The sequence below is a fragment of the Halococcus hamelinensis 100A6 genome (assembly GCF_000336675.1).
In the GTDB taxonomy this organism is placed as follows: domain Archaea; phylum Halobacteriota; class Halobacteria; order Halobacteriales; family Halococcaceae; genus Halococcus; species Halococcus hamelinensis.
On the sequence record NZ_AOMB01000041.1, the window covers coordinates 1 to 202,368 of the forward strand.

The window sequence follows — 202,368 nt, forward strand, 5'->3', positions numbered from 1 at the left end:
ATCGTACGGTCGGAGAGCGGGACGGGACTGGTGACGAACCTCAGAGCGAACAACCACGGGCTGATGGGTACCTACAACGCCGGCAACGGCCGGAGCGGTATCTGGGTGGGTATCGGCACCTACGGCACGATCACCTTCCGGGACTGNCTGTCACATCGAGGAGTTCGGCTCGAACGGCTGTTACACCAGTCGAACCTACGGCGTGGTTCAGTACGAGGGCGGGACCTACCGCAACAACGACAACAACCAGATCCGCCTCGGGAGCGAGAACAGCTACATCGACGGGGCCAGTCTGGAGGTGGACGCCGATGCCAGCGAAGCGCCGAATCCCGACGAGGCGCTCAACTACCGCGGGGTACGCATCGAGATGGGGCACAATTACACCCCCGTCGACGTCTCCATCCGCAACTGCGAGATCTCCGTGCGCTCGACGCCCCAGACCGGTGGTGCCATCGTCGCGGAGTCGACGGCGGGCCACTTCGAAGTGCGGAACACACGTATCGGGGTCGACCCGGACGGGGTTCGGGCCGTGCTCGGGAAGGAACCCGACGGCGGCGCGTACGAACCACCGGCCGAACCCCACTCCGCGGTCTTCGAGGACGTGGACATCACGGGCAGTGCCAGCGGCAACGAGGCGATCAGACTGGTCGGCCGCCCGGACTCCCTCGTCGACGGCTGTCGTATCGCACAGGACGGCTCCGACCGCGACGGGGTGGCCCTCGTCGATTCTCCCGGTACGGCCATCAACGAGACGGTTCTCGACGTCACTGGGACGCCGGTCACGCGGGAGAACTCGCCGGGCGTCGACGATTTCACCGTCGAGGACATCTCCTCGGTCGACACGCCCTCGGAGGGGACGGGTTCGGACGACACGGATTCCAGCGACGGCGACGCCGGCGGGTCGGGTTCCGAACCCGGGCTCCGCTGGAGTTCGTCCGGCGAACTGACGATCGAGGCCCCAGGGGACGGCGGGGCGTCGTATCTGCTCACCGTCGGCGATAACCTCGAACCGAGCACCGACAACGGCGCGACGATCGACGACACGGACGACGTTTCGCGGAACACGGCCATGGGACAGGTGGGCGACGGCGGCATCGACTCGTACACGTTCGACGGCGGTATCCTCGCGTTCGAGATGGACGGCGACGCGGCGCTCACGCTCAACGACCAGGAGATAACCGCCGACCAGCTCCCGGACAACACCATCACGATAGCGAGCGACGGCGGTCGGAGCACCTACGACCTCGCGGTGAGCGTCGCGCTCGGCAAGAGCGACGCGATGAACGCGACGGTGGACGACAACGACGACCTCTCGGGGTCCCACGTGACGGGCCAGGTCGACGGCGGCGGCCGGGACAGTTACGGCTTCTCCGGCGAGATCACCGGCTTCGACCTCGACGGGAACGCGACGGTCTACCGAAACGGCGAGGAGGTCGACCCCGACGACCTCCCGACCGAGACGCTCTCGATCACGAGCACCGGCGAGTCGGCGTCGTATCGGTTCACGGTCGGCGGCGACGTCGAGCGGACCACGACGAACGGCGCGACGGTCGACGACAACGACGTCGTCGACGGGAAGACCGTCACCGGCCAGGTCGGTGGCGGCGGTCGGGATAGTTACAGCATCTCGGGTGGGGTCCTCTCGTTCGAGATGGACGGCGACGCGCTGATCTACCTCAACGACCGGGAGATGGAGGCCGGTCAGTTCTCGAACAACACCATCACGATAGCGAGCGACGGCGGCCGGAGTTCGTACCGTCTCGCGGCGAGCGTCGCGCTCGGCAAGAGCGACGCGATGAACGCGACGGTGGACGACAACGACGACCTCTCGGGTGCCCACGCGACGGGCCAGGTCGACGGCGGCGGCCGGGACAGTTACGGCTTCTCCGGCGAGATCACCGCCTTCAGCCAGGACGGCGACGCCTCGGTCTACCTCGACAGCGAGGCGATCGACCCGGACTCGCTGCCCGACAACACCCTCACGGTTTCGAGCCAGGGCGGGCGCTCGACCTACGAGTTCACCGTCGACGGCGACGTCGAGAAGACCACGACGAACGGCGCGACCGTGGACGACAACGACGCCATCTCCGGGGACACCGTTTCGGGGCAGGTCGGCGGCGGCGGCCGGGACAGCTACTCGATCTCGGGGACGGTCTCGGCGTTCGACATCGACGGGGATGCCGCGCTCTACTTCAACGACGAGGAGGTCGCGCCCGGCGACGTCACGAACCGATAGCCGGTCGACGGAATCGGCCACGGGAGGGGGAACGCGAGACGTCGAAGCTCCCATCCACCCTGGTTCGACACCGTGTCTCTATATCCCTCGATAGATTCGGGAGTGTAGGTTCAACTACCGTCGCCCCGATGCGCGAGCAATGTCCGAACGGGTTCTCGCCGATGGGGAGAAGGGCGAGCAGGGGTCCGCCGAGCGCCCCCTGTCGCGGGCGTACGCGAGACTCGCCGTGATGGCAGACCGTCGTGGTTGGGTCCCCGGCCGGCTCCTCGACCGGTACCGGAACAGCAGTCGTCTCTCGCCGATCCGAACCCTCGCGTTCTGGTCGGCGATCGCGCTTCCGGCTATCTATCTCCCGCTGTTCGCCACCGGGCTGTCGAGCGGGGCGAAACGCCACGCGTTCGTCGTCCTCCTCGCGTTGAACTACCTCGCCTTCCTCGCGGGCTACGACCATCGTCCCTGATCCACGGCCAATCTATAACCGTTCGAACCCCGAACCAACCCCACAATGGCTATCGAGAGCCCACGGGAGCGCCGTCACGAGGAGATCGAACGGATCGTCGAGACGAAGGGCGGCGTGAGGCCGACCCGCGACGAGGCCGACAAGTACACCGTCGTGGGGGCGGCCGAGAGGCGGACCTTCGCGGACTGGCTCACGCCCATCGACGCCCACTTCGTCTGTCACCGAAACGATATCCCGGCGGCCGACGCCGACTCGTGGACCGTCTCGCTCACGGGCGATGCCGAAGGGAGCCTCACGATGGCCGACCTCGGGGACTATCCGACGGTGGCGGTCGCCCACACGATGGAGTGTGCCGGCAACGGCCGCGGCCAGCACGACCCCGAGACCGGGAGCGTTCAGTGGGGGTTCGAGGCCGCCGGAACCGCTATCTGGACCGGCGTCCCGGTGCGTTCGGTGCTTCGCGAGTACGGCATCGACGCGCCCGATGGCCGGTGGCTGACCGCCGTCGGCGGCGACCCGTCCGACGCCGAGGACGTCTTCGCGCGGTCGATCCCGCTCTCGAAGGCGCTCGACGACTGCGTTCTCGCCACCGAGATGAACGGCCAGCCTCTCCCGCGCGAGCACGGCTTCCCGGTTCGACTGGTCGTCCCGGGCTGGTACGGCGTCAACAACGTGAAGTGGGTCGACGAGCTCCGGGTGATGGACACGATGGTCCGCGAGGACTCGCTCAACCGGCCGGGCAAACACGACTTCTGGCAGCAGGTCTCCTACCGGATCCACCCCGAGGGCGTCGAGCCAGACGTCCACGACACCGTCGAGACGACCGACACGTGGGAGCAGATCGAGGGCGCGGTCGAACACCCCTACACGTTCGATATCAACGTGATGTCCGTCATCGGGCTCCCGGACGGCGAGGCACCCGTCACGCCCCGCGACGACGGCACGGTCGAGGTCCGCGGGGTGGCGTGGGCCGGCGACGACCGCGTCGAGCGCGTGGAGCTATCGGCCGACGGGGGCGAGACCTGGGCGGACGCGGAGCTGTTCGGCCCCGACTACGCGGGCGCGTGGCGGCTGTTCCAATATAACTGGCCCGCCGAGGCCGGCCAGCACACGCTCTGCTCGCGCGCGACCGACGAGCGCGGCCGCCGACAGCCCGCCCGGATCGGCGGTCCGGCGGACTGGCGGGACGCGCTCGACGACGCGTACCCGTGGAACGAGGGCGGGTTCGCGGCGAACGCCGTCGAACCGAACGCGGTCACAGTCGAGGTCGAGGCCGGGAGCGATTCCACCTCGACGGAGTAGGCCTCGGAATCCGGCGCGAACCGGCGTTACGCTTCCGTCACCGCCGGTAGTCGCCCCGTCGTTCCGAGCAGGGCGAGGCCGCCGATGACCGCCGCGAGAACGAGCGCGAGCGCCTGAAAGACGACGTCGTAGCCGATCCCGAGCTCGACGACCTCGCCGACGAACCAGCTCCCGAGCGCCTGGCTGAACATCATCCCGCCGCTGAACGTGGCGTAGGCCCCGCCGCGGTGCTCGTCGGGGAGCGCGGAGAGCAAGAACGCGTCCGCCGCCGGGAACATGCTGTGGATCACGTAGCCGATGGCGGCGCTCAGCACGACGATCCCCACGAGGCCGTTCGTGAACGTCAGGAGGAGCAGACAGCCGACGAACACCGCGATGACCCCGAGGATGTACGGCGCGACGCGCACCCGGTCGACGACGATACCGCTGAGCCAGAAGGCGGGCACCCCGGCGGCGAACATCACGGTGAGGAGGGTACGCGCGGAGCCGGGCGAGAACCCGCGGGCGGTTTCGAGGTACGACGGATAGAAGTTGAACAGCCCCTGCCAGACGAAGCTCGCCGCGCCGAACGTCACGACCCCGACGACGATCAGTCGCCACTCGGCGACGACCGCCCCCCGGAAGTTCCGGTCGACGCCGCTGGCCGCCGGGAACTCGACGCGTTTCGCGACCCGATAGAACACGGCGGTCGTGACGAGCGCCACGACCGCGACCGCGAGGAAGACCACGCGCCAGGATATCGTCAGCGCGAGCGTGACGAGCGGCGCGGCGAGCACCGCCGCGACCTGGCTCGCGGTGCCGTGGATCCCGAGCCGGCGGCCGACCTCGCCGGCGTAGAGTTCGCTGAGCAGGGGGTTCGCGGCGACGAAGTACGCGCCCGTCGCCGTCCCGAGCAGGAAGGCCCCGGCCCCGAGGGTGACCACGGAGTTCGCGAGCGCCGCGACGACCGACGCGCCGGTCAGCATCGCGCCCGAGAGCAACACCACCTGATGACGGGGCAGCACGGTCAGGAGGTAGCCGACTGGGACCCGCGGCAGCGCGCTCCCGGTCCAGACCAGCGTGACGACCAGCCCGATGGTGCCGGGCCCGACCGAGAACGCCGCCTGGAGGGGTTCGACCAGCGGGGCGTAGACGACGCGAACCAAGTTGACCAGGAACGCCATCGAGCACAACGACGTGAAGAGCCTGGCCTGGGACACTGCTCGACCCGACGTCGTGACGGGGTTCAACCCTTCCGGAACGCGGCGGACGCCACGGCATCTCACCAGCCGATCCGTCTGTCGACGAGCGCCCGATTCGGTTCTAGCCGGGGCACCGTCATCGACCAGCCTTGTGCCTCGTCGTCGTGGCGATTCGATGTGCACACCAGAATCGTTATTCGCCCGACCACGTATTCCCGAACGATGGATTGCCGTCGGTCCCGCCGCACCGCCGCTGCTCCCGATCCGTGGGCCGAAGCGCCGACTCGCGGCCGGACCGACCGGTGGCCAGCAGGGCGCGAGCGATGACGCCCGCGCTCCATCTCACCCGTTTCGCCCTCGCCGAGTGGCCGGGGGTCGGGACGTTCGCCCTCCCCAGCGTGCTGGTGATCGCGGGTGTTTCGTCCGTGGCCATCGTGGGGCTCGGCGTGGCGGCGCTCTCCCGGCGACGCTCGCGGTCGTACCTGCTGATAACGCTGGCGCTCGCGACGCTGCTGGTGCGAACGCTGGCCGGGGGGCTCGCGCTCGAAGGGGTGATGAGCATGCACCTCCATCACCTGATCGAACACGCCTCCGATGGAGTGATGGCGGTCCTGCTCCTGGCCGCGGTCTACTTCGCCCGTACGACGGACCCACGCTCCGAGGAGGACACCATATGAACGGGACCAGACGCCGCGTCGCCCGCTGCGTGCGGGCCACACCCGGCATCCACTTCAACGAACTCGTCCGCACGCTCGACCTCGCGCCAGGCCAGGTCCAGTACCACCTCAAACGCCTCATCGCGGCCGAGTCGGTGGTCGACGAGCAGCGCTACGGCCGGACCCACTACTTCACCCCCGAAATCGACGACTGGGAGCGCGGGGCACTCTCGTTGATACGCCGCGAGACCGCCGGCGACGTCGTCGCCGTCCTCCACGACCGGGGCCCGACGTCGCCCGGCGCGCTCGCCGAGCGCCTCGACGTGGCTCGGAGCACGCTCGAATGGCACCTCGACCACCTCGTCGAGCAGGACGTCGTCCGGAAGGACCGCGACGAGCGAAACCACGTCACGCTGGTGCTCACCCGGCCCGACGAAACCGCGGCGCTCCTGCGAACGGTCCAGCCCTCGACCGCCAGCCGGATGGTCGACCGCTTCACCCGACTCGCGGACCACCTCCTCGACGACTCGGGTCGGTAGACTGCCCGGCTACCTCGGTCCACCGTGAGCGCGGTGCTCGCGCGGCGGCGCGAGATAGCATAGACCGCGGAAATCACGGCCTTCGATCGAACGACGGACTATTGTCCTGTTGTCGAACTACCATAAAATATGCAATATGTTTTATGCTGGTCGCCGACCTCCCCTTGGGGGAGGAAGAACCATGAGTTCGAACATCGAATCCAACCAGGAGGACGCGTCGCTCGCGACGAGCTGGCGCGTGCTCGCGGGCGTCGGGGCGCTCATCGCGGTGCTCGGCCTGATCGCTATCGTTTCACCGTTCGTTACCGGGGTCGCGCTCTCGGTGATACTCGGCGTACTGCTCGTCGTTGGCGGGGTGGGCCACGGCGTTCACGCCGTCTCCGCACGGGGCTGGCGCGGGTTCGTCTGGGAAGCCCTGCTCGCGGCGCTCTACGTCGTCGGCGGTGTCGCGCTGTTCGTGAACCCCGTCGTGGGTCTGTTGACCCTCACGCTGGTCCTGGCGGCGTTCTTCGTCGCCGAAGGCGTCGTGGGGGTCGTGCTGGGACTCCGAGTCCGCCCGGCAGCGGGATGGGGCTGGATGCTCACGAGCGGCCTCGTCGGCGTCGCCGCTGGGGCGGTGGTCTGGCTCGGCTGGCCGACGACCGCGCTCTGGGCGGTCGGCCTCGTCTTCGGCATCAGGCTGCTCGCCACCGGCGGCGCGATGGTGATGCTCGCGATGGGGTCCCGCAGGGTGGCGCGCGAGACCCGATCGATCGGTGCTACGCCCCGCGGAGGCTGAACGACCGATGGCTCGGGACGGTCCGTCGGTGACCACGCGGAACGACCGGCGATGACCTCGGGTGGGGGCGGAGGCTCGACCGGCGGGGAGGGCGGCTCGTGAGCTTTCTGACCGTGCTCCCGCTCGCGGTCGTGATGGTCTCCGGCCCGCAGATCCTGAGCGCCATCTTTCTCGCCACGAGCAACGAGTGGCGACGCAACTCGCTCGCCTTCGTCGCCGGCGCAGCGGTGTCGATATCGCTCGTCATCGGCGTCGCGTTCGTCCTCGGGTTCGGTGCCGTCGGGACGGGCCAGTCGCGCCCGGTACTCCACGTGCTGATCCTGGTCGTCATCCTGGCCGCCATGGTCTCCACGTACCTAAAGCGCGAGCAATCGGAGCCCCCGAAGTGGATGGGCCGACTCGAACGCGCGACACCGCGGACCTCGCTCCGATTAGGGTTCCTGCTGCTCGGCTTCTTTCCCACCGACGTCATCACGTCCGCCACCGTCGGTTCCTACCTCGCTACCCAGGGGTTGCCGCTGACGGACGCGGTCCCGTTCGTCCTGGCGACGCTACTGCTGCTGGCACTCCCGTCGCTCGCCGTAGTCATGCTCGGGGACCGCGCGAAGACCGTCCTTCCGAACGTTCGTGACTGGATGAACACGAACTCCTGGGTCGTCAACGAGGTGGTGCTCCTCTTCTTCGCCGGCATCGTTCTGAACGGCCTCCTGAACTAGGTCGAGGGTCCGGCAGCCGTCGATACGCGCGGTGCGTGACGACGAGAGGCCGCTCGCTGTTCCGTTCGATGCCGTGGAAGGCCGACTACCGCTCCAGCTCCGGATGGTGACCTACTCCTGTTCGTCGAGGAGTTCGCGCGCCCGGTTTCGGTCCTCGAGGTCCTCCAGCGTCTCGGTTTCGAGGAGGCGCTCCAGTTTGCGCTCGAACTGCGCGTCCGTCAGTTCGCCCCGGGCGTAGCGTCTACGGATGATCGAGAGGGAGTCCTCCGACGGCTCCGCATCGGTCTCCCTCGCCGCCTCGGCATCGTCCTTCGTCGAGCTCCCCCACCACTCGTCGAGCCAGTCGTCGTCGCCCCACCAGTCGTCCCACCACTCCGAACGGTCGTCCTCGTCGCCGAACAGCAACGCGACGAGCGGGACGACCACGAGGAAGCCGAGGGCGAAGATGACCCAGAAGTTGCCCACGCCCAAAAAGAGCGCGGCGAGTCCGAGCCCGACGACGAGCGTCGACGCTATCTCGACGGCGTTGTCCGTGGCCCGCTGGGCCGGCGTGTCCCGGGAGTCCATCGGTGGAAGGAGGGTCCGATGGGCTAAAAACTGCTGTGCTCACTCGTCGAAGACGGCCTGCGTGTGTGGATAGGCGAACTCGACGTCCGCCGCCGTCGCGAAGCCCGCGCTGACGTTTTCGAGTATCGCCGACCGGACGGGGAGCTGCGCGTACGGGCTCTCGACCCAGTAGACCAGCCGGAGCGCGACGCCGTTCTCGGCGAACGAATCGACGACGCACGTCGGTGCGCTCGCGTATCGGGCGCTCCCGACCCGAATGTTTCGCCCGCCCGCGACCACGCCCTCGACGTTCTCGGCGGCGCGCTCGACGATGGTACGCGCGTGAGCTACGTCGCTCTCGTAGGTGACGGTCAGGTCGAGCGAGAGCCACGTCCGCGGGTCGTCGGCCGACTCGTTGACGATGTCCCGGTTCTGGGCCTGTTCGTTCGGGACGACGAGAAACGTGTTGTCGAGCGTGTATATCTTGGTGTACCGAAGCGTGATGAGTTCGATGAAGCCACGGTGGCCGATGTCGGGAAGCTCGACCACGTCCCCGATCTCGTAGGCGTTGTCGCTCAGAACGGAGAGACCGTCGATGAACTCCCTGATGAAGGGCGTGAGGACGGCCCCCGCGCCGGCGAGCAGTATCGCCGCCGCGAGCCCGAGCCGACCCGGTTCGACACCGTAGACCCCGAGCGCGACGAACGCGCTCAGGATGAGCACCGCGATACGCACCCCCCGAACGACCGCCAGGCTGAGGCTCCGTCGGTGGACACGCCGTGCGACGGGTTCCCGGAGCGTCTCGACCAGCAGCCGTGAGCCGCGCCACGCCACGAGCAACACCGCCAGCGCCAGCCCGGTTCGCACCGCCCACCCGGGGATGCTCCGGAGGAGTGCCTGAGCGAGCGCTCGACTGGCGCTCGAAACGAGGCCGTCGCCGACCCCGCTCATGCGGCCATCGGTTCCGTCGTCGCGATCACCCGCCGTGCGCTCGACATGGTTGTGACTCCCACGTTCGCTCCTCCATGGGGTTCGGCAGGCGATCCGTGGAAAAAGCGATTTCGAACTCGTCGTCCGTGGGTCCCGGAGAAGCGACGCCCCTACCCGACTGGCGGCCCGAGGGACGGCGATGGCCGACGAGATGACCGCCTACGTGATCGAGGAGTACGGCGACCCGGACGTCTTCACCCGGACCACCCGCGAGGTACCCGAACCCGAGGCGAACGAGATACGGGTGGACGTCACCGCCTCCAGCGTGAACCCCGTCGATTACAAGATCCGCCAGGGCGCGCTCCCGGACTTCGCGCCGGCGTTCCCCGCGACCCTCCACTGTGACGTCTCGGGGGTCGTCGACGCCGTCGGGGCGGACGTTGAGGCGTTCGAGCCGGGCGATGCGGTCTACGGGATGCCCGGCGGTGCGGGGCGACAGGGCGCGCTCGCCGAGTACGTCGTCGGCGACGCCGGCACGTTCGCCCGGGCCCCGGAGTCGATATCGCTCGAAGCGGCCGCGGCGCTCCCGGTCGTCGCGCTCACGGCCTGGGAGATGCTGACCGACAAAACGACCGTCGGAAGCGACGACGACGTGCTCGTCTACGGGGCGAGCGGCGGCGTCGGCCACGTCGGCGTCCAGGTCGCCGACTGGCTCGACGCCGACGTGACGGGGACCGCCTCCAGCGACGAGAAGCGCGACCTCGTCGGGGCACTCGGTGCCGACGCGGTCGTCGACTACACGACGACGGACGTCGAAACCTACGTCGAGGACCACACCAGCGGGGCGGGGTTCGACGTCGTCTTCGACCCGGTCGGCGACGACCACCTCGCGACGGCCTTCGAGGCGGTTCGACCCTACGGGACGGTGGTGACGACCGAATCGAGCTCCACGCAGGACCTCTCGCCGATGCACGCGAACTCGCTCGACCTCGGTGTCGTGCTCGTTATCCTCCCCGTCCTGCTCGGCGACCGGCAGGAGCGCATCGGCGAGGAACTCGCCGAGATCGCCGAGCTCGTCGACGACGGCGCGCTCGAACCCCACATCGAGGAGCGCTTCGGGTTCGACGAGGTCGCCGACGCGCACCGACGGGCCGAGGCGGGCGACTTCAACGGGAAGCTCCTGCTCGTCGACGACTAATCGGCGAGGCCGGCACCATCGCCGCCCCACTGGCGGTCGTGAACGCCGTCTCCGACGCCCTCTCGCCGTTCGGGATCCGACACCTCGACATGCCGCTCGACGCCGAGTCGGTCTGGCGCGCGGTCGAGGACGCGTACCCCCCGGCGTGACCGACCGAACCGACCCGCCACGCCGGGAACGGGACCGGCCACCAGTCGGGCTATCGCCGCAGCGTTCCGTCGTCGCCGGTCGGGTTTGCCTGGGGAGCAAGAGTTATTTTTGTCGGCAGGTAGTGGTTGGTGTAAAATGGAGTTCGCGTGGCAACCTCGTAGCGGGCGGGAGCGTTGCGACAGCGCGCGCCATCCGTCTTCGGTGGTCGCTGGGAACGAGCGATGAGCGACTGTCCACTCTGTGGGGCGACCCTCCCCGAGGAGCGACCCCGGCACAAGGTTTCACTCAAAGCCCGCGACGACACCCGGTCGGTCGCCGGGCCCGAGGCGACGACGTCTTCGGGGACGTCTACGGGGCACCGCCGGTACCAGGTCTGCCGCGATTGCTGGGAAGCCCTGAAAGCGGACCTCACCGGGCACGCTACCGACTCCTGACGGGGGTTCCGTTCGGCGCGGCTGTTCTACCACCCGTAGCTCCTCGAACGGAGTCACGATCGTGTCGCTGAAAACGGAACTCGCCGGTCGTGTCGAACTATTCGTCCCGCTCCTCTCGGGGGCCGACGGGCTCCTCGTCGCGGTCGGCGATCGTCCGGTGGCGTTCGATGGTCACCGTGTAGGCTTCGCTCATTCCCTCGTCGGAGGCCGCCAGAAGGGGGTCGGTCGGTTCGATATCGCAGACGCTCCACCCCGTGTTCGCGAGCGTCGTCGCCACTTCGTCGGGGACGGTGCGGACCCGTTCGTCGTTGGCTGGTCCCGTGACGTCCGCCGGGAGGTCGATCGTCCGAACTCGTGGTTCATCCCTGAACCAGCGTCGTAGTCTGTCGAGCACCACTGGCTGTGTTCGTGTTCGGTACTCGTTCCGCGGCGGCTTAACCGTAGGCAATGAGGCAGTGTACTGCACCGTCTCGCGCTCGGCCATCGTCCCAGCATCCGGGCTGTGCGAGGCTCTCGGGGGTGTTCTACCGTCGGGCACCGAGCACGTCGCGCCGAACGAGCGTATCGCCGGCGAGGCACTTCGCGAGCGTGTCGCCGTCGGCTTCGAGGGTCGGGAGGTGCCGGCGGAGGAGTTCGCCGGTCGCCGTATCGCCGACCCGCTCGGCCAGCTCGATGTGCTCTCGCATCCCCACGACGAGCGTCGCGTAGCCGTCGAGGTCCCGGGCGAGCGACGACCGGACGTCGTACCGGTGGGCGGCCTCGATATCCATCGGCGCGTACTGTCGGATACCCATCGGCCCACAGACCGGGACCCCGCCGAGCGCGTGGACCCGAACGGCGACCTCGTCGGTGATCGTCGAGAGCCGGTCGGCGGCGTCCGCGAGGAACGCCTTCAGCAGCTCGAACTCCGCCCCCTCGACCGTCCACTTGTGTTTGCGAACCTGGTTGAACAGGAGATAGAGCCCCGACACGTCTCGATTGAGGGCCTCGACCACCTGTTCGGCCGCGGCCCGTTCGATCCCGAGGGCGTTGTCGGTGACCGTCCCCCACTCCTGACGGCGGTGGACCGGGTCGGGGCTACGGAGGTGGGGCGTGCTCGCCACGGTCAGTGCACCTCCTCGGCTCGAACGAGGGTGTCGTCTTCGAGGAACTCCTCGACGGTCTGGGCGTCGTCCTCGAGGACTTCGAGGTGTTCGCGCAGGCGCTCCGCCGTGTCCGGGTCCCCCAGGTCCTCCGCCAGCTCGATGTGTTCGCGGAGGCTCACGACCAGCACCGCGTAGCCGTCGAGGTCCCCTTCGAGCGAGGTGCGCACGTCGTAGAGGTTCTCCGCTTCGAGGTGGACCCCGGCGCGTGCCTGTATCGTCGGTGGCGTGTTCGGGGGGATCCCGCCGAGTTCGACGATCCGCTCGGCGAGGTCGTCGTTGATGTCGCGAGCGCGCTTGTAGGCGGCTTCGAGGAACTCGCCGACCGCCTCGTGTTCGGCACCCTCGACGGTCCAGTAGTGCTTTCTGAGGAGGTAGAACAGGTTGAACGACCCGGCGAAGTCGACCCCGAGCGCCTCGACCAACCGCTCGGCGACGTCGCCGGGGATGCGGAGTTCGTTCGGTTCGAGGGTTCCCCACTCCTGGAGCCGCTCGCCGGTATCGGGTTCGCGGACCAGCCGACCGTATCTCGTTGCCATTACGCGTGATATACCGGACGGCGACTTCAAGGATGGGGTCGACCCGCGGGAACGCCGTCGTCGGTGGGAGTTCGACGGCCTGAGAGGGTGACCGAACGGGCGTCCTTGGGATGGCGACGATCGGGGGGAGAATCCCCTCAGAGGCCGAGCTTCGAGGCGAGCGCGTCGTCGAGGTCGCCCTCCGTGGCGAACAGCCGTCGCATCTCCTCGTCGGTGAGTTCGAAGTCGAAGACGTCGAAGTTCTCGCGGACGTGTTCCGGGTTCGACGACCGCGGGATCGTCGACACGTACGGCTGCTGGAGCAGCCAGCGGATCGCGACCTGTCGGGGCGTTTTCCCGTGTGTGTCCGCGGTCTCCTGGACGACGTCGTCTTCGAGTCGGTCCCCGAGCTTGATCGGGCTGTAGGCGGTGAGCATGACCCCCTGGTCGATACAGAACGAGAGGAGGTCGTCCTGGCGCTCGGCGAGGCTGTACTCGACCTGATTGGTGAGGATCGGTGCCGAGGAGTGCTCGATCGCGTTCTTCGTCTCCTCGACGGAGAAGTTCGACACGCCGATGTGTTTCACGACGTCCTCCGAGACGAGTTCGTTCATCGCGTCGAGGGTCTCCTCGTGGGAGGGCTCCTGGTCGGGCATGTGGATGAGCAGGAGGTCGACGTAGTCGGTGTCGAGCCGGGTGAGGCTCTCGTAGGTCGAATCGACGACCGCCTCGTGGTCGCGGTTGCCGCCGTCCAGCTTCGTGGTGACGAACAGCTCCTCGCGGTCGAGCCCCGAATCGGCGATCGCCGCCCCGACCGCGGACTCGCTGTCGTACATCTGTGCCGTGTCGATGTGGCGATAGCCGGCATCGAGCGCGGCCGAGATGGCGTCGTATCGCTCCTCGTCGGTGTCCATGCCCGCCGTCCCGAACCCGAGCGCCGGAACGTCGGCGTCCGCTATCGTGATGGGTTCCACGCGTGGGCTTCACGGTGAACGAATAAAGCCGTTCGTGGTAGGCCACGTGATCGTACGGGCCGACGACGGGGTCGAAACTATCGGCATGGTATTTACCCCCGCCCATCGTCGTGGGACGAATGGAGACCCGTCCGCTCGGCGACGTCGGCCACGACAGCTCGGTCCTCACCTTCGGTACCATCGCGTTGGACTTCCTCGACCAGGACGACGCCGACCGGATGGTCGAGGACGTTCTCGATGCGGGGGTCAACCACTTCGACGTCGCGCCGACCTACGGCGACGCCGAACGCAAACTGGCACCGAAACTCGCCGAACACCGCGACGAGATCTTCCTCGGCTGTAAGACCCAGGAGCGCACCTACTACGGCGCGTGGGGCGAACTCCAGAAGTCCCTCGACCGGCTCGGCACCGACTCGATCGACCTCTATCAGTTCCACGCGGTCACCCGCTACGACGAACTCGACACCATCACGGGCGACTACCATCCCGAGATGTCCCAGGGCGAACACGACCCGGGCGCGCTGCAGGCGTTCAAGGACGCCAAGGAGGAGGGGCTGATCGACCACATCGGGCTGACGAGTCACGGCGACCCGAGCCTCATCCGGGCGGCGATCGAGCGCATTCCCGAACTCGAATCGGTGATGTTCCCGTTCAACTACACACTCGATTCGAAGGCGGGCCCCGAGTACGACTACCGCTCGGTTCTCGACCTCGCCCAGGAACGCGGCCTCGGGACCCTCTGCATCAAGGGATTCGCGAAGCAACCGTGGTCGGACGACCTCCCCGAGGACGAGCGCCCCTACGCCACGTGGTACGAGCCCTACGACGAGAAGGATGACCTCGTCGACTGTCTGCGATACGCGCTCTCGCAGGGGATGACCAGCATCCCGAGCGCGGGCGACCCCCAGCTCGTCCCGGCGATCCTCGATGCGGCGACCGCGTACGAACCCCTCAACGAGGACGAGGAGGCGCGGCTCCTTGAGGCCGGACGGACCAACGAGTCCCCGGTTCCCGATCCGTAGCAGTCTCGCTACCACCGGCGATATTCTTCCCCTATCCAGGGGACAGCGTACGGATCGAGTCTACTCGATGTCGACGACGACCTTCCCCTGGTGGTCGCCGCTCTCCAGGTATCGGTAGGCCTCGCGCGCCGCGTCGAACTCGAAGACGCGGTCGACGACGGGCGTCGTGCCGGTCGTGTCGAGCGCGCGGTTCATCCGGTCGAACATCGCCCGGCTGCCGACCCCGAAGACCCCTTCGAGCGTGACCGCCTTCCCGAGCACCGGCGACGGGTCGATCTCACCCTGTTGACCCGTCAGAACACCGATGAGGTGGACGTGGCCGTTGATACCCGCCGCGCCGAGCGAGCGTTCGAGCGTGCCCTGACCACCGACCTCGACGACGTGGTCGACGCCCTCGCCGTCGGTGCGCTCCATGACCGTCTCGTGCCAGTCGGGCGTCTCCTCGTAGTTTATCGTCTCCCAGGCACCCAGCTCGCGGGCCCGGTCGAGCTTCTCGTCGCTGGAGGAGGTGACGACCGAGCGCGCGCCGTGCATCTCGGCGAACTGGAGCGCGAACGTCGAGACGCCGCCCGTCCCGAGCGCGAGGACGGTCTCGTCGGCGCTGAGACCCCCGTCCTCGACGAGGGCTCGCCACGCCGTGAGCCCCGCACACGAGAGGGTCGCCCCTTCCTCGTACGAGAGGTGGTCCGGGAGACGGGGCACGCTCTCCGCGGGGAACGTGGCGTACTGCGTGAGCGCGCCGTCGACGTTCCCGCCGGTGCTCGTCGCGAGCTTCTCGTCGGTCCCCGGCCCGTCGACCCAGTTCGGGGCGAACGGGGTCGCGACCCGGTCGCCCTCGGCGAGGCGCTCGACGGCGGCCCCGACCTCGACCACGTCCCCGGCCCCGTCCGAAAGCGGGACGACCGGGAGGGACGCGCCCGGATACGCGAGCTCGCTGTTCGCGATCGCGAGGTCGCGGTAGTTGAGCGAGGCGGCCCGCAGCCGGATCAGCACCTCGTCGTCCGCCGGCGTCGGTCGGTCGCGCTCCGTTCTGGTCACCCCTTCGTAGTCGGGGTCGGTCTCGCGGACTTCGTAGGCGTCCATCGATCGACGAATGCGGTCGGCGATGGGAAAGGCGTCCGATCGCGGTGGTCTTCGACGCGGGAACACCGCGACCATCCCCGGAGATCGTATCCTTTTACTATATTGAACTATTGTGTTCGCTATTGACGGGGGAAATCGAGAGTAAATGATTCGACAGAAAGCCGATCTACGGGGAGTCGACGGCCGACCAACGACGGTGTGGCGATGACGGAGGGTCGCGTGCTCGTTCTCGACGCCGAGCGCCGACAGGCGGTGGTGGCGATCCGCTCGCTGGGGAGCGCCGGCGTCGACGTCACGGCCGCCTCGGGACTGCGGGTGAACACCGGCGCGGCCTCGAAACACGCCGACCGCTGCGTCCGGTATCCCCGACCCCGGACCGACCGGGGCGGGTTCGTCGACCGCATCGAACGGGAGGTTCGCGAGCGGGAGTACGACATGGTGCTGCCGATGGCCGACCCGACGGTGGTCCCGGTCGTCGAGGCACGCGGTCGTCTCGAACCACACGTACGGGTTCCGTTCCCGGACGCCGAGACGCTCCGTATCGGGACGGACAAGAAGCGAACCGTCGAAGCGGCTCGTGCCGCCGGCGTTCCCCACCCGAAAACACTCGTCTCCGAGGAACTGGACCTCGAGGCGGTCGAATCGGAGGTCGGCTATCCGGTGGTTCTGAAGCCGCGGATGGGCGCTGGCCGGGTCGGAGTGTCGGTCTGTGACAACCCGGCCGAACTCGAGGCCGCCTACGCGAACGCCGACGACCGGCATCGACCGCTCCTCGTCCAGGAGTTCATCCCGAACGGGGGCGAACGAGGGGTCTACACCCTCTACAATCACTCGTCGGAGCTCAGAGCCGTGACCGTCCAGCAGCGACTCCGCACCGACCCCCCGGAGGGCGGTACGAGTTCCCTCCGCGAGACCGTCGCCGACCCCGAACTGGTCTCGTCGACGGACGAGTTCCTCTCGGGGCTCGGCTGGCAGGGGGTGGCGATGGCCGAGTTCCGGGTCGACCCGCGCGACGGCGAGGCGAAACTCCTCGAGATCAACCCCCGGCTCTGGGGAAGCCTCGCGCTCACCGTCGCTGCGGGTGCCGACATCCCCGTCCTCCTGCACCGGCTGGCGACCGAGGGGGACTGCGAGACGAGCCTCGACTATCAGGTGGGGGTTCAGGCGCGCCACCTCCTCGGTGACGTTTCGAACCTGCTCGCCAGTGCGGACAAGCGCTCGGCTCTCCGGGCCTTCCTTCGTCCGGCGGACGGCCCGCGCTACCACGACGTGCTCTCGACGGACGACCCGGGCGCGACGGCGCTCTACTTCCTCTCGGAGGTCGGTAAGTTCGCGTCCCGTCGGCTCCCGCGCCTCCGACGACCGACCACCGATGCCGGTCCCTGAGGGGAGTACACAGGACACCGATTCGAGCGCGGTGAAGCCGTTTCACCGCCGATCACCGCCGATGTCAGAACCCCCTCGTCGCCTACACCGATGGCTTGGTCAGGATCTCGGTCCCCCCGATCCGGTAGCGGTGTTTCTCGCCCCACGCCGTCTCGATGGTCTCGGGGGTTCGGTCGCCGTCGACGATGGATTCGAGGTGGTCGCGGAGCGTATCGAGGACCGAGAGGTCCTCGTCCGCGATCGGCGGGTTGTGGCCCGTCAGCAACGTCGAGAAGGCGTTCGCCTCCCGGAGCTCGATGACCCGCTCGAAGCTCTCGATGTACCGCCGGATGTCACAGTCCCGAAAGTGAACGTACAGGTTTCGGTCGCCGTGGACGAGGTCCCCACCGTAGAGCCGGTCCCGGTCGCGGTCGAGGACGCCGAGCTGGCCCGGTGAGTGGCCCGCGAGGTCGACGAGTTCGAGCCGTCGGTCCCCGAGTTCGATCACGTCCCCGGCTTCGACCGGCTCGACGCCCGTGACCGGCGGCACGTCGAACGTCTCGGAGTCGACCTCGTCCGGGAGCGAGCCGCCGGCCGCGAGGTGCTCTTCGACGAACCGTTTCGGACGGCCGACGAACTCCTCCGAGAGCGAATCGATCCGAACCTCGCCGGCGGCGGACTCGGTCGGGTGGACGTGCGCCCGGTCGAACTGATGCCCGGCCCCGATGTGGTCCCAGTGGGTGTGGGTGAGCAGGAGTCGAGCGCTATCGCCAGCGAGCTCGCCGCACGTCTCCCGGAGGTCGCCGACGCCGAACGCCGAATCGACGACCAGTCGCGCCTCGCCGTCGGTCAGGAGGTACGCGTTGCTCGGAACGCCGTTCAGGGTCTCGGTGAGCCGGTAGTCGTCCGCCGTCGTCGACGCCGTCTCGTACCAGTCCGTCGTGCGATTCATCCCGACGCACGGACCGCCGGCGGTTTGGGGATTTCGACCGTCCCGTTCCGCGGGAGGACTCGTCCGTTCGACTCACCGAGCGGTGTTCGAGGACGGAAGAAAGGTCGTCAGTCGTCGGCGACCGTATCCGCCGCCGTGTTCGCACCGCCGCCGACCCAGGTCCCGCTCCCGAGGTCGATCGCCCGGTTCCACTTCGCGGCGACCGCCGAGACCGCGAGGTCGCCGGTCACGTTGTTCATCGTCGCGATCCGACCCAGGATCGGGTCGACGGCGGCGACGAACCCGACGACGGTCAGTGGGAGGCCCGCCTGCTGGAGGATCACGGTGAGCATGATCAGCCCCGCGCCGGGGACCCCGGCGGTGCCGATGCTGATCAGGACCGTCACGAGGAGCACCGAGACCTGCGTGCCGAGGTCGAGCGGCTGGCCCACCACGTTGGCGGCGAACACCACCGTCACGGTCTGTCGGATCGCCGCCCCGTCCATGTTGGCGGTGGAGCCGAACGGCAACGAGAAGCCGTAGACGCTCTCGTCGATCCGGAGGTTCTCCTCGGCGTCGCGCATCGTGACCGGCAGCGTCGCGCTCGATGACCGGGTGCTGAACGCCATCACCATGGCGTTCTTCGCCCCCCGCAGGAACGCGACGGGTGACTTCCCGAGGAGTCCACCGACGATGCCGCCGAGATAGGTGAGGCCGATGTGGATGACGACGCCGAGGGCGACGACCCCGACGAGCGAGGCCAGCGCGAGGACCGCGCCGACGTCCTCCCCGGCGAGTTCGGCGGCGACGAGCGCGAAGACGCCGACGACGCCGAACTCCATCACACCCCAGACGATGGTGAACAGGGCCTCCATGCCGGCCTCGGCCAGCGAGAAGAAGGTCTCGGCCCCGCGGCGAACCGACTCGTCGGCGGCCGTGTCGCGGGCGATCGCCAGCGCGATCCCGAAGACGATGGTGAAGAAGATTATCGGGAGGAGGTTCCCCTCCGCGAGGGCGTTGAGGGGGTTCTCGGGCACGATCCCGAGCACGAGTTCCTGGATGCTCGGGACCTGTGCCGACTCCGCTTCGCCCCCGGTGAAGGCGAGGCCGGTCCCCGGATCGAGGAGGTTCGCCACCGCGAGTCCGATGACGCCAGCGACGGTCGTCGTCACCGCGTAGAGCCCCACGACGCTGCCCCCGACGCGCCCCATCTGCGTCGGCGAGAGCTGTCGAACGCCGACGAGGAGGCTGAAGACGACGACCGGGACGACGATCATCTGGAGCAATCGGAGGAAGAGGTCGCCGATGGGGGCGAGCACCGTCGCCGGCTCGCCGACGCCGAAGGCGACGACGACGCCGAGCACGAACGAAACCGCGAGACGATACACGACCGGGATCGCCCGATATCGATTCCAGAGGGACCGTACCGAACGCCCTGTTTCAGACACACTGACAGTACCCCTCTGAGACGGGTAGGCGTGTCGGGATGGGACGGATCGGGGTGGGCCGGGGACGGGGATCGTCAACGACCGCCGGCCCGTTAAATCAGCGGGTATCGGTATCAGGATTTATCAGGTCGCGGTCGGTCGATCGACGCATGACCGAACCGCTCGCCATCGAAGCCGACGACCTCGAGAAGCGGTACGGGGGAACGCGGGCCGTCCACGACCTCCGGTTCTCGATCGAGCGGGGGACGATCTACGGGTTCCTCGGGCCGAACGGCGCGGGCAAGACCTCGACGATCCGGATGCTCACCACGCTCACCCACCCCTCGGCGGGGTCGGCACGGATCATGGGTCACTCCGTCGAGGAGCGCTCGAAGGTGACCCCGCACATCGGCTACCTCCCCGAGGAACCGCCGTTGTACGACGAACTCACGGGCCGCGAACAGCTCACCTACATCGCCGGGCTGCGCGATATGCCGACCGAGCGGGCCGCCGAGCGCATCGACACCTTCCTCGACCGCTTCGACCTCACCGGGGCCGCCGACGACCGGATCGCGACCTACTCGAAGGGGATGAAACAGAAGACCGGCATCATCCAGGCGCTGCTCCACGAGCCGTCCGTCGTCTTCCTCGACGAACCCACCTCCGGGCTCGACCCCCGGGCCGCCCGGACCGTCCGGGAGATCATCGCCGAGGTCGCCGCCGGGGATTCGACCGTGTTCCTCTCGACGCACATCCTCCCGGTGGTCGAGGAGCTGGCGGACACGGTCGGCGTGCTCTTCGACGGTACGATGGTCGCCGAGGGCGCACCCGACCGCCTCAAGGACCGCGTCGAGACCGGTGCCGGGAGCTCCCTCGAAGACGTCTTCCTCGAACTCACCGAGGAACGACCCGTCGAACGGGAGGCCGGCCCGGCCGAATGAGCCCGCCCGACGGGTCCGCTTCGAGCGACAACGGGACCACGAGAGATTCCCGGAGGAACCGGAATGGCGATACCGGAACGGAACGGCCCCCGCGCCCCGACGGGCTCGGGCACGTTCTCGACGATGCCCGACTGGTCGCCCGGACCGAGCTCCGTCGCCGTCGCCGGTCGCTCGGCGAGAACGACCGGATGCTCGTCGTCTGGGCGTTCGGCGCTCTCTTCGGGTTGGTGTTCGTGCTGGTGTTCCTGGGCGGGGCCTACTCGCTCGGGACGATGGTCGGCACCGAGGGGTTCGCCGATGCGCTCCCGATCGCCCGCGGCATCGTTCTCGGCGTCTGTGGCTACGTCACCTTCATCAAGACGATTCGAACGGTGCAAGAGCGGAACGCGCTCGATGCGCCCGCGGGGATACTGACGGCCACCTCGCCCGCCGCGGCGGCGGTCGGCCTGCTCCTCGCGGACTACGCGGTCGTCGCCGGGGTCGCCGTGCTCCCGCTCGTGGTGGCGGGGCTCCTGTTCGCCTTCGGCGCGGGCACGCCGGCGAGCGTCGTCGTCGCCCCGGTCGTGCTGCTCGCCGCGCTCGCGCTCGGCGTCGTGCTCGGCTTCGTTCTGGGGCTGGTCATCAAGACCCTCGTTTCCCGCTTCGCGATAGTCGCACGACTCAAGACGGTGTTGAGTATCGCGCTCTTCGTCGCCTATCTGGCGGTGCTGTGGAGCGGCGGGCTGAATAGCGTTTTCGGACGGGCGTTCGGCGTGGTCCAGCGAACGCCGCTCGGCTGGGTCACCGACCTCGCGCTGTTCGGCACCCCCGACCCGGCCATCGGTATCGTGCGACCGGCGGCGGCCGCGGTGGCGCTGGTGGTCGCCGTGCCGCTGTTGACGTGGGTCGTCGTCCGGCTCGACCGTGGGCTCTGGTACAACGACCCCGTCCAGCCGAGCCAGAGCGGGAGTTCGATACTGGGCGGGCGGTCCTCGACGTCCTCGGACGCGCCCGAAGGGAGTTCCGCCGGGACGGCCGCCCCGTCGTCACCGACCGCCACGACCGACGCGCTCGCGACGGGGGTCTCGGACCGGCTGTTCGGCGGTCGCGTCCCGCGACCGACGCTTCGGGTGGCACAGAAGAGCTGGCGGCGGGCGTATCGAGCGCCGATGAAGCTCCAGTACGCGGTCATCCCGGTCTTCTTCCTCGTCAGCCCGATCCGGCGAAGCATCGAGTCGGGGACGGTCGCACCGGTGTTGCCGGCGGCGGTCGCCATCTACGGGGCGTGGGCGACGGGTGCGTCGTTCACGCTCAACCCGCTCGGCGACGAGGGGGCGGTGTTGCCGGTCACGCTCACGACGCCGGTCTCGGGCGAGCAGGTGCTCTCCGGACTGATGCTGGCCGGGCTGGCCGCGGGTGCGCCGGTGACCGCGCTCGTCGCGACGGGGCTCGGGATACTGAGCCCCCTCGGTGTCGTCAGTTCGGTCGCGGTCGGCCTGCTCGGCGTCGTCCTGTGTGTCGGTGCCTGTGCGATCGGTGCCGGCGTCGGGGCGGCCTATCCGAAGTTCGAGCGCACGCGGATAAGCCGGAGCCGGAAGGCCGTCGTGCCGAGCCTGTCGGCCTTCCTCGTCTACTCGCTGGCGCTGCTGGCCGTCTCGCTCCCGGGGCTCGTGATGGGGGTTCCGGTCGTCGCTGCGTGGGCGGGCGATACGGTTGGGGCTCCCCCGTCGGCGGTCACGCTCGGTGGGTTGGTGGTGACGGTGATGCTCGCGACCGTGGTCGGTCGGGTCGCCACCCGGTCGGCCGGCGAGACCATCGCCGAGTACCGATTCTGAACCCCACCTCGGGGATTTCCGGGCACACTTTCTTCCACCATGAGCCCGTTCGACGCGCTCTGTACCCACGAAACCGGTCGACTTCATCCGGTTCGTATCACTTCGATATCTTTTTCGGCGTATGGATACGACGACGCAAGACATGACGAGCGTTCCAGGGCCGGCCGTTACGTCGATGTTCACTGTGGAGACGAATGCTACTACGCGACACCCCTATTGAGAATGACACTAAAGACGAGTGAGAGAACCGGGCCGCGGGTGTCTCCATGACCGGGTTCGTCGGTGGGGCGGTCACCGGGCAACCGCTTCGACGACTGGCCGACGGGATGCACCACGAACCGTGGTACGAACACGAGTTCTTCGAGAGCGGGACACACGGGGTCGGGTTCGCTCACCACGGGGAGCACGACCCGCTCGGCCACACCACCTGGCGGGGCGGCGGCCGCATGGGTATCGTCTACGGCGGGATAACCGGTCGTGACCGACCGGCCGAGGCGTTCGACCGGCTGCTCGATGCCCCGGCGACGCTCGCCGACCTCGACGGGTCGTTCGCCGTCGTCTGCCTCGATACCCGGGGGGAGACCGACCGGGTCCTGGTCGCGACCGACAAGCTCGGTACGCGGCCGTGTTATTACGCCGAGGACCGGGCGCTGTTCGGCTCGTCGCTCAGTACGCTCCTGACCCAACTCGACGACCCGACCGTCGACGAGCAGGCGATAAGCGACATGCTCCTTCTGGGGAACCTCTGGGGGGACCGAACGCTCATCGACGAGATAAAGGCGCTTCCACCGGCGACGGTGCTCGAGTACGCCGACGGGGAGATACGGACCGAACGGTACTGGAAGCCCGACTTCGAGAGCGCGCCGCGCCGGGGATACATCCCCGAACTGAAGACCCGGTACCGGGAGGCGATCGACGATACCTCCTCGACCTTCGGCGATACGGCCGGGCTGTGGCTCTCCGGTGGGCTCGACAGCCGAACGCTGGCGGACGGGCTGGCACGGAACGCCGGCCGTACGTTCGATTCGCTCGTCGCCTACACCTACGATGCGAACCCACGGGGTGGCGGCAACCCGGCGCTCGCCCGGCAGGTGGCCACACAGCTCGACGTCGAGGTCGAGGAGCTCGTGATGACGCCCGAGCGCTTCCTCGACGTCTTCGAGACGAGCGTCGACCTCACCGACGGGATGCTCCGGTGGTCGTCGCTGCTCAACCTCTCGACGATATTCAACCTCGATGGCAAGCCGGCGAACGTCCTCCTCGAAGCGTCGGGACAGGGCGAACTGGTCGGCCAGCACCCCCGCCGATACAACTTCACCGAGTACGACTCGGCGGTCGAGGGGCTGATGCGAAGCGAACAGATGGTCGATACCGACACCGTCCAGTCCCTCCTGACCATCGATGCCGACCCGCTCCGGACCTTCGAGGAGACGGTCGCCGAGAGCGACGAGACGACACAGCGGGGACGGATGCTCGACGTCCACTACGCCAACTACTACTCGCGAATGACCCTCGCGAGCAACACGGTGCCACGGAGCCAGGCCGGGACACGGGTACCGTTCGTCAACAAGGACTTCCTCGAACACACCGCAGCGCTGCCCCAGGAGTACCGGATGGGGACGTTTCCGCTCACCGACGGGGCGATCCCGTACGGGATGACGCGACCGAAACACGAACTCGCACGCGAGCTCGACAACGGGCTGGACCGGATCCCCTACGAACGGACGGGACTCAGCCCACGTCGACCCTTCCTGGCCCATCTCGCCGGTTTCGTCCTCAAGACCGGCACCGCCCGACTCCGCTCGAAGGTCGCCTACGGCGGGGCCCACGAACCCGACATCTGGTATCGCGAGCACGAGGGGTTGCGCGAACGCATCGACGACCTCCTCCGGGGGGCCTGCGAGCGGCCGTGGTTCGACGCCGACGAGATACGCCGGCTCCGAGGCGAACACCTCCGCGGCGAGGCCAACCACATGACGACCTCGCTCGCGGCGATCACGACCCTCGAGTGCTGGTTCCAGCGCCACCTCGACTGAGGACCACCCCGATCAGCTCGTATCCCGCACGGCGAGCGGCAGGGCCCAGTCGTCCGCGTTCTCGAACGCGACGGCGGTGTCGTCGAGCGCCGTCACGAACAACACGTAGCCGGTGCGAAACCGACGCAGCAGCGGCAGGTCGTCCGGGACGAAGCCGCTTTTCAGGAGCAGGGTGCGCGGGAGGCTCGTCTCCGTCGCCACGACGACGTCGCTGTTCGCCTGCCGGTCGAGCGTCCGTGCGAGCAGCGCGCCGAGCGCGGGTTCCTCGATGTCGGTCATGGGGAGCACGTCCGCGATGTGGGTTATCCTCGTGCCGAAGGCCGTCCGCGTCCGGGTGACGACAGCGCCAATGGGGTCGCCGTCGCGCGTCGCGAGATGGGTCGCGGTCGACCATCGAGGGCTGTCGTATCGCCACTCGTAGTAGGGCTCGTCGCCGCTGACGTGGAGTGCGTCGGGGACGTGACGACGGTACAGCGAGGCCACCGTCGCGGCGGGAACCCCCGACTCGTGCTGGATTCGAACGTCGGAAGCGCGCCGGACGAGCTGGTCACAGGCGGCGAGGTAGCCGCGAGCGAGACCACCTCCGAGCCGTCCGAGGGCTCGTGTGACCCGGTCGTCGCGGAACACCGAGAGCGGCGCGGCGGGGTTCTGGACGCGATAGTACATCCGTGCGGTCGTCACCTCGTGCCAGCCCCAGTGGGCGTAGATCGGTCGCGAGTTCTCGTTCGTCAGGCAGAACAGGAGCGAGACGCGCCCGTCGAGGTGGTCGATCGTCCGCCGGTTCAGCCGGCTGAACAGCCCTTCGCCGCGATGGGCCGGATGCAACATCATGTTCTGGAAGTAGCCGGCCCGGAGAGCCGTCTCACCCGCGGACAGGGGGACGACTTGGTACGGACGGACCCCGACGATCTCGGTTCGGTGTTCGGCGACGAACATCGGGACCGCCTCGGAGTAGGGGGTCCGGGCGAACTTCCACTCGAACCACTCCGGGTCCGGCCTGTGGCCGCTCACGGTTTCGTAGAGGGCGCGAACGCTGTCTTCGTCGGTCGGTTCGTACGGCCGGACCCGATACGCGTCGCTCATTCGTCGGTCGGCCGGCGTCGTTGGCTCCGTTCGAACCGGCGCTCACCGGGCACTGGGTCGTCCATCGAGTGTCCCAACGCGGGCCCGGCTAATCATCGTTCTGAGACGTGGTCGGGTTCGGTGTTCACCGAGACCGTTCGGGGACGGCTCACTCCGAGTCGTCCAACTGGGCGGTGAGCTCCGAGTCCCCCTCGGGGATGTATCGTCGGACGAACGGGATCGTTATCGGGAGCTTGTCCTCGACCAGTTCGAGCGGGATGGTGTCCTCGGCCTGGAGACAGCCCGTGAGCGCCGCGACCACGACCGTCGAGACGACGCACGCGACGACCACCACCGGGAAGACGACGATGGTCAGCGTGAGGTACTGCGAGACGAACACCATCGTCGGGACCAGTATGCCCGGGAGGAGCACGTAGGTCCGGACCGTCCACTTCGAGAACGGCGTGATGCCGTGGGTGTACCAGAGCACGACGAACGCGATGACGTTGAGGGCGACGAACGAGACGGCTGTCGCCGTCGCGGCACCCATCAGCCCGAACGCGGGTATCAGGACGGCGTTGAGCACGATGTTGAGGACGGCGGCGACGGTGTTGACCGCGAGGATGATCCGGGTGTAGCCGATCGCCGCGAGGGTGTCCTGGGCCCGACCGACAGCCGCGCTGATGAAGAACCCCGTCGCCAGGAGCCAGAGGGCGTCGCTACCGCCCGCGTACTCCGTGCTGAAGACCAGCGAGACGGTGTCGTACGGGAACGAGACGAACAGCAGGTAGAGGGGGAAACCGGCGATGAAGAGCCACTTCGTCGTGACCTTGTAGATCTCGTTTATCTCGTCGTAGCTCTCCTCGGAGTCGAGCCGGGAGGTGAGCGGGAGGTACAGGAAGCCGAACGAACTCAGGATCACCGGGAGACCGGAGGCGAGCTGGTAGGCGGGGTCGTAGAGCCCCACGACGGTCGTGGTCTCGAAGTACCCGAGCATGAGTGTGTCGACCTCGCCGAGGATCTTCGAGACCATCGAGGCGAGGACCAGCGGGATCGAGAAGGTGAGGAGCTGGCGGGGGTAGAGATTGACCCCGCCCCGGAGCGGGAGGAGCCGATTCAGGAAGAAGTGGGCGACGACGACCGTCGCCATCGCGGCGGCCAGGTACGCGTAGCCGACGGCCATCACGCCGACGCCGGCGACCAGCAGCGCGACGATGAGGAAGAAGCGAAAGCCGTTGTAGAAGAGGTCCTGGCTGTAGGTCCGATAGATCGTGTTCTCGAAGCCCCTGATCGCCCCGACCGCCATGTAGAAACCGACGTTGAAGGGGATCGCGAGGATGAACAGGTTGAGGAGCGCCTGTGAGTCCGGCGTGTCGTAGATGAGGCCGACGATCGTCCGTCCGTTGAGGAGGAGGACGCCGGTGAAGACGAGCGAGACCCCGACCGCCAGCACCAGCCCGGTCACCCAGAGCCCGCGCACGTCCTGTTCGTCGTCGAAGCGGGACATGTACCGGGCGATGCCCTGGTTCAGGCCGAGAACGGTGAGCGTGGTACTCAACGCGAGCACGGAGAGGCCCAGCGCGACCTCCCCGTAGACCCCCGGGTCGAGAACCCGCGAGATGACGATGCGCTCGACGAGCTTCGAGGAAGAACCCAGTATCCCGCCGATGAGCATGAGGCTCGCGCTCGAAGCCAGACTCGAGAGGTCGGTGGTGGTAGAGTTAGACAAGGGAGACCCTTTCGAGCCTCCGTTTTACGGGCTCGGACTTATCAGCCTTGATTCATCCACGCGGGTGTGGTGAGAGGGTTTCGTTACGACCACGGATCACACGAGAACGGACATCTCGGTAGCGATAGCGGCCACGATGGAACCAGTACGAACCGACGCGAGTGTACACGGACGATCCGCCCTCACGACCGTTTCGACGGTATCGCCGTCGCGTGATCCGAAATCCTGCCGTCGTGAGGGTTTCCTGAACTCCCTGCCGACCCACAGAAGTGGCACGCGAGGCGGTCGAACCGTCAGCCAGTGGGTGTCCCGCCGGGTGTGGTCGGTTCGCCCGCGGCGACGCCGGCCCCTTCGCGTTCGGGCCGTTCTCCGAGGGTGACATCGAGGGTCCGTCGGTTCCCGTTTCGGCGGACGGTGACGGGCACCGTCTCGCCGGGCGAGGCGTTGAGCGCGAGATACGAGGAGAGTTCTTGGCGGGTGTCGATCCCGGTGCCACCGACGCCGACGATCACGTCACCGCCCGTCGGGACCGCGCCGCCCTCGACTCGTCGTCGGTCCTGGGTTCCCCGGAGAACGCCGGCGGCCGGTCCGTCGCGCGAGACCGCGTCGACGTAGACGCCGCGGGTGCGGTCGAGACCGTTGGCCTCGGCCAGCGACGGCGTCATCGTCGCGGAGGCGACGCCGAGATACGCGTGGGCGTACGTCCCGTCCTCGATGAGCGCGGGGACGACCCGCTCGACGAGCGCCGCCGAGATCGCGAAGGCGATGTTCTCGCCGCCGCCGGAGTTGATCACGCCGANGGGGACGACCCGCTCGACGAGCGCCGCCGAGATCGCGAAGGCGATGTTCTCGCCGCCGCCGGAGTTGATCACGCCGACCACCCGCGAGTCGAGGTCCATCAGCGGGCCGCCCGAGTTCCCCGGGTTCACCGCCGCGTCGGTCTGGACCGCGTCCGGGATGGTGTAGCCGTTCTGGGCGGGGATCGACCGGTTGACGCCGCTCACGATCCCGGTCGACGCCGAGCCGTCGAAGCGCCCGTACGGGTTGCCGATCGCCACCACCTCGGTGCCGATCGGGGGTTGCTCCTCGACGAGCGGGAGCGCGGTCGCGTACCCCGGCTTGTTCGTGACCTCGAGCACCGCGAGGTCGCTCGAAACGTCGGTCCCGACGACCGACGCCGAGCGCCAGCCCCCCTCCGCGAACCGCACCCGGACCGACGAGGCCTCGCTCACGACGTGCTCGTTCGTCACCACGTAGCCGTTCCGGTAGACGAACCCCGACCCCGTGGCGGGCCCCGCCGGGGTGGTCGCGTCGATCAGCACCACCGACTGGATCGTGTTCCGATAGACACGCGTGTAGGGGCTGGGCGTCCCGTCCGCGGACCGCGTGGCGTTCGTCGTCGTGTTCGTCGTGGGAGTCGCGTTCGCCGTCGTTTCGTTGCCGGTGGCGGTGCCCTCGGTATCGCCGAGCGCGTTCGAACAGCCCGCGAGACCGGCCGCGAGGACCGCCCCCACCCCGCCGAGGTACTCCCGTCGGCTGGGGCCTTCGCTCATCGCTCCCCCGCCGTCGCCGTCGTTCCCTCGATAGATCCCAGCGGACCGGTTCCGAGTGTCGTCCGTCGCGTCCGTCGACCGGTTCGTTCCATTACGCCCGACCGTTGGAACGCGTCGAATAAAGGCCCCGGCCGTGGTTTCACGCGTTGAAGACACCCCGATTCGAGAGTGACGAACGGGTCAGTACCGGTACAACGAGTAGAGCAACGACAGGAGCCCGAGGACGACGAGCACGCCGCTGAGGGTCTGTATCCTGAGGAGTTCGAGGCCGCCGAGGAGGAACGAGCCCTTGATCCCGACCTGGTAGACCACGATGACGACGTTGCCGGTGGCCACGAGCCCGAAGCCGAGCGCCGCGAGCTGGAACGAGCGGTCGCGTTCGCGTCGATAGGCCAGATAGCTGATCGCCGCGAGCACACCGCCGACGAGGAGGACGAGGACGCTGGCCGAGAGGGTCGTCCAGAACTCCGTCGGTTGGCGCAGTCGAACGAGAGCGGTCGTGACGGTCGTGGCCAGTGTCATCGCGTTCGGCCGACCTCCTCGGGACGGTCGCCGAGGTCGCGCCAGAACGCGCCGAACCGGTCGACGATGTCGCGTTTGAGCCGGACGGTCGCGCTGAAGCCGGTTCGTTCGACGTCGAGCCGGATCGTTTCGAGGTTCGAGACGTAGAGCGTGTAGTGGTTGCCGTCGTCGGCGACCCGGACGACCTCTTCGAGGAGGTCCTGTTCGACGAGCGCGTTGACCCGGCGATAGACCGTCGGCAACGAGGTTCCACACCGTTCGGCGAGGCTCCGAGCGGACCGGGGTTCGTCCTCGGCGGCCACGAGGATCTCGCGAGCGTGGTTGCTACAGAGGGCCTCGAAGACGACGTCGGGGTCGCGCTCTTCGCTCACACGTGGACCAACGGCGGTCGGACGAAAAAACTGGTCATGGGCTCCTCGTTCCCGTGGTCGCCGTAAGCCGGCCCGGAAACGATGGCGAACGAACAACGGTTCGGCTCGAACACATCGCGGAGAATCTTCCATCTAACCCCTTGGCAGAGGATTTTCACGTTTTCGTCCACCAGATTTAACCGCCGTAGATTCGTTGGCGTACGCATGTCATCGATCGAACTCACCGAGAGCCAGAAGACGATCCTCCAGGAGCTCGTCGACCTCTATCGGGACACCGAGGACGCGGTCAAGGGCGAGACGATCGCAGAGCAGATAGACCGAAACCCGGGCACGATACGCAACCAGATGCAGAGCCTGAAAGCCCTCCAGCTGGTCGAGGGGGTTCCGGGGCCGAAGGGTGGCTACAAGCCGACGGCGAACGCGTACAACGCGCTCGACATCGAGGAGATGGACGAGGCCGAATCCGTCCCGCTCGGCCACAACGGCAACCCGATCGAGGAGCAGGTCATCCAGGAGATCAACCTGATGAGCGTCCACCACCCCGAGAAGTGCCGGGCCGAGATCCGTCTGCAGGGCTCGGTGCGCGACTTCCACGAGGGCGATTCGATCACCGTCGGCCCGACGCCGAAATCGAACCTCGCCATCACGGGAACGATAGACGGCGTCGTGAACGCGGACAACAAACTGATCATCAATACGGAAACCATGGAAGCCCCCGTCGACCAGTAGATCCGCCGTGCCGGCTCGCTGGTCATCACGACGAGTGGCGTCGAGTGCGTGAAAACCCAGGGGTTGATACGACGCGCGTCCCTACGAGCGGCCATGCCTGCAACCCTGGAAGTCGTCTGTGCCGACGACGATTGCGAGATGGACATGTTCGAGCTGCACTACACCTACGACATGCCCGACGACGTGGGCGTCGAGGACTTCCAGTGTCCGTACTGCGGGGGGACCGACTGCCTCGAAGCCATCGAGCTATGAGGCGGGAGATCGAGGCGTTCGGCGACGCCCTCGTCGGTCGTGCGGGTCGCCTCGCGGGACGCGCCCAGGAACGCCATCCGTTGCCGAACGACCTGCTCGAAAGCGACGACGCCTACCTCGTCGTCTTCGACGCGCCGGACGTCGACATCGACGACGTCCAGGTCAGGTTCGCCGAGGGAACCGTCCACGTCCGTATCGACCGCACCCGCGAGCACCGCGAGGGCTTCGAGATGCGCTTTCCCGGTCGCGGGATGACCCTCGACGGCCACGTCGACCTCCCCACCGGCGTGACCGTCGATCCCGCCGGAGCCAGCGCCAAACTCACCGATACCGGGGTCCTCCGGATCGAGATCCCCAAGGTCGACGACCCAGACGACGGCCCGGTCCGGATCCCGACCGACGAACCCGTCGACGAACCGGACCCGATCGACCCCGACGAGGGAACCGACGACCCCGACGCCTACGATCCAGACGGGAACTGATACGATTCTACCGATCGACCGCTCTCACGCGGGTTACAGTCGTTCGAGCTGAGATTTTTCCGACACCACTGTCGGTCCGTCCGGACGAGCACGGGCTCGACAGTTAGAGGCGCATGTTGATCGTCTTCGTCTGGGAGTAGTGATCGAGGGTCTCCTTCGCCTGCTCGCGGCCGATGCCGGAGTGTTTGTAGCCGCCGAAGGGCTGACCCGCCGGGAAGTCGTTGTACTGGTTGACCCAGATGTTGCCCGCCTCGATGTCGCGGGCCGTTCGGTTCGCCTTCGAGAGGTCCTGGGTGATGACCCCCGCCGCGAGGCCGTACTCGACGTCGTTCGCTCGCTCGATCATCTCGTCGTAGTCCGACCACGCGAAGACCTCCTCGACCGGGCCGAAGATCTCCTCTTGGACGGGGTCGGAGTCGTGGTCGATCTCGTCGATCACGGTGGGCACCACGAAACAGCCGTCCGCGAGCGCCTCGTCCTCGGGCTGGCCGCCGCCGGTGACGACCCGCGCGCCGTCCTCGCGGGCCTGCTCGACGTACGACAGCGTGCGCTCGACCTGTTCTTCCGAGACCTTCGGCCCCAGACGAGTGTCCTTCGAGAGCGGGTCGCCCATCTGAAGTCCCTGTGCGCTCTCGACGAACGCGTCCATGAACTCCTCGTAGACCTCCTCGTGGACGAACAGACGGGTGCCGGCGGTACAACACTCGCCGGTGTTGTAGAACATCGCGAGCATCATCACCCGTACCGCCTGCTCGATGTCGGCGTCGGGGAACACGACGACCGGGCTCTTCCCCCCGAGTTCGAGGGTGACGTCGGTGATGTTCTCGGCGGCGGCCTTCATGACCTCACGGCCGACCGCCGTCGATCCGGTGAAGGAGACCTTTCGGACCTCGGGGTGCTCGGTGAGCGGCGCGCCGGCCTCCGCGCCGTAGCCCGTCACGACGTTGACCACGCCGTCGGGGAGGACGTCGTCGACGAGCCGCACGAGTTCGAGAACCGAGAGCGGCGTCTCCTCGGCGGGTTTGAGCACGACACAGTTCCCGGCCGCGAGCGCCGGCGCGAGCTTCCAGGCTGCGATCAGGAGCGGGAAGTTCCACGGCACGACCGCGCCGACGACACCGTAGGGCTCGCGGATCGTCTGGATGGTCTTCCGGTCGTCGGTGGGGACCGTCTCGCCGCCGTGGGTGCGGACCGCGCCCGCGAAGTAGCGAAACTGGTCGGCCACCAGCGCGACGTCGGCCCGCGCCTCCCGGATCGGCTTACCGTTGTCGAGGGTTTCGAGCGTCGCGAGGTCGCTTCGGTGTTCCTCGATTCGGTCGGCGATCCCGGTCAGCACGCGCTGGCGTTTCGTGGGGTCGGCCCCCGACCACTCCGAGTCGTAGGCCGCCCAGGCCGCCTCGACCGCGCGGTCGATGTCCTCGCCGGTGCCGGCCTGGGCTTCCGCGAGCACTTCACCCGTCGTCGGGTCGCGGGTCTCGAACGTCTCGCCCGAGGCGCTCTCGACCCACTCGCCGCCGATGTAGTGGCGGGCGGGGTCGTCGGGGACGAGCTCCTCGCGGGCGTCTGCGTGGCGCTCCCGAATCGCGTCGCGGCTGTCGTCGATGGACCGGGTTTCGGATGACATGGTGGTACACTCGGCGTCCGTCCGGGCGCAGTGGGCGTCCGTCGGACCGATGGCCGGCCCTTCGGCCCGCTTGCTTTTGCCGTTTGTGCCCACCCACGATGGGACCGACGGAAGCGGATCGAGTTCTACAGCAGCCAGCGCACGAGCGTCGCGAACGTCGCCGTCGTCACCGGAATCGCGAGGCCGACGACGGTGATCTGGCCCATCGCGAGGTACTGCCCGAGGTCGCCGCTCGCGAGGAGTGTCGCCGCGAAGACGACCCAGACCAAGACACCGAATCCAAGCCCCGCGAGCAGCGCACGTTTTCGGGTCTCGGCGGCGAGCCCCACGAGGGCACCGCCGAGGAACAGCCCGGCCCAGTGGAGGGCGGCGGCAACCAGTCCCACGAGGATGGCGACGACCATCGTCGCCCATCGCAGTCGTTCGTCGGTACGGAACTCACGAACGCGGCCCGTGAGGCTCACCGGTCACTCCCGCGCTCGAAGGATATCGTGGGTGTGCCCCGTATCTCCAGCGTCATCGGTTTGTACTCGCCGTCCGCCCAGCGTCCGAGCTGGTCGTCGTAGTGGTCCGTGAAGTAGTTCCCCGAGTTCCCGCCGGGGAGCACGCCCGCCGACGGCCCGTCCATCGGGACGACCATCCGCCAGCTACTCCCCGTCGGGTTCTCGACGGCGTAGTTGTTCACCGTCGCGCGCGAGCCGTCCGTCGGACGCGTCGGATATTCGAGGAAGTCGAGCCCGAGCGGGTGGTCGATCGCGTCGGTGGTGTTGTAATCGCCGTAGGTCCCCTCGCCCGCGTCCTCGATCCCGTCGAGGGCTCGTCGGAGCGCGCGCACCATCACCTCGTCCCGCGATTCGTCGCCGAACCACCGGCTGTCGGGGTCGAGGTGGTGGAGCACCCAGTCGGCGGGGTAGTAGGACTCGTCGAGGCCGTGGCGCTCGAACGCGGGCGAGAACGTCAGGTCGCGGTAGCGCTCGAACCAGTGGACGAAGACGAGCGCGGCGAGCGAATCGCGTTCCATCCGGTAGTCCCACGCGTCGAGCGCGTCGAGGGAGTCCGTGAGATCGCCCGTGTCGTCGGCCTTGCGTGCGGCGCGAACGAGAACGGGGGTGAGCGCCTTCGCACGCAGGTCGAGCGCGTCGCGTTGCATCCGTTTCATGAACGCCGGGTCCATCGGCGTTCCCGAGTTCGCGCGCCGGTCCAGCAGGTCGTAGATCCGGATACCACGATAGGGGTCGGAGTAGGCTTCCGCGAGGTAGTGGGTCGGCCGGTCGACCACCCGCTGGTTCGCCGACCCGAGGTAGTCGGGGTTCACGACGTGGGGCTTCTCGTCGAACGGGACGAACCCCTCCCACGACGAGGTTCCGAAGGGGGTGAATCCCGACCACTCGCCCTCGCCCGCCGAGCCATCGAAGACCCGATCCCCCGTAACTTCCTCCCCGTCGACCGTTCGGATCGGGATCTTCCCGGTGACGTAGAAGAGGGTGTCGCCGTCGCGGTCGGCGTACACGAGGCTCTGGGTCGGCGAGTCGAAGCGCTTCGTCGCCGCCAGCATGTCGTCGAGCCCCGAACACCGGCTGTACTCGTAGATCGCGTGCGTGGTCCGGGTCGCGGTGTGGCCGGTCCACGCCACCCCGACTTGCCGGCCCTCGCGTTCGATCACCGGCCCGTGAACGGTCTTTCGCACCGTCACCTGCCGGTCCTCGCCGCCGCTGACCGCGATCTCGCGCCGTTCGGTGTCGAACTCGCGCCACCCTCCCTCGTACCGATACTCGCCGTTTCGGGTGTCGTAGCGATAGAAGTCGATCACGTCCGCGCCGGCGTTGGTGAAACCCCACGCGCCGGCGTCGTTCTCGCCGATGACGACGAACGGCACCCCCGGAAACGTCACGCCGCGGACGCTCACGTCGTCGGTTCGGAGGTTCATCTCGTACCAGACGGGTGGGGCCATCAGACTCAGGTGCGGGTCGTTCGCCACGATGGGCGCGCCGCTCTCCGTGTACTCCCCCGAGACGACCCAGTTGTTCGAGCCGACCCCCAACGGGGACTCGAACTGGCCGAGCCACTCGACGAACTCCGGCTCGACGGCTGTCTCTTATACACATCTNGAGACGACCCAGTTGTTCGAGCCGACCCCCAACGGGGACTCGAACTGGCCGAGCCACTCGACGAACTCCGGCTCGACGGCGTGGGATCCCGTCGAGCCCCGATTCGCTTGGTTTCCCGCTCCACCGTTCCCGTTCCGGATGACCGGCGAGTCGAAGTCGTATCGGTTCGGATAGAGGTCGTTCGCCGCGCGCCTTCCGAGTCGGTTCGCGACGAGCGCCTTCCGGAGGGTGCGGAAACTCCCCGTGAGGTTCCAGGCGATCTGCTTTTGCATCAGCATCGTGTCGACCGGCGTCCACGGGTCGGGGTCGTACTCCAGCAGCCCGAACTCGATCGCCGACGGGTCGTTCGCCAGGACTCGGTTGACGCCCGTGGTGTAGGCTTCGACGAGCGCGCCGGCACGGGTCTCGCCGAGGAGCTGCCAGTTCGCCCGCGCCGCGCCCGCGAACTCCATTTTGACGTGAAACTCGTCGGAATCGAGCGTCGCGTCCCCGACCACCGCCGAGAGTTCGCCGCGCATCTGCCGGCGCTGGAGGTCCAGTTGGAAACCCCGGTCGCGCGCCTGGGTGTACCCGACCGCGAAGTAGAGCGCCTCCTCGGTTTCACCCGTGACGTTCGGCACGCCGTACTCGTCGTAGCGTACCGTGGCCGCCCCGTACGGGCTTTCGACCGTCCGATCCGTTTCTTCGGTCGCCTCCCACGCCGATCCCGAGAGCGGGGCGAACCGTTCGAGGTAGCCCCGCACTGGGGAGAAGGCCGTCCCGACCGCTCCGCCGGCGAGGATCGCGCCGACGAGCGCCCGGCGTGTGAGGTCACGACTCATGGATTACGTGAGTCGTCTACGGGATATAACGGCGTGGATGCGACTCCGCCGTACCGACCGTATCCGTCGAAAATAGGCGGTCCGACCGACCACGAACGTCGTCCGTTCAGTGGTCGTCGGCGTCTTCGTAGACCCAGGTCGCGGTGCCCTGCTCCCAGTCGACGAGTTCGTCCTCGTCGAAGAACAGGTCGATCTCGCGCTCGTTCGCGCCCTCGTCCTCGTGGTCAGACCCGTGGATGAGGTTGTGGCCGAGGTCGTTGCCGAGGTCGCCGCGGATCGTGCCCGGCTGGGCCTCCTGGGCGTCCGTCGCGCCCATCATCCGCCGGACCTGCCGGGTGGCGTCCGCGCCCTCCCAGACCATCGCGAAGACGGGCCCGCTCGTGATGAACTCGACGAGGCCGTCGAAGAACGGCTTGTCCTCGTGCTCGCCGTAGTGTTCGTGGGCGAGCTCCTCGTCGATCTGCACGAACTTCCCGGCGACCATCTTGAGGCCCTTGCCTTCGAGCCGCGAGACGATCTCGCCGACGACGCCGCGCTGGACGGCGTCGGGTTTGGCCATCACGAACGTCCGCTCGTCGTGGTGGCTCACTGGTCGTCCTCGTCGTCCGCTTCCTCGCGGTCCTCGTCGACGACCGTTTCGTCGGCCTCGTCCTGGGAGACGGTCTCGTCGCTGGTGCGTTCGACGTCCTCCTCGGTGAACTCGGCATCGTCGTCGACCTCACGCTCGGTCTCCTCGCCGACGTTCACCTCGGCGTCGCTCTCCTCGGGGACGTCCTGGTCCTCCTCGATGTCGGGGTCGCTGCCGCCGGCGCGTCGACCCTCGACCTCGTCGAGTTCGTCGGTTTCGGCCCCGGCGTCGACGACCTCGTCGGGGTCGTCGGTCGGCACGTCGTCCGACTCCGTGTCGACCGCCGCCGCCGCGACCGCCTCGGCGTCGGACTCGCCCTCGACGGTGTCGATCTCGTCCGCGACGGTCTCGTCGCCCTCGGTCGTCGGCTCCGCCGCGACCTGCTCGGCCGCCTCGGGGGTGCCCGCCTGGTTGGCCCCGATACGCTGTCCCTCGGCGGTCCACTCGAGGTCGCGCGAGGCCCGACCGAGTTCGGCGTTGTTCTCGCACTTCGACGAACAGAAGTGGACGACGCGACCGTCGACGTGGACGTACATCGTGCCGGTGCCGGGCTCGATGTCCGACCCGCAGTAATCGCACGAACGCGTCTCGACCATCAGCGACCCCCGATGGCGTCGGCCTCGCGAGCGGTCTCCTTGAGCTGGATGATGTCGCCCTCGCGGACCGGGCCGATACAGTTGCGCGTGATGATCCGACCGCGATTCTCGCCCGCCTGGATCCGACAGTTGACCTGCATCGCCTCGCCGTGCATCCCGGTCTTACCGACGACCTCGATGACCTCGGCGGGCGTGGAGTCAGTTCCTTCGGAGCTCATGGTCCTATCGGAGGTCCTCGACCTTGCCGGTGATCTCCTCGACGTCGGACTCGGCATCGCCGGCGTCCACGATGGCCGCCGCGGCGCTGCCGACTTCGAGGCCGGCCGCGTGGCCGACGTCGTCCTGGGTCTCGACGAACACGAACGGGATCTCCTTCTCGTCGGCGAGCTCGGGGAGATGCATCACGATCTCCTCGGGGCTCACGTCCTCGGCGATGTAGACCAGCGAGGCGTTGCCGCGCTCGATGGCCTTGGTGGTCTCGTTCGTGCCCTTCTTCACGGTGCCGGTGTCCCGAGCGACCTCGAGCGCCTCGATGGCGTCGTCCTCGAGGTCCGCCGGAACGTCGTAGGTAACGTAAACTGACATTGGTTGGTCCTTCCCGCGCGCGGGTTCGGGCTCCCCCGCCGTTGCAAGAACCGGCGATGGTCCTTGGCTGCTCGCCGAGAACCGCTCGACGGCGAGCGAATCCTTGAGAGGCTAGGAGCTTCACAACCCCGCGCAGGCTGTAGACTGCGGTAGCGGAGCACCGCATAAAAGCGCTTTCAAACCGCCCACACCGTGTGAGCCGAGCGCACGACAGCGACCGGTGAACGGGTCGGATCGCGGATCGGGAGCGGTCCCACTGCCGACTCGTAGAGGGAGTAGATTCAACTCCCCCGTCCACATCGATTTCGTATCATGTCCACACCCGACGTTCTCGTCGCCGGGGAGACGCTGATCGACTTCATCCCGGATCAGCCCGGACCGCTCTCGACCGTCGAATCCTTCTCGCGGCGAGCGGGTGGCGCGCCCGCGAACGTCGCGGTCGGCCTCGCACGGCTCGACCGCTCGCCGTGGTTTCTCACCAACGTCGCCGAGGACGCGTTCGGCGAGTTCCTCGTCGATGGCCTCCGGGGTCACGGGATCCCCCAACGGTTCGTCACCCGCGACCCGGACCACCAGACGACGCTCGCGTTCGTCGCCCACGACGCGACCGCCGACCGTGAGTTCTCCTTCTATCGGACCGAGACCGCCGACCAGTACATCGACCCCGGCGTCGTGGACGACGACGCCCTCGATTCGACCTCCTGGGTCGCCCTCGGCGGGGTCGCGCTCGCGAACGAACCTGCACGGTCGCGCCTCTTCGAGTTCGTCGAGCGCGCGCGGGACCACGGCTGTGCCGTCGTCTTCGACCCCAACACCCGGCCCGAACTCTGGGCCGACGAAGCGACCTTCGAGACCGTGCTCGAACGGATGCTCTCGCTGACCGACGTCCTCAAGACCTCGGCCGACGACCTCCTCGGAACCCGGTTCGCCGACGGGGGATCGGTAGATACGGACTCGCTGTTCGAGGTCGGCCCGCACACCGTCTTCGCGACCCGTGGGTCCGCCGGCGCGCGCGCCGTTTCGAGCCACGACGCACCCTGGGGAGCCGTCGACGAGACCCACCCCGGCTACGCGGTCGGCGCTGTCGACACCACGGGCGCGGGCGATGCCTTCCTCGCGGGCGTGCTCGCCGGTCTGGTCGACGACGAGCCGCTCGACGAGGTGCTCGGGTTCGCCAACGCGGTCGCGGCGCTCACGACCACCGACGCCGGCGCGAGCACCGCGCTCCCCGACCGCGCCGCCGTCGCCGAGTTCCGTGTCGAAAACGAGTAGCTGGTCGGGTCCACTTCACCGGCGGACCGCGTCGCGCTCGCCGACGAAGACGTCGAGTTCCTTTCTCGTCGGGAGGCCCTCGGTGTCGCCCGCGACGGTCGTCGCGAACGCGCCGACCGCGTTCGCCGTCTCGGTGGCTTCGACCGGACCTTGGCCTTCGATCCGACTCGCGAGGAAGCCGGCGGCGAAGCCGTCGCCCGCGCCGACGGGGTCGACAACGCGCTCGACGTCGTAACCCGACACCCGTTCGGTCGTCGAGCCATCGGCGACGACCGCGCCGGCCGCGCCGAGTTTGACGACCGCGGTCCCCGCGCCGTGGTCGAGACACGCCGCCGCGATCGCCTCGGGGTCGTCCGTTCCGAACAGCGCGGCCCCCTCCTCGATACCCGGGAGGACGATGTCCGACAGCGAGACGAGGTCGAGCATGGTCTCGCGCATCCGTTCGTCGGACTCCCAGAGCTTCCGGCGAACGTTCGGGTCGAACGAGACCGTCATCCCCGCCTCGGTGGCGCGTTCGGCCGCCAGGAGCGTGGCGTCACGACACGACTCGCTGAGGGCGGGCGTGATCCCGGTGAGGTGGAGGTACTCGGCGTTCGTCAGGTAGTCCACGGGGAGGTCGTCGGGGCTCATCAGCGACGCCGCGGAGCCGTGTCGGTAGTAGTGGACGGCGGGTTCGCCGAACTCACGGCGCTCCTTGAACATGATGCCCGTCGGTGCCTCGTCGGTGAACTCCACCGTCGTAGTGTCGACGCCCTCGCCACGGACGAAGAACTCGAGGTACTCGCCGTGCGGGTCGGTACCGAGTTTCGAGTACCAGCCGACGTCGTGGCCGAGCCGCGCGAGACCGATGGCGACGTTGGTCTCGGCACCGGCGAGGCTCTTTTCGAACTCGTGGGCGTGTTTCATCGGGCCCGTCGTCGACGGGTAGACGAGCACCATCGTCTCGCCGAGGGTGACCACGCGGGATGACATGATGGTCGGTGTTTACCCAGGGTGGTGGTATGCGTTCCGGGTTCGGGCGACCGACCACTCCTCATCAGTCCGGGGGTCGGAATCCGCTATCGCCGTGTCAGTCCCCAGTTCCACTGCGGAAGCAGTCTCTCCAGTCCCGCCACGATGTGGGGAAACAGCCGGACGGCACCGAGCGCGAGGCCGACCGCGACGACGAGCGACCCGACCGTCGAGCCCGTGGCGACGTCGACCGCCGCGCCGCCGGCCGCCACCGCGACGACGGTGACGCTGTGATAGACGGGGCGGACGAGGAAGAGCACCGGCGTCGCCGCCGGCCAGTCGAACGACGTGAGGCCGGTCCGAACCGTCCCGATCGCCAGCGTGAGGGTCGTGACGCCGACCAGCGCGGCGAACTTCACCGCGGCGTTCTGCGGTGCGGCCATCAGCGCTAGCAACCCCGGAATACCCAGCACGGCGACCTCCGCCAGCCCGAAGAAGACGTTCTCGACCCATCGCTCGACCCCGACCTTTCGGACGGCTCGCGGTCCCGCCTTGCGCCGCTCGGTGGTCGGGTCGGTTCCACGTTCGCTCATGTGGTTTCGAGGGGCTCCACCCGCCGGATCACTTCTCGTCGCGGCTCACTCGGATGACCTGCATCAGCGACTCGACCGGGACGCCTTCGAGCTCCTCGACGCCGTTCTTGTCGACGAGGACGCCACAGCCGACCGGTGTGCCGCCCTCATCGGTGATGGCGTCGATGGTCTCGGTCATCGTCGTTCCACTCGTAATGGTGTCGTCGATGACGTAGCACTCCCGGCCCCGGATCTCGGCGAAGTTCCGCGAGAAGTTCCCGCTGAGGTCCTCGATGTCGCCCTCCTCCCACTGGTGCTTTCGGGGCGCGTAGGTCGCGAGGTCGGCCCCGAGTTCGAGCGCCACGGTGGTCGCGAGCGGCGTGCCGGCCTTCTCGATCCCGACCACGAGGTCGATCTCGGTGTCGTCGTGGCCGCCGAGGAGGTCCGCCATCGCGTGCCCCACGTCCGAGAGTCGGGTGCTGTCCCGACCGAGCGCGCTCCAGTCGACGTGGATGTCCGAGAGGTGGTCGGTCGACGCCGGGCTCTCGGTCGTCGTGGGCTGGGTGCTCCCGCCGCCGCGTTCGACAAGCCAGCTCGCGGTCTCGCGCGAGACGTTGAGTTCGTCGGCGATTTCGCCGTTCGAGAGCCCCTGACCAGCGAGCTCGTTCGCGCTCTCGATGAGGTCGTCGACGTTTTTCATGCGGGAGGGTTGGCCCGGGCTGTAATAGGTGTGTTGTCCCACTTTTTTCCTCCTCGGGTGCGCTGGCGCGCACCACTCCTCGCAAAAACCTGTTCTGTCGAGTGAAGCGAGACAGAGCTCGGAAGAGCGCGGCTCTTCCAGTCGACTAAAAGGGCTGCTCGTGCCCTCGCTTCGCTCGGTCACTCGCAGTACGATTACTTCCAACTATTCCGCACAGCACAGCACCCGCCACCGCCGAAGCCCTCGGCCCTCACTCCGTTCCCGTGAGCGGAGCGAACGGTGGCACGGAGCTTCGCTCCGCTCAGTGACGAAACGGCGAAGCCGTTTCGAACCACGTGCTCCGGAGTTCGGCCCTCGCCCTTCATCCACCAGGAGAGCACAGCTCCCCTGAGCCTCGACTCACTGCCGTTCGCCGAGACACCAGGAACCGCCACCACAACCGCCGCGACCGCCACCGCGGGCCGCAACCGCACCGCCGCGGCCGCCGCCAACGGATACCGACCCCCCTTGATCCCATCGACACAGCCTACCATCGGGCGAGAGAATTTAGCGCCCCGACTCGGAACCCTCGGTCGAGAGCATCATGGCAGACGACCTCACCGAACCCGCCGAGTTCGACCCGGACGACGTACTGACCCTCGACGACCCCTCCTTCGTACCCGAGAACGTCGCGCTCGTCACGGGCGGCGGCTCCGGGATCGGCCGGGCGACCGCGCTCGCGCTCGCGCACAACGGGCTCACGGCCGTCGCGACCGACGTCGACGACGAGGGTCTCGACGAGACCGCCGAGAAACACGACGAGCTGGACCTCGACGGCGCGATCCACACCGTCTCCGGGGACCTCACCGACGACGAAGACATCGAACACATCGTCGAGGTCGCGGCCGAGCAGGGTCAGATCCGCTTTCTCGCGAACATCGCGGGCCTGCAGACGGTGGCCCCGATCGAGGAGTTCTCGATGGACGACTACGACCTGATGCAGCAGGCGATGCTCCGCGCGCCGCTCTACCTCACGAAGCTCTGCCTGCCCCACATGCGTGCCGGCGACGGGGGCGGGGCGGTCGGAAACATGTGCTCGATCCACGGCCACTACGTCACCCGCGACAAGGTGGCCTACAACATGGCGAAGTTCGGGCTCCGCGGGCTGACCCAGTCGATCGCCGCCGAGGGCGACGGCGACGTTCGGGCCTTCTCCTTCTCGACGGCCTACGTCAAGACCCCGCTGGTGACGGACCAGATCGCCGACACCGCGGAGTCGCGCGGGATATCGGAACGCGAGGTCGTCGAGGACGTGATGCTCGGCGAGGCCAGAGTCAAGGAGATGATGGAGCCCGTCGAGGTGGCGAACGTCTTCGCGCTCGGCTTCTCGGGCCACGCCAAACACCTCGACGGCGGCGACCTGCTCTTCGACGGCGGCTACACCCTGACCTACGACTGATCAGTAGGTGTCGAGGTCGGTCCCCACGGAACAGACGTACTCGCCGGTGGCCACCTGCGGCAGTCGGCGGGTACGCCAGAAGACGCCCGCGGCGTCGGCGGTCGCCTCGGCCTTCACCGCGCCGAACGCGTCGGTGATCCGGAACAGTCGGTCCCCGCGCTCGACCCGGTCGCCGAGGTCGACGAGGAACTCGACGAGGCCGCCCGCCGACGCGCCGTACTGCTCGAAGCCGGTGGCCCGGACCTGTTCCCCGCCGCTGGCCGTCCCCTCCACGAATCCGTACTCCCGAAGGACGTTCTTCACGCCCTCGACCCCGACCTCGACGCTCTTCTCGTCGAAGCCCACCGACCCGCCGAGCTCGGGGTCGATGGTCGGGACGCCCTCGTCGGGCCCCGCGCGGGCGAGCTGGCCGTCGGGTCCCTTCTGGTCGAGGACGTAGCCGCAGTCGAACGTCTTCGCGAGGTCGAGACACGCGTCGTGGAGCCGGTGGCGCGGGCCGCAGCGCACTCTGGTCTCGCGGATCATCCGACTGGTCGAGCCCTGGTGGAGGTCGAGCACGAGGTCGGCACTCGTCGCGATGTCGAACGTCGTCGCCGCGATTCGTTCGGAGGAGGTGCCCCGGTTGTCGCCCGGGTAGGCCCGGTTGAGTTTGGTGTCGTCGATCGGGTTCCGGTGTTCGGCCACCCGGAAGCCGTGGACGTTGACGATCCCGACGACCAGTATCGTCCCGGCGATCGCCTCCGGGTCGAGCTGGGGGACGAGCCGTCGGATGACCCCGACGCCGTTGAGTTCGTCGCCGTCGCTCGCGGCCTGGAGATAGAGGGTCTTGCCGTCGTCCGCACCGTTGATAACACAGACGGGGAGACCGACGTCCGCACCGTCGCGACTCTCGCCGACCGACAGCCGACCGGTGTCGACCTCGCCGGGAGCGGCGCTCGCGGTTCCGAGGCTCGTCATTATCCGAACACGACATTTCGACCGCCTTTAGCCGTTCGATATCGACGGCGAACCGACGCGATTTTGCCGCCGCCAGCGGTAGCCCAGCCGTGGCAGACACACCCGACCGCCCCCCGACCACGGAGTTCCTCGCGGCGCTCTCGGTCGCGCGCAACGCCACGGTCGGACTCGCCGTCGGGGTCGCGCTCGCGGTGCTCGCCTACGTCTACCGGGTGTTCGCGCTCGCCGGGCCGACCGCCGACACTCGCGGCTCGCCCGTGCTGTTCGCCCTCCTGGCCGTGACCCTCGCCCTCGCCGCCGCGGCAGTCGTCGCCGTCGGGCTGACGCTGGTGTCGGCCTACCGCCTCGCTCACGAGCAGTAAACTCCCCGTCCGCCGTTCCCGCCCCTCCTACTGTGCGTCCGATGTCTCCCCGCAGGCCTCGCGAAGCCGGTCGGCCCCGGTTCGTGGTCCCTTCGCCAGCAGGACGTTCTCCGCCCGGAGCTCGGTGTTCGGCCCCGGCGAGACGACCCAGTCGTCGCGCTCGTCGGCCGCCGACGCCTCGTTCACCCGGCGGACCCCTATCACTCGCATTCCGGTCTCGGTCTTCACCATCGCGTCGCCGAGCGTCGTGCCGTCGAGGTCGCTGCCCGCCGCGATCCGCTCGCGGACGAGCACCTCGTCGGACTCGCTGACGGCCTCGGCGATCACCGGATGCGAGGCGATCCCGCGGAGGACACCTTCGCTGATCTCGAGGGCGGCGTCGGAGATCACCTCCGTGCTTCGCGCGAGGTGGACCAGCCCCCGCAGGGAGACCGGGTCCTCGACCCGGCCCGCCGCCCGGAGGGTCCAGGCCTCGAAGCGCGACTGGAGCGCGTCGACCTCGGCTTCGAGGTTCAGTACTTCCTCGGCGAGGGCCTCGCTGTCGAACAGCACCGCGCCGTAGGCCAGGTCCACCGCGAGTTCGCTCATGTTCTTCATCAGCACCACCGAGTCCATCGCGCGTTCGAGGTCCGGGGTGTCGGGTTCCGGCGGGTCGGGCGGAACGTACGCCTCGCCGGTGGTGCTCTGATAGACCCCCGCGATGCCCTCTTCGAGACCGCGGAAGAGCACGACGTCGGCGGGTTCGAGGTGCGTTTCGCGCTCCGGGTTCAGGATCCACTCGCCGGCCCGCCGGATCGCGATGGCTCTGACCCCCGTCTCGGTTTCGAGGTTCAGCCCGCCGAGGGTCTCCCCGGCGAACCGGGAATCGGGGTCAACGCGGGCGCGCACGAGGGTCTCGACCGCCTCGGGGAGCGCCGCCCGGATCGCGTCGGGGAGCCGAATGTCCTCGAGGACGACCTTCGCGATGTCGCCGGTCGCGTCCGAGACCTTCTCGGTCGCGCCGACGATCCCCAACACCGGGGCGAGCGCCTCGGCGTCGTCGGGGGTGCGCGAGGCCATCAGCAGGCTCATGTGGGTCCTGAGCTGGAGGACGTCCATCTCGGATTCGAGCTGGAGGACCTCCTCGGCGACCTCGTCGCTGTCGAGGAGCACCGCCGAGTACGACAGGTCGATCATGAGCTCGGCGATGTCCTTCATCTCCGCGAGGAGTCGCTTGACGCTGCGCGGCTCGTAGTCGACCTCGCGTGCCATGCTCGACGTTCGTCCGGGCGGGCAAAAGCGTTGCTCGCGCACGTGCGTGGGGAAACGGTAATACTTTTCCCGGCAGGTCGGGTACAAGCGCTATGGCAGACGACCTCCAGAAGGGGCTCGATGAGGTTCTCGTGGCCGAATCCTCGTTGAGTCACATCGACGGTGACGCCGGACAGCTGGTCTATCACGGCTACGATATCAAGGACCTCGCGCGCGAGGCGAGCTTCGAGGAGGTCCTCTACTTGCTCTGGAACGACGAGCTCCCCGAGCGCGACGACCTGGAGGCGTTCGTCGAGGACCTCTCGGCGGAGTACACGATCGAGGAGGGCGTGGTCACGACGCTCGAAGACCTCGTGGCGGCGGACGAGCGCCCGATGGCGGCGGTTCGGACCGCGGTGTCGATGCTCTCGGCCTCGGACGACGAGGACGCCGAACCCGGCGACATCGACGCCGTCCGCCACCAGGGGCTCCGCATCGCCGCGAAGTTCCCGACGATCCTCGCGGCCTACGACCGCCTCCGCAACGGCGAGGAGCCCGTGGAGCCGAACGAGGAGCTCTCGTACGCCGCGAACTTCCTCTACATGCTCCACGGCGAGGAGCCCGACGACGTCGCCGCCGAGACCTTCGACATGGCGTTGATCCTCCACGCCGACCACGGCCTCAACGCCTCGACGTTCACCTCGATGGTGGTCGCGAGCACGCTCGCCGACACCTACAGCTCCGTCACCGGCGGCATCAGCGCGCTCTCGGGCTCGCTCCACGGCGGCGCGAACCAGGACGTCATGGAGGTCCTGCTCGAACTCGACGAGAGCGGTCAGGACCCGACCGAGTGGATCGCCGAACAGATCGACGACGGCCGCCGCATCCCCGGCTGGGGCCACCGCGTCTACAACGTCAAGGACCCGCGCGCCGAGATCCTCACCGAGAAATCCGAGGACCTCGGCAACGCCTCCGGCGAGAAGAAGTGGTACGACTACGCCGCCGCCATCGAGAAGTACCTCACCGAGGAGGAGGACTTCCCGAGCAAGGGCCTCGCGCCAAACGTCGACTTTTATTCAGGAACTGTCTACTACCAGCTCGGCATCCCGCTCGACATGTACACCCCGATCTTCGCGATGAGCCGGACGGCGGGCTGGGTCGGCCACATCCTCGAATACCAGTCCGACAACCGCCTCATCCGCCCGCGCGCCCGATACGTCGGCCCCACGGACGAGGAGTTCGTCCCGATCGACGAGCGATAACCGGTTTCCGAGCGCCGGTGCGCGAGCGAGCGCCATGCTTTTATCACCGCCGGCCATCGCTTCGCGCATGACCCGGGGCGAGCAGCGATGAAGGAGTCGTTGATGGAGATCATCCGGTGTCCGATGGACAAGCAGGAACTCGAACTCGAGCCCATCCAGGAGTCCGATGACGAGGTGCTCGAAGGCCGTCTCGTCTGCACCGAGTGCGGCGAGGAGTACCCGATCGAGGAGGGGATCCCGAACCTCCTGCCGCCGGACATGCGCGACGACCCACCGGCGTGAGCATGGCGGGCGAATCGAGCGACTCCACGACGCTCACCGTGTACCTCAACCGCACGGGGCTCCACTCGATAGACGTCCCCGAGAGCTTCGCGAGCGCCGACTCGTTCGTGATCGAACTCGAGAACCACGGCGAGGGGACCCACGTCCACCTCCGGCTCGACGAGGCGCTCTCGGGGGTCGCCTCGGTGCCGTCGAGCAACCACTACGTCCGTCCCGGCGCGACGACGCGCATCCCGGTGAGCGTCACCGACCCCGGCCCGGCCGGTGGCACGCTCACCATCGCGACCGCCTACGGGAGCCAGACCGAGACGGTCCCGCTCACCATCGAACCCAACGCGGGCAAGCGCCGCGTCAAGATCGACGAATCCCTCATCGAGCGCTCCGGGGGCGGGAGCCTCACGGGATCGGGGAGCGTCGAACCGACCCGCTCGACCTCTTCGAGCGCCCCACGACGCACGGGGTCGACGGGCTCCTCGGCGTCGGCCGGCTCGACCGGGGGCTTCAGCACGCCCGCCCTCCTCGGGGCCGCGGCTGTAGTCGTGATCGTCGGCATCGTCCTCCTCTTCCTCTCGGACGTCGTGGCGGTCTACATCGGCGCGCTCGCAGTGCTCGTCGGCGTCATCGCGGCCGCCTACCTCGTCCTCTACTGATCAGGAGTCCTTCTCACGGATCCCCTCGAACCCGCCGTCGTCGTCGAGCCGCTTCGCCCGGAGATACCGCGCCCGATAGCGGTTCGCGCCGTCGCCGACGTCGGCCTCGCGGACCTCGTCGACCCGGCCGTCGGCTACCGCCTCGATCAGGGTCTCGATCTGGCCTCGCTCGCTCGGCGTGAGTTCGATCTCGTAGGTTCGCGGCTCCTCGCTTTCGAGGATCGCCCACTGGCGCGCCGCGGCGACCACCAGCGAGCAGGGCTCGCGACACGGGAACACACCGTCGCCGCGCGGCACGTCGAGCTCCGTACTTCCGTCCTCGTCCCACTCGCGGCGCTTGAGACACTGCGAGTCCACACAGCAGGCCGCCGCGAGGTTCTCGACCCCATCGACGTCGAGGTCGTCGACGACGCCGTAGATCCCGGTCTGGCGCTCGGCGGTCTCGCGGAAGTGGGTGACGTCGAGGTCGCCCTCGCGCTCGCGGTGCCAGTTCGCCACCGTCGCGGGGTAGAAGAACTCGACCGTTCTGACGAGGTCGCGACCGTCGAGCGCGGGGAAGACCCACCCGGTGGCGAGCGTCGGTGCGGTCTTGAGCGGTCGGTACTCCCCGTCGTCGTCGAGGGTGGCTAGCTCGCGGGCGTCGAGCGGGTCGTCGTGGTGTTCGAGGTCGTCGACTTCGACGTCGACGTCGGCGGTGTGACGGAGCTCGTAGACGCGTTCGCCGTCCTCGCCGAGCCCGGCGGTGACCAGGAGCTGGCCCCACTCGCGCGAGAGGCCGGCGACGAGGCTCTCGTAGCGTTCGCGCACCCCCACCTCGTCGGCGCGTTCGACCCACCGGAGATACGCCTTCGTCGCGCCGTCCAGCCCGTTCCAGTACTCCCAGTTCGAGACGAACCACGGGTTCTCGGTCGCGAGCGCGTCGAACTCGGTCTCGGAGAGGTCCGCGTGGCTCACGCCCGGCGTCTCGAAGGTGTAGCCCGACCCGTCGTGGGTCACCGAGAGGCCGTCGCACGCGACACCGTCGGTGGCGGCCTCGCGAAGCGCGTCGAGTTGGGAGTCGTTCATCTAGTCCCCCGCCGCCGGGGTCGCGGTCCGTCGGCGGACGATGTCGAGCGCCTCGGTGACGTCCGCCCCCGCGTCGGCGGCGCGTTCGAGGATCACGTCCGCCATCAGGGGTTCGGTCCCGACCGCGCCCGCGTACCAGATCCGGTGGCCCTCGACCTCCGCCGGGATATCGTAGCCCTCGCGGTAGTCGTCGGTGAGTCCCATGTCCTCGGGGATGTCCTCCTGGGTGTGGTAGCCGTCGGCGACGAACAGCGGGACGACGACGACGTCCTCGCTCTCGAAGTAGTCGGCGACGTCGTCGACCTCGGGTTCCTCGTCCATGAAGAGCGCCTTCACTTCGGCGAACCGTTCCATCTCGCGTACCCGGTCGGCGTGGTACTTCACCGCCTTCGCGGAGTTCTCGTTTCTGTCGGTGCCGTGGCCCACGACCGCGAGGCCGACGTCCTCGCCGACGTCGGGATCGCCGGTGACGGACTCGGCGCGCTGGACGATCACGTCGGTCATCGAGGGGTGGGTCCCGGCGGGCCCACAGTAGTGAATCGTTTTCTCGACGTCCGCGGCGGTGAGGGTGGCGGTGTCGGCGTCGGTCCCCGACGAATCCCAGAGCGAGACGTCCCAGCCGTCGAGCCGGAGTTCGCGCGGGATGACCTGCTCGGTGAAGTAGCCCTCCGAGATGAACAGCGGAACGACGTAGACCTCGTCGCTGTCGAGGGTCCGGAGGACCTCCCGGAAGGAGGGTTCCTCCTTCCAGAACGCCTCGCGGACCTCGGCGAACGCACCGGACTCGCGGACGGTGTCGGCGTGGGCGAAGGCCGGACCGTGCGAGCCGGGATTCAGGTGCGAACCGTGGGCGACGATGACGAGCGCCGGCATACCCGTCCTACGGACGACGGCGATTTAGTGGCTTCGTCTCCCGAACCCCCGGTCCGGCCGGTCGACCGGCTACGGCGTGATGACCGCTCGGCCCTCGATCTCGCCGTGTTCGAGCTTGGCCGCGACGTCGTTGATCTCGTCGAGCCCGTAGCGCGTGGTCCGGAGGTCGACGTCGCCGCGCTCGACCAGCGCGACGAGTTCCTGGAGTTCGGTGTAGTTGCCGACGAGACTCCCCCGGTAGCTGAAGTCGCCGTTGACGAGCGCCTGGGAGGGTTCGTGGACGTGGCCACCGTAGCCGATGACCGTGTGCGCGCCGCCCGCGGCGACGATGTCGGGACCGAGTGCCGTGGTCTCGTCCGCCCCGACGAAGTCGAGCACCGAGTGTGCCCCTACGCCGTCGGTGATCGCCTCGATCTCGCTCGCGACGTCTTCGTTCCCCGGGTCGATGGTGTGGTGCGCACCGAGGTCGTCGGCCAGCGAGAGCGCCTCGTCCTTCATGTCGACCGCGGTGATGGTGACGGGGCTCATCGCGTCGAGACACTGGAGCCCGATGTGACCGAGCCCGCCGACCCCGATCACGACGGCGTGGTCGCCGGGGTTGAGTTCGCGCGAGGCGCGTTTGACCGCGTGGTAGGCCGTGATACCCGCATCGGCGTGGGGCGCGATGTCGACGGTACTCACGCCCTCGGGCAGCGGGATCACCGCCCGCTCGTTCGTGCGGAGGGAGTCGGCGAACCCGCCGTCCGTCGAGAGGCCGGGGAACGCGAGGTCCTCGCAGTGCATGTCGTCGCCGAGTCGGCAGGGCCGACACGTCCCGCAGGTCATCACGGTGTGACAGATCACCGGGTCGCCCTCCTCGACCATCGTGACGTCCTCGCCGACCTCGACCACCCGGCCCGCGTTCTCGTGGCCGAGGGTCATCGGGAGGTCCTGGGGCATGTACTCCGCCCACTGCCCCTCGATCACGTGGTTGTCGGTCTGACACCATCCCGCGCCTTCCACCTCCACCACCACGCCGTCGGGGGTATCGGCCTGCGGTTCGTCGACCTCGTCGATCGAGAGCGCGTTCTCCATCTCCTCGGTGTACTCGTGGAGTCTGGCTGCTTGCATGTGACCACACCGCCGTAGGACTGTCACGGTCAAAAATGTTCGTACCGAGATCGGGGCTCCCAGCCGCTTTCCGCAGCCAAAAGACGTATGATAGTCAAACACAATCGATGATGTGCAATGTACCGGCACGAGGGATCGGATGTCTTCGTCATCGACGCGCACGTCCACCACTGGGACGCGAGCACGGAGAACATCATCCACGAGGGCGGCGAACAGTTCATCCGGTGCTTCCACGACTATCACACCGCGTTCACGCCGGAGGAGCGCCAGTGGAGTATCGACGAGTACCGGAAGTACAGCGCCGAACGGATGGTCGAGGACCTCTTCCGGGACGGCCACGACGACATGGCGGTCTTCCAGCCCACCTACCTCGGCGAGTTCTACGAGAACGGGTTCAACACCATCGAGGACAACGCCGACCTGGCCGAAGAGTACGAGGACCGATTCGTGCTCAACGGCCGGTTCGACCCCCGAGAGGGCGAGGCGGGGCTTCAGGAACTCGAACGCCAAAAGGACGAACACGACATCACGGGGGTCAAACTCTACACCGCCGAGTGGAAGGGTGACTCGAAGGGCTGGCGGCTCGACTCGGAGGACTCCTTCGAATACTTGGAGAAGTGTGCCGAGCTCGGGATCACGAACATCCACGCCCACAAGGGGCCGACGATCCGGCCGCTGAATCGCGACGCCTTCGACGTGCGGGACGTCGACGACGCCGCGACCTCGTTCCCCGAACTCGACTTCATCGTCGAGCACGTCGGCTTCCCGCGGTTCGACGACTTCGCCCACATCGCGACCCAGGAGACCAACGTCTACGGGGGACTGGCGGTGGTCGCGCCGATGGCGCTGGCCCGTCCACGAAAGTTCGGCGAGATCATGGGTGAACTCCTCTACTGGGTCGGCGAGGACAACATCCTCTTCGGCAGCGACTACGCGCTCTGGGAACCCGAGTGGGTCGTCGAGGCCGTGATGGAGGCCGAACTCACCGAGGAACAACGCGACGAGTACGGCCTCGAGTTCGACCTCGAAACCAAGAGGAAGGTCATGGGCGAGAACGCCGCCGAACTCTACGACATCGACATCGAGGAACAGAAGGAGAAGCTGGCCGACGACGCCATCAGCGCCGAGTTCGACCTCGGCGACCAGTACGGGGGTGCCACCGCGGACTGATGGCCGCCACTGCTCAGCCGACGACCGACGACGTTCGCGCGCGGCTCTCGGCGGTCGACGACCCCGAACTCGACGAGTCTATCGTCGACCTCGAGTACGTCCACGACCTCACGATCGACGGGTCGGAGGTACTGGTGACGCTCGTGTTGCCGACGGCGTGGTGCTCGCCGGCGTTCGCGTGGATGATGGCGACCGGCGCGCGCGACGAACTCGAAGCCCTGCCCGAGGTGACGACCGCGACGGTCACCCTCGACGACCACATGCACGCGAGGGAGATCAACCGCGGCGTCAACGAACGGCTCGACTTCGAGACGGTCTTCGAGGACGCCGAGGACGACATCGAGGCGGTCCGTCGAACCCTCGCCGAGAAGGCGCGCGTGAGCCGCCAGTACCGTGCCGTCGACGCGCTGCTCGATGCGGGGCTCGACGCGGCACAGGTCGTCGCCCTCACCCGCGAGGACATCGACGTCGAGCACGGGACGGACGACGCGCTGGTCTATCTCGCCGACGACGCGTTCGCCGTGTGCGTCCCGGCCGACCCGCTCGCCGACCACCTCGAAAAAGCGGTCGAGGTCGGGCTCGTCCGGGAGCCGACCGACCGGATCTTCGCCACCGTCGAGGAGGAGCCGATCGAGGCCGACGACCTCGCCCACGAACAGCGCCGCGCACGGCTGACGGGCGCGACCATCTCCGGACAGGGAACCATCTGTGAGGGGCTCGATCGGGCGCGAAAACTGAAGGGCGACTAGCCGGAGCCTTCGATCCCGTAGGACCCGCCGAGACCGTACCGACCACTCTCGACCCACTCGCCTTTCTCCCAGCCGCAGGCCGGACAGACGTCCTCGTGCCAGTCGAACTCCTCGCTACACCGCTGGCACATGACCTGACGGGGTGGGCTGTCCTCCGCGAGCTGCCGGTCGTCGCTCTCGTCGTTCGATGCCATCCCCCTTCCCTACACCACGAACCATCATATACGTTCGGGAGGGTCGGCCTCAGACGATCCCGTTGTCGCGCAGGAGGTCGGCGAGAACGTGGACGTAGAGCACGACTCCGGTCAGGAACGCGATCGGCCGACTCACCCGCGACCAGAGCCAGGTCAGCACGCCGCCGACCACGACGTGGCTCAGGATCCGGAGGCTCGCCATCCCGCCCGTCCCCTCGAAGAGGTTCTCTTGGTCGGTGAAGACGCGCATCGGGTTCCGGAGCACGTCCACGGTGTGTCGCCAGTCGCCGACGCGGAGCCGTGCGAGCACGAAGTGGTCGAGGTCGATCAGCACGCCGAGCCCGACGCCGTAGGCCGCGAGCAGCCCCAGACGACGCGAGGGGTAGCGATCGCGGAGTTTCGCGAGGACGACGCCGACCACCGGGACCGATAGCAGGAAGTGCTCGCCGGAGTTCATGACTCCAGTAGAACGGTCGTCGCGGTGTGTTTTTCGTTCCTACTCCGTCGCCTCGATCGAGAACGTCGGGCCGTCGTCGGTGTCCTCGATCTCGACGCCGAGGGCTTCGAGTTGGTTCCTGAGATCGTCGGCGCGGTCGTAGTTGCCGGCGGCGCGTTCGGCCTCGCGGGTTTCGAGCACGAGTTCGACGAGTTCGTCCGCAAGCCGCACGTCCCCCTCGTCCTCCGCCTCGCCGAAGCTCAGCCCGAGCACCCCGCCGCCGAGCTCCTCGAACGTCTCGACCACCGCCAGGAGCCCCTGATAGTCGTAGGGCTCGCCGGCGGCCCCGCGGTCGTCGAGGTGGCGGTTGACGACCGTCGAGAGTTCGAGTAGTGAGGCGAGCGCGCCCCGGGTGTTGAAGTCGTCGTTCATCGCGGCCTCGAACGCCTCACGGGTATCGTTCGTCGAGTCACGGAGGACACTGTCGGGCGATTTCGAGGACGTGTGCGAACCGTCGAGCACCGTCTCGGCGCGCTCGTGGGTGCGTTCGAGGCGCGCCGCCCGCTCGACGGCCTCCTCGATGGCGTCCTCGCTGTAGGTCTGGGTGGTGTTGTAGCTTCCCGAAAGCAAGAACGTGCGGACCGCGTTGCGGCCGTACGTCGCGAGCGCCTCCTCAACAGTAATAAAATTCCCGAGGCTGGTGCTCATCTTCTCCTCGCCCATCGCGAAGAGGTCGGCGTGGAGCCAGTAGCGGGCGAATTCCTTCCCTGTAGCGGCCTCGCTCTGGGCGATCTCGTTTTCGTGATGTGGGAAGACCAGGTCCCGCCCGCCGACGTGGACGTCGATGGTGTCGTCGAGGTGGGTCATGCTCATCGCCGAGCACTCGATGTGCCAGCCCGGTCGGCCCGGCCCCCACGGCGAGTCCCAGACCTCACCGCTCGGCGGGTGGTCCCCGACCGGGCGCTCGTCGGGGCGATGGTCGGCGAGCGCGTTCGGCGAGACCCCGTCGGCCTTCCAGAGCGCGAAGTCGGCGGCGTGACGTTTCTCGGAGCGCTCGTCGGCCTCGCCCTGGGCCTCGATGTCGTCGAGGCGCTGGTTCGAGAGTTTGCCGTACTCCTCGAACGTCGTGACGTCGAAGTACACCGACCCGTTCGACTCGTAGGCGTAGTCCTTCTCGACCAGCGTCTCGACGAGGTCGATTATCTCGGGGACGTGTTCTGAGACCCGTGGGTAGACCTCGGCGCGTTTGAGCCCCAGCGCGCGCATGTCGGCGAGGGTTCGCCGGATGAAGCCGTCCGCGACCGCGTTCTCGGAGTCACCGAGGTCGTTTTCCCCGACGCGGGCGACGATCTTCTCGTTCACATCAGTAAAGTTCTCGACGTGGCGGACGTCGTAGCCGAGGAACTCGAGCCAGCGGTGCATCACGTCGACGTGGGCCCAGGTGCGCGCGTGGCCGAGGTGAGCGCGGTCCGAGACCGTGAGCCCGCAGTAGTAGAGGAGAACGGAGTCGGGGTCGCGTGGCTCGAACGGCTCGCGCTCGCCGGTCAGGGTGTTCTCGACGCGCAGCGTCATGGGGTTCCTACGCGTTCGAGCGTTTCAATCCGTCGGAGTCCCCACAACCGGGACCGCCGACAGCGCGTTCTCGACCGTACGCACGGCGTCGGGGGCGTCACGCCGCTCCACGACCACGACGAGCGCGTCGCCGGCGACCCCCGCGGCCTCGGCCTCGATGGCCTCGACGGCGAACCGAGAGAGGACGTGTCCGAGCGCGGCGGGATCGACCGCGCCCGTGGCGAGCACCCCCGTGAGCGAACCCCCGTCCGCGAACGTGCTGTCGCCGACCGCGAGCACGGTATCCTCCGGATCGGCATCGGTCGCGGGGCCGATCCCGCTTCGCATCGTGACCCGTGCCTCGCGGGAGGCGGTCTCGGGGTCGGGGAGGGCCTCGGCGTAGCGCCGGAGCGCGGCCGCGACGGGTTCCGCGTCCCCGATATCGAGGAATCGCGCGGCGGCGGTGTAGTTGATGACCCCGGCCCGGAGCGCCTCGTGGACGAACGGCTGTTCGTGGACGGCGCGTCTGGTCTCGGCGGCGACGGACATGGTTCGAGGTCGACGAGGACCACGAAAAGACCGACGACTCCATCGGGGATCCGACGACGTCGTGCCGAGCACACCACCGTCATGCAGCCAGTGGCCGTCGCACACGATTTATCCGACCGGCGGTCGTACGGTCGGGGGTATGACGGACACCGATGTCGCGATCGTCGGCGGTGGCCCGGCCGGACTCAGCGCGGCGCTGTTCACCGCGAAGAACGGGCTGGAGACCCAGTTGTTCGACACCGACCAGACGTGGATGCACAAGGCCCACCTGTTCAACTACCTCGGGATCGAGAGCGAGGACGGTTCGGCGTTCATGGAGGACTCGCGCGCCCAGGTCGACGAGTTCGGCGTCGAGCGCCACCAGGGGGCAGAGGTCACCGCCGTCGCGGAGAACGACGACGGCTTCACCGTCTCGACCGAGGACGAGGAGTACGAGGCGAGCTACGTGGTTCTGGCGACGGGCGCGAAGCGCGACCTCGCCGAGGAGTTGGGCTGTGCGTTCACCGACGAGGACGTGGTCGACATCGACGTGACGACCGAGACGAGCGTCGAGGACGCCTACGCGACGGGCGCGATGGTCCGCGCCGAGGAGTGGCAGGCGGTCATCGCCGCGGGCGACGGTGCCGCGGCGGCGCTCAACATCCTCACGAAGGAGAAAGGCGAGCACTACCACGACTTCGACGTGCCCGACGACGCTCAGAACTCGTAGTCGAGTTTCGTGCCAACCGGACGTGCGTCGCACGTCTGGTGACGCCGAATAACCGGGAAACACAACCCGTAAACACGCACTCGTCGTCGAAGCGCGTGTGAGCACCCGTTCGGTCGTCGGTATCGAGCGCGGGACGCTACCGTTCGTCGCGCTCGGGGTCGCCGTGGTCGCGGTGAGCACCAGCGCCATCCTGGTTCGGTACAGCGCCGCGCCGAGCCTCGTGAAGGCGTTCTACCGGGTGCTCTTCACGACCCTCTTGCTGCTGCCGTTCGCCCTCGTTCGCCACCGCGACGCGTTCGCCCGGCTCACCCGTCGGGATTGGCTGGCTGCGGGGGCTGGCGGCGTCGCGCTCGCGCTCCACTTCGCGTCGTGGTTCGCGAGCCTCGAACTCACGAGCGTCGCGGCCTCGGTGACGATCGTCCAGTGTCAGGTGCTCTTCGTGGCGGCCGGCGCGGCGGTGTTCCTCGACGAGTTCGTCACCCGGCGTACCGTCGCGGGGATGCTCCTCGCGCTCGTCGGGATCGTGGTGCTCTCGGTCGGCGATGCGTCGGGGGGCGTGGTCGCGGGCAGTGCCCCGCTCGTCGGTGACGCGCTCGCGGTAGCGGGGGCGGCCTTCTCGGCGGGCTACGTCCTCGTGGGGCGGGTGCTCCGCCAGCGCATCCCGCTGATCCCCTACGTCGTCGTGGTCTACTCGGCCTGTACCGTGGTGCTCCTCGCGCTCGTTCTCGCCGACGGCGCACCTCTGACGGACTACCCGCCGCGCGAGTGGCTGCTCTTCCTCGGGATGGCCGTCGGCCCCGGCGTCTTCGGGCACACGGTCCTCAACTGGGCGCTCGGTCACCTCGAATCCAGCGTCGTCAGCGCCTCGCTGCTCGGCGAACCCGTGGGGAGCGCGCTGCTCGCGCTCGTGTTGCTCGGCGAGGTCCCGACCCCCGCGACCGTGGTCGGCGGCATGGTGATCCTGGCTGGAATCACCGTCGTGGCGCGCGCACGCGGTCGGCGCGAACGACAGTGAGTGCCGACCGCGAATCGGCGTGCGAGGTCTGCGCGAGCGACGCGAGCGCGGGCTTGACAGAGCAAAGCTCTGCCAGTGGATGAACGAAACGAGCGGAGCGAGTGAAGCGAATCGGTTGGGGAGGCTCGTGGCTGTTGCGGGGCGGTGCTGTGCGGAGCGGTTGCGGTGGGTGGTAAGTGGTTGTACCGCGAACGAGCGGCGCGAGGTTCGACTGAAAGGAGAACCTCGATGCGAACGGGGAACGAGGCGTGGCCGACCACCGGGAGGTGGTTCGAAAATCGGAGATTTTCGTCACTGAGCGGAGCGAAGCTCCGCGAGGTCCAAAAGAGTCGGAGACTCTTTTGACGATCACGAGAGAGCTTTGCTCTCTCGAACGACCACGACGCGAACGGCGACCGCAGGAAGCCGTGAGCGGAGTGACCCGTGAGCGAAGCGAGCGAGCGGCCCTTCTTAGTCCGCTGGAAGAGCTCCGCTCTTCCAAGCTCTGTCTCGCTTCGCTCGACAGAACAGGTTTTTGCTCGTCGGGTGCGCTCACCGCGTTCGCGCACCACTCCTCACAAAAAAGTGGCTTTTAGATATTGTCGACGATCTCGTCGGCGAACTCGCTGGTGGCGAGCTTCTCGCCGCCGTCGATCTGGCGGTGGATGTCGTAGGTGACCTTCTTCGAAGAGATAGCGCCCTCGACGGCGTCGTAGATCTTCTGGGAGGCGTCGTCCCAGCCCATCTGGTCGAACATGAGGCGACCCGAGAGGATCATCGCGGTCGGGTTGGCCTCATCGTTACCGGCGTGTTTCGGGGCGCTCCCGTGGACGGGTTCGGCGAGCACGCGGCCGTCGCCGAGGTTCGCGCCGGGGGCGATCCCCAGCCCGCCGATCTGTGCGCCGGCGGAGTCGGAGAGGTAGTCGCCGTTGAGGTTCGGCATCGCGAGCACGTCGTACTCCTCGGGTCGGAGGAGGAGCCACTGGAGCATCGCGTCGGCGATGCGGTCGTTGACCACGACGGTGTCCTCGGGGACGTCGCCGTCGCGCTGTTCCCAGAGGGTGTCCTCGGTGATGACCTCGTCGCCGTACTCCTCGTTTGCGACCTCGAAGCCCCAGTCGCGGAACTGGGCTTCGGTGAACTTCATGATGTTACCCTTGTGGATCAGGGTCACGGAGTCGCGGTCGTTCTCGAGGGCGTAGTCGATCGCGCGGCGCACGAGGCGTTTCGTCCCGAACTCGGTGATCGGCTTGATGCCGATCCCGACCTCGCCCTCGTGGATGGTGTTGTCGTAGCCCATCTCCTCTTCGACGAACTCACGGACCTGCTCGACCTCCTCGGTGCCCTGTTCCCACTCGATGCCGGCGTAGACGTCCTCGGTGTTCTCCCGGAAGTTGACCATGTCCATCGCGTCGGGGTCCTTGACGGGGGAGGGAACGCCGTCGATGTGGTAGGTCGGCCGGACGTTGGCGTAGAGGTCGAGGCGTTTGCGGAGCGCGACGTTGAGGCTGCGGTAGCCCGCGCCGACGGGGGTCGTCAGCGGACCCTTGATCCCGACGTTGAACTCCCGGAAGGCTTCGAGGGTGTCCTCCGGCAGGTTCTCGTCGTAGCGCTCACGTGCGGACTCGCCGGCGTAGAGGCGCATCCAGTTGATCTCGCGACCCGTCGCCTCGGCGGCCGCGCCGAGGACCTTCTGGGCGGCGGGGCCGATGTCGACGCCGATGCCGTCGCCGTGAATGATCGGGATGATGGGGTCGTCGGGGACGTCGAAACCGCCGTCTACGGCTTCGATCTGCGAACCGTTCGTCGGGACTTCAACCCGGTCATAAGACATACCGAGAATTCTATCGGACGCGCTAAAAGGGCTGTCTTTCTCGCCAGCGGGTCGGTTCGGGAGGGTTATTCGTCCCCCGGACGAGCCACTGCCGTGCAGCTCATCGTTCACGGCGGTGCCGGCGAGACGCCCGACGAACCCGACCGACGGCAAGCGGTCCTCGACGACGCCGTCGCGGTCGGTGCCGAGGAAGCCAGCCCCGTACAGGCGGTCGTCGCCGCCGTCGGCGTGCTCGAATCCAGCCCGCGGTTCAACGCCGGCGTCGGCGGGGCGGTCCAGTCCGATGGAATGGTCAGAACCGACGCGGGCCTGATGACCCACGACAGGCGGGTCGGGGCGGTCTGCTCGATGCCGGGCGTCGAGCACGCCGCCAGGGTCGCTCGCGTCGTGATGGACGAGACCCCACACGTCTTCGTCTCGGGCAAGCACGCCGTCGCGCTCGCCGAGGAGTTCGGGGTCGGGATCGACGTGGACCTCACGACCGACCGAACCCGCGAACGGTGGGTCGACGCCGACCCGCCAGCCGACCCGCGCGACCACCTCGACTGGGTCCGCGAGCAGTACGGCGGGTCGGATACCGTCGGTGCGGTCGCAGTGGACGACGAGGGACGGGTCGCGGCCGCGACCTCGACGGGCGGGCGGTGGGCGGCGCTCGCGGGTCGCGTCGGGGACGTCCCGCAGGTCGGCAGCGGCTTCTTCGCCACACCTGCCGGCGGCGCGAGCGCGACCGGGGCGGGCGAGGACATCGTCCGCGTGACGCTCACACGGGAGGCCGTCCGACAGCTCGAATCCGGTGTGAGTCCGCAGACCGCCGCCGACCGCGCGCTCGCCGAGTTCGACGAGGTCACGGGCTCGACGGCGGGGCTGATCGTGCTCGACAGCGAGGGGCGGGCGGGCAGCGCGTACAACTCGGCCGCGATGCAGACGAGCTCCACTGAGTCCTGAGAACGCCAGACATATGCCCCGAACCGGCGTAGTCGGGGTATGAGCGACGAATCGGTGGACCTCGACGCCGAGCAGTACGAGAAACACCGCGAAGCGGGTGAAATCCTCGCCCAGGTCCGCGAGGAGGCCGCCGAGCGGGTCGAGGTGGGTGAGTCCCACCTCGACGTCGCCGAGTGGACCGAGGAGCGCATCCGCGAGCTCGGCGGCGAACCCGCCTTCCCGGTGAACATCTCGATCGACGAGGAGGCCGCCCACGCCTCGCCGAGCGCCGACGACGAGACCACCTTCGGCGAGGAGATGGTCAACCTCGATATCGGGGTCCACATCGACGGCTGGCTCGCCGACACCGCCGTCACAGTAGACCTCTCCGGCAATCCCGACCTCGCCGAAGTGCCCGAGCGGGCGCTCGACGCCGCGCTCGAACTCGTCGAAGCCGGCGTCGAGACGGGCACGATCGGCGCGCAGATCGAGGACGTCATCGAGGACGCGGGCTTCAAACCGGTCGTCAACCTGACGGGGCACGGCCTCGCGCGCTGGGAACAGCACACCCCGCCGAACATCCCGAACCGGGCGGTGAGCCAGAGCGTGACCCTCGACGTCGGCGACGTGGTCGCGGTCGAGCCCTTCGCAACCGACGGCAGCGGGAAGGTCGGCGAGGGCAACAAGGTCGAGATATACGGTCTCGACCGGGAGGGGTCGGTCAGGAACAACGACGCACGCGCGGCGCTCGACCAGATCACCGAGGAGTTCCGGACCCTGCCGTTCGCCGCCCGGTGGCTCGACGTCGACCGCCCCGAGATGGCGCTCCGGCGGCTCGAACGCCAGAACCTCGTCCACAGCTATCCGGTGCTCAAGGAGGACGAGGGCAACCTCGTGAGTCAGAAGGAACACACCGTCATCGTCACCGAGGACGGCTGTGAGATAACCACCCAGCGCTGAGGTGAGACACGACGGTCGACGAACGGAACCGAGACGAGTTCTGCTGCAACTCCACTGTTCGGCCCCCTCAACAGCGTCGCTGGTATCGAACCGAAGCGTCCCCACGACGGTTGGTGACCGAGGGAGTTAGTCGGCAGTGAGTTGGGGAAATGCCACTTCCCAACGGTGGTCGTCGGGGTCGGCGAAGTAACCGGAGTAACCACCCCAGAAGGTCTCCTGGGCCGGTTTCACGACACGTCCACCGGAAGACGCTGCCTCGTCGAGAACCGCATCGACCTCCTTCTTCGTCGATACGTTGTGGGCGATGGTGATGCCGGAGAAGCCGCTGTCGTCCGCAGCAACCTCCGCGTCTTCGGCGAGCAGGTCCCGTGGATAGAGCGAGAGCCACGCTCCGTCGAGGGAGAAGAACGCGACATCGCTGTCGTCCTCCCGGTCCCGCATCGGTAACCCGAGACCGTCCCGGTAGAATCGGATGGATGCAGCGAGGTCCGATACACCGAGTGTGACGAGGGTGATCCGTGGGTCCACAGGAAGGGAAGGGGCTCAGTGACGATAAGTCATCTCGGCGGACTTGCCGATCGAAGCGAGCGACCACGTCGTGAACGAGGGTCAAAGTTCTCACGGGGTCGACAGCACCGACCGCGCCCTCCCGTCTACTCGATCGGGTTCGTGCGTACCACGGTCAGGTCCCTGTCGGGACCGATGCCGACGGCGTAGACGGGCGTATCGAGTTCGTCGCCGAGGTAGTCGAGATACGTCCGCGCGTTCTCGGGGAGCGCGTCGTAGCCGCTCGCGGCGACCGCCTCCCAGTCGGCGTCCGCCCAGCCCTCGAAGTCCTCGAGAACCGCCTCGCACTCGCTCCAGCGCTCGGTGGTCGCGGGCATCGTGTGCCGTTCCTCGCCGTCGAGGTCGTAGGCGTGGCCGACCTTCACTTCGTCGAGGCCCGCGAGGGTGTCGACGTGGTTGACCGCGAGGCCGGTGAAGCCGCTGGCGCGGGTCGCGTGGCGGAGCATCGGCATGTCGAGCCAGCCGACGCGGCGCGGCCGGCCCGTGACGGTGCCGTACTCGCCGCCCTCGTCGCGGATGTAGCTCGCGAGTTCTTCGACCTCGTCCGGCGCGTCGCCCTCGTAGCCGGGCGTGTCGCCCTCGACGCCAGCGAGTTCGGTCGGCATCGGGCCGCTCCCGACGCGCGTGAGGTAGGCCTTGACGACCCCGACGACCTCGCCGTCGCCGACGACGGACGGGCCGAGCCCCGTTCCCGTCGCGGCACCGCCCGCGGTGGGGTTCGAGGAGGTCACGTAGGGGTAGTTGCCGTGGTCGATGTCGATCAGCGTGCCCTGGGCCCCCTCGAACATCACCCGCCGGTCGTCGGCGAGGCGGTCGGCGAGGAACTCGCCGGCGTGGACGAGCATCCCCTCGGTTTCGAGGCGCTCGGCGTAGCCGTGGTACTCCTCGTAGAGGGCGTCGACGTCGAACTCGTCGCCGACCTCGGCCCCGAAGACGTCCTCGGCGAGCGCGCGTTTCTGCGGGACGACGTACTCCAGTTTGTCCCGGAGGACGTCCGGGTCGACGAGGTCCCCGACGCGAAGCCCGCGCCGTCCCGCTTTGTCCTCGTAGGTCGGCCCGATGCCGCGACCGGTGGTGCCGACGACCTCGCCGCCCTCGTCCTTCGCCGTCTCCTCGATGCCGTCGAGAACGCGATGGTAGGGGAAGATCACGTGCGCGCGGCGGGCGACCCGAACGTCCGGGTCGAGGCCGCGCTCGCGGAGCGCGTCTATCTCCTCGAACAGCGTGGCGGGGTTGACGACGCAGCCGTTGCCGAGCACGCCGGTCTTGCCGCGGACGACGCCGCTCGGCACGAGCGAGAGTTTGTAGGTCTCGCCCTCGTGGACGACGGTGTGGCCGGCGTTGTCGCCGCCCTGGTACCGACAGACGACGTCGACGTGCTCGCTCCAGCGGTCGACCATCCCGCCTTTGCCCTCGTCGCCGAGCTGTGCGCCGACGATGGTGACTGTCATGTCCGAGAGTTCGCCGTTCGGGATAAACCGATTACGGTGTGTCGACGACCGTGCTCGTGGAAATCCGACCGTCGGGCGGCCCGTGTGCGGCCGCCGTGACGCGTTCGAGGCGGAGGCCAGAAAGTATATGGTATCTGCTACCAAATCCGGACGAACGGAACGAGAGGTGGTACTGCCGGCGGGCGTGGCAGAACCTTTAAAACCCTCTCTCACGAGTTAACAAGTGCCATGATAGACAGACTCGAAAAAGAGGTCGACATGCTCGAACGCCACCTCCAGGTCCTGCGGATGGTGATCGAGAGCGAACCGATCGGCATCGTGAAGATGTCCAACGAGACCGGCTACCCGCATCACAAGGTGCGGTACTCGCTTCGCGTCCTCGAGGAGGAATCCCTGATAGAGCCCTCGAGCCAGGGCGCGATCACCACCGACCACACCGAGGAGTTCGTCGACGACCTCGACGGCAAGGTCGACGGGATCGTCGAGAAACTCGACGGCATGAAGATCGGCGCGGCGGCCGAGGCCTGACCTACTCCTTCTCGTTCGCTCGCCACTCCCGGCGAAGCAATCCATACATGAGCGTATCGCGGTACTCGCCGTCGACGAACCGAGCCTCGCGGCCGCGACCCTCCTGCGTGAAGCCGAGCGATTCGAGCACGCCACGCGAGGCGGCGTTGTAGTCGAAGGCGTGGGCCGCGATGCTGTGGATGTCGTAGGTTCGAAAGAGGCTCTCGACCGCGAGCGCGACCGCTTCGGTCCCGTAGCCCTCACCGTGATGCTCCGGTGTGAGCCAGTAGGCCAGCATCGGGCGATCCCAGTCGACGTGGGTGGCGTTGACCACGCCGATGGGTGTGGTCTCGTCCTCCGCGGGATGGCCCGGCCCCGCTTCCTCGTCATCGAGACAGACGAGGAAGTTGGCGTGGTCGTCGCTCTCGATGAACTCCTCGAAGCCCTCCTCGACTTGGTGTTCGTTCTCGTGACCGACCACACCGAGCGGGTAGCGGATCGCGGGGTTGGCGTGGCCACGCTGGACGAACGCGCTGTCGTCGCGCTCGATCGTCCGGAGCGTGACCCGCTCGCCGGCCTCGACGCGTGCGCCTGGCATGCACGAAGGTTCGAAACCCGACACATACGCGTTCCGAAACGTGGCTACGGCGAGTCGTCGAGCAGTGTGGTCGGGTCACAGACCGCCTCCTCGGGCGCTGGGTCGATCGAGACGGCGACATCGGCGACGGTGTCGGAGTCGGGGAACACGACGGTCGCATCGGTCAGGAGCGGCGCGACGAGACCGGCGGCGACGGTGCCCGCGAGCGCGAGCGGCGCGCGGACCGCGACCGTCCTTCCGGCATCCATTCCGACGCGTTCGACGGCCCGTTCGGCCCCATCGAGCAGGTCGGCGTGGCTGAACGACGCGTCGGCGGTGAGCACGGGGTCGTCGGTAGCCACCGCGGACGGTGCGAGCGTCGGGTTCTGGCTCCAGACGTCGCGTTCGAAGTAGCGCGCGCCGGGGTCGTCGGGTTCGGCCCCGTAGGCGACCGGCGTGCTCCCGGGCGGGAGGTCGAATCGGTCGAGATCGTCGGTCGGCGCGACGACCGCTCGGAGGTCGTTCTCGTCCGACGGGTCGAAGCGAACCACCGCACCGAGCGACGCCGTAGCGAGGAACGCGAGTACGGCTTCGGGGGTGCGGCCGACGAGGCCGACGGTGTGGCCGGCCCGAACCCCGCACTGATGGAGGAGGTTGCTCACCTTCCAGGCGTTCGTGAGGAGACGATGGGTGTCGTACTCGCGGCCCGTTCGGTCGTCCCGGAGCGCGAGGCGGTCGTTCCGGCGCTCGCGTGCGAGGAGTCCGCGGAGGGTGTCCATGACCGACGGTTCGAGCGGCCCGCTCAAAGTCCCGCCGACCCGGGACGGTCGGTGGGTGCGGTTGGCGCGCGGCCTGCGCGCCGTCCGGCGGGTGGCGCGCAACGCCCGTGCGAGGGAGTCGGCTGGGGAGGTCCGTGGCGCGGGGCGGAGGCGGTGCGGCGAGCAGTCGGTCCTCGTTCGGTCCGTCATTCGGCTCTCGATCGGTCCGTTGTCCGGCTCTCGGTCGGTGTTTCCGTAACACGGCGATCCGACCCCGAATCCCCGGCGGAACTGCAAAGCGGTCCCTCACTACACACGGGACGCGATCGACCGCCGGTCGGGAACCAGGAAACCACGAAATCACGGGGCCACGAAGCGGTTCACTCGTCCCGAAAGTCGGGTCAGGGGATGAACTCGAACGGGACGGGCGTGAAACAGAGCACGCCGAGCGCGAAGGTGACGAACCCGAGGAGGAGCCGTTTGCCGTCGAGCGCCTCGTCGTATATCGGGGTCGTGGGACCCGCGTAGGCGAAGCCCATCGTGAACACCCCCCAGAACATCCAGAGGAAGACCGCGTTGAACGCGGCGTCCTGGACGTAGTAGAGGTAGGCCGCGAGGCCGAACAGCGCGGCGGGCACAAGCGCGCCGATGGTGGCCTGGCGCTTACCCAGCATCGCGCGCACGAGGTGGCCGCCGTCGAGCTGTCCCACCGGGATCAGGTTGAGGAAGGTCACGAACATCCCGACCCAGCCCGCGAACACGACGGGGTTCACCGTCTCCCGCCCCGGATAGTCGAGCGGCTGGCCGACGAGGTCGGCGAGGCCGCGGATCAACACCGGATAGTGGAACTCGATCGGGAAGCCGGGGTCGGCGACCGGCGGGAGGAACAGGCCCACGACGGTGACGAGACAGGCCACCACGAGCCCCGCGAGCGGGCCCGCGACCCCGATGTCGAACAGGGTTTTCCGGTCGGGCATCCGACCGCGCATTCGGATCACCGCCCCCATCGTCCCGATGACGTTGGGCAGCGGGATGAAGTACGGGAGGCTAGCGTCGACGCCGTGATATCGGCTCAGGGCGTAGTGGCCGAGTTCGTGGACCCCGAGCACGCCGAGGACGGCGACCGCGAACGGCCAACCGGCCAGGATGTCGAGCGGGCCGTCGACCGCGACGCCGTACCACTGGCTCCCGGCGTAGAGCGTCGAGACGACCGTGAGCCCCGCGAACAGCAGATTGGTCCACGGAACGCCGTCGAGCCCCGTCGAGTGCGGGGTGGCGACGAGGACGTGGCGCTGCCGGGAGAGTTCGACCCCGGTGAACGGGTCGCGCTCGGTGTACGTGTCGGTCGTGAGCCGTACCTCGTAACCCCGGTCGCGGAACACCGGCCAGAGTCGGCGTTCGAGGCGGTCGCCGGGAACCAGCGCCCGACCGTAGTACCGGAGCTGGTCGCCGTCGACCCGGCGCTGGCTGACGCGAAACAGCCCGGCGAACGCTTCGGCCGGCGGACCGCGTTCGTCCATTGTCGAAGCTATGTGAGGGTTCGGTATAAACGTACAGACCCGCTCCGGTAGCCGACGTCAGCGGGAACCGATGCGGGTGTAAACAGGTTGGGACAGCCGTGGGAACTCCACCGAACGATGGGACGCGGTGGGGAGGGCGGTTGGACCGCGGGATTGCGACCGGCGGGATGACGGGCCGGTCGCGGCGGGACGGATGGACGCCGGCGATTCAGGCCGGCGCGACGCGCCACGTCGTCGCGCTGGTGTACGACCACTTCTCGATCTCGAGGGTGGTCGCCGAATCCGTGAGCTTACACATCAACGCGCCGATCTCCTTCGGCGAGAGGCCGACCTCGTCCGCGATGAACTTGCTCTTGAAGTAGAGCTCGCCGTCGGCCGCGTTGCGTTCGAGGTACGCTTCGAGTCGCTGTTCTTTCGTGGTCGAGTCGACCCCGGAGGGCTGTGTCGTGCTCATTGTGGCGTCCACTTGCATCCAGGCCGTACCATGTATTATACCCGACAGATGCTTCGGGTTGCTTCGGGTCCCTTCAGCCACAAAATCGAACGTGGAGTGATTTCACGACGCTTCGAGAAACCGTTAGACGTTTTATCAAGCCTACAGAGCTATTTGATCGGCTATCCATCCGTGATAAAATCACGCGGGTAGCGAGCGCTCGTCGAGCGGGAGATCGGGCGTTTTCCGGCAAAATTTTCTCGTTCCGGCTCGGGTCGAGGGTCCGCCGCGGTTCACGCGCGTTCGTGGACCCAGAACTCCCCGTCGGTCGTGCGCTCCTTTTTGAAGATCGGAACCTCGGCTTTCAGCCGGTCGATGCCGTCCTCGACCGTTCGAAAGGCCTCGCGCCGGTGGCCGGCGAGCACCACCACGAAGACGATGTCCTCGCCTGCCTCGATCAGTCCCGTTCGATGGTGCATCAGCACCCGGTGGACGCCGTCGCGGGACTCCAGCTCCTCGGCGATCGCCGCCATCTTTCGGTCGGCCACGCCTTCGTAGGTCTCGAATTCGAGGGCTTCGGTCGGTGCGTCATCCGCCGAGTCCTTCGCCCGGACCCGACCCGTGAACGTCGCGATCGCGCCCGCTCGGTCGGCATCGGGGTCGGTTTTCACCGCCTCGACCAGCGAGTCGAGCGTGACGTACGGTTCGAGTTCGTCGACCGTCGTCGAGACCGCGTCGAGGTCGATCCCGTCGGCCTCGGGAGCCGTCGCGATGGTCGGCCCGGCGTGGTCGCGGTCCCCGAGAACCACCGCGGGGAGGTCCCGACCCGAGAACCCCTCGATGACCGCGTAGTCGTGGTCGGGAACGAGGTCGTCGAGGAGCGCTGAGAGGGGACGGTGGTCGCCGGTGGCGAACCAGCCGTCGTCGCTCACGCCGTAGGTCGCGCTCGCCCCTGCCGCGCGGTGGCGCGCCGTGTCCTTCCCCTGGGTATCGATATCGGGGGCGTGGTCGAGGTGTTTCACCGTGGCGACGCGCCCGTCGAGGCGGGGGAGGAGCCGTTCGACCAGCGTCGTCTTGCCCGCGTCCGAGGGCCCGACGACGGCGAAGACCTTCATGCCGACGGGAGGGTCGGCCGTCGCTTGTACCCTTCGGCGGGGTTGACAATCCTTATGGGCGCGTCCGGGCAACCGGAGCCAATGAAAATCGTTCTCTCCCTCGGCGGCAGCGTGCTCGCGCCCCGGGACCCGGAGCGCGTCGGTGCACACGCCGAAGTCATCGAGGACCTCGTGAACGAAGGTCACTCCGTGGGGGTCGTCGTCGGCGGCGGCACCATCGCCCGCGAGTACATCCACACCGCACGCGCGCTCGGCGCGAACGAGATCGAACTCGACCAGTTGGGTATCGACACCACTCGGGTCAACGCCCGGCTCCTGATCGCGGCGCTCTCGGAACGCGCGGTGACCAGCCCCGCGACCGACTACGAGACCGCAGGCGAGGCGCTCCGGCGCGACGAGGTCGCCGTCATGGGCGGGATCGCACCGGGTCAGACCACCGACGCCGTGAGCGCCGCGCTCGCCGAGTACGCCAACGCCGACCTGCTGGTCTACGCGACGAGCGTCCCCGGCGTCTACAGCGCCGACCCCGCGGCGGACGACGACGCCCACCGCTTCGAGGAGCTCTCGGCGACCGAACTCGTCGACGTGATCGCGGACATCGAGATGACCGCCGGCGCGTCGGCCCCCGTCGACCTCCTCGCGGCGAAGATAATCGAGCGCTCGGGCGTCCGAACGGTGGTCCTCGACGGCACCGACCCCGCACGCGTCGCGCGCGTCGTCACCTCGGGCGACCACGACGGCACCGACATCGTGCCCGAGGGCAGCGACGAACCCACCTACTGGGCGATGAATGACTGACGACGACCCCTACATCCTGGGCGGGCCACAGCCCCACGACTTCTGGGCCGAATCGGTCGCGGAGCGGGTACTCGAACGCGAACCCGAGGACCCCATCGTGATCAAGGGCGGGATCTCGCCGTCTGGCGTGCCCCACCTCGGCAACATGAACGAGGTCCTCCGTGGGTACTTCGTCGCCGAGGCACTTCGTGGGCGGGGACGAACAGTCAAGCAGGTCTTCACCGCCGACGACCGCGACCCGCTGCGAAAGCTGCCCCGCAAACTCGCCGACCTCGATGGGAACATCGTGGGCCTCGGCGACGTCGACGCCGGCGCGCTCGGGCGCAATCTCGGGAAACCCTACACCGCGATCCCCGACCCGTTCGGCTGCTGTGACTCCTACGGGGAACACTTCTCGAACCTGATCGAACGCAGCGCCGACGCGCTCGGGATCGACGTCGAGATGGTCTCGAACACCGAACGCTACGAATCCGGCGCGTTCGAGGAGGTGACACGAACCCTGCTCGAAGGTCGTGAGGAAGCGAGGAACGTGCTCGCGAACTACCAGGACAAGGTCGACGACGACTACGTCCCCTTCCGCCCGATCTGTGCCGAGTGCGGGCACGTCACCGAGACGAACGCCGTCACGAGCGTCGACCTCGATGCCGGCACCGTGGAGTACGTCTGTGGCGACATCGAGGCCGGCGGGCAGGTCATCGAGGGCTGTGGGCACGAGGGCACCGCCACCTTCCGGGAGGGCAAACTCCCGTGGCGCTTCGAGTGGCCCGCCCAGTGGCAGGTGCTGGGGGTGGACTTCGAGCCGTTCGGCAAGGACCACGCCGAGGGCTCGTGGCCGAGCGGGGTCGACATCTCCCGGAACGTGCTGGGGGACGAACCACCGCTCGGGATGGCCTACGAGTGGTTCACGCTCGATGGCGAGCCCTTCTCCTCCTCCGCGGGGCACGTCATCATGGTCCAGGACGTCCTCGAGTTCCTCGAACCCGAGGTACTCAGGTACTTCTTCACGAAGGACCCGAGCCGGGCGCGGGACTTCTCGGTCGAGCGCGCGGACCAGCTCGTAGACGAGTTCGACGCGTTCGAGCGGACGTATTTCGAGGATGATGACGAACGAACCGCCGCCGCGTACCCGCCGGTCGCCGCGACCGTCGACGAACACCCGATCCGGCTCCCGTACACGTTCGCCGCCGTGCTCGGGATGACCGACGACGGCGACCTCCGCGAGGCGATGGCGCGCCGCGAGAACCACATCCCGGACGAGGCCACGGAGGGAGACGTCGCGGCGGCGCTCTCGCGCGTCGAGTACGCCCGTACCTGGGCCGAACGGACCGACAACGCCTACAACTACCGCCTCGCGACCGACCTCCCGCCGGTCGAATTCGACGAGAACACCGAGGCGGCGCTCGACGACCTCGCGGGGGTCGTGGAGGCGGGTCGCGACGGCGAGGCGATCCAGAGCGAGATCTTCGAGACCGCCCGGAGCCACGATATGGACCCCGGCGACCTGTTCACGGCGGGCTATCGGCTCTTCTTCGACACCGAGCAGGGACCGAAACTCGGGCCGTTCCTCGCCGAACTCGACCGAGCGTTCGTGGTTCGGCGGCTCCGGCGCGAAGGCTGAGTGGCGGCCGGGAACCAAACCCTCATGCCCGACGATTCCTGAGAGTGGCCAATGGTTAGCGCGCTGGTCTGGGTGCTCGCTGGAGTTCTTCTCTACACCGTCGTCGCGACGGCGGCCTCGACGCGGGGGCTCTTGCCCGATGCGGTGCGGGTCTCGGGACCGATCACGACGATCCACACCCAGCGCGGCAAGGCGTTCTTGAACTGGCTCGCGGGGCCAAAGCGGTTCTGGCGGGCGTGGGCCAACGTCGGCGTCGGGATCACGCTGGTGATCATGGTCGGGGCGTTCGCGACCGTGATCTTCAGCGCGGTCCGGATCTTCGAACAGCCCTCGTCGACCCTGATCACCCAGCCCCAGGACGCGCTCGCGATCCCCGGCGTGAACTCGTTCCTGCCGCTCTCGGTCGCGCCCGAGATAATCTTCGGGCTCCTCGTCGGGCTGGTGGTCCACGAGGGCGGTCACGGCCTGCTCTGCCGGGTCGAGGACATCGAGATCACCTCGATGGGGCTGGCGCTGTTCACGTTGATCCCCCTCGGCGCGTTCGTCGAACCCGACGAGGAACAGCAGTTGAAGGCCGAGCGCGGCCCCCAGACCCGGATGTTCGCCGCGGGCGTCACCAACAACTTCGTGCTCACCGTGGTCGCGTTCGCACTCCTGTTCGGCCCGGTGGTTGGGTCGATCGCGGTCGCGCCCGGCGTCGCGGTCGGCGGCGCGCTCCCCGGAACGCCAGCGGCGAACGCCGGGATCGAGAGCGGCGACGTCATCACGGGCGCGGCGGGGCAGAACGTCTCGAACGAGAGCGACCTCGCGGCCGCCCTCGACGACGCGAACCGTTCCGTCGAGGTCACGCTGGACGACGGGAACACGACCACGGTCCAGCGGTCGGTGGTTGTCACCGCCGCGACGCGAGGTGGCCCGACGGGGCTCGGGACGAACGAGTCCAACTCGACGACGATCGCGGCGGTCAACGGGACGCCCGTCGCGACCGAGCAAGGGTTCGAGAGCGCGCTCCGAAACCACACGGTGGCGACCCTCCGGACCACGAACGGCTCCACGACGACCGCACCGATGGGGGCCTACGCGACGCGGATGACCCCGAACGGACCGCTGGCGAACGCGACCGACCAAGGCGGGGAGCCGGTCGTCGTCACTCGGTTCGCCGGCGAGCGGGTGACGAACACCACGACGCTCAGCGACATGCTCGCCGACACCCAGCCCGGCGACACCGCTCGGGTCGAGGCGTTCGTCGAGGGTGAGCGCACGACGGCGAACGTCACCCTGGGTGAGAACCCACAGACCGGGGTCGGGCTGCTCGGTGTGGACCTCCAGCAGGGGACGAGCGGGCTGGTCGTGGACGACTTCGGGATCGATAGCTACCCCGCCGGCGCGTATCTCGACATGCTCGGCGGTGGATCCGGCGGATCGTCCCCGCTGGTAGGGGTCTACACCGCGCTCATACTGCCGCTCGCCGGCATCGCGCTCCCGCAGCTCGGCTACAACTTCCCGGGGTTCGTCGGGACGAACATCGACTTCTACACCGTCACGGGACCGCTCTCGTTCCTCGGCGACGGGGTGTTCGCGCTGGCGAACCTCCTGTTCTGGACCGCCTGGATCAACCTCAACCTCGGTTTCTTCAACTGCATCCCGGCCTTCCCGCTCGACGGCGGCCACATCCTTCGGACCAGCACCGAGGCCGTGGTCTCACGCCTCCCGGTGGGCGGCCGCCGGGCCCTGACGGGAGCGGTGACCACCGCGGTGAGCGTCACGATGCTCGCGGCGCTCGTGGTGATGATCTTCGGCCCGTCGCTGCTCTCGGGGTAGCCGGCCGACTCACAAGACCCTTGTCCGCCACGGCCCTCCGTCCGGCATGGACCGACGGAGACCGCCACGAACCGAGGAGGGCTGGTACGTGCTCCACGATTTTCGGACCGTCGACTGGGACGCGTGGCGCGACGCACCCGAGCGCGAACGCGAGGCCGCCATCGAGGAGGGGGCCGAGTACCTCGCGAGCCACGAGGCCGTCGCGGACGCCGACGCGGGCGGGTCGGCGACGTTCAGCGTACTCGGTAGCGGGGCCGACCTCCTCGTGCTCCACCTCCGGCCGTCGATGGCCGACCTCGACACCGCCGAGCGCCGGTTCGAGACCACCGCGCTCGCCGACTTCACCGAGCAGACCGACTCCTACGTCTCGGTGACGGAGGTCTCGGGCTACATGTCCGAGGAGTACTTCGAGGGCGAGGAAATAGAGGACTCGGGGATGGCGCGCTACATCGAGTCGCGATTGAAGCCCGAGATCCCCGACGCCGAGTACGTCTCCTTCTACCCGATGGACAAGCGCCGCGAGCCCGAGTACAACTGGTACGACCTCCCGTTCGACGAGCGCGCCGACCTCATGAGCGGCCACGGCGACATCGGCCGGGAGTACGCGGGCAAGGTCACCCAGATCATCACGGGCTCCGTGGGTTTCGACGACCACGAGTGGGGCGTGACCCTCTTCGCCGACGACCCCACCCAGATCAAGAAGCTCCTCTACGAGATGCGCTTCGACCCGTCGAGTTCGCGCTACGCCGACTTCGGCCGGTTCCGATTCGGCCGGCGCTTCCCGCCCGCGGACCTCGACGCGTTCCTCGCCGGCGAACCGGTGCCGGCCGAGGGCGATGCGAGCGGGACCGACGCCGGCCACCCACACGGCGACGCCGGCGACGGTCACCATCACGGCGGGTCGAGCGAGACCGACGATGAGGAGGGAGAGGACATGCGGAGTGCGCTCGCCGAGGAGGGTATCTACGCCGGCCAGCCCCACGGCGAGGACGTCCACGCGGTGGTGGTCTACTCCGAGGCCGACCCGGACGAACTCGCGGAGGACGTGGACGGCCTCCGGGGTAACTTCGAGCACTACGATACCCACGTGAAGACCGCGGTCTACGAGCCCCACGAGGCGCGTGACGCCTCCGATACGAGCGGTGAGATCGCGAGCCGAGGCGGCAACGCGGCGGTCGCGAGCATCTGGGAGACCGAGAGCGCCGCCGAGACCGCGAGCGGCTTCCTCTCGGACCTCCCGGGGGTCGTCGCCCGGGCCGAGGCCGAGGAGGGCGAGGCGGTCGACGCGGGGAGCGGGTTCGGCACGATGGGGATGTTCTACACCACCAAGCCGGCCCACCGCGGGGCGTTCGTCGACCGATTCGAGACCGTCGGCGACCTCCTCGCGGAGATGGAGGGCCACCGCGAGACCGACCTCCTCGTGAGCCGCGACGACGAGAACGACATGTTCATCTCCAGCCAGTGGCGCTCGCGCGAGGACGCGATGGAGTTCTTCCGGAGCGAGGCGTTCCGCGAGACCGTCTCGTTCGGTCGTGAGGTCCTCGACGACCGCCCGCGACACGTCTTCCTGACGTAGCCGAACGGTTCCGCGAGCGCCCCGCGGATTCGGAACGACCGTTCAGCGGTCGTCGGCCGTGCCGAACCCGGGACGGTCGTCGACGAGATCCCCGACGTCGTCGAGTTCGGCTCGGAGGCGTTCGACGCCGGGTTTTTCGGTCCGTGAGTGGTTCGCGAGCACCCGAATTCGCTCCTCGCCGACCGGCACGAACCCGCAGCCGAGTTTCCCGGCGGTCGCCCGCAGACCGAGCCCGGCGTCGGCGTCGCCCGCGACCACGCGACGCGCCGGGCTCTCGTGGGACTCGACGGCGAAGTCGAACCCCTCGATGGCGTCGACGAGGTCGTGGCGGTCGACCCCGCGCTCGTCGGCGAGGTCGGCGAGCGCGTTCCCGAGGCTCGTTCGGAGCCCCGAGGTCGTCGAGCGGTTCACGAACCGATGGTCGCGGTCGACGAGGTCCGCGAGCCCGCCGATCCCCGCCGGGTTCCCCGCGGGCACGACCAGTCCCCACTCGCGAGTCCAGCCGCCGAGTTCGGTTCCGGTTTCGACCTCTTCGGCCGCCGAAACGACCGCGAAGTCGGGCACGTCGTCGCGGAGCCGCCGCCGACCGACCCGGCTCCCGTGGCCGAGGTAGCGCGGGCGGTCGAGGCGGTCGAGCAGCCGCGAGAACAGCGGGTCGTCCTCGCCGACGCCGAAGACGGTCGGCGGGCGCACGTCGGGCGAGAAGAGTTCTACGGAAACCCGCTCGTCGCGGTCGAGGTAGGTGACGTCGGCGGGCATCTCGACGATCCCGTCGGCCTCGACGAGGCTGGTGGTCGCGCCGCTGCCCTTGTCCACCGGATAGACGAGCGTCTCGCCGTCCCCGTCGGTTACGAGGCCGACGGGAACCAGCCGGTGGCGGCCCTCGTCGTGGCGTTCCCGGACCGCCATCCGGCCCTCGACGGTCGCGCTCGGCGGGTCGGCACGCCCCGCGGCGCGGCGGATGGCGGGCGCGACGAACGTCCGGAAGATCGAGAGCGCCGAGACGGGATAGCCCGGCAGACCGATGTAGGCCGAGCCATCGGACGCAGGCTGTGTGTCCGAGCCATCCGAGTCCGCCGTGGACCCGGCCCCGGAGCCGGGACCGCCGAGCCGTCCGACCAGCATCGGCTTGCCGGGCTTTATCGAGACCCCGTGGAGGAGGAGGTCGCCCTGCTCTTCGATCACGCGATAGACCACGTCGACGGCGCTCGCGGAGGTCGACCCCGAGGACAAGACGAGGTCGCACTCGTCGGCGGCCTCCCGGAGGGCGCGCTCCATCTCGGTCATGTCGTCGCCGGCGTGGGGGTAGACGACCGGCTCGCCGCCGGCCTCCCGCACCCCCGCCGCGACGGCGTAGCTGTTCACGTCGTAGATCTGGCCGCGACCGCTGTCGACGGTCTCGCCTGGTCTGACGAGTTCGTCGCCGGTCGAGACGATGCCCACCCGCGGCTTCGCGCGGACCGGGACCTGGTCCACCCCGAGCGCCGACAGCAATCCGATCTCGCGCGAGGTGAGCCGGGTACCGGGCCCGAGCGCCCGCTCGCCCGCCGCGATGTCCGCGCCCGCCGCCATCACGTTCTCGCCCGGCGTCACCGCCGTTCGGACGAGGAGCGTATCGCCGTCCCTATCAGTCCGCTCGACCGCCACCATCGCGTCGGCGTCGGACGGCATCACGGCTCCGGTGGCGATCTCGACCGCCTCGCCCGCGTCGAGGTCGACGGCCGGGCGCTGGCCCGCTTCGACCGTGCCGACCACCGTGACGGTCGCCGGGTCGGCCTCGCTCGCGCCGAACGTCTCGCGGGCGTGGAGCGCGTAGCCGTCGAGCGCCGAGCGGTCGAAGCCGGGGACGTCGAGGCCCGCATCGACGCGTTCGGCGAGCACCCGGCCGTCGGCTTCGTCGAGGTCGACCGTCTCGGTTCCGGGGTCGAGGTCGAGGGATTCGATGGCGGCGTGGGCCTCCTCGACCGTGGCGAGGTCGCGGAACTCCTTGCGCTCACTCACGGCAACCGCCCCCAGTGTTCGACCGCCACGGATTCGTCGGCCGGGATCCCCTCGCGTTCCTCGGGGACGACGACCCAGCCGTCGGCGAACGCGACGCTCGATAGCGCGCCCGCGCCGCTGGCCCGGGTCGGCACCGCCGTCCGCTCCCCTTCGGTCTCGTCGAGACGGACCCGCACGAACGTTCGCGTGCCGACGTCGCTTCGGACCTTCCGGTCGAGCCGCGCGGTCGTCGTCGGGAGTGGGTCCGGCGGCAGCCGCCCGGCACGTTTCAGCGCCGGGCGGAGGAGTTGAACGGCACCGACGATACAGGAGACCGGATAGCCCGGCAACAGCAGTACCGGCGTGTCGTTGACGACACCGAACCCGACCGGGTGGCCGGGTTTGAGCCCGACCCCGTGGACGAGCAGTTCGCCCGCGTCCTCGACGACGGCCGGGAGCAGGTCGCGCTCGCCGACCGACGACCCGCCCGCGGTGACGACGAGGTCGGCCGTGGTATCGCGCTCGATCGCCGCCCGGAGCGCGGCGTGGTCGTCGGTCACCACGTCGCGATAGGTCGCGCGCCCGCCCCAACGCTCGACGTACCGCGAGACCGTGAGCCCGTTCGTCTCGACCACCTCGCCCGGGCCCGGGTCGGCCTGTACGAGCTCCTCGCCCGTCGGGATCACGCCGACGGTTGGCCGTTCGTAGACCGTGACCTCCCGGAGCCCGACGGACTTCAACAGACCGAGGTCGGCGGGACGGAGGCGGTGGCCGGCGTCGTAGAGGTGTTGGCCCGCCGCGACGTCCTCGCCGGCCGGCGCGACGTTCTCGCCCTCGGCGACGGCCGCGGTGACTTCGATCTCGTCGCCGACCTGCTCGGTGTGTTCGACCATCACCACCGCGTCCGCCCCGTCGGGCAACGGGCTTCCGGTGTGAACCCGCACCGCGGCGTCGGGGCTCGGTTCGTCGGCGATCCGAAGCGGAGCGGGCGAGCGCTCGCTCGCCCCGAAGGTCTCGGTCGCGCGGACCGCGAAGCCGTCCATCGCGGCGCGGGTGTAGTGGGGGACGTCGCGCGCCGCGTCGATCGGGTCGGCGAGCACGCGGCCGTCGGCGGCGTCGAGGCGGGTGGTCGTGGTCCGCTCGACCAGCGCGACGCGTTCGAGGAGACGGTCGTGGGCCGCGTCGAGGCGGGTCAGGCGTTTGAACCCGGCCGGTTGGCTCATGGCACCCCTCGGTGACGGGGCGCAAAAACGTCTGGCGTTAGTGGAGGCCCGCGACCAGGATGGTGTCCCGGCGGACGACGAACTCCGGAACCGGCGACCGGTGGAAGTCGACGGTGAGGCTGGCACAGCCACCGTGGTCGGCCCGGAGGTCGACGCGAAGCGTCTCGTCGCCGGTGCCCGTGATGACGGTGCGCTGGCTGTCGCCGGCGACGGTGTGGCGGCCCTCGGCGAGCACGGTGTCGCCGCCGGCGATCCGGACGTCGAGGTCGTGGGTCGTATCGTCCTCGTTGCGGAGGAGCACGGCCGGGGAATCCGGGGTGTCGGGAGAAGACGGGTCGGTGGTCGCGGTACGGTTCTCGTGGGAGGTCTGCGTCATCGTCTTCATGATGTGGCGTAGCGCACATGAAGCAAGTCGATCGTTGCCGATCGTTTCGAGGGTTTCGAACCGTTTCAAACCGTTTCGGACGGCGATTCGGGGAATCTTCGGGTTCGAGCCGCCGCTATCGCGGGCTTTTTCGCCCCGGCGATAGTAGGCGTGCTATGTCGCTGTCAGACGCGCTGGCGAACCTCCCCGAACCCGTGTTCGCCGACGGCTACGAGTCCGAGACGGCGTACCTCCTCGTGGTCGACCTGCCGGGCGTGACCGACGAGACGCTCGACGTACGGGTCGAGCGGGGTCGCCTCCACGTCGAGGCGCGACGAGCGAAGACCCCGCCGACGGCCTTTCGGTACCGCCGCGAGGACCGCCCGCTGTTCGTGGAGTTCAGCCTCCCGCTCGTCCCCCGCATCGACGAGACCGGGATCGAGGGGAGCCTCGACCACGGCACGCTCACCCTCACCCTCCCGAAGCGCGAGGCCACGGCGACCTCGATCCCGATAACCACCGACGGCCAGTGACGGGGCGAACGTGAACGTCCGGGCGTACGGGCGGTTCTTCGTCGTCCTCCGGCAGTTCCTTCCCCTCATACTGGCGTACCTCCGCGACCGCCGGCGGTTCCTGGTCTTCGGCGGTCAGCGGCGGGTCACGGGCGAGATGCGAACCGAGCGCGCGCGGATACTGCTGGATTCGCTGCTCACCCTCGGGCCGACGTTCATCAAGCTCGGTCAGATCCTCTCGACCCGGCCCGACGTCCTCCCCGGCGAGTACGTCGCCGAGCTCACCAAACTCCAGGACGAGGTGCCGCCCGCCGAGTGGGCCGAGGCCCGGCGGGTGATCGAGGCGGAGTTCGGGTCGACCGAGGCGGCGTTCGACTCGTTCGACACGGACGCCATCTCGGGGGCGAGCCTCGGGCAGGTCTACCGCGCCGAGTTCGAGGGCGAGGCCGTCGCGGTGAAGGTCCGCCGGCCCGGGATCGTCGACCTCGTGGAGGCCGACCTCAAGGTGGTGAAGTGGAGCCTCCCCCTCGTGATCCGGTTCATCGGCGAGGCGCGGTCGTTCTCGCTCGAAACCCTCGCCGAGGAGTTCGACAAGACGATCCACCAGGAGCTCGACTACGCCCGCGAGGCACGGATGCTCGAGGAGATCAAGGGCAACTTCGCCGACAACGACGAGGTCCGGATCCCCGAGGTCGTCGGGGAACGCTCGACCTCGCGGGTGCTCACGATGGAGTACGTCTCGGGGACGAAGGTCACGGCGGTCGACGAACTCGACGCGATGGGGGTCGACCGGACGGCGCTCGCCGAGCGCCTCGAACGGGTCTACCTCCAGATGATCGTCGACGACGGGGTCTTCCACGCCGATCCCCATCCCGGGAACCTCGCGGTGAAGCCCGACGGAACCCTCGTGTTCTACGACTTCGGCATGAGCGGCCGGGTCGACCCCTACATCCAGGGCAAGATCATCGAGTTCTACATGGGGATCGCGAACCAGGACATCGACGCGATCCTGGATGCACTGGTCGAGATGGGCACCCTCAGCCCGGAGGCGGACCGCGAGACGATGGGGAACGTGATGGAGCTCGCGATCCAGGACGTCCGCGGCGAGGAGGTCGAACAGTACCGCGTCCAGGAGGTGGTGAGCCAGGTCGAGGACACCATCTACGAGTTCCCCCTCAGGCTCCCGGCCAACCTCGCGCTCGTGCTCCGGGTGGCGACCGTCGTCGAGGGGGTCTGTGTCACGCTGTCGCCGAACTTCGATTTCATCTCGGTCGCCACCGACTACCTCGTCGAACAGGGCTACCGCGAGGAGGGCATCCGACAGTTCCTCGAAGGCCGGAGCGAGGAGGTCCAAGACCTCGCGCGCGCGGCGGTCCGAACGCCGCCGAAGATGGAGCGCCTGCTCGACCGCCTCGACCGCGAGGACATCGTGCTCCACACCGACATCGAGGACACCGACAACCTGCTCGACACCCTCGCGAACCGACTGATCTTCGGGGTGCTCCTCGCGGTTGGGGTGCTCTCGACGACCCTCCTCTACGCGACCACGGACCTCCTCGCGACGGGCGTGGCGGCGGCGTTCTCGTTGGTGGTGGCGTTCTACCTCGTCCGGTCGTTCCGCGAGTCGACGCCGGTGGCGGACACCGCACCGGAGTTCACGCGCCAGGGGCTGAGCCAGCCACCCGGCAGAGGAGGGAACGAACGGAACGGGCAGAGCGGCATCGAGGCGATGGCGCGGACCGGGAGCGACACCGAGAACGACCCCGACGCCGAGTCGATCGCCATCGAGCGCGAGTCCGACGACTCGGAGCGATGACGACGAGAGAGGAGTGCGTCAGCCGCGATTTGAACGCGGGTCATCAGCATGGGAAGCTGAGGTGATACCAGGCTACACCACTGACGCGCACACGTCGATCGCACCACGAGCCCCATAACGATGACGGTCCACACCACGACACCGGTCGGCCGTCCACGAGGTTTTCGGGGACGACGCGCTTCTCGATGGGATCAGAACGTTTTTATTCGTACCGACCACCCATCCGATAGACTGGCATTGGGACCAGTCTGGGAACTCCAACGAAGGGTGATGCCACGCAACGGGTTCTCCTCTTTTGATACAACCCTTCGAGCGGTGCCGCCGTCGGTTCGCTCCTGACTACACCGAGTCGAGTCGCTCGCGACCGCGCGCCTCGTGAAGCCGCCACAGCGTCTCGGTCGCCGTCCCGTCGAACCGCAGCGGCCGCCGCCACCACGGTCCCTTCCCCGAATCGCTCGATAGGTCGGTCACGAGTTCGTTGGCGTCGACGCCCGCCGTCGGTGCGGAGAGGGGTATCGCGCGGTCGTAGAGCCCCGAGCCGTCCGGATCGCCCGCGAGCAACACCCGCGCGTCGAACGTCTCGCGCTTGCAGTGGGCGTTGGTGGCGAATCGCTCGCGCTCGGACGCCGGGAGGGCGCGGTACTCCTCCCCCGAGATGGGGTCGGCGGCGAGCTCGAACCCACCGATCAGATAGGCACCCCAATCGGGAGGCTGTCGGGCGGTCGGCTCGCCGACCATCGAGAGCGTGGCGTAGAACGAGACGAGGTCGCCCGCGTCGAGGTCGAGGAGGGGACGTGCCTTGACGCCGAAGGGGTCGCCGTAGGTGTAGCGCTCGCCGAAGGGGTACTCCGCGAACTCGGGGTCGAGGTGGACGGGCGAATCGAGCGCGTCGTTCGGGATGGCGGTTTCGAGGTCGAGGTCTCGGTAGGTCGGAACGGGTTCGGCGACCGGTTCGGGTTCGGGGATCGGGACGAACTCGAAGCGGCCGTCGGGGTGGACCGGCCCCCGAACGCCCGGCGCGTTGGTGTTGGCTCCGACGTTGATCGCGACGGCACGCGGCATGGAGGAGGGTGACCCGGTACCGACTCAGTTCTGTCGGTAGCCGGTCCGTATAGCGAAACCCGCCCCGGGTCGAAATCGAACGAACGATCCGCAGGCAATGGGGGACGGTATATATACATACGGAGAGTTCATGGAGATGGCTTTTATTCCCCGGTTGTCGAATGAGACTATCACGCTATGACCCAACGTTTCCCCTCACCCAGCGGCGGCCCGGCGGAGACGGTCACCTCGACGCCAGCCACGCCGTCCGGGTCGGCCGATGCCCGGCAGCGCCACGCGCTCGCGTATCTCTCGCGCTTCGAGTATCCCGTCGAACTCCGGACGCTCGCGGCGTACGTCGCGGCCGACGAGGGGAACGTTCCGGTCGAAGCCGTCGACGACCGGGCACGCGAGGAGACCGCGATCGCGCTCCACCACATCGACCTCCCGCACCTCATCGACGTCGGCGTGGTGGCGTACGACCCCGAGAGCCGGATGGTCGTCGCGACCGAAACCGCGCCCATAGGGCGGTACGTCGACGTCACCGACGGATTTCGCTCGTTCGATCCCGCCTGATCACGTCGGCGGGCTGCGGTCGCGGCCGAACTCGTCGAACTCGTCGAGGTCCTCGGGGAGGTCGGTCGCCAGCCGTCGCTCGTCGCGGCGGTCCTCGTTCGCGTTCTCGATCGGGTCGGCGACCGACTCCCAGCCCGGTTTCACCCGCACCGACTTCGCGGGCGTGCCGACCGCGACGTGGTGGTCGGGGACGTCACGCTGGAGCAGGGACCGTGCGCCGACCATCGCGTTCTCGCCGACCCGGACCCCCGCCCTGACCATCGAGTCGTAGCCGAGGCGCGCGTCGTCCGCGATGAGCGTGTGGAAGTTCGTGATTTCGGTCTGGTCGACGATGTCGTGGTCGTGGCTGTAGACGTGTGAGTCGTCGGCGATGCTCACCCGCGAGCCGACCGTGAGCCGCCCGCGGTCGTCGAGATGGACGTCGTCGTGGACGACGGTGTTGTCGCCCATCTCGATGTTGTGGCCGTAGGTCATCGTGATCCCTTTGAACAGTCGGAGGTTCTCGCCGGCCTCGGCGAAGAGGTGGTTCGCGAGCATCGCCCGGAAACGGAGCGCGAACTCGACGTTATCGGCCATCGGCGTGGCGTCGAACTGCCGCCAGAGCCACTGGAGGTGTTTCGAGCGCTCGAACGTCTCCTCGTCCTTCTCGGCGTAGTACTCGCTTTCGAGCGTTGCGTTACAGGGGTCGTAGCCCTGGAGGCGGACGCGTTCGGCGGCCGACACCGCGCCGTCCTCCCGAAACCGTCGGTAGGCGTCGTCGTCGCCGTAGAGGCCCGCGAGGGTTTCGGCGACCACGTCGCAGGTGTCCTCGGGGCCGGACAGTCGGTCGTCGACCTCGGTCAGAAACGTTTCGAGTCCCGCGTCCGCTGCCGGCGGCAGCGTGACGTGGCGCTTTGTCATCGCGCGCGCTATGGCTTTGTCACATTTGACTCCGCGGGTTCGGGCGAACGGGCGGGAAGGAAAGCACCCTCAGGCGGGTTCCTCGGCGCGTTCCTGGATCAGGTCGCGGAGGTCGTCGGGGTCACGGATGGCGTCGATCTCCTCGCGTTCGATCAGCGCGGTGCCCTCGACGGCGTCGCGCTTCGAGCGGTCGACGACGTAGACCGACCGGGTTCGCGTGACGGTCCCGAGCGAACTCATGATCCGGGCGCGCTTCTCGGCGGTCGGGGTGAACGCCGAGTTCCCCGTGAGGACGTTCTCGGCGGTGCCGTCGTCCTCGCTCACGGTGGTGAACGGCGCGCGGGTCGTGGGGTGGACGTTGAACCCCACCCTCGTCAGCACGGCGACCAGCGAGTCCTCGGCCGAGTGCGATTCGGCCTCGTCGTCGTCCGCGAGCGCCTCCGGGCTCTCGAAGACGTCGACGGGGTTCGCGAGCGGCGCGTCGAGGAGGTCCTCCATCCGCGCGGCGACCTCGACGGAGGCGTTCATGCCGTCCTCGTACTTCGAGACCGTTCGCCGCGAGACCCCGAGTTCGGTGGCGAGCCGACCGAGGCTCCAGTCGCGGTCCTCGCGCTCGTCGGCGAGCACCTTCCCGTCGATGTTGACGTAGAGCCCGCCCGGCGCGGCGTAGATCATCGGCGGGACGTCCTCGACGAAGAGGTCGAGCGCGGTGTCGGGACTCAGCACCGGGACCCCGTGGCGGAGGTACATCACGCCGGGTTTGAGGTCCTCGTCGCGGGTTCTGAGGCCGATCACCATCGGGGTGGCGTCGAGGAAGCCACCGAGGCGTCGCATCTCTATCCCTGTGCGCCCGTCGAACGCGTCGATGTTCCCGAGGATCTTCACGAGCAGGAGGCTGTCGTCGCGGCGGGCGGCGACGTCGAAGCTCTTCGGCCGCACCGCACACCGCTCGCTCACGAGAAAGCCCGCGTCCTCGAGCATGGCGGTCACGTTGCCGACCAGCGCGGACCGTGACATACCCGTATCTAAGTGCACGTACCCATATATGGATTGTGGCGACGGGGACCCGTCCCGTCCGTCGATCTCGGTTTCGAACGACGATAGAGCTAAATACGATGGTCGATCCGGAACGGGGTTGTCGGACGGGGGCGAAACGATCCCGTGACGCTCATCGGGTTCGACGACACCGACTCGCGCGAGGCGGGGATGTGTACCACCTATCTCGCCGCGCGGGTCGCCGAACGGATACGGGCGGCCGGCGGGACCGTCGAGCGCCTGGTCCTCGTTCGGCTGAACCCCGCGATCGAGCACAAGACCCGTGGCAACGCCGCGCTCTGCGTCCACACCGACCTCGACAGCGCGGAAGCCGTCGCCATCGCCCGCGACGCGGTCGAGGCGCTCGCCGTGACCGACGACCCGCGGACGAACCCCGGGCTGGTGGTCGCAAATGGGGAGATTCCCGACTCCGTCGTCGAGTTCTCGCGGCGCGCGCTCCGGGAACGGCTCGACGTCGACGAGGCCGAGGCGCTCGTCGAAGCCGCCGGCTATCGACACGCCGGTTGGAAGAACGCACGTGGCGTGGTAGGGGCGCTCGCGGCGGTCGGGGCCTGGGCGGCGTTCGACGACTGGACCTACGAGCACATCGCCTACCGTGAAGCCCACCGGCGTGGCACGCCTCGCGAGTTCGACCACGAATCGGTGTTCGAAGCGGCGGATCGCGGTTACCCGGCGGTCTGGGACACCGTCGACCGCGGGGAGGGGACGGCGGTCTGCGTACCGCACGCGCCCGGCCCGATCCTCTACGGGATTCGAGGCGACGACCCGGAAACGGTACGGACGGTCGCGGCGGGGATCGAGAGCGAACCGGTGGAACGAACCGCGCTGTTCGTGACGAACCAGGGCACCGACGCCCATCTCGCGGATGGATCGATGGGTGAAGCGTGGGACGGACGAGCCTACCGTCTCGACGGGACCGTCGAATCCGCGCCCGAGACGCGACGGGGTGGACACGTCTTCGTCGAACTCCGCGACGGCGAGACCTCGCTCCCGTGCGCCGCGTTCGAGCCGACGAAGCGGTTCCGCGACCGGGTGCGCGCGCTCCGGGTCGGCGACCGGCTCACCGTCTGCGGCGAAGTGTCGGACGGCACCCTCAAACTCGAGAAGTTCGCGGTTCGCGACCTCGTGGAGACGGAACTCGTGGTGCCCGAATGTCCCGAGTGTGGGCGCTCGATGGAGAGCGCCGGCCGGGACCAGGGCTATCGGTGTCGTCGGTGCGGGACCGACGCACCCGGAAAGGTCGACCGGAAGCTCGATCGAGGGCTCGAACCCGGCTGGTACGAGGTGCCGCCGTGTGCCCGCCGTCACGTCGCCAAACCCCTCGTTCGGGGCGGATTCGACGCGCCGACCCATCCCGAGCGGTGAGCGAGAGACCGACCACGACCCCCGCGAGCCGTTAAGGTCGTTCACCGCGAGTGGCGGGTATGGCCGTTCGACGGGGGTTCGTGACACAGGTCGGGATGGGGTACGAGGAGGCGTTCGCGCGCGCCGACGAGTACGGGCTCGACTTCGTGGAGCTCATGATGGACGGCGCGCACGAACGGACTCGCCTCGACCCGGAAGCGGTGCGCGAGTCGGCCACCGACCACGACCTCGACCTGCTGGTGCATCTCCCGTTCGCGCTCGATATCGCCTCGCCGTTCGAGCACGTCCGCGAGGGCGCGCTTCGGGAGCTCCTCGCGGCGATCGAGACCGCCGTCGACTGTGGGGCCGAGAAGGGCGTGGTCCACGCGAGCACGTCGGCGTGGTCGGCCGCGTGGGACCCCCAGGAACTCCGTCCCAACCTCTTCGAGACGGTCCGCGAACTCGACGAGTTCGCCCGGAGCCACGACTTCGCGGTCTGTGTCGAGAACGTCCCCGGCGACTTCCTGCCCGCCGGGTCGTTCCCCGACCTCTTCGAGGCGACCGAGGCCCGGATGACGCTGGACACCGGCCACGCCAGGATGAACGGGCTCGGTTCGGGAGAGATGGCCGACCTCCTCACGACCCACGGCGACCGGGTCTCACACATCCACCTCAACGACACCCGCAAGCCCGCCGACGAACACCTCCCGTTCGGCTCGGGCACCATCGACTTCGAACGGGTTCTCGAACCGCTCTCGGAGGGCTGGGCCGGCACGCTCTCGCTCGAAGCCTTCACCACGGAGTGGAGCTACATCGAGACCAGCGTCGACCACCTCGACGCGCTGCTTGCCTGATCAGTTCTTCAGCCCGGTGCCGGTGAGCGGGACGACGACGTCGTCCTCGTCGTCGAGAACACCTCGGTCGCGGTACTCGGTGAGCGCGGCGGTCGCCACCGCGCACGTCGGTTCGACGTTGAAGCCCGCGCGACCGAGGCGGTCGTGTTCGCGGTCGGTCGCCACGGCGTCGATGGCGATCGCGTCGCCGTCGGTCGTTTCGATCGCCTCGTGGATCTCGTCGGCTCTCACTGGCTCGCGGATGTGGATGCCGTCGGCGAGGTCGTTCTCGTCGTTCGTTTCGGAACTCGCGATCGGGTCGTAGCCGGTCGCCTGTGCGCCGAGCAGTCGTGGGACTTTTCGTGTCCAGCCCGCCTCACGGAGCGCGCGGAAACCGCGATAGGCCCCGAGGAAGAGGGTGCCGTGACCGAGCGGGAGCACGACCGCGTCGGGGACCTCCCAGTCGCGTTGGGCCGCGACCTCGAAGGCGAAGGTCGCCGTGCCGACGAAGAACGCGGGGTTCCAGGCGTGGCTCGCGTACCAGCCCTCGTCTTTTCCTACTGCGTCGATGGCGGCGGCGGTCACGTCCTCGCGCGAGCCCTCGACCCGGCGGAGGGTCGCACCGGCGCGCTCGATCGCCCGGAGTTTCGCGGGTTTCGCGTCCGCCGGGGTGAATATCTCGGCGTCGAGACCCGCGCGGGCGGCGTAGGTCGCGATGGCCGTACCGGCGTTACCGGACGAATCCTCGACCACGCGCTCGGCCCCGACTTCGAGGGCGCGCGAGACCGTGGTGGCCGCGCCGCGGTCCTTGAAGCTCCCCGTTGGCGAGACGTATTCGAGCTTGAACGCGCAGTGCCAGTCGGGCGCGTCGACCAGCGGGGTCCAGCCCTCGCCGAGGGTCGCGCGTTTCTCGACCGGGAGGAACTCGTCGAAGGTCCAGAGCCCGTCACGAGCGTCCAAGTCAGTGAACGCGGGCGCGGGGCGGTCGGGGAGCGGGCGGTCGGCGAAGTCGAGCGGGTGGCCGCAGGTGCACCGCCAGCGGTCGGCGTAAGTGGTGCCGCAGGCGGGACACCGGAGGGTCGCGGGCATGGCGACGTGACGGGATCGGGTGACCAGTAGCTGGCGGTTCGGAGCGATTGCGGCGGCAGTGGCGGGGCGGTCGCGGTGCGGCCGCCGCCGGGCAGTGGCCGTGTGGTTGCGGTCCCTGGTGGATGAAGGGCGGAGCGCGTGAGCGAAGCGAATAGCGAACGAAGTGAGCGCGCGCGGAGGGCTTCGGCGGTGCTGTGCGGTGGCGGTTGCGGGAGTGAGTAGTGATCGTACCGCGAGCGAGTGGAACGAGCGAGCGGGCCGACGACTGACTGAAAGGAAGGAGGAGGCTTTTGATCCACATTTTGCCAGGGAGCGAACGAAGTGAGCGACCGCAGCAAAAGGTGGGTGTCTAAAGGTGGGTGAACCACTCGTCGTGGTCGTCGGTGCGGCGCTCGACCAGGTCGAAGAAGGCCGACTGCAGCTCCTCGGTGACGGGGCCGCGCTCGCCGGTGCCGATGGCCGTGTCGTCGACCGAGCGGATCGGGGTGATCTCGGCGGCGGTCCCGGTAAAGAAGAGTTCGTCGGCGGTGTAGAGCTCGCCGCGGGAGATCGAGGCCGAGTCGTCGACGTCGTAGCCGCGTTCGCGCGCGAGCGTGACGACCGATTGGCGGGTGATCCCATCCAGAATGCTCTCGGCGAAGCCCGGCGTGTGGATGGTGCCGTCGCGAACCAAAAAGAGGTTCTCGCCGGGGCCCTCGGCGACGTTGCCCTCCTTGTTGAGCACGATGGCCTCGACGTAGCCGTTTCGCCGGGCCTCCTCGCCCGCGAGCATCGAGTTGACGTAGAGACCCGTGGTCTTGGCGTTGGTCGGGATCTGGCTCGACGCGTGCTTTCGCCACGAGGAGACCATCACGTCGACGCCGTTTTCGAGCGCCTCGTCGCCGAGGTAGGTGCCCCACGGCCAGCACGCGATGGCGGTCTGCGTCGGGCAGTCCTGCGGGCTCACGCCTAAACTATTGTAGCCGTAGAAGGCGATCGGCCGAATGTAGCACGATTCGAGGTCCTGGCGCTCGATGAGTTCGAGCGTGGCCTCGGTGAGCTCCTCGCGCGAGTGGTCGATCTCCATGTCGTACGGCTTCGCGGAGTTGTAGAACCGGTCGAGGTGTTCGTCCCACCGGAAGATCGCCGGGCCCTCCTCGGTGTCGTAGCAGCGGACGCCCTCGAAGACCCCGGAGCCGTAGTGGAGGCCGTGTGTGAGGACGTGGACCTGCGCCTCGTCCCAGTCGACGAACTCCCCGTCCATCCAGACCGTGTCGACGTCCATCTCGTCGAATCCCATACCCGTAGTTGGGGAGGGGGTGGTTATGAGTGTTGACGATGTGCCGTGTGACCGGGAGCCGAGCGTTACGAGCCGTCGAATCGGTCCACGAGACGCGACCCCTCGACGTAGACGAGGTCGTTGTGGTCGGCGTAGGCGCGGGCGTCGGCGGGCGAGAGCGCCCCGCCCGAGTCGTCGAGCATCTCACAGACCACGACCGCCGGCGGGCGTTCGGCGGCCGCGGCGAGCGCGAGGCCGAGTTCGGTGTGGCCGCGGCGGTCCGTCAACAAGCCGGGTGCGCCCCGCAGGAGGTGGACGTGGCCGGGCGCACGGAACTCGGCCGCGAAGTCGAACTCGTCGGGCGCACTCGCGGCCCGCGAGAGCGCCGTGATGGTCGTCGAACGGTCGTCGTCGGTGATCCCGGTGTAGGTGTCCCGATGGTTCACCGTGAGCGAGAACGACGACCGGTCGCCGTAGCTCAGGGTCTCGCCGCTGGCGACCGGATGGTCGATGACCTCGCGGGCGAACGGGAGGTCGAACGCGCGAGCGACGGCGTCGGAGACCGCGACGCAGACCAGCCCGCCGGCGTCGTTGCGGAGGCGGGCGACGGCCGCGGGTGTCACGGCACCCGCGGGGTAGATCAGGTCGGTCTCGCCCTCGCGGTCGGCGGCGTCGTGGATCAACACCGGCTCGCCGGCCTCGAACGCCTCGATGGCGCGCTCGACGGGGTCGGCGTGGTCGGTCGAGGGCTCGGTTCGCGACATCACGACTCGGCCTCGATCCGGACCGTGACCCGGTCACCGTCGTCGAGGTCGAGCGCCTCGCGGAGCTTCGCCGGCGCGATGAGTTCGAGCTGGTCCTCGTCGTGGTGGGTGCGCTCGGGCGCGATGACGTGGGCGGGGTCGTACTCCCGGCCGTCGGCTTCGACGGTGGCGGGATAACAGAAGGCGGGACCGTACGTCCGGTCGTCGTCCTCCCAGCCCTCGATCTCGACCGGATCGACCGAGTCGAGGCCGGTGCGCTCGCGGGTGCTGTCCGACACCAGCGAGACGTTGAGGGTTCCGAGGAACGGTTCGTAGCCGAGCCGTGGTTCGAACTGCTCCATGTAGCCGGGGAGCGAGATGTAGTGGCGGCCCTCGCCCATTCCGCTGGTGACCTCGCCGTCGAGTTCGATGGTGGTTTCGCGTTCGAAGATCCGGCGGTAGGCGGCGTACTCCTCGTGGAGCGCGCGCTCGCCGGCGTCCGTGACCGAAACCCACTGCCCGTCCGAGACGGTCTCGCGGTCGAGGAGGCCGAGGTCGTCGAGGCGCTGGAGCCGGCGCGAGGCGGTCTGGTTCGAGGCGTCGAGATCGGCCGCGAGGTTCGCACACGAGACCTTGATCTCGCCGTCGAGCCCGCCACGGAGCGCGAGCTGTTTGAGGGTGGCGAGCTCGTCGTTTCCGACCGCCGCCTCGGTTGCCGTCGACATGGGTCGAAAGAGGTGGTCGCCTCGGATAAGCGTGCCGAACGCGTGATCCGTTCCATCGGCGTGACGGTTCGGGACGGGATCCGGTACCGCGGCGGCCGAACGGCTCCGAACCCAACACGCATTTAGCGACGGCCGGAAAACCCGATTTCATGTTCCTCTCGCTCCGAACGGAGGTCACGGAGGCGCTCTCGGGCGCGCTCGCTGCGCTCGACGTGCCCTCGGCCGACCTCGGTATCGAGGAGCCGCCGGAGAACGTCGACGCGGTGTTGGCGTCGAGCGCGGCCTTTCGGCTCGCCCCCGACCTCGAAGCGCCACCGCCGGCGATCGCGGGTCGACTCGCCGAGGCCATCGATCCGGCGGGATACGAGTACCTCGAATCGGTCTCAGTGGCGGGGCCGTACGTCAACTTCCATCCCAGCGACGCCTACTACGAGGACACCCTTCGGGCGGCGGGCGACGACGAGTACGGACGGCTCGAATCGACCGACGAGCGCGTCGTGGTCGAACACACCAGCGCGAACCCCACCGGACCAGTTCACGTCGGGCGGGCACGCAACCCGATCATCGGCGACGCGCTGGCGAACGTACTGGATTTCGCCGGCGACGACGTCGACCGCCACTACTACGTCAACGACGCGGGCCGACAGATGGCGGTGTTCACGTGGGCCTACGAGACCTTCGACGAGGACGAGCTCCCGGAGCCCGAACGCGACGAGGCCGACTACGACCTCGTACGCTACTACCGGAAGGGCAACGAGCTCCTGGAGGAGGGCGACGAGGCCGAGGTGGAGGCCGCCGAAGCCGAGATTCAGTCGATCCTGCAGGGTCTAGAGGAGGACGACGAGGCGACCTACGAACGCGTCGAGCGGGTCGTCGACACCGTCCTCTCCGGGATGCGCGGGACGCTCTCGCGGCTCCCCGCGGAGTTCGACGAGTTCGTGAAGGAGACGCGGTTCATGCGCGACGGGAGCACGAGCGAGGTCGCCGAGCGTCTCCGCGAGATGGACGAATCCGTTCTGGAGGAGGGGGCCTGGCAGCTCGACCTCTCGGAATTCGGCTTCGAGAAGAAGCTCGTCTTCCTCCGGTCGGACGGCACCTCGCTCTACACAACCCGCGACCTGGCCCACCACGAGTGGAAGCTCGCGAACTACGACCGCGCCGTGACCGTCGTCGGCGAGGACCACAAACTCCAGGCCGACCAGCTCGACCACGCGCTCGACATGCTCGGCAACGACACGGATCGTATAGCACACCTGCTCTACTCCTACGTCAACCTCCCCGAGGGGAAGATGAGCACCCGCGCGGGCACCGGCATCGACCTCGACGACCTGCTCGACGAGGCCGTCGGGCGGGCCCGCGAGGAGGTCGAGAGCCGCCTCGACGACCGGATCCGCGACGACGACCTCTCGGGGGACGACGTCGAGCGGATCGCCCGCCAGGTCGGGATCGGCGCGGTGCGCTACGACATCGTCTCGAAACAGCCGACGAAGGCCATCACGTTCGAGTGGGATCGGGCCCTGAACTTCGAGGCCCAGAGCGCGCCCTACGTCCAGTACGTCCACGCGCGAACGTGTGGGATCTTGAGCGAGGCCGACGCGGATCCGACGACGGACCTCGACGCGAGCGCGCTCTCGACCCCCGAGGAGCGGGCGCTGCTCCGCGTCGTCGCGCGATTCCCGGCGGTGGTCGAGCGCGCCGCCGACGAACTCGCCCCCCACGTCGTCGCGACCTACACCCGCGAGTTCGCCGAGACGTTCAACGCCTTCTACCGCGAGTGTCCGGTGCTCTCGGCCGACGACGAGGTCCGCGAGGCCCGGCTGGCGCTCGTCGCTGCGTCGCGGAACACGGTCGCGAACGCCCTCTCGCTGCTCGGGGTCGCCGCGCCGGAATCGATGTAGGACTACCCGTTCCGATCCCGGTCGAACGCCCCCGAGAGCCGACCCATCACCCGCGAAACACCGGATTCGGTCGTCTCTGACGTCGTCACGATCGAGCTGTCGGCGAACGCCTCCTCCCCGCTCGGTTCGTCGCGGTCGGCGAGCGCCGACGCGAGGCGACGATAGGCCTCGGCCGCGTAGCCCTCGGGGGCCGTCCGAACCAGCGGCTCGTTTCCCACGTCGGACGACTCGGGAACCACCGCGAGCGTCTCGGTGCCCAGCCGTCGAGCCACCCCGGAGACGTCGGTCTCGTCGGTCGCATGGGTGAGCACCGAGCCGACGACCGTCCCGCCCGCCCGCTCGGCGAAGCCCGCGGTCTTTCGCGCGTCCGCGATCGCCACCGGGTCCGGGGTGGTCACGAGCACCACGCCGTCCGCCACGCCGAACGGCACCGCGTTCTCGTGGGTCAGGCCCGCACCGGTGTCACAGACCACGAAGTCGGCGGCCGCGGCGAGCGACTCGACGACCCGCCGGAGCTCGCCGGGGTCGGCGGCGGCGAACGAATCGAGCGAGCGCGAGCCCGGCACCACCACGAACGACGGCCCCTCCGCCGGTGGCGTGCGCCGCGGCCCGTCCCCGTCGATCCAGACCAGCGCGTCGCCGAGGGCCGCCTCGCCCGCGAGCACGTCGTGGACCGTCGGGCCGTCCTCGGTACCCACGAGGCCGCCGAGGTTCGCCATCGCGAGGTCGGCGTCGAGGACGACGGTATCGTAGCCGGCGTCGTGGAGCGCCGCGCCGAGGTTGACCGCCGACGTGGTCTTGCCGACGCCACCCTTCCCGCTCGCCAGCGCGTAGACGCGTCCCGCCATGCGCCGAGCTATCGGTCACGAGGGATATAAACCTGGCCGCGGGGCGAACCACGCGTTCGGGCGGTCAAAGGGTACTTACCACCGAAGGCGGTAGGATCCCCCAATGAGCACCCAGCAAACAGAACAATCCGACCGGAAAAAGTACGAGTTCCGGCGGCTGATCGAGGACCTCAAGGAGTACGAGGGATCAGGAACGCAGCTCGTCAGTCTCTATATCACGCCCGACGAGAAGATCTCCGACAACGTCGCCCACGTCAACGAGGAGTACTCGGAAGCCTCGAACATCAAATCCAAGCAGACCAGAACCAACGTCCAGGACGCCCTGAAGTCGATCCGCGACCGGCTCCGCTACTACGACACCTTCCCGCCCGAGAACGGGATGGTACTGTTCAGCGGGGCCATCGACACCGGCGGCGGCCGAACCGAGATGGTGACCCGCGTTCTCGAGAACCCGCCCCAGCCGATCCAGTCCTCGCTGTATCGGTGTTCCTCCGAGTTCGTCACCGAACCCCTCGAAGCGATGCTCGCCGACCAGGGCCTCTTCGGACTCGTCGTGCTCGACCGGCGCGAGGCCAACGTCGGCTGGCTCCGTGGCAAGCGGATCGAACCCGTGAGTTCGGCGTCGTCGCTCGTCCCCGGCAAGCAGCGAAAGGGTGGTCAGTCCGCCCAGCGGTTCGCCCGCCTTCGACTGGAGGCGATCGACAACTTCTATCAGAAGGTCGCGGGGATGGCGAACGACCTCATGGTGCCGGAGCGCCACGATATCGACGGCATACTCGTGGGCGGGCCCTCGCCGACGAAGGACGAGTTCCTCGACGGCGACTACCTCCACCACGAGCTCCAGGACAAGGTCCTCGGGAAGTACGACGTCTCCTACACCGACGAATCGGGACTCTCGGACCTCGTTGACGCCGCGAGCGAGACCCTCGCGGGCCAGGAGGTCATCGAGGACAAAAACCAGATGGAGGAGTTCTTCGGCGAACTCCACGGCGGGAACCTCGCGACCTACGGCTTCGGCGCGACCCGCGAGAACCTCATCCTCGGGTCGGTCGACCGCCTCCTGATCTCCGAGGACCTCCGCCAGGACGTCGTGGCCTACGAGTGTCCGAACGGCCACGAGGAGTTCGAACTCGTCGCCCCGCGAGCCGAGACGCCGACCCACACCTGTGAGGAGTGCGGTACGGAGATCGAGGAGGGCAAACGCGAGGACGCCATCGACCACCTCATCGACATCGCGGACAAGCGCGGCACCGAGACCAAGTTCATCTCCTCGGACTTCGAGAAGGGCGAACAGCTCCTCGACGCGTTCGGCGGGATAGCGGGCATCCTGCGGTACTCGACGGGCGTCTAACCGACGGTCGCCCGAGGGCGAAGGTGCTGGAGCAAACTATTTATTCCACCGCGCGGAGGAAAATACAGCGACCATGGTTTCGCCCGGAACACTCACAGCCCTCACGGCGCTCGCGGACGGGTCGACGGCGGAGTACGAGCCGTCGATCGATACCGATACCGGCGATGTCGGCTACCCGGCGGCCGAACGCCACCTCAACGACGACGACCCCGGGGCCTACGAGGTGCTCGAATCGTTGGCCCAGCGCGACATTCTGGAGAAGACCTTCGTCGAGAAGGTCTACGTCTGCCCGAGCTGCGACGCCGAGGGGATGCAGTACACCACGGCCTGTGGCGGCTGTGGCTCGGCCTACACCGTCGAGACCGACCTGTTCGAACACCTCGCGTGCGGGCACATCGCCCCGCGCGACGAGTTCGAGGTCGGTGCCGAGGAGTACGTCTGTCCCGGCTGCGAGGTGGAACTCGAAACCCTCGACGAGGTCGAGCGCGGGACGAGACACGTCTGTCAGGACTGCGGGTCGTACTTCGAGACCCCCGAACACGCCCTCCGGTGTCGCGAGTGTAGCGAGGTCTTCGCGCCCGAGGACACCATCGAACGGGTGCTCTGTCGGTACAGCCTCACCGACGGCGGCCGCCAGTGGGTCGACGCCCAGCTCGCCGCGCGCGAGTCGGTCGTCGAGATGCTCGAAGAGCGCGGGTTCGAGGCCGAGGCCGACACGACCGTCCACACCGACGCCGGCGACCACCCCGTCCACGTCTACGCCGAGGACATCCTGCTCGACAGTCGGATCGTGGCGTCGATCCACGAACGCCCCGTGGAGGCGGACGCGCTCCACCTCCGCGACGTCGCGGCGGCGGTCGACGCCCGCCCCTTCCTGATTACCACGCTGGGGTCGGTCGGGGCCGGCGTCGAACCGGTGGCCGAATCGGCCGACATGCGGATCCTGAGCGCCGAGACCGACGGCGGGCTCCGGAACGATTACCAGGTGACCGAGAACCCACGGCCCTCCCAGTCGCTGATGCAACGGATCGCCTCGGCGGTCAGACAGCCGTAGCCTCACGCCCGGAACTGCGACACCTGCCGCCGCCGCCCGTCGAGGTCCACCCGCGCGTCGACCCCCGGGTCGGCCGCGAGCCGATCGAGCACCAACAGCGGGTCGGCCCCGGCGCGCTCGACCCGTTCGAGCAGCGTCTCGATCGCCGACCGGTGGAGCGCGAGCGAATCGAGCGATCCGAGCACGAGCGCCATCGGTATCGCGGCCGCACCCGTCGGAAAGGCGTCACCCACCCGCGCGAAGTCGGGCTCCGGGTCGGCGTCCGCGGTCGGGTGGAGCCCGAGGCAGGTCGGACAGAGCGCGAGCACCTCGTCGTCACCGGGCGCGAGCTCCCGATACTCCTCCGGGACGGCGAACGCGACGGTCTCCTCGCCACAGTCGGGGCAGTCCATGGGCTCGGAACGGTGGGGGCGGTGAAAAGCATCGAGCACTCGCGTCGGCGGCCGATGAACGCGTTTTTGCCCCCCGATCCCGTACCCCGCCGGAATGGATCGTCGAGCACCGTCGACGCCGGCCGCCTGGCTCGGGCTCGCGGGCGGCTGTTTCGTGCTCACCGTCGTGGTCTACTTCCGATACGGCTTCGTCGCCGGATTCTTGCCCCTCCTCGGCGGCGTCTACGCGTCGCGGCGGTGGCTCCTCGGTCGGACCGTGGCGGCCTCGCGCGCGCACGGTGGCAACGAGACGGGGCTGCTGGCGCGGTACGACGTCGACACCGACCGCGAGTACACCGCCGACGAGCAGGCCACGATGTTGCGCGAGATCCGCGCCGACTATCGCGGCAAACACCGCCTCTGGGCCGGGCTAGCTGCGGGCTGTCTCGCGGTCGCGGCCGCCGCGGCGGTCGTCTCGGTCGTGCTCGCCGGCTGTACCGCCGTCGTCGCCGGCTACTGTGGGCTCCGCTGGTATCGGGTTCGACGGGCGCTCGGGGTGCTCGATGGGCGGCTCGAAACGCTCGAAGCCACGTCCTCGACCCCCGAGGGCTCAGAACCCGACCTGTGAGCCGATCACGTAGACCCACATCACCGCCAGCACCGCGAGCGCGACCAGGATCCGGTACTCGTCCGGTTCGGCGATCAGTTCCATACGGGGATCGATACCGTCGGCCCGCTTAGGCCTTCGCACCGTTCGTCGGTGTCGACCCGAAGGAAGGGACGGGTTCGGTCAGGGTGCGAGCCCGAAGAACTGGGCGATCGAGACGACACCGGCGATCGTGAGGAACGACCCGGCGACGACGAGCCCGAGGTCGAGCTTCCAGCCGCCCTGCAACTCGGGAGGGAGCGCGGTCTTCTCGGCCCACAGCATCGCCCAGCACCACAGCCCACACCCGAACACCCCGCCGAGCAGCGATGCCGGGGTGACGATGCTGATGGCGTCGAGGTCCGACCAGAGCAACACGAGCGCGACCCCGCCGGCGTAGACGACGGTTATCGTCCGGGCCAGCCCCAGGCGGTCGCGTTCGAGCCGGCGGATCCGGGCGGAGAAGGGTTTGAACGATTCGAGCCACGTCCAGGTGTAGCCCTCCCAGACGGCGTAGAGCGACCCGAAGATGGCGAAGAACACCCCGACCTGCCAGAGGATCGTGAGGCTCGGGTCGATGTCGGCGAACCACTGGGCTTGATACTGGAACAGCTGGAAGTCGGCGGGCACCAGCTGTGCGGTGTTGAGACTCTCAGCGCCCAGGATCATCGCCGCCGCGGTGAAGAAGGTGATCGCGACGAACGCGATCACCACGTCGATCTGTGGGGCCTTCAGCCACGCCCGGCCGCGTTTTCGGTTCTCCTCGCTCGTGTCGATCGGGACGGTCTCGCCGCTTTCGAGCCCCCGAACGAACCGCTCGACCTCGGCGTGGTCGGACCGGCCGAGCATCCCCCAGCCTCGTCGCTTGGCGTAGCCGACGTAGCCGACGTAGTCGTAGACCCCGCCGCCGACCGCACCCATGTACGTCACGACCTCGACCCAGACGGGCCGCTCGGTGATCGTCGGGTAGTTCTCGACCACGAACGAGGGATAGCCGCCCGGGAGCGAGGGGATCAGTCCGCCGAGGATCGCTATCGGCGAGGGGAGCGAACTCACGGTCAACACGAGGATCGCCGCCGAGAGGAACGCCACGATCAGGACCTGTACACGCTCGACGAGGTCGTAGCCGCCGAGGATCGCGAGCGCCGCCGTCACCAGTATCAGGACGGTGCCGACGACCGCGAAGTTGGTCTCGTTCTGCCCGACGCCGAGCGTCCAGGTCACGATCTGCCCGAGGAACTCGCCGTAGCCCGCGATCCAGGCCGGGAAGGCCGCGATCGATATCACCCCGATCAGCAGCGGAAACCAGCCCCGCGGGCCCGGCAGCTTCGCCCATCGGGAGGTGACGTGTTCGCCCGTCAGGGTGTAGTACCGGATCCCGGAGTAGGCCACGACCCCCTTGACGAGCCCCGCCCAGACCAGCGTCCAGAGGATCGCGTAGCCGAAGACCGCCCCGCCGCGCGGCGCGAACAGCACCTCGCCGGAGCCGAGCGTCGCGGACGCCACGACCGCGCCCGGCCCGAAGTACGCGAGGAGTTTGAGCCAGTTCCCCCGCCGGCCCGCCGTGAGCTCCGTCGGCGGTTCGGGATAGTCGTAGGACCGCTCCTCCGGCCCCTCCTCGCCATCGGTCGCCGTCCGCCCTGGATCAGTCGTCATCGATCGTCCACACGGACACCGGTCGGTGGGACCGTATAACGTCTTCGTGATTCGTCCGGATCGTCACCGATCTCCGGGCCGGAGATCGATACTATCGTTATTTGTGAAAGTATCTTGTGCAAACAACACTTCGGTCCGTGCAGGAGGGGCGAACGGTGGCACGCGCCCTGTGCTCCGACGGCGACCGTCAGTAGTTCAGTAGAGCGAGAGATCGCCGGTCACGCGGTCGACGACGCGGTCGTCGCCCGGGCCGACCGCCAGCGCCGTCACGGTTCCAGGATCCAACTGGGTGTGTCCCGCATCGCGGATGACGGCGTGGGGTAGTCCCTCGCGCTCGGCCCGGTCGGCGAGCTCGAACAGCGTACGCTCGGCGTCGCCTTTCAGTACCACCTTCTTTTGTCCTTCTCCCTTCCACTTCGTCCGGGTCCGTCGGTCGGCGTCCTCGTAGGCCGACAGCGAGGCGTGAGCGACCTGGGCGGCGAGCTTTCCCTTCCCCATCCCGATGTCGGTGCGCGCGACGATGGCCTGTTTCATGTCCGGATCCGGGCGGCAGCGAATAAAGGACTGCCTACTCGGGCGGTGGTGAGCGGAGGAACCGTTCGGGTGGGAGTCGGCCTACTCCTCGCTGCGCTGGTTAAGTTCGTTGACGAGGGTCTCGGCCAGCTCTTGGAGGTCCTCGTCGGACATCGCATCGAGGTCGCCGAGCGCGCCCGACTCGTCTTCGTCCTCGTCCGAGCCGCCCGCGACCGAATCGAGGGCGCTCGTCACCCGCTCCGCGACGCTCTCGCCGGCCGACTCGTCCTCGTCCGGTTCCGCCTCGCTCGACTCGTCGGTTTCTTCCTCCTCTTCGTCAGCCTCCTCTTCTTCATCCTCGTCCGATTCGTCCGATTCTTCCTCCTCGTCCTCGTCGGTTTCGTCCCCGTTGCTCCCGAGGAACGACCGTTCGATCCGGTCGCCGATCGAGCTTCCGACCCGCTCGCCGACGATCCCGCCGATGAGCCGGAAGAGCGTCGTGGCTACGCCCATTAGCTCGCCTCCGGGGTCGAGAACGAGGGCTGGTTCCGCTTCGGGACGCCGTCCGGTCGCTGTTGGTGTCTGGTCATGGTTGAGTTTCGTCGGCGAACCTGTCGCTCGATAGGTCGATATGGCCGGGTCGATCGTATAACTGCGCTGCTTGCACGGGCGTGGATGCCCCTCTCGGGGGTCGAAGTTGGTGTCACGACTCAGCCGTCCTCCAGTTGGCCCGGGTCGTCGGTCGGTCCCTCGGAGAAGCGGGCGTCGGTGAGTTCGTCGCCGGCGAGCGCGCGCTGGCGCTGCTGGCGGTCCCACTCCTCGAAGATGCCGTACTCGGTCATCGTCGCCATCCCGGCGAGCGCCGCCCGGAGCTTGAGCCCGACGAGGGGGATGTCGGCGACGCTGATGATGGCGTCGGCCTCGATGACCGCCCCGTCGCGGAGGATGACGTCGAGGAGGTCGACGATGACGTCGTCGTCAGCCCGCTTCGGCTCCATCCTCACCCCCGATGGCCGGCGCGAACGAGTACGGCGGCCACGGCCCGGTGAACCTGACCTCGACCCCGGACTCGGCCGCGACCTCGTCGAGCAGGTCGCCGAGGTCGTCCTCGCGGTCGGCCGGCGCGAGCACCGTGAACCGGGCCTGGGTCTCCATGCCGTCGTCGCCGGCGTCCTCGTCGTCAAGCGTTGTCCGGTCACCGAGTTCGGTGACGTTGCGGACGACCGATTCGAGCCGCTCGCGGAGCGCCCCCGCCCGCTCGTTCCGGCGTTCGCGTTTGAGCTCGCGGAGCCGCTGGTCGTACTGTTTTTCGAGCATGAACGCGGTGCCCGAGCCCGCGTCGGCGATCTCGGTGTCGAGCTCCCCGAGCCGGTCGTCGCTGGTTTCGAGGTCCTCGACCAACGCCTGCTCGTCGCGCCGGAGTTCGATCCGGTACTCCCAGTGGCCCGCGACCGCGTCGAGGTAGTCCCCGACGGTCTCGCGCTCCTCGCGGACCCACTCGCGCACGCTCTCGTCGGCCCCGGTCACGACGGTGTCGAACTGGAAGGGCAGCGGGGTGTCGAACGCCTCGCCCGCCTCGTCGACCACGCGCTGGTGTTGGAGCACCCACGTCCGCACCACGTCCATGTCGGCGGTGTCGTAGAGGGACTCGCAGTCGTGAACCACGACCCCGATGTCGTCGACCGCGACCAGCCGCACGGGCTCGTCGTCGACGCCGGTCGCCGAAAACTCGGCCTCGCCGCCCAGCCGCACGGCACAGTAGAGGTATCGTCCCTCGTCGAACTCGTCGGTCTCGTCGGTCTCAGACACCGTCGATCACGCCCCGTTCGTCGCGGGGTTCGTCGGCACGCTCGACGAGGTCCCTGACCAGCCCGTCGAGTTCGCCACGGAGGTCGTCGACCGGCTCCTCGATCCCCTCGTCCTGCTTGATGTTCTCGATCTCGGTTTCGAGCGCCGCCAGCTGCGAGCCCAGCCGCTCGATCTCCTCGTCGGTGAGTTCGCCCGACTCCATCCGGCGGATCGCCTCGCGTTCCATCGCGTCCACGAGGAGTTCGACCACCGTCACCACCAGGGTCATCAGCCCGTCGCGCGCCTGGTCGCCGTCGACGTCAATCGTCGTCATTGGTCTCCTCCACGACTTCCTCGGGCTCTTCGGGCTCTTCGGTCTCACCTTCCTCGTCCGCTTCGTCCTCCTCGTCCTCCGCATCCGATTCCGGTCGCGAGCGGATCCCGGGCTCGCCCTGGTCTTCGAGTTCGCCGGTGGCGTCGGTGACCTCCTCGCCCACCGCGTCGATCGTGGTCTGCTCGGAGTCCGTCTCGTCCGGGAGTTCGGACCGCCCGGAGGCCGCCTCGACCCGTTCCATGTCGGTGCCGTCCGGGAACTCGAGGCCGTACTCGGCGGCGGTCTCGAACGAGGCGATCGCGGCCCGGAGCTGGACCCCGAGGAGTTCGGTGTCGCCGATGGAGACCACGATGTCGGCGTTGATCACGACCCCCTTGTCGAGCAGCATCTCCACCACGTCGGCGAGGCTGTCGCTCTCTCGCGTTGGACCGCCGCTACTCATCGTCGGCCTCCTCGTTCCGGATGCCCTCGAATCGCGAGCCGTAGAGCCGGGGGTGGTTCGGCGCGTTCGAGTGGCGCGTCTCGGCCGGCACCGTCGAGTAGCCCGTCGAGGACCAGCTGCCGGTCTTCCAGCCCGCGGTCATCGTCGAAACCGCGGTCGGGTTCCGGGAGGAGGGCTGTCCGATGTCGCCCCCGGTCTTCTCCTCGATCTTCTCGTTCGCGGTCTCGCGCGCCTCCTTGACCTGTTCGCGCGTGTCGAGCACGCTCTCGCGGAACTCCCCGATCGCGTCGCGGAGCTTCGATTGGATCGTCGCCTGGGCGGCCGCCTGCTGTTCGGCGAGCGAGGGGCCGTCGGCCGACGACGTGCTCTCGGCCGGTCCATCGTCGGACGAACCCAGCATCGACGAGTCGTCGGTCCCCGATCCGTCGTCGGACAAACTCAGTATCGAGGAGTCGTCGGTCCCCGATCCGTCGTCGGACGAACCCAATATCGAGGAGTCGTCGGTTCCCGATCCGTCGTCGGACGAACCCAATATCGAGGAGTCGTCGGCCTCCGAGTCGTCCATATCGTCGTCGGTGACGTCGTCGGTGGCGCTCTCGAGCTCCTCCTTGTTCCGGATGAACTCACGGAGGTCGACCGAACTCAGGAGCTCGTTGAACTCCACGAGCGAGGCGAGCTGGGTGAGTTCGACCGCTCGCTGGGGTTCGGCGTTCGCGACCGCCGCCGGGAGTTCGCCCGCGTCGACCGCCGCCGGGAGCTCCTCGAGGTCGATGGCGTCGGGGAGCTCGCTCATGTCGACGGTTTCGAGGAGTTCGCCGGTCTCCTCGATGACGTTCCCGAGGTCCTCGATGTCCTCACGCGCCTCCGAGAACGCGAGGTCGCCGTTCAACACCCCGAGGAGCGAGTCGATGTCGGTCTCGACGCGTTCGACGAGGTCGCCCGTCTCCGGCAGCTCGGGGAGTACGTCCTCGGTCTCGTCGGGTTCTTCGCTCCCGTCGGATCCCTCGGCCTCCTCGTTCGCGTTCCGCTCCGAGGCGTCGAGCGCGGAGTCGAGTTTGTCGGCGGCCTCGGCCATCCGCTCCTTCGATTCGGGGTCGCTCATGTGGCTCCCTCCGCGACGAGCCGAACGTCGAGCACGCCGTTGTTGAACGACGCGTCCGTGACTTCGAGGTCCCCACGCGGGAGCGAGACGCGTTCGAGAACGACCGATTCCGTCCCGACCACGAGGGTTTCGCCGGACGAATCGACGCCCGCCGCGAGGTCGCGCGGGTCGACGTCGGGGAGGTCGAGCGTGACGATACAGCCGTCGTCGGTCGGGTTCACGGACGCCGCGTAGTCGGTCTCGACCTCCGGGTCGCGCGACTGCGACTCGTCACGTCCGGGCCCGATTCCGACGTCGAGCCCGTAGTCGAACCGGGTGGAGCCGCTGCGGCCGCTCCCGGTCGCGCTCCGGCGTCGCTGGTTCCGTTCGTCCATGTCGGCGATGGTCTCGAACAGCCCCGACAACACCGTCCGGACGAACCCCGATCCACCGGCGTCGCTTCGTTCCGCGTCATGGTCATCGGATGTCATTATCGTTTCACCTCAACCTTGCTCGACAGCGTCTCGCGCGCCTCGCGCGCGACGTCGAGCTGTGTCCGCAGCTCGTCCCGTCGTTGCTCGTACGCCTCGTTCGAGCGGTCGCCGATCTCGAACAGCAACCGGTTCTCCTTCAGCTCGTCCTGTATCCCCTGGATGTCGTAGAGCTCCTCGATCGCCATCGAGTGAATGACGTTCGCGACCGAGACGATCGGGCGCAGGAGGAGGTCGTCGAGGATGAACACTATCGCTGATTCCCCTGTGCACCGATCTCGATGTCCACGAAGTTGTACGGCGGCCACGGGCCGGTGTACTGGACCGTGAGGACATCACCGTAGTCGTCGGTGACCGCGTCCACCGCCTCGTCGAACGCGATCCGCTCGTCGCGGTCGACGAGATACGACCGGTTCATCACGAGCCGGTCGCTGAACCGGTCGTTCTCGGCTTCGTTGACGCTGGCCGTCGTGAACCGCTCGACGGCGTCTGCACGGATCGCGTCGGCGTCGACCGAGGCGTCCTCGTCGGCGACGAGCTTGACGCCGAACTCGAAGTAGCCGTCGATCTCCCGGAGCGCCTTCGTGAACGCCCGCCGGCCGCCCCGGAGCACGTTCTTGAGCGCGCGGCCGTTCTTGAAGACCGACCCGAACTGCATCGGCACCACCGTTCGTCCGCCGTCGTCGAGCAACACGGTCTGGAGGACGTCGTCGTGCGCACGGGCGTTCTCGTCCGAGAGCTCGGGGTCCATCGTGTCGATGTCGGTCACGACGGCCGCGAGCGGGCCGTGGCTCACCGTGTAGGCGCTCGTCGCGCCCGCGACGCCGTCGACGTCGAACTCCAGCTCCTCGTTCTCGACGACGCCGTAGGCATAGAGATTATCGCTCATGATGGGACGGCGCACGTACCACTCTGGCGCGCCATATCATAGTATCAACGGTCGTGCTAATAGGCGTGTCGCCAGCACGCGCAACCTCTCGCGGGACGGAGTTCGGTTTCCCAACCCCCTGATGGCCGGATGAACCGCCGGCGGTACCCCACCCTGCCGGTGCCTGCCCAAAGAGTATTAGGTGTCCCCCCCTCGAAGGGGATACGATGAGTGCACGACCCTCAAGCGACAGTCTGGCCGAAGTGCTCGACCGAATCCTCGATAAGGGGATCGTCATCGACATCTGGGCGCGTGTCTCGGTGGTCGGTATCGAGATCCTCACGGTCGAAGCGCGCGTGGTCGTCGCCTCGGTCGACACCTTCCTCCACTACGGGAAGGAGATATCCAAGTTGGAGATGGCGAGCCAGTCCGGCGACCTCCAGGACCTGAAGGACCTCGACCTCGGCACGTCGCCGATGGTCCAGCCCGAACCCGACGAGCCGGAAGTCCGGATCGAAGAGCAAGAACAAGAGCAGTAACGCCCGCCATCGGTCGGGCGTCGCGCCCGAACCCGTGCGGCATTTTATATATCACCCCCGAGATGATACTATCCACCAATGGCTGACCTCGACCCAAGCGAGTATACCATCGACGAACTGCGCGACGAGCTCGAATCGATCGACGACCCGGACACCCTCGAAGAGGTCCGCGAGTCCGAATCCGAGAACGAGAATCGGACCGGAGCCCTCGACGCGATCGACGAGCGCCTCGACGCCGTCGAAGACGACGAGAACGAGGCGGACGCCGGATCGGACGGGTCCGGCCAGGCCACTGCCGACGGTGGCGAGAGCGTCAGTCCCGGCATTCTCGAGGTACGAAACCACGTCCGTGACGCCGCCGCGGACCTGATCGGCCGCCCGCTCGATAGCGTCATCGAGATCGAACAGAACGACGACGGCGACTGGCACGCCCTCGTCGAGATCGTCGAGCGCAACTCGGTGCCCGACACCCAGGACATCATCGGGCGGTACGCGCTCCAGGTCGACGACGGCGGAACGATAACGGGCTACCGGCGGCTGGACCGATACCGTCGCGGCGACACGCGACGCGACGAGGAACCCTCGCAAGCGCTGTAGTCACTGGACTCTTTTACAGCCGCCCGACCCAACGGACCCAGCGATCGGTCAGTTGTCGGCGGCCGCATCGTCCTCGTCCGTCTCGTCGAGCGGGTCGTCCGTCCGGGTCGACGCCCCGACACGCGTCGATTCGACGTCGCTACCGACGCCGTGGCCGATCGAGATCGTCGGCGTGAGGGGCTCGCCGCGAACGAGTTCGGGGAGCACGATCCGGACGGCTTCGAGCATCACGATGAAGACGATGGGGAGGAGGAAGAAGCCGTACCAGCCGAGGAGGGCCGGGCCGAGGATGTACGAGAACATCAGGAGCACCATATCGAGCTGGCGACCCGTGATGTATGGCTGGATGAACGTCTGGGGCAGGATGTCGAGCACGAGGAAGTAGACCACCAACACCCCGACCACGAACGCGAGCGCGCCGCGACCGGCTTCGAGCGCCTGGAGCGCGAGGTAGCCGACGAGCGGGAGGTAGACCACCTTGCTGACGACGATCGGGAGAAGGCTCGTGAGCCCGGTGAGCACCGAGAGCGCGAGTATCAGCGGGACCTCGATGCCCGCCGGCGCGAGGAGGGTGGTGGCCTCGTAGGTGATGCCGGCGATGACCGTCATCGCGGCGACGAACAGGACGTTGCCGAAGAAGACCGATTCGAGGTCGGCGTCCACCGTCGAGGCGTAGGCGTAGGCGACGGTGTCCTCACCGCCCACCAGCGACTCGAACCCGCGCGCGAGCCGGTGGTCGTTTTCGAGCAGGTAGTACGAGAGCGCGACCGCGAGCGCCACGAGCAGGAGGCCGCCGAACACCGCGTTGAACACCAGCGTGCCCTGCTGGAGCAGCGTCGGGAGGAGGTCGAGGAGCTGGCGGGGCTGACTGACGAGCTGGCCCGGGTTTCTGAGCAACGAGCTGACCATCGCCTGCTGGTCGGCGGGCAGCGCGCTGACGTTGAAGTACGTGCCGATGCTTTCGGAACTGTCGGAGAAGAGGAGCCGACGGACTTGCTGGTAGATGCGGAACCCCGTGTAGACGACGAGCAGGAGGATCGGGACGACCACCACGACGACGGTGGTGACCGCCGCGAGCCCGGGGGAGTTGGTGTAGCGCGCGAGCCGTCGGCAGATCGGTCTGGTGGCGTAGTAGCCGAAGATCCCGAGGACGATCACGCCGATGAAGGAGTACACGAGATACGCCGCGACGAACCCGAGAGCGAGAACGAAGAACCACCACGCGACGCGCGCTCGGCTGGTGAACGGACCGAACTCGCCATCGGAAGCCATCGTTCCGTCGGACAGCCGCTCCCCGGAAAGCCCTTGCCCTTGCATGGGGGCGGGACTCGACGGGAAGGTTTTAGGCCGCTTCGCCGTGGTTTCGGGGTATGATACTCTCTGACGGCGACATCCGCCGGCGGCTCGACGGGGGTAGTCTCGCAATCGAGCCGCTCGCCGACCCCGCCCTCCAGATCCAACCCGCGAGCGTCGACCTCAGGCTCGGACGGGAGTTCCTCGAATTCCAGCGGACCAACATCCCCTGTATCCACCCCGACTCGACGAACGAGGTCGACGAGTACGTCACCGAGACCGTGGTCGAGGAGGACGAGGAGTTCATCCTCCATCCGGGCGACTTCGTTCTGGGGACGACCGTCGAACGCCTCGCGGTGCCCGACGACCTGATCGCACACGTCGAGGGACGGTCCTCTCTGGGCCGCCTCGCGGTCGTGATCCACGCCACGGCGGGCATCGTGGACCCGGGCTATCGGGGACAAGTCACGCTCGAACTCTCGAATCTGGGGACCGCGCCGGTGGCACTCTCGCCTGGGATGCGGATCTCACAGGTGGTCTTCACCGAGCTCAAATCGCCGGCCGAGGAGCCCTACGGCGCGGGTCGAGGCTCGAAATACCAGGACCAGGCCGGGCCACAGGCCTCCCGGATCGGCAACGACCACGAGTTCGGCGGCGACCAGCTCTCCGGGACCGGGACGAACGAGGAACCACGATGAGGTTCGTCGAGGAGATCGTGGTCGACGAGTTCCTCCCCACCTTCCGGTCGCTGCTCGCCGAACGCCTCCGCGAGCGCGGGCTGACCCAGAGCGAGGTGGCCGACATCCTCGACATCAGCCAGTCGGCCGTCTCGAAGTACGCCCACGGCGAGGTGGCACGGAACGACCGGATCGGCGGTGACGACCGGGTGGCCGGCCTCGCCGACGAGCTCGCCGACGGCCTCGCGAACGGCGAGACGACCCAGGTCGGCGCGCTGGTCGAGACCGAGATCCTGATCCGGGAGCTCGAACGCGGCGACCTCCTCGCGGACCTCCACGCCGAGGCGGTACCGGGGCTCGCCGGCAACGCGGGCTTCGACGTCCACGACGCCGACAGCGACCTCCGGGCGGCCGAGCGCACGCTGGCCTCGGTCCGTCGCGGCCTCACCACGCTCGAAACCACGGGCGGGTTCGCCGGCCTCATCCCGAACGTGGGCGCGAACCTCGTCGAGTGCGTCCCCGAGCCGAACGGGATCGAGGACGTCGCCGGCGTCCCCGGGCGGATCTTCGACGTGAAGGGTCGAACCACGGTGCCGGGCGAACCGGAGTTCGGGGTCTCGGGCCACGTCGCGGGCGTGTTGCTCGCCGCGCGCGCCGCGGGCAACGACGCGCGCGCCGCGCTCAACCTCCGATACGACCCGACGATCCTCGAACGGCTCGAAGCCGAGGGCCTCCACGCCGTGGAGTTCGACGGCGAGACCGACGTCGAGGCGGCCATCGCGGCGGTCGAGGCCGCAGACGCCGACGTGCTCTATCAGGCGGGCGGGTTCGGCATCGAGGCCATCGTCTACCTCCTCGCCCCGAGCGCCGAGGACGCCGCCGCCCGCGTTCGTGACCTCGTCTGAGTCCATGAGTCGACATACCGACGGGGACCGCACGAGGGATGGAGGCGTGAACGAGGCACAAGCCTTCTACGGCCGGTGGGCGGGGCTCTACGACGTCGTCGCCACCTTCCCGGGTGTCGGCTCGTGGCGCGAGCACGCCGCCGCGGACCTCGACCTCTCGCCCGGCGACACCGTCGTCGAGATGGGCTGTGGGACCGGCGCGAACCTCCCCTTCCTCCGCGAGCGGGTCGGCGCGAGCGGGACCGTCGTCGGCGTCGACTTCACGCGCGGGATGCTCGACCGAGCCGCAGCCCGGGTCGAGGCGAAGGGCTGGGAGAACGTCCACCTCGTCCACGGCGACGCGACCGCACCGCCCATCGAAGGACCGGTCGACGCCGTGCTCGGGAGCTTCGTGGTCGGGATGGTTTCGGAACCGGCGAGAGTAGTCGAGGGATGGTGTGCGCTGGTCCGGCCGGGCGGTCGGATCGCGCTGCTCGACGCGACCCGAAGCACGGATCCGCGGGCGCGCCCGCTCGACGCCCTGTTCCGACTGTTCGTCGCCGCGAGCGCCCCGCCCACGACTCGGCTTCGCTACCCGACGCCGCCGTGGAAACCGCTCGACGACCGCGTGACCGCCGCCCGCGAACCGCTCGAAGATCGTCCTGAATACGCTCACGAGGAGTTCGCGCTCGGCTTCGTTCGGCTGAGTTCCGCCGCCATCGAGTGAGGCGACGAGCACGCCTGAAAACTCATGTGGGTGGATTCCAAACGGTTCGGTATGGCGACGGACGATTCGCGCGAGAACGAGCTAACGATGGCCGACGCCGTCCGGGTGTACAAGTGGCTGACCGTGCTCGCACTCGTCGGCTTCCTCGCGGCGTTTTTCCTCCCACCGGTCGTTCCGAGCGGCCTCACGAACACCGTCGTCGGCGTGTGGTTGCTCGCCACCCTCCTCGCGTTCGCCCACGTCGGGATCCGGAACTCGACCCACGGCGTCTGACCCCGCTGCGCGAGCGTTCGATCGTCCTCCGTGGACTCGTCACGACGTTTCGACGACGACCGAACGGTTTTCGACCCCGACCCGAGTAGTCCGCCCATGAGCGAACCCAACGACGTCGACCTCACCGCCCACCACACCGGGATCACCGTTCGCGACCTCGACGAATCCATCGAGTTCTACCGCGACGTGCTCGGCCTCGAGGTCGCGGCGGAGTTCACCCTCTCTGACGAGGAGTTCGCGGCGGCGGTCGCCGTCGAGGGAGCGACTGGAAAGTTCGCCCACCTCGACGCCGGCGGGTCGCGCGTCGAACTCATCGAGTACGAGCCCGAGGGCGAGACGGTCGGCGAGACGATGGTGAACCAGCCCGGCGCGAAGCACCTCGGCCTCGCGACCGACGACGTCGACGGCTTCTACGAGGGGCTGCCCGAGTCGGTGGAAGCGCTGAGCGAACCCCGAACCACCGGCAGCGGGTCGCGCATCCTGTTCGTCCGCGACCCGGAGGGGAACCTCGTCGAACTCGTCGAGTCGTAGGGTCAGTCGTCGGCGGGCGCACGCGGCGTTAGCTCGACCGGGTCGGCGTCGATCCCGAGGTCGTCGATGGCGGCCTGGGCGGCGCGCTTGCCCGAGAGGAGCATCGCGCCGAAGGTCGGGCCCATCCGGGGCAGGCCGTAGGTCGTGGCGACCGCCATCCCGGACGCGACGACGCCGTCGTGGACTGTTCCGGTGTGTTCGACCACGCCGTCCTCGGATTTCCCGACCCACATCGAGTCGTGACCCGGCGAGTCGTGACCCGGCGCGCCGTAGGAGTTTTCACCTGTCTGGTCCATCCCGGTCGCGTTCTCGGCGGCGTCGCCGAGGCCCGGCGCGTCGAGCACGCCGCGTTCGTCGAGCTTCGAGACCACCATCGCGTCGTGGCCGGTGGCGTCGATCACGACCTCGCTCTCGACCGCGATCGGGTCGACACAGGTGATCTCCCGGGGGAGGGCGTGGACCGGCGTCCAGTTCATCACGATCCCGCCGACGCGGTGGTTCTCGCGCACCACGATGTCGGTGAACTCCGTCATGTTCTGCATCTTCGCGCCCGCGTCACAGGCCGCCTTGATCAGCCCCGAACACGCTTCCGGGCCGTTCGCGACGTACAGACCCTCCGAATCCTCGGATTCCTCGTAGCTCACGTCGAGGTCGTCGAGCACCGACTGGGCGGGGTCCCGCACCGTGACCTTGTTCATGAGGAAGCCGCCGAGCCAGAACCCACCCCCGAGGTAGTTGTTCTTCTCGACGACCATCGACTTCACGCCACGCTCGCCCAACTCCGTCGCCGCCATCAGCCCCGAGGGGCCGCCGCCGACGATGATCACGTCCGACTCGGTGTAGTCGAGGAACTCCTCGGTCCACTCCTGTCCGATCGCTCGGGTGACGTCCGCCTCGCCCACGTCGCTGAACTGAGTCATACAACCCAGTGATATTCGTCTGTGGTACAAAAGCGTTGTGTCGAAGCGGGTTCGGCCCGGCGGCCGGGGTCGATCCGAAGTGCGTATAACGGGCGTCCCCGCCTTCCAAACTGGATGGAGTACGGTCTCGTCGTCGTGTGGTGGGTCGCCTACGTCGTGCTCGGGCTGTTCGGCCTGCCGGTCGCCGCGCGGCTCTGTTCGTCGCTGCCGGGCCGGGGGGCTGGCTTCTCGCTCGGGCTCTCGTTCGCCGTCTTCGGGCTCGTCGGGTTCTGGGTCGGCCACCTCGCGCTCGGCTGGGTCGCGGTGATCGCGGGACTGGTCGGGCTCGCGGTCTGTGCGATGGCCTCGGTCCGGGGCGGCGTCGAGGTCGACCGGCGGGCGGCCGCCGAGGCCCTCGTGGTGTTCACCCTCGTCTACCTGGTCGTGATCGCGGTCCGCGGCGTCGACCCCGGGATCACCCCCGACGGCGAGAAGTTCCTGGATTTCGGGCTCGTGATGTCGCTCTATCGCGCGCCCACCCTCCCGCCCGAGGACATGTGGTTCTCGGGGAAGGCGGTCATCTACTACTACGGCGGCCACCTCCTCACCTCGATGCTGAGTCGGCTGCTCGACGTCCACCCGTGGTACGGGTTCAACCTCTCGATGGCGGGCCTCTACGGCGCGCTCGCGGCGGGTATCTACGAGCTGGCCGGCGCGATATCGGTGGGGCGACGGCTCGACCGCGCGACGGACGCCCTCGGGAGGGAGACGGTCTCGAAGCTCGGTACCACCCGGGCCCTCGCGGGCGTGACGGCGGTCTTCTTCGCCGTGGGCGCGGCGAACCTCGCGACGGCCGTTCGACTGGTCGTCCGTCGCCTACCGTCGGGGCTCCGGGGGCCCGCGGCGGGTGCGCTCGCGTCCTCGCACTCCCAGTTCGCGGTCGAGGCGGTGCTGGCTCCGATCGCCTCGAACTACTACTTCAAGAGCGCGGGTCGGATCATGGCCGACCTCTACAACCCGTTCCCGCTGTTCGCCATCGTCCGGGGCGACCTCCGGCCGTACGCCGTGAGCACGCCGTTTCTCGTGGTGGTGGTCGGGCTCTGCTATGCCTACTACCGGACCCCCGAGACCCACCGTCGTCGCCGACGGCTCCTGCTGTTCGGCGCGATACCCGTCGTCGTCGGGTTCATCGTCACCGTCAACACCTGGGGGCTCGCGGTCGCGGGCGGCGTGGTCTGGCTCACGCTCACGTTCGCGCCGGCGCGCCTCCGGAGCCTCCTGCCAGCGGGGTCGGCCGTCGACCTCTCGCCACACATCGAACGGGCGACGACCACTCGGGCGTCGGCGGCGCTCGCCCGCCTCGTCGGCGCGCTCGTTACGGCGGGTGTCGTGGGGGTTCTCGGGATCGTCGCGGCGCTGCCGTTCGTCTTCGGCCCGCTCAGCAGCGGTCCCTCGACCGCGGTCACGACGGTCGCGGCGGGTGCGCGCAGCCCGCTCGGCTCCCTCCTCCTGATCCACGGGGCGTTCCTCGCGGTGTTCGTCGCCTACTACGTCGCGCGGGTTCGCGAGCGCTGGCAGACCCCGGCCGCCGTCGCGGTGTTGCTCTGGTTCGTCGCGGTCGTCGTGCTGGTGCCCGCCGCGCTCGCCCCGCTCGCGCTGTTCGGCGTACTGCTCGCCACCGGCTGGTACTTCGTCGCGACCGACCGGACGGGCTTCGAGGGCGTGCTCGTGGTGGCGGGGCTCGGGCTCGTCCTCCTGGCCGAGGTCGTCTACATCAAGGAGGGCGGCGGCACCCGGTTCAACACCGTCGTGAAGACCTACATGCCGGCGTGGGTGCTCTGGGCGAGCGCGGTCGGCGTGATCCTCCCCCGGCTCGTCCGCGGTCGCCGGCGCTGGTCGTGGTCGCGCCGTCAGGTGCTCGCGGGCGCGCTCGCGGGCGTGCTCGTGCTCTCGACCGCGGCGTTCGGCGGGGTCGCGCTCACGAGCCACTTCGCGAACTCGCCGGTCGAGGAACCGACGCTCGACGGGATGGCGGCGGCCGAGAACAACGTTCCGGGGCAAGTCGCGGGGATCGAGTGGCTCGACGACCGCCCGGGTCGGCCGACCATCGTCTCGGCGGCCAGCCCGTACCTCTATCGCTGGAGCGCCGCCCCGGCGGCGAGCCTCACCGGTTTACCGACCGTGATCGGCCTACCACACGAGATCCAGTTCCGGAATCGGACGGCCTACTTCAACCGGGCCTACGCGGTCAACACGATCTACCTCGGGACCGACGAGCAGCGCGCGGCGCTCCTCGACCAGTACGGCGTCGAGTACATCTACGTCGGTCCGACCGAGCGCGAGCGCTACGGCGACTTCGCGTCGTTCGACGAACTCCGGGGTGTCCGGGTAGCTTACCAGGAGGACACCGTGACGATCTACGCCGTCGACCAGAGTCGGTTGGCGACGTAGCCCGGAACCCGATTTTACTCTAGCTGGCCGGATCGAATGGCCCGCTCGGCGTCGGCGAGCGCCGCCTCGCGGTCGAAGCCCTCGATTATCGCGTCCCACTCCTCGGGCCGGTCGCGGAGGTCGCGGGCGTGCTCGGTGATGGCCGGGAGCGCACGGACGAGGTTGTCGACCACGGGGACGGCGGCGGCCTGGGGCGAGCGCGACAGCGGGTTGAGGTCCACCACGATCTCGGTTTTCCCCATCTCCGCGAGCGCCGCGGCGCGGTCGCCGTCTTCGAGGGGGACCAACACCACGTCGGCGGCGTGGATCCCGTCGGCATCGACCTTGCCGCGCTCGTGGGACAGCCCGGGGATCCGTGCGTCGGCGGTGAGTCCCTTCACCTCGCTCGCCCCGTGGTCGCGGAGGTGGTCGGCGATCGCGTCCATCCGCGCCTCGGTTCGGTTGAAGAGGTTGACCTCGATCGCCGCACCCGTGGCGTCGGCGAGGTCGACCACCGCCTCTGGCGCGAGCGCCGCGACGTTGCCGTTGACGGAGACCACGGGCGACTCCGCGCGGAGGAGGTGGGCGGCGGCGGCACGTTCGGCGGCGGCGGCGCTCTCGATGGTCCGTTCGCCGATGAGGTAGTCGAAGGCCTCGCCGCGGCCCTCCGCGATCAGCCCCTGTCGACTCGTGATCCCGGCGTCGATGCCCGCCTCGATCCGGTGGCGGGTCCGGAGCGACGCGCTCCGGGGATGGTCGTCGGGGACCGCCGTGTGGCTCATACCACGAATTCGTGATGAATCGGGAAAAATCGACCGTTCCGTGCCCCGGGCGGTCAGACCAGCCGCGCGCCACACGGGTCGAGTTCGCAGACGACCGGGTCGTAGCCCGCCGCCGAGAGGCCCTCGCCGGGCGCGACCACGGTCTCGCCGAGCATCGCCATCGCGGCCTCGCCGCCCGCCTCGCCGACGGCCTCGATGGCCGCCTCGACGGGCGGCGTGAGCAGGTCGGCCTCGATCGCGAACGACCGCGAGAGCGAGAGCGCCCGCGGGAGCGTCGGTTCGTCGAGCAGCGCGTCGAGCGCGCGCTCGCCCGCCGTCGAGAGGGTCTCGACGTCGCCGCCGATGACCTCGTCGGTCGAGCGGCTCCCGAACGAGACGTACTCGATCCGGGTTTCGGGCACCGAGAGCCCGTCGAGACGGTTCACCGCGGGCGCGCCGGGCGCGAGTCGGAGTGGGACCCCGCCGCGGGCCTGAGCCACGACGTCGCCGAGGCCCGTGCCCGCCTCGACCTCGGCGGCGTGGGCCACCCCGACGAGTTCGTTCTCGGTGAGCGCGAGGTCGTAGGCCGCGTTCGCGACGAGCGCGGTCCCGAGCGCCGCGCCGCCGGAGACCCCGAAGCCCGCGCTGACGGGGACCGAGGGTTCGACGACCGCACGTGCCGTGACCCCGAGCGCGTCGAGCGTGCGGGTTACGGCCTCCATCTCGATGGGGTCGCCGTCGAGGACCACTTCGGGTTCGTCGGCGGGGTGGAGTTCGACCGTCACGCCGTCGGTGAGCGCGAGGCCGACGCCTCGGGATCCCGTCTTTCGGGGCTCCGAACGCCGATGGACGCTGAAAAACCCCGTGACGTGACCGGGGACGAACGCCCGCGGGCGGTCGGTCGTGGCGCTACCCCGGACACGGCTCCGCGTCATATCCCAGCCTCGGCGGCGGTCGGGATAAGCCGCCCGTTCGGACGTCGGGTCGGTTTGCCCGAACTCGGTTCCCCTCCGGCCGAAGCGCCTGCACCCGCCGGCGATAGCGCTTTGTATCGATCGGCACTGTCTCCGGCTACCGAATGCCGAAACCGAACCCGACGAGACCGTTCTTTCACGGTCGTGACGACGAACGATACTGCCGGGGGGCGCGTGTGTGCCGGTGAACGACGGGAGCCCCGAGGACGACCGGGACCGAGAGGGTTCGGCCGAGGCACCCGACGAGGGGGACCCGATCCGCGAGTCGACCGCCCACGCCGCCTCGGGTGCGCCGAACGCAGGCTGGGCGATCGGCGACCGGTTCTCCTCGGAGGAGATCTTCCAGCGCGTGCTCGCCACCGCCGACGAGGAGGTCTCGACCGGCGCGCGCGAACTCTTCTTCAGCGGGCTCGCGGCGGGCTTCGCGATCGTCCTCACCTTCGTCGCCCACGCCGCGCTGACCGCGTACTTCCCCGAGAACACCCTGCTCGCCTCGCTGCTCTACCCCATCGGGTTCATCTACATCATCCTCGGGCGCTATCAGCTCTACACCGAGAACACCCTGCCCCCTGTGGCGCTCTTTCTCGCCCGCCTCGCCAGCCTCCCCCTGATGCTCCGGGTCTGGGTCATCGTCCTCGTCGGCAACGTCCTCGGGGCAGCCCTCGGGGTGTTCGTGCTCGCCCACACCCACGTGCTCTCGCCGCCGGCGATGGCGGCCGCCGCGGAGTTCACCCAGTCGGGCCTCGAAACCGGCTGGTGGGACCTCTTCTTCAAGGCGGTGTTCGCGGGCTGGCTGGTCGCTGGCGTGGTGTGGCTCGGCCACGCCGTCCGGGACTCGATCGCCCGACTGCTCCTGATCTACGTCGTCTTCTACACCATCGTCGCCACCGAACTCTACCACGTCGTCGTCACCGCCGCCGACGCGCTGTTCGCGGTCTTCATCGGCGACGCCGGGCTGTTCGCAGTGTTCGCCGAGTTCTGGCTCCCGGTGTTGCTCGGCAACACCGTCGGCGGGGTCGTGCTCGTGGCGCTGGTGAACTACGGCCAGACCGAACGTCGGCGGTTTCCCGAGATCCGCCAGCTCTCGACCCGCGAGTGGCTGTTCAGCTGGCGGGGCGGTCGCGACCGCGACCCGATCGACATGGAGCAGGCAGGTCCCGAAAACGATTGATTCCCCGCAAGAACCCAGGCTTCAGAGCAGTTCGACGACGGTGATGATCCCATAGCCGAGCCCCAGCGCGAGCGCCAGCGAGCCGAGCCAGGCGAGGACCGTATAGCCCATTTTCGCGCCGCTGACGCCCGCCCCGCCCGCCGCGTAGCCGCTGCCCACGACGGCGCTCACGATGATCTCGTTGAACGAGACCGGGATCCCGAAGACCACGGCGGCCTGTGCGATCGCGAACGAGGGGATCAGCGCCGCGATGGACCGCCGGGGACCGAGCGAAGAGTAGTCCTGTGCGATCGCCTTGATCATCCGCGGCGCGCCCATCCACGACCCCGTGAGGAGGCCGAGGCCGCCGAAGACCAACAGCCCCACCAGGGGAAGCGTTATCGGTAACGACGCTTCCTCCATCGCCGCGATCAGCGGTCCGACCGCGAGGCCGACCTGACTCCCGCCGGCCGAGAACGCCACGAGACCGCCGAGCACGAGCAGGAATCGGCGCTCGGCGCTTTCGACACCGCTCGACATGTCGTAGGCCAGCAGCCCCGCGGCGGCGACCGCGGCGACGACCGAGACCAGCGCGATACCGACCAACGACGACATCGAGAGGTCGCGGGTGGCCGCGACCGCGATCGACGCGCCGCCGTCCGGCCCCAGCAGGGTGAAGGGGATGTTGGCGACGATGAGGCCGATGACCGCCCCGAGCACCGGGATGCTGTAGCGCTCGGGGATCCGCTCGTCGCGGAGCAGCCGCGCGGTGGCGTAGGCGACCCCGCCGCCGATGAACGGAGTGAGCACCCAGAGCGCGCCGATCTCGATGTACTTCGGCCAGACCGGGGTGCCGCCGAGGCCGAGACCGACGCCGATGACCGCCCCGGTCACCGTGAACGCGGTGGCGATCGGGTAGCCGGTGAAGATCCCGACCGCCACGAGGACCGCCGCGAGCAACAGGAGGACCGTGGCGGCCGTCGGCGACAGCGTGAGTCCGCCGACGAGTCCCGTGCCGACCGCGTCCGCGACGTTCGCCCCCTGAAGCACCGCTCCGAGCAACCCCAGAATGCCCACCAGAAAGCCCGCCCGCATCACCGAGATCGCGCGCGCGCCGACCGCCGGCGCGAACGGGGTCGACCCCGACGAACCCGCACCGATCGTCCAGGCCATGAAGAAGCTCGCGAGCACCGCGACGACGAGGATGGCTATCGTGCCGAGCGCAACCATCTACGTCGTGTCCTCCCCATCGACGGCGGCCCGCCGTTCCTCATCGCCGAGCGCTACATTACTCATCGAGGTACTGTTCAGCGCGTCCGAACAAACATCCGTCGCCGGCACCCGCATGGTCTTGCTGTCGGCATCAGCGGCGAAGTGATAGGGCTGTCGGACCACGGAGGTCGTGAAACCCGTTCGTCGAGGCCGACCCTTCGCCCCCCGACCGACCCACAGACTGATCGCCGAATACACCGTAGCACAGCGTACACGTGCCGTCGATAAGCGCTCGGATCCCCGACGAGGAGCGCGAAGCGCTGGAGGAGGTCGCCGACCTGCTGGATGAGGACCGAAGCACGACCATCCGAGAGGCGCTCCGGGAAGGGCTCCACGACCTTCGTGTCAGAACCGCCGTCGAACGGTAACCAGACCGGTGCGATCTCGGTGAATCAGGCCGCACGGATAGCTGGTGTTTCGCTCGGCGAGTGGCTACAGATCGCCCGCGACCGGAATCTGACGACCCAGCTCTCACCGGAAGACCTGGAACGGGATGCCGACGCCGCGCGAGAGCTGTGATCCTCGTCGATGCGACGGCGCTTCTCTCACTTGGAGCTAGCGGCGAGCTAGACTTGCTCTTGAACTTCGATCAGAATCCAGCGGTGCTCCCCGCCGTCGACGACGAAGTCGTGACCGAGCCAGCACGAACCAACCTCGATGATTCTACGACCACGATAGAGTCCGCACTCCCTCGGACGGACTCGTTTCGTCCGACGAACCGATCGGGGACGCGAGAGGCGAGGCGGAACGGATCCTCGACCAGTCCGAAATCGACGGCGACTTCGAGGTCGTCCTCGCAGTTCTCGTCGAAACCAAAGCCGGACGTTCCGTTGGGGTGGTCTCCGACGACCGACGAGTTCGGACCATCGCGGACGGGCTCGGCGCGATCGCCACGGGAACGGTCGGTGTCGTCGTTCGCGCGGTCGACGAAGGACTCCCGCCGGACGACGCAAAGGACCTGACCCGAGCGATCGATCGCCACGGGTTGCACATGACCGGCGAGCTGCGCGAGACCGCGGACGAACTCATCGAGGACGCTGCCGACCCCGACTGACCACGGACTCAGACGCTGGCGATCTCGCGGGACTCACTCCGTTCGTCTCGCTGGCTCCCAACGTTTTCGCTACGGGCTCAAACGTTGGCGATCCCGCGGGAACAGAACCGCCTCACGGATGTTCGGCAGGTCGAGCATCGTCATCACGAGGCGTTCGGCCCCGATGGCCCAGCCCGCGTGGGGCGGCATCCCGTACTTGAACATCTTGGTGTAGTACTCGAAGGCCTCGGGGTCGAGCCCCTGCTGTTCGAAGCCCTCGACGAGGTGGTCGTGGCGGTGTTCACGCTGGCCGCCCGAGACGAGCTCCATCGAGGGGGCCATCATGTCGAACCCAGTCGAGAGCTCGCCGTCGTCGTGGTCCATGATGTAGAACGGCTTGATCTCCGAGGGCCAGTCGGTGATGAAGTAGTGGCCGTCGACGTCCGCGCCGAGCGCGCGCTCGCCCTCGGTGGGCAGGTCGTCGCCCCACTCCAACTGTTCGTCGAGCTCGCCGGTGGCGTTGATCCGCTCGATGGCTTCTTCGTATGTCAGACGGGGGAACGCCTCCTCGGGGGCTTCGAACCCCTCGTAGCCGAGGGTTTCCAACTGTGACTCACAGTTCTCGGCGACGGCCTCGTAGGCCGAGCGAACCACGTGCTCGCAGGCGTCCATCGCCTCCTCGTGGTCGATGAAGGCCGACTCGAAGTCGATCGAGGTGGCCTCGTTGAGGTGGCGGGGCGTGTTGTGCTCCTCGGCCCGGAAGATCGGGCCGATCTCGAAGACGCGCTCAAGCCCGCTCCCGACCATGAGCTGTTTGAACAACTGTGGGGACTGGTTCATGAACGCCTCGCGCCCGAAGTAGGTGATCGGGAAGAGTTCGGTCCCGCCCTCCGTCCCCGTGGCGACGATCTTCGGCGTGGTGATCTCGGTGCCGCCGAGCTCTCGGAAGGCCTCGCGGGCCGCTCTGAGAATCTCGGCGCGGATCTCGAAGATCGCCTTGGCTTCGTCGCGCCGGAGGTCGAGGGTCCGGTTGTCGAGCCGCGTGGGGAGTTCGGCGTCGACCTTCTCGGAGGGGTCGAGCGGGAGTCCCGGCTCGGCAGGGGCGAGGACCTCCACCGACTCGGGCACCACCTCGACGCCCGTCGGCGCGCGTTCCTCCTCCTCGACGGCCCCGGTGACCGAGACGACGCTCTCGCGGCTCACCTCGGTCCCCGTCTCGACGAGGTCGTCGTCCATCGCGTCCTTCTCGAACTTGACCTGGATCTTCCCGGTGCGGTCGCGCACGATCAGGAAGGCGATCCCGCCCAGGTCGCGGATCTCGTGGGCCCAGCCAGCGATCGTCACCGTCTCGCCCGGCTCCGCCGCCGCCGTCTCGGTTCGGTCGTTCATACACGGGATGCGAAGCCGTGGTTGTAAACGCCGTCGGTTTCGACGAATCACCCCGGGGAGTGCGACCCCAGGTGGGCCGAACCCGACCCGTTTTACCCCGCCGAACGGTGTGTTCACCCGTGCCATCCACTGCTCACGGACGCGTCGTCTCCCTCGAATCGCCGAAGGTGGTCGAGACGAATAGTTATAGACTCCCGACGCCGGAACCGGGTGCGGTGCTCACCGAGGTCGTCCGGGCCAACATCTGTGGCTCCGAACTCCACATCTGGTCGGGCAACCACCCGCTCATCACGGACGGAAGCCTCGGCCACGAGGCGCTCTGCCGCGTGGTCGAACTCGGCGACGGCGTGACGACCGACCGTGCCGGGGAACCCATCGAGGTGGGCGACTACATCGCCCCCGCGTACTTCATCACCTGCGGGGAGTGTGCGTACTGTGGCCGGGGCCAGTTCGGCCAGTGTGCGAACGCCTACCGGGAGTGGTCGAAGAACCCGACCCAGCACCCACACTTCACGGGGACGTTCGCGACCCACTACTACGTCAGCCCCGACCAGTACTTCTACCGCGTGCCCGACGGCGTGGGCGACAAGGCCGCCGCGAGCGCGAACTGTGCGCTCTCGCAGGTCCTCTTCGGCTTCGACGAAGTTGGACTGAGTCACGACGACACCGTCGTGGTCCAGGGCGCGGGCGGACTCGGGTTGAACGCGCTCGCCGTCGCGGCCGAGAGCGGTGCCGAGACCATCGTCATCGACGGGGTCGACGAGCGGCTCGACCTGGCGCGGCGGTTCGGTGCCGACCACACCATCGACATGGACGAGTACGGAACCGTCGAGGAACGGGCCGAGCGGGTTCGGGAGCTGACCGACGGGCTCGGTGCGGACGTCGCCGTCGAGGTCACCGGCGTCCCCGACGCGTTCAGCGAGGGGGTCGAGCTGCTCCGAAAGGGCGGGCGCTACCTCGAGATGGGGAACATCGTGCCCGGCGAGACGACCGACTTCGACCCGGGCAAACTCACCCGCAAATCCATCGACATCGTCTCGACGATGCGATACGACCCGTGGTATCTCCGCGAGGCGCTCGAATTCCTGGAAGCCCACGAGGACGACTACCCGTTCGCGGACCTCCTCGACGCCGATTTCGCTCTCGAAGACGTCCAAGAAGCGCTCCAGGCGTCCAACGACCGGAGCGTGACGCGGGGATCGCTGGTTCCCGAACGCGACTGAGCCGCCGACCCAGCCGGAAGGACGTCGACACCTGGTTCTCGACGATCCGAGACGACGATTCCGGTAACGGAAACGACGGGGCGGGTTCGTCCGGGCGTCGCCCACGTTCCCTCGTGCTGACTCCTGTTTTGCCCAGCGAGGCTCGAAGGCGGTCGTTCTGTTAGCTACCGCTCTCCAGCCCGACCACTCGAAACGCGAGCCCACGAACCCGCACCGACCCGGAGCCATCCTCCACGGTCGAACACGCGGTATCGTGGCGAATCCGCAAAAATACCGTGCTTCTTATCTTGATTCGTGCGTAGATATAGATATGGAGAACGATTCAAGATGGTAACTGACGTGGTGGTGGTCGATGGAGGTGGATCCATCGGGGACGCGCTCGCGTCGCGGATCGCGGCCGACGGCGGTGGAGTGATGTTCCTCGCCGAGAACGAACACGCGGTCGAGCGGGCGAGCGATGCGGGGGTCGACGCCCGGACGGTGGACGTGGGTCGGGCGGGCACGTTCGACGACGACGCGATCGAACGGGCCGACGTCGCGCTGGTGGTCTCTCCCGAGGACGGACACAACCTCCTCGTCGGGCAGTTCCTCCGTCTCAGACGGGTGAAGCGCGTGGTCGCGCTGGTGAACGACCCCGCGAACCTCGACGCGTTCGCGGAGGCCGGGATCGAACCGGTCTGTGTCACGGGCACGCTGACCGGCGTGCTCGACGCGCGTCGGCGCGAGCCACGGGCTGCGACGCGCGAGCGCGCGACCGAGACGTCGAGCGAGTCGCACGAGACGGACGAGCCGTCCCGAACTGACGACCGCACGCGACTCAGGTCCGATGGCGGGCGAGTGGAGCCGCACGAATGACGAAGGGGCTCGAACGCGACCTCGGTCTGCCGTCGGTGCTCGCGATCAGCATCGGCGCGATGATCGGGAGCGGGATCTTCATCCTGCCCGCCCTCGCGGTCGACATCGCCGGGCCGGCCGTCGTGCTCGCGTACCTCATCGCCGGCCTGCTGGTGGTGCCGGCGGCGCTCTCGAAGTCCGAGATGGCGACCGCGATGCCCGAATCCGGCGGGACCTACCTTTTCATCGAGCGCGGGATGGGGCCGCTGCTCGGGACGGTCGCCGGGATCGGGACCTGGTTCGCGCTCTCGTTCAAGGGCGCGCTCGCGCTCGTCGGCGGCGTCCCCTACCTTCTCTACCTCTTCGAGGTCCCCCAGTGGATCACGACGCCGCTCGCGCTGACGCTCGCGATTATCCTCGTCGCCGTCAACGTGCTCGGCGCGAAACAGACCGGCCAGCTCCAGGTCGTCATCGTCGGCGTGATGTTGGTCGCGCTCGGCTGGTTCGCGATCGGCGGGCTGCCGTCGGTCTCGCTCACCAACTACGAGGGCTTCTTCGCCAGCGGGACGGGCGGGATCCTCGAAGCCACAGGACTGGTGTTCGTCTCCTACGCGGGCGTGACGAAGGTCGCGAGCGTCGCCGAGGAGATCGAGAACCCCGGACGGAACGTCCCGCTCGGGATCCTCGGCTCGCTCGCGTTCACCACCGTCCTCTACATCCTGATCGTGTTCGTGCTGCTCGGCGTCACCGACCTCGATACGCTCGGGGACACGAGCGCGCCGATGGCGCTCGCCGCGGACGTCGCGCTCGGGCCGATAGGGGTTCTCGCGGTCGTGGTCGCGGCGCTGCTCGCGCTCGTGAGCACCGCCAACGCGGGTGTGCTCTCGTCGTCGCGCTACCCGCTCGCGATGAGTCGGGACAACCTCGCACCGCCCTCGCTGGGCGAGATCAGCGAGCGGTTCAACACCCCGAGCAACTCGATCACGGTCACGGGGGTCGTCCTGCTCCTCCTGATCGCGTTCGTGCCGATCCAGGACATCGCCAAACTCGCGAGCGCGTTCCAGATCCTCGTCTTCGTGCTGGTGAACGTCGCGATCGTCGCGTTCCGTCGCGGTACCATGCCCTACGAACCCACCTTCCACTCGCCGCTGTACCCGTGGATACAAGTCGTGGGCGTGGTCGGCGGGCTCGTGCTGTTGACCCAGATGGGAACCGTTCCGCTGCTCGGTTCGGTGGTCATCACGCTCGCGGGCGTGGCGTGGTACCTCGGCTACGGCCGCCGTCGCGTCGACCGCGACGGGGCGGCCGTCGACGCCGTGCGCCGCGAGGTCGGTCGCCGGAGCGTCGTGCGCACCCGGAACGCCATCGCGCCGGCCGGGGGCTACGAGGCGATGGTCGCGGTTCCCGAGACGACCGACCCGGCCCACGAGCGGGGGCTGATCGGGGTCGCGACCGACCTCGCGCGCGTGCAGGACGGCTCGGTGACGGTGGTCCGGTTCGACGAGGTGGCCGACCAGGTGCCGCTGCCCGCGGCCACCGATCCCTCGGAGGGGGACCTGGCCTTCGAGGAGCGGATCGAGGCGCTCGGAGCCGATTTCGACGTGCCGGTCCGGGCCCACGAGACCGTGAGCCACGACACCCGTCACGCGGTCGCGAACGCCGTCACCGACCGCGACCCCGACGTGCTGGTGCTCGGCTATCGGTCGCGGGGGCTCCGCGACCGGGTGTTCGACTCTGACGCCGACTGGGTGCTCGCCCACACCGACTGTGAGGCGGTCGTCGTGGACGACCCGGAGAACGGGTTCACGAACGTCGAAACCGTGACCGTGCTCACGGACGAGGGTCCGTACGACCCGATGAAGGTGGCGGTCGCCGACGCGGTCGCGATGGCGCACGGCGCGACGGTCCGCTTCGAGTACACCGTCGACGACCGACCCAACGACTCGCGCCAGCGGGCGCTCGCCGACTACCACGAGGCGATCGCCGAGGTGTGTTCGGCACCGGTTCGGACCGGCTTCGTCCGGACGGACGGCGGGAAAGCCGATGCCGACGCCGACGTGTTCGTGGTCGCGGCCGGAAACCGCTCGCTCGTCGCCGAGACCGACCGACCGGTGCTCGTGGTTCGTCCGCGGGGGGTGACACCCACCGGTCGGCTGCAGCGGCTGCTCGAACGCTGGCTGTTGTAGCGCCCGTGGCCAACGACAAGTCCTTTCCCGGCCGCGGCCGCCTACCGGTCGTATGCCGTCCCGTGAACTCGACGAGATGGACCGGTACATCATCTATCGCCTCCAGGGCGACGCCCGAAGCACCTCCGCCGCCCAGATCGCCACCGACTACGGCGTCTCGCCGAGCACGGTTCGCAACCGGATCGCGAGCCTCGAAGCCGACGGCGTGATCCGGGGGAGCCACCTCGACGTCGACTACGAGGTGGCCGGCTATCAGCTGTTCACCCTGATCTTCTGTACCGCGCCGATACCCGAACGCGAACGGCTCGCGCGCGAAGCGCTCACGGTTCCGGGAGTCGTCTCGGCGCGCGAACTCATGACCGGCGAGGAGAACGTCCACGTCGTCGCGGTCGGCCGGGACGGCGACGACCTGAGCCGGATCGGCCGGGACCTCTCGGCGCTCGGGCTCGAGATCGTCGAGGAGGAACTCGTCCACAACGAGTACACCTGTCCGCTCCACTGGTTCGACGAGACGAGCGACCCGGCGGAAGCTTCTGATACGGGCGCGGAATCGGAATCGGAGTAAGGCGATCCCGTCCTCGATTCCGGAGGTCCCCCGTCAGCAGCCGAACTACGACGCGTCGTTCGCGCCCCGAACCGTCTCCCGAACCGCATCACAGCCCGCGTCGTGGACGAGGTCGCCCACGATCACGGTGTCGGCGTGGGTCCCCATCTCGTGGGCCGTCTCGTAGTCGTGGACGCCGCCGCCGTAGAACAGGGTGGCCGAATCCAGCGCGTCGGCCGCGCTCGCGACGATCTCGGGGTCCCCGAAGGTGCCCGAGTACTCGATGTAGATTATCTCCTGGCCGAACATCCGTTCGGCGACCGTGGCGTAGGCCGCGACCTCCTCGGCGTCGAGGTCGCAGTTCGCCTGGGTGTACTCCGCCACCGAGGACTCGGGGTTGAGCACGATGTACGCCTCGGTCCCGGTTCGGTCCCAGTCGATGTCCGAGTCCATCCGGACCCACTCCTTGTGCGCGCCGGTCATCCACGCGATGTCGCCGGCGTTGAACACGATGGGAACGAGATAGCCCGAGAGCTCCTCGGAGTGGACGACGGTCGCCGAGATCCCGGGTTCGACGTACAGCGGGACGTCGTGGGCGGCGCACGCGTCGATCACCGCCTCCATCTTCTCCTCGGTGATACCGGTCGTGCCGCCGATCTCGATGGCGTCGGTGCCGGTCTCACAGACGTCGTCGTAAGTCTCGCCGTCGACGAGGTCCTTGTCGGGGTCGATCTTCACGATGTGGTCCCACTCGTCCCACGGCCCAGTCATACCCGTTCCACGTCCGAGCGCTACCTAAACGCCTTCGATCCCCGAGACGACTCGGGCGGGGTCAGTCGGCCTTCGCCTGCCAGGTTCGGACGCTGTCGGCGCTCACACCCTGGACCTCGGCGGCCACGGTGTCGGCCTCGCTCTCGCGGAGGTCGTCGAGGGTCTCGATGCCCACCGCCGCGAGCTTCTCGACGGTCTTCTCGCCCACGCCGTCGATGTCGACGAGGTCGGCCACCGACTGGCGCGCCTGGTACTCGCGGTAGTTGCAGATCGGACAGCCGAGCTCCCACGGCTCGTCGCCACTGTGGACGACGAGTTCGGGGAGGTCGTGCTCGTCGCAGCGCTCGTCGGTGATCTCGATCTCGCCGCGCCGCGGCAGGGGCAGCGAGTACTCACAGTCGGGGTAGCGGGTACAGCCGACGAGCCGCGAGCCCGTCCTGAGGGTCTTGATCGCGAGTTCGCCGCCCGCTTCGGCGGCTTCGTCGCCTTCGCCTCGCGGCGTCTCCGACGCCGCGCCATCCCCACACTCGGGACACTCACCGATCACCACGTCGGCCTCGGCGTCGGCCTCCTCGGCGGCACACATCGGACAGCCGTGGACGAACGTGCTCCGGCCGTTCAGGATCTTGACCGTCCGAAGATCGTGGTCCTCGCAGGTCTCGTCGAGGATGAGGGGTTTGCCGGAGGAGGGGAGCGGCAGGGTGAACTCGCAGTCGGGATAGCCGTCACAGCCGACGAAGTGCGAGCCGTAGCGGCTCTGTCGAACGAGGAGGTCGGCCCCACACTCGGGACACGGCCCGAGGGTCTTGTCCGCCTTCAGGGACTTCCGGAGGTCGTTTCCGAGTTCCTCGCGCGAGGCGTGGAGCTCCTCGAAGACGGCCGCGAGCATCTCGCGGGACTCCTCGGTGACCTCGTCCAAACTGATCTCGCCGTCGGCGATGGCGGCCATGTCCTTCTCCAGCCGGCTCGTCATCGCTTCGCTCACCACGAGGTCGGCGTACTGCTCGCCGGCGTCCACTACCGCGCGCGCGAGCCGGGTCGGTCGCGGCGGGTCGCTCTCGATGTAGCCCCGGTCGTAGAGCTTCTCGATGGTGTTGTGGCGGGTGGCCTTGGTGCCGATGCCCATCTCCTCCATCCGCTCGATGAGCCTCGACTGGCCGCGCCGACGGGGCGGCTGGGTCTCCTTCTCGTCGAGGCGGACGTCCTCCACTGGCAGCTCCTCGCCCTCGTCGAGGTCCGGGACGTGATTCTCGCTGGTGTTGAAGTAGGGGTAGACGGCGTGGTAGCCCGGCTCGACGAGGCGCTTGCCGTTGGCCTTCAGGCTGTGGTCGCCGACGCGGGCCGTGACCTGGAGGTGTTCCCACTCGGCGGGGTCGGCCACCGTCGCGAGGAACCGCCGGACGACGAGTTCGTAGATCTCGCGTTCGTCGTCGCCGAGCGCCGAGCCCGACGGAAGCTCGCCCGTGGGATGGATCGGCGGGTGGTCGGTAGTCTCCTCGTCGCCCTCAGTAGGGGTACAGTCGCCGTCGAGCAGGTCCTCGGCGTCCTCGCCGAACTCGCGGTGGGTCGAGAGGTCGGAGAGGAGGTCCTCGATGTCGAGGTCGTCGGGGTAGACCGTGTTGTCCGTCCGCGGGTAGGTGATGTAGCCCGAGGTGTAGAGCTCCTCGGCGAGGCTCATCGCGCGGCTCGCCGAGTAACCCAGCGAGCCCGCCGCCCGGATGTACTGGGTGGTGTTGAACGGGTCCGGTGGGTCGTCCGTCCGGGTCCGTCGAGAGACCTTCTCGACGGTCGCCGTGCTCGTCTCCTGAAGCGCTTCGTAGACCGACTCGGCGAGCGACTCGTCCCAGACTCGATCCGTCCCGCGCCCCTCGTTCGCGTCGAAGTACTGGACCTCGAACGCGGCCTCGTCCGTTGCGAGGTCGGCGAAGAGCTCCCAGTAGGTCTCGGGGTCGAAGGCCTCGATCTCGCGCTCGCGATCCACGATGAGCTTGAGGGTGGGGGACTGGACCCGACCAACACTAATGAAGTCCTCGCCGCGCTGTTTCGCCGCCAGCGAGAGGAAGCGCGTGAGCGCCGCCCCCCACACGAGGTCTATCTCCTGGCGGGCTTCCCCTGCGGCCGCGAGGTCGAAGTCGAGGTCTTCGAGGTTCGAGAAGGCTTCCTTGACCTCGCGCTCGGCGAACGACGAGAATCGCGCGCGTTTGACCGGTGCGTCCGAGACGTCCCGGACGAGGTCGTGGGCCTCCTTGCCGATGAGCTCGCCCTCGCGGTCGTAGTCGGTCGCGATCACGACGCCATCGGCGTCGCGGGCGAGCAGGCGGAGCGTGCGGACGATGTTCTCGCGGCTCTCGTGGGGTTCGACCACCACGTCGGCGTCGATGAGTTCCACGGGTTGGACGTCGCGCCAGTTGGCGTACTCGGGCGGGAAGTCGTTCTCGACCACGTGGCCCGAGAGGCCGACACACCGTCGGCCGCCCCACTTGTAGACGTTGACGCCGTTGCGGCGCTCGACGTCCGCCCCGCCGCCGCTCAAGATATCGGCGATGTTGCGCGCCGCGGTCTCCTTCTCGGTGATTATCAGCTCCATCGTGCGCCTCCCCCGTCGATCATTGGGGGACGATAGACCGATACGATAACTAAACCTTTCGGGAAACCGCCCGGGCGCGCACACGGGCCCGCGAACCGGCGACTACCCGAGGTCGAACTGCTCGGCGGCGGTCGTCATGTCCTTGTCACCCCGGCCGCTGAGGTTCACGATAATAGTGTCGTGGTCGGCGGCGACCTCCTTCGCGAGTTGCTGAGACACTCGAGTACTGATGGTCAGGCGTGCTGAATTGGGTGCGAGTCGGTTGTCAGGTTTACAAGTGAGGTACTGACCTGCTCGGTACAGAGTGTATCTCTCGGACCAGTGGTTCAAGAGTTCTGGAGAGTTGTCAGTAGAGGTAGAGCCGCTTTTTTCGTGAATTCTTATGTGTAGAGAGTGTCAGTATTGGCTGTGCTCTCCAGAAGACGGTTCTTGACGACGAGTAGTGTAGGTACAGCAGTTGCGACGTGTGGATGTACTGGCGTGTTCTCAACGGGTGGGCAGGATGTACCCGGTCCACATTTCCCAAGCGGGACACTGTGGGTCTCTAATACCTCGGAATCGGACCTCTCGGTGACGGTCACAACAGTTGATCGCTCATCACCAGCAAAGTTCGAAAAAGTAGTTTCATCGACTGAGATCGAGACTCGGAGAGGGTTCGCCTCAGCCCCGGCTGGAACCACTGTCACACTGAAAGCTCATGTCGAATCGTTCGCTGAGGACGGGATCTCTTACTCGTTTATGCCGGGTGGAGGCGGGTCCGAGGCTGATACTCCACCTCAATACGCCCGACTAAATGTCCCCGGCTCTGACGGCGAGGTCAACTGGCAGTCAAGAGAAGCCAGTAATTAGCTCCAGTCGGACAGTACGTTCCTCACTATACTCGCACGCTTCACTGAAAGTTAGCGTCAGTTTATCGATGGCGAATGGGAGCTACTCCCGTTGCTGACTTCATCCGTATTCAGCACGTTGTTTGTATCATCTATTGAAGGTTCGATGAAGCCAGTGGGATAGGAATCAATCGTCGAGTTCGGCTCGGAGCGCCTGATTCACCGTACCAGGGTCGGCGCTCCCGCCAGTCGCTTGCATCACCTGACCCACGAGGAAGTTGAGCGCGCCGTCCTCGCCGTTCTCGTAGTCCTCGACCGCGTCCGGGTTCTCCTCGACGGCCGTCGAGACCGCCGCCGCCACCTCGTCCTCGTCCGTCCTGCCGAGTTCCTCGCGTTCGACGACCTCGTCCGGGCCGTCGCCGTCGTCGAGCATCGCTCTGAGGACCACTTCCTCGGCGTTCTTCTCGGTGATCTCGCCCTCCTCGGCGAGCTCGATCAGGTGGACGAACTCGTCGAGGCGGCCCTCGATGTCCGCGACGGCCATGTCGCGGTAGTTGAGTTCGCCGAGGAGGGTGTCGGCGACCCACGAGGCCGCCACGTCGGGGTCGAAGCGGTCGGCCACGCGCTCGTAGAAGTCCGCCACCTCCCGGGTGGAGGTGAGCTTTCGCGCTTCCGCGCTGGAGAGGCCGTACTCCGCGCCGAAGCGCTCGCGGCGCGCGTCGGGGAGTTCCGGGATCTCGACCTCCTCGGCCCACTCCGAAACCCGAAGCACTGGCAGATCGGCCTCGGCGAAGTAGCGGTAGTCCTTCTCCTCCTCCTTCGAGCGCATCGAGAGCGTGACCCCTTTACCCTCGTCCCAGTGGCGGGTCTCCTGTTCCACAGTGTGACCACGCTGGAGCGCGTTCTTCTGCCGGCTCGTCTCGTAGGCCAGCGCCTTCTCGGCCCCTCGGTGGCTGGAGATGTTCTTGACCTCCGTGCGGTTGGCCGCCGCGAGCGCCTCGGTGCCGATACTGCCGTCGGCCCCGACCTCCTCGTCGGGCACCAGCGAGATGTTGGCGTCGATCCGGAGCGAGCCGTCGCGCGAGCTGTCGAAGACCCCGAGATACTCGAGGACCTCCGTGAGTTTGGCGAGGAAGGCCCGGACCTCGTTCGGGCTCCGGAAGTCGGGTTCGGTGACGATCTCCATGAGGGGAACCCCGGCGCGGTTGTAGTCGACGCGGGTGTAGTCGGCGGTGTCGATACCGCCGCCGGCGTGCTGGAGGCTCCCCGGGTCCTCTTCGAGGTGAGCACGCTCGATCGCGATGGTGCGTTCTTCGTCCTCGACGGTGACGGTGAGTTCGCCGTCCCGACAGAGCGGCCGGTCGTACTGGGTGATCTGGAAGTTCTTCGGGAGGTCGGGGTAGTAGTAGTTCTTCCGGTGAAAGCGGGTCTCCTCGGGCACGTCGGCGTCGATGGCGGCGGCGAGCTTGAGCGCCCCCTCGACGGCGGCCTCGTTGAGCACCGGGAGCGCGCCGGGCAGCCCGAGGCAGGTCGGACAGGTGTGGGAGTTCGGTTCGCTGTCCTCGAAATCGGTGCTGCAGCCACAGAAGATCTTGCTCTCCGTTTCGAGCTGGACGTGGACCTCGAGGCCGATCACGACGCTGTACTCGCGCGCCTCGACGGCTTGAGCAGTCATTGGAAGCCAGTTCGTCCGCGGCCGCTAAAACGTACCGGGACCGGCGACTCGACCGGCCTCGCCCGACGACCTGTCAATGGTTCGATCTGTGTCTGACGCACGTTTATACCCGTGGAATGACCCGTGACACCATGAGCGGCAATCGCGTCGAGAAGCTCGAATCGCGGGTCGAAGAGCTCGAAGCCTCCGTGAGCGGTCTCACCGAGGAGCTGATGCAGACGAAGGCCCAGCTCGCCGAGGTCGAGGACGAAGACGACTCGACCGACGAGTACATCGAGGCCGGCGTCGGGAGCGTCACGGAGGGCGGGTCGAGCGAGACGAGTGAAACGAACGAGCCGAACGAAGAAGCTAACCCCACGGAGCACGAGACTCAGGACACCGAACCGCCGGAGGCGGACGACATCATCGTGGCGTAGGCCACCCCCGCGAGCACCCCATGCACATCAAAACGCTCGTCTTAGAGAACTTCAAGAGTTTCGGCCGGAAGACACGACTCCCGTTCTACGAGGACTTCACGACCGTGAGCGGCCCGAACGGCTCGGGAAAGTCGAACATCATCGACGCGGTCCTCTTCTGTCTCGGGCTCGCGCGCACCCGCGGGATCCGGGCACAGAAGCTCACGGACCTGATCTACAACCCGAGCCACGACGACGGGCAGGACCCGAGCGGCACCCGCGAGGCCAGCGTCGAGGTCGTGCTCGCCAACGCCGACGAGACCCTCACGCGGGCCGAGGTCGAGAGCGCCGCCGGCACCGACGACGTCGGCGACATCGAGGAGATCACCATCAAGCGGCGGGTCAAACAGACCGACGACAACTACTACTCCTACTACTACCTCAACGGTCGCTCGGTGAACCTCTCGGACATCCAGGACCTCCTCGCACAGGCCGGCATCACGCCCGAGGGCTACAACGTCGTGATGCAGGGCGACGTCACGGGGATCATCAGCATGACCGCGGGCGAGCGCCGCGAGATAATCGACGAGATCGCGGGCGTGGCGGCCTTCGACGCGAAGAAGGAGGACGCCTTCGAGGAACTGGCGGTCGTCGAAGAGCGGATCGACGAGGCCGAACTCCGGATCGCCGAGAAGGAAGACCGGCTCGACCAGCTGCGGGACGAGCGCGAGACCGCGCTCGAATATCAGTCCCTTCGCGAGGAGAAAGAGGAGTACGAGGCCTACCGCAAGGCCGCCGAACTCGAAGAGAAGCGAGCGCAGCTCGCCGAGACCGAGGAGAAGATCGAGGCGCTGGAGGACGACCTCGCCGACCGCCAGACCGAACTCGACGAACGCCAGGGCAGGGTCTCACGGCTCGACAGCGACCTCGACGACCTCAACGAGGAGATCGAGCGGAAGGGCGAGGACGAACAGCTCGCGATCAAACGCGAGATCGAGGAGATCAAGGGCGAGAGGAGCCGGCTGGAGGACAAGATCGACTCGACCGAGGAGCGGATCGCGGACGCCGAATCCGAGCGCCGACAGGCGTTCGTCGAGCTCGACAAGAAACAGGAGGACATCGAGGAGTTCGAGAGCGACATCCGGAGCCTCAAGGTCGAGAAATCGGGTCTCACGGCGGACATCGAGGACGAGGAGGCGAAGCTCGCGGAGGTCGAAGCCGAGATCGAGTCCGTGGACACCGAGTACGACGAGGTGAAGGCCGACCTCGCCGACCGGCGCGAGACGCTCGAACGCGCCAAGAGCGAGAAGAACGAGAGACAGCGCGAGCAGGACCGACTGCTCGACGCCGCCCGGCGGCGCTCGACCGAACAGAGCGAGACGGAGGCCGAGATCGAGGACGCGCGCGAGGAGATCCCCGGGATCAAAGCCGCCATCTCGGACCTCGAGGACGAACTCGAGAAGGCCGAACGCAACGAGGCGAACATCGAGGACGTCGTCTCGGACCTCGCCGAGGAGAAGCGCGAGCGAAAGGACGACCTCGACGAGGTCGAGGACGACCTCCGGGCGGCGAAGGAGGAGTACGCGACCCTCGAATCCAAGAGCGACAGCAGTGGCTCGTCGTACGGCCGCGCGGTCTCGACGGCGCTGAACGCGGGGCTCGACGGGGTTCACGGAACCGTGGCCCAGCTCGGCGGGGTGGCGGGCGAGTACGCGACGGCGTGTGAGACCGCGGCGGGCGGACGGCTCGCGAACGTCGTGGTGAGCGACGACGGGGTCGGCCAGCGCGCGATCGAACACCTCAAATCCCGGAACGCGGGTCGGGCGACCTTCCTGCCGATAACGAAGATGCAGCGCCGGTCGCTGCCGAACCGGCCGAATCGCGAGGGAGTGGTGGACTTCGCGTACAACCTCGTCGACTTCCCCGACGAGTACGCAGGGATCTTCTCGTACGTCCTCGGCAGCACGCTGGTGGTCGAGGACATGGCGACCGCGCGGGACCTGATGGGCGACTACCGGCTGGTGACCGTCGACGGCGACCTGGTCGAGAAGAGCGGCGCGATGACCGGCGGGTCGAAGAGCGGGTCGCGCTACTCCTTCGAGTCCAGCGCGGGCCGGATCGAGCGGGTGGCCGACCGGATCACCGAACTCGAAGAGCAGCGACGCGACGTCCAGGCGGAGGTCCGCGAGATCGAGAGCCGGCTCGACGACGCGCGCGACCGGCGGTCGGCGGCGGCCGACCAGGTCCGGGACATCGAGAGCGAGATCGAACGCAAGGAGCGCGAGCGCGCGGAGGTCGAATCCCGGATCGACTCGCTCGAAGACGACATCGAGGAGATCGAGGACGACCGCGAGGCGGTCGACGCCGAGATGAACGAACTCGAGACCGCCATCGCGGGGTACGACGAGGAGATCGCGACCATCGAGGCGGACATCGAGGAGCTGGAGAGCGAACTCGCCGACTCGGACATCCCGGAGCTCACGAGCGAGGCCGACGAGATCCAGGGGACGATCGACGACCTCGAAGAGCGGATGGACGACCTCGACGGCGAGCTGAACCAGCTCCAGCTCGAAAAGCAGTACGCCGAGAGTTCGATAGCGGACCTCAACGACAAACTCGAGACCGCCCAGAACCGGAAGGCGGAGGCCGAAGAGCGGATCGAGGAGCTCGAAGCCGCCATCGAGGAGCAGGACGAGAAGCTCGAAGAGCGCGAGGCCGCCGTCGAGGACCTAGAGGACGAACTCGCGGACCTCAAGGCCGAGCGCACGGAGCTGAAGGCCGAACTGAAGGAGGCGACGGCGGCGCGCGACGAGCAGCGCGAGGCGGTGAACGAGGTCGAGGGGACGCTCGACGACCGCCGGGAACGCCGCGAGCGCCTCGGCTGGGAGATCGACGAGCTCGAAAGCGTCGTCGGCGAGTACGACCCCGAGGCGATCCCCGACCACGACGAGGTCGAACGCGAGATCGGGCGACTCGAAGGCGAGATGGAGGAGCTGGAGCCGGTGAACATGCTCGCGATCGACGAGTACGACACCGTCGCGGACGACCTCGACGACCTCACCGACAAGAAGGCCACCCTGACCGACGAGCGCGACGGGATCGAAGACCGGATCGACTCCTACGAGGCCCAGAAGAAGGCGACCTTCATGGAGTCCTACGAGGCGATCAACGACCAGTTCGAGTCGATCTTCGAACGGCTCTCGGCCGGTTCCGGAACGCTCCACCTCGAAGACCCCGACGACCCGTTCGAGGGGGGACTGACGATGAAGGCCCAGCCGGGCGACAAGCCCATCCAGCGCCTGGACGCGATGAGCGGCGGCGAGAAGTCCCTGACCGCGCTTGCGTTCATCTTCGCGATCCAGCGCCACAACCCCGCGCCGTTCTACGCGCTCGACGAGGTCGACGCCTTCCTCGACGCCGCGAACGCCGAGCGCGTCGGCGAACTCGTCGACGAACTCGCCAGCGACGCCCAGTTCATCGTCGTGAGTCACCGCTCGGCGATGCTCGAACGCTCCGAACGGGCGATCGGCGTGACGATGCAGGGCGACAACGTCTCCGCGGTGACGGGCATCGACCTCGGTGCGGCGGAGGCCCCGGCGGATGATTGACGCCCCGCCGGAGCGGGCCACCGACGAGGACGAGGTCGAGCCGGTCGAACTCCTCGTGCGGCTGGCCGAGGAGGGCGAGATCGAACCCTGGGACATCGACGTCGTCTCGGTGACGGACGCCTTCCTCGAACGGCTCGACAGCGCGGACCTCAGGACCTCCGGCCGGGCGCTGTTCTACGCCAGCGTCCTCTTGCGGATGAAGAGCGAGGCACTGTTGGAATCCGACGACGAGCCCGACCCCGAATCGGAGATAGAACCGTGGGAGGCGGGCTGGGAGGAACAGCGAGGGGACGGCGAGGACGAGTTCGACTTCGACCCGGTGGCCTCGCTCGAAGCCGAGATGGACCGCCGGCTGGACCGGAAGAACGCCCGCGGGACGCCCGAGACCCTCGACGAGTTGGTGAGAGAGCTCCGGGAGGCCGAACGCGACTCGTGGTGGAAGGAGTCCAGAACCTACGACACCAGCGGCTCGCCCAAGGGGTTCCAGCGCGGCACCCAGACCCTCGATTACCATTCGGACGACGGGCTCCGGGTCGACGACGAACCCACCGAGTCCGACGTCACCGGGACGGCCCACCGCGAGGACATCGAGACCACCATCGCCGACGTCCAGCGCGTGCTCAGAAAGCAGTACGACGCCGGGCGCGACGAGGTGCTCTACACCGAGGTCGAGCTGGCGGGCGGCTCGCGCGTCGAGACGTTCCTCGCCCTGCTCTTTCTCTCCCATCGGGGTCACGTCCGGCTCGAACAGGACGACCTCTTCGGCGACCTGTGGGTCCAGAACCCGGCGGCGACCGGGACCGCCGAGGAAGCGGTCGCCGACTGATTTTCGGGTCTGTTCGGTTCGGAAGACAAAGGTCGTGGATCTGGAGGTGCTCGCATCGAAGTTCGTTCGTGAGCAGGGGTGCCGAGACCACGATCCAGCACGAGACGACAGCCGACAGCAGTTCAGCCGAGGAGCAGTGCAAGGAAAACCACGGCGCAGGCTCCGAATCCACAGAAATACATCACGTACTCCAGCCGTGTCGCCGGTACCACCGTCGCGATGTCGGAGGGGCTACCGGAGGTGATACCGGCCTCCGCGGCGTTCGCCATCGGCATCTCGTCGCCACCACCGATGTTGGATTCCAGTCCACCGCCCGCGGACCCCGGTCCAATTCCGGGGGCTCCGAGCAACAGCACGAGAGCCAACACCGCGATACCGACCAGCGCGAGCCCGACGATCGGGAGGACGAGGTCGAACAGACCCGCAGCGAGTACGACAACGCCTGCCGTTAGCTCCGACACCGAACCCATACAACGAACCTCGTTGCACCAACTCCTCTAGCCCCATACGTCAAACCGAACGTCGATCTCGGTATGTTTTTCGTAGTGAGAACGCCATCCCGATAGTGGTTTGAAGAACTGCCGGTCGTCGTACCATCCGACGAGGAGGGTTCCGCCGGCGAAACACCGATTAGCCGGCCGCGTTTCGGACGGCTATGGAGGTCGTCGAGGACACGTTGGACGCCGAACTAGAGGATTTTCTGGCCCGACCGCTCTTTTGCCACCTCGGAACCGAATCGCCGGACGGTCCGCGGGTCTCGCCCCTCTGGTTTCTCTGGGAGGACGGCGCGCTCTGGATCATCGCGACGCGTTCGGACAAGACGTTCCCGGAGCGTATCGAGGCGGACCCGCGAACCGCGGTCTCGATCGTCGATTTCGACCCCGAGACGGGTCGCGTCGAGCACGTCGGATTGCGTGGCCGCGCGAGCGTCGAGCCGTTCGACGGCGACCGGGGTGAACGACTCCTCACCCAGTACCTCGGCCCCGACGAGTCGGAGTGGGACGAGACCTTCCGAGGGCTAGACGAGGTCGCCGAGCGATACGTGTTCGTTCGGTTCGTGCCGGAGACGGTGGTCGAGCGCGACCAGTCGTACGCCGGCAGCCTCTAGCTTTGACGACCGCGCTGAGGAGTCCCGTTACCGCGGAACGAATCCCTAAACCCGCGTGGCCCGGACCGCTGGCGATGAGCGAAACACCAGCGTCGATGCGAGCCGTACAGGTCCCCGAACCCGAGGGCGACTTCGAGGTGGTCGAGGTCGACGTCCCCGAACCGGGTCCCGAGGAGGTCCGAGTTTCGGTCGACGCCTGCGGGGTCTGTCACAGCGACGCCTTCCTGAAGGAGGGCCAGTGGCCCGGCGTCGAGTATCCCCGAACCCCCGGCCACGAGGTCGTCGGTCACGTCGACGCGGTCGGTGAGCGCGTCGAGACCTTCGAGGCGGGCGACCGCGTGGGCGTCGGTTGGCACGGCGGCCACTGCTTCACCTGCGAGCCCTGCCGGCGCGGCGACTTCATCGCGTGTGAGAACGGCGACGTCACGGGCTTCGACCACGACGGCGGCTACGCCGAGTACCTCACTGCGCCCCAGGAGACGCTCGCGCGGGTGCCCGACGACCTCGACGCCACGGCCGCCGCGCCGTTGCTGTGTGCCGGCGTCACGACCTTCAACTCGCTGCGGAACTCCGAGGCCGAACCCGGTGACCTCGTCGCGGTCCAGGGCGTCGGCGGCCTCGGCCACCTCGGGGTCCAGTACGCGAGCGCGTTCGGCTTCGAGACCGTCGCGGTCTCGCGCGGGACGGAGAAACGCGACCTCGCGTTCGACCTCGGCGCGGACCACTACGTCGACAGCGAGGCCGAGGACCCCGCCGAGGCACTCACGGAGCTCGGCGGTGCGAGCGTCGTGCTCGCCACCGCACCCCACGTCGACGCGATGGAATCGGTGGTCGGCGGCCTCGGCGTCGAGGGGACGCTGCTCACCGTCGGCGTTCCCGGCGAGCCCCTCTCGGTGCCGGTCCAGCCGCTCGTCACCAGCCGTCAATCCGTCGCGGGGTGGCCCTCGGGCGACGCACGCGACTCTCAGGACACCCTCGAATTCAGCTCGCTCCGCGACGTGGCGTCGATGGTCGAGACCTACTCGCTGGAGGAAGCCGACGCGGCCTACGAGAGCATGATGAACAGCGAGGCACGCTTCCGGGCCGTTATCGAACCCTGACGGAGCGATAGTCCACTAAAAGTCTCGGAACGTCGTCGGTCGCCTTCTCAGACGTCGTCGGTCTGCCGGTCCTCGTGTTCGCCCTCCTCGATCTCCTCGACGACCTTGTCGCAGAACGCCTCCAGGTCGTCGGGGTTGCGGCTGGTCACGAGGCCCTCGTCCACGACGACCTCCTCGTCGACCCAGTTCCCGCCCGCGTTACGGATGTCGGTTTCGAGGCTGTGATAGGAGGTGAGCTCCCGTCCGTCGACGACGTCGGCCTCGACGAGGGTCCACGGCCCGTGACAGATCACGGCGAGGGGTTTCTCGGTCTCGAAGAAGTCCTGAACGAATTCGACCGCCGTGTCGTCCCCGCGGAGGGTGTCCGCGCCGACGGTGCCGCCGGGGACCACGAGGCCGTCGTAGTCTTCTACTGTGACCTCGTCGAACGACTTCTCGATCTCGTACGAACCGGCCGGATCGAGGTCGCCGTTGACGGTCTCGACCTCGCCGGTCTCGATGCCGAGCACGTCGACGCTACCGCCGGCGTCCTCGACGGCGCTCTTGGGTTCGGTGAACTCGACCTCCTCGCTGCCGCGCGGCGCGAGCACGATACCGACGGATTTGTCTTCGAGTGAATCAGCCATTACATCGGAGGGAGGGGATGGAGCGTCCTGAGAACGGGGCTTGCGCTCGCAACCCTAGTCGAGATACTCGCCGATGAAGAGGTCGACACCCTCGCGGACCTCGTCGGGGATCGCCTCGCTCGCGGTGTTGATCGTGCCGTCGAGGGCGTGCTCGCAGTCACACGCGCGCTCGTCCGGCATCGTCTCGATCGCTTCGCGGACCACCTCGTTGATGTTGTCCTCGTTGACCGCGGCGTTCTCGAGCACCTCCTCCAGACTCACCTCGCTGTCGTCCTTCCAGACGTCGTAGTCCGTGACCCCGGCGAGGGTGGCATAGCAGAGCTCGGCCTCGCGGGCGAGCTTGGCCTCGGGGACGGTGGTCATGCCGACCATGTCCCAGCCCTGTGCACGGTAGAACTCGCTCTCGGCCTTCGTCGAGAACTGTGGGCCCTCGATGCAGACGTAGGTCCCGCCCGCGTGCGCGCCGTCGTCGAGCACGTCGTCGGCGGCCTCGACGAGGTGCTCGCTCATGTGCGGGCAGTAGGGCTCGGCGAAGCCCATGTGGACCACCATCCGCTCGTCGAAGAAGGTACTCTGACGGTGTCTCGTGCGGTCGAAGATCTGGTCGGGGACCACGAGGCTCTGCGGCGGGAGGTCCTCACGGAGGCTGCCGACCGCGTTGGTCGAGAGCACGCGTTCGGCACCCAGGTCCTTCAGCGCGTAGAGGTTCGCGCGGTAGGGCACCTCCGAGGGGGCGTGCTGGTGATCGAGGCCGTGACGCGCGAGGAAGGCGACCTCTTCGCCGTCGAGTTCGCCGATCGTGATCGGGCTCGAGGGCGAGCCGAACGGCGTGCCGATGTGTTCGTCGCGGGCGTCGTCGAGGTCGAGGGCCTCGTAGATCCCGCTGCCGCCGATGAGACCGATCATGCCGTGGCCTCCGCGAGCCGCCACTCGTCCTCGCCCGCGGCTTCGACCACCCCACGGCGCTCCATCTCGATCAGTACCTCGTCCATCCGGTTCGGCTGGGCGATCTCCATGCTGATCCGGTCGATCTCGTGGTGTTCGGCGAGGAGATGGCGGATCTCGTCGAGCGAGCGCGACTCCGTGCCCATCACGCGGGTCACGAGGTCGACCATGTCCTCGATGAAGTTCCAGGGGTAGACCACCCAGGTCCACTCGTCGAGGCGCTCGCCGACGAAGTCGGGTTCGAACGCGCTGGTACCAAGCAGCTGGACCGTCGCGGTGCGGACCGCGTTCGGGTCGCGGTCGACCACGTACTCGTGAGCGCGCTCGATCGACCCACCCGTGTCGGCGATGTCGTCGATGATCAGCACGTCCTTGCCCTCGACCGACCCCTCCGGCATCGGATAGCGGATCTCGGGGTCGCCGGTCTTCTGGGCGGTTCCAACGTAGTGTTCCATCTTGAGGCTCGTGAGGTCGTCGAGACCGAGGAAATCACAGAGACACCGTCCGGCGAACCAGCCGCCGCGCGCGAGCGCGACCACGACGTCGGGTTCGTACTCGGCGCGCTTGACCTGGTTCGCGACGGCCCGACACCGACCGTAGATATACTCCCAGTTGGTGATGGTACACGTGAAGTCGTCGGGAAGCTCTGACATGGACTCTGGCGAACGAACGCGGCCGGACGTGTTAAGTCGTTGTGTCCTCGGCGGCCCGAACCCGTCGACCGTCCCGTTTCGGTCCCCCCGGCCTCGCTCCCCGGCACATGAACGCACAAGGGTAATGAGGGTCCGTCGGTCACGGCCGATACGTTCGAGACCGAGCCGGTCGCGACGCGGCGCGTCGCGACCTCGCCAGCGAGCCGTCCCGCGTTCGGGTCCTTCTCGGGTTCGGAACCTTCTTTATCGACGTCAGTGAGTAACGATCCACGATGGCAGTACTCTGGCTCGACGCGGTCGGCAAGGACGACATCGACGCCGTCGGCGGCAAGGGGGCGTCGCTCGGCGAGCTCGCGGGGGCCGGCCTGCCCGTGCCACCGGCGTTCGTCGTCACGGCGGGGACGTATCGCTCGTTCATCGAGGAGACCGGTATCGACGAGGACCTCTTCGCGGCGGTCGACGTCGACTCCGACGATTCGAGCGCGCTCGCGACGGCGGCCGAGCGCGCCGAGGAGCTCATCCTCGGGACCGAGATGCCCGAGGAGCTGCGCGAGGAGATCCTCGAAACCTACGGCAACCTCGACGACGGGGAGGCGTTCGTCGCCGTTCGGTCCTCGGCCACGGCGGAGGACCTCCCCGACGCCTCGTTCGCGGGCCAACAGGAGACCTTCCTCAACGTCACCCGCGACGACCTCGTCGAGCGGGTGAAGGAGTGCTGGGCCTCGTTGTTCACCCAGCGCGCGATCTACTACCGCGAACAGCAGGGCTTCGAACACCGCGCCGTCGACATCGCCGTCGTGGTCCAGCGGATGGTCGACGCCGAGAAGAGCGGTGTGATGTTCACCTCACACCCCTCGACCGGCGCGCCCGAGGTCATCGTCGAGGCGGCCTGGGGGCTCGGCGAGGCGGTCGTCGCGGGCGAGGTCTCGCCCGACAACTACCGGATCGACCGCGAGACCAGCGACGTGGTCGAGACCACGGTCGCCGACAAGAAGACGATGTGCGTCAAGGACGTCGAGACCGGCGAGACCACGATGCAGCCGGTGCCCGACGAGAAGCGCGAGGCCCAGGTGCTCGACGACGACGAGATCGAGAGTCTGGTCGCGATCGGCGAGCAGGTCGAAGGCCACTACGGCGACCCCCAGGACGTGGAGTGGGCGATCATCGACGGTGAGGTGTTCATGCTCCAGTCCCGGCCCATCACGACCATCGCCGACGACACCGAGAGCCAGGCGGGCGTCGCCGACGGCAGCGGCGTCGCGACCCAGTCGGAGTCGAACGGCTCCGGGAGCGACGTCATCCTGACGGGCCTGGGTGCGAGCCCGGGGGCCGCGAGCGGGGACGTGGCGGTCGTCCGCGAGCTCGACCAGCTCGACAAAGTAGGCGAAGGCGACGTGATCGTCACCGAGATGACGACGCCGGACATGGTGCCCGCGATGAAGCGCGCCGCCGGTATCGTCACCAACGAGGGCGGGATGACCTCCCACGCCGCGATCGTCTCGCGCGAGCTCGGGGTGCCCGCCGTCGTGGGCACCGGCACGGCCACCGACGAACTCGAGGACGGCCGGCGGATCACGATCGACGGCGACAAGGGCACCATCCGGGAGGGCGCGGCCACAACCGACGAGCGCGACGCGGTCGAGGAGGTCCGCCCGCAGGCCCCGGTCAAGCCGATGACCGCGACCGAGGTGAAGGTCAACGTCTCGATCCCCGAGGCCGCCGAACGCGCCGCCGCGACGGGGGCCGACGGGGTGGGGCTGCTCCGGATGGAGCACATGATCCTCTCGACGGGCAAGACGCCGGAGAAGTACATCAACGACCACGGCGAGGACGCCTACATCGAGGAGATCGTCCAGGGGATCCAGGGCGTGGCCGACGAGTTCTACCCCCGCCCCGTACGGGTCCGAACCCTCGATGCGCCCACCGACGAGTTCCGACAGCTGGAGGGCGGCGACGACGAACCCAACGAACACAACCCGATGCTCGGCTATCGCGGCATCCGCCGGAGCCTCGACCGACCCGACGTCTTCGTCCACGAACTCGAGGCCTTCCGCCGGCTCTACGGCATGGGCTACGACAACGTCGAGGTGATGTTCCCGCTCGTCAACGACGTCGAGGACGTGATCCGGGCGCGGAACATGCTCGAAGAGGTCGGCATCGACCCCGAGAAGCGGTCGTGGGGTGTGATGGTCGAGACGCCGGCGAGCGCGCTCTGCGTCGAGCAGATGGCCGACGCCGGTATCGACTTCGCCTCGTTCGGCACCAACGACCTCACGCAGTACACCCTCGCGGTGGACCGCAACAACGGCCAGGTCGCCGACCGCTTCGACGAGCTTCACCCGGCGGTGTTGGAACTCATCGGCCAGACGATCGCGACCTGCCGCGAACACGACGTCGCGACCAGCATCTGCGGCCAGGCCGGCTCGAAACCACAGATGGTCAAGTTCCTCGTCAACGAGGGCGTCTCGTCGATCTCCGCGAACATCGACGCCGTCCGCGACGTCCAGCACGAGGTCAAACGCGTCGAGCAGAAACTCGTTCTCGACACCGTCCGATAGGCCGACCACGCGGTTCGTCCGAGTTCACGCGGTTCTCCAGATTCCACGGTTCGTGATAGCACGTTCCGGTCCGGAACACCACACTTAGGTGCGATACATACCCAGGATCGGCCGTGACGTACCTCCCGCCGGTCGTCCTGCCGATTCTCGTCGGACACGTTCTCCAGTTCGGCGGTCTCGAACACGCGGTCGAGACCGCGTCGGGACCGTTCGGGCTGGTGATCGTCGCGGTCTACTCGTTCCTCATCGCGATCGCCCTGCCGCTGCCGAGCGAGGTCGTCCTCCTCGCGGCCCGCTCGGGGCTCGGGTTCGGGTTTCCGGGCACCGTCGACCTCGCCATCGTGATACTCGTGAGCGGGCTCGGCAAGGCCGCCGGCAGCGTCGCCGCCTTCGCGCTCGGCCAGGAGGCCAAACGCCAGTCGGGTCCGGTCATCGACCGCCTCCGGGAATCGAGGTTCGACATCGTGGAGTGGTCCGAACGCCGAACGGTCGAGCTCGCCAGGGAGTACGGCTATCTCGGGCTCGCGCTCGCGCTCTGTGTCCCCTTCTTCCCGGATACGATCTCGATCTACGCCTTCACGGTGCTCGAAGAGGACTACGCGAAGTTCGCGGCCGCGACCTTCGTCGGCAGCGTCGGTCGGCTGCTGGTGGTCGCGGGCGTGCTCGCGCCGTTCTTCTCGCTGTGAAGCCCGTATCGCCGTTCTCGCTGAGAAAGCCGCACCGCCCGTCCGTTCTCGCGACGATCCGGCGGACGGAATGGCGGACGAGCACGGGTCCCGTCGTGGACGCGCGTACCGCAACCCGGATTAGGTCGTCGGCACTCGTTTCCCCATGGCCGATGGTGAGCACACCCGAACACTCGGCGTCGTCTCGCTCGGTATCTCCCTGCTGCTCTTCGCCGGCGCGTCGTTCTTCCTGTTCCTCTATCCGGTCGACCCGCTCACGCCGTTCGTCTACGCGATTACCGGGGTGCTGTCCGTCGGCGGCCTCGGTTTCCTCGTCACTGGCCTCCGACGGGTCGTGTCCGGATAACGGACCGAGCGCTGGGGCTCTCCGGTCGGGCGACCGAGTGGAGCGGATCCGTAGCCACGATACCGTCCGACCGGCTCCGCTTCCGGATCAGTTCGACTCGTCGCGTTCGCGCTCGTCGTCCTCGTCGTCCTCGTCGGTCAGTTCGCTGATCTTCCCCTCGACTTCGTCCTCGCGCGGTCGCCGGTCGACGCGCTCGTTCACCTCCTCGACGCGCCGCGTGACCTCGTCGACTTCCTCCGAGACGGTCTCCTCGACTCGCTGGTCGACCTCCTCCGAGACCGTCTCCTCGACCCGCTGGCCGACCTCCTCCGAGACCGTCTCTTCGACCCGCTGGCCGACCTCCTCCGATACCGTTTCCTCGACCCGTCGGTCGACCTCCTCCGATACCGTTTCCTCGACCCGTCGGTCGACCTCCTCCGAGATGGTCTCCTCGACTCGCTGGCCGACCTCCTCCGTGACCGTCTCTTCGACCTGTTCGTCGACCTCCCCGGTCATCCAGTACGGGTCGAACCGGGCCATCTTCCACCCGACGTGGATCGCATAGGAGACGAGCACGCCCAATCCGAACGCGACACCGACGCCGGTCCCGACCGTGAGGATCAGGGCTATCGCGGCGAATATCAGCACGCCGTAGGTGAGATCCACGATCGAGTCGACGCGATTCGGGTTCATACACCGACTATGAACGGTTGCAGGGATAGATGTACCGTGACCGAACGGGGTCGACCGCCGAGCGCGTGAGCGCACCGTTTTAAGCTAGACTGTCCTCTTCGTAGATCATGGTCGAACCGCTTCTGGTTGTGGGTCTCGTCGTCGCGCTCTTCGTCGGTTACAACATCGGCGGTGCGAACACCGGGCCGGCGTTCGGTCCGGCCGTCGGCGCGGGGGTGCTCTCGAAGGTCGCCGCGGCGGCGCTGATGTCGGTCTTCTTCTTCCTCGGCGCGTGGACCGTCGGTCGGCGGGTCGTGGACACGCTCGGCCAGGACCTCCTGACCGACCCCGGGGTCTTCACGATCGAGACCAGCATCGTCGTGCTGTTCTTCATCGGTGGCGCGCTGTTCATCGGCAACTACTCCGGGGCCCCCGCCTCGACGTCGATGACGGCCGTCGGGGCGATCGCCGGCCTCGGGGTCGCGACGAACGAACTCGACTGGGCCGTGATGGGCGAGATAGCGATCTGGTGGATCGTCGCCCCGCTCGTAGGCTTTTGGGTCTCGATGGTGGTCGGTCGGTACTTCTACCCCGCGATCAACAGCTGGATCGCGGTCACGACGACCGAGGGAGCCCTGCTCGAAGTCGACCGGTCGGGGACGATCCCGAGGCTACGGCGAGGAACGAACACCACCGTCCGGGAGGTGGCAGGCACGGTGGTCGTCGTCGCCATCGCGTGCGTCATGGCGTTCTCGGCGGGGACGTCGAACATGGCGAACGCGATCGCGCCGCTGTACGGGGCCGGCGTCGCGCTGGACCCGCTGATGATACTCGGCGGTGTCGCGGTCACCATCGGGGCGTTCACGATCGCCCGCCGAACGCTCGACACGCTCGGCAACGACATCACCACGCTCCCGCTGACGGCCGCCATCGTCGTCGCGGTGATCTCCTCGGGCATCGTGATCGGGCTCTCCGCGATCGGCATCCCCGCCTCGTTCGTCATCATCGCGACGATGTCGATCGTCGGGCTCGGCTGGGGACGAGCCACCCGCACCGTCGCCGTCTCGGAGGTTCGCCGCGAGCGGACGCCACCGCTCTCGGTGGACGCGCTGGCCGTCGACGAACCGGGCGAGGACGCACCCGCCATCGGCGAGGAGGAACCCGAGCGGGTCGCGACGGCCGGCGAACTGTTCGACCCCGGCACGACCGGCCGGGTGATAGTGATGCAGAACGTCGTCCCGGTGCTCTCGACGATCGGTGCCTACGCCACGTTCCGGGTGGCCTTCGAGTTCTGGTGGTGAGGGGGTCTCGGGACCGGCTCGCGTACGCGACGGCGTAACCACCTACCCTTATACCTCCAGCGCGACGAGTGACGACCGTGAAACCGGTGTTCCAGTTCGGTATGCGCACGACGGTCCGAAGCGCCGGGTGGAGTCGGCCCTCGTCGTGGGTTCGGTAGCACGGACCGACCACCGGGGCGGTGAACCGCGGCGCGTTTCTCGTATCGTCTTCGACCACCAGTCACCACACCGATGAGACACCCGAAACCGAAAACGCCGGGCTTTAGGCCCGCATCGAGGTATCGATACGCATGAGCCACGAGACGTTCCCCACCGACCACCCCGCGGTGGTCACCTGCGGGTTACCCTACGCCAACGGCGACCTCCACGTCGGCCACCTCCGAACCTACGTCGGCGGCGACGCGCTGGCGCGCTCGCTCCGGAAGCTCGGCCAGGAGACCGCGTTCGTCTCCGGGTCGGACATGCACGGCACCCCCGTCGCGGTCAACGCCTGGGAGGAGGGCGTCAGCCCCGAGGAGTTCGCGCTCCGCCACCACGAGAAGTACCAGGAGACCTTCCCGAAGTTCGACATCGAGTTCGACAACTACGGCCACACCCGCGAGGAGACCAACGTCGAACTCACCCAGGAGTTCGTTCGCGAACTCGACGAGGGCGGCCACATCTACGAACAGGAGATCGAAGTCGCGTGGGACCCGGAAGCCGACCAGCCGCTGCCCGACCGCTACGTCGAGGGCACCTGCCCGTACTGCGGCGAGCACGCCCGCGGCGACGAGTGCGACGAGGGCTGTGGTCGCCACCTCGAACCCGGCGAGATCGAAGAGCCCACGAGCGTCGTTACTGGGAACTCCGCCGAGTACCGCACCCGCGAACACGAGTTCCTCCGCCTCTCGGACTTTCAGGACTACCTCGGCGAGTTCATCGATCGGCTTGAGGGCACCGCGAACGCCAAGAACCAGCCTCGCGAGTGGATCGAGGGCGAACTCCAGGACTGGTGTATCACGCGCGATCTGGACTGGGGGATCGAGTACCCAGGGAAAGAGGACCTCGTGCTCTACGTCTGGGTGGATGCCCCGGTCGAGTACGTTTCGAGCACGAAGGCGTACTCCGAGCGCGTCGGCGCGGAGGAGTTCGACTGGGAGGAGCCCTGGCAGGACGAGGGCGAACTCGTCCACGTCATCGGCCGCGACATCATCCAGCATCACACCGTCTTCTGGCCCTCGATGCTACACGGAGTCGACTACAACGAACCCCGCGCGGTGCTCGCGAGCGGGTTCGTCAACCTCGACGGCAAGGGGTTCTCCACGAGCCGGAATCGGGCCGTCTGGGTCGACGATTACTTGGAGGAAGGGTTCGACCCCGACCTCTATCGGTACTACATCACCACCGGCAGCGGGTTCCAACAGGACATCGACTTCTCGTGGGAGCGCTTCGCCGAACGGGTCAACGGCGAGCTCGTCGGCACCGTCGGGAATTTCCTCTATCGGTCGCTGCTGTTCGCCCACCGCAACTACGACGGCACGCCCGACACGGAGGTTTCGGACGGAGTCAGCGACCGGATCGAGGAGGCCATCGAGGACTTCCGAGACGGTGTCAACGACTACTCGGTGCGCGCGGTCGGGCAGTCGGCCGTCAAACTCGCCCAGTTCGGCAACGAGTACATCCAGGGCCACGAGCCGTGGAACCTCGAGGACCCCGAACGAGCCGACGTGATCCGCGACTGTGTCCAGATCGCGAAGGCCGTCGTGGTGCTTTCGGAGCCGATCATGCCCGGCACCGCCGAACGGCTCTGGGACCAGCTCGACGAGTCGGGCTCCGTCCACGAGGTCGGCGTCGGGGCGGCGCTCGACGCACCGCCCGAGGTCTTCGACGCGCCCGAGGAACCGTTCGAGGGGATCGACGACGACCGCGTCGCCGAACTCAACGAGCGCCTGGAAGCACAGATCGCAGCCGCCGGCGAGGACTCGGAAGCGGCGGCCGCCGACGAGGACGCGGACGGGGAAGCCGCCGGGGAGTCGGACGGCGCAGCGGTCGAACCGATCGCCGACGACCGGATCGGGTTCGAGGAGTTCGGGGACCTCGACATCCGGGTCGGCGAGGTCAAGCACGCAGAGGGGATCGAGGGTGCGGACGACCTCGCACGACTCGAAGTCGATCTGGGTGCCGAGACGCGCCAGATCGTCGCGGGCATCAAACAGCTCCACGACCTCGACGCGCTGCCCGGAACCCGGGTGGTGGTGCTCGCGAACATCGAGAAGGCCGAACTGTTCGGCGTCGAGAGCAACGGGATGATCCTCGCGGCGGGCGAGGAGGCGGACCTGCTCACCACCCACGCCGACAGCCCGCCGGGGACGAAGATCCGATAGCCGGGTCGGACCGACGGTCTCCGGAAGGGGTGTCGGACGAGGGCGGTACGCACTTCCGTTTCGGGTTCGTAGCCGGGCCATGGCGGACGACGACGAGTGGAAGTACTCGGTCGAGGATTTCGAGGACCCCGAGGAGAGCGACGAGGGCGGAGCCACGGACGTCTTCGGCGACGCCCAAACTCGACGGGAGATCGAGCCCGAGTCGCCGAGCTTCGAGAACGCGCTGTTCGTGGTGTTCGGGGTCGCGCTGGCGCTTTTGATACTGCTCGGGGTCTGAACAGTCCCAACAGTTAATCACACGGACATCCTACGTTCAGTATGATATCGGCGTTCGGGATCCCGGTCGTGGCCGCGGTTCTCGGTCCGCTGCCCCTCCAGGTGACCGACCTCGTTTTGAACCAGCTCCCGCTCGTACTCCTGATCTGTGGGCTCGGACTGGTGGGACTGGAGACGCTCGCGCCGGGTGGCCACTTCATGGTGCTCGGGATCGCGCTCCTCGTCTCGGGCTTGGTTGGACTGGCGCTCGGCACCTTCCTCGGGCCGGTGTTCCTCGCGGCGGTGCTCGCGCCGGTCGTGATCGCGAGCGGCGCGGCGGCGTTCTACGTCTACCGCGAGTTCGATTTCTACGGCGGGAAGGGCTCGGGCCGGACGAGCGACTCGTCGGCGCTCCGTGGCAAGACCGGGCGCGCGACCGAACGTATCACCCACAGCAGCGGCGAGGTCAAACTCGACGAGGGCGGCTTCAACCCCTACTACGCTGCCCGGGCGCTCGACCGGGATATCGAGGAGGGCGAGGAGGTGATGGTCACCGATCCGGGTGGGGGCAACGTGGTGACCGTCGAGTCGCTCTCGATGATCGAGGACGACGAGATCGACCGAGCGCTCGCCCGCGGCCGCGAGGAGGCTGCCGACGAACGCGAACGAGAAACCGCCTGAAGGAGTCGAGCTCAACAGCGTCGGAACGCTTATGCTTACTGGATTCTGACATTCACGATGAGATGCTACTCGAACCGCTGCAGGTAGGCGCTCTCCTTCCAGCCATCGTCGTTCTCCTCGTGTTGCTGGTCGCGGTCGCCACCGTCTACAGCTCGATCGAGATCGTCAACGCCTACGAGAAACGCGCGCTCACGGTGTTGGGCGACTACCGAAAGCTCCTTGAACCGGGTATCAGTTTCGTGCCGCCGTTCGTCAGCAACACCTACCCGTTCGACATGCGGACCCAGACCCTCGACGTCCCGCGTCAGGAAGCCATCACGCGCGACAACTCGCCGGTGACGGCCGATGCCGTCGTCTACATCAAGGTCATGGACGCGAAGAAGGCCTTCCTCGAAGTCGACGACTACAAGCGCGCGGTCTCGAACCTCGCCCAGACCACCCTCCGGGCCGTGCTCGGCGACATGGATCTGGACGACACGCTGAGCAAACGCTCGGAGATCAACAGCCGGATCCGACGCGACCTCGACGAACCGACCGACGAGTGGGGGGTCCGAGTCGAGTCTGTGGAGGTCAGGGAGGTCAACCCCTCGCCCGACGTCCAGCAGGCGATGGAACAACAGACCTCCGCCGAGCGCCGCCGCCGTGCGATGATCCTCGAAGCCCAGGGTGAACGCCGGAGCGCAGTCGAGAGCGCCGAGGGTGAAAAGCAGTCGAACATCATCCGTGCCCAGGGTGAAAAGCAGAGCCAGATCCTCGAAGCCCAGGGTGATTCGGTGTCCACCGTTCTCCGGGCGAAATCCGCCGAGTCCATGGGCGAGCGCGCGGTCATCGAGCGCGGGATGGAGACCCTCCAGTCGATGGGCGAGAGCGAGTCCACGACGTTCGTCCTCCCCCAGGAACTCNATGGGCGAGCGCGCGGTCATCGAGCGCGGGATGGAGACCCTCCAGTCGATGGGCGAGAGCGAGTCCACGACGTTCGTCCTCCCCCAGGAACTCACCTCGATGCTCGGGCGCTACGGCAAACACCTGACCGGGAGCGACGTCGCCGAGCGCAACGGCGGCCTCCAGAGCCTCGACTTCGACGCCGAGACCCGCGAACTCATCGGCCTCGACAACATCGACGAGATACTCGGCAACATCGACGAGGAGGCCNCCTCCAGAGCCTCGACTTCGACGCCGAGACCCGCGAACTCATCGGCCTCGACAACATCGACGAGATACTCGGCAACATCGACGAGGAGGCCGAACTCGACGTCGAGGAGATGGAACAGGAGGCCGAAGCCATCAAGACCGGTAAGTCCACCACCGACATCCAGGACCCCGACGACGTCATCGCCGAGATGGACGAACCGACGGGGGCCGAGTCGGAGACCGACTCGACCGAGTCGAGCGACGGAGAACTCGAACCCGAGACGAACTGAGTCGACGCGCACACAGTCAAAGCCGTTTTATCTACCTGTCCCGAGGCAGTACCAATGGGCGACCCCGAGGTCGACGAGGGAAAACGCGCGACGCTCCGGCGGTTCGCCGCCGTCGGGGCGGTCGGGCCGCTCGCGCGCCTCGCCGACAGGGACGAGGAAGACGAGAGCGACGCCCGCGACGCCATCACGGGCTACCTCGCGGCGACGCCGGGCGCACACTTCTCGAAGGTCCGCGACGACCTCGGGCTGGGGACCGGCGAAACCCAACACCACCTCCGGCGGCTCGAAAACGACGCGGTCGTCGAGAGCGACCGGGACGGCGACTATCGACGGTACTTTCCGGCCCGGGAGTTCGATTCGTTCGAGAAGGTCGCGCTCGGCGTGCTTCGTCGGGAGACGCCACGGGGGATGGTGATCGCGCTGCTTCGCGACCCCGACGCGAGCGCGAGCGACCTCGCCACCGACCTCGGGGTCTCGCGGCCGACGGTGAGCAAACACGCCGCCGACCTCGAAGGTGCGGGGGTGCTCTCGCGTGGCGAGGGCTACGCGCTCGTTCGTCCGGAGCTCCTGTTGACGCTGCTCGTTCGATACGCCAACTCGTTCGACGTCGCGACCCTCCAGTTCGCGCGCGAGGCCGACCGGTACATCAGCGTCGACGGTTGATTCCGCTCTATCGGGTGACCTTCCAGGTGGTGCTGGAGGAGTAGCCCCACTTCTCGACCGAGAGCGGTCCCTCCGAGTTCTGGATCGCGGTCATGTTGGTACCGACCTCCTTCGCCGAGAGCCCGACCGCCTCGCCGATGAGGCGGGATTTGAAGTAGGTTCGCGTGGCCACGTGCTCGCGGAGGTACTCGAAGATCCGTCGCTGCTTCTCGCTGAGAGCGGGCATCGCCGCGGTGGTAGCGCCCATGGTCTCCCTACCGGGGCGGCGTACATACGGGGTTTGGTACGGTGGGGTAATCCGGTCGCCGTCCGTCGATTTTGTCTTCGAGGAGGGGTCGAGGCGGTGGCCGTGGCCCGCCAGCGCCGTCCCGGGCTCCGGGGGATGGTACGTGCGGGTAACGCCCTCGAACCCCCCGTCCGCGGGGTCGTCGGTGAGCGGTAGTTCTTTGGTCCTCCGCTCCAGAGACGCGAACGGAGCACTACGTGATGGAAATCTCTGATAAACTCCTGTGTCTGTTCAACGCTGATGTCTCCGAAACCGGCGACACCTACACCGTCGAGGTGCCGCGGCGCGAGGTCGACACCGGTTCGATCGAGGCGGGTGAGACCTATCGCGTGGCGCTGATCTCGCGCGAGTCGGTCGAGAGCGGGACGAGCGGGTCGTCGTCGAACCGCCCCTCCTCCGAGCCACAGCCCCCGGTCGACGTCGGCGAGATGCGGTACGTCGAGGTCGAGGACATCGGCAAGCAGGGCGACGGTATCGCACGCGTCGAGCGGGGCTACGTCATCATCGTCCCCGGGGCGGAGGTCGGCGAACAGGTCAAGATCGAGGTCACCGAAGTGAAATCCAACTTCGCGGTGGGCGAGATCATCGAATAGGTCGTCGGCGGCCGCCCACGCACCCCCGGACCGCTCGACGACGAGTCGGCGGCCGGCCGCCTCAGCTCTCCTGGCCGGTCTCGCTTTTCGCGTGGTCGTCGTCGTCGTCCGCGTCGAACTCCTCGTCACAGTTCGTACAGCGGTAGATGCCGGCGGCACCGCCCTCGATCCGTTCGACGTCGCCCGAGCCACAGGAGGGACACGAGGGCGTCTCGCCGATCCCGTGTGTGTCGTTCATCGAGTCGGTCGTACCATCGGCCACCGAATAAACGTCCCGCTACTCTCCAGAAACGCGTCCGTCCTCTCCGTCGATCGGGGTCCCGTCCGGTCGTTTCGCGCCCTCCGAGTCGTGGACCACGACGCCGTCGGCGTCCGTGGGGTCGTAGTTCTCTTGGACCGCGATCGCCTCCTCGAGTTCGCGGACCGCGCGGGTCTTGAGCGCGCCCGCGAGCGCCTCGGCGTCCCCCCGGTCGATGTCGCGCCCGAGCCCCTCGCACTCGTGGGCGCGCACCGATCCCACTCGATCGACCGCCGCGCCCATCGGCTGGTTCGTCCCGTCGAGCGCGACGCTGAACGGGTAGGTTCGACAGATCAGCGGGCGGTCCTCGTGGACGGTGCAGGCACCCGTCCCGTCCCGTTCGGTGTAGAAGGTACAGTCGCCACAGCCGGTGGTTTCGAGCGCCCACTCGAAGGTCTCGCCCGTCGGGCCGTCGGGGCCGTCCTCGACCCCGTAGGGCATCGGTCGAGCGACGTCGCGCCACTCCCGACCGGTCGCGGCCTGGAGGTCGCGCACCTCGTCGGGGAAGGCGGTCGCGGTGTGGTCCTCGTGGCCGTCGGCTCCCTCGGCGGCTTTGCAGCACGCTCCACAGCGAGTACACTCGAATCCCAGCTCCTCGACCGCGTCGGCCAGTTCCGATACGTCGAGGTCGCGGGCACGGGCGAGTTCGTCCTCGAAGCTCACACCCACACCAGCCAGCCACGCCGCAAAAACCCGTCGTCGGGGCGATAGTCTCAAGTTCGATCGAGCCTGAACCACAACACAACCGATCCGCGGAATCCGTCGCGCTACACCCCTTCGTCGAAGGAAGTTTTAAATATTAGTAGGACTAACCAAAGGTTAGGATGACACCAACACTCCAGCAGTTCGACAACCGGGACGACGTACTCCGGCGATACGAGTACGCCGACCGGGTGGTGTACGCAGCCGACCTCGGCCCCGCCGCCGACACGACGACGGTCGACGTCGTCGAGGGCACCGTGATGCTCGTCCGCGGCGACGAACAGGCCGACTTCGATATCCCCGAGACCGGATCGGCCGAAGCGACCATCAACAACGGCGTGCTTACCGTCGAGGTGGCGCGATAACATGAAGCTCTCAGTCAAACCGCTGAAACAGAAGGACGCGGGCCGCGGCCTCGCGGCCGTCGACCGCGCCGCGATGGAGGAACTCGACCTCGAAAACGGCGACTACATCCTGATCGAGGGGAGCGACGGCCGCGCGATCGCGCGGGTCTGGCCGGGCTACCCCGACGACCAGGGTCGCGACGTGATCCGGATCGACGGCCAGCTCCGCGGCGAGGCCCAGGTGGGTATCGACGACCGCGTGAGCGTCGAGAAGGCCGACGTCAGACCGGCCGACTCGGTGACGGTGGCGCTGCCACAGAACCTCCGGATCCGGGGCAACATCGGCCCCTACATCCAGGACAAGCTCTCCGGACAGGCGATCACCCAGGGCCAGACGATCCCGTTCTCGCTCGGCTTCGGCCCGTTCTCGGGCGGGTCGGGCCAGCGCATCCCGCTGCGGATCGCGGACACCGAGCCGAACGGGACCGTGATCGTCGCCGACACGACCACGATCGAGGTCAGCGAGAAGCCCGCCGAGGAGATCGTCTCCGATTCGGCGGACGAGGCCGACACCACGCCCTCGGTGGCCTACGAGGACATCGGCGGGCTGGACCGCGAGCTCGAACAGGTCCGCGAGATGATCGAGCTCCCGATGCGCCACCCCGAGCTCTTCAAACAGCTCGGCATCGACCCGCCGAAGGGAGTCCTGCTCCACGGCCCACCGGGTACGGGCAAGACCCTGATCGCGAAGGCGGTCGCCAACGAGATCGACGCCCACTTCGAGACCATCTCGGGTCCCGAGATCATGTCGAAGTACTACGGGGAGTCCGAAGAACAGCTCCGAGAGATCTTCGACGAGGCCGAGGAGAACGAACCCGCGATCGTCTTCATCGACGAGATCGACTCGATCGCCCCCAAACGCGACGATACCTCGGGCGATGTCGAGCGCCGGGTCGTCGCCCAGCTCCTCAGCCTGATGGACGGCCTCGAAGAGCGCGGCCAGGTCACCGTGATCGCGGCGACCAACCGCGTGGACGCGATCGACCCCGCGCTCCGCCGGGGCGGCCGGTTCGACCGCGAGATCGAGATCGGCGTGCCCGACAAGGAAGGGCGAAAGGAGATCCTCCAGGTCCACACGCGCGGGATGCCGCTGGAGGAGGGGATCGACCTCGACACCTACGCCGAGAGCACCCACGGGTTCGTCGGTTCGGACCTCGAATCGCTGGCGAAGGAGTCGGCGATGAACGCCCTCCGGCGGATCCGACCCGAACTCGACCTCGACGAGGAGGAGATCGACGCCGAGGTGCTCGAATCGTTGCAGGTCACCCGCGACGACATGAAGAGCGCGCTGAAGGGCATCGAGCCGTCCGCGCTCCGCGAGGTGTTCGTCGAGGTTCCGGATACCAGCTGGGAGAACGTCGGCGGGCTCGAGGAGACGAAGGAGCGCCTCCGCGAGACCGTCCAGTGGCCGCTCGATTACCCCGAGGTGTTCGAGGCGATGGACATGAACGCCGCGAAGGGCGTGATGATGTACGGCCCGCCGGGCACGGGGAAGACCCTGCTCGCGAAGGCCGTCGCCAACGAGGCCCAGTCGAACTTCATCTCGATCAAGGGCCCCGAACTCCTCAACAAGTTCGTCGGCGAGTCGGAGAAGGGCGTCCGCGAGGTCTTCTCGAAGGCCCGTGAGAACGCGCCCACCGTGGTGTTCTTCGACGAGATCGACTCGATCGCGGGCGAGCGGGGCCAGCACGCCAACGACTCCGGCGTGGGCGAGCGCGTGGTCTCACAGCTCCTCACCGAGCTCGACGGGCTCGAAGAGCTCGAGGACGTCGTGGTGATCGCGACCTCGAACCGGCCGGACCTGATCGACAGCGCGCTGCTCCGACCGGGTCGGCTCGACAGACACGTCCACGTCCCGGTGCCCGACGAGGAGGGTCGGGAGGCGATCTTCGAGGTCCACACCCGGAACAAACCGCTGGCCGACGACGTCGACCTCGCCGACCTCGCGCGCCGGACGGAGGGCTACGTCGGGGCCGACATCGAGGCCGTCACCCGCGAGGCCGCGATGGCCGCGACCCGCGAACTCATCGAGATGAGCGACCCCGAGGACCTGGCCGGCAACGTCGGCAACGTCCGGATCGGCGTCGAGCACTTCGACCAGGCGCTCGACGAGGTCAACCCGAGCGTCACCGCCGAGACCAGGGAGCGCTACGAGAACATCGAGTCCCGGTTCAACGCCGGCGAACCCGCGAACGACGAACCCGAGATCGGTCAGACCTTCCAGTAAGGTCGTCCTCGACCGGTCTTCCGGGTTCGCTTCGTTTTCCGTCGTATCGAGCCGGCGTGAGAAGCATCGCCGCTTACTGAAACGGTATGAGTGTACGTGTACCAACGGTCTTTACCGTTATCGAAAATAATTACGGTTGCCAGGCTCCACGATAGGCGATGTCATCAAGGGAGGCGGACAAGAACCGATGGTTGATCGCGGCGTCGGCCGTCGCGATCCACCTGTCGATCGGTAGCATTTACGCGTACAGTATCTATCAGATCCCGCTGAACGAAGCGCAGGGCTGGGGTACGTCGAGCGTGACGACCGCGTTCTCGATCGCGATCTTCGTCCTCGGGATCACGGCGGCCTTCCTCGGGAGCTACGTCGAGAAGTACGGCCCGCGGCTGTCCGGGCTGGCGGCGGCGGTCCTGTACGGCCTCGGGATGGTCGGGTCGGGGCTCAGCGTCCAGCTCGGCAGTCTCCCGCTCTTCCTCGCCACGTTCGGGGTCGTCGGCGGGATGGGGCTCGGGCTCGGCTACATCACCCCGATCGGAACGCTCGTCGAGTGGTTCCCCGACCGCCGCGGGATGGCGACGGGCCTCGCGGTGATGGGCTTCGGTGCCGGGGCGCTGCTGACCGGTCCACTCGGGAATTACCTCATCCAGTCCGTCGGCGTCGCGACGACGTTCTACGCGCTCGGCGTGCTGTACCTCGTTCTGATGGCCGCCGGCGCGAGCTATCTCGCCAAACCGCCGGAGGGCTGGCTCCCCGAGGGGATAGAAGACACCCCCGAGAACCAGGAGGAGGCCAAAAGCGCGCTCGCCGGGATCGAGAACCTCACCGCGAAGGAGGCACGCACCTCGCCGCGGTTCTGGATGGTCTGGCTCATCGTCTTCATCAACGTCTCCGCGGGGATCATGCTGCTCGCGTTCGCCTCGCCGATGCTCCAGCAGATCGCCGGCGCGAGCGCGACGACCGCGGCGTTCATCACCGGCTACATCGGGATCTTCAACGGCGGCGGCCGCATCGTGTGGGCCTCGCTGTCGGATTACATCGGCCGGACGACGACGTACGCGGCGTTCTTCGCCATCCAGATCGTCGCCTTCTTCGTGATGCCACAGGTCGCGGGCGTCTGGCTCCTCGCGGGGCTCATCTTCCTCGTCATCACCTGCTACGGCGGCGGCTTCGCCTGTCTCCCGGCCTACCTCAGCGACCTCTTCGGCACCCAGGAGGTCAGCGCGATCCACGGCTACGCGCTCACGGCGTGGGGGTTCGCCGGGGTCGCGGGGCCGCAGCTCGCCTCGGCGATCCTCGAATCGACGGGGAACTACACCAGCGCGCTCTACATCATGAACGGGGCGCTCGTCGTCGGGCTGATCACGGTCGCGGTCCTCCGCTGGCGGATCGGGAAGCTTCAGGACGCGGACCGGAGCCGCGGAGCCAGCGGGACGACGACCGAGGGGTAGTTCGCCGACGCGCGCGGTCGGCCACGTCCGAACCGTGCGTTCTGCCGTCGCGTTACGGCGCGTCCGGGGTCGACGGCTCGGACCGGTCGCCGGTCACCAGTCGGTTGCGGTGGACGACCCCGACGTTGTTCGCGGTGTTCTCGGTCAGGGTTCGGAAGGCGTCGGCGGTGTCGCCCTCGTCGAGGACGACCGGCGAACCGCCGTCGCCGCCCTCGCGAACGGCGGGGTCGAGCGGGAGCTCACCGAGGAACGGCATCTCGACCTCCTCGGCGAACGCGCGACCGCCGCCCTTCCCGAAGAGGTCGTGTTCTGCGCCACAGTCCGGGCAGACGAACCCGCTCATGTTCTCGACGATCCCCAGAACCGGCGTCTCGTGTTTGCCGAACATCTCGAGACCCTTCCGCGCGTCGTCGATGGCGACGTCCTGCGGGGTGGTGACGATGACGGCCCCGGCGAGCGGGACGGTCTGGAGCATGGTGAGCTGGGTGTCGCCGGTTCCCGGGGGCAGGTCGACGACCATGTAGTCCAGCGCGCCCCACTCGACGTCCTCGAAGAGCTGTGTGAGGACCTTGTGGACCATCGGCCCCCGCCAGATCACGGGGTCGTCCTGGCCCACGAGGAAGTCCATGCTCATGAGCTTCATGCCGTACTTCTCGGGCGGGACGATCTTCTCCTCGGGGGTGGCCTGCGGGCGCTGGTCGGCCCTGACCATCCGGGGGACGTTCGGGCCGTAGATGTCGGCGTCGAACAGCCCGACGCGCGCGCCCATCTCCGAGAGCCCCGCGGCGAGGTTCACCGCGACGGTGGACTTCCCGACGCCGCCCTTGCCGCTCGCGACCGCGATGACGTTCTTCACGCCCGGGAGGACGTCCTGGCTCCGCTCGACGCTCGCGGTGAGGTCGACCTCGATACCCGCGTCGGCACAGACCTCGCGCACCCGCCCCGCGATGGCGGTCTCGTTCGGCGAGTAGGGCGCGCCGAGCGCGAGCGAGATGTGGGCGACCCCGTCCCGAACCTCGATGTCGTTGACGAGCCCCAGCGAGACGATGTCGTCACCGAGATCCGGGTCCTCGACGTCCGCGAGGAGGTCCTGCACGTCGGATTCGTTCATGGCTCGGATAGCGCCGGACGAGCGATAAGGGTTGGGAAGCAGCCGATCCGGGGTCGCCGGCTCCGCACTCGACGACTCACACCCACGTCACACGCTTCAGTTCGTCCGGACCTGCGGCGAGCACGACGAGTTCATCGATCTTCCGAGCGATCTCGTCGCCGTCGGTGTCGTCACCGCTCACGAGCAGCACTCGCAATCCAGTGTTCAGTTCGGGATCGAGGAAGTCACGGTCGGTCGTAACGAGTACTCGATCCGTCTCCCGGGCGTATCCTGCGACTCGGGTGTCAGGTTCGCCTTTCGCGAGAACCGTCCCGACCGTTACCGCGTCGTGACCACGCTCTCGAAGTTCGGCCGCCGTCGCCGTATCGGTGTCCTCGTCGACGAGAAATCCCCACCCGTCAGTCACGGTCGTTCCGGAGCCGGTCGCGGGCCGCGTCGAACGTTTCGAAGCTGGTTCCGTCGGCCCCGGCTTCGGCCTCGCGCTCGCGTCGGTCGTACCGGTCCATCTCGTCGGGATGATCATGGTAGTACGCGAGCGCACGATGAACGTCGCTGACGGAGAGGTCGTAGCGCTCGGCGGTTTCGGCGGGGGATCGACCCTCGCGCTCGACGAGGTCGCCGACCCGACGAACGGGAACCCGGGTTCCCGCAACGCACGGCTCACCGCCTTGTTTCCCGGGACCGCGATCGATACCCGTCGCGAGGTCGGCCATGTTCGTTCTTCGGCGCGATGGTATTTGATTCTACGGCCCGGTGCGGCTCACGACGGCGGGGGTTTCGTGGGGGTTAAATACCCGCATCGAAATAGAACCACTACGACGTACTGCAGGGGACCGGCCCCGAGTCCGGGAGGGCGACAATACAACCACACGAGTGTCGTGGTAGCCAAGCTTGGCCCAAGGCGCAGGGTTGCTAACTCTGTGGCGCACAGCCTCCGGGGTTCGAATCCCCGCCACGACGCATCACGGATCAACGCATGAGTGCAGAAGACCCAGACACACCGGCCGAGGACGAAGCGGAGGATATCCGTTACTTCGTCCGGATCGGCCAGACCGACCTCGACGGCACGAAAAGCGTCGAGCGGGCGCTGACCGGCATGAACGGTGTCGGCAGGCGAACCGCTCGCATCATCGCGGAGCAGGCGGAGGTCGACAAGACGGCGACCCTCGGTCGCCTCGACGACGACGCCGTCGACGCCATCATCGAGGGCGTCGAGGGGCTCGCCGACGAGGTTCCGGAGTGGCTCGTCAACCGCCCGAAGGACTACTTCTCGGGCGAGGCGGCCCACGAGGTCGGCAACGACCTCTCGCTGACGCGACAGCAGGACATCAACCGAATGCAGATGATCAGTTCCTACAAGGGCGTGCGCCACAACCGCGGCCAGAAGGTCCGCGGCCAGCGCACCAAGTCCACCGGCCGCTCGGAGGGCACCATCGGCGTGAACGTCGAGGCCCTCCAGGAAGAGATGGAAGAGGAGGAAGGGTAGATGGCGCTTGGCACCAACACCAAGGGCTACGAGACCCCGAACCATCCGTGGCAGGGCGAGCGCATCGCCGAGGAGTCCGGGCTGATGGGGCGCTACGGCCTGAAGAACAAGGAGGAACTCTGGCGCGCCGAGTCCCAGCTCCGTGACTTCCGTCGCGAGGCTCGACGACTGCTCGGCAACGCGCAGGGCGACGCCGAGGAGGCCGAGCGCGAGGGCGAGCCGTTCTTGAACCGGCTCCGCCGGCTCGGGATCCTCAACGAGGCCGACTCGATCGACGCCGTCCTGAGCCTCGACACCACCGACGTGCTCGAACGCCGGCTTCAAACCGTGGTCTACCGCAACGGACTGGCGAACACGCCGAAGCAGGCGCGTCAGTTCGTCTCCCACGGCCACATCGTGATCGGCGACAGCCGCGTGACGGCTCCCTCCCGGAAGGTCTCGACCACCGAGGAGGACCAGGTCGCCTTCGACGAGGGGAGTTCGCTCGCGGACGAACTGCATCCCGAACGTGCGGAGGGGCAGGAATGAGCGCCAACGAGGGCAACGAGGACCGGTGGGCCGTCGCCCACGTCCACGCCTCGTTCAACAACACCATCATCTCGGTCACCGACCTCACCGGCGCGGAGACGCTGGCGAAGTCGAGCGGCGGGACGGTCGTCAAGCAGAACCGCGACGAGGCCTCGCCGTACGCCGCGATGCAGATGGCCGAGACCGTGGCCGAGGAGGTGCTCGCCCAGGGTATCGAAGGCGTCCACGTCAAGCTTCGCGGTCCCGGCGGCAACCTCCAGAAGAGCCCCGGACCGGGCGCACAGGCCACCGTCCGCGCGCTCGCCCGCGCCGGACTCGAGATCGGCCGGATCGAGGACGTCACGCCGATCCCACACGACGGTACACGCGCACCCAAATCCAGCGGGTTCTAACAAATGAGCACCACCGACTACGAGGTCGAGTTCATCGACGTCGACGAGCGCGAGGCGCGCTTTCTCGTTCGCGGGATCACACCGGCGTTCGCCAACGGGATCCGGCGGGCGATGGTCGCGGACGTGCCGACGCTCTCGATCGACACGGTGAGAGTGATCGAGAACTCGTCGGTGATGTTCGACGAGCAGATCGGCCATCGGCTCGGGATGGTGCCCCTCTCGGCCCCGCCCGACGAGTTCGAGGTCGGCGAGAGCGTGACCCTTGCCCTCGACGTTTCGGGTCCCGAAACCGCCTACTCGGGCGACCTCCAGAGCGCGGACTCGATGGTCGAGCCCGCCGAGCAGAACGTCCCGATCATCGACCTGAAGGAGGACCAGCGCCTCGAAGTCGAGGCCGAGGCCGTCCTCGATAGCGGGAAGACCCACGCCAAACACCAGGGCGGCGTGGCCGTCGGCTACCGCCACCTCCAGCACGTCGAGGTGGCCGGCGACGCCGACGAGTTCGCCGACGAGGAGCCGAACATCCTCCGGGGCGTGATCGAGGACGACGGCGAACTGGTCCCCACCGAGGAGTTCGGCAGCGACCTCACGAACCGGTATCCGGGCAAGGAGCTCGACGTGACCGACGTCCCGAACGCGTTCGTCTTCCACGTCGAGACCGACGGGTCGATGAGCGTCGAGGAGCTGGTGCTCGCGGCCGTCGACTCGCTCGGCGACCGCGCGAACGAACTCCGCGAGGCGGTTCAGCTGTGATGTATCGCCCCACGAACCGGTCCCGGTCGAGCGCGGCGACGCGAGAGGCGACGAGCCCCGCGCTCGCGACGACCGAAACTGGTTTGTGGGGACAGGAGAAAGACGGTTTCGCGTGCAGGGATAGCCAAGTCAGGTCAACGGCGCAGCGTTCAGGGCGCTGTCTCGTAGGAGTTCGCAGGTTCGAATCCTGCTCCCTGCATGCTCTTTTCGGAGTGATAGTATGAGCAAGACCAATCCGAGGCTCACGAGTCTCATCGACGAACTGGAGTCGGTCGCGCGCGAGACGGAGAGTCCCGTCTGGCAGGCCGTGGCCGACCGCCTCGAGAAACCCCGGCGGACCCACGCCGAGGTCAACCTCGGGCGGATCGAACGCTACGCGAAAGAGGACGAAACGGTCGTCGTCCCCGGCAAGGTGCTCGGGAGCGGCGTCCTCCAGAAGCCAGTCACCGTTGCGGCGGTGGACTTCTCGGGGACGGCCGAGACCAAGATCGACCAGGTAGGAGAGCACGTCGCGCTCGAAGACGCGATCGAATCGAACCCCGAGGGGTCGAACGTCCGGGTGATCCGATGAACGCCGCCGAATTCGAACCCGACCTCGTGGTCGACGCCCGGGATTGCATCCTCGGACGGGTGGCGAGCCAGGTGGCCGAACGCGCGCTCGACGGCGAGCGCATCGCCGTGGTGAACGCCGAAGAGGCCGTCATCACGGGCAGCGACGACGACGTGATGGAGGTCTTCGAGACCCGGGCGGGGCTCGGCTCCGACCAGGGGCCGCGCTACCCCAAACGGCCCGACCGGATCATGAAACGCTCGATCCGCGGCATGCTGCCGTACAAGCGCCCGCGCGGTCGCGAGGCCTTCGAGAACGTCCGCGTCTACGTCGGCAACCCGTTCGAGGACAGCGAGGTGCTCGACGACACCTCGCTCGACCGGCTCTCGAACATCAAGTTCGTCCAGCTCGGCGACGTCAGCGAGAACCTCGGCGCGAACGTCACGTGGTGATACAACAATGGTAACCAACACCTCAGGCAAGAAGAAGACCGCCATCGCCCGCGCGACGATCTCCGACGGGGAGGGTCGCGTCAGAGTCAACTCGGCACCCGTCGAGCTCGCCGAACCCGAGCTCGCGCGGCTGAAGATGCTCGAACCGTTCCGGCTCGCCGAGGAGCAGCGCGAGGAGGTCGACATCTCGGTCGACGTCTCGGGCGGCGGGACGGTCGGCCAGGCCGACGCGGTCCGGACCGCGATCGCCCGCGGACTGGTCCAGCACACCAACGACGCCGAGCTCCGGGACGCCTACATGGAGTTCGACCGGTCGCTGCTGGTGAACGACGTCCGCCAGTCCGAGTCCAAGAAGTGGGGCGGCCCCGGCGCACGCGCGCGCTATCAGAAATCCTACCGTTAACATGAACGCGAGCACAGGGGGACGACGGCGATGATGGTTCCGGTGCGGTGTTTCACCTGCGGGAGCGTCGTCGGCGAACACTGGGAGGCGTTCGAGTCGCGGATCGAGGACGGCGAGGACCCCGGTGACGTGCTCGACGACCTCGGGGTCAAACGCCACTGCTGTCGGCGGATGCTCGTCTCGCACACCGACCTCGTGGACATCGTGGCTCCCTACCAGTGATGTCGATGGTGAACCAACGCTACAATCGGTACGAGAAGGCCCGGATCATCGGGGCCCGCGCGCTCCAGATCGCCTACGGCGCGCCGGTGCTGGTCCAGACCGAGAGCACTGAGCCGATACTGATCGCCGCCGAGGAGTACGACGCCGACGTGTTGCCGTTCACCGTCTGGCGGGGCGAGCAGTGACGCTCATCACCGAGGTCCGGCTCCGCCGGATCCTCGACTCGCGTGGAAACCCCACGGTCGAGGCCGAGGTCTCGACGGAGTCGGGTGGATTCGGTCGGGGGGCCGCCCCGAGCGGCGCGAGCACGGGAGCCCACGAGGCCGTTTCGCTCCCCGCCGACGAGGCCATCGCGGCGGCGCGCGAACACGCCGTCCCGCGGATCGAGGGGCAGGTCTACGCCGGCGACCAGCGCTCGGTGGACGCCGCGCTCCGGGCCGCCGACGGCACCGACGACTTCGGGACGATCGGCGCGAACAGCGCCGTCGCGATCTCGATGGCGAGTGCAAAGGCCGCCGCCGACACCCTCGGCGCGCCGCTCTATCAGCATCTCGGTGGGGCCTTCCGTGGCAACACGTTCCCGACGCCGCTCGGCAACGTCGTCGGCGGGGGCGAACACGCCAAGGAAGCGACCCACATCCAGGAGTTCCTCTCCGCACCCGTCGGCGCGCCGAGCGTCACCGACGCGGTGTTCGCGAACGCGCGGGTCCACGGCGCGGTCAGCGAGATCCTCGACGACCGTGATATCCCGGCGGCGAAGGGCGACGAGGGCGCGTGGGCACCCGCGATCGACGACGAGGAGGCCTTCGAGGTCGTCGCCGAAGCCACCGACACGGTGGCCGACGAGGTCGGCTTCGAAGTCGGCTTCGGGCTCGACGTGGCCGCGGCCGAACTCTACGACCCCGACGACGGGGTCTATCGCTACGGCGACGTCGAGCGCACCACGGACGAACAGGTCGAGTACGTCGCGGACCTCGTAGACGAGTACGACCTCGTCTACGTCGAGGACCCGCTCGACGAGGAGGACTTCTCGGGCTTCGCCGACCTCACCGCGAAGGTGGGCTCGGAGACCCTGGTCTGCGGCGACGACCTGTTCGTCACCAACACCGAGCGCCTCGCGCGCGGCATCGACGAGGCCGCGGCGAACGCCATCCTGGTGAAGCCGAACCAGATCGGCACGCTGTCGGACGCGTTCGACGCGGTCGAACTCGGTGTGGAGAACGGGCTCGCGCCCGTGATCTCCCACCGGTCGGGCGAGACCGAGGACACCACGATCGCACACCTCGCCGTGGCGACCGACGCCCCGTTCGTGAAGACGGGCGCGGTCGGTGGCGAGCGCACCGCGAAACTCAACGAACTCATCAGAATCGAGGAAACCGCATGAGCGAAAACGAAGAGGGGCTCGACGCGGCGGAACGCGACATCGAGGCGGAGCCGACCGGCGAAGCCGGCGCGAACCCCGCCGAGAACCCCACAGACACAGACGCACCGACCGACGACCAGCCAGCCGACGAGGAAGAGGACACGGGGCCGACGTTCGACGAGGACGTCATGGCGGACGACGAGGCCGACCTCCTCATCCCGGTCGAGGACTACCTGGGGGCCGGTGTCCACATCGGCACCCAGCAGAAGACCAAGGACATGGAGCGGTTCATCCACCGCGTTCGAACCGACGGCCTCTACGTCCTCGACGTCGGCCGCACCGACGAGCGCGTCCGGACGGCCGCGAACTTCCTCGCGAACTACGACGCCGAGAACGTGCTCGTCGCGTCCTCGCGCCAGTACGGGCGCTTCCCGGCCGAGAAGTTCGCCGACGCCATCGGCGCGCGTGCGCGAACGGGTCGGTTCATCCCCGGCACGCTCACGAACCCCGACTACGACGGCTACATCGAACCCGACGTCCTGGTCGTCACCGACCCGATCGGTGACTCCCAGGCCGTCACGGAGGCCGTCACCGTCGGGATCCCCGTGATCGCGATGTGTGACTCGAACAACTCCGTGAGCAACGTCGACCTCGTGGTGCCGACGAACAACAAGGGTCGTCGTGCGCTCTCGGTGGTCTACTGGCTGCTCGCGAACGAGACGCTCGACCGCTCGCCCGACGGCGAGCCGAACTACGCGCTCGACGACTTCGAAGAAGGCATCTGAGTCGGCCGGTCCTGATTCTATCGGTATTCCGAAGCAGCGGATCGTTTTCCACAGCGAACAGTGACGGAACCCAGCGGGTCAGAAACGCCGTTCAACCGAGGTTTCGGGCGAAGTCCTCGACCGGCATGACTGAATAATCCACCGAGACCGTGTCCCGGGTCGCGCGGATCTTCCCGACGAAGGTCGAGATCTCCTCGAGGTCGCCGTCGAGGATGAACAGCTCCATGCAGTAGTGGTTCCCGACGTGGCTGTGGAAGTTCGAGGCCACCAGGTCGTCGTGTTCGTGGCGGAGGTGCATCATCCGCTCCTCGACGCTGGTGGTCTCGTAGTCGAATAGAACCGTCACGACCGCCATGAGTTCGCGGTCCTCGAGCCGGGCGTCCTCGAACTCCCCGAGGAGGTTGCGCCCCGCCTCCCTGATGACCTCGCTTCGCCCGGTGTAGCCGTGGTCGTCGGCGAAGGTGTCGATCCGTTCGAGGAGTTCTTCCGGCATCGAGACGCTGACGACGGTCATGTATTAACTCAGTTCGTTTCGAGTATTAGGCTTTGCCATAGTACGGGTCGGCCTACCGATCGGGTGGATCCACAAACACTGATACGCCGGCCGACGGAGAGGGCGCATGGCGGTCTCAAGCGCCCCCGGCAAGGTCTATCTCTTCGGCGAACACGCGGTGGTCTACGGCGAACCCGCGGTGCCGTGTGCGATCGAGCGCCGGGCACGGGTCGAAGCCACGCAGCGATCGGACAGTCGGGTCCGGGTCCACGCCCAGGACCTCTACCTCAACGGCTTCAGCGTCGAGTACGCGGGGCCGGCCGACGACCGGCCGACCGTCGCCACCGACCAATCGGTGCTCGACCTCGGGATGCGTTACATCGACGGCGCGATCGACCGTGCCCGCGACCTCGCCGACCAGCCCGAAGTGGGCCTCGACGTCACCGTCGAGAGCGACCTCCCGCTGGGGGCCGGCCTCGGCTCGTCGGCGGCGGTCGTGGTGGCGGGGATCGACGCCACGGCACGCGAACTCGGGCTCGAACTCGACTCGGAGGAAGTGGCGAACCACGCCTACAAGGTCGAACACGAGGTCCAGAACGGCGAGGCCTCGCGTGCGGACACGTTCTGCTCGGCAACCGGCGGCGCGGCGAAGGTCGAGGGCGACAGTTGCGAGACCATCGACGCGCCGAACCTCCCGTTCGTGGTGGGCTACGACGGCGGCACCGGCAACACCGGCGAACTCGTCGCGGGCGTGCGCGCGCTCCGCGAGGAGTACGACTTCGCTGCCAGCACGGTCGAATCGATCGGCGACCTCGTGCGTCGCGGCGAACACGCGCTCGATGCGGGCGACGTCGACGAACTCGGCCGGCTGATGGACGTCAACCACGGCCTGCTCTCGGCGCTCGGGGTCTCCGCGCGCTCGCTCGACGCGATGGTGTGGGCCGCCCGCGAGGCGGGCGCACGCGGCGCGAAGCTCACCGGGTCCGGCGGTGGGGGCTGTATCGTCGCGCTCGACGAAACCGAGGACACCCCGACGGCGCTCGGCTACACCCCCGAGTGCGAGCGGGCGTTCCGCGCGGAACTCGACACCGAGGGCGTCCGGCGGGAGGACGGATGACCGGCGAGTCGAGTACGGAAGACCGGACGGCGACGGGGACGACGGTGCTCAAACTCGGCGGGAGCGTCATCACGGACAAATCCAGCCCCGAGACCCTCGACGGGGACCACCTCGCACGCGCCACGGACGCGGTGGCGGCGTTCGAGGGGGAACTCGTCCTCGTCCACGGCGGCGGGAGCTTCGGCCACCACCACGCCAGCGAACACGGGATCACGACGACGGCCGGGAGCCACGACGCGGAGGGCGCACGCGCCGTCCACGACGCGATGCGACGGCTCAACGACGCCCTGCTCGACGCGCTCCGCGAACGTGGCGTCCCGGCGCTCCCGGTTCACCCCCTCTCGGCGGCGACACGCGACGATTCCGGGGAGCTCTCGCTCGCCACGGGCGTCGTGGAGACCATGCTCGACGAGGGGTTCGTCCCCGTGGTCCAGGCCGACGTGGTCGCCCACGCGGGTCGAGGTGTCACGGTGGTGAGCGGCGACGAACTGGTGGTCGTGCTCGCGACGGCACTCGACGCCGATCGGGTCGGGGTCTGTTCGGGTGTACCGGGCGTGTTCGACACCGACGGAGTGGTCATCGACCGGATCGATTCGTTCGCGGACGTGCGGGCGGCGCTCGGCGGGAGCGATGCCACCGACGTCACCGGCGGGATGAGCGCGAAGGTCGAGGCGTTGCTCGGCCTCGACGCGCCGGCGTGGGTGTTCGGCCTCGACGACCTCGACGGATTTTTCGATGGCGCGTCACCCGGAACGCGGGTCGACTGAGGGGGATTCGACCTCCCCGCGTCCGCTCGGGTCGAGCCACGGAGTTTATACCACCCGGGTCCCGTAGCCACGCACATCCGAGAGACCGCCCCGAGCATCGGGGCGGCCGGGCGGGTCGTGTGACCTCGCCAGCCGGCGGACGAATCCCTGCTCGCGGGCGGCTCTGGAGTACTAACCATGGAAATCGATATTGCAACCATCGGCGGCTACGAAGAAGTCGGCCGACAGATGACCGCCGTCCGGGCGGGCGACGACATCGTTGTCTTCGACATGGGCCTCAACCTCTCGAAGGTCCTGATCCACGACAACGTCGAAACCGAACGCATGCACAGCCTCGACCTGATCGACATGGGCGCGATCCCCGACGACCGGGTCATGTCCGACCTCGACGGCGAGGTCCAGGCTATCGTCCCGACACACGGCCACCTCGACCACATCGGGGCCATCAGCAAACTCGCTCACCGCTACGACGCACCCATCGTCGCGACGCCGTTCACGATCGAGCTCGTCAAACAGCAGATCGAGAGCGAGGAGAAGTTCGGGGTCGGCAACGACCTCGTCAAGATGGACCCGGGCGAATCGATGGAGATCGGCAACGGGCTCGATCTCGAGTTCGTCAACGTCACCCACTCGATCATCGACGCGATCAACCCCGTGCTCCACACCCCCGAGGGGTCGATCATCTACGGGCTCGACAAACGTCTCGACCACACCCCCGTGATCGGCGACCCGATCGACATGGACCGCTTTCGCGAGATCGGTCGCGAGGGCGAGGGCGTGCTCTGTTACATCGAGGACTGCACCAACGCCGGCCGCAAGGGCCGAACCCCGAGCGAGCAGCTCGCGCGCGAGGAGGTTCGGGACGTGCTCTACAGCATGGAGGACTACAAGGGTGGCATCGTCGCCACCACCTTCTCCAGTCAGATCTCCCGGGTCAAGTCAATCGTGGAGTTCGCAAAGGAGATCGGTCGTCAGCCCGTCCTCCTCGGTCGCTCGATGGAGAAGTACTCGGGTACCGCCGAGCGCCTCGACTTCGTCGACTTCCCCGACGACCTCGGGATGTTCGGCCACCGGCAGTCGGTCGACCGGACCTTCAAGCGGATCATGAACGAGGGCAAGGAGAACTTCCTGCCGATCGTCACGGGCCACCAGGGCGAGCCGCGCGCGATGCTCACCCGGATGGGTCGGGGCGAGACGCCCTACCAGCTCGACGAGGGTGACAAAGTGATCTTCTCGGCACGGGTCATTCCCGAGCCGACCAACGAGGGCCAGCGTTACCAGTCCGAGCAGTTGCTCCGGATGCAGGGCGCACGCATCTTCGACGACGTCCACGTTTCGGGCCACATGTCCCAGGAGGGCCACTACACGATGCTCGACACCATCCAGCCCCAGCACATCGTGCCGGCCCACAACGACCTCGAACACCTCGCGCGCTACATCGACCTCGCCGAGGGCCAGGGCTACCGGATGGGCCGAGACCTCCACGCGACGCGCAACGGCAACGTCATCTCGCTGGTCGAATGAGCGCTTCGGGGGAGGCGGTCGTCGAGGCGGTCGCGGCACGACGGGAGCTCGTCAACGCGTCGGTCTCGGAGTACCTCCCGATAGACAAACCCGAGCGCCTCTATCGCGCCTCGCGTCACCTGCTCGACGCCGGCGGCAAGCGCCTCCGGCCCGCGGTCACGCTACTCGTAGCCGAGGCACTGACCGACACCGAACCGCTCGGTGCGGACTACCAGTCGTTCCCGACGCTCGACGCCTCGGGACCCGACGAGATAGACCTCATGGCGGCCGCGGTGAGCATCGAGACGATCCAGTCCTTCACCCTGATCCACGACGACATCATGGACGAGGACGACCTCCGGCGCGGGGTGCCCTCCGTCCACAGCGCGTTCGACACCGAGACCGCGATCCTCGCTGGCGACACGCTCTACGCGAAGGCCTTCGAGTTCATGCTCGCCACTGGCGCGCCGCCCGAACGCACCGTGCGCGCGCTCTCGGAGCTCGCCAGGACCTGTACCCGGATCTGCGAGGGCCAGTCGCTCGACGTCGCCTTCGAACACCGCGACGACGTCACGACCGACGAGTACATCACGATGGTCGAGCAGAAGACGGCCGTTCTCTACGCCGCCGCAGCCCGGGTCCCGGCCATCCTGCTCGGCGCGGACGACGAGACGACCGAGGCGCTCCGCCAGTACGGGCTCGACATCGGCCGGGCGTTCCAGATCCGCGACGACGTGCTCGATCTCACGGTTCCGAGCGAGAAGCTCGGCAAACAGCGCGGCAGCGACCTCGTCGAGGGCAAGCGCACCGCCGTCACGCTCCACGCCGCCGAGCACGGTGTCGACCTCGACGACCTCGTGGTGTCCGAAACGCCCGCGGAAGTCACCGAAGCGGAGATCGACGCCGCGGTCGCCGAACTCGACGCCGCCGGCAGCATCGAGTACGCCCGCACGTTGAGCCGCGACCTCGTCGAGAGCGGGAAATCCCACCTCGAAGTCCTCCCCGACAACGAGGCCCGCCGTCTGCTCGCGGGGCTCGCCGAATACCTGATCGAACGCGGGTACTAGAAACCCACCTTTTGCTACGCTCGGCCGCGAAGCGGCCTCGCTCGCAAAATGTGGATCAAAAGCCTCCTCCTTCCCGATGGTCAGTCGTCGGCCCGCTCGCTCGTTTCACTCGCTCGCGGTACAACTGCTATCCGCAAACCGCACAGCGCCGCCTCCGCCGAAGCCCTCGCCACGCGCTCCCTTCGGTCGCTACTCACTCGCCTTCGGCTCGTTCGCGCGGCTCGCCCTTCATCCGCCAGACACCGCCCCGCACCGCACAACGACCACACCGCCGGCCGCCGCCGCACCGCAGCCGTCGGCTGCCGGCCACCGGCCGCAGCCGCACCCCGTGGGCCGCCGACCGCACGACAAGACCCGGGCGACCCAGGTGTGATCGTTGTGTGCCGATCGCATACCATCGGTTTTCGGGCGATTCGGGCCGGGAATGAAAAGGAACTTACCCGACGCCCGAGACGGAGTTCGCATGAAGGCTATCGTGCTCGCCGGCGGGTATGCGACCCGACTCTGGCCGATCACCAAACACCGGCCCAAGATGTTCCTCCCCGTCGGTGACACCGTCGTCATCGACCGGATCTTCGAAGAGCTCGAAGCCGACGACCGTATCGAGGAGGTCTACATCTCGACCAACGAGCGCTTCGCCGGGGAGTTCGAAGAACACGTCGAGGAGCGGGGTTTCGAGAAACCAACGCTCTCGATCGAGGACACCACCGGCGAGGACGAGAAGTTCGGCGCGGTCGGCGCGCTCGCCCAACTCATCGACCGCGAGAACGTCGACGACGACCTCCTCGTGGTCGCGGGCGACAACCTCCTCAGCTTCTCGCTCGGCGACTTCATCGACGACTTCGAAGGACGCACCGAACCCACGATCGCGGCCTACGACGTCGGTTCGCGCGAACGCGCCAAGTCCTACGGCCTCGTCGAACTCGACGGCGACCGGGTCGTTGACTTCCAGGAGAAACCCGAGGACCCCAACTCCACGCTGGTCTCGATCGCGTGCTACGCCTTCCCCGCCGACGCGCTCGTGCTCGATGAGTACCTCGCGGACGACAACAACCCCGACGAGCCCGGTCGGTTCGTCCAGTGGCTCCGGGGTCGGCGCGACGTCTACGCCTACACCTTCGACGGCGCGTGGTTCGACATCGGCACGCCCGAGAGCTACCTCGACACCGTCGCGTGGGCGATCGACGGCGACTCCTCGGTCGCCGCCGACGCGACCGTCGAGAACAGCGAGATCGGGTCGGGCGTTCACGTGATGCCGGGTGCGACGGTCACGAACTCGACCCTCGAACACTCGGTGGTCTTCCCCGAGGCCACCGTCGAGGACTGCACGGTTCGCGATTCGATCCTCGACGAGCACGTCGACGTCGCCGGGGTCGACCTCACCGGCGCGCTCGTCGGCGAGCACACCGTGATCCCGGACGGCGAATAGCGGGATCCGGTGGATTCTTCTCCCGACGGGCCGTTCTCGGGACATGGCATCACGCAAAACCCAGGTCGCGCTCGGTCTCTCGGTCCTGCTCGCCGCCTCGTTCGCCGTCCACTACGTCCTGTTCGGCGCGCTCCCGCTCGGCAAGCCGACGATGCTCGACGACGAGTAGTCGCTGATCACTCCCCGAGCCACGCGTCGGTGACACGGAGCCGACCGCGCGTCCCGTCCCACTCGGTCTCGTAATCGAACTCGATCGGGCGCGCCATGTGCGGCCCGTCGGTCACCAGCGTCTCGAACTCCCCACCCTCGCCGAGCACGTGGACCCCGTACTCCTCGTGGAGGGTTCGGAGCTCGTCGAACGCTTCTTCGTCGAGCACGCGCCCGAGCCACGACTCGTCGAGGCCACGGGCCGCGACCTGCACCACTCGGATCTCGAAGCCCGCATCGAGCATCGCGTCGGCGAGGTCGCGGGGGTCGCGCCCCCAGAGCGGGGCGAACAGCTCGATACCGAGCCGGTCGCACATCCCCTGGATCCGGCTCGTCTGGAACTCGCTCTCGACCGCCCCCGCGGTGACCCCCGCGAGGTCGAGGTCGGCCCCGAGGTCGCCGAGGGCGCGTTCGAGGGGTTCGAGCTCGGCGTCGCCGCGCGCCCCGGACTCCTCGATACCGCGCCCCGCCTCGTCCGGGTCGACCTCGACGAGTTCGATCCCGATGCTCTCGGCCGCGAGCCGCGCGAGCCGCGTCTCGGGGACGTGATACATGTACGAGCCGTCGTCGGGGTGGACCGTCAGGAGCCGCTCGACCGGCAGGTCGGTTTCGAGCGCGCGGTAGAGCGCCCACGAGGAGTCCTTGCCGCCGGAGAACAGGCTCACCCACGCCTCCGTCATGGGCCTCGTACCGCGGCGAGGACTAAACCCACATCGGTCGTCCGTCGAGAGCGACATCGACCGCCAACCCGGAAGATTAAGACCGTCGGGCCGAGTATTGGGGGAAATGAGCCGTCATCGCGCCGGCAAGCGCCCGTGGCTCGCCGCGGTGCTCGCGGTCATCTACCCGGGGCTGGGCCACCTCTATCTCCGGCGGTGGTTCCGGGCGCTCGCGTGGTTCCTCCTGGTGTTTCTCACGGTCCAGATCACGCTTCCCCAGTCCGCGCTCCCCGAGTCGGGGGAGTTCAGCGTCGAGGCGGTCCTGGAGGCGAGCCAGGCGCTCCCGATCGAGGCCACGTTCGCGCTCCTCGTCCTCACGATCCTCAACATCGCCGACGCCTACTACCTCGCCCGCCAGCGAAACGCAGGAGCCGAGTCGACACGGAGTGGGGCGAGCGGGTCGAACGGACCGGTCGGAAGCGTCATCGGCACCGAGGCGGACGACGACGAACCCACGGACCGCTGTCCCCACTGCGGCCGCACGACCGACACCGACCTCGATTTCTGCCAGTGGTGCGGCGAACCCCTCGACACCGACCCCTCGTGAGCCTCGAGCGTGGAGTAGAAGTTCGCCGAGGTCCTCGGTGACGTATGGGCTACGCCTGTCCGGTCTGTGAGACGCCCCAGGCCGACGCGCACCACCTGGCCAACCACCTCGCGTTCACCGCGTTGCTCGGTGACGACGACCACGAGGCCTGGCTCGACGAGCACACGCCCGGCTGGGACGAGGCGGGCGAGGACGAACTCGCCGAGCGGGTGGTCGAGGCGGCGAAGGAGGTCGAGTTCCCGCAGGTCTTCGAGGACACCACCGACGACGACCACCACGACCACGACGAACCCCGACCCGGCGAGCTCTTCGACGACGAGCCACCGATGGCGGGCAGTCGCGGACCGGGCGGGGGCGACCTCGACGCCGAGACGGCCGAGGCGCTTCGGAAGGCCCGGGAACTGACCCGCGACGACGACGAAAGCGAGTAGTCCCCTCGGGGTTCACTCCCGCCATGCACACCCAGGGACGGTTCTCGCCGGGGACCGCCGACGACGCCCACGAACGCTACGAGGAGCTCGGACCGACCGCCCAGACCGCCGTGCGGGAGGCCGCGACCGCGATGGAGTTCGGAAAGGACGAGTACGACGACCGCGTGACGAGCGAGGTGGTCGAGCGGGTCCGGAACGCGCTGTTCGCGGGTGCGCTCGAAGTCCGGGTCGGAACGCGTGAGGAGTTCGACAACTGGCTGGCGGCACACCCCGACTACGAAACCCACGTCATCGGGAACGAGAACGTCGACCAAGTAGCGTGGCACGCCGCGCCGTTCGCAGAGACGGTGGCGGCGGCGACGTTCGCCAATCGGGAACGCGCCGCGGTCGAGACCCTCCGCCGCCAGGCCTTCGGCCGTATCTACCGCGACTTGTTCTAAACCGACGTTTCGAAATTTTCGCACCCACGGCTGCGGTGGCGCGCGCTCGCGGTCGGTACGAACGATAGTGAGTGCCGACCGCGGACACTGTGCGAGGGATGAGCGACGTGAGTGAACGGAGTGAACGAGCGGAGCGAGTCGGCTGGGGAGGCGTGTGGTCGGCGCGGAGCGGTGCGGTTGCGGTTCTCACTTGAAACGGGAGTTCTCGTTAGCGCTTCACCGGTCGTCCCACTCACGATCCGAGCGGACCAGAACGTCGAAGATCGCCGACGAATAGCTACGTCGAAAGCCGATCCTGGTTCACGCGGTAGATGGTCACCGCGTCCCACTGCTTTGCGACGCTGACGCCGTCGAGGCCGCTGAAGTCCACGTCGCCGTAGGCGAGGCGTTCGTTCGGGCCGACGTAGATGTAGCGGACGTCGTACGCGTCGAGGAGTTGGGCCCGCTGTGTCGGCGAGCCCTCGTAGATGGTCCGGACGTCGTCGACCCGTTCGAAGTAGGCCGCCTCGCCGCGGTAGCCGACCTCGTGGTCCCAGCCGACGACCGTGGGGACGCCGGTGAGGCTCGACGGCGCGTTGACCCAGTGGTAGTCCGTGAGCGCCTCCTCGTCGTTGCAGTAACAGGAGGGCACCGAGACGATGGTCGGCTGACCCGAACGGGCGTCGAGCCACTCGATCGCGCCGGCCTCCTCGGGGTGGGTGGTAGAGACGAACGCCAGCGCGTCGATCGTCGGGTCGTCGACCTGCGAGACGCCCTCGGTGCTCGTGAAGTGATCAGTGAGCGCGAACGCGCCGTAGACCGACGCCAGGACGACGACGAGGCCGACCAGAACGCGACCGGCGAGCCGCCAGCGCCCCGTCAGCGCCTCGCGGGCGGCCGTCGCGTCCGGGCGGTGGGCGTCGACGAGCCACGCGCCCACCGCACCCGCCGCGACCGCGAACAGCACCCAGACCTGGGCGTAGGTCTTGAAGACGGTGTTGAGCCGGCCCGGCCCCGCGTTGCCCTGGATGTAGACGAACTCCACGAGCAGGAGGATGCCCACCCCGCCCACGATCAGGACCGTCTCGAAGCCGACCGCGGGGAGCGGGTCGGTGCCGGTCCGGACGCCGCCGTCGGACTCCGTCGGCCGGCGGTCGCTCACGGCGGTGGACGAGGGGGCTCGGCCGGTGTCGTGTCGATGGACGAGCACCAACCAGCCGACGACGAGGAGCGGGGCGAGAACCGCGAGCGCGGCGGCGTCGGCGAGCCACGCCACCGCGACCAGCCCGACGATGGCGACGAGCACGGCTTGCGTGGTGGCCGTATCGAGCAGCCGTCGCCCACGGTCGAGGAGGTAGGGGACGAACAGCGCGAGGAACGCGCCGTGGACGAGGAGGAGCGCGCCGAGCGGGCTGCGGTCCGGGAGGAACGCGACCGCGCGGCCGCTGGCGGAGTCGAGCCAGAACGGGATCGACCACGCGATGCCGACGACGAGGACGACGGCCGCGACGACGAGCGCGACACCGGTCCGAAGGGCCTCGCGTTCGATCCGCGACCCGCCCGCGGGAAGCCGGTCGCCGACCCGCGGGAACAGGGTTCGGGGGTCGCTATCGGCGAACGTCATCGCGAGCCAACCGACCCCGACCGAGGCGGGGAAGCTCCAGGTGTTGACCACCGTGAGGAGGCCCACTATCGGGGGCACGGCACCGAAGACGAGGACCCGCCGTCGGCGGAACGCGGCTTCGGGGGTGCGGTAGTAGGCGAACCAGCACGCGGCGGCGAGCAACAGGAACGGCGTGCTCATCATGTGGGCGTGGAGGTCGCCGTTGAGCCACGCGAACAGCGGGAACTCGTTGATCGCGCCCGGTATCACCCGGCTCGCGTCCCAGTAGCTGAACGCGCCGGGCGACGCCGCGAGCCCGGCGAGTTCGACCTCCAGTCGAGCAGCGATGGCCCGTGCGAATCCGTCGGGCAGGACGAGCAACACGGCGCGACCGGGGGTTTCGAGGTTGCTCGCGAAGCCGACGAAGAAGGCCGCGAGCGCGCCCGCGACCGGGGCCGACCGACCGCGGGCCGCCGCGACCGCCCCCGCGAGACCGTAGGCCGCCGTCACGACCATCCCGAAGAAGCCCGCGAGCGCGAGGTTGTAGGCGTAGCGTGCGGGGGTGACCGTGACCTTCATCAGCAGCGCCGTCAGCAGGTGGCCGCCGTAGTAGTACTGGACGGGTTCGCCCGCGAACCAGAAGTCCTCGGGCGGAAGTGCCTGGCTCCGAAGCAGTGACTTGAGCAACCCGAAATCCAGGAACTTCTCGCCGCCGCTCGGGTGCACCGCGGGGTCGACGGCTCGAAGGGCCACCACGAACAGGAACGCGAGCGTGAAGACGACCACCGGCCCGACGAACCGGTCGAGTTCGAAGTCGGTACGGTCGAGGCCGCGAAGCGAGAGCGCCGAGAGACCGATGAGAACGAGGAGGCCGGCGACGAGCCCCGCGTCGAGCGAGAGGTGGCCGATCCAGTAGGCCACGACGCCGACGACGGTGAGCGAGAGCGGGATCGAGAGCGTCGCCCCGCGGTCGGGGAACCCACGGAAGAGGCGGGCGGCGAGCGGGAGGGCGACGACCCCGAGACCGAGGAAGACGACGAGCCAGAGCGCCACCGGACCGTACTCCATAGCGACACCGGGGAACCGGCGTATATCCGTCTTGTGGGATTCGGTCGTCCCCCGTTTCGAACCCCTTTTACCCGCGCCGTCGGTGCCTCCTGCATGCAGCGGTCCGTCGGGGTCGTCGTGCCGGCCTACCGGCCCGACGTCGAGCGACTCGTCGAGTACGTCGACGCGATAGCCGACCGGCTCTCGCCGGCGACGATCCGGATCGAACTCGACGCCCCGCGCTCGGGCGTCGTCGCGGCGCTCGCCGACACGCCCGCGACCGTCGCCACGGCTCCCTACCGCCGTGGGAAGGGGCGGGCGATCACCGACGGGTTCGAGGCGCTCGACACCGACGTGCTCGCGTTCGCCGACGACGACGGGAGCACGCCCGCGGACTCGTTCGCGGCGGTGGTTCGCCCGGTCGAGGGGGACGAGGCCGACCTCGCGGTCGGCTCGCGCCGCCATCCGGACTCGCCGATGGGCCACCACCGGACGTTCGGCCGGCGGCGGCTGGGCGACGCGTTCGCGTGGCTCGCCCGCCGCCTGGTCGATCCGAGCCTCTACGACTACCAGTGCGGCGCGAAGGCCGTCTCACGGGCGGCGTGGAACGAACTCCGCGAGCACCTCTACGAACCGGGTTTCGCCTGGGACGTCGAACTCGTCGCGATCGCGGGCGCGCTCGACCAGCGCGTCGTCGAGGTCCCGGTGGAGTGGCACGACCAGCCCGACTCGACGGTCTCGCCGCTCGGAACGTCGCTCGCGCTCGCCCGCGGCGTGCTCGCCGCGCGGCATCGCGCGGGCCTGATCCACGAGAGTCGACTCCACGGCGCGATCGACGCCCGCCGGACCGAGCAGTCGACGCTCGTCGAAACCCACGGGCCGGACCGGCCATGACCCGCCGGGAGTCGCGTTCGTGAGCCCGTCCGGGCCGCTGACCGCCCTCCGAGCACGGCTCGCCGGCGGCGGTCGGTTCTCCCAGCGCGCCCTCGCGTTGCTGTCGGCGGTGCGGTTCGGGAAGTACGCCTCCGTCGGAGCCGTGGGGATGGTCTTCGACGTCACGACCTCGACGGCCCTCCGCGAGCTCGGGGTGTTCCCCGAGCTCGCGGTCTTCGTCGGCATCGAGGTCTCCATCGTCGTGATGTTCCTGCTGAACGACGTCTGGACGTTCTCGGGCGAGCAGACGACCGGTGGCCTCGCACGCCTCCGACGGCTGGTGCTCTCGAACATCGTCCGCACCGGCGGGATCGTCGTCCAGCTCGCGACCTTCCACGTGCTCTATCGGGTCGTCGCGCTCCAGTTCACCCTGCTCGGGGTCGACGGCTGGTTCGTGGTCTCGAAGCTCGGCGGGATCGGGCTCGGGATGGTCATCAACTACGTCGCCGAGAGCCTGTTCACGTGGCGTGTTCACAGGGGGAGTGACGACGATTGAATCACAACCCTTAACCAGCAAACTCGGTTACGAAGAGGTAGCGGGATAGGATAGCCAGGAGATTCCGGCGGGCTCATAACCCGCAGACCGGTAGTTCAAATCTACCTCCCGCTATCCCACCTTTTGCTGCGCTCGTTCACTTCGTTCACTCGCTGGCAAAATGTGGATCAAAAGCCAGCGTCACCCCCTCCGCTTCGCTCCGGGGGTTCCTCGGCCCGCTCGCTCACTGCGTTCGCTCGCGGTACAAATCCTGAGACCTCCGCTACCGCACAGCACCGCACCCGCCGAAGCCCTCGCGCCCTCCGGGCGCTCGCCCTTCATCCACCAGGAGATCACAGCTCTCCTGAGCTCGGCTCGCTGGCGCTCGCCGAGACGCCAGGACCGCACCGGCACCGCGACCGCACTGCGGCCACAGCCCCATCGCCACTATCCTTCTAGTTCGGTTGAGTAGTCCGTCAGGCCGACGCGTCGACATCCAACTCGTCGAGCAGGGTCTCGGCGGCCGCGGCCGACGACCCGGGCCCACGCGCCGTGACGAGGTCGCCGTCGACGGTCACGCTGGTGTCGGCATCGAGTTCGGCATCCCAGTTCCCGCCGGCGGCTTTGACCTCCTCTTCGACCCAGTAGGGGAGTTTCCGACCGTCTGGCATCCGGTCCTGATCGTCGACGATGCCCTCTTCCCACTCGTTCGGGAAGCCGGTCACGTCGCGGCCGTCGACGACGTACCGGCCGTCGTCGTCGTGGGCGAAGCCGAGTAGCCCGACCGCGTGACAGACCACCAGCGCCGTCCCGTCCTCGCCGGCGACCGCGTTCGCGAGCAGGTCGCGGGCGTGGCGGTCCTGGTTGACGTCCCACGCCGTGCCGTGGCCGCCGGGGAACACTACGACGTCGTAGTCGGCGGCGTCGACCGAGGCTATTGGACTCGGGTCGTTGAGCCGCTCGTCGGTCTCGTCGACCTCCCGGACCCACGCCGCGGTCTCCTCGCCGACCTCGTCCGGGTCGGCCGAGCGCTCGTCCATGACCGGTGGATCGCCGCTGGGTGTCGCCACCGTCACCTCGACGCCCGCGTCGGCGAGCGTGGTGAGCGGCTCGATACATTCCTCGCCCCAGTAGCCCTCCTCGCTGACGACGAACAGTGCGGTTGTCATCGCTATTGGCTACTCGTTCCGGACCGAAAAGCCCCGTGCCACGCCGTCGAGAGAGGGCTATCCGTCGCCCTGCGGGTCGACGATGACGACCTCGCCGTCCTCGACGTCGACGTTGATCAGCGTCTTCACGTCGTACTGGCCGTCCTCGAGTTCGTTGCCGCCGCCGACCTTCTTGATCACCGCGACGACGTCGGCGACCTCCGCGCCGATCTCCTCCAGCGCGCCGGTGATGCCCCGGAGGGTGCCGCCGGTCGAGAGGACGTCGTCGAGCAGGAGGACCTTGTCGCCCGGGTCGACGTCGTTGACGTACATCTCGTTCTCGGAGTAGCCCGTGACCTGCGAGAGCGCGACCTCGCCCTCAAGCCCGTACTGGCGCTTTCGAACCACGACCAGCGGGATGTCGGTCATCAGCGAGACCGCCGTCGAGAGGTGGATCCCCATCGCCGCGGGGGTGACGATCTTGTCGACGTCGACGTCGGCCTTCCGGATGATCTTGATCACGATCTCACGGAGGAGGCTCGGTTCGAGCATCGGGACGCCGTCGCTGATCGGGTGGACGAAGTAGTGATAGCCGTCCTTTTCGATGATGGGTGCCTCACGCAACGACTCCGCGAGCTGATCCATGCTCCGGGTATAGCCAGTCGTCGCTAAAGCCTGACGGTCCGCCCGGCGAACCCCCCCGGAGAACCGCTCGATGCGCCCGAGGCCGTCGGGAGGAGACGACTCACGAATGTTACTCGATTGATCACAATAAACATATATCTCAGGGCGTTTTGGTTCGAATATGTCCTCGGCGGAGGATGGGACGGAGCCGATTCACGTGCTCCACGTCGACGACGAACCGGGGTTTTGTGAACTGGTCGAGCTGTTTCTCGAACGTGAGCTCGACGCGATCGACGTGGTGACGGCGGCGAGCGCCGAAGCGGGGCTCGAATGGCTCGACGCGACCGACGAGCCCGTCGACTGTGTCGTGAGCGATTACGATATGCCGACGATGAACGGGCTCGAACTCCTCGAACGCGTTCGGGAGTCGAACCCGGACCTCCCGTTCGTGTTGTTCACCGGGCGCGGCAGCGAGGAGATCGCGAGCGAAGCCATCACCGCCGGCGTCAGCGAGTACGTGGAGAAACAACACGGCACCGAACAGTACACCCTCCTCGCCAACCGTATCGACAACCTCGTCGCCGGGTACCGCGCCGAGCGCGAACTCGAAGCCACCAACGAACGGCTTCGAAAACTCTACGCCGGGATCACCGATGCGATCTTCGCCCTCGACACCGAACGACGATTCACCCACGTCAACGAGCGTGCCGAGGAACTCCTCGGCCAGTCCGAGGAGGAACTGCTCGGCGAGTTGGTCGAAGAGGAGTTCTCGGTACTCGCCGGCACCAAGTTCGAGACGGAGAGCATACGGGCCTATCGCGAGGACGAACCCGTCGAGTTCGAGGAGTACTACCCGCCGCGCGACGCGTGGCATCGGGTCCGTGCGGTACCGACCGGGGACGGGCTGACGGTCCACGTTAGCGACGTCACCGAGCGACGGACACGCGAGCAACCCGTACAGCGCCAGCGATAGGCTCCGGCGCACGATCGACCGAGCGGGAGCTTTTTGCGCCGAGCGTCCCAACCCGCGCTATGGCACAAACGACCGAGCGGTACGGCGACTGGCCGCTCAAGCGGCTGATGACCGAGGTGGTCGGTTCGGGCCACAAATCCGCCGACGACATGACCCGGGAACAGGCGCGCGAGGCCTTCTCCCGAATCCTCGACGGCGAACCCGACAACACCACCCTCGGGGCGTTCTGGCTCGCGAACCGCTGGAAGCGCAACACGCCCGAGGAGCTCGCGGCCTACATCGACGTGATGGCCGAGGACTCCGTGGAATTCGCCGCGCCGGAGTGTGACCCCGTGGACTGCGGGGCGAACTACGACGGAAAGGGTCGCTCCGCGATCCTCGGGGTCGGTGCGGGTCTCGTGGCCGCCGCCGCCGGCACACCGGTCGTCACCCACTCCGGCGACCGCGTCCCGACCCAGAAGCAGGACGCCTACAAACACGTCCTCGACGAACTCGACGTTCGAACGGACCTCGCACCCCAGGAGAGCGCCGAGATGGTCGACGAGACGGGCTTCGGGTTCTACTACCAGCCGAACTTCAACCCCGGTATCGACGACATCTCGGAGCGGCGCGCGATGATGGGCGTCCGGACGTTCGTCAACACCATCGAGACCCTCGCGAACCCCGCGAAGGCGAGTGTGCATCTCGGGAGCTTCTACCACCTCCCCTACGCCAAACGCATCATCGACACCTTCGCCGCGAGCGAGCGCTACGAGGTCCCCCGGGTCGTGATGTTCCAGGGGATGGAGGGCTACGACGACATCCGCCCCGGTTCGACGACGGTCGCGGTCGGAGAGGACGGCGAACTCGACGACTTCGAGATCAAGACCGCCGAGTACGGCATGGACTTCGACGCCGACGACCTCGGGGTCGACGACGTGGCCGCCGACTCCGCGACCATCACCGAGGAGGTCGTCTCGGGCGAACGTGAGGACCGCTTCACCGACGCGGTCGCGCTCAACGGCGCGTTCCGGATCTACGCCCGCGAGGACTGCGAGTCGCTCGACGAGGGGCTCTCGACCGCGCGCGAGGTCATCGCCGACGGGAGCGCTGCGGGCGTCCTCGACGACCTCCGGGCCTTCTGAGTCGTCGACCGAGCGCCTCGATACCCGAAGTCGGCAGGGTTTTCCGCCGCGCGGTGTTTCCCCGAGGCATGACGAACGCGACCCTGCACACGAACCGCGGCGACATCGAGGTCGAACTCCACGACGAGCGCGCGCCGCGAACCGTCGAGAACTTCGTCGGGCTCGCGACCGGCGAGCAGGAGTGGGAGGACGACGGCGAGACGGTCGAGGAGCCGCTCTACGACGACGTGGCCTTCCATCGAGTGATCGAGGGCTTCATGATCCAAGGCGGGGACCCCGACGAGACCGGTCGCGGCGGCCCGGGCTACAGTTTCGACGACGAGTTCCACGACGAGCTGCGCCACGACTCGGCGGGGACCCTCTCGATGGCGAACTCAGGGCCCGACACCAACGGCTCGCAGTTCTTCATCACGCTCGACGCCCAGCCCCACCTCGACGACCGCCACGCGGTGTTCGGCCAGGTCACCGACGGGATGGACGTCGTCCGCGAGATCGGCACGGTCGACACCAACGCGAACGACCAGCCCCAAGAAGAGGTCGTCCTCGAATCCGTCGAAGTCCACGACTGAGTTCGCCACTCGAAAACCGACAGACGAAACCTCACGGAGTTCTTTCACTACGTATGCCCGACGAACCCGTCGACCCCAGCGACATCGGCGAGCACGACGCGCCGCCAATCGCAGAGAAACCCTACAAGATCATCTTCGAGGCCAACAAGTGCATCGCGGCCGGCAAGTGCGCCGAGGTCTCCGAGAACTGGACGATGAACATCACCTCCGGGATCGCCCAGCCCGAATCCTACTTCATCGACGAGGCGGCCCTCGACGACAACATCCGGGCGGCGGAAGTCTGCCCCGCGAAGAAGGATCGGGGTGTGATCCACGTCGTCGACCGCCGGACGAACGAGGAGATCGCGCCCGACCCCGCGGGCGACGGTTCGCTCTCGGTCGATTGGTAAGAGAAAGACAACCGAAACGGGTTTTCGCGCGCGGACGAACTCCACACTGCGCGAGGGTGGCCGAGTCTGGCCAAAGGCGGCGGGCTTAAGACCCGCTCTCTTAGGAGTTCGTGCGTTCAAATCGCATCCCTCGCACTCCACGGTCACGAGTTCTCGACCACGAATTCGATCCGGAGCACCCGGAACTACTTAGTCGCCGTCGGGCGAATCCGCGCGCATGTCAGTACCGAGCGTGACGTTGCCGAGCGGCGACGAGATGCCGATGGTGGGCGTGGGCACCTGGGACATCGACGGCGAGACGGTCCAGGAGTCCGTCCGTGCCGGGCTCGACGGAGTCTACACCCACGTCGACACCGCCGAGGGCTACCGGAACGAGAGCGAGATCGGTGACGTGCTCGCGGAGTACGACCGCGAGGACCTCTTTCTCACCTCGAAGGTACTCCCGTCGAATCTCGACTACGACTCCGTAATCGAATCGTGTGAAGAGTCGCTCGACAGATTGGGCACCGACTACTTGGACCTCTATCTCATCCACTGGCCGAACCCCGCCATCTCCCTGCGCGAGACCCTGAACGCGATGGAGACGCTCCACGACGAGGGGAAGATCGAGAACGTGGGCGTCTCGAACTTCAGCGCCTACCAGCTCAGCAACGCCCTCCACATCGCGGACGTGCCGATCGCCCTCAACCAGGTCGAGTNCTTCAGCGCCTACCAGCTCAGCAACGCCCTCCACATCGCGGACGTGCCGATCGCCCTCAACCAGGTCGAGTTCCACCCCTGGTTCCAGCGGCCCGACCTCGTCGAGTACTGCCGGGAGAACGACGTGGTCGTCGAGGCCGCGGCACCGCTCGCCCGGACCGACATCCTCGGCGACGATACCGTCGAGGACATCGCCGAGAACTACGACAAGACGCCCGCACAGGTCGTCCTCCGGTGGGCGGTCGAGGAGGACGTGGTCGTGATCCCGAAGTCCACTTCGGCGGACCACATCGAGTCGAACGGCCGACTCTTCGACTGGGAGCTCGATTCGGACGACCACGAGCGCCTGAACGAGATCGACCGCGACCAGCCCGTCTACGACACCCCCGCGAAGGACTGGACCGGCGACGTCTACGGGATCTCGGAGTAACTCCGAGCGGGGTCGTGGTCGTCGGGGGTCGTCGCTACCGGAGCGACGATTTTATCACGATTCCCCATGTCTGTCCGACCAATGGCTTCCACACTCCTCGTCGAGAACGTCGCCGACCAGGTCGTCACCGCCGCCCGTACCGCGACCGGCGACCGCCTCCGGTCGGTGACCTACTTCACCCGCACCGACTACGACCAGCTCTACCTCCGCGAGGACCTCGAACGCGACGCCGACGTGATGAGCTTCATCGGCCACGAGTGGCACGACTTCAAGAACACCCGCGACGCCTACCGGAGCTCCGAACTCGGGGCCTACCGCCACACCATCCGGGTGTTCGAGAACGGCTACCTCCTCCGGATCACCACCGACCGCGACGGGGTGTTCGTCACGACCGACGGACTCACGATGAGTGACTTCGAGGCGGTCGCGAGCGCGGTCGTTGCCGTGCTCGAAGACCGCTGACGACGCGCTTTTGCCGCCGACCGCCGAACGCGGGGTATGACCGAGACACACGACGCGTTCGCGACTCACGACGCCTACGAGCGCGACGGCGAGTGGTACGAACTGACGACGACGCCGTTCGACGCCCGGGCCGCCCCCGCCAGCGACGGCTACCGGGTACAGGTCATCGTCCCGACGCTCGACGGCGCGACCGAGGAACCGGTCGAGGACGTCCTCGAAGACGGCTGGTTCGAGACGTTCCGCCTCCGGCTCGACGACGCCGACGGCGCGACGCGCGCCGACGTATCGGTTCCCGAGCCGACCGTCGAGCGCGACGACGGCCTCGCGGTCGTCGAGTTCACGTTCGACCACGAGGAGCCGCGGGTGGCCGCCGGGACGGCGAAGGTGCTCGCCGAGTACGTCGAAGGGACCTACGTCGAGGGGATCGTCCCGGGCTTTTCGTACCTGCCGCCCGTCGCGGGGTTGCTCGCGCGCGCCCGAACGCAGGGGGACAGCGAGGGCGAGGGCGACCGCGGCCCGATGCCGCTCTAGGCGGACGCGCGCTCGCCGACGATGACCTGACGGACGTCGCCGAGCACGTCGAAGTCCGCGAGCGCGACGAGACGGTCACCGAGTTCGAGCGAGTCGTCCTCGCGGGGCAACCCCATCGGCTCGTCGGCCTTGCCGAACGCGAGGAGGTCGGCGTCGCCGGGGAGTTCGAGCTCGCTCATGGTGTAGCCGAGCATCGGCGAGTCGTCGGTGACGGTGAACTCCACCAGCTGCAGGTTCTGGGCGATGTCGGCGATCGCGCGGATCGAGCCGCCGACGAGGGCGTTCTTCGCGCCGATCGCGCCGAGGCGCTCGGGGTAGACCACCTCGTCGACGTCGCTGGCGTACTTCCGGTAGATGTCCTGATAGTAGTCGTCGTCCGAGCGCATCACGGTGCGACAGCCGTGGGCTTTGGCGATCATACAGGCGACGAAGTTGGTGGTGAGGTCGCCGGTGAGCGCGCCGAGCGCGTCGGCCTCTTCCAACCCCGCCTCCAGTAAGTCCTCCTCGCGCGAGCCGTCGCCGTCGACGACGTCGACGATCTCGAGACGGTCGCCCCAGAGCCCCTGGAGGCGTTCGGGGTCGTTGTCGATCACGGTCGCCCCGTGGCCCTCGTCGGCGAGCACCCTCGCGGTTCGGAGTCCGACCCGGCCAGCGCCCACGATGACGAATTGCATATCTCCTCTTATACCGAGGACGGTCAATAGCTTTACTCACCGGGTCGGTCCGCGACGACGTCCGGGCGCGGTCATCCGGCCGACCGCCATCGTCCGCTTTCGACATCCGGAAGGTGATTCGGACCACAGGGACGGCATGGTCTCGGTCGTCGACCTCGTCGGTTTGTCGGTCGTGGTACTTGTCAACACCGGCATCGCGGCGGTCGGTACTCGCCTCCTCCGGGTCACGCTCGCCACCTGGTGGGGCGTCGCGGTCTACGGGCTCGTGCTCGTCCCCGCCGTCGAGACGGCGGTGGCGCTCGTCCTCACCGGCCCGGTCGGTCTCGGGCCGAACCTCGGCACCCCGACCGCCGTGATGGCCCTCGTGGTCGCGCTGCCGTTCGCGCTCGGGGTGGCCATCGACTTCTTCTGGATGCCCGCGCCCGACGAGGTCGACCTCCCCGACGGCTTCGACGGCTGAAGGGGTCAGCCGAGCAACGAGACACAGCCCGCAGCGACGATTCGCGCCACCTCGACCACCTCGTCGGTGTAGACGAACTCGCCGGCCCCGTGGATGTTCTCGCCGTCGGGACCGACGATCACCGTCGGAAGGCCCGCCCGGTGGCCGAAGTAGTTGAAGTCGCCGACGCTCGAGAAGTAGCCGATGGCCGGGTCGGTGCCGGTGACCGCCTCGACGCCGGCCGTGAGCGCGCCCACGAGCGGTTCGTCCGGGTCGGTGACGTACGGCCCGTAGCGAACGTCCGGCGCGGGTGCCTCCCGAAGTTCGACCTCGACGGCGGACTCCAGCCCGAGGTCGTCGATCAACTCCTCGGCGTCGGCCCGGACCACGTCCTCGGTCTCGCCGACGACGACGTGGCGGTCGACCAGCAACCGACAGGATTCCGGTACCGAGAGGGTCTCGCCGCCGCCGTCGATCTGCAGGGGGCAGACCGAGCCGTCGCCGAGTTTCCCGTGCGACCCGACCGTCAGGTCCTCGAACGCGGCCGCCAGCCGCCCCGCGTCCGCCACGGCGTTGACCCCTTTCTCGGGCTGTGAGCCGTGCGCGGCCCGCCCCGTGACCGAGACGTCGTAGAGGAAGCGTCCGCGCGCGCCGAGCAGGAGCGCTGGGTTCTCGATCTCCTCCTGGGCGAGGACCGGACCGGGTTCGGTGACGACCGCGGCGTCGCAGTCGTCGGTGATCCCGTCGCGGAGCAACTGGTTCGCGCCGAGACCGTAGGGGCCCTCCTCGTCGACGACGGCGCTGAAGAGGACGTTTCCCTGCAGGTCGGCGTCGGCGAGCGCGTCGAAGGCGACCATGATCCCCGCGAGACCGCCCTTCATGTCGCACGCGCCCTGGCCGTAGAGCTTGCCGTCCTCGACCCGTCCCGAGAGCGGGTCCTCGTCCCACGCCTCGACGAGCTCGACGGTGTCCATGTGGGCGTTCAGGAGGAGCGTCGGCGCGTCGGGATCCGTACCGTCGAGTCGTGCGAGGACGTTGTTCCCCTCGAAGTCCGTGATGTCGGGTTCGCTCACGGGGTGGCGTTCGGGGTCGAGGTTTCGGGAGTCGAGCCAGTCGAAGACGAACTCGGTGATCGCGTCCTCCTCGAAGTACGGGCTTCGAATCCGGACGAGATCCCGAAGCAGGTCGATCGTTGCCTCGGGGTCGATGCGCTCCGTGACGGTTCGAATGGCTTCTTCGTCGGTAACGTCGTGGTCGGCGGTGTCGTGGTTGGGAGCGGAGTCAGTCATCGGCGGTCGTCTCCTGGATATCCGGGTCGTACTCGGCGGATGGAACCCCCGGAAGGGTGTCGAGGATCGCGCCCACGTCGGTGCCGGCCTGGCGACCCCGGTACCAGTAGACCCCGAAGACGACGAGGCCGACGAGTATCCACGGGACGTAGATCGTGAGCGAACCCTGGTAGGCCTGGGTGAGCAGCGCGAACGCGCCGAGCGCACCCACGGCTCCCGAGAGGTAGAGGCCACCGCCGAGGTCGAAGCCCGCCCGTTCGATCACGTCGGGTCGGGCGAGGCGCGCGTACAGCAACGTCACCGAGACCGCGAAGTACGCGATGAGGTAGCTGAAGGTCGCGATCTTGATGGCCTGGTCGAGCCCGGCCGAGAAGAACGTCAGCGCCGAGGAGACGACGTAGAGGGTGAGGAGGGACCAGTGAGGCGAGCCGAAGCGATCGTTCACGGCCGAGAACCACCGCGGGAACACCTCGTCCCAGGACCACGAGTACGGCATCTTGATGCCCGCCGCCATCACCGCGTTCACGCTCGATGCCGTCGCGAGCAGCCCACCGATGGCGACGATCGCCGAGCCGTTCGGCCCGAGGAACGTCTCGGCGGCGTCGGCGAGCGGGCGCGCCGAGTCGGCGAGGGTAGTGTAATCCGCGACGACGCCATAGATGACCGCCGCGGTCCAGATGTAGATCAGGGTGAGGATCACGGTGCCGCCGACCATCGACAGGGGGAGGTTTCGTGAGGGGTTCTTGACCTCCGCACCCATCTGGCCCGCGACCGCGATGCCGATGTAGGCGTAGAACAGCGGGACAGCGGCTGCGAGGAAGCCGTCCGCACCGCCCGTGAAGAACGGCTGGTAGTTCGCGGTCTCGATCTGGAACGTCCCGGGGATCACGAGCACGAGGATCGAGACCACGAGCAGCCCGAAGATGACGTTCTGGGCGATGCTGTAGCCGCGCGACCCGACGAGGTTGACGAGGAAGAGCACCGTGAGCAGCCCGAACCCGACGAGCGCGACCTCGCTCTCGCCGGCGATGAGGTCGGGGAAGAACACCTGGAGGTAGCTCCCGAAGCCGATCGCGAGCACCGCGTCGGCGGCCATGTAGCCGAGCCACTTCGACCACGTCACCAGAAAGCCCGGCAAGCGGCTCCCGAGCGTCCGCGAGACGTAGGCGTACGACCCCGCGGCCCCCGGAAAGACGGTCGCCATCCAGCTGTAGTTGATCGCGATGGCGGTCGCGAGCAGCCCCGCGACCACCACCACGAGGATCACGCTCGGGCCGGTGGTCGAACTCGCGGTGCCGAGCGTGACGAACAGCCCCGCGCCGAGCGTGCCCGCGACCACCGTGCTCATCGCGCCGAGCGGGCCGATGTCGCGCGAGAGGCTCCGGTCGTCGTTCCCACCGCTCTGTGTCATACGATACCACGATAGTGTGGGGATATAACACGACCCCCTTCCATGAGAGGGTCAGCGCCCGAGGAGTTTGGCCTCGGCCTTCCGGAGGTGTTCGAGCAGGGTTGCCTTCGAGATATCGAGCTCGACCGCGAGGTCGGCGGCGCTCACGTCGCGCGGCCACGTGTAGTAGTCCCGGCGGCGCGCGAGGTCGAATACCTCGCGCTGGCGTTCGGAGAGGTCGCCGAGCGGCAGGACGCCGGTGGCGCTGTAGGCGACGGCGATGTCCTCGATGCGGATTTCGGCCCCCATCTCCTCGCGAACGGCGGCGATCCGCTCGGCGACCGTCTCCCGGTCCGCGTCCACGAGCACCGTCCAGTACTCCCGGCCGTGGTGCATTCTGACGGGTTCGTCGGGGATGAACCCGCGCGAGACGAGCGCGTCGTTGATCGAGTTTTCGATGCCGTAGCGCACCACGATCCCCCGGCTCGCGTTCCCCGGAACGGGTTCGTCGACGCCGTGGAGCCCGGCGGTGACGTGTGCGCCGTCGGTCTCCCAGACGGAGTCGGTGAGGGAGGAGGCCCGTATCGCCTCGACCAGCGCCTCGGTCTCGGCGTCGGTCTCGCCGTAGACGGTGAACCGGCCGGTCGCCGACCCGTCGATGGTGTAGACGCCGTGCCCGAGGAGGCCGGCCTCCCTGTCCTCGGTGACCACGAGCGTCCAGCAGTCGGGGTGCCAGATATCGAGGGTCACCCGCAGACCCGTCCCCTCCCGAGGCGTCATCGGGCCCGGTAGGACGACGAACCGCAAAAGCCGTTCGGCGACCGGGAGCCGCCGATCCGAGCGTATATCGTCTCACGGACGGTGTTCCCCCCAATGGCACGGCTCGCGCGGATCTCGCTCTACCCGATCAAGTCGCTGGACCCGATCACGGTCCCCGGAGCCGAGGTCGGCGAGAGCGGCGCGCTCGACGGCGACCGTCGGTACGCGATGACGGACGCAGGGGGCGAGTACGTCAACGGCAAACGAACCCCCGCCGTCCATCGGCTTCGGACGTCGTTCGACCGCGCGGCGAACGAGGTGGTGGTGCGGAAAGAGGGTGGCTCCGACGCCCATCGGTTCGACATCGACGCCGACCGTGACCGGTTGGTAGCGTATCTCAGCGATCACTTCGGGCTCGACGCCCGGCTCGCCGACGCCGACGGCGGGAGCTATCCCGACGACACCACCCTCGCCGGACCGACGGTGATCTCCACCGCGACCATCGAAGCGGTCGCGTCGTGGTACCCCGGCCTCACGGCGGAGAACGTCCGCCGTCGGTTCCGCGCGAACCTCGAGGTCGACGGCGTGCCGGCGTTCTGGGAGGACAGGCTGGTGGGCGACCACGACCACGGGGTCGCGTTCGCGGTCGGCGACGTCACGTTCACGGGGGTCAACCCCTGCCAGCGCTGCGTCGTCCCGAGCCGGGATCCCTACACCGGCGAGGAGAGCCCGACGTTCAGAACGACGTTCATCGAACGGCGCGAGGAGACGCTTCCCGACTGGGTGGACACCACACGGTTCGACCACTACTTCCGGTTGATGGTGAACACGACCGTGTCGCCCGCCGAACGCGGCGGCGAGGTTCGCGTCGGCGACGACGTTCGAATTAGTGGCGAGGAACGGCTGTAACCCGATTTCATCGTTCGGTGTCCACCATGAAAGCGGTCCGGAGTCGGGCTGGGCTATCGCCGCTCTCGTGACGACTCGCGGGGTATCACGAGGAAACGACCGCCACGACGAGCAGGGTGGTCAGCAGGAGACAGAGCCCGACGAAGACGTACACGAACGGGCCGTACCGCGATGGCGTCCGTTCCTCGACCGGCTGACGCGCTCTCACGACCGGAAACAGCAGCGCGGCCACGCCGGTCACGGCCTGCGACAGCAACCCGGGACCGAGCTCCCAGCCGTTGAAGAAACCGGCCTGGAGAACGAGTACCACCCCGGCATAGACGAAGAGCAGGTCGACGAACCTGGCGGGATGCATATCGCGACATCTGACAGCGATCGTATAAACATTGGGTGCCCTCGGGATCGTGAGACGAAAGCGGCCCACCGACGGCCGAGGGGTCTCGCCGACCCACACAAACGTTATTCACCGCGACGACCCATATCGAGGACGGATGTGCATCTACTGTAGCTACGACATGGAGGGCTGGTCGAAGCTCCTCGAGTACGACGAGGTCTACCAGAACGTGACGAGGCGCGAGCGCGAGGCGGAGTCGAACTACGGCTTCAACGAGTCGTGGGACGAGCTCCGCGAGCAGGTCTCGTAGCGCTCAGTTCCCCTACGCCGTCGGGAACGGGTCGGTGAACGAGTCGGCAGGCCCCTCGTCGGCGACGAGACAGTCGTCGAGCGCCGAGACGATTTCGTCTTCCCTCATCCCGGTGCCGATGAACACCAGCCGGGTTCGTCGGTCGTCGTCCGCGCGCCAGGTCCCGATCGGCCCCGCCTGGACGGAGGGGCCAGCCTGGTTGAGCCCCATCACGTCCTCGCGGCCCGCGAGCCGGAAGACGCCCTTCGCGCGCACCACGCCCTCGTCCCAGGCGTCGAGCCACGCGTCGAGCCGCTCGGGGTGGAAGGGCCGCTCGCGTTCGTAGACGAACGACGAGACGCCGTGCTGTTCGGCCGCCGATTCGCCCTCGTGGTCGTGGTCGTGGCCCGCGAGCGCGCGCTTCCAGCCCGCCGACCGGGTCGCGGCCTCGAAGTCGAACAGCTCGGTATCGAGCACCCGTTCGGGCTCGATGTCGGAGTGGGTGGTCCGGACGACCTCGGCACGGGGCTGGAGGGTTCGAAGGGTCGCCTCGATCGAGTTCAGCTGCTCGTCGGGCACGAGGTCGCACTTGTTCAACAGGAGGACGTCACAGAACTCGATCCCCTCGACCAGCACGTCCGCGAGCGGGCGGTCGGTCTCGGGCTCGGCCGAGTCGGGGAGTGACGCGCCGGCGTCGAACTCCTTCCAGAAGCCGTAGGCGTCGAGCACCGTCACCATCGTATCGAGCCGGTAGTACGCCGTTGGGTCGACGTCGCTGTCGTCGGTTCCCTCGGTGAACGTCCGCGCGACCGGGACGGGTTCGCTGATCCCCGAGGACTCGACCACCAGGGCGTCGAACTCCCGCTCCTCGGCCAGCCGGACGACCTCGGTCAGGAGGTCGTCGCGGAGCCGACAGCAGATACAGCCGTTCGAGAGGTCGACGATCCCCGAGTCGTCCGTCGACCGCGAGAGGAGGTCGGCGTCGACGTTGATCTCGCCCATGTCGTTGACGACCACCGCGACCTCGCGGTCGCCGGGGTCGGCGAGCAGCCGGTTGAGGAGCGTGGTCTTGCCCGCGCCGAGCGTGCCGCTCAGTACGGTGACGGGGATCGGGTCGGCGGGTGCCTCGGGCGTCATGGGTCCTTCACGGGTTCGAGCATCAACAGTCTTCAGCCCCGGCCGCACCACACTGCCGTGCGGGGATCCACACCGCTTTGACGGCCCCGCGAAAAGGGAGTCCGTGGCAGGAAGGCTGGTCGCCACGTGGCGGCGGGTGGTCGCGCTCGCGTGGCCCGTGATGGTCTCGCAGGTGCTCCGGACGCTGATGCGCACGGTGGACGTGCTCGTCACCGCGACGTTCTCGCCGGCGGCGGTGGTCGCGGTGGGGCTCGCCGACCTCTACGGTCGGATCCCGCTGCGGATAGGATTGGGCTTCGGGAGCGCCGCGATCGCGCTTTCGAGTCAGGACACCGGCGCGGGTGCCGACGCCAACCGCGCCGAGGCGGTGTCGAGCGCGCTCTGCATGGGCCTGGTCGCGGGCCTGCCGATCGCCGCCGTCGGGGTCGCCTTCGGCGGCCCGCTGATCCGGCTGTTCGGCGCGCGGGGAAGCGTCGTCACGCTCGGGGCGACCTATCTCGGCGTCGTGCTCGCCACCGCGCCCGCCCGCCACGTCTCGCTGGTCGCCGCCCGCGCGCTCCAGGGGACCGGCGACACCCGGACCCCGATGTACGTCACCGGCCTCGTGAACGTCACCAACATCACGGGGTCGGCGGTCTTCGGTCTCGGGTTGTTTGGATTTCAGCAGTACGGCGTGCTCGGGGTCGGCGGCGCGACGGCGGTCTCGAACGTGCTCTCGGCGGGGCTGCTCGTCGCCGCGGTCCGCAGCCCCCGAACCGACCTCCGGCTGGTCCGGCCCGCGGACCCGACCGTCGCCCGCCAGCTCGTCGTCGTCGCCGCCCCGAAGGTCGCCGAGGGGCTCGCCGCCACGGTCGCCGAGTTCCCGTTCAACGCCCTCCTCCTCGGCTTCGGCCGGCCGGTCAACGCGGGCTTCCAGATCGGTCGCCGGGTCTACCAGCAGGTCACGGGCCCGCTCTCGCGGGGCTATCGCACCGCCGCCAGCGTTCTCGTCGGGCAGGCGCTCGGCGACGGCGACCCCGGCGCGGCGCGGTATCGCGGCTGGGCGACGACGGGACTGAGTACGGTGACGGTCGGCATCGTCGGCGTGGCGCTGTTCGTCCTCGCGCCCGACGCGGTCCGGCTGCTCGCGGGCGGGTCGCCCGAGGCGCTCCCCTACGCGACGGGGTTCGCCCGCGTCTATGGGCTCAGCGCCGTCTTCCTCGCCGGCTTCATCGTGCTCTCGGGGGCGCTCTCCGGCGCGAGCGAGACCCGGATCCCGCTGGTCGCCCGCGTCACCGGCGTCTTCGGCGTGCTGGTCGGCGGGACGTGGCTCCTCGGTGTCGAACTCGGCTGGGGCGTACGGGGTGCCTACGTCGCCGTCGCCGGCCGGTACGTCTGGATGACCGCGGTCGTGTTCGTCGGCTTCGCCACCACCCGGTGGGCGAGCCGCGCCGCGGCCATGATGGCCGCACGCGACACCGCCGAGGACTGACGGCCCCCTTTCCCCGTTTTGCCCCTCGAACCCGGTCGGGTTCGATCCCCTGCCGACCCGGCCGGACCGACGATTTCGATGTGTTCATATGTTCCACGCCACTTGCGTGGTGTGTGTTGGCGACCACCGATGACCGGTCACGGAACCGGAGGTGGCGACCGTGGGGCTGACCGCCACCATCCACGTCAGTAGCCCCGACCTCGCGCTCACCCCGACGATCCGGGCGTGCCCCGACGTGACCGTCCGGGTCATCCCGCACTCGACGACCGACGTCGAGACCGGCCTCTTCTTCTTCCTCGTCGAGAACCCAATCGAGCCGTTCGAGGCCGCGCTCGACGACGACCACACGGTCGCGGAGTGGACGCTGGTCGAGGCCGCCGACGCAGGGGCCGTCTATCGGATCCGTCACCCCCCGGAGGCCAAACTCGTCTCGCCGGCGGCGCTCGAACTCGGTGGGCTGATGCTCGACGCCGTGAGCGACGGGCGGGGGTGGGTGGTCCGGGTGCAGTTCACCGACCGGGAGGCCCTCTCCGGGCTCTGGGAGGCCTGCGAGAGCGACGGCATCACCTTCGACCTCCGGCGGCTGTTCCGTCACCAGCCGTGGGGACGCTCGGCACCGACGACGCTGACCGACGCCCAGCGCGACGCGCTGCTCGCGGCCTACGAGAGCGGCTACTTCGACGAACCGCGCGGGATATCGCTGGCCGAACTCGCCGACCGGCTCGGGATCTCCCCGACCGCCGTCGGTGGCCGGGTCCGCCGTGGGACCGCCGAACTCATCGAGGCGGTGCTGGTCGAGGGGGAGTAGTCGACCCGGCGGTGTTCACGGAGGACCAATCCCGACAGCACTCCGTGAATTCTCGCGGACAGGGGGACGGCTCGATTTTCGGCCGGCCTAAACCAAAACCGATATTACGTATTAGGCTCGCCTAAAAGTATGACGGACGACGACCCATCGAGCAGGCGACCGACGCGTCGGGACTACGTGAAATACGGCGGTGCCATCGTCGGTGGCGGGCTTCTGGCAGGGTGTAGCGGGCAGTCGAGCAGTGACTCGGAGTCGACCGAGCGGGCCAGTGATTCGACGTCGGGCGAGGGGGCGACCGGATCGTCGGCGACGGCCTCGGACACCGACCCGACCTCGACGGGGGACGCGACATCGTCGACGGCGGTCGAAACCGGGACGGCGTCGTCGGGATCGAGCTACACCGCCGAGCTGTCGCCGGTCGGAACCGTCACGCTCGACGCGCCGCCGGAGAACGTCTTCACCCACTTCCCGTGGTTCCCGGACATGGCCAGCGCGCTCGGGCAGGGCGACACCATCAACGACCTCTGGTGGGACGGCACCGTCGAGGGACTGGAGTACTTCACCACCGAATTCGACGGGTTCGAGGTCGAGTGGGCCGACGAGGCGGGCGAGTACGGCTTCACGAAGGAGCGGCTGTACGAACTCGACAGCGACCTCCACCTCGTGGACCCCGCGTGGGTGACCACGGAGGACAACTGGTCCCGGAGCGACGTCGAGGAGGTCACGAACAACGTCGGCCCGTGGCTCGGGAACTACTACAGCAGCTATCACGGCACGCCTCCGAAGGGCTGGGCCGATGGCTACGAATACACCACGCTGTGGGAGCTGTTCGACCGCGTCGCGAGTCTGTACGGGGAGCGCGAGCGCTACGAGGCGCTCGCGTCCGTCCACGACGACCTCCTCGGGACCGTCGAGGACGGGCTGCCGCCGAAGTCGGAGCGGCCGAGCGTCGCGTACGTCTCCGTCACGGAGGACCTGTCCGAGATCTACCGGCTCCGCCTGAACGCTCCCGGCTACTGGAACGCCCACACCCGCCCGCTCGGCGCGACCGATGCCTTCGGAAACGAGAGTTTCTCGGGCCCGTTCAACCAGATCGACCTGGAGGCATTGTTGGCGGCCGACCCGGACGTGGTCCTCGCGTTGTGGACGGTCACGGAGACCGTCGATTTCGGTACGCTGAAGCGGAACCTCGAAAACGACCCCATCGGGAGCGAGCTGAGCGCCGTCGGGAACGAGCGGGTCTACCCGCAGGGGACGCGGTGGCAGGGGCCGCTGATGAACCTCTTCCAGACCGAGATGACCGCGAAGGAGCTCTACCCCGACCGGTTCGGCGAGTGGCCCGACTACCGGGACGGCGACCCCTATCCCGAGTTCGGCCCCGACGAACAGCTGTTCGACCACCGGCGGGTCGCGAACGTCGTCACCGGGAACGACTGACCCGCACACCGGTCGCGGAATAAGCGGCTGAGATAATGCACCACGGGATTTATGCCCCGAGGGACGGCAGTCGAGGGGTATGAGTACAGGGAACACGCTCCCGGATCGGGCGGGAACGGTGGTCGTCGGGGCGGGCTGTGTCGGCTGCAGCGCGGCCTACCACCTGACCCAGCTCGGCCGGGAGGACGTCGTGGTCGTGGATCGCGGGCCGCTCTACGAGACGGGTGGGTCGACCTCGCACGCTCCGGGCCTCGTCCCTCAGACCGCGGGCGGCAAGCCGATGACGGAGCTCGCGACCTACACCCAGGACCTCCACACCGACCTCGACGCGTTCCGCGAGTGCGGCGGGATCGAGGTCGCCAGCACCGAGGACCGGTCGTATCCCGCGACGGTGCGCGACGAACCGCTGTTCGACCCCGACAACGAGAGGATGACCCGATGACCACCACGAGCCACCACACCGACAGATGACCGACCAGCCTTCGGAGACCGTCACGTTCGCGGACATCGAGCGCGCCCACGACCGCCTCGACGACGACTCGGTCGTGAAGCGAACCCCCGTCGAGCGGAGCACGTCGCTCGATACGATGACCGGTGGCGAGGTCTCCCTGAAGATGGAGCACCTCCAGTGGACGGGCTCGTTCAAGACCCGCGGCGCGTACAACACGATCGCCCAGCTCGCGGCGGACGGTGGGACCGAGCGGGTCGTCGCCGCCAGCGCCGGCAACCACGCCCAGGGGGTCGCGCTCGCGGCCACGAGGCTCGGGATCGACGCCACCATCGTGATGCCGACCGACGCCCCGCAGGCGAAGGTCGACGCGACCCGGGGCTACGGTGCCGACGTCGACCTCGTCGGGCGGGACTTCCAGGCCGCGATGGCTCACGCCCAGGGACTGGTCGACGACGACGCGACCGCGTTCGTCCACGCCTACGACGACCCGGCGATCGTCGCGGGGCAGGGCACCCTCGGGATCGAGATGTGTGAGGACCGCGACGTCGATACGGTGGTGGTGCCGATCGGCGGCGGCGGGCTCATCTCGGGGATCGCGACGGCCTACAGCCACCTCTCGCCGGAGACCCGGGTGGTCGGGGTCCAGGCCGAGGGTGCCGCGACGGTCCACGAGAGCCTCGACAAGGGGATCCCGGTGACCCTCGATTCGGTGAGTACCATCGCCGACGGCATCGCCACCGGCGGGATCTCGGAGCTCACCCTCTCGCTGATCGACGAACACGTCGACGAGGTCGTCACCGTCTCGGACGACGAGATAGCCCAGGCGGTGCTCCTCCTGATGGAACGCGCGAAACAGGTCGTCGAGGGAGCGGGCGCGGCGTCGGTCGCCGCGCTTCTGGGTGACGACCTCGACGTCGAGGGCGAGCGGGTGTTCGCGCTGCTCTGCGGCGGCAACCTCGACATGACGATGCTCAGGACGGTGCTCGTCCACGCGCTCACCGACCGCCAGCAGATCCTCCGGCTGCAGGTCCGGATCGACGACCGCCCCGGCGAGATGGGCTGTCTCTCGAACGTCGTCGCCGACCACGGCGCGAACATCCGCAGCGTGCGCCACGACCGCTCGGCCCCCGAACTCGACGTCGGCGAGGCGTACCTCCTCTTTCGGGTCGAGACCAGCGGCGCGGGGCACGCCCGCGCGATCATCGACTCGATCCGCGAGGAAGGCTACGAGGTGAGCCACGAGAACGCCTGAGGCACGTTCGTCGGGCCGGCGCGTCGAAACACCCATTACACAGCGTGCTGGATGGTCTCGCAGAGCAATCGCGATGTACGACCGAATCCTGATCCCGACCGACGGGAGCGACGAGGCCCGGAAAGCCGCCGCACACGGCATCGAACTCGCGGCCGCGCTGGACGCAACGGTCCACACGCTCTACGTGATGGACCTGCCGGGCGTGCCGCGCGCGCTCTCGATCCGCGACGACGAGGAGCAGGTCCGCGAGGAGTACGAGACCTACGGCGAGCGCGTGACCGAGGAGGTGTGTCAGATGGCGGCGGCCGCCGAAGTCGAGTGCGTCAGGGCGGTCAAGAGCGGCACCGTCCACGAGCGGATCGTCCGATACGCCGACGACGAGGGTCTCGACGCGATCGTGATGGGGACCGGCTATCAGGGCCGGTTCGGCGCGCTGCTCGGCACCATCGCCGAGAAGGTCGTCCGGACCTCGGCCGTCCCGGTTATCTCGACGAAAGTGACCGAATCCGAGGCTCGTCCGGGAGCGAGCGGGAGCGACTGACGGGTCTCGGTTTCAGGAGAGCGCCACGTCCGTCGCGTCCTTGTCGTAGCCGAGCCAGACGCTGAGGAGACACGCGACCACGAGCAGCGCGACCGGCAGCCCGAGCACGGCGACGAGGAGCGCCTCGAAGACCGCCAGCACGCCGAACCACGTGAGCGTTCCGAGGCTCACGATCGAAACCGTCGCGACGGTCGTAATACCGAGGGAGAACGCCGCTGCCGCGTCGGGACCGGGCGTATGTCGAAGGGTAGTCATCGTCCGAGACGACGGACTCGGGGAAAGTGAACGCCACGGTCGGTATCGACCGTGGTTCGGGCTCACGTCCACCGTTCGCGGGCGTAGATCACGATGCTCGCGCTCAGGAACAGCGCCCCGGCGAGCCCGAATCGCTCCACCGTCATGAACGCTACCCCGCCCACCATCGCGAGGGTGGCCGCGACCGCCAGCCCGACCGAAACGGGGCGGGTCAATCGGTCGAGGTCGCGTCGTCGCTTCCCGAGACCTCCGTGACGACGTCGCCGCCGGAGGAGGTCACGGCCACGTCCTCGTCGCCACGGATCTCCTCGATGTGGTCCATGAACTCCTCGGATTCGAGGATCTCGTACTCGTTTCTGAGCCCGAGATAGACCGTATAGCACATCACGAGGAGGATCACGGCGAAGGGGAGCCCCGTCGAGATCGCCGCCGCCTGGAGCGCGGTGAGACCGCCACCCCAGAGCAACACCGCCGCGACGACGCCCTCGGTGCTCGCCCAGAAGACCCGCTGGGCCTTCGGGACGTCGTGTTTGCCGCCCGAGGTCAGGTGGTCGATCACCAGCGACCCCGAATCCGAGGACGTGACGAAGAAGCTGACCACGAGCAGCGTCGCGAGGATCCCCGAGACCGCCCCCAGCGGGAACTGTTCGAGGAGCGCGAACATGGCGACGGTCTGACCGACCTCGTTGTAGGCCGCGAGCACCGCGCCGTTGCCGGTCAGGGTGTTCGCGATCGCACCCCCGCCGAACGTCGAGAGCCAGACGGTCGAGAACAGCGTGGGCAACACCAACACGCCGAGCACGAACTCACGGACCGTCCGCCCCTTCGAGATCCGCGCGATGAACATCCCCACGAAGGGCGACCACGCGATCCACCAGCCCCAGTAGAAGACCGTCCACCCCGAGACGGTGGGTGCGAGCGTGTTGCCCGCGCCCGCGCCGATCGTGCCGGTGAAGAAACTCAACGCGAGGAAGTTCCCGAGGTACGTGCCGAACCCCTCGACCATCCCGCCGACGATGTAGAGCGTCGGCCCGACGACGAAGACGAACCCGAGCAGGAGGAACATCAAGTAGAGGTTGATCGTGCTCAGGCGCTTGACGCCGCCGTCGAGCCCCGCCGCGACCGACGCCACCGCGATGAGCGTGATCCCGGCGATGAGGAGTATCTGGGGCACCGTCCCGACCGGTACGTCGACGATCCCGAGCATGTCGCCACCCACGTAGGAGATCCCCTGATTCACCTGCGAGACGCCGAGCCCCAAGGAGGTACAGAGCCCGAAGAGGGTGGCGAACACCGACACGAGGTCGATGACGTGGCCCGGCCAGCCGTAGATCCGCTCGCCGAGCAGCGGCCAGAAGATCGACCGGAACGTGAGCGGCAGCCCGCGATTGAACGAGAAGAAAGCGAGGCNCCAGCCGTAGATCCGCTCGCCGAGCAGCGGCCAGAAGATCGACCGGAACGTGAGCGGCAGCCCGCGATTGAACGAGAAGAAAGCGAGGCCGAGCCCGACGAGACCGTAGATCGCCCAGGGCGAGAGCCCCCAGTGGTAGATGGTCTGTGCCAGCGCCGCCGTCCCGGCCGCGGCGGTCCCGGACTGGGCACCGAAGAACTCCGGGGGGCTCCCCATGTAGACCATGGGTTCGGCGACGCTGTAGAACATCAGCCCGATCCCCATGCCGGCGCTGAACAGCATCGCCATCCACGAGAACCGGCTGAACTCGGGTTCGGCCTNGGCGACGCTGTAGAACATCAGCCCGATCCCCATGCCGGCGCTGAACAGCATCGCCATCCACGAGAACCGGCTGAACTCGGGTTCGGCCTTGACGCCGCCGATCCGTATCGAGCCGTACTTGCTGACGGCGAAGTAGACGATGGTGATCAGGAAGACGTTCACAGCGAGCAGGTAGAACCACCCGAACGTGGATTCGATGAACGACTTCGTCCCGTCGAAGACGGCGGTCGCCTGCTCTTGACCCAACAGGAGCGTGACCGCGACGAACAACACGATGAGCGCCAGCGCGCCCGGGAAGACGATCGGGTGGACGTCGAATCGCCCCCCGAGGAGTTCGTGGTTCGTATCCCCCGGCTCGCGGTCCGAGTCGGGGTGGAACAGTTCTACTTGGAGGCCGTCGGACATCTCGCCGGTCGTGTCGTCGGAGTCAGCCATTCACCCGTCCTCCGTGGGATTCGCGTTTCGAGCCGTCGAGTTCGTATCGTCGTACAATCATTATCTGTGTGTTCGATCGTGTGGATACTCGCTTATAATCGTTCCCGATACCGGCAGGACCGGGTCGCCCCCGAAGCGCGGCGCGGTCGCCACCGCCGCGTCGCGAACCCATTGGTATCGATACGCACGTGAATAGCTACCAGTCACCCTTATAAATTTTCAGGTTGGGCACGACACCCTGTATAAGTGAGTGGGTTGTGGCACCCTCGAACAGCCCCGGCACCCGCGCGTTAGGGCTGCCGAGCAGCGGGCAGGTTCCCGGAATCCGGCGGTTCGGGTGCTTCGCTACAGCCCCGTCGGCCGGTCGATGAACGTCGTCTCGATCCCCCATTCCCCGGCGAGGGTCCCGACCGATCGGACGCCGAAGGTCTCGGTGGCGTAGTGACCCGCGAGGTAGACGTGAATCCCCGCCTCCTTCGCCTCGTGGTAGACCTGCTGTTTTCCTTCCCCGGTGACGAACGCGTCCGCGCCCCACGCCACGGCCTCGTCGAACCAGTCGGCGGCGCTCCCGGTGGCGACCGCGACCCGCTCGACCGTATCGGGGCCGAAGTCGAGGTGCTGGACGCCGTTTTTCGGACCACACGCGTCGGCGAGCGCCGCCCGAAGTCCGTCGGGTGTGAACCCTTCCGGAGCGATCCCCGCGACCCCGATGTGTTCGGCCCCGAGCGCGGCGAACGGTTCCTGCTCACCGAGTTCGAGCGCGTCCGTCACCCCCGCGGCGTTGCCGAGGTCGGGATGGCCATCGAGCGGGAGGTGGGCGGCGTAGAGCCCCACGTCGTGCTCGAAGAAGGGCGCGAGCCGGTCGTAGCGCGCGCCGGTCGCCCGGTCGAAGTCGCCCCAGAACAGTCCGTGGTGAACGACGAGCACGTCCGCGCCCACCTCGACCGCCCGGTCGGCGGTCTCGACGGCGGCGTCGACCGCGAACGCGGCGTGGTCGACGTCGGTCGGTGCATCCACCTGGAGGCCGTTGGCGCTCGCGTCGAGGTCGGCGAAGGCGTCGGTGCGGAGGCGGTCGTCGAGCCGGGCCGAGAATTCGTCGAGATGCATACGTCGGATTTCGTCGCCACCGTTAAGAACGTGTGCGACCAAACCGGAGGACGGAGACTGATTCAATGGGTAAACTCTCGAAGATCACGAAGACGTGGCGGCGACTCCCGAACAAGACACAGCAGCGGATCAAGGGCAAGGCCAAACGCCTCTTCAACCGCAACAAGAACAAGAAGTAGACGACTTCTGCGGTCAGTCGACGGTTCGTGACGCGTGCGTGAACACGAACTCCCGGAGGAGCTTCGCCCCGAGCGCTGCGGCCTGGCCGTCGTCGCGGTCGTTTACCTCCACGACGTCGAAACCGACACAGTCGGGCGCGAGCGCACGGACCACGTCCCGGAGGTCGCGCGGCGCGAGGCCGAACGGCTCCGGGGTGCCCGTGCCGGGCGCGAAGCCGGGGTCGGCGGCGTCGATGTCGACGCTGAGGTAGACCGACCCGTCGAGATCCCGGCTCCACTCTCCGACTTCTTCCGGCGGGACGACGGTCACGTCGGCGCGTTCGGCGCGGTCCCACTCGGCCTCGCTGCCGGCCCGTGCCCCGAGAACCACCGCTCTGTCGGCGTGTTCGAGGACGCGGCGCGTCGCCGTGGCGTGGCTCAGCGGGTTCCCCATGTACGCCTCCCGAAGGTCGAGGTGGGCGTCGAGGCAGACGTAGACGTCCGGTCGGGTCGCACGAACCCCGGCGACACTCACGGTGTGTTCGCCGCCGACGAGCAGCGGGAGTCGGCCATCGTCCGCCGTGTCCGAGAGGTCGCCCGCGAGGAAGTCGAGATACTCGCCGACGTCGTTCCACGGGTCGATGTTCCCGGCGTCGTGGACGCCGAGGGCGGAGAAGTCTTGCCCCGTGTGGTGGTCGTAGTCCTCGAACGGCTCGGCGCAGTGGCGGAGTTCGCGGGGACCGAAACGCGCGCCGGGCCGAAAGGAGGTCGAGACGTCGAGGGGGGCACCGCGGAGGACGTAGTTCGCGTCCCCCTCGTCGGCTCGGGCCCCCGGAAAGCCCATCAGACGACCTTGCGCTGTTCGTCCATCTCGAGGTACTCGATCTCGTCGTCGGGCGAGAGGCTGGTGCCGTCGGGGGTCTTGATGGTGAACGTCTGGTAGGTCTCGAGGTCCATCACCTGGGCGACGCTGTCGGATTCCATGCTGACGACCTGGCCCTGCTTTCGGTTGATGATCGGGACCCAGACCTTCGCGTCGACGGGCTGGGTGAAGTTGCGCTTGTTCTCGTCGAAGACGCCCTTGCCCTCGACGCGGGCCTTCGCGCTGCCGTGCTTGCCGGGTTTGGCGGTGCTGTAGGCCGTGATCTGACACGGCGTGTCGTCGATCATCACGTAGCTTCCCTCGTCGAGTTCGCGAACTTGCGTCTGCTGTCTGGCCATGTCCGTGGTTGTTAATCCGGGGGTATAAACGGTTTGGAACCGCTCGTCTACGCCCCGCCGTGGGTCTCGATGACCCGCTCGACGCGCTCCAGTCCCGTCTCGAACGCCGGGGTCGAGAGGCCGAACCCGATCCGGAACCGATCGTCGTGGCCGAAGACGCTGCCCGGGGCGAGCACGACCGACTCCTCCTCAACGACGGTACGACAGAACGCCTCCGAATCCGCGAACCCGTCGGGGATCGTCGGGAAGGCGTTCACGCCCACCGGTTCGAGCCAGTCGAGTCCGTGGTCGGCGACGAACTCGGCCACCCGTTCCCGGTGGTCCCGCGCGAGCGCCCGGTTCTCGTCGAGGATCGCCTCCTCGTCGGCGAGCGCCTGGCGAGCGACGTGCTGACCGAAGACCGAGGGCGAGATGGTGGTGTAATCCTTCCAGTTGCGGGCCGCGTCCACGACCTCGGGCGGGCCGGCCAGCCAGCCGAACCGCAAGCCGGCGAGGCCGTGGGCCTTCGTGAGGCTCGTGGTGCTGATCCCGTGGGGGCCGAGGCTCGCGACGGGTGGGATCGGGTCGTCGGCGAGCAGTCGATAGACCTCGTCACAGAGCAGGTAGGCGTCGTTGTCAGCCGCGAGGTCGTAGACCGCCTCGACGCGCTCCTGGGGGTGATAGCGCCCCGTGGGATTGTTCGGGTTGTTGAGCACGACGAGTTCGGTTTCGGGCCGGATCGCGTCGGCGACCGCGTCCGGGTCGAGCCGCCAGTCGGGTGGGATGAGCTCCACCGTCGTCACCTCGGCGAACGTTTCCGGGAGGGTTCGTAGCGACTGGTAGGTCGGGGTGACGACCACCGCGTGGTCGTCGGGGTCGAGCACGGCTCGCATCGTGAGGAAGTTCGCCTCCTGGGTCCCGCAGGTGAAGACCACCTCGTCGGCCGCCCGGCCGTACCGTCCGGCGACCCATTCTCGGAACTCGGGGTCGCCGTCGGTCGGGATGACGTAGCCGAGTTTTCCAGGATCCGTGTCGAAGCGCGAGGCGTCGAGACTCCGGATGCCGCTCTCGGCCAGCATGACGTCGGCGTCGTGTTCGTACTCGTCGAACCAGCGTTCGAGCGCGAACGGTTCGATATCCATACCGAACACACCGCGAGCGGCGATAAAAGCACCCCGACAGCCCCGTGGCCGAAGCGGATAGACCGTTTTTTGCCCCCCGGCCGTCGAGCGCTTCGCATGGCAAAACAGCCACACCTACTCGTCGAACCCGGCGACCTCCACGAGATCGTGCTCCTCCCCGGCGACCCCGACCGCGTCGACCGGATCGCGGGCCACTGTGAGGACGGCGAACTCATCACCCACAATCGGGAGTACAAGATCATCAACGCGACCTACGAGGGAACGCCAGTCACGATCTGCTCGACCGGGGTGGGCTGTCCGTCGGCGGCGGTGGCCATCGAGGAACTCGCGAACGTCGGCGTGGAGACGTTCATTCGGGTGGGGACCATCGGGGGGCTCCAGGCCGACATCGAGGTCGGCGACGTGATCGTGGCGACCGGCGCGGCGAAGGACGAGGGTACCACGCGGCGCTACGAGGCCGACACGGTCCCGGCCGTCCCGGATTTCGACGTGCTGTCGAGCCTCGTGACGGCGGCCGAGAGCCGCGAGGAGCCCGTCCACGTCGGGCCGATCGCCTCGGACGACGCCTTCTACGCCGAGACGGACGAGTACGTGGACGCGTGGGAGGCGGCGGGGTTGCTGGGCGTCGAGATGGAGGCCGCGGCGGTGTTCTCGCTCGCGCGCCGGAAGGGGCTCCGGGCGGGGGCGATCTGCACGGTGGATGGGAACCTCGTCGCGGGCGCACAGAAGGGCGAGACCGAGGACGACGAGGAACTGCCCGAGAAGGCGAAGAACAACGTCGCGCGCGCCATCGACATCGCGCTCGACGGTGCCGTCTCGCTCTGAGTCACCGCCTGACCGCGAGATAATCACGGATGAACACGGCGAGAAACGGGATTATCCCGATGGTCGCCATCAGCCACCGGTCACCGGCGGGAAGGCGGCGAGTTCGTCGCCTTCGTCGAGTCTGGTGTCGAGCCCGTCACCGTCGGCGAACGGGTCCTCGCCGTTTCTGAGGAGGTTGATGTGGTCGCGAACCGTGCCGTCCTCGACGATCTCGGTTTCGAGCGCGGGGTGGCGTTCGAACAGCGCGGCGAGCGCGTCGGCGAGCGTGGCGTTCGGTTCCACGGAGACGGGAACCTCGCGCTCGCCGGCGGTCTCGGCGAGGGTGGCGAAGAGCTTCCAGTGCATGGTTCGAGAAGGGTCGGCGAACACAAAGGCGATCCGGCGGCCGCGGTGCGGCGTGACCGCGACGGGGCGGCCGGTACCGTGGCGCGGCGGTTGCGGTGCGGCCGCCGGGTGGTCGCGGTGCGGCTGCGGTGGCGGTTCCGAGTGTCCCGGCGAGCGCCGAAGGCGCGAGCCGAGGTTCGGGAGAGCGGTGCGGACCTGGTGGATGAAGGGCGAGCGCCCGGAGTTCTCGTGAGCCGAAGGC

The 202,368-nt window shown here is 68.0% G+C and carries 217 protein-coding genes, 5 tRNA genes and 5 pseudogenes; 120 read left to right on the top strand and 107 right to left on the bottom strand.

Going from position 1 to position 202,368, the window contains the following annotated elements:
* The first annotated feature begins 202 nt into the window (after window positions 1–202).
* The 3 genes from C447_RS13990 to C447_RS14000 all read left to right on the top strand — a co-directional run bounded on the left by C447_RS13990 (window position 203) and on the right by C447_RS14000 (window position 3,998).
* Window positions 203–2,236, top strand: a complete 2,034-nt coding sequence (locus C447_RS13990; RefSeq protein WP_007695062.1) for an autotransporter outer membrane beta-barrel domain-containing protein — start codon at window positions 203–205, stop codon at window positions 2,234–2,236.
* Between the two features lie 139 nt (window positions 2,237–2,375).
* Complete coding sequence (locus C447_RS13995; RefSeq protein WP_007695063.1) at window positions 2,376–2,696, top strand: hypothetical protein; 321 nt, start codon at window positions 2,376–2,378, stop codon at window positions 2,694–2,696.
* 45 nt (window positions 2,697–2,741) lie between these two features.
* Window positions 2,742–3,998 (top strand): sulfite oxidase, encoded by a 1,257-nt coding sequence (locus C447_RS14000; protein WP_007695064.1) that lies wholly within the window; start codon window positions 2,742–2,744, stop codon window positions 3,996–3,998.
* A gap of 26 nt (window positions 3,999–4,024) precedes the next feature.
* Here C447_RS14000 and C447_RS14005 read toward each other — a convergent pair whose 3' ends face one another.
* Entirely contained in the window at window positions 4,025–5,161 is a 1,137-nt protein-coding gene (locus tag C447_RS14005; protein WP_007695065.1) for an MFS transporter, read from the bottom strand.
* A gap of 341 nt (window positions 5,162–5,502) precedes the next feature.
* Here C447_RS14005 and C447_RS14010 point away from each other — a divergent pair, with 341 nt between their 5' ends.
* From C447_RS14010 to C447_RS14025, 4 genes are all read left to right on the top strand, one after another.
* Entirely contained in the window at window positions 5,503–5,856 is a 354-nt protein-coding gene (locus tag C447_RS14010) for a DUF7471 family protein (protein WP_007695066.1), read from the top strand.
* Window positions 5,853–6,374, top strand: a complete 522-nt coding sequence (locus tag C447_RS14015) for a winged helix-turn-helix transcriptional regulator (protein WP_007695067.1) — start codon at window positions 5,853–5,855, stop codon at window positions 6,372–6,374. Before C447_RS14010 ends, C447_RS14015 begins: the two co-directional genes overlap by 4 nt.
* A gap of 181 nt (window positions 6,375–6,555) precedes the next feature.
* Entirely contained in the window at window positions 6,556–7,152 is a 597-nt protein-coding gene (locus tag C447_RS14020) for an HdeD family acid-resistance protein (protein ID WP_007695069.1), read from the top strand.
* A gap of 98 nt (window positions 7,153–7,250) precedes the next feature.
* Window positions 7,251–7,868 (top strand): GAP family protein, encoded by a 618-nt coding sequence (locus C447_RS14025; RefSeq protein WP_007695070.1) that lies wholly within the window; start codon window positions 7,251–7,253, stop codon window positions 7,866–7,868.
* Window positions 7,869–7,979: 111 nt separating this feature from the next.
* Here the strand turns inward: C447_RS14025 and C447_RS14030 are convergent, their stop codons facing one another.
* Complete coding sequence (locus C447_RS14030) at window positions 7,980–8,435, bottom strand: SHOCT domain-containing protein (protein ID WP_007695071.1); 456 nt, start codon at window positions 8,433–8,435, stop codon at window positions 7,980–7,982.
* A gap of 39 nt (window positions 8,436–8,474) precedes the next feature.
* Window positions 8,475–9,365, bottom strand: coding sequence for a mechanosensitive ion channel family protein (locus C447_RS14035; protein ID WP_007695072.1), 891 nt, complete (start codon window positions 9,363–9,365; stop codon window positions 8,475–8,477).
* 178 nt (window positions 9,366–9,543) lie between these two features.
* Between C447_RS14035 and C447_RS14040 the strand changes: the two genes are divergently transcribed.
* From C447_RS14040 to C447_RS17450, 3 genes are all read left to right on the top strand, one after another.
* The gene (locus C447_RS14040) at window positions 9,544–10,542 is read left to right on the top strand and encodes a zinc-binding dehydrogenase (protein WP_007695073.1); all 999 of its coding nucleotides are present in this window, start codon (window positions 9,544–9,546) and stop codon (window positions 10,540–10,542) included.
* A gap of 38 nt (window positions 10,543–10,580) precedes the next feature.
* Window positions 10,581–10,691, top strand: a complete 111-nt coding sequence (locus C447_RS14045) for a hypothetical protein (protein WP_007695074.1) — start codon at window positions 10,581–10,583, stop codon at window positions 10,689–10,691.
* Window positions 10,692–10,913: 222 nt separating this feature from the next.
* Window positions 10,914–11,126, top strand: coding sequence for a hypothetical protein (locus tag C447_RS17450; protein ID WP_079255086.1), 213 nt, complete (start codon window positions 10,914–10,916; stop codon window positions 11,124–11,126).
* Between the two features lie 97 nt (window positions 11,127–11,223).
* On the opposite strand, the gene C447_RS14050 is transcribed toward C447_RS17450, so the two are convergent.
* The 4 genes from C447_RS14050 to C447_RS14065 all read right to left on the bottom strand — a co-directional run bounded on the left by C447_RS14050 (window position 11,224) and on the right by C447_RS14065 (window position 13,760).
* Window positions 11,224–11,523: a hypothetical protein gene (locus C447_RS14050; protein ID WP_007695075.1), complete on the bottom strand. Its 300-nt coding sequence runs from the start codon at window positions 11,521–11,523 to the stop codon at window positions 11,224–11,226.
* Between the two features lie 127 nt (window positions 11,524–11,650).
* Window positions 11,651–12,229 (bottom strand): DNA starvation/stationary phase protection protein DpsA, encoded by a 579-nt coding sequence (gene dpsA / locus C447_RS14055; protein WP_007695077.1) that lies wholly within the window; start codon window positions 12,227–12,229, stop codon window positions 11,651–11,653.
* 2 nt (window positions 12,230–12,231) lie between these two features.
* Window positions 12,232–12,807, bottom strand: a complete 576-nt coding sequence (gene dpsA, locus C447_RS14060) for a DNA starvation/stationary phase protection protein DpsA (protein WP_007695079.1) — start codon at window positions 12,805–12,807, stop codon at window positions 12,232–12,234.
* A gap of 137 nt (window positions 12,808–12,944) precedes the next feature.
* On the bottom strand, window positions 12,945–13,760 hold the full coding sequence (locus C447_RS14065; protein WP_007695082.1) for an aldo/keto reductase: 816 nt from the start codon (window positions 13,758–13,760) through the stop codon (window positions 12,945–12,947).
* Between the two features lie 119 nt (window positions 13,761–13,879).
* Here C447_RS14065 and C447_RS14070 point away from each other — a divergent pair, with 119 nt between their 5' ends.
* Window positions 13,880–14,782 carry an aldo/keto reductase gene (locus tag C447_RS14070; protein WP_007695084.1) on the top strand — a complete coding sequence of 301 codons (903 nt, stop codon included), beginning with the start codon at window positions 13,880–13,882 and terminating at the stop codon, window positions 14,780–14,782.
* A gap of 60 nt (window positions 14,783–14,842) precedes the next feature.
* Here the strand turns inward: C447_RS14070 and C447_RS14075 are convergent, their stop codons facing one another.
* Window positions 14,843–15,865, bottom strand: a complete 1,023-nt coding sequence (locus C447_RS14075) for a zinc-dependent alcohol dehydrogenase family protein (protein WP_029602008.1) — start codon at window positions 15,863–15,865, stop codon at window positions 14,843–14,845.
* A gap of 204 nt (window positions 15,866–16,069) precedes the next feature.
* On the opposite strand from C447_RS14075, the gene C447_RS14080 reads away from it, so the two are divergent.
* The gene (locus tag C447_RS14080) at window positions 16,070–17,251 is read left to right on the top strand and encodes a carboxylate--amine ligase (RefSeq protein ID WP_007695088.1); all 1,182 of its coding nucleotides are present in this window, start codon (window positions 16,070–16,072) and stop codon (window positions 17,249–17,251) included.
* Between the two features lie 82 nt (window positions 17,252–17,333).
* On the opposite strand, the gene C447_RS14085 is transcribed toward C447_RS14080, so the two are convergent.
* Together C447_RS14085 and C447_RS14090 are read right to left on the bottom strand one after the other, a co-directional pair.
* The gene (locus C447_RS14085) at window positions 17,334–18,182 is read right to left on the bottom strand and encodes an MBL fold metallo-hydrolase (RefSeq protein WP_007695090.1); all 849 of its coding nucleotides are present in this window, start codon (window positions 18,180–18,182) and stop codon (window positions 17,334–17,336) included.
* 107 nt (window positions 18,183–18,289) lie between these two features.
* A complete protein-coding gene (locus C447_RS14090) occupies window positions 18,290–19,549 on the bottom strand; it encodes a dicarboxylate/amino acid:cation symporter (RefSeq protein WP_007695092.1) in 1,260 nt (419 codons plus the stop codon).
* A 209-nt stretch (window positions 19,550–19,758) separates the two neighbouring features.
* Here C447_RS14090 and C447_RS14095 point away from each other — a divergent pair, with 209 nt between their 5' ends.
* The 3 genes from C447_RS14095 to C447_RS14105 all read left to right on the top strand — a co-directional run bounded on the left by C447_RS14095 (window position 19,759) and on the right by C447_RS14105 (window position 24,379).
* Window positions 19,759–20,529 (top strand): ABC transporter ATP-binding protein, encoded by a 771-nt coding sequence (locus C447_RS14095; RefSeq protein ID WP_007695093.1) that lies wholly within the window; start codon window positions 19,759–19,761, stop codon window positions 20,527–20,529.
* Window positions 20,526–22,343: a hypothetical protein gene (locus C447_RS14100; protein WP_007695095.1), complete on the top strand. Its 1,818-nt coding sequence runs from the start codon at window positions 20,526–20,528 to the stop codon at window positions 22,341–22,343. Before C447_RS14095 ends, C447_RS14100 begins: the two co-directional genes overlap by 4 nt.
* 266 nt (window positions 22,344–22,609) lie before the next feature.
* Entirely contained in the window at window positions 22,610–24,379 is a 1,770-nt protein-coding gene (locus tag C447_RS14105; RefSeq protein ID WP_007695097.1) for an asparagine synthase-related protein, read from the top strand.
* A 12-nt stretch (window positions 24,380–24,391) separates the two neighbouring features.
* On the opposite strand, the gene C447_RS14110 is transcribed toward C447_RS14105, so the two are convergent.
* The 5 genes from C447_RS14110 to C447_RS14130 all read right to left on the bottom strand — a co-directional run bounded on the left by C447_RS14110 (window position 24,392) and on the right by C447_RS14130 (window position 29,616).
* Window positions 24,392–25,462, bottom strand: a complete 1,071-nt coding sequence (locus C447_RS14110) for a GNAT family N-acetyltransferase (protein ID WP_007695099.1) — start codon at window positions 25,460–25,462, stop codon at window positions 24,392–24,394.
* Between the two features lie 148 nt (window positions 25,463–25,610).
* Window positions 25,611–27,116, bottom strand: coding sequence for a flippase (locus C447_RS14115; RefSeq protein WP_007695100.1), 1,506 nt, complete (start codon window positions 27,114–27,116; stop codon window positions 25,611–25,613).
* A gap of 347 nt (window positions 27,117–27,463) precedes the next feature.
* On the bottom strand, window positions 27,464–28,723 hold the full coding sequence (locus C447_RS14120; protein ID WP_007695102.1) for a S1C family serine protease: 1,260 nt from the start codon (window positions 28,721–28,723) through the stop codon (window positions 27,464–27,466).
* Window positions 28,724–28,903: 180 nt separating this feature from the next.
* The gene (locus C447_RS14125; RefSeq protein ID WP_007695104.1) at window positions 28,904–29,245 is read right to left on the bottom strand and encodes a DUF7521 family protein; all 342 of its coding nucleotides are present in this window, start codon (window positions 29,243–29,245) and stop codon (window positions 28,904–28,906) included.
* Window positions 29,242–29,616 carry a winged helix-turn-helix domain-containing protein gene (locus C447_RS14130; RefSeq protein ID WP_007695106.1) on the bottom strand — a complete coding sequence of 125 codons (375 nt, stop codon included), beginning with the start codon at window positions 29,614–29,616 and terminating at the stop codon, window positions 29,242–29,244. The genes C447_RS14125 and C447_RS14130 overlap by 4 nt, the downstream gene beginning before the upstream one ends.
* A gap of 204 nt (window positions 29,617–29,820) precedes the next feature.
* On the opposite strand from C447_RS14130, the gene C447_RS14140 reads away from it, so the two are divergent.
* The 3 genes from C447_RS14140 to C447_RS14145 all read left to right on the top strand — a co-directional run bounded on the left by C447_RS14140 (window position 29,821) and on the right by C447_RS14145 (window position 31,079).
* A complete protein-coding gene (locus C447_RS14140) occupies window positions 29,821–30,345 on the top strand; it encodes an HTH domain-containing protein (RefSeq protein WP_007695109.1) in 525 nt (174 codons plus the stop codon).
* A 93-nt stretch (window positions 30,346–30,438) separates the two neighbouring features.
* Window positions 30,439–30,597, top strand: a complete 159-nt coding sequence (locus C447_RS18260; RefSeq protein WP_007695110.1) for a DUF7559 family protein — start codon at window positions 30,439–30,441, stop codon at window positions 30,595–30,597.
* Entirely contained in the window at window positions 30,594–31,079 is a 486-nt protein-coding gene (locus C447_RS14145) for an Hsp20/alpha crystallin family protein (RefSeq protein ID WP_007695111.1), read from the top strand. The genes C447_RS18260 and C447_RS14145 overlap by 4 nt, the downstream gene beginning before the upstream one ends.
* Before the next feature lie 103 nt (window positions 31,080–31,182).
* On the opposite strand, the gene C447_RS14150 is transcribed toward C447_RS14145, so the two are convergent.
* From C447_RS14150 to rpl7ae, 7 genes and pseudogenes are all read right to left on the bottom strand, one after another.
* Window positions 31,183–32,703 (bottom strand): aldehyde dehydrogenase family protein, encoded by a 1,521-nt coding sequence (locus C447_RS14150; protein ID WP_007695112.1) that lies wholly within the window; start codon window positions 32,701–32,703, stop codon window positions 31,183–31,185.
* 125 nt (window positions 32,704–32,828) lie between these two features.
* Window positions 32,829–33,167, bottom strand: coding sequence for a hypothetical protein (locus tag C447_RS14155; RefSeq protein WP_007695114.1), 339 nt, complete (start codon window positions 33,165–33,167; stop codon window positions 32,829–32,831).
* Window positions 33,164–35,632 (bottom strand): annotated as a pseudogene (locus C447_RS19005) (penicillin acylase family protein). The gene C447_RS14155 and the pseudogene C447_RS19005 overlap by 4 nt, the downstream one beginning before the upstream one ends.
* Window positions 35,633–35,738: 106 nt before the next feature.
* Window positions 35,739–36,221, bottom strand: a complete 483-nt coding sequence (gene ndk / locus C447_RS14165; protein ID WP_007695116.1) for a nucleoside-diphosphate kinase — start codon at window positions 36,219–36,221, stop codon at window positions 35,739–35,741.
* A complete protein-coding gene (locus C447_RS14170) occupies window positions 36,218–36,856 on the bottom strand; it encodes a 50S ribosomal protein L24e (RefSeq protein ID WP_007695117.1) in 639 nt (212 codons plus the stop codon). Before C447_RS14170 ends, ndk begins: the two co-directional genes overlap by 4 nt.
* Window positions 36,856–37,074: a 30S ribosomal protein S28e gene (locus C447_RS14175; RefSeq protein ID WP_007695120.1), complete on the bottom strand. Its 219-nt coding sequence runs from the start codon at window positions 37,072–37,074 to the stop codon at window positions 36,856–36,858. The genes C447_RS14170 and C447_RS14175 overlap by 1 nt, the downstream gene beginning before the upstream one ends.
* Before the next feature lie 4 nt (window positions 37,075–37,078).
* Window positions 37,079–37,441, bottom strand: a complete 363-nt coding sequence (gene rpl7ae / locus C447_RS14180; protein WP_007695122.1) for a 50S ribosomal protein L7Ae — start codon at window positions 37,439–37,441, stop codon at window positions 37,079–37,081.
* Window positions 37,442–37,753: 312 nt separating this feature from the next.
* Here rpl7ae and C447_RS14185 point away from each other — a divergent pair, with 312 nt between their 5' ends.
* Window positions 37,754–38,713 carry a carbohydrate kinase family protein gene (locus tag C447_RS14185; protein ID WP_007695123.1) on the top strand — a complete coding sequence of 320 codons (960 nt, stop codon included), beginning with the start codon at window positions 37,754–37,756 and terminating at the stop codon, window positions 38,711–38,713.
* Between the two features lie 15 nt (window positions 38,714–38,728).
* On the opposite strand, the gene C447_RS14190 is transcribed toward C447_RS14185, so the two are convergent.
* From C447_RS14190 to gfcR, 3 genes are all read right to left on the bottom strand, one after another.
* Window positions 38,729–39,685, bottom strand: coding sequence for a sugar kinase (locus C447_RS14190; RefSeq protein ID WP_049904537.1), 957 nt, complete (start codon window positions 39,683–39,685; stop codon window positions 38,729–38,731).
* Between the two features lie 86 nt (window positions 39,686–39,771).
* Entirely contained in the window at window positions 39,772–40,257 is a 486-nt protein-coding gene (locus C447_RS14195) for a hypothetical protein (RefSeq protein ID WP_007695127.1), read from the bottom strand.
* A gap of 28 nt (window positions 40,258–40,285) precedes the next feature.
* Window positions 40,286–40,936 carry a transcriptional regulator GfcR gene (gene gfcR, locus C447_RS14200; protein ID WP_007695128.1) on the bottom strand — a complete coding sequence of 217 codons (651 nt, stop codon included), beginning with the start codon at window positions 40,934–40,936 and terminating at the stop codon, window positions 40,286–40,288.
* A 583-nt stretch (window positions 40,937–41,519) separates the two neighbouring features.
* Between gfcR and C447_RS14210 the strand changes: the two genes are divergently transcribed.
* A complete protein-coding gene (locus tag C447_RS14210) occupies window positions 41,520–42,374 on the top strand; it encodes an SDR family NAD(P)-dependent oxidoreductase (protein ID WP_007695129.1) in 855 nt (284 codons plus the stop codon).
* Here C447_RS14210 and C447_RS14215 read toward each other — a convergent pair whose 3' ends face one another.
* On the bottom strand, window positions 42,375–43,331 hold the full coding sequence (locus tag C447_RS14215) for a succinylglutamate desuccinylase/aspartoacylase family protein (RefSeq protein ID WP_007695130.1): 957 nt from the start codon (window positions 43,329–43,331) through the stop codon (window positions 42,375–42,377).
* Between the two features lie 89 nt (window positions 43,332–43,420).
* Between C447_RS14215 and C447_RS14220 the strand changes: the two genes are divergently transcribed.
* Window positions 43,421–43,693 (top strand): DUF7536 family protein, encoded by a 273-nt coding sequence (locus tag C447_RS14220; protein ID WP_007695131.1) that lies wholly within the window; start codon window positions 43,421–43,423, stop codon window positions 43,691–43,693.
* 27 nt (window positions 43,694–43,720) lie between these two features.
* Here the strand turns inward: C447_RS14220 and C447_RS14225 are convergent, their stop codons facing one another.
* Window positions 43,721–44,944, bottom strand: coding sequence for a potassium channel family protein (locus C447_RS14225; protein WP_007695132.1), 1,224 nt, complete (start codon window positions 44,942–44,944; stop codon window positions 43,721–43,723).
* A gap of 92 nt (window positions 44,945–45,036) precedes the next feature.
* On the opposite strand from C447_RS14225, the gene citZ reads away from it, so the two are divergent.
* From citZ to C447_RS14240, 3 genes are all read left to right on the top strand, one after another.
* A complete protein-coding gene (gene citZ / locus C447_RS14230; protein ID WP_007695133.1) occupies window positions 45,037–46,185 on the top strand; it encodes a citrate synthase in 1,149 nt (382 codons plus the stop codon).
* Window positions 46,186–46,272: 87 nt separating this feature from the next.
* Window positions 46,273–46,467, top strand: coding sequence for a methytransferase partner Trm112 (locus tag C447_RS14235; RefSeq protein WP_007695134.1), 195 nt, complete (start codon window positions 46,273–46,275; stop codon window positions 46,465–46,467).
* A 2-nt stretch (window positions 46,468–46,469) separates the two neighbouring features.
* Window positions 46,470–47,117 (top strand): DUF7524 family protein, encoded by a 648-nt coding sequence (locus tag C447_RS14240; RefSeq protein WP_007695135.1) that lies wholly within the window; start codon window positions 46,470–46,472, stop codon window positions 47,115–47,117.
* On the opposite strand, the gene C447_RS14245 is transcribed toward C447_RS14240, so the two are convergent.
* The 3 genes from C447_RS14245 to C447_RS14255 form a co-directional block, all read right to left on the bottom strand.
* Entirely contained in the window at window positions 47,118–48,182 is a 1,065-nt protein-coding gene (locus C447_RS14245) for a DR2241 family protein (protein WP_007695136.1), read from the bottom strand.
* Complete coding sequence (locus C447_RS14250) at window positions 48,183–49,055, bottom strand: CbiX/SirB N-terminal domain-containing protein (protein ID WP_007695137.1); 873 nt, start codon at window positions 49,053–49,055, stop codon at window positions 48,183–48,185.
* 69 nt (window positions 49,056–49,124) lie between these two features.
* The gene (locus C447_RS14255; protein WP_007695138.1) at window positions 49,125–50,165 is read right to left on the bottom strand and encodes an NAD(P)-dependent alcohol dehydrogenase; all 1,041 of its coding nucleotides are present in this window, start codon (window positions 50,163–50,165) and stop codon (window positions 49,125–49,127) included.
* Window positions 50,166–50,282: 117 nt separating this feature from the next.
* On the opposite strand from C447_RS14255, the gene C447_RS14260 reads away from it, so the two are divergent.
* Window positions 50,283–51,335 carry an amidohydrolase family protein gene (locus tag C447_RS14260; protein ID WP_007695139.1) on the top strand — a complete coding sequence of 351 codons (1,053 nt, stop codon included), beginning with the start codon at window positions 50,283–50,285 and terminating at the stop codon, window positions 51,333–51,335.
* Window positions 51,335–52,084 (top strand): iron-sulfur cluster assembly protein, encoded by a 750-nt coding sequence (locus tag C447_RS14265; RefSeq protein ID WP_007695140.1) that lies wholly within the window; start codon window positions 51,335–51,337, stop codon window positions 52,082–52,084. Before C447_RS14260 ends, C447_RS14265 begins: the two co-directional genes overlap by 1 nt.
* Here C447_RS14265 and C447_RS14270 read toward each other — a convergent pair.
* From C447_RS14270 to C447_RS14285, 4 genes are read right to left on the bottom strand one after another with little or no spacing between them, the layout of a single operon-like run.
* Window positions 52,081–52,278, bottom strand: coding sequence for a hypothetical protein (locus tag C447_RS14270; protein ID WP_007695141.1), 198 nt, complete (start codon window positions 52,276–52,278; stop codon window positions 52,081–52,083). The genes C447_RS14265 and C447_RS14270 overlap by 4 nt on opposite strands.
* Window positions 52,279–52,327: 49 nt before the next feature.
* Window positions 52,328–52,735, bottom strand: coding sequence for a hypothetical protein (locus tag C447_RS14275; protein ID WP_007695142.1), 408 nt, complete (start codon window positions 52,733–52,735; stop codon window positions 52,328–52,330).
* 39 nt (window positions 52,736–52,774) lie between these two features.
* Window positions 52,775–54,286: a cysteine--tRNA ligase gene (cysS, locus tag C447_RS14280; RefSeq protein WP_007695143.1), complete on the bottom strand. Its 1,512-nt coding sequence runs from the start codon at window positions 54,284–54,286 to the stop codon at window positions 52,775–52,777.
* Between the two features lie 24 nt (window positions 54,287–54,310).
* Window positions 54,311–54,814 (bottom strand): DUF7523 family protein, encoded by a 504-nt coding sequence (locus tag C447_RS14285; RefSeq protein ID WP_007695144.1) that lies wholly within the window; start codon window positions 54,812–54,814, stop codon window positions 54,311–54,313.
* 139 nt (window positions 54,815–54,953) lie between these two features.
* Between C447_RS14285 and C447_RS14290 the strand changes: the two genes are divergently transcribed.
* Both C447_RS14290 and C447_RS14295 read left to right on the top strand, forming a co-directional pair.
* Entirely contained in the window at window positions 54,954–55,523 is a 570-nt protein-coding gene (locus tag C447_RS14290; protein ID WP_007695146.1) for an NAD(P)/FAD-dependent oxidoreductase, read from the top strand.
* Window positions 55,524–55,620: 97 nt separating this feature from the next.
* The gene (locus tag C447_RS14295) at window positions 55,621–56,538 is read left to right on the top strand and encodes a DMT family transporter (protein ID WP_007695148.1); all 918 of its coding nucleotides are present in this window, start codon (window positions 55,621–55,623) and stop codon (window positions 56,536–56,538) included.
* A 571-nt stretch (window positions 56,539–57,109) separates the two neighbouring features.
* Here the strand turns inward: C447_RS14295 and icd are convergent.
* The gene (gene icd, locus C447_RS14300) at window positions 57,110–58,351 is read right to left on the bottom strand and encodes an isocitrate dehydrogenase (NADP(+)) (RefSeq protein ID WP_007695150.1); all 1,242 of its coding nucleotides are present in this window, start codon (window positions 58,349–58,351) and stop codon (window positions 57,110–57,112) included.
* 93 nt (window positions 58,352–58,444) lie between these two features.
* Between icd and C447_RS14305 the strand changes: the two genes are divergently transcribed.
* The gene (locus C447_RS14305) at window positions 58,445–59,296 is read left to right on the top strand and encodes an isoaspartyl peptidase/L-asparaginase (protein WP_007695152.1); all 852 of its coding nucleotides are present in this window, start codon (window positions 58,445–58,447) and stop codon (window positions 59,294–59,296) included.
* Window positions 59,297–59,335: 39 nt separating this feature from the next.
* Window positions 59,336–60,235, top strand: coding sequence for a type II methionyl aminopeptidase (map, locus tag C447_RS14310; RefSeq protein WP_007695154.1), 900 nt, complete (start codon window positions 59,336–59,338; stop codon window positions 60,233–60,235).
* 126 nt (window positions 60,236–60,361) lie between these two features.
* On the opposite strand, the gene C447_RS14315 is transcribed toward map, so the two are convergent.
* Window positions 60,362–60,763 (bottom strand): VOC family protein, encoded by a 402-nt coding sequence (locus C447_RS14315; RefSeq protein ID WP_007695155.1) that lies wholly within the window; start codon window positions 60,761–60,763, stop codon window positions 60,362–60,364.
* Window positions 60,764–60,888: 125 nt separating this feature from the next.
* Window positions 60,889–62,253 (bottom strand): adenylosuccinate synthase, encoded by a 1,365-nt coding sequence (locus tag C447_RS14320; RefSeq protein WP_007695157.1) that lies wholly within the window; start codon window positions 62,251–62,253, stop codon window positions 60,889–60,891.
* 228 nt (window positions 62,254–62,481) lie between these two features.
* Between C447_RS14320 and C447_RS14325 the strand changes: the two genes are divergently transcribed.
* Window positions 62,482–62,781, top strand: coding sequence for a hypothetical protein (locus C447_RS14325; RefSeq protein WP_007695158.1), 300 nt, complete (start codon window positions 62,482–62,484; stop codon window positions 62,779–62,781).
* A gap of 1 nt (window position 62,782) precedes the next feature.
* On the opposite strand, the gene C447_RS14330 is transcribed toward C447_RS14325, so the two are convergent.
* The 5 genes from C447_RS14330 to C447_RS14355 form a co-directional block, all read right to left on the bottom strand.
* Window positions 62,783–63,358: a GNAT family N-acetyltransferase gene (locus C447_RS14330; RefSeq protein ID WP_007695159.1), complete on the bottom strand. Its 576-nt coding sequence runs from the start codon at window positions 63,356–63,358 to the stop codon at window positions 62,783–62,785.
* A gap of 44 nt (window positions 63,359–63,402) precedes the next feature.
* Complete coding sequence (locus C447_RS14335) at window positions 63,403–64,305, bottom strand: class I adenylate-forming enzyme family protein (protein WP_239639190.1); 903 nt, start codon at window positions 64,303–64,305, stop codon at window positions 63,403–63,405.
* A gap of 191 nt (window positions 64,306–64,496) precedes the next feature.
* Complete coding sequence (locus tag C447_RS14345) at window positions 64,497–65,615, bottom strand: site-2 protease family protein (RefSeq protein WP_007695161.1); 1,119 nt, start codon at window positions 65,613–65,615, stop codon at window positions 64,497–64,499.
* Between the two features lie 208 nt (window positions 65,616–65,823).
* On the bottom strand, window positions 65,824–66,069 hold the full coding sequence (locus C447_RS14350) for a DUF7123 family protein (RefSeq protein WP_007695162.1): 246 nt from the start codon (window positions 66,067–66,069) through the stop codon (window positions 65,824–65,826).
* A 272-nt stretch (window positions 66,070–66,341) separates the two neighbouring features.
* On the bottom strand, window positions 66,342–67,163 hold the full coding sequence (locus C447_RS14355) for a molybdopterin synthase (RefSeq protein ID WP_007695163.1): 822 nt from the start codon (window positions 67,161–67,163) through the stop codon (window positions 66,342–66,344).
* Window positions 67,164–67,244: 81 nt separating this feature from the next.
* Here C447_RS14355 and pyrH point away from each other — a divergent pair, with 81 nt between their 5' ends.
* Genes pyrH through C447_RS14375 form a run of 4 tightly spaced genes read left to right on the top strand, consistent with a single transcriptional unit; the run spans window position 67,245 to window position 72,976 of the window.
* The gene (gene pyrH, locus C447_RS14360; RefSeq protein ID WP_007695164.1) at window positions 67,245–67,961 is read left to right on the top strand and encodes a UMP kinase; all 717 of its coding nucleotides are present in this window, start codon (window positions 67,245–67,247) and stop codon (window positions 67,959–67,961) included.
* Window positions 67,954–69,579, top strand: coding sequence for a lysine--tRNA ligase (gene lysS, locus C447_RS14365; protein WP_007695165.1), 1,626 nt, complete (start codon window positions 67,954–67,956; stop codon window positions 69,577–69,579). Before pyrH ends, lysS begins: the two co-directional genes overlap by 8 nt.
* Window positions 69,580–69,630: 51 nt before the next feature.
* Window positions 69,631–71,400: a site-2 protease family protein gene (locus tag C447_RS14370; RefSeq protein WP_007695175.1), complete on the top strand. Its 1,770-nt coding sequence runs from the start codon at window positions 69,631–69,633 to the stop codon at window positions 71,398–71,400.
* Between the two features lie 46 nt (window positions 71,401–71,446).
* Window positions 71,447–72,976, top strand: a complete 1,530-nt coding sequence (locus tag C447_RS14375; RefSeq protein ID WP_007695178.1) for a heme-binding protein — start codon at window positions 71,447–71,449, stop codon at window positions 72,974–72,976.
* Window positions 72,977–73,018: 42 nt separating this feature from the next.
* On the opposite strand, the gene C447_RS14380 is transcribed toward C447_RS14375, so the two are convergent.
* From C447_RS14380 to C447_RS14390, 3 genes are read right to left on the bottom strand one after another with little or no spacing between them, the layout of a single operon-like run.
* Window positions 73,019–74,977 carry a molybdopterin biosynthesis protein gene (locus tag C447_RS14380; RefSeq protein ID WP_007695179.1) on the bottom strand — a complete coding sequence of 653 codons (1,959 nt, stop codon included), beginning with the start codon at window positions 74,975–74,977 and terminating at the stop codon, window positions 73,019–73,021.
* Entirely contained in the window at window positions 74,974–76,179 is a 1,206-nt protein-coding gene (locus C447_RS14385; RefSeq protein ID WP_007695180.1) for a molybdopterin molybdotransferase MoeA, read from the bottom strand. The genes C447_RS14380 and C447_RS14385 overlap by 4 nt, the downstream gene beginning before the upstream one ends.
* Window positions 76,180–76,216: 37 nt before the next feature.
* Complete coding sequence (locus C447_RS14390) at window positions 76,217–76,564, bottom strand: hypothetical protein (RefSeq protein WP_007695181.1); 348 nt, start codon at window positions 76,562–76,564, stop codon at window positions 76,217–76,219.
* Window positions 76,565–76,719: 155 nt separating this feature from the next.
* Between C447_RS14390 and C447_RS14395 the strand changes: the two genes are divergently transcribed.
* Window positions 76,720–77,076, top strand: a complete 357-nt coding sequence (locus C447_RS14395; protein WP_007695183.1) for an Hsp20/alpha crystallin family protein — start codon at window positions 76,720–76,722, stop codon at window positions 77,074–77,076.
* Window positions 77,077–77,086: 10 nt separating this feature from the next.
* On the top strand, window positions 77,087–78,871 hold the full coding sequence (locus tag C447_RS14400; protein WP_007695185.1) for an ABC1 kinase family protein: 1,785 nt from the start codon (window positions 77,087–77,089) through the stop codon (window positions 78,869–78,871).
* A 14-nt stretch (window positions 78,872–78,885) separates the two neighbouring features.
* Here C447_RS14400 and C447_RS14405 read toward each other — a convergent pair.
* Both C447_RS14405 and C447_RS14410 read right to left on the bottom strand, forming a co-directional pair.
* Window positions 78,886–78,958, bottom strand: a tRNA-Gly gene (locus C447_RS14405).
* Window positions 78,959–79,210: 252 nt separating this feature from the next.
* The gene (locus tag C447_RS14410) at window positions 79,211–79,933 is read right to left on the bottom strand and encodes an Nmad3 family putative nucleotide modification protein (protein ID WP_007695187.1); all 723 of its coding nucleotides are present in this window, start codon (window positions 79,931–79,933) and stop codon (window positions 79,211–79,213) included.
* Between the two features lie 177 nt (window positions 79,934–80,110).
* On the opposite strand from C447_RS14410, the gene C447_RS14415 reads away from it, so the two are divergent.
* The gene (locus C447_RS14415) at window positions 80,111–80,488 is read left to right on the top strand and encodes a DUF7344 domain-containing protein (RefSeq protein WP_007695188.1); all 378 of its coding nucleotides are present in this window, start codon (window positions 80,111–80,113) and stop codon (window positions 80,486–80,488) included.
* Here the strand turns inward: C447_RS14415 and C447_RS14420 are convergent, their stop codons facing one another.
* Both C447_RS14420 and C447_RS14425 read right to left on the bottom strand, forming a co-directional pair.
* On the bottom strand, window positions 80,489–81,388 hold the full coding sequence (locus tag C447_RS14420; protein WP_007695190.1) for an acyltransferase: 900 nt from the start codon (window positions 81,386–81,388) through the stop codon (window positions 80,489–80,491). It abuts the gene before it with no gap.
* A 69-nt stretch (window positions 81,389–81,457) separates the two neighbouring features.
* The gene (locus C447_RS14425; protein ID WP_007695191.1) at window positions 81,458–82,405 is read right to left on the bottom strand and encodes a transcriptional regulator; all 948 of its coding nucleotides are present in this window, start codon (window positions 82,403–82,405) and stop codon (window positions 81,458–81,460) included.
* 144 nt (window positions 82,406–82,549) lie between these two features.
* On the opposite strand from C447_RS14425, the gene C447_RS14430 reads away from it, so the two are divergent.
* Together C447_RS14430 and C447_RS14435 are read left to right on the top strand one after the other, a co-directional pair.
* The gene (locus C447_RS14430; protein ID WP_007695192.1) at window positions 82,550–83,809 is read left to right on the top strand and encodes a tRNA(Ile)(2)-agmatinylcytidine synthase; all 1,260 of its coding nucleotides are present in this window, start codon (window positions 82,550–82,552) and stop codon (window positions 83,807–83,809) included.
* Between the two features lie 59 nt (window positions 83,810–83,868).
* The gene (locus C447_RS14435; protein WP_007695193.1) at window positions 83,869–84,642 is read left to right on the top strand and encodes a sugar phosphate isomerase/epimerase family protein; all 774 of its coding nucleotides are present in this window, start codon (window positions 83,869–83,871) and stop codon (window positions 84,640–84,642) included.
* On the opposite strand, the gene C447_RS14440 is transcribed toward C447_RS14435, so the two are convergent.
* The 4 genes from C447_RS14440 to C447_RS14455 all read right to left on the bottom strand — a co-directional run bounded on the left by C447_RS14440 (window position 84,643) and on the right by C447_RS14455 (window position 88,436).
* Window positions 84,643–85,710 carry a pyridoxal-phosphate dependent enzyme gene (locus C447_RS14440; protein WP_007695194.1) on the bottom strand — a complete coding sequence of 356 codons (1,068 nt, stop codon included), beginning with the start codon at window positions 85,708–85,710 and terminating at the stop codon, window positions 84,643–84,645.
* Window positions 85,711–86,059: 349 nt separating this feature from the next.
* Window positions 86,060–86,989, bottom strand: a complete 930-nt coding sequence (locus C447_RS14445) for a branched-chain amino acid transaminase (protein ID WP_007695195.1) — start codon at window positions 86,987–86,989, stop codon at window positions 86,060–86,062.
* Between the two features lie 65 nt (window positions 86,990–87,054).
* A complete protein-coding gene (gene ribB / locus C447_RS14450) occupies window positions 87,055–87,732 on the bottom strand; it encodes a 3,4-dihydroxy-2-butanone-4-phosphate synthase (protein ID WP_007695198.1) in 678 nt (225 codons plus the stop codon).
* Complete coding sequence (locus C447_RS14455; protein WP_007695200.1) at window positions 87,732–88,436, bottom strand: DUF120 domain-containing protein; 705 nt, start codon at window positions 88,434–88,436, stop codon at window positions 87,732–87,734. Before C447_RS14455 ends, ribB begins: the two co-directional genes overlap by 1 nt.
* Before the next feature lie 149 nt (window positions 88,437–88,585).
* On the opposite strand from C447_RS14455, the gene argS reads away from it, so the two are divergent.
* Entirely contained in the window at window positions 88,586–90,334 is a 1,749-nt protein-coding gene (gene argS / locus C447_RS14460) for an arginine--tRNA ligase (protein WP_007695202.1), read from the top strand.
* Window positions 90,335–90,336: 2 nt separating this feature from the next.
* On the opposite strand, the gene C447_RS14465 is transcribed toward argS, so the two are convergent.
* A complete protein-coding gene (locus C447_RS14465; protein ID WP_007695204.1) occupies window positions 90,337–91,182 on the bottom strand; it encodes a P-loop NTPase in 846 nt (281 codons plus the stop codon).
* 103 nt (window positions 91,183–91,285) lie between these two features.
* On the opposite strand from C447_RS14465, the gene prf1 reads away from it, so the two are divergent.
* Both prf1 and C447_RS14475 read left to right on the top strand, forming a co-directional pair.
* Window positions 91,286–92,533: a peptide chain release factor aRF-1 gene (prf1, locus tag C447_RS14470; protein ID WP_007695205.1), complete on the top strand. Its 1,248-nt coding sequence runs from the start codon at window positions 91,286–91,288 to the stop codon at window positions 92,531–92,533.
* Window positions 92,534–92,606: 73 nt separating this feature from the next.
* A complete protein-coding gene (locus C447_RS14475) occupies window positions 92,607–93,587 on the top strand; it encodes a TackOD1 domain-containing metal-binding protein (protein ID WP_007695207.1) in 981 nt (326 codons plus the stop codon).
* 2 nt (window positions 93,588–93,589) lie between these two features.
* Here the strand turns inward: C447_RS14475 and C447_RS14480 are convergent, their stop codons facing one another.
* The gene (locus C447_RS14480; RefSeq protein WP_007695209.1) at window positions 93,590–93,979 is read right to left on the bottom strand and encodes a DUF6276 family protein; all 390 of its coding nucleotides are present in this window, start codon (window positions 93,977–93,979) and stop codon (window positions 93,590–93,592) included.
* Between the two features lie 94 nt (window positions 93,980–94,073).
* Between C447_RS14480 and C447_RS14485 the strand changes: the two genes are divergently transcribed.
* Window positions 94,074–94,586 carry a hypothetical protein gene (locus C447_RS14485; protein WP_007695211.1) on the top strand — a complete coding sequence of 171 codons (513 nt, stop codon included), beginning with the start codon at window positions 94,074–94,076 and terminating at the stop codon, window positions 94,584–94,586.
* A 162-nt stretch (window positions 94,587–94,748) separates the two neighbouring features.
* Here the strand turns inward: C447_RS14485 and C447_RS14490 are convergent, their stop codons facing one another.
* The 11 genes from C447_RS14490 to C447_RS14540 form a co-directional block, all read right to left on the bottom strand.
* Window positions 94,749–96,260 carry an Nramp family divalent metal transporter gene (locus C447_RS14490; protein ID WP_007695213.1) on the bottom strand — a complete coding sequence of 504 codons (1,512 nt, stop codon included), beginning with the start codon at window positions 96,258–96,260 and terminating at the stop codon, window positions 94,749–94,751.
* A gap of 195 nt (window positions 96,261–96,455) precedes the next feature.
* A complete protein-coding gene (gene pth2, locus C447_RS14495) occupies window positions 96,456–96,794 on the bottom strand; it encodes a peptidyl-tRNA hydrolase Pth2 (protein ID WP_007695214.1) in 339 nt (112 codons plus the stop codon).
* An 81-nt stretch (window positions 96,795–96,875) separates the two neighbouring features.
* The gene (locus C447_RS14500; RefSeq protein ID WP_007695216.1) at window positions 96,876–97,286 is read right to left on the bottom strand and encodes a hypothetical protein; all 411 of its coding nucleotides are present in this window, start codon (window positions 97,284–97,286) and stop codon (window positions 96,876–96,878) included.
* A 197-nt stretch (window positions 97,287–97,483) separates the two neighbouring features.
* The gene (gene gvpM / locus C447_RS14505) at window positions 97,484–97,771 is read right to left on the bottom strand and encodes a gas vesicle protein GvpM (protein ID WP_007695218.1); all 288 of its coding nucleotides are present in this window, start codon (window positions 97,769–97,771) and stop codon (window positions 97,484–97,486) included.
* Entirely contained in the window at window positions 97,752–98,582 is an 831-nt protein-coding gene (gene gvpL, locus C447_RS14510; RefSeq protein WP_007695220.1) for a gas vesicle protein GvpL, read from the bottom strand. Before gvpL ends, gvpM begins: the two co-directional genes overlap by 20 nt.
* Window positions 98,575–98,895 carry a gas vesicle protein GvpK gene (gvpK, locus tag C447_RS14515; RefSeq protein ID WP_007695223.1) on the bottom strand — a complete coding sequence of 107 codons (321 nt, stop codon included), beginning with the start codon at window positions 98,893–98,895 and terminating at the stop codon, window positions 98,575–98,577. The genes gvpL and gvpK overlap by 8 nt, the downstream gene beginning before the upstream one ends.
* Window positions 98,882–99,337: a gas vesicle protein GvpJ gene (gvpJ, locus tag C447_RS18825; protein ID WP_007695224.1), complete on the bottom strand. Its 456-nt coding sequence runs from the start codon at window positions 99,335–99,337 to the stop codon at window positions 98,882–98,884. Before gvpJ ends, gvpK begins: the two co-directional genes overlap by 14 nt.
* Window positions 99,330–100,439 carry a hypothetical protein gene (locus tag C447_RS14525; protein WP_007695225.1) on the bottom strand — a complete coding sequence of 370 codons (1,110 nt, stop codon included), beginning with the start codon at window positions 100,437–100,439 and terminating at the stop codon, window positions 99,330–99,332. Before C447_RS14525 ends, gvpJ begins: the two co-directional genes overlap by 8 nt.
* Window positions 100,436–100,909, bottom strand: coding sequence for a gas vesicle protein GvpH (gvpH, locus tag C447_RS14530; RefSeq protein ID WP_007695227.1), 474 nt, complete (start codon window positions 100,907–100,909; stop codon window positions 100,436–100,438). The genes C447_RS14525 and gvpH overlap by 4 nt, the downstream gene beginning before the upstream one ends.
* The gene (gvpG, locus tag C447_RS14535; protein WP_007695229.1) at window positions 100,909–101,160 is read right to left on the bottom strand and encodes a gas vesicle protein GvpG; all 252 of its coding nucleotides are present in this window, start codon (window positions 101,158–101,160) and stop codon (window positions 100,909–100,911) included. Before gvpG ends, gvpH begins: the two co-directional genes overlap by 1 nt.
* On the bottom strand, window positions 101,160–101,798 hold the full coding sequence (locus C447_RS14540) for a GvpL/GvpF family gas vesicle protein (RefSeq protein ID WP_007695231.1): 639 nt from the start codon (window positions 101,796–101,798) through the stop codon (window positions 101,160–101,162). The genes gvpG and C447_RS14540 overlap by 1 nt, the downstream gene beginning before the upstream one ends.
* A gap of 206 nt (window positions 101,799–102,004) precedes the next feature.
* Between C447_RS14540 and gvpA the strand changes: the two genes are divergently transcribed.
* Both gvpA and C447_RS14550 read left to right on the top strand, forming a co-directional pair.
* The gene (gene gvpA / locus C447_RS14545; protein WP_010612514.1) at window positions 102,005–102,316 is read left to right on the top strand and encodes a gas vesicle protein GvpA; all 312 of its coding nucleotides are present in this window, start codon (window positions 102,005–102,007) and stop codon (window positions 102,314–102,316) included.
* Window positions 102,317–102,394: 78 nt separating this feature from the next.
* The gene (locus tag C447_RS14550) at window positions 102,395–102,913 is read left to right on the top strand and encodes a gas vesicle protein GvpO (RefSeq protein ID WP_007695234.1); all 519 of its coding nucleotides are present in this window, start codon (window positions 102,395–102,397) and stop codon (window positions 102,911–102,913) included.
* A gap of 48 nt (window positions 102,914–102,961) precedes the next feature.
* Here the strand turns inward: C447_RS14550 and C447_RS14555 are convergent, their stop codons facing one another.
* A complete protein-coding gene (locus tag C447_RS14555; protein WP_007695236.1) occupies window positions 102,962–104,185 on the bottom strand; it encodes an AI-2E family transporter in 1,224 nt (407 codons plus the stop codon).
* Between the two features lie 98 nt (window positions 104,186–104,283).
* Here C447_RS14555 and dcd point away from each other — a divergent pair, with 98 nt between their 5' ends.
* The 5 genes from dcd to C447_RS14580 all read left to right on the top strand — a co-directional run bounded on the left by dcd (window position 104,284) and on the right by C447_RS14580 (window position 107,298).
* Window positions 104,284–104,904, top strand: a complete 621-nt coding sequence (gene dcd / locus C447_RS14560; protein ID WP_007695246.1) for a dCTP deaminase — start codon at window positions 104,284–104,286, stop codon at window positions 104,902–104,904.
* Complete coding sequence (locus C447_RS14565; RefSeq protein WP_007695247.1) at window positions 104,901–105,788, top strand: thiamine-phosphate synthase family protein; 888 nt, start codon at window positions 104,901–104,903, stop codon at window positions 105,786–105,788. The genes dcd and C447_RS14565 overlap by 4 nt, the downstream gene beginning before the upstream one ends.
* Window positions 105,789–105,834: 46 nt before the next feature.
* A complete protein-coding gene (locus C447_RS14570; protein ID WP_007695249.1) occupies window positions 105,835–106,494 on the top strand; it encodes a class I SAM-dependent methyltransferase in 660 nt (219 codons plus the stop codon).
* 51 nt (window positions 106,495–106,545) lie between these two features.
* Window positions 106,546–106,767: a hypothetical protein gene (locus tag C447_RS14575; protein ID WP_029601919.1), complete on the top strand. Its 222-nt coding sequence runs from the start codon at window positions 106,546–106,548 to the stop codon at window positions 106,765–106,767.
* 96 nt (window positions 106,768–106,863) lie between these two features.
* Window positions 106,864–107,298, top strand: a complete 435-nt coding sequence (locus C447_RS14580) for a VOC family protein (RefSeq protein WP_029601918.1) — start codon at window positions 106,864–106,866, stop codon at window positions 107,296–107,298.
* A 2-nt stretch (window positions 107,299–107,300) separates the two neighbouring features.
* Here C447_RS14580 and C447_RS14585 read toward each other — a convergent pair whose 3' ends face one another.
* Window positions 107,301–108,218: a sulfide-dependent adenosine diphosphate thiazole synthase gene (locus tag C447_RS14585; protein ID WP_007695253.1), complete on the bottom strand. Its 918-nt coding sequence runs from the start codon at window positions 108,216–108,218 to the stop codon at window positions 107,301–107,303.
* Window positions 108,219–108,332: 114 nt separating this feature from the next.
* Between C447_RS14585 and C447_RS14590 the strand changes: the two genes are divergently transcribed.
* Window positions 108,333–110,648 (top strand): DUF2298 domain-containing protein, encoded by a 2,316-nt coding sequence (locus tag C447_RS14590; protein ID WP_007695255.1) that lies wholly within the window; start codon window positions 108,333–108,335, stop codon window positions 110,646–110,648.
* Between the two features lie 14 nt (window positions 110,649–110,662).
* Here C447_RS14590 and C447_RS14595 read toward each other — a convergent pair whose 3' ends face one another.
* On the bottom strand, window positions 110,663–111,409 hold the full coding sequence (locus C447_RS14595; RefSeq protein WP_007695256.1) for a 4-phosphopantoate--beta-alanine ligase: 747 nt from the start codon (window positions 111,407–111,409) through the stop codon (window positions 110,663–110,665).
* A 53-nt stretch (window positions 111,410–111,462) separates the two neighbouring features.
* Window positions 111,463–112,323 (bottom strand): pantoate kinase, encoded by an 861-nt coding sequence (locus C447_RS14600; RefSeq protein WP_007695257.1) that lies wholly within the window; start codon window positions 112,321–112,323, stop codon window positions 111,463–111,465.
* 217 nt (window positions 112,324–112,540) lie between these two features.
* Here C447_RS14600 and C447_RS14605 point away from each other — a divergent pair, with 217 nt between their 5' ends.
* Window positions 112,541–113,533: a formate/nitrite transporter family protein gene (locus C447_RS14605; protein WP_007695258.1), complete on the top strand. Its 993-nt coding sequence runs from the start codon at window positions 112,541–112,543 to the stop codon at window positions 113,531–113,533.
* A 21-nt stretch (window positions 113,534–113,554) separates the two neighbouring features.
* Here C447_RS14605 and C447_RS14610 read toward each other — a convergent pair whose 3' ends face one another.
* Window positions 113,555–114,742: an inorganic phosphate transporter gene (locus tag C447_RS14610; protein WP_007695259.1), complete on the bottom strand. Its 1,188-nt coding sequence runs from the start codon at window positions 114,740–114,742 to the stop codon at window positions 113,555–113,557.
* Window positions 114,743–114,982 (bottom strand): hypothetical protein, encoded by a 240-nt coding sequence (locus C447_RS17785; RefSeq protein ID WP_152416176.1) that lies wholly within the window; start codon window positions 114,980–114,982, stop codon window positions 114,743–114,745.
* A gap of 17 nt (window positions 114,983–114,999) precedes the next feature.
* Between C447_RS17785 and C447_RS19010 the strand changes: the two are divergent.
* A pseudogene (locus C447_RS19010) lies at window positions 115,000–115,303 on the top strand (UPF0175 family protein).
* A 316-nt stretch (window positions 115,304–115,619) separates the two neighbouring features.
* Window positions 115,620–115,838: a hypothetical protein gene (locus tag C447_RS18370; RefSeq protein ID WP_193361366.1), complete on the top strand. Its 219-nt coding sequence runs from the start codon at window positions 115,620–115,622 to the stop codon at window positions 115,836–115,838.
* A 69-nt stretch (window positions 115,839–115,907) separates the two neighbouring features.
* Here the strand turns inward: C447_RS18370 and aspS are convergent, their stop codons facing one another.
* Window positions 115,908–117,206 carry an aspartate--tRNA(Asn) ligase gene (aspS, locus tag C447_RS14620; RefSeq protein ID WP_007695263.1) on the bottom strand — a complete coding sequence of 433 codons (1,299 nt, stop codon included), beginning with the start codon at window positions 117,204–117,206 and terminating at the stop codon, window positions 115,908–115,910.
* 119 nt (window positions 117,207–117,325) lie between these two features.
* Here aspS and C447_RS14625 point away from each other — a divergent pair, with 119 nt between their 5' ends.
* The 4 genes from C447_RS14625 (at window position 117,326) to C447_RS14640 (ending at window position 122,014) form a co-directional block, all read left to right on the top strand.
* Entirely contained in the window at window positions 117,326–118,429 is a 1,104-nt protein-coding gene (locus C447_RS14625; RefSeq protein ID WP_237713362.1) for a zinc-binding dehydrogenase, read from the top strand.
* 327 nt (window positions 118,430–118,756) lie between these two features.
* The gene (locus C447_RS14630) at window positions 118,757–119,284 is read left to right on the top strand and encodes an NAD-binding protein (RefSeq protein WP_010612177.1); all 528 of its coding nucleotides are present in this window, start codon (window positions 118,757–118,759) and stop codon (window positions 119,282–119,284) included.
* A complete protein-coding gene (locus tag C447_RS14635) occupies window positions 119,281–121,449 on the top strand; it encodes an amino acid permease (RefSeq protein ID WP_007695266.1) in 2,169 nt (722 codons plus the stop codon). Before C447_RS14630 ends, C447_RS14635 begins: the two co-directional genes overlap by 4 nt.
* Window positions 121,450–121,501: 52 nt before the next feature.
* Entirely contained in the window at window positions 121,502–122,014 is a 513-nt protein-coding gene (locus C447_RS14640; protein WP_007695268.1) for an Lrp/AsnC family transcriptional regulator, read from the top strand.
* A gap of 45 nt (window positions 122,015–122,059) precedes the next feature.
* Here the strand turns inward: C447_RS14640 and C447_RS14645 are convergent, their stop codons facing one another.
* From C447_RS14645 to gatB, 4 genes and pseudogenes are all read right to left on the bottom strand, one after another.
* On the bottom strand, window positions 122,060–122,764 hold the full coding sequence (locus tag C447_RS14645; RefSeq protein WP_007695270.1) for a phosphoglycerol geranylgeranyltransferase: 705 nt from the start codon (window positions 122,762–122,764) through the stop codon (window positions 122,060–122,062).
* A gap of 61 nt (window positions 122,765–122,825) precedes the next feature.
* A complete protein-coding gene (locus C447_RS14650; RefSeq protein ID WP_007695272.1) occupies window positions 122,826–125,351 on the bottom strand; it encodes a DNA topoisomerase I in 2,526 nt (841 codons plus the stop codon).
* A 102-nt stretch (window positions 125,352–125,453) separates the two neighbouring features.
* Window positions 125,454–125,561, bottom strand: a pseudogene (locus C447_RS14655) (tryptophan synthase subunit beta); the annotation flags it as partial.
* Between the two features lie 804 nt (window positions 125,562–126,365).
* Window positions 126,366–127,853 (bottom strand): Asp-tRNA(Asn)/Glu-tRNA(Gln) amidotransferase subunit GatB, encoded by a 1,488-nt coding sequence (gene gatB, locus C447_RS14660; protein WP_007695274.1) that lies wholly within the window; start codon window positions 127,851–127,853, stop codon window positions 126,366–126,368.
* Between the two features lie 131 nt (window positions 127,854–127,984).
* On the opposite strand from gatB, the gene C447_RS14665 reads away from it, so the two are divergent.
* The 3 genes from C447_RS14665 to C447_RS14675 are packed head-to-tail and all read left to right on the top strand — an operon-like array spanning window position 127,985 to window position 132,682.
* On the top strand, window positions 127,985–128,269 hold the full coding sequence (locus tag C447_RS14665) for a DUF7518 family protein (RefSeq protein WP_029601808.1): 285 nt from the start codon (window positions 127,985–127,987) through the stop codon (window positions 128,267–128,269).
* A 20-nt stretch (window positions 128,270–128,289) separates the two neighbouring features.
* Window positions 128,290–131,856 carry a chromosome segregation protein SMC gene (smc, locus tag C447_RS14670; protein ID WP_007695276.1) on the top strand — a complete coding sequence of 1,189 codons (3,567 nt, stop codon included), beginning with the start codon at window positions 128,290–128,292 and terminating at the stop codon, window positions 131,854–131,856.
* Window positions 131,849–132,682: a segregation and condensation protein A gene (locus C447_RS14675; protein WP_010612115.1), complete on the top strand. Its 834-nt coding sequence runs from the start codon at window positions 131,849–131,851 to the stop codon at window positions 132,680–132,682. Before smc ends, C447_RS14675 begins: the two co-directional genes overlap by 8 nt.
* Before the next feature lie 122 nt (window positions 132,683–132,804).
* Here C447_RS14675 and C447_RS14680 read toward each other — a convergent pair whose 3' ends face one another.
* Entirely contained in the window at window positions 132,805–133,152 is a 348-nt protein-coding gene (locus C447_RS14680) for a hypothetical protein (RefSeq protein WP_007695278.1), read from the bottom strand.
* 185 nt (window positions 133,153–133,337) lie between these two features.
* Here C447_RS14680 and C447_RS14685 point away from each other — a divergent pair, with 185 nt between their 5' ends.
* Window positions 133,338–133,790: a pyridoxamine 5'-phosphate oxidase family protein gene (locus C447_RS14685; protein WP_007695279.1), complete on the top strand. Its 453-nt coding sequence runs from the start codon at window positions 133,338–133,340 to the stop codon at window positions 133,788–133,790.
* Window positions 133,791–133,885: 95 nt separating this feature from the next.
* On the top strand, window positions 133,886–134,890 hold the full coding sequence (locus C447_RS14690) for an alcohol dehydrogenase (RefSeq protein WP_007695280.1): 1,005 nt from the start codon (window positions 133,886–133,888) through the stop codon (window positions 134,888–134,890).
* 47 nt (window positions 134,891–134,937) lie between these two features.
* On the opposite strand, the gene C447_RS14695 is transcribed toward C447_RS14690, so the two are convergent.
* The 3 genes from C447_RS14695 to C447_RS14705 are packed head-to-tail and all read right to left on the bottom strand — an operon-like array spanning window position 134,938 to window position 137,114.
* Window positions 134,938–135,516 (bottom strand): type 1 glutamine amidotransferase domain-containing protein, encoded by a 579-nt coding sequence (locus C447_RS14695; protein WP_007695281.1) that lies wholly within the window; start codon window positions 135,514–135,516, stop codon window positions 134,938–134,940.
* Window positions 135,517–135,570: 54 nt separating this feature from the next.
* Window positions 135,571–136,422 carry an S-methyl-5'-thioadenosine phosphorylase gene (gene mtnP / locus C447_RS14700; RefSeq protein WP_029601807.1) on the bottom strand — a complete coding sequence of 284 codons (852 nt, stop codon included), beginning with the start codon at window positions 136,420–136,422 and terminating at the stop codon, window positions 135,571–135,573.
* Window positions 136,419–137,114: a phosphoribosyltransferase gene (locus C447_RS14705; protein ID WP_007695283.1), complete on the bottom strand. Its 696-nt coding sequence runs from the start codon at window positions 137,112–137,114 to the stop codon at window positions 136,419–136,421. The genes mtnP and C447_RS14705 overlap by 4 nt, the downstream gene beginning before the upstream one ends.
* Window positions 137,115–137,386: 272 nt before the next feature.
* Here C447_RS14705 and ppsA point away from each other — a divergent pair, with 272 nt between their 5' ends.
* The 3 genes from ppsA (at window position 137,387) to C447_RS14720 (ending at window position 140,704) form a co-directional block, all read left to right on the top strand.
* A complete protein-coding gene (ppsA, locus tag C447_RS14710; protein ID WP_007695285.1) occupies window positions 137,387–139,672 on the top strand; it encodes a pyruvate, water dikinase in 2,286 nt (761 codons plus the stop codon).
* A 113-nt stretch (window positions 139,673–139,785) separates the two neighbouring features.
* Window positions 139,786–140,358 carry a YqaA family protein gene (locus tag C447_RS14715; protein ID WP_007695286.1) on the top strand — a complete coding sequence of 191 codons (573 nt, stop codon included), beginning with the start codon at window positions 139,786–139,788 and terminating at the stop codon, window positions 140,356–140,358.
* Window positions 140,359–140,503: 145 nt separating this feature from the next.
* On the top strand, window positions 140,504–140,704 hold the full coding sequence (locus tag C447_RS14720; protein ID WP_007695287.1) for a hypothetical protein: 201 nt from the start codon (window positions 140,504–140,506) through the stop codon (window positions 140,702–140,704).
* Window positions 140,705–140,791: 87 nt separating this feature from the next.
* Here the strand turns inward: C447_RS14720 and C447_RS14725 are convergent, their stop codons facing one another.
* A complete protein-coding gene (locus C447_RS14725; RefSeq protein ID WP_007695288.1) occupies window positions 140,792–141,376 on the bottom strand; it encodes a hypothetical protein in 585 nt (194 codons plus the stop codon).
* A gap of 107 nt (window positions 141,377–141,483) precedes the next feature.
* Here C447_RS14725 and C447_RS14730 point away from each other — a divergent pair, with 107 nt between their 5' ends.
* The 6 genes and pseudogenes from C447_RS14730 to C447_RS14755 all read left to right on the top strand — a co-directional run bounded on the left by C447_RS14730 (window position 141,484) and on the right by C447_RS14755 (window position 148,039).
* Window positions 141,484–142,656 carry an inorganic phosphate transporter gene (locus tag C447_RS14730; RefSeq protein ID WP_007695289.1) on the top strand — a complete coding sequence of 391 codons (1,173 nt, stop codon included), beginning with the start codon at window positions 141,484–141,486 and terminating at the stop codon, window positions 142,654–142,656.
* A gap of 290 nt (window positions 142,657–142,946) precedes the next feature.
* Entirely contained in the window at window positions 142,947–145,019 is a 2,073-nt protein-coding gene (gene metG / locus C447_RS14735; protein ID WP_007695290.1) for a methionine--tRNA ligase, read from the top strand.
* Window positions 145,020–145,098: 79 nt separating this feature from the next.
* Window positions 145,099–145,296 carry a DUF7312 domain-containing protein gene (locus tag C447_RS14740; RefSeq protein WP_007695291.1) on the top strand — a complete coding sequence of 66 codons (198 nt, stop codon included), beginning with the start codon at window positions 145,099–145,101 and terminating at the stop codon, window positions 145,294–145,296.
* 41 nt (window positions 145,297–145,337) lie between these two features.
* The gene (locus C447_RS14745; RefSeq protein WP_007695292.1) at window positions 145,338–145,955 is read left to right on the top strand and encodes an NfeD family protein; all 618 of its coding nucleotides are present in this window, start codon (window positions 145,338–145,340) and stop codon (window positions 145,953–145,955) included.
* A gap of 62 nt (window positions 145,956–146,017) precedes the next feature.
* Window positions 146,018–147,376: pseudogene (locus C447_RS14750) on the top strand (SPFH domain-containing protein).
* Window positions 147,377–147,430: 54 nt separating this feature from the next.
* Window positions 147,431–148,039: a winged helix-turn-helix transcriptional regulator gene (locus C447_RS14755; protein ID WP_007695296.1), complete on the top strand. Its 609-nt coding sequence runs from the start codon at window positions 147,431–147,433 to the stop codon at window positions 148,037–148,039.
* 7 nt (window positions 148,040–148,046) lie between these two features.
* On the opposite strand, the gene C447_RS14760 is transcribed toward C447_RS14755, so the two are convergent.
* Window positions 148,047–148,286 carry a DUF7123 family protein gene (locus tag C447_RS14760; RefSeq protein ID WP_007695297.1) on the bottom strand — a complete coding sequence of 80 codons (240 nt, stop codon included), beginning with the start codon at window positions 148,284–148,286 and terminating at the stop codon, window positions 148,047–148,049.
* A gap of 239 nt (window positions 148,287–148,525) precedes the next feature.
* On the opposite strand from C447_RS14760, the gene C447_RS14765 reads away from it, so the two are divergent.
* On the top strand, window positions 148,526–148,918 hold the full coding sequence (locus C447_RS14765) for a TRAM domain-containing protein (protein ID WP_007695298.1): 393 nt from the start codon (window positions 148,526–148,528) through the stop codon (window positions 148,916–148,918).
* A 61-nt stretch (window positions 148,919–148,979) separates the two neighbouring features.
* Here C447_RS14765 and C447_RS14770 read toward each other — a convergent pair whose 3' ends face one another.
* Together C447_RS14770 and C447_RS14775 are read right to left on the bottom strand one after the other, a co-directional pair.
* Window positions 148,980–149,156 (bottom strand): hypothetical protein, encoded by a 177-nt coding sequence (locus C447_RS14770; protein ID WP_237713340.1) that lies wholly within the window; start codon window positions 149,154–149,156, stop codon window positions 148,980–148,982.
* Window positions 149,157–149,195: 39 nt separating this feature from the next.
* Window positions 149,196–149,879 carry a YkgJ family cysteine cluster protein gene (locus C447_RS14775; RefSeq protein WP_007695300.1) on the bottom strand — a complete coding sequence of 228 codons (684 nt, stop codon included), beginning with the start codon at window positions 149,877–149,879 and terminating at the stop codon, window positions 149,196–149,198.
* 161 nt (window positions 149,880–150,040) lie between these two features.
* On the opposite strand from C447_RS14775, the gene C447_RS14780 reads away from it, so the two are divergent.
* The 3 genes from C447_RS14780 (at window position 150,041) to C447_RS14790 (ending at window position 153,997) form a co-directional block, all read left to right on the top strand.
* Entirely contained in the window at window positions 150,041–150,283 is a 243-nt protein-coding gene (locus C447_RS14780) for a DUF7127 family protein (RefSeq protein ID WP_007695301.1), read from the top strand.
* 1 nt (window position 150,284) lies between these two features.
* Window positions 150,285–152,549 (top strand): CDC48 family AAA ATPase, encoded by a 2,265-nt coding sequence (locus tag C447_RS14785; protein WP_007695302.1) that lies wholly within the window; start codon window positions 150,285–150,287, stop codon window positions 152,547–152,549.
* A gap of 158 nt (window positions 152,550–152,707) precedes the next feature.
* The gene (locus tag C447_RS14790) at window positions 152,708–153,997 is read left to right on the top strand and encodes an L-lactate MFS transporter (RefSeq protein WP_029601802.1); all 1,290 of its coding nucleotides are present in this window, start codon (window positions 152,708–152,710) and stop codon (window positions 153,995–153,997) included.
* Window positions 153,998–154,049: 52 nt separating this feature from the next.
* On the opposite strand, the gene C447_RS14795 is transcribed toward C447_RS14790, so the two are convergent.
* The 3 genes from C447_RS14795 to C447_RS14805 form a co-directional block, all read right to left on the bottom strand.
* Window positions 154,050–155,108 carry an Mrp/NBP35 family ATP-binding protein gene (locus C447_RS14795; RefSeq protein WP_007695306.1) on the bottom strand — a complete coding sequence of 353 codons (1,059 nt, stop codon included), beginning with the start codon at window positions 155,106–155,108 and terminating at the stop codon, window positions 154,050–154,052.
* Between the two features lie 76 nt (window positions 155,109–155,184).
* Window positions 155,185–155,514, bottom strand: a complete 330-nt coding sequence (locus C447_RS14800) for a DUF5615 family PIN-like protein (protein WP_007695307.1) — start codon at window positions 155,512–155,514, stop codon at window positions 155,185–155,187.
* Window positions 155,507–155,821, bottom strand: coding sequence for a DUF433 domain-containing protein (locus C447_RS14805; protein WP_007695309.1), 315 nt, complete (start codon window positions 155,819–155,821; stop codon window positions 155,507–155,509). The genes C447_RS14800 and C447_RS14805 overlap by 8 nt, the downstream gene beginning before the upstream one ends.
* 162 nt (window positions 155,822–155,983) lie before the next feature.
* On the opposite strand from C447_RS14805, the gene C447_RS14810 reads away from it, so the two are divergent.
* The 13 genes from C447_RS14810 to rpsB all read left to right on the top strand — a co-directional run bounded on the left by C447_RS14810 (window position 155,984) and on the right by rpsB (window position 162,042).
* Window positions 155,984–156,068: transfer RNA gene (locus C447_RS14810), tRNA-Ser, on the top strand.
* 16 nt (window positions 156,069–156,084) lie between these two features.
* On the top strand, window positions 156,085–156,594 hold the full coding sequence (locus C447_RS14815) for a 30S ribosomal protein S13 (RefSeq protein WP_007695311.1): 510 nt from the start codon (window positions 156,085–156,087) through the stop codon (window positions 156,592–156,594).
* Window positions 156,595–157,122: a 30S ribosomal protein S4 gene (locus tag C447_RS14820; RefSeq protein ID WP_007695313.1), complete on the top strand. Its 528-nt coding sequence runs from the start codon at window positions 156,595–156,597 to the stop codon at window positions 157,120–157,122.
* Window positions 157,119–157,514, top strand: a complete 396-nt coding sequence (locus C447_RS14825) for a 30S ribosomal protein S11 (RefSeq protein ID WP_007695315.1) — start codon at window positions 157,119–157,121, stop codon at window positions 157,512–157,514. The genes C447_RS14820 and C447_RS14825 overlap by 4 nt, the downstream gene beginning before the upstream one ends.
* A gap of 3 nt (window positions 157,515–157,517) precedes the next feature.
* Window positions 157,518–158,267 carry a DNA-directed RNA polymerase subunit D gene (locus C447_RS14830; protein WP_007695317.1) on the top strand — a complete coding sequence of 250 codons (750 nt, stop codon included), beginning with the start codon at window positions 157,518–157,520 and terminating at the stop codon, window positions 158,265–158,267.
* Between the two features lie 114 nt (window positions 158,268–158,381).
* A tRNA-Leu gene (locus C447_RS14835) sits at window positions 158,382–158,466 on the top strand.
* Window positions 158,467–158,487: 21 nt separating this feature from the next.
* Window positions 158,488–158,838, top strand: a complete 351-nt coding sequence (locus C447_RS14840; protein ID WP_007695319.1) for a 50S ribosomal protein L18e — start codon at window positions 158,488–158,490, stop codon at window positions 158,836–158,838.
* Window positions 158,835–159,269: a 50S ribosomal protein L13 gene (locus C447_RS14845; protein ID WP_007695321.1), complete on the top strand. Its 435-nt coding sequence runs from the start codon at window positions 158,835–158,837 to the stop codon at window positions 159,267–159,269. Before C447_RS14840 ends, C447_RS14845 begins: the two co-directional genes overlap by 4 nt.
* A 7-nt stretch (window positions 159,270–159,276) precedes the next feature.
* Window positions 159,277–159,672 carry a 30S ribosomal protein S9 gene (locus tag C447_RS14850; protein WP_007695323.1) on the top strand — a complete coding sequence of 132 codons (396 nt, stop codon included), beginning with the start codon at window positions 159,277–159,279 and terminating at the stop codon, window positions 159,670–159,672.
* 30 nt (window positions 159,673–159,702) lie between these two features.
* A complete protein-coding gene (locus C447_RS14855; RefSeq protein ID WP_007695325.1) occupies window positions 159,703–159,894 on the top strand; it encodes a DNA-directed RNA polymerase subunit N in 192 nt (63 codons plus the stop codon).
* Window positions 159,895–159,899: 5 nt separating this feature from the next.
* Entirely contained in the window at window positions 159,900–160,079 is a 180-nt protein-coding gene (locus C447_RS14860; protein WP_029601800.1) for a DNA-directed RNA polymerase subunit K, read from the top strand.
* Window positions 160,076–161,278: a phosphopyruvate hydratase gene (eno, locus tag C447_RS14865; RefSeq protein WP_007695328.1), complete on the top strand. Its 1,203-nt coding sequence runs from the start codon at window positions 160,076–160,078 to the stop codon at window positions 161,276–161,278. The genes C447_RS14860 and eno overlap by 4 nt, the downstream gene beginning before the upstream one ends.
* A complete protein-coding gene (rpsB, locus tag C447_RS14870; RefSeq protein ID WP_007695329.1) occupies window positions 161,275–162,042 on the top strand; it encodes a 30S ribosomal protein S2 in 768 nt (255 codons plus the stop codon). Before eno ends, rpsB begins: the two co-directional genes overlap by 4 nt.
* 91 nt (window positions 162,043–162,133) lie before the next feature.
* Here the strand turns inward: rpsB and nikR are convergent, their stop codons facing one another.
* Window positions 162,134–162,556, bottom strand: coding sequence for a nickel-responsive transcriptional regulator NikR (gene nikR, locus C447_RS14875; RefSeq protein WP_007695330.1), 423 nt, complete (start codon window positions 162,554–162,556; stop codon window positions 162,134–162,136).
* 106 nt (window positions 162,557–162,662) lie between these two features.
* Between nikR and mvk the strand changes: the two genes are divergently transcribed.
* The 6 genes from mvk (at window position 162,663) to C447_RS18830 (ending at window position 168,587) form a co-directional block, all read left to right on the top strand.
* Window positions 162,663–163,652 carry a mevalonate kinase gene (gene mvk / locus C447_RS14880; protein ID WP_007695331.1) on the top strand — a complete coding sequence of 330 codons (990 nt, stop codon included), beginning with the start codon at window positions 162,663–162,665 and terminating at the stop codon, window positions 163,650–163,652.
* The gene (locus tag C447_RS14885) at window positions 163,649–164,419 is read left to right on the top strand and encodes an isopentenyl phosphate kinase (RefSeq protein ID WP_007695332.1); all 771 of its coding nucleotides are present in this window, start codon (window positions 163,649–163,651) and stop codon (window positions 164,417–164,419) included. Before mvk ends, C447_RS14885 begins: the two co-directional genes overlap by 4 nt.
* Window positions 164,420–164,596: 177 nt before the next feature.
* Window positions 164,597–165,943, top strand: coding sequence for an RNase J family beta-CASP ribonuclease (locus tag C447_RS14890; protein WP_007695333.1), 1,347 nt, complete (start codon window positions 164,597–164,599; stop codon window positions 165,941–165,943).
* Window positions 165,940–166,989 (top strand): geranylfarnesyl diphosphate synthase, encoded by a 1,050-nt coding sequence (gene idsA3 / locus C447_RS14895; RefSeq protein WP_007695334.1) that lies wholly within the window; start codon window positions 165,940–165,942, stop codon window positions 166,987–166,989. The genes C447_RS14890 and idsA3 overlap by 4 nt, the downstream gene beginning before the upstream one ends.
* A 463-nt stretch (window positions 166,990–167,452) precedes the next feature.
* Complete coding sequence (locus C447_RS14900) at window positions 167,453–168,418, top strand: sugar phosphate nucleotidyltransferase (protein WP_007695336.1); 966 nt, start codon at window positions 167,453–167,455, stop codon at window positions 168,416–168,418.
* Window positions 168,419–168,461: 43 nt separating this feature from the next.
* Window positions 168,462–168,587: a hypothetical protein gene (locus C447_RS18830; protein ID WP_272942155.1), complete on the top strand. Its 126-nt coding sequence runs from the start codon at window positions 168,462–168,464 to the stop codon at window positions 168,585–168,587.
* A gap of 7 nt (window positions 168,588–168,594) precedes the next feature.
* On the opposite strand, the gene C447_RS14905 is transcribed toward C447_RS18830, so the two are convergent.
* On the bottom strand, window positions 168,595–169,305 hold the full coding sequence (locus C447_RS14905) for a diphthine--ammonia ligase (protein ID WP_007695338.1): 711 nt from the start codon (window positions 169,303–169,305) through the stop codon (window positions 168,595–168,597).
* Between the two features lie 106 nt (window positions 169,306–169,411).
* Here C447_RS14905 and C447_RS14910 point away from each other — a divergent pair, with 106 nt between their 5' ends.
* The 3 genes from C447_RS14910 to C447_RS14920 are packed head-to-tail and all read left to right on the top strand — an operon-like array spanning window position 169,412 to window position 170,762.
* Window positions 169,412–169,891 (top strand): zinc ribbon domain-containing protein, encoded by a 480-nt coding sequence (locus tag C447_RS14910; RefSeq protein WP_007695340.1) that lies wholly within the window; start codon window positions 169,412–169,414, stop codon window positions 169,889–169,891.
* A gap of 44 nt (window positions 169,892–169,935) precedes the next feature.
* Window positions 169,936–170,322 (top strand): DUF5810 domain-containing protein, encoded by a 387-nt coding sequence (locus C447_RS14915; RefSeq protein WP_007695341.1) that lies wholly within the window; start codon window positions 169,936–169,938, stop codon window positions 170,320–170,322.
* Window positions 170,323–170,345: 23 nt separating this feature from the next.
* The gene (locus C447_RS14920; protein WP_007695342.1) at window positions 170,346–170,762 is read left to right on the top strand and encodes a DUF5809 family protein; all 417 of its coding nucleotides are present in this window, start codon (window positions 170,346–170,348) and stop codon (window positions 170,760–170,762) included.
* A gap of 277 nt (window positions 170,763–171,039) precedes the next feature.
* Here C447_RS14920 and C447_RS14925 read toward each other — a convergent pair whose 3' ends face one another.
* On the bottom strand, window positions 171,040–173,412 hold the full coding sequence (locus C447_RS14925) for a DUF2298 domain-containing protein (RefSeq protein WP_007695343.1): 2,373 nt from the start codon (window positions 173,410–173,412) through the stop codon (window positions 171,040–171,042).
* Window positions 173,413–173,505: 93 nt separating this feature from the next.
* Between C447_RS14925 and C447_RS14930 the strand changes: the two genes are divergently transcribed.
* From C447_RS14930 to C447_RS14940, 3 genes are all read left to right on the top strand, one after another.
* Entirely contained in the window at window positions 173,506–174,285 is a 780-nt protein-coding gene (locus tag C447_RS14930) for a glycosyltransferase (RefSeq protein ID WP_007695344.1), read from the top strand.
* A 19-nt stretch (window positions 174,286–174,304) separates the two neighbouring features.
* Window positions 174,305–174,820 (top strand): GtrA family protein, encoded by a 516-nt coding sequence (locus C447_RS14935; RefSeq protein WP_007695345.1) that lies wholly within the window; start codon window positions 174,305–174,307, stop codon window positions 174,818–174,820.
* 39 nt (window positions 174,821–174,859) lie between these two features.
* A tRNA-Met gene (locus C447_RS14940) sits at window positions 174,860–174,934 on the top strand.
* A gap of 341 nt (window positions 174,935–175,275) precedes the next feature.
* On the opposite strand, the gene C447_RS14945 is transcribed toward C447_RS14940, so the two are convergent.
* Together C447_RS14945 and hpt are read right to left on the bottom strand one after the other, a co-directional pair.
* Window positions 175,276–175,968: a type 1 glutamine amidotransferase domain-containing protein gene (locus C447_RS14945; protein WP_007695346.1), complete on the bottom strand. Its 693-nt coding sequence runs from the start codon at window positions 175,966–175,968 to the stop codon at window positions 175,276–175,278.
* Window positions 175,969–176,025: 57 nt separating this feature from the next.
* Window positions 176,026–176,592 (bottom strand): hypoxanthine/guanine phosphoribosyltransferase, encoded by a 567-nt coding sequence (hpt, locus tag C447_RS14950; RefSeq protein WP_007695347.1) that lies wholly within the window; start codon window positions 176,590–176,592, stop codon window positions 176,026–176,028.
* Window positions 176,593–176,752: 160 nt separating this feature from the next.
* Between hpt and C447_RS14955 the strand changes: the two genes are divergently transcribed.
* The 8 genes from C447_RS14955 to C447_RS14990 all read left to right on the top strand — a co-directional run bounded on the left by C447_RS14955 (window position 176,753) and on the right by C447_RS14990 (window position 181,748).
* Entirely contained in the window at window positions 176,753–177,544 is a 792-nt protein-coding gene (locus C447_RS14955) for a response regulator (protein ID WP_007695349.1), read from the top strand.
* Window positions 177,545–177,603: 59 nt separating this feature from the next.
* The gene (locus C447_RS14960) at window positions 177,604–178,668 is read left to right on the top strand and encodes an anthranilate phosphoribosyltransferase (RefSeq protein WP_007695351.1); all 1,065 of its coding nucleotides are present in this window, start codon (window positions 177,604–177,606) and stop codon (window positions 178,666–178,668) included.
* 68 nt (window positions 178,669–178,736) lie between these two features.
* On the top strand, window positions 178,737–179,237 hold the full coding sequence (locus C447_RS14965; protein WP_007695353.1) for a peptidylprolyl isomerase: 501 nt from the start codon (window positions 178,737–178,739) through the stop codon (window positions 179,235–179,237).
* Between the two features lie 53 nt (window positions 179,238–179,290).
* Entirely contained in the window at window positions 179,291–179,626 is a 336-nt protein-coding gene (locus C447_RS14970; RefSeq protein WP_007695355.1) for a ferredoxin, read from the top strand.
* Window positions 179,627–179,676: 50 nt separating this feature from the next.
* A tRNA-Leu gene (locus C447_RS14975) sits at window positions 179,677–179,761 on the top strand.
* An 82-nt stretch (window positions 179,762–179,843) separates the two neighbouring features.
* Window positions 179,844–180,755, top strand: a complete 912-nt coding sequence (locus C447_RS14980; protein WP_049904548.1) for an aldo/keto reductase — start codon at window positions 179,844–179,846, stop codon at window positions 180,753–180,755.
* 81 nt (window positions 180,756–180,836) lie between these two features.
* Window positions 180,837–181,217 carry a DUF7522 family protein gene (locus C447_RS14985; RefSeq protein ID WP_007695359.1) on the top strand — a complete coding sequence of 127 codons (381 nt, stop codon included), beginning with the start codon at window positions 180,837–180,839 and terminating at the stop codon, window positions 181,215–181,217.
* A 36-nt stretch (window positions 181,218–181,253) separates the two neighbouring features.
* Window positions 181,254–181,748 carry a DUF5813 family protein gene (locus C447_RS14990; RefSeq protein ID WP_007695361.1) on the top strand — a complete coding sequence of 165 codons (495 nt, stop codon included), beginning with the start codon at window positions 181,254–181,256 and terminating at the stop codon, window positions 181,746–181,748.
* Here the strand turns inward: C447_RS14990 and C447_RS14995 are convergent.
* The gene (locus C447_RS14995) at window positions 181,745–182,422 is read right to left on the bottom strand and encodes a potassium channel family protein (protein WP_007695364.1); all 678 of its coding nucleotides are present in this window, start codon (window positions 182,420–182,422) and stop codon (window positions 181,745–181,747) included. The two genes, C447_RS14990 and C447_RS14995, sit on opposite strands and share 4 nt — an antisense overlap.
* A 136-nt stretch (window positions 182,423–182,558) precedes the next feature.
* Between C447_RS14995 and C447_RS15000 the strand changes: the two genes are divergently transcribed.
* Complete coding sequence (locus tag C447_RS15000; protein WP_007695365.1) at window positions 182,559–182,882, top strand: hypothetical protein; 324 nt, start codon at window positions 182,559–182,561, stop codon at window positions 182,880–182,882.
* Window positions 182,883–182,887: 5 nt separating this feature from the next.
* Here the strand turns inward: C447_RS15000 and C447_RS15005 are convergent, their stop codons facing one another.
* From C447_RS15005 to C447_RS15015, 3 genes are read right to left on the bottom strand one after another with little or no spacing between them, the layout of a single operon-like run.
* Window positions 182,888–184,150, bottom strand: coding sequence for a M20 family metallopeptidase (locus C447_RS15005; RefSeq protein WP_007695366.1), 1,263 nt, complete (start codon window positions 184,148–184,150; stop codon window positions 182,888–182,890).
* The gene (locus C447_RS15010; protein ID WP_007695367.1) at window positions 184,143–185,561 is read right to left on the bottom strand and encodes an APC family permease; all 1,419 of its coding nucleotides are present in this window, start codon (window positions 185,559–185,561) and stop codon (window positions 184,143–184,145) included. Before C447_RS15010 ends, C447_RS15005 begins: the two co-directional genes overlap by 8 nt.
* Window positions 185,562–185,612: 51 nt before the next feature.
* Window positions 185,613–186,320, bottom strand: a complete 708-nt coding sequence (locus C447_RS15015; RefSeq protein ID WP_007695369.1) for a helix-turn-helix domain-containing protein — start codon at window positions 186,318–186,320, stop codon at window positions 185,613–185,615.
* A gap of 93 nt (window positions 186,321–186,413) precedes the next feature.
* Here C447_RS15015 and C447_RS15020 point away from each other — a divergent pair, with 93 nt between their 5' ends.
* On the top strand, window positions 186,414–187,208 hold the full coding sequence (locus tag C447_RS15020) for an MOSC domain-containing protein (RefSeq protein ID WP_007695371.1): 795 nt from the start codon (window positions 186,414–186,416) through the stop codon (window positions 187,206–187,208).
* A gap of 85 nt (window positions 187,209–187,293) precedes the next feature.
* Here the strand turns inward: C447_RS15020 and C447_RS15025 are convergent, their stop codons facing one another.
* Window positions 187,294–187,563: a hypothetical protein gene (locus C447_RS15025; RefSeq protein ID WP_007695372.1), complete on the bottom strand. Its 270-nt coding sequence runs from the start codon at window positions 187,561–187,563 to the stop codon at window positions 187,294–187,296.
* A 136-nt stretch (window positions 187,564–187,699) separates the two neighbouring features.
* Between C447_RS15025 and C447_RS18265 the strand changes: the two genes are divergently transcribed.
* A complete protein-coding gene (locus C447_RS18265; protein WP_007695374.1) occupies window positions 187,700–187,852 on the top strand; it encodes a hypothetical protein in 153 nt (50 codons plus the stop codon).
* A 12-nt stretch (window positions 187,853–187,864) separates the two neighbouring features.
* Here the strand turns inward: C447_RS18265 and C447_RS15030 are convergent, their stop codons facing one another.
* Window positions 187,865–188,968, bottom strand: a complete 1,104-nt coding sequence (locus C447_RS15030; RefSeq protein WP_007695377.1) for a CobW family GTP-binding protein — start codon at window positions 188,966–188,968, stop codon at window positions 187,865–187,867.
* A gap of 160 nt (window positions 188,969–189,128) precedes the next feature.
* Between C447_RS15030 and C447_RS15035 the strand changes: the two genes are divergently transcribed.
* The 6 genes and pseudogenes from C447_RS15035 to C447_RS15060 all read left to right on the top strand — a co-directional run bounded on the left by C447_RS15035 (window position 189,129) and on the right by C447_RS15060 (window position 194,928).
* On the top strand, window positions 189,129–190,439 hold the full coding sequence (locus C447_RS15035; RefSeq protein WP_049904552.1) for an MATE family efflux transporter: 1,311 nt from the start codon (window positions 189,129–189,131) through the stop codon (window positions 190,437–190,439).
* Between the two features lie 160 nt (window positions 190,440–190,599).
* A complete protein-coding gene (locus tag C447_RS15040) occupies window positions 190,600–191,247 on the top strand; it encodes a helix-turn-helix domain-containing protein (RefSeq protein ID WP_029601967.1) in 648 nt (215 codons plus the stop codon).
* A 129-nt stretch (window positions 191,248–191,376) separates the two neighbouring features.
* Window positions 191,377–192,684, top strand: a complete 1,308-nt coding sequence (locus tag C447_RS15045; protein WP_007695382.1) for an ABC transporter substrate-binding protein — start codon at window positions 191,377–191,379, stop codon at window positions 192,682–192,684.
* A gap of 79 nt (window positions 192,685–192,763) precedes the next feature.
* Window positions 192,764–193,060: pseudogene (locus tag C447_RS15050) on the top strand (FAD-dependent oxidoreductase); the annotation flags it as partial.
* A 91-nt stretch (window positions 193,061–193,151) separates the two neighbouring features.
* Window positions 193,152–194,387, top strand: coding sequence for a threonine ammonia-lyase (gene ilvA / locus C447_RS15055; protein WP_007695388.1), 1,236 nt, complete (start codon window positions 193,152–193,154; stop codon window positions 194,385–194,387).
* Window positions 194,388–194,460: 73 nt separating this feature from the next.
* Window positions 194,461–194,928, top strand: coding sequence for a universal stress protein (locus tag C447_RS15060; RefSeq protein WP_007695390.1), 468 nt, complete (start codon window positions 194,461–194,463; stop codon window positions 194,926–194,928).
* 12 nt (window positions 194,929–194,940) lie between these two features.
* On the opposite strand, the gene C447_RS15065 is transcribed toward C447_RS15060, so the two are convergent.
* The 7 genes from C447_RS15065 to C447_RS15090 all read right to left on the bottom strand — a co-directional run bounded on the left by C447_RS15065 (window position 194,941) and on the right by C447_RS15090 (window position 200,957).
* Entirely contained in the window at window positions 194,941–195,183 is a 243-nt protein-coding gene (locus C447_RS15065; RefSeq protein WP_007695392.1) for a hypothetical protein, read from the bottom strand.
* 62 nt (window positions 195,184–195,245) lie between these two features.
* Complete coding sequence (locus C447_RS17985) at window positions 195,246–195,398, bottom strand: hypothetical protein (RefSeq protein ID WP_153300712.1); 153 nt, start codon at window positions 195,396–195,398, stop codon at window positions 195,246–195,248.
* The gene (locus C447_RS15070) at window positions 195,395–197,350 is read right to left on the bottom strand and encodes a BCCT family transporter (RefSeq protein ID WP_007695394.1); all 1,956 of its coding nucleotides are present in this window, start codon (window positions 197,348–197,350) and stop codon (window positions 195,395–195,397) included. Before C447_RS15070 ends, C447_RS17985 begins: the two co-directional genes overlap by 4 nt.
* 345 nt (window positions 197,351–197,695) lie before the next feature.
* Complete coding sequence (locus C447_RS15075; RefSeq protein ID WP_007695396.1) at window positions 197,696–198,457, bottom strand: Nif3-like dinuclear metal center hexameric protein; 762 nt, start codon at window positions 198,455–198,457, stop codon at window positions 197,696–197,698.
* 192 nt (window positions 198,458–198,649) lie between these two features.
* Window positions 198,650–199,459 (bottom strand): agmatinase, encoded by an 810-nt coding sequence (gene speB, locus C447_RS15080; protein ID WP_007695397.1) that lies wholly within the window; start codon window positions 199,457–199,459, stop codon window positions 198,650–198,652.
* Window positions 199,459–199,836, bottom strand: coding sequence for a translation initiation factor IF-5A (locus C447_RS15085; protein ID WP_007695398.1), 378 nt, complete (start codon window positions 199,834–199,836; stop codon window positions 199,459–199,461). The genes speB and C447_RS15085 overlap by 1 nt, the downstream gene beginning before the upstream one ends.
* Before the next feature lie 47 nt (window positions 199,837–199,883).
* Window positions 199,884–200,957: an aminotransferase class I/II-fold pyridoxal phosphate-dependent enzyme gene (locus tag C447_RS15090; protein WP_007695399.1), complete on the bottom strand. Its 1,074-nt coding sequence runs from the start codon at window positions 200,955–200,957 to the stop codon at window positions 199,884–199,886.
* 96 nt (window positions 200,958–201,053) lie between these two features.
* On the opposite strand from C447_RS15090, the gene C447_RS15095 reads away from it, so the two are divergent.
* Window positions 201,054–201,782 carry a nucleoside phosphorylase gene (locus C447_RS15095; RefSeq protein ID WP_007695401.1) on the top strand — a complete coding sequence of 243 codons (729 nt, stop codon included), beginning with the start codon at window positions 201,054–201,056 and terminating at the stop codon, window positions 201,780–201,782.
* 69 nt (window positions 201,783–201,851) lie between these two features.
* Here C447_RS15095 and C447_RS15100 read toward each other — a convergent pair whose 3' ends face one another.
* Window positions 201,852–202,127, bottom strand: a complete 276-nt coding sequence (locus C447_RS15100; RefSeq protein WP_007695404.1) for a ubiquitin-like small modifier protein 1 — start codon at window positions 202,125–202,127, stop codon at window positions 201,852–201,854.
* Between the last annotated feature and the right edge of the window lie 241 nt (window positions 202,128–202,368).

Coding starts and splice junctions, on each gene's coding strand:
- C447_RS13995 (WP_007695063.1), top strand. CDS start 2,376: ATGTCCGAACGGGTTCTCGCCGATGGGGAGAAGGGCGAGCAGGGGTCC.
- C447_RS14000 (WP_007695064.1), top strand. CDS start 2,742: ATGGCTATCGAGAGCCCACGGGAGCGCCGTCACGAGGAGATCGAACGG.
- C447_RS14005 (WP_007695065.1), bottom strand. CDS start 5,161: ATGGCGTTCCTGGTCAACTTGGTTCGCGTCGTCTACGCCCCGCTGGTC.
- C447_RS14010 (WP_007695066.1), top strand. CDS start 5,503: ATGACGCCCGCGCTCCATCTCACCCGTTTCGCCCTCGCCGAGTGGCCG.
- C447_RS14015 (WP_007695067.1), top strand. CDS start 5,853: ATGAACGGGACCAGACGCCGCGTCGCCCGCTGCGTGCGGGCCACACCC.
- C447_RS14020 (WP_007695069.1), top strand. CDS start 6,556: ATGAGTTCGAACATCGAATCCAACCAGGAGGACGCGTCGCTCGCGACG.
- C447_RS14030 (WP_007695071.1), bottom strand. CDS start 8,435: ATGGACTCCCGGGACACGCCGGCCCAGCGGGCCACGGACAACGCCGTC.
- C447_RS14035 (WP_007695072.1), bottom strand. CDS start 9,365: ATGAGCGGGGTCGGCGACGGCCTCGTTTCGAGCGCCAGTCGAGCGCTC.
- C447_RS14040 (WP_007695073.1), top strand. CDS start 9,544: ATGGCCGACGAGATGACCGCCTACGTGATCGAGGAGTACGGCGACCCG.
- C447_RS17450 (WP_079255086.1), top strand. CDS start 10,914: ATGAGCGACTGTCCACTCTGTGGGGCGACCCTCCCCGAGGAGCGACCC.
- dpsA (WP_007695079.1), bottom strand. CDS start 12,807: ATGGCAACGAGATACGGTCGGCTGGTCCGCGAACCCGATACCGGCGAG.
- C447_RS14070 (WP_007695084.1), top strand. CDS start 13,880: ATGGAGACCCGTCCGCTCGGCGACGTCGGCCACGACAGCTCGGTCCTC.
- C447_RS14075 (WP_029602008.1), bottom strand. CDS start 15,865: ATGGACGCCTACGAAGTCCGCGAGACCGACCCCGACTACGAAGGGGTG.
- C447_RS14080 (WP_007695088.1), top strand. CDS start 16,070: ATGACGGAGGGTCGCGTGCTCGTTCTCGACGCCGAGCGCCGACAGGCG.
- C447_RS14085 (WP_007695090.1), bottom strand. CDS start 18,182: ATGAATCGCACGACGGACTGGTACGAGACGGCGTCGACGACGGCGGAC.
- C447_RS14095 (WP_007695093.1), top strand. CDS start 19,759: ATGACCGAACCGCTCGCCATCGAAGCCGACGACCTCGAGAAGCGGTAC.
- C447_RS14100 (WP_007695095.1), top strand. CDS start 20,526: ATGAGCCCGCCCGACGGGTCCGCTTCGAGCGACAACGGGACCACGAGA.
- C447_RS14105 (WP_007695097.1), top strand. CDS start 22,610: ATGACCGGGTTCGTCGGTGGGGCGGTCACCGGGCAACCGCTTCGACGA.
- C447_RS14110 (WP_007695099.1), bottom strand. CDS start 25,462: ATGAGCGACGCGTATCGGGTCCGGCCGTACGAACCGACCGACGAAGAC.
- C447_RS14115 (WP_007695100.1), bottom strand. CDS start 27,116: ATGCTCATCGGCGGGATACTGGGTTCTTCCTCGAAGCTCGTCGAGCGC.
- C447_RS14125 (WP_007695104.1), bottom strand. CDS start 29,245: ATGACACTGGCCACGACCGTCACGACCGCTCTCGTTCGACTGCGCCAA.
- C447_RS14140 (WP_007695109.1), top strand. CDS start 29,821: ATGTCATCGATCGAACTCACCGAGAGCCAGAAGACGATCCTCCAGGAG.
- C447_RS18260 (WP_007695110.1), top strand. CDS start 30,439: ATGCCTGCAACCCTGGAAGTCGTCTGTGCCGACGACGATTGCGAGATG.
- C447_RS14145 (WP_007695111.1), top strand. CDS start 30,594: ATGAGGCGGGAGATCGAGGCGTTCGGCGACGCCCTCGTCGGTCGTGCG.
- C447_RS14150 (WP_007695112.1), bottom strand. CDS start 32,703: ATGTCATCCGAAACCCGGTCCATCGACGACAGCCGCGACGCGATTCGG.
- C447_RS14170 (WP_007695117.1), bottom strand. CDS start 36,856: ATGGTCGAGACGCGTTCGTGCGATTACTGCGGGTCGGACATCGAGCCC.
- C447_RS14175 (WP_007695120.1), bottom strand. CDS start 37,074: ATGAGCTCCGAAGGAACTGACTCCACGCCCGCCGAGGTCATCGAGGTC.
- rpl7ae (WP_007695122.1), bottom strand. CDS start 37,441: ATGTCAGTTTACGTTACCTACGACGTTCCGGCGGACCTCGAGGACGAC.
- C447_RS14185 (WP_007695123.1), top strand. CDS start 37,754: ATGTCCACACCCGACGTTCTCGTCGCCGGGGAGACGCTGATCGACTTC.
- C447_RS14190 (WP_049904537.1), bottom strand. CDS start 39,685: ATGTCATCCCGCGTGGTCACCCTCGGCGAGACGATGGTGCTCGTCTAC.
- C447_RS14195 (WP_007695127.1), bottom strand. CDS start 40,257: ATGAGCGAACGTGGAACCGACCCGACCACCGAGCGGCGCAAGGCGGGA.
- gfcR (WP_007695128.1), bottom strand. CDS start 40,936: ATGAAAAACGTCGACGACCTCATCGAGAGCGCGAACGAGCTCGCTGGT.
- C447_RS14210 (WP_007695129.1), top strand. CDS start 41,520: ATGGCAGACGACCTCACCGAACCCGCCGAGTTCGACCCGGACGACGTA.
- C447_RS14215 (WP_007695130.1), bottom strand. CDS start 43,331: ATGACGAGCCTCGGAACCGCGAGCGCCGCTCCCGGCGAGGTCGACACC.
- C447_RS14225 (WP_007695132.1), bottom strand. CDS start 44,944: ATGGCACGCGAGGTCGACTACGAGCCGCGCAGCGTCAAGCGACTCCTC.
- citZ (WP_007695133.1), top strand. CDS start 45,037: ATGGCAGACGACCTCCAGAAGGGGCTCGATGAGGTTCTCGTGGCCGAA.
- C447_RS14235 (WP_007695134.1), top strand. CDS start 46,273: ATGAAGGAGTCGTTGATGGAGATCATCCGGTGTCCGATGGACAAGCAG.
- C447_RS14240 (WP_007695135.1), top strand. CDS start 46,470: ATGGCGGGCGAATCGAGCGACTCCACGACGCTCACCGTGTACCTCAAC.
- C447_RS14245 (WP_007695136.1), bottom strand. CDS start 48,182: ATGAACGACTCCCAACTCGACGCGCTTCGCGAGGCCGCCACCGACGGT.
- C447_RS14250 (WP_007695137.1), bottom strand. CDS start 49,055: ATGCCGGCGCTCGTCATCGTCGCCCACGGTTCGCACCTGAATCCCGGC.
- C447_RS14255 (WP_007695138.1), bottom strand. CDS start 50,165: ATGCAAGCAGCCAGACTCCACGAGTACACCGAGGAGATGGAGAACGCG.
- C447_RS14260 (WP_007695139.1), top strand. CDS start 50,283: ATGTACCGGCACGAGGGATCGGATGTCTTCGTCATCGACGCGCACGTC.
- C447_RS14265 (WP_007695140.1), top strand. CDS start 51,335: ATGGCCGCCACTGCTCAGCCGACGACCGACGACGTTCGCGCGCGGCTC.
- C447_RS14270 (WP_007695141.1), bottom strand. CDS start 52,278: ATGGCATCGAACGACGAGAGCGACGACCGGCAGCTCGCGGAGGACAGC.
- C447_RS14275 (WP_007695142.1), bottom strand. CDS start 52,735: ATGAACTCCGGCGAGCACTTCCTGCTATCGGTCCCGGTGGTCGGCGTC.
- cysS (WP_007695143.1), bottom strand. CDS start 54,286: ATGACGCTGCGCGTCGAGAACACCCTGACCGGCGAGCGCGAGCCGTTC.
- C447_RS14285 (WP_007695144.1), bottom strand. CDS start 54,814: ATGTCCGTCGCCGCCGAGACCAGACGCGCCGTCCACGAACAGCCGTTC.
- C447_RS14290 (WP_007695146.1), top strand. CDS start 54,954: ATGACGGACACCGATGTCGCGATCGTCGGCGGTGGCCCGGCCGGACTC.
- icd (WP_007695150.1), bottom strand. CDS start 58,351: ATGTCTTATGACCGGGTTGAAGTCCCGACGAACGGTTCGCAGATCGAA.
- map (WP_007695154.1), top strand. CDS start 59,336: ATGAGCGACGAATCGGTGGACCTCGACGCCGAGCAGTACGAGAAACAC.
- C447_RS14320 (WP_007695157.1), bottom strand. CDS start 62,253: ATGACAGTCACCATCGTCGGCGCACAGCTCGGCGACGAGGGCAAAGGC.
- C447_RS14325 (WP_007695158.1), top strand. CDS start 62,482: ATGATAGACAGACTCGAAAAAGAGGTCGACATGCTCGAACGCCACCTC.
- C447_RS14330 (WP_007695159.1), bottom strand. CDS start 63,358: ATGCCAGGCGCACGCGTCGAGGCCGGCGAGCGGGTCACGCTCCGGACG.
- C447_RS14335 (WP_239639190.1), bottom strand. CDS start 64,305: ATGACGGACCGAACGAGGACCGACTGCTCGCCGCACCGCCTCCGCCCC.
- C447_RS14345 (WP_007695161.1), bottom strand. CDS start 65,615: ATGGACGAACGCGGTCCGCCGGCCGAAGCGTTCGCCGGGCTGTTTCGC.
- C447_RS14350 (WP_007695162.1), bottom strand. CDS start 66,069: ATGAGCACGACACAGCCCTCCGGGGTCGACTCGACCACGAAAGAACAG.
- C447_RS14355 (WP_007695163.1), bottom strand. CDS start 67,163: ATGAAGGTCTTCGCCGTCGTCGGGCCCTCGGACGCGGGCAAGACGACG.
- pyrH (WP_007695164.1), top strand. CDS start 67,245: ATGAAAATCGTTCTCTCCCTCGGCGGCAGCGTGCTCGCGCCCCGGGAC.
- lysS (WP_007695165.1), top strand. CDS start 67,954: ATGACTGACGACGACCCCTACATCCTGGGCGGGCCACAGCCCCACGAC.
- C447_RS14370 (WP_007695175.1), top strand. CDS start 69,631: ATGGTTAGCGCGCTGGTCTGGGTGCTCGCTGGAGTTCTTCTCTACACC.
- C447_RS14375 (WP_007695178.1), top strand. CDS start 71,447: ATGGACCGACGGAGACCGCCACGAACCGAGGAGGGCTGGTACGTGCTC.
- C447_RS14385 (WP_007695180.1), bottom strand. CDS start 76,179: ATGAGCCAACCGGCCGGGTTCAAACGCCTGACCCGCCTCGACGCGGCC.
- C447_RS14390 (WP_007695181.1), bottom strand. CDS start 76,564: ATGAAGACGATGACGCAGACCTCCCACGAGAACCGTACCGCGACCACC.
- C447_RS14395 (WP_007695183.1), top strand. CDS start 76,720: ATGTCGCTGTCAGACGCGCTGGCGAACCTCCCCGAACCCGTGTTCGCC.
- C447_RS14410 (WP_007695187.1), bottom strand. CDS start 79,933: ATGCCGCGTGCCGTCGCGATCAACGTCGGAGCCAACACCAACGCGCCG.
- C447_RS14415 (WP_007695188.1), top strand. CDS start 80,111: ATGACCCAACGTTTCCCCTCACCCAGCGGCGGCCCGGCGGAGACGGTC.
- C447_RS14420 (WP_007695190.1), bottom strand. CDS start 81,388: ATGACAAAGCGCCACGTCACGCTGCCGCCGGCAGCGGACGCGGGACTC.
- C447_RS14425 (WP_007695191.1), bottom strand. CDS start 82,405: ATGTCACGGTCCGCGCTGGTCGGCAACGTGACCGCCATGCTCGAGGAC.
- C447_RS14435 (WP_007695193.1), top strand. CDS start 83,869: ATGGCCGTTCGACGGGGGTTCGTGACACAGGTCGGGATGGGGTACGAG.
- C447_RS14440 (WP_007695194.1), bottom strand. CDS start 85,710: ATGCCCGCGACCCTCCGGTGTCCCGCCTGCGGCACCACTTACGCCGAC.
- C447_RS14445 (WP_007695195.1), bottom strand. CDS start 86,989: ATGGGATTCGACGAGATGGACGTCGACACGGTCTGGATGGACGGGGAG.
- ribB (WP_007695198.1), bottom strand. CDS start 87,732: ATGTCGCGAACCGAGCCCTCGACCGACCACGCCGACCCCGTCGAGCGC.
- C447_RS14455 (WP_007695200.1), bottom strand. CDS start 88,436: ATGTCGACGGCAACCGAGGCGGCGGTCGGAAACGACGAGCTCGCCACC.
- argS (WP_007695202.1), top strand. CDS start 88,586: ATGTTCCTCTCGCTCCGAACGGAGGTCACGGAGGCGCTCTCGGGCGCG.
- C447_RS14465 (WP_007695204.1), bottom strand. CDS start 91,182: ATGGCGGGACGCGTCTACGCGCTGGCGAGCGGGAAGGGTGGCGTCGGC.
- prf1 (WP_007695205.1), top strand. CDS start 91,286: ATGAGCACCCAGCAAACAGAACAATCCGACCGGAAAAAGTACGAGTTC.
- C447_RS14475 (WP_007695207.1), top strand. CDS start 92,607: ATGGTTTCGCCCGGAACACTCACAGCCCTCACGGCGCTCGCGGACGGG.
- C447_RS14480 (WP_007695209.1), bottom strand. CDS start 93,979: ATGGACTGCCCCGACTGTGGCGAGGAGACCGTCGCGTTCGCCGTCCCG.
- C447_RS14485 (WP_007695211.1), top strand. CDS start 94,074: ATGGATCGTCGAGCACCGTCGACGCCGGCCGCCTGGCTCGGGCTCGCG.
- C447_RS14490 (WP_007695213.1), bottom strand. CDS start 96,260: ATGACGACTGATCCAGGGCGGACGGCGACCGATGGCGAGGAGGGGCCG.
- pth2 (WP_007695214.1), bottom strand. CDS start 96,794: ATGAAACAGGCCATCGTCGCGCGCACCGACATCGGGATGGGGAAGGGA.
- C447_RS14500 (WP_007695216.1), bottom strand. CDS start 97,286: ATGGGCGTAGCCACGACGCTCTTCCGGCTCATCGGCGGGATCGTCGGC.
- gvpM (WP_007695218.1), bottom strand. CDS start 97,771: ATGGAGCCGAAGCGGGCTGACGACGACGTCATCGTCGACCTCCTCGAC.
- gvpK (WP_007695223.1), bottom strand. CDS start 98,895: ATGACGACGATTGACGTCGACGGCGACCAGGCGCGCGACGGGCTGATG.
- gvpJ (WP_007695224.1), bottom strand. CDS start 99,337: ATGAGTAGCGGCGGTCCAACGCGAGAGAGCGACAGCCTCGCCGACGTG.
- C447_RS14525 (WP_007695225.1), bottom strand. CDS start 100,439: ATGAGCGACCCCGAATCGAAGGAGCGGATGGCCGAGGCCGCCGACAAA.
- gvpH (WP_007695227.1), bottom strand. CDS start 100,909: ATGACATCCGATGACCATGACGCGGAACGAAGCGACGCCGGTGGATCG.
- C447_RS14540 (WP_007695231.1), bottom strand. CDS start 101,798: ATGAGCGATAATCTCTATGCCTACGGCGTCGTCGAGAACGAGGAGCTG.
- gvpA (WP_010612514.1), top strand. CDS start 102,005: ATGAGTGCACGACCCTCAAGCGACAGTCTGGCCGAAGTGCTCGACCGA.
- C447_RS14550 (WP_007695234.1), top strand. CDS start 102,395: ATGGCTGACCTCGACCCAAGCGAGTATACCATCGACGAACTGCGCGAC.
- C447_RS14555 (WP_007695236.1), bottom strand. CDS start 104,185: ATGGCTTCCGATGGCGAGTTCGGTCCGTTCACCAGCCGAGCGCGCGTC.
- dcd (WP_007695246.1), top strand. CDS start 104,284: ATGATACTCTCTGACGGCGACATCCGCCGGCGGCTCGACGGGGGTAGT.
- C447_RS14565 (WP_007695247.1), top strand. CDS start 104,901: ATGAGGTTCGTCGAGGAGATCGTGGTCGACGAGTTCCTCCCCACCTTC.
- C447_RS14575 (WP_029601919.1), top strand. CDS start 106,546: ATGGCGACGGACGATTCGCGCGAGAACGAGCTAACGATGGCCGACGCC.
- C447_RS14580 (WP_029601918.1), top strand. CDS start 106,864: ATGAGCGAACCCAACGACGTCGACCTCACCGCCCACCACACCGGGATC.
- C447_RS14585 (WP_007695253.1), bottom strand. CDS start 108,218: ATGACTCAGTTCAGCGACGTGGGCGAGGCGGACGTCACCCGAGCGATC.
- C447_RS14590 (WP_007695255.1), top strand. CDS start 108,333: ATGGAGTACGGTCTCGTCGTCGTGTGGTGGGTCGCCTACGTCGTGCTC.
- C447_RS14595 (WP_007695256.1), bottom strand. CDS start 111,409: ATGAGCCACACGGCGGTCCCCGACGACCATCCCCGGAGCGCGTCGCTC.
- C447_RS14600 (WP_007695257.1), bottom strand. CDS start 112,323: ATGACGCGGAGCCGTGTCCGGGGTAGCGCCACGACCGACCGCCCGCGG.
- C447_RS14610 (WP_007695259.1), bottom strand. CDS start 114,742: ATGGTTGCGCTCGGCACGATAGCCATCCTCGTCGTCGCGGTGCTCGCG.
- aspS (WP_007695263.1), bottom strand. CDS start 117,206: ATGAACGACCGAACCGAGACGGCGGCGGCGGAGCCGGGCGAGACGGTG.
- C447_RS14630 (WP_010612177.1), top strand. CDS start 118,757: ATGGTAACTGACGTGGTGGTGGTCGATGGAGGTGGATCCATCGGGGAC.
- C447_RS14635 (WP_007695266.1), top strand. CDS start 119,281: ATGACGAAGGGGCTCGAACGCGACCTCGGTCTGCCGTCGGTGCTCGCG.
- C447_RS14640 (WP_007695268.1), top strand. CDS start 121,502: ATGCCGTCCCGTGAACTCGACGAGATGGACCGGTACATCATCTATCGC.
- C447_RS14645 (WP_007695270.1), bottom strand. CDS start 122,764: ATGACTGGGCCGTGGGACGAGTGGGACCACATCGTGAAGATCGACCCC.
- C447_RS14650 (WP_007695272.1), bottom strand. CDS start 125,351: ATGGAGCTGATAATCACCGAGAAGGAGACCGCGGCGCGCAACATCGCC.
- gatB (WP_007695274.1), bottom strand. CDS start 127,853: ATGACTGCTCAAGCCGTCGAGGCGCGCGAGTACAGCGTCGTGATCGGC.
- C447_RS14665 (WP_029601808.1), top strand. CDS start 127,985: ATGAGCGGCAATCGCGTCGAGAAGCTCGAATCGCGGGTCGAAGAGCTC.
- smc (WP_007695276.1), top strand. CDS start 128,290: ATGCACATCAAAACGCTCGTCTTAGAGAACTTCAAGAGTTTCGGCCGG.
- C447_RS14675 (WP_010612115.1), top strand. CDS start 131,849: ATGATTGACGCCCCGCCGGAGCGGGCCACCGACGAGGACGAGGTCGAG.
- C447_RS14680 (WP_007695278.1), bottom strand. CDS start 133,152: ATGGGTTCGGTGTCGGAGCTAACGGCAGGCGTTGTCGTACTCGCTGCG.
- C447_RS14685 (WP_007695279.1), top strand. CDS start 133,338: ATGGAGGTCGTCGAGGACACGTTGGACGCCGAACTAGAGGATTTTCTG.
- C447_RS14690 (WP_007695280.1), top strand. CDS start 133,886: ATGCGAGCCGTACAGGTCCCCGAACCCGAGGGCGACTTCGAGGTGGTC.
- C447_RS14695 (WP_007695281.1), bottom strand. CDS start 135,516: ATGGCTGATTCACTCGAAGACAAATCCGTCGGTATCGTGCTCGCGCCG.
- mtnP (WP_029601807.1), bottom strand. CDS start 136,422: ATGATCGGTCTCATCGGCGGCAGCGGGATCTACGAGGCCCTCGACCTC.
- C447_RS14705 (WP_007695283.1), bottom strand. CDS start 137,114: ATGTCAGAGCTTCCCGACGACTTCACGTGTACCATCACCAACTGGGAG.
- ppsA (WP_007695285.1), top strand. CDS start 137,387: ATGGCAGTACTCTGGCTCGACGCGGTCGGCAAGGACGACATCGACGCC.
- C447_RS14720 (WP_007695287.1), top strand. CDS start 140,504: ATGGCCGATGGTGAGCACACCCGAACACTCGGCGTCGTCTCGCTCGGT.
- C447_RS14725 (WP_007695288.1), bottom strand. CDS start 141,376: ATGAACCCGAATCGCGTCGACTCGATCGTGGATCTCACCTACGGCGTG.
- C447_RS14730 (WP_007695289.1), top strand. CDS start 141,484: ATGGTCGAACCGCTTCTGGTTGTGGGTCTCGTCGTCGCGCTCTTCGTC.
- metG (WP_007695290.1), top strand. CDS start 142,947: ATGAGCCACGAGACGTTCCCCACCGACCACCCCGCGGTGGTCACCTGC.
- C447_RS14740 (WP_007695291.1), top strand. CDS start 145,099: ATGGCGGACGACGACGAGTGGAAGTACTCGGTCGAGGATTTCGAGGAC.
- C447_RS14745 (WP_007695292.1), top strand. CDS start 145,338: ATGATATCGGCGTTCGGGATCCCGGTCGTGGCCGCGGTTCTCGGTCCG.
- C447_RS14755 (WP_007695296.1), top strand. CDS start 147,431: ATGGGCGACCCCGAGGTCGACGAGGGAAAACGCGCGACGCTCCGGCGG.
- C447_RS14760 (WP_007695297.1), bottom strand. CDS start 148,286: ATGGGCGCTACCACCGCGGCGATGCCCGCTCTCAGCGAGAAGCAGCGA.
- C447_RS14765 (WP_007695298.1), top strand. CDS start 148,526: ATGGAAATCTCTGATAAACTCCTGTGTCTGTTCAACGCTGATGTCTCC.
- C447_RS14770 (WP_237713340.1), bottom strand. CDS start 149,156: ATGAACGACACACACGGGATCGGCGAGACGCCCTCGTGTCCCTCCTGT.
- C447_RS14780 (WP_007695301.1), top strand. CDS start 150,041: ATGACACCAACACTCCAGCAGTTCGACAACCGGGACGACGTACTCCGG.
- C447_RS14785 (WP_007695302.1), top strand. CDS start 150,285: ATGAAGCTCTCAGTCAAACCGCTGAAACAGAAGGACGCGGGCCGCGGC.
- C447_RS14790 (WP_029601802.1), top strand. CDS start 152,708: ATGTCATCAAGGGAGGCGGACAAGAACCGATGGTTGATCGCGGCGTCG.
- C447_RS14795 (WP_007695306.1), bottom strand. CDS start 155,108: ATGAACGAATCCGACGTGCAGGACCTCCTCGCGGACGTCGAGGACCCG.
- C447_RS14805 (WP_007695309.1), bottom strand. CDS start 155,821: ATGGCCGACCTCGCGACGGGTATCGATCGCGGTCCCGGGAAACAAGGC.
- C447_RS14815 (WP_007695311.1), top strand. CDS start 156,085: ATGAGTGCAGAAGACCCAGACACACCGGCCGAGGACGAAGCGGAGGAT.
- C447_RS14820 (WP_007695313.1), top strand. CDS start 156,595: ATGGCGCTTGGCACCAACACCAAGGGCTACGAGACCCCGAACCATCCG.
- C447_RS14825 (WP_007695315.1), top strand. CDS start 157,119: ATGAGCGCCAACGAGGGCAACGAGGACCGGTGGGCCGTCGCCCACGTC.
- C447_RS14830 (WP_007695317.1), top strand. CDS start 157,518: ATGAGCACCACCGACTACGAGGTCGAGTTCATCGACGTCGACGAGCGC.
- C447_RS14840 (WP_007695319.1), top strand. CDS start 158,488: ATGAGCAAGACCAATCCGAGGCTCACGAGTCTCATCGACGAACTGGAG.
- C447_RS14845 (WP_007695321.1), top strand. CDS start 158,835: ATGAACGCCGCCGAATTCGAACCCGACCTCGTGGTCGACGCCCGGGAT.
- C447_RS14850 (WP_007695323.1), top strand. CDS start 159,277: ATGGTAACCAACACCTCAGGCAAGAAGAAGACCGCCATCGCCCGCGCG.
- C447_RS14855 (WP_007695325.1), top strand. CDS start 159,703: ATGATGGTTCCGGTGCGGTGTTTCACCTGCGGGAGCGTCGTCGGCGAA.
- C447_RS14860 (WP_029601800.1), top strand. CDS start 159,900: ATGGTGAACCAACGCTACAATCGGTACGAGAAGGCCCGGATCATCGGG.
- rpsB (WP_007695329.1), top strand. CDS start 161,275: ATGAGCGAAAACGAAGAGGGGCTCGACGCGGCGGAACGCGACATCGAG.
- nikR (WP_007695330.1), bottom strand. CDS start 162,556: ATGACCGTCGTCAGCGTCTCGATGCCGGAAGAACTCCTCGAACGGATC.
- mvk (WP_007695331.1), top strand. CDS start 162,663: ATGGCGGTCTCAAGCGCCCCCGGCAAGGTCTATCTCTTCGGCGAACAC.
- C447_RS14885 (WP_007695332.1), top strand. CDS start 163,649: ATGACCGGCGAGTCGAGTACGGAAGACCGGACGGCGACGGGGACGACG.
- C447_RS14890 (WP_007695333.1), top strand. CDS start 164,597: ATGGAAATCGATATTGCAACCATCGGCGGCTACGAAGAAGTCGGCCGA.
- idsA3 (WP_007695334.1), top strand. CDS start 165,940: ATGAGCGCTTCGGGGGAGGCGGTCGTCGAGGCGGTCGCGGCACGACGG.
- C447_RS14900 (WP_007695336.1), top strand. CDS start 167,453: ATGAAGGCTATCGTGCTCGCCGGCGGGTATGCGACCCGACTCTGGCCG.
- C447_RS18830 (WP_272942155.1), top strand. CDS start 168,462: ATGGCATCACGCAAAACCCAGGTCGCGCTCGGTCTCTCGGTCCTGCTC.
- C447_RS14905 (WP_007695338.1), bottom strand. CDS start 169,305: ATGACGGAGGCGTGGGTGAGCCTGTTCTCCGGCGGCAAGGACTCCTCG.
- C447_RS14910 (WP_007695340.1), top strand. CDS start 169,412: ATGAGCCGTCATCGCGCCGGCAAGCGCCCGTGGCTCGCCGCGGTGCTC.
- C447_RS14915 (WP_007695341.1), top strand. CDS start 169,936: ATGGGCTACGCCTGTCCGGTCTGTGAGACGCCCCAGGCCGACGCGCAC.
- C447_RS14920 (WP_007695342.1), top strand. CDS start 170,346: ATGCACACCCAGGGACGGTTCTCGCCGGGGACCGCCGACGACGCCCAC.
- C447_RS14925 (WP_007695343.1), bottom strand. CDS start 173,412: ATGGAGTACGGTCCGGTGGCGCTCTGGCTCGTCGTCTTCCTCGGTCTC.
- C447_RS14930 (WP_007695344.1), top strand. CDS start 173,506: ATGCAGCGGTCCGTCGGGGTCGTCGTGCCGGCCTACCGGCCCGACGTC.
- C447_RS14945 (WP_007695346.1), bottom strand. CDS start 175,968: ATGACAACCGCACTGTTCGTCGTCAGCGAGGAGGGCTACTGGGGCGAG.
- hpt (WP_007695347.1), bottom strand. CDS start 176,592: ATGGATCAGCTCGCGGAGTCGTTGCGTGAGGCACCCATCATCGAAAAG.
- C447_RS14955 (WP_007695349.1), top strand. CDS start 176,753: ATGTCCTCGGCGGAGGATGGGACGGAGCCGATTCACGTGCTCCACGTC.
- C447_RS14960 (WP_007695351.1), top strand. CDS start 177,604: ATGGCACAAACGACCGAGCGGTACGGCGACTGGCCGCTCAAGCGGCTG.
- C447_RS14965 (WP_007695353.1), top strand. CDS start 178,737: ATGACGAACGCGACCCTGCACACGAACCGCGGCGACATCGAGGTCGAA.
- C447_RS14970 (WP_007695355.1), top strand. CDS start 179,291: ATGCCCGACGAACCCGTCGACCCCAGCGACATCGGCGAGCACGACGCG.
- C447_RS14985 (WP_007695359.1), top strand. CDS start 180,837: ATGGCTTCCACACTCCTCGTCGAGAACGTCGCCGACCAGGTCGTCACC.
- C447_RS14990 (WP_007695361.1), top strand. CDS start 181,254: ATGACCGAGACACACGACGCGTTCGCGACTCACGACGCCTACGAGCGC.
- C447_RS14995 (WP_007695364.1), bottom strand. CDS start 182,422: ATGCAATTCGTCATCGTGGGCGCTGGCCGGGTCGGACTCCGAACCGCG.
- C447_RS15000 (WP_007695365.1), top strand. CDS start 182,559: ATGGTCTCGGTCGTCGACCTCGTCGGTTTGTCGGTCGTGGTACTTGTC.
- C447_RS15005 (WP_007695366.1), bottom strand. CDS start 184,150: ATGACTGACTCCGCTCCCAACCACGACACCGCCGACCACGACGTTACC.
- C447_RS15010 (WP_007695367.1), bottom strand. CDS start 185,561: ATGACACAGAGCGGTGGGAACGACGACCGGAGCCTCTCGCGCGACATC.
- C447_RS15015 (WP_007695369.1), bottom strand. CDS start 186,320: ATGACGCCTCGGGAGGGGACGGGTCTGCGGGTGACCCTCGATATCTGG.
- C447_RS15020 (WP_007695371.1), top strand. CDS start 186,414: ATGGCACGGCTCGCGCGGATCTCGCTCTACCCGATCAAGTCGCTGGAC.
- C447_RS15025 (WP_007695372.1), bottom strand. CDS start 187,563: ATGCATCCCGCCAGGTTCGTCGACCTGCTCTTCGTCTATGCCGGGGTG.
- C447_RS18265 (WP_007695374.1), top strand. CDS start 187,700: ATGTGCATCTACTGTAGCTACGACATGGAGGGCTGGTCGAAGCTCCTC.
- C447_RS15030 (WP_007695377.1), bottom strand. CDS start 188,968: ATGACGCCCGAGGCACCCGCCGACCCGATCCCCGTCACCGTACTGAGC.
- C447_RS15035 (WP_049904552.1), top strand. CDS start 189,129: ATGGTCTCGCAGGTGCTCCGGACGCTGATGCGCACGGTGGACGTGCTC.
- C447_RS15045 (WP_007695382.1), top strand. CDS start 191,377: ATGACGGACGACGACCCATCGAGCAGGCGACCGACGCGTCGGGACTAC.
- ilvA (WP_007695388.1), top strand. CDS start 193,152: ATGACCGACCAGCCTTCGGAGACCGTCACGTTCGCGGACATCGAGCGC.
- C447_RS15060 (WP_007695390.1), top strand. CDS start 194,461: ATGTACGACCGAATCCTGATCCCGACCGACGGGAGCGACGAGGCCCGG.
- C447_RS15065 (WP_007695392.1), bottom strand. CDS start 195,183: ATGACTACCCTTCGACATACGCCCGGTCCCGACGCGGCAGCGGCGTTC.
- C447_RS15075 (WP_007695396.1), bottom strand. CDS start 198,457: ATGCATCTCGACGAATTCTCGGCCCGGCTCGACGACCGCCTCCGCACC.
- speB (WP_007695397.1), bottom strand. CDS start 199,459: ATGGGCTTTCCGGGGGCCCGAGCCGACGAGGGGGACGCGAACTACGTC.
- C447_RS15085 (WP_007695398.1), bottom strand. CDS start 199,836: ATGGCCAGACAGCAGACGCAAGTTCGCGAACTCGACGAGGGAAGCTAC.
- C447_RS15090 (WP_007695399.1), bottom strand. CDS start 200,957: ATGGATATCGAACCGTTCGCGCTCGAACGCTGGTTCGACGAGTACGAA.
- C447_RS15095 (WP_007695401.1), top strand. CDS start 201,054: ATGGCAAAACAGCCACACCTACTCGTCGAACCCGGCGACCTCCACGAG.
- C447_RS15100 (WP_007695404.1), bottom strand. CDS start 202,127: ATGCACTGGAAGCTCTTCGCCACCCTCGCCGAGACCGCCGGCGAGCGC.